Here is a 230,686-nt window from a genome sequence, read left to right on the forward strand (position 1 = left end):
CCGTGAGGACAGAACTGAACAGGTTTCCAAGCATTGTTATAAGGTATCTTACTTTCGAATACATAGGGGTAAGAAGCGAACGCAGGGAACTGAAACATCTAAGTACCTGCAGGAAAGGACATCAACCGAGACTCCGCAAGTAGTGGCGAGCGAACGCGGACCAGGCCAGTGGCAATGATGAATAAAGCGGAACGATCTGGAAAGGTCGGCCATAGAGGGTGATAGCCCCTTACGCGTAGAACAGTCATTGTCCTTGAGTAGGGCGGGACACGTGAAATCCTGTCTGAACATGGGGAGACCACTCTCCAAGCCTAAGTACTCGTGCATGACCGATAGCGAACAAGTACCGTGAGGGAAAGGTGAAAAGCACCCCGACGAGGGGAGTGAAATAGAACCTGAAACCGGATGCCTACAAACAGTCGGAGCCCGCAAGGGTGACGGCGTACCTTTTGTATAATGGGTCAACGACTTAGTGTAACTAGCAAGCTTAAGCCGGTAGGTGTAGGCGCAGCGAAAGCGAGTCTGAATAGGGCGATTGAGTTAGTTGCATTAGACCCGAAACCGAGTGATCTAGCCATGAGCAGGCTGAAGGTTGGGTAACACCAACTGGAGGGCCGAACCCGTATCTGTTGCAATAGATTGGGATGACTTGTGGCTAGGGGTGAAAGGCCAATCAAACTCGGAAATAGCTGGTTCTCCGCGAAATCTATTTAGGTAGAGCGTCGACCGAATACCCTCGGGGGTAGAGCACTGGATGGGCTATGGGGACTCACCGTCTTACTGATCCTAACCAAACTCCGAATACCGAGGAGTACTAGTCGGCAGACACACGGCGGGTGCTAACGTCCGTCGTGAAAAGGGCAACAACCCTGACCTCCAGCTAAGGTCCCCAAGTCATGGCTAAGTGGGAAAGGATGTGAGGATCCCAAAACAACCAGGATGTTGGCTTAGAAGCAGCCATCATTTAAAGAAAGCGTAACAGCTCACTGGTCTAAATAAGGGTCTTTGCGCCGAAAATGTAACGGGGCTAAAGCCATGCACCGAAGCTGAGGATATGCCGTAAGGCATGTGGTAGCGGAGCGTTCCGTAAGTCTGTGAAGGCGGACCCGTGAGGGCTGCTGGAGATATCGGAAGTGCGAATGTTGACATGAGTAACGATAAAGGGAGTGAGAGACTCCCTCGCCGAAAGACCAAGGGTTCCTGCTTAAAGTTAATCTGAGCAGGGTTAGCCGGCCCCTAAGACGAGGCGGACACGCGTAGTCGATGGGAACCACGTTAATATTCGTGGGCCTGGTGGTAGTGACGGATCTCGTGTGTTGTACATTCTTATTGGATTGAATGTGCGGCGAAGAGGTTCCAGGAAATAGCTCCACCGTATAGACCGTACCCGAAACCGACACAGGTGGTCAGGTAGAGTATACCAAGGCGCTTGAGAGAACTATGTTGAAGGAACTCGGCAAATTGCACGCGTAACTTCGGAAGAAGCGTGACCCCATTTTAGGCAACTATGATGGGGTGGCACAGACCAGGGGGTAGCGACTGTTTATCAAAAACACAGGGCTCTGCGAAGTAGCAATACGACGTATAGGGTCTGACGCCTGCCCGGTGCTGGAAGGTTAAAGGGAGGGGTGCAAGCTCTGAACTGAAGCCCCAGTAAACGGCGGCCGTAACTATAACGGTCCTAAGGTAGCGAAATTCCTTGTCGGGTAAGTTCCGACCTGCACGAATGGCGTAACGACTTCCCCGCTGTCTCCAACATAGACTCAGTGAAATTGAATTCCCCGTGAAGATGCGGGGTTCCTGCGGTCAGACGGAAAGACCCCGTGCACCTTTACTATAGCTTTACACTGGCATTCGCCAAGGCATGTGTAGGATAGGTGGTAGGCTTTGAAGCAGGGACGCCAGTTCTTGTGGAGCCATCCTTGAAATACCACCCTTATCTTCGTGGATGTCTAACCGCGGTCCGTTATCCGGATCCGGGACAGTGTATGGTGGGTAGTTTGACTGGGGCGGTCGCCTCCGAAAGAGTAACGGAGGCGCGCGATGGTGGGCTCAGACCGGTCGGAAATCGGTCGTCGAGTGCAATGGCATAAGCCCGCCTGACTGCGAGACTGACAAGTCGAGCAGAGACGAAAGTCGGTCATAGTGATCCGGTGGTCCCGTGTGGAAGGGCCATCGCTCAACGGATAAAAGGTACGCCGGGGATAACAGGCTGATGACCCCCAAGAGTCCATATCGACGGGGTTGTTTGGCACCTCGATGTCGACTCATCGCATCCTGGGGCTGGAGCAGGTCCCAAGGGTATGGCTGTTCGCCATTTAAAGCGGTACGTGAGTTGGGTTCAGAACGTCGTGAGACAGTTCGGTCCCTATCTGCCGTGGGTGTAGGAATATTGACAGGATCTGTCCCTAGTACGAGAGGACCGGGATGGACGTATCTCTGGTGGATCTGTTGTCCTGCCAAGGGCATAGCAGAGTAGCTATATACGGAATGGATAACCGCTGAAGGCATCTAAGCGGGAAACCAACCTGAAAACGAGTGTTCCCTATCAGAGCCGTGGAAGACGACCACGTTGATAGGACGGGTGTGGAAGCATGGCAACATGTGAAGCTTACCGTTACTAATAGCTCGATCGACTTCTTCGTTCCCATTGTTCATGTTCATCAAACAAAGTTCGATGACATCATTCTTCTGTCCTGACGCCCGAAGGGCTCCGGACGGGCCGCGCCAAAAGGCGCGACGGACTAGCGTCCTGTATGGCTGCCACGCTCGATCTCGAGCAAGGCAGGCAAACGGACCAGTCACGGAAAGACGTGTAATTAAGATAAAAAGTGGCAATGCCACCCAGCTTCTCGAAACAACACTCATGTGAAAACATGATCAATGTTGCGTTTTGCCGACCTGGTGGTTATCGCGGGGCGGCTGCACCCGTTCCCATTCCGAACACGGCCGTGAAACGCCCCAGCGCCAATGGTACTCCGTCTCAAGACGCGGGAGAGTAGGTCGCTGCCAGGTCTGCAAAACGCAACATCAAATCTTCTCAAATCAAACTTCGGCCCAGCCGATACAAGAGGGCCGCTAATAGCGGCCTTTTGTCGTTCCGGGACTTAAAACATAAGGCAAACGCCTCGTGCGTCCCTTACAGGAGACAAATCGCCTTCGGCAATTTGCTCCGGCAGTAGGCATCACAGCTTCCCTGTGATGCAGTCGCGATAAATCCCATAGGGATTTACACTGGTAACGCGGGGTGGAGCAGCCCGGTAGCTCGTCAGGCTCATAACCTGAAGGCCGCAGGTTCAAATCCTGCCCCCGCAACCAAAATCTTCAAGACTTATCAAACGAATAAGCCCTCCTCATCGGAGGGCTTTTGCGTTCTAAGCCCTCAAATGCCTATGCATCATCTGAGTCGTAATCTGTCTCTCTTTCTGTGGCCGATTCAGCCTTTCGAGATTGCGATAAATCCGGATTTGGCCATGATGCGCAAATCATCCAACGAAGAAGAAAGCCGCCGTGACCGCCGACCCGTTGCAGATACTCAAGACCGTTTACGGCTATGACACGTTCCGCGGACGCCAGGGCGATATCATCCAGCATGTCATGGCGGGAAACAATGCCTTCGTCCTCATGCCGACGGGCGGAGGAAAGTCGCTTTGTTACCAGATCCCGGCGCTTGCCCGCACAGCTACGAGCGTCGGTGCTAAATCCCCGCCGCAAAACACAAACTCCTAAACCAACAGGCGCAAAACGGGAGTTGATCGGCGCTCGCGTCATGGAACCAAGTTGCTCGTCATCGCTCAGTGTCTCTTAGGCGCGAATGAAGTTGGGATGACGGAGCGCATTGGTCCATTGGATTCTTCCGAGCGGGACGGCCGGATATCATCGAAGGGCCCGGCCGGTGAAAGGGCAGAAGTATGCCGTCATACGACCTGTGCGGCAAGCTTTACGGCATCTGCGCCCGCTGGGATGCGAAACGGCGAGGAGGCATCGGTCACGGCCTGCCAGACCGCTCTTGCCACGTCGCTCGCAGTGGTGATTTCGGTCGGCTGCGGTGGCGTTGCCGAGAACACCTGTTTCGCCCAGCTGGCATAGGCTGCCGGTATGCCGTTCTGCGAGCGATCGCGGGCGGTCGCGCTAAAGGAGGTTTCTGGCGCCCGACCGGGAGTGACGAGCCGCACGCGCACCCCGAACGGTTCAATTTCCAAGGCAAGGTTTTCGCTGAATGCCTCCACGGCTGCCTTGCTTGCCGTATAAGCGGACAACATTGGCAACGGCTTGAGCGTCACGGCGGACGATACATTGACGATCACGCCCGCCCCTTGCGCCCGGAAGCCGGGCATTACTGCCTGCGACATCGCCATGGTGCCGAACGTGTTCTGCTCGAAAAGCTGGCGTGTTGCGTCTATCGACACGCCTTCCAGCGCACCCATCAGACCGGCGCCGGCATTGTTGACGAGGGCGTCGATCGGCCCTGCTTCATCCAGAGCACGAGCGATGTTGGCAGCGTCGGTAACATCGAGTGCAACGACACGCAGCCGTTCGGATGCGGGCAATAGATCCCCACGAGGCGTGCGCATCGTGGCAATGACAGTCCAGTCGCGATCAAGGAAATAGCGGGCAGTCTCAAGTCCGAAGCCGGACGAACTGCCGGTGATGAGGATGGTGTTCATCTGAAACTCCTGTTTGTGGCGATGCTATAGGGCGACCGTGTAAGGGGTGGATACGTGTTATGGGGGGCGGAGAAGGCGTGTCCGGCGTCTTATTTCGTCTCGACGCTGCCTTCCGGCGCAGAATCCGCTGCCAACGCCGCTACCGTCTCCGAAAATGGGGGGTCGCCAGGATAGAGCGTGCTGCGGAGGAAGGAGGTTGAAAGGCGCTGGATTGCGGCGACCCGCCGGGGCCGTTCGTCTGTTGTCTCGCGTGCCTCGTAACCGGGGATGCCCCCAAGAGCATGCTCGCCGCCAAAGGCCGTAAATAATACCTTGGGTGAGGGACTCAAATCGTAGGCATCACGCCACCACTCGGCGCCACGTGTCGAAAGCCTGCCGACATCACGGTCGCCGATGATGACCAGGGTCGGCGCCGTCATGGTCGAGAAATCTGGATACATGAATGGGTAGGTACGGGCTGCATATTCGGTCAGGCCATCGCCTCTGCCTGGCGGTGCCAGCAGCACGCCCGCTTTCACGCGGTGGTCCTTCCTGTCGACTACCGATCCGTCGTCGGGATCGGGATGGGTGGTGCCAAGCAAGGTACTGGCGGTCTGGGCGCCCCATGAATGGCCGGCGACCGCGATACGCGAGTGGTCGAGCCGCCCCTGGATCAGCGATGCTCCGTTCTCTATGCGATCGAGCCCGCCGACAACGGTGGCTAGGTCTTGCTCACGGAAGCGCCAGAGTTGGGGGCGGCGAGGATCGTTCGCGGCAAGGCCGAGCATCCGCGAATCCAGATGTGTCGGCTGGATTACGGCGAAGCCATGTGCTGCCCAATAATCAGCAAGGGGGCCATAGGCATGAAACGACTGGCCATTGCCGTGCGAGAAGATGATGATGGGCAACGTGTGGCCTGAGATCGGTAAGGAAACCCGAACGTGCAGGTCAACGCCTCGTCCCGGCGACGGTAAAGTAATGGGAGAGATCGAAACAATGGCGGGTAATCCGGCAGTGGGCGCGCGGGTTTCTGCGCACGGGCTGGACATGGGACTGCTAACCTCCGAACTGGAAACCGGATCAATGATCCGCTATACTATAAATCCGGATCAATGATCCGCTATACTATAAATACGGATCATTGATCCGTTTATCAAGAGGTGATCGCAAAAATGTTGTCGACCAAACTCCGCAATGCAGGCGAGGCCCCATCATCGGCTCCTGGCGATGCCGAAGTACCCGCACCGCGAATGCGTGCTGATGCTCGCAGAAACGAGGAAGCAGTTCTGGAAGCCGCCAAAATCGTGTTCGCTCGTTCGGGGGTGGATGCTCCCATCCGGGAGATTGCGACGCAGGCGGGCGTTGGGCTGGGTACGCTCTACCGCCGTTTCCCGACGCGTGCTGACCTGGTGGCCGCGGTGTTTCGCCGGGAGGTTGATGCCTGCGCCGATGCGGCAGCGCTGCTTGCCGCTGAGCAGGGGCCAGCCGATGCGCTGGCAGCCTGGCTGAAGCGTTATACGCACTTCCTCGCCACCAAACAGGGATTGGCCGCGGCGCTTCATTCCGGCGATCCGGCATTCGCCACCTTGCCGGACTATTTCCGGAGCCGATTTGAACCGGCTCTGTCAATGCTGCTGAATGCTGCTGCCGCTGCGGGAGAAGTCCGAGCTGACATTGCGCCCTACGATCTGCTGCGCGCGATCGGAAACCTTGCCGTGGCCTCGGGGGAGGATGGGCCGGCGCACACCGAACGAATGCTCATGCTGCTGCTGGATGGCCTGCGTTATGGCGCGGCGAAGGCGAAATAGCCGCGACTGCCAAGAAGACGCTCGATAGGGCCGATACCGGTACTCCATCGCCTCTCGGGGGAAACGACTCTCGCCGATGGATGCTTTCGGTGCTCACCTTCCAAGAGAAGCCTTGCTGGTTTCCACCCCATTGCTGTCTTTTTAAGGATCGCCGAACCGCCCAAGCATTTCACACGTAATCGACGAACAAACGCGGCGAGAAAGTAACTCCGCCAATCGAGGTGTACCTCGAACGCTCCCAAGGTCGACTTGCGGAACTTGCCGTTCCCCTTAGCGCGACACAGCTTCGCGTGAACGGGCGCTACCGCAACATAAATATAAATGGCACTGTCCTTTGAAGCACTGTCCTTTGAAGCACTGTCGTAAGCGGTTTGTGCCTGCCAAAAGATGTGGTCACCGAGTTCGCCGCCGGGATCTGGCGCTTCCAATCGGCGTGGCGCGGCAATCCGTTGGGGCGTCTGGAAAAACGTGGCCGATCCTGGCCGGGTCGTGGGAGGCTTTGTCATCGATAGCTGGATCGAGCGCCAGTGCGGGCACGTACCTGTCACAAACGCAGGCGCGCTGGATCGGGGACTGCTGAATGACTTCAATATCGGTGAGCAACCCCCAAATCGTCCGCCACCTGTGGCGGCCTCTATTGCCAGTTTGAGCGAAGGAACATGACATGAGCTGGAATCCCACACAGAACCCCGAATGCCCTGAGACTGGCAGTCTCGATGCAATCGAGACCCTCATCATCCCGCGCACCCGCGATCTGGGTGGGTTCGAAGTGCGCCGTGCATTGCCCGCTCCGAAACGGCAGATGGTTGGTCCCTTCATCTTTTTCGATCAGGTGGGACCGGCTGAGTTCCTCACTGGCGGTGGCATCGATGTACGCCCTCATCCGCACATCGGGCTGGCGACCGTGACCTATCTTTACGAGGGCGCATTTCATCATCGCGACAGCACCGGGGCCGACCAGATGGTCTACCCCGGGGAGGTGAACTGGATGATCGCCGGTAATGGCGTCACCCATTCCGAACGCACCACCGAAGAGATGCGCAGCCGTCCTGGCACCGCCTTCGGAATCCAGACCTGGGTTGCGCTGCCGGATCACGCGGAAGACACTGCGGCCAGTTTCGAGCATCACGGCCGCGAGGCGCTGCCGTTCATCGAGGATGAAGGCAAGCAGGTCCGGCTGATCCTCGGCTCGGCTTGGGGCGCGCAGGCCCCGGTCAAAACCTTCACTGAGACCTTCTATGCCGATGTCATTCTATCCGCCGGCGCAAAGCTGCCGCTGCCCGACGATCACGAAGATCGCGGTGTTTATGTCGTCGAGGGCAGCATCCTGATTGCCGGAACTCCGTTTGCCGCTGGACAGATGATGGTGTTCCGTCCGGGGGATCGGATCAGCCTGACCGCGGGCGAGGCAGGCGCGCGCCTAATGGTGCTCGGCGGGGAGACAATGAATGGACCACGCTATATTTCGTGGAACTTCGTCGCCTCGTCGCAGGAAAAAATCGACGCCGCGAAAGAGGCCTGGCGCAAGGGCGACTGGGAGCATGGTCGCTTCCGTCTACCACCCGGCGATGAGGCCGAGTTCATCCCACTGCCCGAACAGCTGAAGTGATCGAATGTGATACCAGATTGGCTAACATACCCATCGACAACAATTAAGAGAGAACAAGAAGTGACAAAACCTCAGGCCATCTTTCCGGTCAACAGACACGCTCTTTACGAAGAACATCGCTACTCGGCAGCGATCCGATCGGGCGATCTTCTTTTCGTTTCGGGGCAAGTCGGCAGCCGCGGCGATGGAACACCCGAACCTGATTTCGAATGCCAGGTTCAACTGGCCTTCGACAACCTGAAGGCTGCACGTTCGACGATCTCGTGGACGTCACAACGTTCCACACGGACCCGGACAGCCAGTTCGCAACGATCATGGACGTCAGGCAGAGGAATTTCACCAAGCCGCCTTATCCCAACTGGACTGCCGTCGGAGTAAACTGGCTGGCTGGGTTCGATTTCGAGATCAAGGTGATTGCACGCATACCGGAGAGCAATTAAGTCCCGAGGCTTTTCCTCATCCGCCCACTGTAAGGACAGCCTTTCCCGCGAACTTTCTTTTCAGAAGTTCGCGGGCCGTCGCGTCGATGTCGGCCCAAGGTACAGTCTTTCCGATGACCGGACGGAGACTTCCATCGGACAGCCGCCGCGCAAGATCGGCAAGAATGGCCGACGCATCGGCGGCGTGCTCCGGCCGGGTCAGCTCCTCGAGGAGGAAGAAGCCGTAGAGAACCGTTCCGCCATATGCTCCACCGGATTGAAGGCGGAAGCGACGGGCGTCAAAGGTCGTGAGTGTTTCCTCCGAAGCATCGCCGAAAAGAACGCAGACACCGCGCGATGCCAGCCACATCAGCGCCTCGCCCAGAAGCGAGCCTCCGACACCCTCCAGAATGAGGTCGTATGGCCCACCCTTCTCGCCGGCCTCGACGCCGATCGCGATATCGTTCGCGCCAAGGCTGCGCAGGAATTCCGCTGTCGAGCCATCCCGCGTAAAGGCCGTCACGTGGGCGCCTGCAGCCGCTGCGAGCTGGATCGCATAAATTCCGACACCACCCGTCGCCGCCGTGACGAGAACACGGCTTCCCGGACCAATCGCCTTCTTCTGCAGCGCTACGGCTGCGGTCAGACCTGCGACAGGGAGGGTCGAGGCCGCTTCAAAGCTGACGTCGTCGGGAATTCTGGCAAGCCGGCTTGTCGGCACGGTGACACGTTCTGCCCAGCCACCGCTCCATACCAAGCCCACCACGCGATCACCCGGTTGGAAACCCGATCCTTCAGGGGCCGTCTGGACCACGCCGGATAAATCCCATCCGGGTCGATCGCCATCGTTACCGTCATAGAGTGCACCGCGAACCTCGCCGTTGTTCAGCGAGAACGCTCGTACCGCGACGATTGCCTCGTCCGGCGTGGCCCCAGGTTCTGTGTGTTCGGCAAGAACGAAGTGAGTTTCTGCACCTGTCTTCGAAACTGTAACAGCTTTCAATGTGATACTCCCCAATTCAGCATTCGATCAGATTTTGAAGCTGGTTGCGTATCGTGCCACGGGTGGAAATACGCGCAACGGTGGTCGGATATCGACCGAAAGCAGGCTTATTTCGTAGCCTCTTCGATCAGATCTGTCACAACCTTCGAATGCGAGACCATCACGACATGCGATGCCCCCTCGACTACGACCGTCCGCCTGGAGCCTGCACGCTCTGCCATAAAGGCAAGCGCCTTGGCCGGAATGTTCTTGTCGCTGTCGCCATAGACGAAGTAGGACGGCAGCGTTTTCCAGGCCGGTTCGCCGGACTTGTCCGTCAGGGCGGCTTCAGTGATTGGCCGCTGGCCAACGGCCATTAGTGCCGAGGCCTCTGGCGCAACGTCGTGTGCGAACTGGTTGCGGAACTTGGTCTGGTCGATGTAGAGATCGACGCCGCCGTCAGTGAGCTTGACGGGGGCCGCGAGCGCCTCCCCAAGCGTGCCGCCGGGGAACTTGCCCGCGAGATCGGATGCAGATTCGCCAGAATCCGGTGCGAAGGCAGCCACATAGACGAGTGATCTGACGTTGTTGTGCCCATTCGCAGCGTTGGAGATAATCTGGCCTCCGTAAGAATGACCAACGAGCACCACCGGGCCCTCGATGCTTCCGACAACGTCGGAGACGAGGCGTGCATCATTCGAGACACTCCGCAACGGATTGGCGACAGCGACCGTCTTATAGCCGTCCTTTTGGAGGTTGATGATGACGCCATTCCAGCTTGACGAGTCAGCAAACGCGCCATGAACAAGGACGATAGTGGGCTTGACCGGTTGGGCGATAGCCGTATCGGACAGAAGGGCGGTCGCAATAACAACCGTTGCAGCAAGCTTGAGCATGATCACTTCCTACTCATATCTGGTTTTATGAATTCTCGGACGGAGAATCCGAGGTGCGGACGAAGCTGGGCGTCGGAGGCGGTCCGGCTCTCGTTTAGTGGACATCTGCGGACAGATAAGACTGACCGATGTCGACGAGCGCGGCAGACCAGAGCTGGTGCAAGCAGTCATCGTCAGATCCTTTGCTGCCGTGGAGGCATGATTTTTATTGTTTCCGCGCGAGTTTCTGTAGTCCTTTTTTATGAGGAGCTGTGTCGCTGAAACCGGAACGCTGCACTATGCATTCGTCAGCACGTATGGCAGCGAGCACAGTTATTGAGCCTCGGTATGCGACGCTGGCGCATCACTGCAACTGCTGAGGTTTGCTCCTAGCGACGGCACTCGCGCCGGTCGGAATCGCGTCTGCAGCGGTCCCAGCGGGCGCGATCGGCCATATCCTGAGCGTTTCTTGCGATTTCTTGGGTCAAGCGGGTCCGCTCGAGTGATTCCCGTTGCACGTTGTCGCGCCGCGCCTGTTGTTCCAGCATGCAGTTCGCATAAGCGCGGGACCCGTAGGGTGCCCCAAAGCTCTGGCAGGTATTCGCGTCCCTGTACTGCCGTTCTTCGGCGGAGACACACCCTGTTGCAGCGAGGCCGATCAGGGCTATGGAGAATATGATTATCGTAGACCGACGATGTTCGACGGAAGGACGTAGCAGCATTCTGTTGATCTCCTTGAAAAATGAGCGTTGGATGCGTCTTCGGCGACACGAGCAAGGCGGAGCGGTACCCCGCAAGCCCGTCATCACGGCCCCGTGGCCTCAAAAAACAGGCCAACGTTGCGGCAACATTGTCCGAATTCGAAGAGGATTCACTGACAGCCCGGTTGCGGTTCTCAGCCGTCGCGGTGCGTTATTACTGCATCGGTGCGAAGCCGGACGCTGACGCGATGCTGTTCATCCCGTTATAAACGCAGTGCAGGATGACGCAGGGCCAGATCGATCCGGTTGCCCGGAAAAGGATAGCGGCCAGAAGGCCGACCATGACCGCAATGGGCAGGATCACTCTGACGCCATGCGCCAGTCCGAATATGATCGCGCTCAGAACGACGCCCGCAAACGCGCCGTAGCGGTTGAGTGCATTCGCAACGACACCTCTGAACAGGATTTCCTCGCAGAAGGGTGTGAAGATGGCGCCGCCCAGCAAGGACAAGAAAAACGGAAGCGGGCCACCACGCGCGGCCGCATGCAGGATGCCCTGAGGATCGCCGGTTCCGAACAGGGCCAGATACGCGAACTGTATGATCAGGTTGAGGCCATAGCCGACGATGCCCGTTCCTGCCGCGATCATCAGCCAGCGAGGCGAGACTGATTTGAAGCCGAATGGGCGTAGATTCCGTATTCGGAGGCTATATGCTGCGGCGAAGGCGCCGAGGCCGACGACTCCCCCTGCTGTCGAGCCGATAATTCCCATAAGAACAGGGTCGTTTCCCGGGAGAAATCCCATCAGCACGCCGAAAGAAAGAAGAAGCACGTATGTTACGAGTCCAATGAGTATTTCCGGCCAGCCGGGTCTTGCCCATCGATCATCTACAGTCATCATTAACCTCACCTATCGCAGAGGGCGCCTGTCGGGGTGCCGCGCACGGCAGATGCGAATCGTGGTGTGGACCATGTAACAACCATCAGCCGGATTTATCGCTTCGTCCGGTTAGCTGTGCATGGAAACATTGCCTTAGCATTGGCTGGGGGTCAGTCCCGAACCGCGGGAAATTTCAACCGCATAATTGTTCCCCCGCTGGACGCCGTTGCTATGGTGACGCTGCCGCGGTGATGGATTACGACCTGCTTCACCAGATCGAGACCCAGGCCAGTGCCGGATGAGCGCGGTCGAAGCCGATGAAATGGCTCGAATACACGCTCATGTTCCTCCCCCGGAATGCCAGGACCATTATCCTCGACCTCCAACACGGGTCCGCCGATCCGCACAACGACCTTGTCGCCGCCGTGCTCGACCGCGTTTTGTATGAGATTGGTGAGCACACGTTCGATCGATCCGGCGTTGCCCATGATAGAACCGGGTTGCACGACAACAACTTCGATTGTTTTCCCCGACGCGATCAGCATCGGCGCCATGTCTCCAGCGACGCTGCGCGCGAGGACGACGAGGTCGGTCCGGTCGCTCGGCGTGCCATTGTCCAATCTATGAAGATCGAGCAGTTGCTCCGAGAGGTTCGCAAGTCGAGATACATCCGGCAAAAGCGAACGCATGCCTTTGTCTTTCGCTGCGTCGATCTTCATCCGCAATATTGCGATCGGCGTCCTCAACTCATGGGCTGCCGATGCGATGAAGCGGTGCTGACGATCATAGCCTTCATCAAGGCGACCTAGAGCTTCATTGAAGGCGCGAACCAACGGGCCGACTTCACGCGGCACCTTGTCTTCGGAAAGGCGAAGACCGCGACGTTCGGCATCGATCCCCTGCGCTTCCTCCGCGGTCTTGATGACGCCGGCCAGGGCGCACTTGACGATCATTGGCGTCGCGACGATGGAGACGAGCGCCAGGGTCAGGAAAATGGTGATGGCGACGATATTCGACGCCAACGTGATCAGCGCTGTGAAAGGTTTGACCCGACCGTGCGCGATGATCTTCATGTCACCTATGGGACCGGATGCCTGTCGCACGATGGCGGAAAGGGTGAATGGTGCGAACTGCCCGCGCATGTCCGCGGAAGCCAGTTTGTCGAGGTGGTCAACAAGGGAGGCGAACTCCGCTGGCACCCGGCCAAAGGTAACCGTATTGCCGTCGCCAAGCCGGGCCGCGAACCAGATGGCCGGCGTTTCGTTTCGAAGTTTAGCCAGCTCCGGCGTCACTTCCACAACCGCGGTTCCGGTCGCATCACGAACGATCGAATCTGCGGCCACTTTTACGATGATCTCCTCGACATACATCCCGTCGAGCGAGGAATTGACGAAAAAGACGATGAAACCGACGGCGGTAGCGGCGATCGCCAGAAATTGAAGGACGAGGTATCCGGTAACAAGGCGTGTCTTCAATGATGACTGTCGGCGCCTCAATCCTTTTCCCTGAGCAGATAGCCCACTCCTCTGACCGTATGGATTTCGACACCGGCGCCCGCACCGCTGAGTTTCCGACGCAGCCGTGAGATATGGGAATCGAGTGTATTCGACTGGATCATGTCGTCGAAGCCGTAGACCGCTTCCTCAAGGGACTCGCGCACGACGATGCGCCCACGCCGGCGCAACAGTGTGGTGAGCACCCTTACTTCCCGTCGCTGCAAATCTAGGCGCGCGCCGCGCACCCTGGCCTCGCCATAAGCCATGTCGAACGCGAGGTCGCCGATGACGATCTCGTCTGGCGCAAGATCGTTCGGACGGCGCTGAACCGCGCGAATACGGGCAAGCATTTCCTCCAGATCGAAAGGCTTGACCAGATAGTCGTCGGCGCCGTCATCGAGCCCGGCCACCCGGTCGGTCAGTTCGCCGCGGGCGCTTAACACGATGATCGGGACGCCCGGAGTGTTGACCCGCAGTTGCGGAATGAGGCTCAGGCCGTCGCCATCGGGCAGCGTGCGATCGAGCAGAACGAGTTCGTGCACTCGCGACCGTGATGCTTCACTGGCGAGCGACAGGCTCGTTACCCAATCAACCACGAAACGGTCGCGTTCGAGCGCGCTACGTAAGGCTTTGGCGAACTCGACCTCGTCTTCAATGAGAAGTATCCTCATGATGGCGCTCCCGCAACGCGGGAAGGCGCGCCTGAATCAGTGACGTGAAACCTCTTGCCGGCGAGCTGTAATGCCCCAATACCGGTACGCCTCATTTTCCCTGGCGGGTTCATGTCTGAAATCTCACAGGAGCATTCGCAGAAATCCGGATCATCAGAGCGGCTTTTGCACGGGTTGAAGGAGCAGCCGGTTGCTGCCCGACATGATGTCCCCATGAACCTGCTCAGACAGGCGCTCGGCATCGCGCCGACGAATGTCGATTGTGGCATCTTCAATATCGGCTTCCCCGTAGCCCAATGCCCGCAAACCTTCGGCTCCCAATAGGTAAGCGGATTCGACCGTTTCGCGAATCTGGTAATCGACACCGGCGCGGATCAGATCTATCGCGTGGTCACGATCGTAGCTGCGGACAAGAAGCTTTGCTTGGGTGAACTCGTGTTGCGCCAGTTCCACGATCTTCAGCGCGGCCTTCGGATCGTCTACGCAGATCATGATTGCGTCGGCTTCCCCCGCACCGGAGTGTCGCAGTGTGTCGAGCCGGGTTCCGTCGCCGAAGAAGACTTTGAACCCATACCGTCCGGCATCGCGGATGCGGTCAGGGTCCCTGTCGATGACAGAAAGCTCGACGCCCTGCGATAGAGGTATTTGTGACGCGATCTGACCGAAGCGTCCGAACCCGATGACAAGGACCCGCCCCTTGAGATCACGGGCGTGATCGACGCCATCCATCGACTCTTCCGTACGAAGCAGAAGGTCGGTCGCTATTGTGAGCAGCGGGGTCAGCACCATGGACAGGATCACGACAGTGGCAAACAACGCGTTTTCCCGAGTGTCGATCACACCGCCTGAGCTTGCTGCCGCATAAAGGACGAAGGCAAATTCGCCACCCTGAAGGAACATGGATGTGCGATGCAGGGCCTGGTGGTTTGAGCCACCGAACAGACGCGCGACCGCATAGACCACGGCGCCCTTCGCGACCGTGAACGTGCCCAGAAGGGCCAGCAGCAGCGGCCATTCGTCCGCGACGATCGAAAGGTTCAGCGACATACCGACCGCAAGAAAGAAAAGTCCCATCAGCAAGCCGCGAAACGGCTCGATATCGCTTTCGATCTGGTGCCGGTAGCTCGAACTCGAGAGCATCACTCCGGCAATGAACGCACCCATCGCCATCGACAATCCGGCCGCATCCATCAGCAATGCTGCACCGAGTACGACGAGCAGCGCGCCTGCCGTCAGTACTTCGCGGGTGTGTGTGCGGGCCAGCAATGCGAAGAACGGATTAAGACCCCAGCGGGATACGCCGAGAAGCGCGAGCAGCGCCGCAACGGCCACGAAGGCATCAGTCCATTCTGCCTCTCCATGTGAGAGTGGTGAGAGAAACGCGACCACCGCCAGCAGCGGTACGATCATCAGATCCTCAAATAACAGGATAGCGACTGACTTCTGTCCTTCAGCGGTCGAAATCTCCCCGCGATCCTGCAGTACTGACATGATGACGGCAGTTGAGGACAAGACAAAGCCCGCTCCTGCGATGAAAGCGACGGTCGCGGAAAGGCCAAGGAGCAACGCACCTGTCAGCGTAAGGACGGCTGTGGCTGCGAAAACCTGAGCGAGGCCCAGCCCGAAAATCTGGGTCCGCATCGCCCATAACTTCTTCGGGCGCAGTTCCAGTCCTATCACGAACAGGAACATGACCACTCCAAGCTCTGAAAAGTGGAGGATGGACTGGGCGTCTGTGAAGAGGCCCAAAACCGATGGCCCGACAAGAACGCCAGCGGCGAAGTAGCCGAGTACCGATCCCAGCCCCAGCCGGCGGAACAACGGCACAGCGATGACAGCTGCTCCCATCAGGACAACTGCCGGTCCAATCGTTTGCCCCAGGCTTACCTCAGCCATCTATGTGCCTTTCCTGCTTTGCGTTGTTCATGATCGAAGGGCGACGGGGCGGCCGACGATAAGCCGTCGCCCGTGATTTATATTGGGAAGCGGCACCCGGCAGGGTGCCTGCCCCCCATTGCTCATGCCTTTTCACGGCCTTCGATAAACGCCAGCAGATCGGCATTGATCAGCTCGGGATGCGTGGCGAACAGCCCGTGGGACAGGCCGGGATAGGTCTTCAGCGTACCGTTCGGCAGCAGGTCGATCGCCTTGCGAGCCGAAGCGTCGATCGGGACCACCTGATCGTCTTCGCCGTGCATCAGCAAAACCGGCTGCGAAACGGCCTTCAGGTCTTCGGTGAAGTCCGTCTCCGAGAAGGCGGCGATGCAGTCGTAGTGGGCCTTTGCGCCGCCCATCATGCCCTGCCGCCACCAGTTGCGGATCAGTCCTTCGCTAACTTCGGCGCCTTCGCGGTTGAAGCCGTAAAAGGGGCCGGTTGGGACATCGAGGAAGAACTGCGCGCGATTGCGCAGTAGCGCTTCGCGAAATCCATCGAACACCTGCATCGGCAGGCCACCGGGATAACGCGGCGTCGCCAGCATGATCGGCGGCACCGCGCCGATCAGAACGGCCTTCGACACACGACCCGGCTCGCTGCGAGCGACATAACGGATCACCTCGCCGCCGCCGGTCGAGTGGCCGACGTGAACCGCTTCTTTCAGATCGAGCTCCCGGACGAGCTCCGCGACGTCGGACGCGTATGTGGCCATCTCGTTTCCTGTATCGGTCTGGTCGGAGCGACCATGGCCGCGCCGGTCATGCGCGATGACGCGGTAGCCCTTGCCGAGGAAGAACAGCATCTGGTTGTCCCAGTCGTCCGCGCTGAGCGGCCAGCCATGATGGAACATGATGGGCTGCGCGTCTTTCGAACCCCAGTCCTTGTAGAAGATCCGGGTGCCGTCCTGCATTGTAATCGTCGTCATGGTTTCTTTGCTTTCCTTAGGTTTTCGGATGGGAAGACCGGGTTGTCACATCCCGATGGTGAGTAATCGTCGTTGAAGCCTTCTCTGGTTGATCATCGGCACGCGGATGTTCTTGTCGCTTCATTGGATCAACCCAGGCCGACGAGCTGCAGGCGCAGCGTCCGGACCGGTAGAGCATCTCCTCGGTGTCGTGGCATAAGCCCGTCGTTCAGTTGCAGGCTGTAAGCCGTCGTTTGTCGCGACAGGCCAATTCGAAACATGAGCAGCGTGCGAGTGAAGGCCGTCATGTCCCTGCACTCCAAACAGGCGCATTTCGCTCGAAGGCTTCGATCAGCAACTCTGAAAGGACGCGCACCTTTTGTACCGGATGCGGACTGGGCGGGCGCACGACGTGGACATTGCCGACGGGCAGTGGATATGCGGTCATGACCGGTACGAGCGCGCCGGAAGCAAGATAATGTCGCGTGACACAGTCTGGGAGCCATGCGAGGCCAAGCCCGGCCGCGGCTGCATTGGCAAGTGCCATTCCGTTTTCGGTTTTGAACCGTCCCTGTGGCTGCACGGTGACGATTTTGTCTCCATCCATGAACCGCCACGCTTCAGCTCCCACCAAAGCCTGATGAGAGCTGATCTCATCCGGTTTTTCCGGTGAGCCGTGCATCTTGATATAGTCAGGGCTTGCGACCAACTGCCCATAGATCTGACCAACTCGCCTCGCGATCAGGTTTGAATCACGCAGTGCGCCGACCCGGATCGCACAGTCAAATCCCTCTGCGATCAAATCCACGAAGCGATCACTGTAGTCGGCCTGTATTTGCAGCTTTGGATAAAGCCATGCCATCCGGGAAAGCACGGGCGCAAAATGCACCGGCCCCGATGTCAGTGGCACGGCGACCCGCAAGCGCCCGCGAAGATCACCGACTGGCAATATCTCGTCTTTCGCCGCATCGATTTCGGCGCAAACCTTCGCCGCATGTTCCCGAAATACAACCCCGGCCTCCGTCAGTGCGGCACCGCGGGTCGTTCGCGCAAGAAGCTGGATACCCAGGGCGTCCTCAAGCCGGAAAAGGCGGCGACTGACCATTGATTTCGATATCCCGAGCCGCCGGGCCGCGGGAGAAACGCCGCAGGCATCGGCGACTTCGACGAATGTCCGCAGATCCTCGATATCCATATGGCCACCCCGCTTCGATTCCGTTTCCCGATCAGATCTTTCCCGCAGCCCTTACAATTGGCGCGACCTCGGTGCCGAGAAGCTCGATCGAGCGTTTCATTGCCGCCGTTTCCAGAGAGGCGGTGCTCATCTGAAAGGTGATGCGCGATAGACCGCCCAGCGCCTTGCTGGCCTTGATCATCTTCTCGGCAACCGTCGCCGGGGCGCCGATCAGGAAGGCGCCTTGGGGGGCCGCCATGTCTTCGAACTGCTGACGCGTCGGGGGCGACCAGCCGCGTTCGCGTCCGACCTTGGTCGTCAGATGCGCCCAGCCCGGGAAGAAGGCGTCCCTTGCCGCCGCGTCGGTATCGCCGACGAAGCCCATGACATGAACACCCACCTTGAGCTTCTCGGGATCGTGTCCCGCGCGTATGCCGGCCTCGCGATAGAGATCGACGAGCGGGCGAAACCGTTCAAACGTTCCTCCAATGATCGCCACCATCAGCGGGAGGCCGAGCGCACCGGCGCGCGCGAAGGACTGCGGTGTGCCGCCAACGCCGACCCATAATGGCAGTCGCGGCTGGTGTGGTCTCGGAAAGACCCCATGGCCGTTCAACGCCGGGCGGAATTGGCCTTCCCAGACGGGATTGCTTGTCTCGCCAAGCTTCAGGAACAGGTCGAGCTTCTCGGCGAAGAGTTCGTCATATGCCCGTGTGTCCAGGCCGAAGAGCGGAAAGGCCTCGCCGAACGAACCACGACCGACGACAAGCTCGGTGCGCCCTCTGGAAATCAGGTCGAGGGTCGCGAACTCCTGGAAGAGTCTTACAGGATCGGCGGCGCTCAATACCGTTACCGCGCTCGTCAATCGAATCTGGCTGGTGCGCGCCGCTGCTGCCGCAAGTATGATTGCCGGTGCGGAATCGAGAAATTCGGCGCGATGATGTTCGCCGATGCCGAATACGTCGAGCCCGACCCTGTCGGCGACCTCTACTTCCTCAAGAAGATCGGCCATGCGGTCGGTCGCCGAAGGGAGCTTTCCCGTCGTCGGATCAGGAAGGATCGCGGCAAAACTGTCGATACCAATTTCCATGAAGGCTCCTTCGAAACTCTTTGGTTGATGGGGTGGCCGCGAGGGAAGGGCGCTGCTCAACCGCTCCGGCACCCAATATCTCTCACCGGAATAGCCGTCGCCTTTGCGACCGTCAGTGCCGTTTCACAATGGCCTGCGGCATCGATGTAAACTCCGCCTCGCTGTCAACCGGCGTTGATGAATGCAACGGGGAGGGCGCTTGCGGTTACGCGCCCTTCCCCTTCCCGATAGCCGGTTCGGATCAGGCGGTTTTGCCCGGCACAGGCGTATTGAGAAGCTGCTGCTCCCAGAGGTAGGCGATGCCGCTGCCGGCGAAGTGCTGGATGAGTATCTCGGTCAGCTGCTCGACATGCCCGGTGCGCGCCCAATCGCGTTGCCATTCGCCAGCGAGCGCCATCACGGTCATCGGGTTCGCGCCGGCGGCGATCATGCGCTGGATGGCAACTTCGTGAGACTCCTTCGAAATCCCACCCGATGCATCGGTGATCACGGTCACGTCCCAGCCTTCGCCGGCTGCCTGGATGACGGGCATCGCCACGCAGACCTCGGTCCACAAGCCGGCGATGATCAGCTGCTTGCGGCCGGTCGCCTTGACGAGGTTCACCACATTCTCGTCCTGCCAGGTGTTCACCCAGGTGCGATCGATGACTTCCTGGCCGGGAAACACGTCGGTGATCTGCTTGAAGAGAAGTCCGCCGCGCCCCGCGATCACGCTGGTCAGAATGGTTGGAACATCGAAGGCTTTTGCCAGCTTCGCCAGCGCGGTCGTGCTGTTGACCACAGCTTGCGGGTCGTGGCTGTTGAGATTTGCGAGCTGATAGGGCTGGTGATCGATCAGAACGAGAACGGAATCTTCGGGTCGTAGAAGCGAATCAAGGCCGTTACGAAAGGTCATGGAAGCATCCTTTGCTGATGTTGAGGCGTGGGGAAGTCGGCAGGCGCGCACTGCCTCTGAGGGCGCCTTGATGGACAGTGTCATTTTCATTTATGATGCGGTAGCGCCCGATCCCGTGAAGCTGTGTCGCGAAACGAGGAACGCTAGGGCCGGCCCCGTTCCTTCTATTTGTGATACGGTCGGAGCGATTCGAGCACTCGTCTTTCGTGAATACAGGAACGTTGATTTGGACATCGAAGACCTGCGGACCTTCGTGGAAGTTGCCGATACTGGCGGGGTTTCTCCAGCCGCGCGGCGGCTCGGCATTTCCAAGTCGATGGTCAGCCGGCGACTTATTCGGCTTGAAAAGGATTTGGGTGTGCAGTTGCTCGCCCGCACGACGCGCGGCGCCGCCCTTACGGAGGCTGGGATCACCTTCCGGGAACACGCTGCAAAAGCCTGCGCCGAGATCGACATTGCCAAGGAGACGATATTGCCCGCCGGCGACCTTCGCGGTCGACTAAGAATAGCAGCTCCGCTCACATTCGGTCCAACGCACTTCGCCCCTGTGCTCGCATCTCTGGCGCAGCGCCATCCGGAGTTACAGGTTCACGCCAGCTATACCGATCGGTTCGTTGACCTGATTGCAGAAGGGTTCGACTGCGCGATAAGAGTTGGCCATCTTGCCGACTCGAATATGCTTGCAAGACGCGTCGGCTGGACGACGGCCAAATATGTTGCAACACCGGACTACATCAAAAAGCACGGTTCACCCGAAACGCCAGAGGAATTCCTCACGCATGAGGTTGTCATGCAGGGAACTGAAACCTGGCTGGCGATGGATGGGGATAAGATCATTACGCTGAAGCCCCAGGGCCGATTCAAAGCCGACAATGCCGTGGCTCTTGTGGCTGCAGCACTTGCGGGAATTGGCCTTGCCGGTGTCCCTGACGAATTAATTAAGGAGCATCTGGCTTCCGGCGCGTTGGTCCCGGTCATGACGCACTATCCGCCGCCCAAATTGGGCATCTATGTGATCCGGCCGCCGGGGCAGCACCCCGCACGCAAGATACGGGTGCTCACCGAGATGCTGGTCGAGTGTTTTGAAGACTTTTCGACACACCTTGAAAACTAAGGCCCGAATGACGCGGAGCCGCGTGCGGATTCATGACAATCGTGGAGCGCGTGTTGGAAACGTCTCATAATTGAACGGCTGAATGTCGTCCACCACGTTCAATCTCTATGTCCCGGGCCTGACGTGAGCCGACGTCTACACACGATTTCTCACCGGTCCGCCAATTATGTCAATTAGCGTCAAGAGGGACAATGCTGCCGCCTTCCGCGTGCAACCGGGAGAGATAGGTGGCGTGATCGAGAACCTGAAAAGGAAAATACAGCCCTGCCGGGGTCGGCCTATTACCGTCCAGCCCGATCAGTCGTTCAAGGATCATGCTGACGCCTAGTGCAGTCAAGGGCGCAGCGCCGCCCGGGTGAAACACTGCATAACGGTTGTAAAGCGGCTGTCCGTCGTGACCCTCACCAGCCAGTTCGATGATGATCTCCGTCGACTTGGGTTCGCCGCGGCGACGGGACGTACTCACGCCGGTCGCGATGTTGAACTGTACATTCGGCGCCCCGGTTGCTGCCGCCAGGCCGGCAACATCGATAGACGAAAAGCCTGTCGCAGTTGTTCTGGTACCATCGATTGCATGGAACTCGGCCTTGGCGTCTTCTTCACTACGCCAGATATAGCTGCCGTCACGACGGGTGAGGGCGGCGGGCATCATCCGGTTCAGCCGCTCAAAATCCTCGGCGACGGCTGGACCGCCACCATCCTGCTCATCGACAAGGGCACCGATCCTGATTTCGTGAAGTCGGGCAAATGGTTTGGCGCATGTGAGGGTAGCAACGGTTGTGGCGCCGACCAGCCATTCATAGCCAAGGACGACTGCCGCGGCGTCTGGCGCGTGCATATAGGTCGCAACTTCGGGAGCAATTTCATAGACGCCTGAAGAAATCCCCAGATGTGGTACCCTGCGGCTTTGAGCGAAGCGCAGGCTAGCCAATCGTTCGTCAGTGTAAAAAATCGCAACGGCACTTATCTGGCGATCACCGAGACCGAGATCGTCAGCATGCGTGTCGATCAAGACGCCCTCTGCTCGCCCGATCTCACCAGCGGCGCTGCGGCTTTTGAGCAGATCGCGCCCACCGATCAATAAAGGAACATCCGGGTAAACGGAGCGAAGCGCGCGGGCAGTCAGACGCCCGATCGCGCCCGTGCCACCCATCAGGAGAATAGGATGGGAAATCATTGTCGTATGTCCTCACCTGGGATAACCTACAAATGGTAGGCTGTTGTACCTACTAAAAGTAGGTTACGCAAGGACCCCACAGTGACAGGCACTTCCAATCATGTCGGCATACGGACCTCATCACGTAGGCTTTCGAAAGGAGAAAGACGACGGCAACTGCTCGATACTGCATTGTTGATCGTCCGCGATGAAGGTGCAGACCGTCTGACGCTGGGTAATCTCGCCTCCCGTGCCGGAATTTCGAAACCAGTGGCATACGAACATTTCGGTACCCGTTCAGGTCTGCTCATCGAGCTTTACCGGTGGATTGATGAGGAGCGGGTGAAGGCCTTTCGAACCGCGATGGCAGCCGGTGCGCGGAGTCTGGAGGAAACCATTCGTCTACTGGCGGAAGCCTATATCGGTTGCGCAGCTGACGTAACGGATGAATTCCATACCGTCGGCGCAGCTTTAACCGGGAGCGAGGAAAAAGCCGTCGTATTTAAGGAATTGCTCGACAACTCGGTCCAGATGTTCACTGCAGTCCTTATGCCCTTCGACACTCTCCCGGCAGAAGAATTAGAGAAGCGTTGCATCGGCTTCGTCGGCGCGGGAGAAGCGCTTTCGTCGGCAGTAGTGCGTCAGACTTTGCATCAGAGGGAAGCCGTCGAGGTCTTTGCATCGCTGATTGGTGGTGGAATGGTTGCACCATAAATTATCAGGCTCGGGGAGATATGGACGGAAGTCCCATCCGAGGCAACGGCTGGGAGAAATCGGCGCTTCTGTCCTTCCTTCAACGTGGATCGTCCGTATGTTGTCAAAATGACGAATAACCGCGCTCGAGACCAGGTGACCTTCCTGTTCGCACCGCCCACCGTTCAGACCGCAGGCTGATCTTGGCGTGCGTCAAAACTACGCTGACAGTCCTGTATCACATCGATGTTCTCAATGGTCCATTCGAACAGGATTGAGAACGGCTCTTGCAGCGACCTGCCAAGCGGCGTCAGCGCATATTCGACGCCGAGCACGCGTCCATCCAGAACCCTGCGCGTCACCATGCCGTTGCGTTCCAGTTTGCGCAGCGTCTGGGTCAGCACACGCTGGGTGACGCCATCGAGACGGCGTTTGATCGCATTGAAGCGACGCGGCTCGCTGAGCACCGCCAGCACCATCATCGACCACTTGTCGGCCATCTGGTCGAGGATCACCCGGCTCGGGCAGTCGGCACGGTAAACCGGGTCATTTTCACTTCTTGGTTCATCCATCGGTATCCTCCGGCATCCCTGGGATGCTTCAGGTGCGTAATTGACGCTAGGTATCTGATGAATACTTTAGGATCAATGGCGCGAAACACCAGCACCAGAATTTCCCGAAGAACAGAGACCTTACATATGACAGACACAGATTTCCGCCGCCTCCGGATTTCCCGGGCAGACGGTGTTGCGACGATCACCATCGACAATCCGCCGGTAAACGTTCTCGATGTCTCCTTGATGAGCGAGATGCGGTGCTTTCTTCTCGCCATTCGCGATGACCCTGACACGCGCGTGCTGGTTTTCCAGAGCGCAGACCCGGATTTTTTCATCGCCCATGTCGACATGACATTGATCGATGAACCGCACGCCTTCGACGATTTGGTTCGCGAGGCTCCTGAAGGCCTTAACCCGTTCCAGGCGTTCGGCGAACTTCTGCGCGAACAGCCGCAGGTAACGATCGTAAAACTCGCCGGACTGGCACGTGGGGGCGGTGCCGAGTTTGTCGCTGCGGCAGACATGACATTTGCCGCCGAGGGTCGAGCCGGGCTTGGCCAATGCGAAGCGTTGATGGGCATCACACCGGGCGGCGGGGCCACGCAATATCTGTCCAGCCGGATGACGCGCGGCCGTGCACTAGAAGTGATCCTTGGCGCCGATCTCATCGACGCGGCGACGGCGGAACGCTATGGCTGGATCAACCGGGCACTGCCTGCCTCGGAGCTTGATGGCTTCGTCGACCGGTTGGCGCGCAATATCGCCGCTTTACCCGAAGGCGTCATCGCCGCCGCAAAAAAAGCGGTGCCGCCCGTAAACCTGCGGGAAGGCTTCAGTCGCGAGCACGACGCCTGGGCGGGGCTGTTCGCACGTCCTGCGGCCGAGAAGCTCATCCGGGGCGGGCTTAAGGCAGGGGCACAGACCAAGGACGGCGAGCGAAACCTGGAAGGTCTGCTCCGTGAGCTGCGGGCTTGACGCCTCGGCTTCGCCCGACGTTCCGCACTTATACGATGTCCGAGGCGGCACTCACCTCTTTCACCCGCGGGCTGTCGCGCTAACTTGGTCCGAACGGCATTACCGTAAACCTAGTGCAACCCGGGTCGGTGAATACCGACGTAAATCCGTCAGACGGTGCGGCCGCCAACTTCCAGCACAACCTTACGTCGCTGGGATGTTTCGGCGAGCCACGCGAAATCGCGAACCTTGTGGTCTTTCTTGCAAGTCCTGCCGCGAGCCTGATTACGGGCGCCATCCTGACCGCCGATCGGGGTGCGGTAGCCTGACTGTGCTCGATCTTCCGTATGCCGGGGGCGAACCGTGGCTCCACCCGCGGATGATCAGTGTGTGGATAGCCATCCGTAACAGCAGATCGGGACAGTGCACACTCCCGCACCAGATGATCCCGTATCTCCCGGCCCTGCACTGCCGCGCTGACAGTGAAGGGATGTTCCGCCAAGTGGTCAATCCATCTTCGTAGCGTCGAGGCCGGTCCAATGCGCGGCGAATGCCCAGAGGTCGGTGATTTCGTCGATTGCCTTACCGGTGGGTTTCCCGGCACCGTGGCCGGCCCGCCTGTCGACCCGCAGGATCCGCGGTTTGTCGCCGAGGTTCGCTGCCTGAAGCGCCGCGACATATTTGAAGCTGTGGGCCGGCACGACGCGGTCGTCGGTATCCGCCGTCGTGACCAGGATCGCCGGATAGGGCATCTCCGAGCGGATCGTGTGATAGGGCGAATAGGACAGGAGGTTGCGAAAGTCGGCTTCCTTCCCTGGATCGCCGTAGTCCCCGATCCAGAACTGTCCGCCCGTGAAACGGGCGAAGCGCAGCATGTCCATCACGCCGACGCCTGGAAGGGCCGCGGCGAAAAGGTCTGGGCGCTGGTTGGTCACGGCCGCGACCAATAGCCCGCCATTGGATTCCCCCTGGATTGCGATGCCGTGGGCAGCGGCGATGCCTTCGCGCTTCAGATATTCGGCGGCGGCGACGAAGTCGTCGAAGACGTTCTGCTTGTTCGCGAGCCGCCCGGCATCGTGCCACGCTTTGCCATATTCCCCGCCGCCGCGCAAATTGGCGACGGCGTAGGCCCCGCCTGCTTCCACCCATGCGAGGACGGGAGGCGAATAATAAGGGACCATGCTGATGCCGTAGCCGCCATAGCCGTAAAGGATCGTCGGTACCGACGCCTGAACATCTGCGCGGCGCACGACGAACATCGGAATGCGCGTGCCGTCTTTCGATTGGTAGAAGTGCTGTTCGATGGCGATGCGGCCGAGATCAATCGCGACCTCGGGTTGGGCCCAGACTTCGAGCTGTCGGCTGGCAACATCGTAGCGGTAGATCGTCATTGGCGCGTCGTAACCGGTGAAGACGAAGAAGGCCTCGTCGTCGTCTGGACGTCCGTGAAAACCGCCCGCGCTGCCAATGCCCGGAAGTTCGACTGTTCCATCAGGTTTGCCGTCGGGCATGTATTGGTGGATCTCGGTCTTGGCATGGACGAGATAGGTGATGACAAGCCGTCCACCGAGGAGGGCGGCATCGTTCAGCGTAGCGTCGTCTCGCTCCTCGACGAGATCGACGATGCGCAGCTCGGTCGCGGCGAGGTCGAAAGTGACGATCTTGCCACGCTCGGCCCCATGGTCCGTCATCAGGAAGAACCGGGTCTCCTGATTGCCGGCCACGAACCAGTTATGCCCTTGAGTCTCGATGACAGGGCGCGGCGTCCACGTCGGGTCGCGTAGGTCGATGATTGACAGTGTGTTGCTGCCCGCGCCGGGAGTAGAATAGATCACGCCATAACGCCCGTCCGCTGTCACGCCGACGGTCTGTATGAGGAGCTGACCTTCCGCTGTCGCGTGAACGAGCCGGTCGTCAGCCTGCGCTGTGCCGAGCACGTGGAAATAGATGGCGTGCCCGGTGACTGGCGCTTCGAATCCGTTCGCCGCGGGCGGCTCCGGAAAACGGGAGTAGAAGAACCCGGATCCGTCATGTGCCCAAGCGATGGCGGTGAAGCGCGCCCATGCGATTTCGTCGGCAAGGGTGTTTCCACTCTCGACATCGAGAACCCGGATGGTACGCCAGTCAGTTCCACCTTCCTGGCGGGCAAAGGCAACATGCCGCCCGTCTTCGCTGGGGGCCCATTCTGCCAGGGCCGCCGCGCCATCCTCGGCCCATGCGTTCGGATCTATGAGGATATGCTCCGGGCCGTACGCCCCTTCGCGCATGACGAGAACCGCCTGGTCGTCAAGCCCGGGATTGCGGGTAAAGAAATAACGGTCTCCGCGCTTTATCGGGGCGGTCAGGCGGGCATGATCAAAGAGCGCCGCCAGCCGCTGCCGGAAGGTTTCCCGGCCCGGCAGCCCGGCCAGATGTGTTCGCGCCAGTTCGTCTTGCGCCTGCACCCACTCCGCGACCTCGGGGTGACTGCGTGCATCGCCTTCCAGCCACCGGTATGGATCGGCAATCGTGGTGCCAAAATGCTCTTCCATCGTGTCGGTGCGTCGGGTTTCGGGATAGATCATTTTCGGTTCCTTATGCAGCGAAGGGACTGGCCGACCAGTTAGCGAGCGACCGGATCGCAGATCGGCAGGGTGCTTGCTGCGCGAATGGCAGCGGCCAACCGGTCGCAGACTTCATGGTGTTCGAAGTGACGGCCATGGATGAATGTGGCGGTGCATATGTCTTCATCGACAACGCGCACGGCGGCCATTGCAGCTGCAGCGCAGAGCTTGACGTCGAAGTCTTCGGGCGAGCGCCCGGCGCGCTCGGCAACGATCGCAACGAGTTCGTCTTCTGCTTGCGCGCTAGCCATCAGATAGGCGGTGCGGATCGCCGGTTCGGTTTTCAGGCGGGAGATCAGGCGCGCCACGGCTACGCCGTCGCTGATTTCCTGCTCTGTCTTCAGCATCGAGCCAAGTGTATCGTGCAAATAGGCCTCTATCGAGACGTCACGCGGCCAGGCGCGCAACAGCTCAACGAAGCGCAGACCCGTAGCCATGAAAAGCGGCTCGATGCAGGCTTCCTTCGAGCGGAAATAGCGCCAGACCGTTCGCTTGGAGAGCCCTGATGCGGCAGCAATCGCATCGCCGCTCGTTTTCTCGACGCCGTATTTCCAGAACAGATCGGCCGCGTGGCGCGCGACTTCAATTCGCCCCTTCTCAATCTTCGCCAAATTCCGATATCCTCCTGTCACTTAGTGACAGCTGAATATTTGGCACTAAGTGACATTTTGGTCAAGGGGTCGACGGAAGCCGCTTCGCCCGGCGCATAAGCAAGCGGCTGACCGAGGCTGCGCCTAACATTCCTTTTTTGAAAATTCGATCCGATGGCAAGACGCCGGACTCGTTGGCGTTCAAAGCCCCTCAGATAAAGGGAATCGCAGAGTCGCCATGCATAGTCGTCTGCAGGGCAACGCTTGATTGGGAGTGCTTCCCAGAATGGAGCATGACATCCTTGATGGGCCTGCCGTTCGACGTTTTGCAACAACGTTTCACATTTGGGGAGACTATGCTGCTCGCCGATGCAGGACTAACCTCCACGCCACGAAATTCTGATGAAGGCGGCCATTTTTTGGCGGGGCACTTACTGCCGCATCCATAATAACGGTGGTTCGAACCGGATCTGGAACGAGAAAAATAAAACCCGGGAAATCACATGGAAGATTTCGTCCATCGCCTTCATCATGTCGGTGTCGTCGTCAACGACCTGCAGACTAGCCTTGACTGGTATCGGGATAAGCTTGGGTTCGAGCACCAGTACAGTTTCACCTTGCCTGGCGCGCAGGTGGCCATGCTCGTTCGCGATGAGGCTCGGCTCGAAATCTTTCAAGTCGAAGGTGCTGCCCCGGCAGCAAGCGAGCGAGAAGACATCGAAACACTCCTGAAACGCGGTGGCATCAACCATTTCGCGCTCAATGTCGATGAGCTGGAAGAGACCATAGCCGCGCTGGCGGCTAAGGGTGTCGAAATCGTCATGCCGCCGTCCTCCGTCCCCAACCATTCCGGCGATCGTTTCGCTTACATCCGAGACAATGACAGGATGCTGATCGAGTTGTTTCAACCGGCGTCCTGAGAATGGGTGCTGCGATATCGGCACCAGAATGCATGCGCGGCTTTCCTCATCGTACAGCACCGCGTTTTGCATATCTGACGAGCGATCCGTCGTCCCTAAATGTTCGGCACGGCTGTGCATTCGCTACCATGAGTATTTCAATTCCGCTCGAACATAGTTGCTGTCGCTGCCTCCGGCGTCGCGAAGTGCCGACCCGACCTGATAATGGACGGCCTCCAGCGACCCCGTGAGAGCGGGAGTAAAGCGGTAGTCCGCCCTGACCTGCAAATAGGCTCCGGTCCACGCCGGCCCCTGACCCGCCGTGCCAGCCACGGGGACGCTTGGCAGGGTATAGACGGCGTCCTGTGTCGTCTGTCGCCAGAGCAGTCCGGCCCCAGCCATTACGGTCAGATCCTCCAGGGGCTGGACGGTGAGTGAGGGCTTCAAGTGGATGAGGTTGGCGTATCCGGTATGACCGCCGAGCGAGAAATAAAAGCCGTTCGGAAACAGCGGATTGAAAGTGCCGAGCGTGCCGTCGCCCGCATCACCGTCACCCGACGCCACGTCGAACTGCAGACCGATCCGCGGCGACCAGGTGATATCCTCGAACGTGTATCCGGTCCTCGCCCCCACGGCCCAGGCGAGAATGTCGGCCGAGCCGACCTTGCCGACCTGGCCCATAGCTTCCGCGTCCCAGTCGAAACCGGCATATTTGCCGGCCGTCCGGATATTGAGGATATGCCTGTCCTCCTCACCTGATGCGCTAAGAAAGGTGGCGTCCTTGCGCTGATAAAGCGCATAATATGCGGAGGCCTCGATATCCGGCGACAGCTGCCATTCCACACGAGCTCCGCTAAACATCGCATCGCCACTCGATCGATCATCGAAAGGGCGGTCATCGCGATACTGGACAGGTCGGCTGACAAGACCATAGAAGCGCCACGCATCCGTCTCCCACCCGGCCCAGACAGCATCGAACGACTGACGGACATTCGGCCCATCGCGCGTCGAAACGAACCGCTCCAGGTCGAACGCAAAGTCTTGACGGCCAACCGTTGCCCTGAACGTTCCGCTGTCGGTCTCTTGCGTATAGCCGATGAATGCTTGCCGAAGGTCAAATCGGTTTGCGTCGTTGGGACCGACTACCGTTTTGTTGAACGCACGTACATCCTCGAACTGTGTGAACAATTGCCAGTTGTCATTCAGGTGAACATCAATATGGAACTGCGCGCGCTGCAGCCAATAGGAGTCTCCGGGATTCGCACGCACGGTTCCCAAAGCCGGCGCATCACTGACTTCGAAGATTTCGCGCAGATTGAGCCCGAGCGAGATGTAGCTGTCAGGATTGGAAGGAAACAACGGAATGTATTTGAGACTGTCGAGCGGTTCAGTCCGCAGTTTCGGATCTACGAGAAGCGACCAGTCCTCCCGCGACCTGTCGGCTTTTATCGAGGGCCTCTCCTGCTTCAGGTCAGAATCATCTGCCAAGGCGGAGCGGTAGTCCCATTGAGCAAAGGCGAGGGCAGCAAGAGAGAGAAACGGTAATCGCGCCCTGGATACGGACCGAAGCATGGACACATCCTGTATTATTTTTCATGAGTGGTCGCCGCCCTCCGTCGCTGGCACGGCGTGCGATGGACGGAGAAATGAGTTGAAGCGGCTACGAAAGAATATGGAATAAATCCTATATTCGCGGTTGGTGCGGTACGTTGCGAAGATGCCCTCCCGGGAAAGACACCGTCGCCGACGTTGTCATTTGCTTCTTCGCCTTGGTAGCCCCCGGTCGTGTGAAGCCGTGTCGCAAAATAAGGAACGCTTTGTGGAAATTGAGGATCTGAGAATATTCGTCGAAGTTGCTGATGCAGGCGGAATATCATCTGCAGCGCTGCGACTGGGCATCTCCAAGTCGATGGTCAGCCGGCGGATCACCAGGCTAGAAGAGCAACTCGGCGCACAGCTATTTGCAAGGACGACCCGTGGCATAGCGCTCACGGAAGCAGGGGCCACATTCCGCGATTACGCCGCCAGAACCTCAGCTGAATTGGATCTGGTACGGGAAACGATCCTGCCCGCCGGCAAGCTTCGAGGCCGAATGCGCGTAGCCGCCCCATTGTCATTTGGTCCGACCTGTTTTGCTCCCGTCCTCTCCCGGATGGCCAGCCAACACCCACAGCTACAAATCCTTTCTTCCTATACTGATCGCTTCGTGGATCTTGTGGGGGAGGGTTTTGATTGCGCAATCCGGCTAGGGCATCTGTCGGACTCGAACCTCGTCGCAAGACGTATCGGACCGATCTTTGGCAAGCTGGTTGCAAGTCCTGCCTATATCGAGGCTCACGGTGCCCCCGAGACACCGGATGAGATTGTGAAGCATCAGGTCGTAATGCGGGACGCGGAGAAGTGGCAATTCATGGATGGCGACGAAATCGTCACGGTGCGGCCCCAGGGACGCTTCATAGCTGATAACGCAATGTCTCTCGTAGCGGCCGCTCTGGACGGAGTCGGGGTCGCGTACTTGCCAGAGCCGTTGGTCGCGGATCATATTCGCTCGTGTGCGCTGGTGCCGATCATGACGCGTCATCCGATTCCGCCGGCCGGCATCTTCGTGGTGAGGCCGCCTGGGCAGTACCCTTCTCGAAAAGTGCGAACCCTCACCGAGATGCTTATCGAACGATTTGGAACGCCCTCTGTTAGTGAGGGGAATTCGGCTGCCGACAAGGTATTTTAACGATCGGCGCAGGGTAGTGACATTCCCTGTACTGAAGCCGTCAGAGCCGACTGAAGCGAAGACGACAAAACCGCTGCAGCAAAGATATTGCATAGTGGTCCCGTTTGGTGTGGAGACGTGCCGGAAACACCAGCGCGGAATCATGACTACCGTCTGCCGCGGCAAGAGAATCCCTCCAGAGGAGGTCTTCACTCCGCTGACAACGAGTGGAGAGACAGCAATGTGAGAACCCGATTGAGGAGATTTCCAAGCTGCCCGCCGAGTTCTCCCGACCACGCGGCCTCGAGCCGTTCTTCGGAGAAATCCCCATCATCGGCCGAACGGATATGGCGGAGCAGGTAATACCGAAGTGCGTCCGGAGTCTGATAGTTTTGAACGAGACCATCGGGATCGATGCCGTTGCCGGCCGATTTCCCGATCTTCCGCCCGTTGGCGGTCAGGTAGCCATGAAGGTAGATCGACGATGGCAGCGGTAGGCCAGCGGAAAGGAGTATCGCCGGCCAGCAGATCGCGTGGAACCTGGATATCCCCTTTCCGACGAAGTGAATGCGCTCGCCTTGCTGCGCCCAATATCGCCCGAACAGGGTTTCGTCGGAGCCGTAGCCGAGCCCCGTTAGGTAGTTCGCCAAGGCATCGAACCAGACATAGACGACCTCATCGCTGCCGGGCACGGGTACTCCCCAGCCGCGTGCCCGTTCGGCACTGCGCGACACACTGATGTCCTCGAGTCCCCACCGCAGCAAGGCAAGTATCTCGTTTCGCCGGTGAGCCGGCACGACCCGAAGCTCCTCGGTCTCGATGAGATGGAGGATGCGGTCACCATATCGAGAGAGGCGGAAGAACCAGTTTTCTTCTTTGATGACTTCAAGCGGGATACCGTGCTCCGGGCATCGGCCTCGCAAGGCGTGGTGTTTCCCATTGCAAGCAACCGGGCGGTACGCGTTCCGCGTTTGGGGACGGAGTATTGCAAATAGCAGGACTACCGAACCTATGACGCCAACGATATCAACCGTGGTGAAAGGTTGCTCGGCAAGTTGGGAGCCCTCTCGGGTCGTCGCCCGGAAGGCGAGCGACGAGGGAGCACTTCGGAAGGAAAGGGAACGTCAGGAGGCTGTTTCCAAGGATGAGAGTGAACAGCAGCAACAGGCACTCGCTCGGCACATCAACGACCGCGAGTTGACGCAGACGGCAAAAGCTATCCGTCGATTCTCAGCACCCGCCAGAGTAAGCGCTGTGGCAGAGCATGTGACGTACACTGACAATATGTGAGGTGAACAATGAAAGATACTGGATCTGATTTTACCCCGGCTGAGCGCCAAATCGCTGTCGTCATCAGCCGTGCGGACAGGATGTTGGCTGCTGCCGTTTCGGAGGTTTTGGAAAAGGCAATCGAACAGGCTGCCCATGACCTGCGAGCAATCGGCCAGGAGGACGCCACGCCGGTTCTGCAATATTTTGCAAGCGTCGTTCATCAGCAAATGTATTGTTTGATGTGTGGTGCTGACCCGAACACTCTTCAAGGAGGCGACCCGCATATCGCCTACCACGTTATCCGCAACAGCCAGAATATTGCTAAACACTATTGGTCGGCGGACATCGAGCCTTATCCAGCTAAGTGAGAATAGTATTATTTGGCACCGGCATTCGCGATCTCAACGAGGCTTTGCAAATCGTCGATCCTCTCGCTCGCGTTCCTCGTTGCAGGACACAGTTTCGCGCGCGGCGAGACTACAGTGACCCCCGATCGAACGTTAGAAGAGGGTTATATGCTCGGGATTGCTGCACTTCGCACGCACTACCGATGACCTCAGTAGAAAGGTTGAAAACGGCGTTCCGCGATGATCTGAAGTCACTTCTTCGTCGAAGCCGGCAAAATCTTTCAATTATTACTTAGGGTTGCGTGACCGGAAATCAGTCTACGATCAGGGTGTCGGAAGCAAGCTGATCCGTGTGATGAGGAGCGGAGAGGGTGACGATCAGGCGGCGACAGCAATCCGGGCGATACATGGCGGTCACACTGATCACGGCGCTTGCGCTTGCATTGTGCGCCTGCGGCTCGCGGCCCGGCTCATCCGTCCTCACTCCGGTGACTGCCGTCGAGGGCGCGAAGCAGGTTACCATCTTCGTGGCGAGTACGCGGGCAGCCGATCCGAGCGCATCAACCTTCCTGACCGACCGGATTGCGGCCACAACTACCTACGTTCGCTATGTCGTCTCCATTCCGCCGAACCATCAACCGACCGAGATCGAATGGCCGGTGGATGTGCCGGACCCGACCCGGCACTTCGCGATCGTTTCGTCCGAGCGCCTCGATGAAAGGCGGTTCTTTGCGGAAGTCGGGGCCACTGCCGCACGCGGAGAAGGGCTCGGCCGCGACGTCGCCATCTTTGTCCACGGCTTCAACAACAACTTTCCGGAATCGCTGTTCCGCACGGCTCAACTCACCGCCGACGTCCAGGTCGCGCAATCGGCAATGCTGTTCTCATGGCCTTCGAAGGCAGCGATCACCGGGTATCTTGCAGACAAAGATGCGGTGACCTTCTCCCGCGATGCGCTTGCCCGGGTGGTCGAGCGGGTCGCTGGCGACCGCCATGTCCGGGGGATGAAACTTTACGCTCACAGCATGGGGGCTTGGCTAACAATGGAGTCTGTCCGTCAAATCCGGATCGCCAAAGACGGGCGCACCCTCGGCAAGCTCACCGACCTCACGCTCGCTGCGCCAGATATAGACGCGGAAGTCTTTCTTCAACAACTCCGGGTCGTCGGTCGCCTGCGCTCCCCCGTTACCGTTCTGGTCTCCAAGAAGGATCAGGCGCTGTCGATATCAAGGTTTATCGCCGGAGGGCAATTCCGTACCGGCGCAGCCAACATCGATGACCCTCAAGTTCTCGTCGAGGCGCGGAATTCAAACCTCCGCGTGATCGACATAACTAATCTGGCCACGCAGGCGGGAGCCGGCCACGATGGTTTTACGGCCTTCGCTTCTATTTACGGCCGCCTCCCGCAGAGCTCAGACGGAAGGGTTGCTTCCGACATCGGTCCGGGCGTCTACGAGCTTGATGTCGCTAACAAGTTCGAAACGCTCGACGCCCGACTGGTCCAACGGGTCGCAGATCCAACGGCCACCGAGCGCTAGCACTTCGCAGTCACGCAACTGTACGAAATAGTCCGCTATGGTTGCTGGTAGGAAGTGATTTTAGAAGGGCGTGAGACGGTTGCGACGATCGCAAGTTAAGATGAAATCCTGCCCCCGCAACCAAATTTTACAAAGAAATTCAATACGAAAGCCCTCCCTTCGCGGAGGGCTTTCGTGCGTTTTGGGCCTAGCACAGCGCAAGCACAAATCCCGCTCATCATGGCTCACCTGAAAATCACGAGATAAAATCAGTCTGTTGATAGCAGGACACAAAACGTGAAACAGCTGACGGTAGACAGGGGTAATTGCGCATTTATAAATTGCTGCGCAACATATATGCTCCAGCAGCCACAGGCTTGGCTGGCGGACTTTCCGTATGCTGAAATCCAGTACATGCGCCGCCGAGACCATTGTCATCCGAATTGTCATCCGACCGGCAATCACCTCTAACAAAACCTCGCCCTCTGCAGATCGCGCTCGCTCATCGTAATCAGTCCTATCTGGAATCTCCCAGAGGTCAGTCAGACCCGGGAAATGTGACATTCTAATTTTGCGGAAACAGGACACATGAACTTTGCGAGGTGAATACTAGGACAGATGCCGCGCTGATTTGTATCCCATCAAGAGCATGAAAGCTCTTCCCGGGATAACGCGTCAAATATTTGCTGCGGTGAATATCTCGAAGGGAAGGAGATGTTGCGTGACGGATGGCGTTCTGTGTGTATCCAGCGCATCGACCATGGCGCGTACCAGTGTTTCCGCCAGCAGAACCGGGGGATGTGACAGGACCGCCTTTATGACGCCATCGGCCAATCCGGCGCGCGTCTCATTTGTCAGTTCGTGAGCCACCACCACCAGACGGTTGGATGAGGTGGTGTCGCATTCGCGTAAGGCGCGCATCACCCCTGTAATGCCGCCACCCGCAACGTAAAGGCCGACCCAGTTGTCCTCTGATTTCAGAAGTCTTTGGGTAATCTCGTAGGCGATTTCAGGCTCTTCACGGGTCCCAAGCGTTTCCATCATCTGAAAGTCCGGGGCGCTCTCCCGGAAGTAGGATCGGAACCCCATCTCGCACAGTTCCTGGGAAAGATATCGATGACTTCCGACAAAGACTGCAACCTTGCCCGGATTGGGGTTCAGGTTGTCTATGAACCATGCCGCCGTTCTACCCTTTTTGACGCAATCGTTGCCCACATAGCCGGTGCGACCACGAGCGGTCAGATCAGAAATCATCGTGAAAACCGGAATGCCTTCTTGCTCTAGCCCATCGACAGCCTGATTGATCTGCGGGTGGTCGGAGGTGATAACGCTGATGGCATCGCATTCTCGGCTCATCGACAACATCGTATCGGCGGTTTGTTCAGGTGTCAGTTCGTCGTCAAAGCGAATGATGGCTCTGCCGTGGGCTTCGGGATAAGTCTCGACTGCCTTCGTTAAAACCTCTGCCCACATTCGGTAGAGCTTGCGGTGCGACTGCTTCAGGAGGAAGCCAAGTTTCACTCTCGGCTTCTCATTTTCAAGCCGTCGCTTGATTGCAGTCACACCATGAAAACCGATTTTTTCAGCAGCGGCGAGCACGCGTTCAGCCGTTTGGGGTCTCACCGGATCTCGTCCGTTCAGGACGCGATCTACGGTCGAGATCCCAACATTTGCGGCCTTTGCGAGGTCTGAAATGGTAGGGCGCGACATGGATAAAAACTCCCATAATTTGAAAGTAAGTATGGGTGTTTATGGGAGATTCGTCCAGTGCCAAATTGACAGAATGGCGGCTGTTGTGGTGATTTATCACGAAGGAAGAGGAGCCATTCGTCGATAAGAATGGATCGTCGCGGAAACGCGATTTGGGAGGAATGCAGAAATGTCTGCCGCAATTACGATGCATCCTGACGGGTGTGCGAACGATATCGCTTTGCCGAAAGGCGGCCTTGTTCTCGAAATGCGCGAAATCGTCAAGGCATTTCCAGGCGTGCTTGCCCTTGATCGCATGAACCTCAAGGTTCGCCCCGGTACGGTTCATGTTCTCGTTGGAGAAAATGGCGCCGGCAAGTCAACCCTGATGAAAATCCTGAGCGGCGCCTATTCGATCGATGGCGGTGAGATTCTCTTCAAGGGTGAAAAGCTGGCAGGACAGGACACCTCGGGTGCCCTTGAGAGGGGTATTTCGATGATCCACCAGGAACTCAGCCCCATCCTGGACATGACGATTGCGGAAAACATCTTCCTTGGTCGTGAGCCGATGGTGGCAGGCAAGAGCCTGTTTTCCCACTTCGTCGATTTTCGCAAGATGAACACCGATACACGGTTGCTGCTTGCGCGCGTCGGATTGAAGTTCGATCCCGAGACGCCGATGCGCGACCTCTCCATCGCGTCGATGCAGCTTGTCGAGATCGTCAAGGCCATTTCTCGCGAGGCGTCGCTGGTCATCATGGATGAACCAACGTCGGCGATCAGCGACACGGAGGTTGCGATGCTGTTCAGACAGATCGCCGATCTGAAGGCTGGTGGTGTCGCCATTATCTACATCACCCACAAGATGGATGAGATTTTCCAGATTGCCGACGACATCACTGTCATGCGCGACGGCCAGTTCGTTGGCGCGGGGCCAGCTACCGAATACAACGAGACAAGACTGATTTCACAAATGGTTGGCCGTACCATTTCCAACATCTTTCCGAAGGAAGAAGTCCCGATCGGCGAGGTCGTTCTGTCAGTCGAGAACCTTTCGAGGCATGGCGTGTTCAATGACGTCAACTTCACGGTGCGTGCCGGCGAAATTGTCGGTCTGGCGGGCTTGATCGGCGCAGGGCGCACGGAAGTTGCGCGCGTGATCTTTGGTCTGGATAGCGCTGATGAAGGCTCGGTCCGGCTCAATGGAAATGCTCTGACGCTGACGTCTCCCGCTGACGCTATCGCGAGCGGGATCGCCATGGTTTCAGAAGACCGAAAATCCGAAGGTCTGGTTCTCTGCCGATCCGTGGGAGAAAACATATCGCTTGCCAATCTTCGCAAGTTCACGTCGGGCCTCTTCATCAGCGAGCGGCAGGAAGAGACCGCTGCACAGCGTATGATCAAGATGCTGCAGATCAAGACGCCCGATACGGCGATGATTGTCGAAAACCTGAGCGGCGGAAACCAGCAGAAGATCGTTCTTGCCAAATGGCTCTTGGGAGATCTGAAGCTCCTGATCCTTGATGAGCCTACCCGCGGCATCGATGTCGGATCGAAATCTGAAATTCACCGCCTCATGACCGAGTTCGCACGACAGGGGCTGGCCATCATCATGATCTCGTCGGAATTGCCCGAAGTGCTCGGGATGAGCGATCGCGTCGTAGTGATGGGCGAGGGGCGTGTGGCGGGAGAACTGACAAGAAGCGAGGCGAATCAGGAAAACATCATGCGCCTCGCTACGGGAGGACATTGATGAGTACTGACCAGATGACAACCAATACCAAGCCGCGTCTGAGATTGAGTGATCTCGATTTCGCGCATATCTATCGCAAATATGGCACTATTCTGATTTTCGTCGGGATATTCATTCTGGCGTCGTTTCTCAGTCCGACATTTTTGACTGAAGCCAATCTCACCAACGTACTTCGGCAGGTTGTCGTTGTCAGTCTGCTGGCATGCGGCGTGACCTTCATCATCATTCTCGGGCACATAGACGTGTCGCTCGGCTCCGTGCTGGCGTTGTGTGGGGTAATTTCCGCGAGCGTGATGGCAACGACCGGCAGCATAACGCTCGCGATCATTGCGGGCATTGCTGTTGGTATTGTCACAGGAGCGATCAACGGCTTCGTCATTACATTTTTCCGGATCCCTTCGTTTATCATGACCCTGGCAATGACGACGGTCGCGCGCGGGACGGTCCTGCTCTACACCGCCGGCGCCCCGGTTTCAGGTCTGGGTGACTTCAAGATCATCGGTCAGGGATCCATCGGGCCGTTTCCGATCTCGGTGCTTATTCTGGTGGCATTTGCCCTGATATCCTGGGTCCTGCTGAACAAGACCAAGTTCGGCCGCTATATCTACGCCGTTGGCGGAAATGAGCGCGCGGCACGGGCGTCAGGTATCAACCCGGACAGCATAGTCATGCGCGCCTTTATCTTCAATGGCATCCTTTGTGCTGTCGCCGGTATAGTCCTGATGTCGCGCATCAACTCCGGTCAGCCGGCAGGCGGCGTCGGCTATGAGTTCGACGCGATCACGGCAGTCGTTGTCGGCGGCACCAGCCTGATGGGCGGTACCGGAACGATAACCGGAACAATCGTCGGTGCGATGATCATCGGCGTCATCAACAACATCCTCAATCTCATGAATGTCAGCTCATACTGGCAGCAGATCATCAAGGGACTGATCATAGCCGTGGCCGTGATCCTTGATGTCTGGACCAAATCGGCCCGCAGAAAGAAGAAGGCCTGAAAAAGCGGCTCAGCCGCCGATGAAAACGGCGGCGGGCAACCTCTGTGTCCGCGCAAAAGCGCCCCACCAAATGACATCACCATTTCAATCGGGAGGAGACCCTATGAAACTGATCGCGAAAATTGCCCTAGCCTGCGCCGTCTCGGCAGCCGCTCTCTCAGCAAGCGCAGCCTCGGCAGCCGACAAGTTCGTCGTCGGATATGCCAACATGGCAGACACGGACGTGTTCGTCATGGCGCGTAAGACGGCCTTTATCGAGGCTGCCAAGGCAGACAAGGACATTGACGTCAAGTTCACCGATGCCAATAACGACATCAGCAAGCAGCTTGACCAGATCGACAATCTCATCGCCCAGAAGGTCAATGCGATCGTTGTGGTCCCGGTTGACTACGAGGGCATCGTTCCAGGCGTTGAGAAGGCCAATGAGGCCGGTATTCCCGTGATTGCCCTGGGTATCCAGTCGGCGGGCGGCAAATCGACATTCGTCGGCTCCAAGAACATCGATGCCGGTAAGCTGCAGGCTCAATACATGAAGGACAATCTGCCGAAGGACGCGCAGATTCTTTATCTCCAGGGCACACCAGGCCTTTACCACTCGCAGGAACGGATGAAGGGCTTTGAAGAAGGCCTCGATCGCCCTGACGTCAAGATTATCGCGAACCTTTCCGGAAATTACGACCGCGCCGAAGGCATGAAGGTTACCGAGGACTGGATCCAGAGTTTTCCGAAGTTCGACGCGATCATTGCGGCGAATGACCAGATGGCACTCGGCGCTCTCCAGGCCCTTCAGGCTGCTAACCGTCTCAAAGGTGTGATGATCTCCGGTGTCGACGGCGTTCCCGATGCGCTTCATGCGATCAAGGCGGGCGAGATGTCACAGACGATCTTCCAGAACGCTGCCGGTCAGGCGGAGGCCGCTTTCGAAGTCGTTGAAACCATCAAGAAGGGCGAGCAGCCGCCAGCCGAAAAGCTCGTGCCGTTCGAGTCAATCACCAAGGACAATGTCGACCAATACGCGAAGAAGTAATTCCCCCCAAGACGCGTGCCGGGGCGCGGTGCCCCGGCGCGCAAAGCATACAGGCATTTTTTGGAGCCAATGGAAATGATGCGTCTAAGCCTTGTGACCGACATTCTCGGTCACCTCTCCTTCGAAGAGATGATCGATACAGTTTCGAACCTCGGTTTTGAAGCCGTTGAGCTAGGATGTGGCAACTGGTCAAAGGCCCCGCATTTGCGGCTGGATGAACTTCTTGCAAGCGAGACCGCACGTTCCGATTTTCTTGATGCGCTCAAGCGTCGCGGACTGACGATTTCGGCACTTAATTGCTCAGGTAATCAGCTGCATCCGGGCCCGAGCGGAGCCGAACATCGCGCCGTTGTCGACAAGACGTTCCGCCTTGCTGAGAAGCTCGGTGTCAAGACTGTGGTAATGATGTCCGGATGCCCGGGCGGCACACCGACCGATCAATTGCCAAACTGGATCACCCACGTCATTTTGCCGGAGCATGAGACCGCTCTCGACTATCAGTGGAACGATGTTCTCCTCCCCTACTTCCAGAAGGCGGGACAGCTAGCGAAGGAGTGCGGGATCAAGATTGCCATCGAAAATCTTGGGGCAACGATGATCCACAATCCGGCCAACATGCTGCGTCTGCGAGAGCATGTTGATCCGGTTGTCGGCATGAACTTCGATCCCAGCCATCACATGTGGATGGGCGGCGATCCGATTGCAGCAGTCCGGTTGCTGGGCGATGCGATCCACTACATGCATGCCAAGGATGTGAGGTTGGAGCGTACGCTCGCCGAAGCCAATGGTCTGATCGATACCTATTGGATCAACGACATTGCAAAACGTTCCTGGAACTACGTCGCACTTGGACACGGCCATGATGTGCAGTGGTGGAAGGAGTTTTTCGCAGTCGCCCGTCTTACTGGCTACGACGGCCCGGTCAGCCTCGAGATGGAAGATGCCGGCATGGAGCCACTGATCGGCGTCAAGAAATCACTGACCACCCTGAAACTTGCGCTGCCGCGCGACTTCGACTGAAAATCCCTCGACAGGACAAATCAAATGACCCTCAAAATCGGTGTTATCGGAACTGGCGCGATTGGCCAGGAGCATATCGAGCGCCTTCACAACAGGCTGGTTGGCGCAACTGTCGTCGCCGTCAACGACATCAACAGAAAACAGGCCGAGGCTGTTGCTAAAAGTATCACTCCGGCGGCGCGCGTCTTCGACAGTGGTCAGGCACTTATCACCGATCCGCAGGTCGATGCGATCGTGGTGACTTCCTGGGGGCCGACACATGAGGAATTCGTCCTTGCTTCCATCGCTGCGGGCAAGCCGGTCTTTTGCGAAAAGCCACTCGCCACGAGTGCGCAAGCCTGCCTCAACATCGTCAACGCCGAAGTCGCAAGCGGGCGCCATCTTGTGCAAGTCGGTTTCATGCGCCGCTACGACCGAAGCTACCGGCTTTTGAAGCAGCAAATCGACAATGGCAATCTCGGCGCGCCATTGATGGTACATTGCGCGCACCGCAACCCATCGGTTCCTGATGTCTACGCCGGGGACATGGCGATCACGGATTCATTTGTTCATGAGATTGATGTCCTCAGATGGCTTCTGGACGATGACTATGTATCTGCGCAGGTGGTTTTGCCGCGCAAGACACGTCACAGCCGCAAGGATCTCGACGATCCCCATATGATCCTGCTCGAAACCAAGAAGGGCATCAGGATCGACGTCGAAATCTTCGTCAATTGCCCCTACGGATATGACATTCAATGCCAGGTCGTCGGTGAAGATGGTATTGGCTATCTGCCTGAACCGATGAGCGTCCTTTTGCGCAAGGAGGCAAAGCTCAGCCACGAGATCCTGCAGGACTGGAAGTTGCGCTTTATAGACAGCTACGATGTCGAACTACAGGAATGGATCGGGTCCGTGAAGGCTGGCGTCGTGCGCGGGCCGACTGCCTGGGATGGCTATTTCGCCTCCGCGACTGCCGATGCTTGTGTCGTTGCCAAACATTCGGGCGGTATCGTGCCAATCGAAATCGGCAACCGCCCCGGTTTTTACGACCCGCAGCCAAAATTGTCGGCCGCCTGAGCGTCGAAATCAGGAAGGAGAGAAAACATCAATGAAACACGCGCTTGATCCCCACATGATCCGGCATCTTTCTCTTGAGGAAACATGCCGGAAAACCGCGGAACTGGGCTACGATTACGTAGAGCTTTCCCCACGCCCCGATTTTCTGTCGTGGTGGACTCGTCCCAAGGTTTATCCAGAGCGCGTGAAGTCGTTCAAGAAGGCGCTCAAGGATCATGGAGTTGGGTTGGCGACGCTCCAGCCGATGTATCGCTGGGCAAGCCCCTATGCGGACGAATGGGAAGTGGCGATCGACAACTGGAAACGCGCCATCGAGATCGCCGTCGAGATGGAATGCCCGATGTTCGTTTCGGAATTCGGCCGCGGCGGTTCACCGGAGCGCAGCCTCAACGACCGTTCCGGCTTGCATCGTCCGGAAACCTGCGAAGCACAGTTTTTCCGCGCCATGGATATTCTGGTGCCGATCCTCGAACGGGAAGGGCTGGTACTGTCGCTGGAGGCGCATCCCGAAGACTGGATCGAGGAGATCGCGCCGGCCATCGACATCATCAAGACCATCAATTCGAAGGCGGTGAAGGCCTCCTTCATCGCGCCGCATACGTTCTTTTACGGGCCGGACATGGTGGCTAACCTGCGTGCCACCGAGGGCCATCTGGTGCATGTGCGCCTTGCCGATACCTATGACCACAACAAGTCTTCTCAGCTGCGCTACATCGTCAATCCCCCCGGCTCAAAGGTCAGGGTGCATCAGCACACTGATTTCGGCCAGGGCGAGATCGACTGGGAGACCTTCTTTGCGACGCTCGCCGACATGAAATTCGACGGCGTGCTGTCGAACTGCGTATTTGCCTGGGAGGACCGTGCGGAGGACAGCATTCGTTACATGCGCTCGGAGACGCAGAGATATGTCGACAAGTACTGGAAGCAGTAATCGGGTTGAGGCAGGGAAAACACATGCGCATCGGACTGGTAGGATACGGCACGGGCGGGCGGCATTTCCACGCGCCCTACATCGCAGCAGCGGATGGAGTGGAGCTAACAGGCGTTGTCGCGCGAGCGCCTGAGACCATTTGCAGGGTGCGGGCCGATCTGCCAGATGTCGCCGTCTACGATAGTTTGACGGCCATGATAAATGCCGGAGATATCGATGCCGTCACCATAACGACGCCACCGCATACCCGACGTGAACTTGTCCTGGAGGCAATCGCGGCCGGCCTGCACGTCGTTGCTGATAAACCCTTTGCTCCCAGTGCCGCAGTGGCCCGCGAGCTTGATGAAGCCGCAAAGCAAGCCGACGTCGTTCTTGGCGTTTACCATAACCGTCGTTTTGACGCCGACATCCTGACGTTGAAAAAGGTTCTGGAAACCGGCCAGCTCGGCGCGTTGTGGAGAGTGCATTCCCGCATGGAGTTCGATGATCCGGACACGCTGGAAGCCGGGCCGACAGGAGGGCTGCTACGTGATCTCGGTAGCCATCTCGTGGATCAAATGCTCTGGCTGATCGGGCCTGTCAAACACGTCTCGGCCTACATCGACATGGCACAAACGGCGCAGGGCAACACCGACGCCGGGTTTGTCATCAATCTGATGCATGCCAACGGTGTGCACTCTCATCTGTCGGCATCGAAACTCAACCGCCTGACGACGCGGGAGTTCAGGGCCTATGGAAAAAACGGCAGCTATGTTTCTTTCGGCACCGACGTCCAGACGCAGGCGATCTTCGCAGGGAAAAAGCCGGCGGACGACCTGCAGGGGTGGGGGTACGAAGCACCCGACCGATGGGGAGTTCTGAAAACGCGAACACGTGAGGAGCGTGTTCCGTCGGAACAGGGCCGCTATCATTCCTACTACGAAGCTTTTGCTAAGGCCGTTGACGAAAAAGGTGAGCCTCCCGTCACCGCAGAGCAAGCCGCGGCAACTCTTGCAGTTCTCGATGCTGCCCGCCTGTCCGCAATTGAAGGACGAACCATTCAGATCGAGCCGTAGCGGTTTTTCAAACACCCGGACGCGGTAACAGCACCGTCTCCGGTCATTAACTCAGCCAATGCGCGTGCAGGCGGACGCATGCCTTGATCAGGTCGTGTGTGCAGCGGAAAGACGAAGATGAATAAGCAACTCGATGTTATCACCATCGGACGGTCCAGCGTCGATCGCTACGGTGCACAGGTGGGTGGCCGTCTGGAGGACATGGGAACCTTCCACAAATACATTGGTGGCAGCCCCACGAACATTGCATGTGGCGCAGCGCGCCTCGGAATGAAAGTGCAGTCATCACACGCGTCGGTGACGAACACATGGGCCGTTTCATTCGTGAGCAACTGATCCGTGAAAAGGTTGATACCCGTGGTGTGACTACGGATCCGGAGCAGCTGACCGCGCTTGTTATCCTTGGCATTCGCGACGAGAACCAGTTTCCGCCGGTCTTCTATCGCTATCGATGATGATCTGATCAGCGAAGCGCGTGCGGTCGTTGCTACCGGAACACATCTGTCGAATATCCGAACAGAGGCGGCTGTGATGAAGGCATAGCCGTTCTGCGTCGCTAGCGGTCGCTTCCACAATTCTACCCGCGCTCCCCACTGCAGGGCGGTCCCGGAAGCCCGCGACCCATCGCTTCTGAAATTGTCCCGACGAAGCCCATGCTGTTGACGCTCAGGATCTACTCCGCAGCTCGCAATGGACCGAGCGTGACATCCGTTGTGTAGTTCTCGCGCATGAAGTTGATGAAGTTGTCCTGGAACTGCCGCGTGTGAGCGTGGGCCAGCTCGTCAGCCAGATCGATATTCCGATCGCGGACGGCCTCGAACATCTTGGTATGCTCGTCAGTCAGGAGATAGCCTTCGTGGGTTCTCTCAAGATACTCGAAATGCAGATGAAGCATGCGCTGTCCCTGCGAGAGAAGCTTCTCATAGAAGGACGCGAGATATTGGTTCTTGCCGGCGTAGGCGATCGCCATGTGGAATTCCTTGTTGGCCTCCGACATGGCGAGATGGTTTCCGGTCTTGACTGCGGCGGCGAACGCCTTGTCGCGCTTGGCGATAACCTTGAGGTCGGCGTCCGTTCGTAGCGCCGCCGCCAACCGCGTGTTCATCCGCTGGGCGATATCGAGCGCCTCCACGTACTTCGGAAACGTCGCGACTTCGATCGGGGCGACGATCGTGCTGCGGTTCGAAAGTGTTACGACCAGCTCGTCCGAGCCGAGACGGATGAGAGCTTCGCGCACCGGAGCGCGGGACATGTTGAAGCGCTCTGCGAGCGTCGTCTCGTCCAGGAGCTGGCCCGGAGGAAGTGCGAGCGAGAGAATCTCATTTCTCAGGCTTTCATATACGCTTCGCGAGCCGGTTCCGCGCGCCCGCTTCGTTTCAGTCTCGTCAGACACTTAGGTCCCTTTCTTTCGCAATGCGGCATTGGGCCAGAAAACCCCGCTGCTCGCAATGTAATTTTTTCGCTTGACTTTGTCGACACGCTGTTGACATTTTATCGTCAGTCGACACCAAGCCGACAGATAAGAACAAAAGAACGGCTCAAGCCGACGAGTGGAACAACGCGCTTCGCGCACAGCAAAGAGGAATGCCGATGCTTTCGAAGATGATAACGTCCGCCTTGCGGGCGATGCCCGCGCTCGCCCTGGTGGCAGGTCTGTCCGCCACCTCTGCCCACGCCCAGACCGCCGAAGGATACTGGCAGGGCGTCCAGAAGGCCGGTGTTCTGAAATGCGGTGCGGCCGTCGCCCCGCCTTACATCATGCGTGATCCCGCGACTGGCGAATACTCGGGCTTTTACGCCGATCTTTGCCGTGAATTCGCCGACGCCCTCAAGGTCAAGGCTGAGTTCGTCGATACGACCTGGGACAACATAGTAGCGGGCCTGCAGGCGAGCAAGTGGGACGTCTCACTGGCGCTCAACCGCACTCCGGCGCGCGCCATGGCCGTCCAGTTCTCGATCCCGGCGATGGAGTACCAGATCTCTCTCGTCTACAACAAGAACAACCCGAAGATTCCGCAGGGCGCATCGTCGGTCGCTGACGTCGACAAGGCTGGCGTCACGATCGCTGTCATGTCGGGTACCGCGCAGGACAAGGCCGTTTCGGCCGCGGTCAAGACCGCCACGATCATGCGCCTGCCGGGCAACGATGAGACGCGCCTGGCGCTGACGTCCAAGCGCGCAGACATCCTGGTGGACGCCTCCGACACCAACCTGCTTCTGACGCAGGCGAATCCAGACTGGGCGGTTGCACTCAGCCCGACGCCGGCGCTCGCCAAGCAGGGCGTTTCCTTCGGCCTGCCGCACAACATGTCTACGGCCGATGTCGAAGTGGTCAATATCTTCCTTGAAGAGAAGGTCGCGACGGGTCACGTCGACGATTTGATCAAGAAGGCGGTCGATCAGGTCCTCAAGGGCTCGAACTAACATCGCCAACAGCGCTGACGCCCATTGGTCGGCGCTGTCCCGCACTCGATGTAAACCGAGATCGGCCATGACCATGTCTTTCAATTTACCTCTCGTTAAAATGCAGGCCCTGCACAAGAGCTACGGCGACGGTGCGATTCAGGTGCTCAGGGGCATCGACATCGAAATGAAGCCCGGCGACCGCGTCGTCGTCATAGGCCCGAGCGGCGGCGGCAAGAGCACGCTTCTCCGCGTCATGATGGGCCTCGAACAGATTGACAGCGGTTCGATCAGTTTCGACGGCAAGCCTTACATCTCTTCGGAGGGGCCAGCCAAGAAGACCCTCATCGACACCAACGTTCGTCGTTCGATCGGCATGGTGTTTCAGCACTATACGCTGTTCCCACATCTCAGCGTCATCCAGAACTTGATGCTCGCACCATGCAAGGTCCGGGGCGAACCGAAAGCGTCGGCGCAGGCCCGTGCCCAGGCTCTCCTTGAGCGGTTCGGCCTGGGCGCGAAAGCCAAGGCCTACCCGGCCCAGCTGTCGGGCGGCCAGAAGCAGCGGGTCGCCATCGCGCGCGCCCTGATGCTCGATCCCAAGCTGATGCTGTTCGACGAGGTGACTTCCGCGCTCGACCCTGAACTTGTCAGCGAAGTCGAGCAGGTGATCATGCAGCTCGCCTCGCAGAACATGCCGATGATGATCGTCACGCATGACATGTGGTTCGCAAAGAACATCGCGTCCCGCGTCATCTTCTGTGCTGGCGGCGTGGTGGTCGAAGACGGTCCGCCCGAACAGGTGCTCGGTTCTCCGAAGGAGGAGCGCACCAAGGAATTCATCGACCGCGTTTTCCACATCAAGCAATAGGAGGTGGCGATGAACTACACGTTCGACTTTAACTCCATTTCCTTTGCACCACTTTTGCGGGGGCTGGTGGTATCGCTCGAGCTGACGGTCGCTGCGAACATCATAGGCGTTATCGCCGGCTTCGGCCTCGCCCTGCTGCTGATGAGCCCGTACCGGCTCCTTCGCATGCCGTTCATGCTCTTCGTCGAGTTCTTCCGGTGTACGCCTGCGATCGTCCAGATCGTGTGGATCTTTTACTGCGTGCCAATGCTGTTCGACGTCTTCCTCGATCCAATCACGATGGGGGTGATGGCGCTCGGCCTCAACCTCACAGCCTTCAACGCCGAAGCTTACCGCGCGTCGATTCAGGCGGTTCCCAGGGAACAGCTCGACGCCGGGATCGCGCTGGGGCTCAATCCTTGGCAACGCGTTCTCTATATCGTGTTTCCGACCGCGTTCCGCGCCTCGGTTCCGGTGCTTTTAACAAACGGCATCGTCATCTTCCAGCAAAGCGCGCTCGTCGCCATCGTTGCAATCGCCGACCTTATGTATGAGGCGAAATCGCTTGCCACCGAAACATATCGTCCGATCGAAACATTCACCGTCGTGGCCCTCATCTATTTCGCCGTGTCGTTCCCCGTCACCCAGATCGTCGGGTTTCTGGAACGCCGTCGTCAAATGCTCGCAAGCTAGGAGGCTCATATGTCGCTTGATTTCTCCGTCCTCGCAAGGTTCGAACATGCGCTCCTTCTCGGGCTCATGACGACGTTGGAGCTCACGGCGGTCTGTATTTTGTTGGGATGCATGCTTGGCTTCCTTGCCGGCCTGGCGCGAACATCGCGCAGCACCTTTCTTCGCCTGATTTCCGGAACCTACGTCGAGTTCTTCCGCGGCACGCCCGTGCTCATCCAGCTTTTCTGGATCTTCTTCTGCCTGCCCCTGATCCTGGGCGTCGAACTCTCTAACTTCGCATCCGGCGTCATCGCCTTGACGCTCTACATGGGAGCGATCACCAGCGAGACGTTTCGCGCCAGCCTCAAATCGATCGGGCCTGAGCAGAGGGATGCATGCGTCGCCCTCGGTCTGCCGTCGTGGGTGCAGGTGACCAGCGTCATTCTTCCCCAAGCCGTCCTGCGCGCGATCCCGACGCTTCTGTCGAACTGCGTCAGCCTCTTCAAGGAGAGCGCACTGGTCTCGGCGGTCGGCATGGCAGACCTGATGTTCGTCAGTCAGAACATTTCCAACAACACGGCCAGGCCTGTCGAAGTGCTCACCGTGGTCGCTCTCATCTACTTCGTCATCGCTTTCCCCATCACACGAGCAGTCACGCTCGTCGAGGGACGTATCCTCAAGAAACTCGCAATCTAGCGGCCCGTTACAGGAGAACAATTCCATGAAACTTTCCGGCGTCATGCCCGCGCTCATCACCCCGTTCGACGCGAACGGCAAGGTCGATTTTAAGGCCTACGAAAAGCACCTGACTGCGCTGCGTGCCGCTGGTGTCACGGGCTGGGTTCCGATGGGCTCGACTGGCGAGTATTCCGCCCTTTCCAACGACGAGCGCCTTGAAGTGCTCAAGTTCGTGAAGGACTTTGCGAATGACGGCGAGATCCTCATCGCGGGTACTAACGCGCCTGCCACCCGAGAGGTCATCGAGAACACGTTGAAGGCCAAGGAAATCGGTTACGACACGGTGCTGCTCGCAACGCCGTTCTACACCCGTCCGACGCAGGACGAACTCCTCTCACACTTCAAGACGGTGCTGAAGGAAACCGACGTCAATCTCGTTCTCTACAGCTACCCCTACAAGGACGGCGTTGAGATTGGCTTCGACATCCTGGACGCGCTCGCGGACGATCGGCGCGTGCTGGGGATCAAGGAAAGCTCGGGATCCCTCCAGCGCGCCATCGACATCCATTCGCGTTACAGTGGCCGCATCGACCTCGTATCCGGTTCGGACGACATCGCTCTCGACTTCATGTTCTGGGGCGCCGACTCCTGGATCTGCGGACCCGCCAACTGCATGGCGAAGGCCTGTGTTGACCTCGACCGGACCTTCCGCTCGGGCGACCTGAAGGCCGCGCGGGAGAAGATGATCGTCCTCTATCGCGCGATGAACATCCTCGAAAGCGGGAAGTTCGTGCAGAAGGTGAAGTACGGCTGCGAGCTGCAGGGGCTTCCGGTAGGTATCACCCGCGCTCCACTCGGAGAGCTGACCGCCGAAGAGAAGGCCGAATTCAAGGCTGCGATGCAGCCGATCCTGAATTGGTAAAAGATGCGACCGGCCGGAACAGACCTCCGGCCGTCTTCCCAAGATCGAGGAGCTGAAGTGTCTCAAACCATCGTCGTCGGTGCCGGGATCATCGGCACAGCAATCGCATACCAATTACAGCGTCGTGGCGAGACCGTGGTGCTCCTTGATCGCAACGAGCCGGGGACGGGCGCGTCCTATGGCAACATGGCGAGCATTGCCGTGACTGAATTCATGCCTGCGTCCCGTCCGGGAATCTGGGTGCAGATGCCGGGGTGGATGCTCGATCCCGAAGGCCCGGTTCGTATTCGCCCCTCCTACATGCCAAAGCTTATCCCCTGGTTCCTGCGCTTTCTATCAGCCAGCCGACCTTCAAAGCTTCGCGAGCTGGAGTCGGCGGGCGCTGTCCTGTGCCGTCGCGTCTACGAAGACCTGGATGCGCTACTCGACGAGACCGGCCTCCGGCACATGATTTCCGCCGAGGGTTGCCTCAGCGTCTACACCGACGAGGCCGAGTTCAGAGCCGACCACGAACATATCGAAATTCTCGACCGATTTGGCTTTCGATATGAAGTCCTTGGCAGCAACGCCATTCGCGACCTCGAACCTGCGATAACCACGAAGATTGGCAAGGCGGTGCTCTTCCCGGACAATCGGTCCATAGCCAATCCCTATGAGCTCGTCGTAGCGCTTGCGGACCAGTTCAAGAAGCTGGGCGGTTCCGTTCAGACCGGCGAGGTCGTGGGCTTTGAACATGAAGGCGGTGGCGTCAGCGCCGTGGGCTTGAAAGACGGACGAAGGATTGAAGCGGGTAGGGTGGTTCTCGCCGCAGGGGCATTCACTGGGCGACTGTCGGCCATGCTCGGCGAGCCGATCCCCCTCGAGACCGAGCGCGGCTACCATACGCAAATCCAGGCGCCCGGCGTCTCCATGCGTCACTCTCTCATTTGGCCGGCTCGTGCCTTCATGGTCACGCCGACCGCAGGAGGCATCCGTGTTGGCGGCACGGTCGAGATGGCGGGGCTCGACGCCGCCCCTGACTACCGTCGGGCGAAGGTGCTGGTGAAGCGGGCAAGGGAAGCGCTTCCCGAGCTGCAGGTGGAGGGCGTCACGGAATGGATGGGCCATCGGCCGGCTATGCCCGACACGGTGCCGGTGATGGGCCGGTCCGCAAAGAGAACGAATGTCTGGTACGCCACGGGTCATGGACATCTTGGCCTGACTTACGGGGCCACCACAGCCCGTCTGATGACGGATCTCATTACGGGCGTTGCGCCGCCCGTTGACATGAAACCCTATCGCGTCGACCGGTTCTAAACCGGCTGCGACCAACGAAGGCAAGGGAACTGACAATGCGAACCGAACTCTATATCGATGGCAAGTGGGCGAAGCCGGTCAAGGGTGGCTCTTGCACCGTGACGAACCCGGCGACCGAGGAAGTCATTCAAACGATTGCTTCCGCCACGGCCGAAGACGTCGACATCGCGGTGAAAGCTGCTCGCCGGGCGTTCGACAAGGACGGTTGGCCTAAGCTCACGGGAGCGCAGCGCGCCAAGTATCTGCGCGCGATCGCGGACGGTATCCGCGCCCGGCAGTCGGAGATCGCCAAGCTTGAAGTCCTCGACAATGGAAAGCCGTTTCCCGAAGCGGACTGGGATATTGCGGACGCGGCCGGTTGCTTCGACTTCTACGCGGACCTCGCCGAGCAGCTCGACAACAATCCGGAAGAAATCATCGCGTTGCCGGATGATCGCTTTACATCCAAGGCGGTCAAGGAGCCGGTCGGCGTGGCCGGCGCGATCATCCCCTGGAACTTCCCGCTTCTGATGGCCGCCTGGAAGGTGGCTCCGGCCCTCGCGGCTGGATGCACGATCGTCCTGAAGCCTGCAGAACTCACCTCGCTTACGGCGCTTGAGCTTGCGGCGGTCGCAGATGAGGCGGGGCTTCCTCCGGGCGTCCTGAACGTCTTGACCGGCACCGGCTCGGTCGCCGGGCAGGCCATCATTGATCACAAAGGCGTCGACAAGCTGGCGTTTACGGGCTCTGGCCCGGTGGGCTCGAAGATCATGGCCGCCGCTGCGCGCGACATCAAGCGCATCAGCCTCGAACTCGGTGGCAAGTCGCCATTCGTGGTGTTCGAGGACGCGGATATCGACGACGCGGTCGAGTGGGTCATGTTCGGCATCTTCTGGAACCAAGGACAAGTCTGCTCCGGCACGTCGCGCGTTCTGGTCCAGGATACCATCTACGATCGTTTCATGGCCCGATTGGTCGAGGAGACGAAGAAGATCAAGATCGGTAACGGCCTCGACGAGGGCGTGCTCCTTGGACCGCTCGTATCACAGAAGCAATATGAGAACGTCGTCGCCGCGATCGAGGGCGCGCGAAAGGCGGGAGCGACCGTCGCCAGCGGCGGCGAACGTCCGGAAGGCTTTGACAAGGGCTACTACCTGCAGCCAACGATCCTCACCGACGTGCCGCTGGATAGCGACGCCTGGATCGAGGAGATTTTCGGACCGGTCGTCTGCGTCAAGCCGTTCAAGACCGAGGACGAGGCGATCGAGCTTTCGAATGATTCCCGTTTCGGTCTCGGAGCGGCCGTGATGTCGAAGGACGACGCTCGCGCCGAGCGCGTCGCAGCCGCCTTCCGCGCCGGCATTGTCTGGATCAACTGCTCGCAGCCGACATTCACGGAAGCGCCATGGGGCGGCTACAAGGAATCGGGTATCGGCCGAGAACTCGGACACTGGGGTCTCGAAAACTACCTCGAGACCAAGCAGATCACCAAGTACGTGACCGACAAGCCCTGGGGCTGGTACATCAAGTGAGGCCAGCGAGCATGGAATTCGGAAAGCATCTCGACCTTCTTCTGGTTCATTGCCAGGGAGAACTTGGCCACGTCCTCGTCGGCGGCGCGCCGGAAATCCCCGGAGCGACCATGCTGGACAAGATGAACCATATCAATAATGTGGACGATAGTCTTCGCAGGTTCGTTACGTTCGAACCGCGTGCCAACGTCGCCATGTCGGTGAACCTGCTGGTCGCCCCGACACGGCCGGACGCTGACGCCGGCTTCATCGTGCTTCAGGCTGATCGCGCTCATCCCATGTCTGGCAGCAATTGCATCTGCTTCGTAACTGCCCTTCTCGAGAGCGGCCGCATTCCGATGGTCGAACCTGAGACGACCGTCAGGCTGGACACGCCCGCGGGCTTGATCGTGCACCAGGCCCGATGTGAGAACGGTCGTTGCGTCGGTGTCAGCCTCAACAACGTGCCGAGCTTTGCAGAGCTGCTGGATCATGAGATCGACACCCCAGCGTGGGGGCGCATCAAGGTCGATATTGCGTTCGGCGGCGTCTACTACGCCTTGGTGGACGTTGGGCAAGTCGACCTCACGATCGCGCCCGACAACGCCCGAAAGCTCGCGGAGGCAGGGATCGAACTCAAGCGGCGTCTTGCCGAGCAGGTAAGTGTGTCGCATCCGACGCTGCCTGGCGTCGACGAGATCGCCTACGTCATGTTCCGTGACAACGAACCGGACGGTGCCGTACGCACTTGCACCACACTCCAGCCGGGACGCGTCGACCGCTCTCCGTGTGGCACTGGAAGCTCGGCAAATCTCGCAACGCTTCACGCACGGGGTCTCGTCACCGTAGGCGATGCGCGGACGTCCAGATCGATTATCGGCGGTGAGTTCATTGCCGAAGTGATCGGAGAGACCGAGATTGGCGGTCGCAAGGCCGTGCTTCCAAGTATCACAGGGCGTGGCTACGTGTACGGTCGAACCGAATTGCGAGTGGAAAGTGATGACCCGTTCATGACGGGTTTTGCATTGTCGGACACTTGGGGACCGCAGGTCGGCCTCCTGAAATGAGGTGAGAGATGACTAAGGCACTCGAAGGGCAGAACGTACTCGTGACCGGCGCCTCGGGCGGCATCGGCGTGGCTGTCGTCAAGCAACTAGCTGCTGAAGGCGCTCGGCCGATCATCCACTACGGGCGAGACATCACGAGTGCCGAGCGATTGCTTTCCGACATCGGAGAAGTTGGCTGGATCGTGCAGGGCGACCTTTCATCTGACGAAGGCCCCTTCGAACTGTGGGAGAGATCCCTGGCGGTGGCGGGAAGAATCCATGCGCTCGTGAACAATGCAGGGATCCGTACCGAAATCTCCATTGAGGCTGCCGCTTCGGACTGGAAGGCCGCCTGGCAGCGCGAGTTCCAGATCAACTTTTTCGCCGCCGCGGATCTCTCCAAGGAAGCTATCCGGCACTTCAAGGCGAACGGCGGTGGGCGCATCGTCAACATGGCGAGCCGGGCAGGCCAGCGCGGCTATGCGGCAGACGCGATGCCGTATGGATCGACGAAAGCTGCCCTCGTCAATCTGACAAAGTCGATCGCCCGCAGCTTCGGCCCCGATGGTGTGACTGCGATCGCGATTGCGCCTGGATGGGTACGCACCGACATGGCGGAAGAGTTTATCGCGACGCATGGAAAAGCGGCGGCGGTATCGGACATTCCAATCGGCGAGATGGCCGAACCGGGCGAAGTCGCCGAACTCGTTGCATTCATTCTACGGCCGGGACAGGCGTCGCTTAACGGCGCGACACTCGACGTCAACGGCGGAAGCTACATCAGATAACTTGGGGAGATTCCATGAAACGGTTTGAGAACAAGGTTGCGATCGTGACGGGTGCGGGCGGCGGCATCGGCTCTGCGATCGCGCGTCGCCTGGCGTTGGAAGGCTCGTTGGTCGTGGTCACCGACGTAAACGAAGAGGCGGCTCGGGAAGTTGTGAAGGGTATCGAGGCGGAAGGCGGCGCGGCACTCGTGATCGCTGCCGACATCTCGAAGAAGGATCCGTGCTTCGATCTAGTCCAAAAGGCATTCGCTCTCAAAGAGCGGATTGACATCCTTGTCAACAATGCAGGCATCAATCGGCGTGGAAACTTGTTGTCCCTTTCTGACGAGGACTGGGACATCAGCTTTACTGTCAACCTCGACTCGATGTTCCATCTCTGCCGGGCTGCGTTACCGCATATGATCGCCGGGGGTGGCGGGGCGATCGTCAACACCGCTTCTCAGTGGGGACTTTATCCGGCCCCGAACCACATCGCCTATAACACGACCAAAGCCGCCGTCGCCGCGTTCACGCAGAACCTTGCGCGCGACTACGCACCGGACAAAATCCGCGTAAACGCCGTCTGCCCAGGTGAAATCCATACGCCGATGCTCGAAGCCGGCGTCAAACGCTCGGGGCGGACGATGGCCGACCTCGACAAGATGGTTCCGTTCGGCCGGATCGGCAAGCCTGAAGAGGTTGCTGCGCTTGTCGCCTTCCTTGCCTCCGATGAGGCGGCGTTCATGTGCGGTTCGCTTGTCGAAATCACCGGCGCACAGGCCGTGGCCTGAACTGCCTTGGTGGCGACAAGGCAGCTTACGGCGGCCACGACTGCTAAGATCAAGCCGCTGGAAATGGCTGGGCGGGAGCTGTTGTTGGTTTCGGGACTGAAATCCGACAGCAGCCGTCTGAGGTTCCATAGTAGTGGTTATGGCGCAGCCGATAAACCCGTCACGAATTCGGCTGTTTCCAGTGGCTTAGTACGCGATGGGCAAGGGTCGGAGGTTCAGATACATTCAAGAGCGAAACGAGGAAGTCGGCTCGGGCGCAGACAGTCATCAGTATCCGAGCTGAATATCCCATTCTATCTTACGCAGCCAGCCAAACCTGATTGAGGATTTTGGCAGCTAGGGCCGCCTTGTCTTGCGGTAGGAAGGGTGCCGTTCAACATGAACCTGTTGTCACTTCGTCGCACCGTTTGCGGTAAGGACCTCGATAAATGATTCATCACCCGTTTCCCTTGCGAAGGAAAGGGCGGTTTCGCCATCGTGCCCTTCTGCATTCGGATCAGCGCCATGAGCAAGAAGAGCGGCGACGACATCCGGACCATTCTGCTGATTATTTGCCTGCATGATCAACGGGGTCCACCCTCTTTTGTCGCGAGCCTCAATGTTTGCGCCTCGTTCCACAAGGAGCGGCACGGCATCCGGATCGGTGACAATGTGGAGAACGGTGACGCCCTCATCGTTCACAGCATTGATGTTCGCACCATTTTCAAGCAGGAGATCGAGCACTTCCTTATCCGGATACATGTCGAGGAGGTGTATCGGCTGGAAACCATATTGGTCCCTGGAAACGGCAAGCCCGGGATCGGTCGCGAGCATTGTCCGGACCGTTTCCACTTTGCCCACATGAACGGCGTTGTGGAAAATTCGCATTTCGTCGCCGTCCGCCGCAATGGCTGAACCGACAGCAACTCCCAAAACCGCCAGAAATCGATAAGCGCAGCGAAACACAGTTACCTCCTTGGATATCCTCGGCATCAATCAACGTATAAAGGATTTGATTGCACGCGGGAATTTGACTTTCAGGGTCGGAATCCGAACAACCAGCCCTCGGGTGGAACGCCGGGGACAGTGGTTGTCACCGGTTCAATCAGTCTGCACCGACAATCCAAAACAGCCTCTGGGCCCCGGGAGAGCCTCCGACCAAGCATGGGACATACGGCTTCTTTAATCGTTACGGCAGGCGAAGCGTAGCCTGATCATGCGCACCGGCGTAGAGAGGCTTGGTGCACCAGACAATCTCGACAAGAATGACGAGGTAGAAAATACAACGGCCGGATGGAAGCGGGGCGCGGTCGATTATTCCTTTGTTCAGGTCGGCGCGTCCGCCGTCATTAATATCAGCTCAAGTCGATGAGGTAATGGGGTAGGCTTTTTTACGCCGTTCCCGCGCGGGAAACGGACGGAAAAGTCGTCATCGGCTGCACTGCTCCTCCGGCACAAAAACAAGCAAGTTGAAACCCTCATCAATGTTGAATGTCTGCGGATTGAGCAGTTTGTTCCCATAGGTGGAGCTGAACCAGCACGCGACCCTCTCATTATGAATTGCTGCCAAGGTTTCCCGGACGCTTCTGTTGATCGCCTCGACGATGTCGATCCCGGTCTTGCCGCGCCTGTTGAGGTGCATGAGCTTTTTCCGCGCGGGGCTTTCTGCATCGGAAACTGCGATGGATATCCTGTCCTTCGAATAGCTTTTTACCCGAACCCGCAGTCGCTTCGGACGAGACGCATCAAATTGGTCGTTAATCTCTTTGATACGCGCCTCGATGTCAGCATCGGTCAGACGCACCTCAGGCAAAACATCATCCGCCGGCGCAAGCCCGTCGCCAAATTGCGCGCGCGCAACCTCGGCGGCGTGATGCGCATATGCGAGATGGGTGACGGGCAGCGCCTTCAGCCATTTACGGCGCTGTGTGATCGCCATCGATTTTGCCGCTTCCTCGCCCAGTTTGGCGACGGAGAAGTTTTCTCTTTTCTGCCCCTCACTGGTCATCAGCGTTGCCTGCCAGACATCCCCGTCAGCCGTCTCAACGCGCCTGACGCCGGAAATACCACTTCGGTTGTTTCTACGCAGAAGTACGGCCTGTTCGTGATTGGTGGCGGGCGGAATGGCAAGAAGGATGGCGTCGCGGTAGGCGCGTGCCTGACGATAGGCGGCATCGCCGGAACCGTAGATGCTGTCCTTGAACAGCCTGACGATCCTGTGGCCGCGCCGCCTGATACTGACCCACCATCCGGCACCATGGCGAGTGCCGGCGGCCTCTTCGCGGCGCAGGCCGTAAGTCTCGGCATCGTGTTTTGTCTGTCTCGGATTTCTTTCGAGCGTCACTCCATACCTCAGCCTGTCAGATCTCATCTATGGAATTTTGGCATATGCAGGTTGCAGAATTCATGGTGAGTCCATGGTTTCGCCACAATGTTTGATTGCATTCTGTCGAGATTTTGACAGCTGATGGATTTTTTTTGGCTCTGCTATCGAGGTTCGCGATGAATGATCAGTCTTCTTTTTCCGATTTCGTTCAGGCGAGCCGCGTTCTCAAGGTCAAGTCCCCGCTGGGCGAAGACCAGCTTCTTCCGGAACGACTTGCGGTTGATGAGGGCGTCTCGCGGCTCTTCGAAATCCACCTGACGCTGCGTGCGAAGAAGGAAGCGGTCAAGCCCGAGGAGCTGATCGGCCGGCTGGTCGATGTGTCGGTCGAGATAAGCCAGGGCGACGGGGAAGAGGGCAGCGGCATCCGCCGGCCGTTCAATGGTCTGGTGACGGAATTGCACGAAGGTCCGCCGATCACCCGCGGCATGCGCTCCTATGCGCTGACGCTGCGGCCGCAGATGTGGCTTCTGTCGCGCCGCTCGGATTGCCGCATCTGGATGGACAAGACAGCGGTGGAGATCGTCGAGACGCTGTTTTCCGAACACGGCATTCCCGCCCCCGATACATCGGGCATCATCTCGCCGCCGCCGGCGCAGCATTACAGTGTGCAGTTTAACGAGACCGATCTGGACTATCTCACCCGGCGTTTCGAAGAGGACGGGCTGTTCTACTGGTTTGCCCATGAGGACGGTTCCCACAAGCTGCATGTGGCCGATAGCGCCAGCGGCTGGCTTGGGCCGTCGCCGGCCGCCCAGGGTGAGGGGACGGTGCGTCTGGCGCAGGGGTCGTCGGATCGCAACCACATTAGCGACTGGGCGCGGCGTTTTTCCTATGTGTCGGGCCAGCGCGCGGGTGCGGACTGGAATTTCGAGACACCGGGCATGGTGCCGGGCACCATGACGCCCTCACTGGTGCAGATGCCGGATGCGACGAAACGCGAGCTTTATGAATATCCGGCCCGGATCAAGACGGTTGAAGAGGCCGAGCGGGCGCAGAAACTGCGCACCCAGTCGATCGAAGCCGATCATGACCGGGTATTCGGTTCGTCGACCACGCGCATCCTGGAAGCCGGCCGCCGCTTTACGCCTTACGAGGTTGCGCATCCGGAACATGCCTATGAAGAACATGTGATCATCAGGGCAAGCCACAGTATTGTGGATCTCTCCTATGAGACAAACAGCAACGAGCCGGAATATCGCAATCACTTCGAGGCGATCCCGGCACGCGTGCCGCTGACGCCGCACCGTGCGACGAAGCGGCCGCGCATTGAAGGTACGCAGGTGGCGATCGTCGCCGGTCCTGAAGGCGAGGAAATCCATCCGGATCAATATGGCCGCATCAAGCTGTGGTTCCCGTGGGACCGCAAGGCGAAGAAGGATGGAACCGATACGTGCTGGGTGCGGGTGGCGCAGAACTGGGCGGGCTCGACCTGGGGCGGCCAGATCATTCCACGCATCGGCATGGAGGTGATGGTCGCCTTCGTGGACGGCGATCCCGACCGTCCGCTGGTGACGGGGGTGGTGCCGAATGCGCGCCAGACCGTGCCTTATGAGCTGCCAGCGAACAAGACGCGCAGCACATTCCGCACCAACACGCACAAAGGGTCCGGATTTAACGAATTGCGGTTTGAGGACGAGGCGGCCAAGGAGGAGGTATTTCTCCACGCTCAGAAGGATACGAATTTTGAAATTCTGAACGATTACTCCAAGCGTGTGGGACGCGATAAATCGGAACTCGTGGCCAACGACAAATCGACGGAAGTTGGTGGCGATCATGACGAGGTCATAGCGGGCAACATGTCGATTGCAGTCGGCGAAAATGCCTTGTCGAACCTACTGAGGGACAAGACGAAGCTTGTCTTCGACAAGGTTGGAGCTGCCTTGGGCAAACTCAAGATCCCGGACCCTTTCAATTTCGCAAAAGGGAATTTCCAGCTTTTCGTCGAGAAAAATCACTCGCAGGTCGTTGGTATTGGTTCCTCGGAGGTTGTCGGCGGCGCCAAATCGACGGTTGTTGGGCATACCTATCAAACGACGGTCGGTAAATCTCACAGCGTCATCGTGCGGGGGCGCTCTGACACAGATATCGGGCGTATCATGAACATTCGGGTGGGCGAACAATTGACGATCAAAGTGGGAGAGAACTCGATGCTGACGATGTCGCGCGAGGGGCATATCGTGATTCAAGGGAAGCATATTCATTTCCAAGCCGACCAGATTACACAGAACTGAGTGTAGGCCATGGCTGAGAAACCGTCAGGATTACCGCCGTCTCGCATGCTGGGTGTGCCGTTTTCCGCATACGACGACGACAATGTCCTGGAGATGTTGAAAACTGACCTGTCGACGTTCAAACGTCACCCGTTTTTTCCGGTGTCTCCGGGGATCACGCCGCCATTTCGCGCGGATGCTCCCCAGCAGTCGTTCAATTCCAAAGGCGGATTATGCGAATATATACCCGTTGTGGACGAGACCGTGCTTTTCGGACGATCGTCCAGTGCAAACAAACTCCTTCCCCAGAAGGAGCGTGAAAACGAGAGCAAGGAAAGCGCCTGGAAATTCGGTGAACTGAGCAAGGATTACAAGGACGCCGGCGTCGGCAAGAAATATCAGCGCGGCGTCAGGGAGTATCTCGCTTCGGGCTATACACGCACCAACCCGGACGGAAAGACCGCCCACGACACCGACTGGCGCGGCAAATGGAAGGAGCGCAATTTTCAGGTCGCCGAATATACCTGGTGGAAACACGACAAGAAGGTGGCTGGCGACAGCTTTGGCGACCCGGCAAAGGATTGGGCTTCGGGAGAATACAAGCTCGGTGCACGGGAGGGCGATGGAAAGGCCGGATTTTCTGTCACCAAGGGCGGAATTGATGCCAAATTGAGCGCAAAAGCCAGTGTCGCCGCTGCTCAAGGAAAAGTCCAGGTTCTCAAAGACCAGGTCATCTCCGGAGCCGCGAAAGGCGCGGTGCTGAAAGGAGAGCTGGAGGGCGAGGTTGCTTTTGTCGGTAACCCTGAAGAGGTGACGGGGACGCTGAAACTCGCCGCCAAGGCCAATGTCATCGAGGGTTCAGTCAACGGAGAACTCTGCCTGACGCCAAGCCGTGTGGGCAATCCCGTCATCAAAGCGTGGAACTGGCTGTTCGAAGAGCACAACCAGCTCATTGAGGACAAATGGGATATAGGTGTGTGCGTTGGCGGTGAACTGCAGGGAGCCGTTGGCGCTCAGGCTGAGGCATCTGCGGAAGCAGGCGTGAAAAAAGGCAAGGCGCGCGCCGAGGTCGGCGCCAAACTTGGTTTTGGCCTCGGCGGCGGCGCCAAAGTGTCCGGCGGCCTGACGGGTCTTGATAAGGCAGCAGACCTCATCAAGGGATGGCAGGGAAAATGATACGGAGAACCGAACGTTGAAGCCTCTATTTTTGGTGCTGCGCCGACTGTCTTTTTCGGCGATGGTTTTAATGACGACCGCAATTGGATTGGATGTTATGGCCGAAGATTATACGAGTCGTTTGACCCTCGACAGCACAGCGAAGGCGTCGGAGCCATATGGCTTTGAGGAAACCAAGGATCTTAACTTCCACTCGGTCAAGATCGATAAATTTATGTGGTTTAAGGAAAAGCGGGCACTGTCCGAATGGGATAAGTACGAAACCTTCGACAATGTGACCCTGCAGACGATCGGTTATGATCCTGCCAATCGCGATCATTTCGAAATCCAGATCATCACCGCCGAGATCAAACCGGAAAAGGTTGCGCGCGGGGTCGATTACGCCCGACTCTTTGCGAAAGAATGGGCGCCTTCTGTCTCCGCGATGAAGGAATATGGTCGTGACGCTGGCGATGTGTTTGCCCTCGGGCCGGATAATGGATTCAACCGCCGTGAGAGGGTCGCGGTTTGGCGTAAGGATAAGTCGCTGCTCATCGTGCGCGCTGGCTACGCGGAAGAGGAGGCCGCCCGCGTCGAACCCCGGATCGCGCAATTTTTCGGAGCTTTGAAGTTCGACAACGAAACGACTGACAGCATTGACGGCGCGATGCATCTGGAAGAGCTGCCGTCGAGCGGTGGTGCCGCCTACTCCGCACGCCTGCCGGACGGATGGAAAAAACTGACGCAGAACAGCGATCCCAATCCGTCCTATACGGGGGCGATATTCACAAATTCCAATGATCCAGACGGAAACGCGGCTGTATCCCTGTTCGTCTTTCCAACGCCCAAGTCGGATCTGTCGCCAACTGACGACCAACTGCGTCAGCTTGCCGCGAAGGTGGTGGAAATCGAACTGCAAAATCTCATGCCGGACGTCGGCTTTAAGCTGGACCAGGACGTCAGCTTCGTTCCCGGCGAAAAAGTCGGCGATGTGGATAAGGGTTTCATCGACATCGTTACTCTCCAGGGCAGCGAGCAGAAGATACGTGCCAGGACCGTATTGAGCTTCAGGAAGGGCGTTGTCGCCGCAGTGGCTTCGCTCACGGCGTTCCCCGCTACGCCAAAAGACGTTGCAACGATGATCCATACCGACTTCGTCACCCGTACCATCGGAGAGGGTTTGGTGGGTCAACTGAAATGAATATCTGTGGTCGATGGAGCGCCGCTCATTTGGGGATCGGCCTTCCACCTGGGTGAATTTAGAGGGAGTTCGCACGATATGAATCAGATACCTGATCGTAAAGCGCTTTTAGGGGACGCTCTTCCGTTGCCGGAGGATGCATGGGGGAAGCTTCTGAAGCTCGCGACGATGATCGAGTTCGATGGTTCCGGGACGCTGACGATCCGCAACGGCGAGGCCCGAATCTCATTGGGCTCTGACGGCGTGGTGAGGGTGGAAGGTAAAAAAATTATCCAGACGGCTCGTCAGAATATCGCGCTCGACGCTGCCTATATTGACCTGAACTGACCGGCATGTGGGCTGTCAGCAACAACACGCCTTTCTCTGCGGACGGCTATTTCATTCGCGACCGCGATGGAAAGGAATATTGGTGTGTCGCCGTGCGCGGGCGGTTTCGCGCGCGTCCGGACGGTATGACCGATCTTCTTGAGCCGCAGCCCATTCGGCTCTCTCCAGCCTATCGCGATGCCGAGGCAAATGAGCTCCTCGCGGATGCTGATTTCGCACCTTTCAGGCCCGCCGCAGATATTCTTGTCAACGGCTCAGCCGTTGCACCTGACGAGAAGCCGATAGACCGTATCGATGTCACGGTTGCTGTGGGTACGATGACAAAGCAGGCCGCCGTCACGGGCGAAGCGCGTATGGTCAAAAAAAAGCGCGGCTGGGAGGTCGCCGAAAAAGAGCGGGCCTCGCGCGTCGAACTATCATGGAGGCGTTCGCTCGGCGGAAGCGATCTTTTTGCGGATGATGATGGGGCCGAGTGTGAAGCCAATCCAATTGGCCGGGGCTGGTCACGTCATTTCGAGCGCGCGCCGGAGGGAGCCGAACTGGTTATGCCGCAGATCGCAGCGCCTGCGGATGTCTTCGATCCAGGTCGCCCGCTTTCGCAGCCAGTCGGGTTTGGCGCTATTCAGCCGGCTTGGACAACGCGGCGTATCCATGCTGGCACCTATGACGACGCTTGGATTAAAAACAGGTCGCCGCTTTTGCCTTCCGATTTCTCCGAAAATTTCCACCAGACCGCGCCGGTCGATCAAATCTATTCCGGTGAGTTGCGCGGCGGTGAGCCGGTACGGCTGGAAGGGCTTCATCCGGAAGGCGGTTATGCATTTCGCCTGCCGCAATGTATCCTCGAAGCTGATACGCGTATTGCCGGAAAGACGCTGACGCACAGGTTCAGGCTCGTTCAGGTGGAGATCACTGGCGATGAGCGCCTCGTGGATCTGGTATGGAATGCCCATGTGCCATGTGGCGGGCGCGACCAGGATGTCGAGGTCTCTTTTCTCCGACTGAGGCAAATGGCCGGAGTTGTCGCATGAGAACGGCGGTTTCAATCCTGGCGGCCGGCCTGACGTGTCCGGCGGGCAAAGACTTTGAAACGGCAATTGCCGCCTATTCGAGCGGCGAACGATTTACCGAGAAGGACCGCAACCTGGTGATGGCGGACGGGCGGCCGCCAACCCTTGCGGCGGTCTTTCCGTTGGCGGAAGAGCGGGACTATGTCGAGCGGCTGCGAAAATTACTCGCCTGCGCGCTTGCCGATTGCGTTGCGCAGTTGACGAAGCGCGGACAGGAAAGCGCGGACTATGCGATGCTTCTGCTGCTGCCCTATTGGATGGAGGGCGGACCTGTCGCAGAGGACTTTAATACCAGGCTCCACCAGGCCCCTCTGCCGCAGGTGACGAGCCTCTCCGTTTCCTTTGGCGGACAGGCTGAAAGCCTGCAGCTTGTTGGCAGGGATGGTCCGGAAATCGTGAGGAGAACGGGGGGAATTGTTCTCGTTGCCGTCGTTGACAGTTATATCCACTCAGACATGCTCGACAGTCTGGCCTATCACGGTGAACTGCTGACACGAGACAACCCCTACGGCATGGTTCCCGGCGAAGCTGCGGCCGTGTTGGCGCTTGGGCCGGAAAATGATGTGCGGCTCGGTCGAATCGCGCGCCTTTCTACCATGGAAGAGCCTGAAAGCCCGATTGATCCCGAGCGCGGATTGATGGGGCGCGCCCTTGCGAGCTGTTATGGGATGCTCCTCGAAGGAGGCTTTTCTCCTGATCGCTTTATTGTCGATCTCAATGGCGATCGCGTACGCGCTGAGGAATTTGGCTATGCGATCACAACCAATGCCGCGGAAATGGCCGAGCTGGCCGACAGGGCGGAAATACCGTCGCTTCAGCTCGGTGATCTTGGGGCGGCAAGCGGGCTTGTGATGGCCGCTCTTGCACTTGCGCCGGCGCCGGGATCGCGCAGGGAAAATGCCGAACCGGACGGCGAAGCGTTTCGATACACTCTTCTGTCGGCCAGTTCCCGCGACGGGCTGAGAGCGGCAACAATTGTGGAAAGCGTCCAGCGCGACATAAGAACCGGTAGGGTAGACGCATGAAGGAAACAATTCGCATCAACGGGATTACGCTCTGCCACAAAAACTCCAATGGCTACGTCCGCTCGACCTTGCCGGATGTTTGCCTGACCCCGCCCAAGCCTGTGCCCGTGCCATACACGAATACCGCATTTGCCCGCGATCTTGCCGACGGGACGACCACGGTGTTCTCGCATGGTGGAGCGATGAATGGCGTGCGCGGCTCCCGGTTCGCCAAATCAATCGGCGATGAACCCGGTTCGTCCGGTGGGATCAAATCCGGCACGCATTTGCATCAGGCCACCTTCCTTTCATGGTCCCCCAACGTCTTCATGCAAGGCCGCGCAGTGACGCGCCTTACCGACAAGATGCTCCTCAACAAGGGCAACACCGTATCGGTCGGAGGTTACAAAACCGATCTGCCCGAAGGTGATCCCGAGCGTTACCTGTGTGAAGTGGGCTGCCGCTGTTATGCGCTGCATCGTCCGAGAAACAGCGTTACCGAGGGTCTTGAATGGGTCGATCAGGTGTTGCCGCGCGACGACGAGGCGAGCCCGGGACGCTATCAGCGCTGTGTCGATGCAACGATCCAGGCGCAATATCCGAACACGGTGCTTGGCAGCAGCATGCCGGTCGGCGATCCCCGCACCAATTACGGCTATGTTTCCGAGCTTGGATTCTGGGACCCGAACAATCCGAACAATACATTCCCGGACAAACCGCCCGGCAATATCATCCTGCAGGGAGAGGAACACGACATTCCAAAGGTTCCCCGTCGGGCGCCCTGGGGCGGCACGAGATGGTTCAATGTGCGTGGCTCCCGCTGGCTGGACGTGGTCAAAGTCGAAAACGGCCAGATGACCCACATGTACGACATGAAATTTCCGGGGGACAAGTTTCCAAATGATGCGGCGAAGGCAAGGGCATATGAAGATATCGCTGATCGGCACGGCGCTGAATACAGTGAGTTTGTGGTACTGGACGAGTGTGACAACTGTGAGGAAGCTGTAAGGCAGCGCGAACAGGAGCGGCAGTGGGAAGCTGAGAGGCGGTGGCGCGAACTTCGGAAAGGTCTGGAAAATCCAATCTGGCTGCCCTTGCCCGGTCGTCGGTTCCCCGGCCGCCCGATACCGATCAAGTAGGATAATATCATGAATTTAAACGAACTCATCACCGCAATGGCCATCCTTGAGGAGCGGGGTGAACTCGAAAAACTGGATGAAATCGGATTGCCGCCCGGCAATGCAATCCAGTGGTTATTCGGGTTGACGGCAGGGTTCTATTTTGCCGATGGAGAAACGCGTCAAATACGTCAGGCCATGCTCGGTTTGGCACTGCGCTATTACGACCTCGCAGAGGGCAATACCAATTTATTGTCGTTTAACGAGCGGACACGCCGTATTTCAGCAGGAAAACAGATCGAGGAATATCTGTCGCAGGGTGAGTATTACGACGAAAGAGAGACAGCGAGTTTCTATATCAGGCACATGCCAAAACAGGCGCTGCGTTCGACCGATCCGGTTCACGACTACTTTACGGCCCTTCTTCCAGGCGCCGGTTATCGTGGTGGCAACGGTCACCTCATGTGCCAGACGAGGCTATCGGCGCTGTCGCACGATCCGGCAGGTGTGATCCGTTTCTTCGTTGACGCCTGTCGCGATCTGCGGGTTTTCTATGCCGTGTCGGGTTTGTCGCTCTTTTTCTATTCCTATGCGGCGGGTGCAACTGCGAAAGCCTATCCTCTGTTTCGCAGGTTTCCCGGGCTGCTTTACGAGGATGGCGCGCGTTTTGGATTGGCCATACGAGACCGGACGGACACTATCCGTGACGTGAACTGGCTGACTGCGGTTAACGATGAACTGCTCTCGCGGGTCGGCGGTCTCGATAAGGCGCGAGCGGTACTCGGCGAAGAAGTCATCCTTCATCCTTACGAGGGTGGCGTCGTTTTCCAGGCTGGCGAACGGCCTGTGCTCGGCGACTTGAACAAGGGGAGGGTGCCGGTGGCCTATCGCGCAGTCAATGATTTCCTCAGGCCGCTGCGTTACGAGACCTGGGAGCGCGCCTATCTTAGAGCGCCATATGATGTCGATAAGATGGAGTACACAGAATGGTGGACACGCCGGTTTGATGGCGGCGAGCGCTAGGATGGCGTCTTGGATATAAACGGATTCATCGCCACAACGGCGACCCTCGAAGAGCGCGGTGAACTCGACAAGTTGGATGAGATCGGTTTGCCGCCGGGCAATGCCATCCAATGGTTGTTCGGGCTGACGGCCGGGTTCTATTTTGCGGATGGTGAAACACTGCGGACACGCCGAGCGGCGCTTGATCTGGCGTTGCGCTACTACGATGTTACGAAAGGAAACACCAATCTGCTGACGGTTGGTGAGCGTTCGCGCCGTGTGTCTTCGAGAGATGACATCGAGCGGCATCTAGCACAGAGCAATTACGCTGATGGGAAGGAGACCGCTGGCTTTTATATCAGACATATGCCTGCCAAAGCTCTGCGGTCGACCGATCCGGTACACGACTATTTGACGGCGCTTCTTCCCGGCATTGGGTATCGTGGCGGCTGTGGGCAGCTGATGTACCAGACGAGGTTGTCGCAACTATCGCTAGATCCAATAGGTGTTGTGCGTTTCTTCGTTGACGCCTGCCGTGACCTTCAGGTTTTTTACGCCGTGTCGGGCATGTCGCTTTTTTTCTATTCCTATGCGACAGGTGCAACCGAGCGGGCCTATCCACTGTTCCGCAGATTTCCCGGTTTCCTCTACGAAGATGGCATCCGTTTTGGATTAATCATTTCACAGCGCACCGATGTGATCCGTGACGTGAACTGGCTGACAGCTGTCAACGATGAGTTGCTTGAGCGCGTCGGTGGCCTTGAGAAGGCGAGAGAGGTGCTCGGAGACGAGGTCGTCCTCCATCCCTATGAGGGTGGCGTCGTTTTCCAGGCGGGTGAACGGCCTGTGCTCGGCGACCTGAACAAGGGGCGGGTGCCGGCGGCATACCGCGCCGTCAATGATTTCCTCAAGCCCCTGCGCTACGAGAACTGGGACTATCCCTATCTACGAGCGCCCTACGGTGTCGATGAGATGGAGTATACGCAATGGTGGACACGTCGATTTGACGATCAACATTAAGGCCGCTTAGCCTCGTGAAGTTAAACGAACTCATCACTGCGATGGCGATCCTCGAAGAGCGCGATGAACTCGACAAGTTGGACGAGATCGGTTTGCCGCCGGGCAATGCCATTCCATGGTTGTTCGGGCCGACGGCCGGTTTCTATTTTGCCGATGGAGAAACGCGTCAAATACGCCAGGCCATGCTCGGTTTGGCACTGCGCTATTACGACCTCGCAGAGGGTAATACCAATTTATTGTCGTTTAACGAGCGGACACGCCGTATTTCAGCAGGAAAACAGATCGAGGAATATCTGTCGCAGGGTGAGTATTACGACGAAAGAGAGACAGCGAGTTTCTATATCAGGCACATGCCAAAACAGGCGCTGCGTTCCACCGATCCGGTTCACGACTACTTTACGGCCCTTCTCCCGAGCGCTGGCTACCGCGGCGGCAATGGGCGCTTGATGTATCAGACGCGGTTATCCGAATTATCACGCGACCCAACTGGCGTGGTTCGCCTTTTCATTGACGCCTGCCGTGATCTCCGGGTTTTTTATGCCGTTTCGGGAATGTCGCTTTTTTTCTATTCCTATGCGGCGGGTGCAACTGAAAAAGCATATCCTCTGTTCCGTCGGTTTCCGGGCCTTCTTTACGAAGATGGCAGTAATTTCACCCTGGAAATATTGCGCCGCACCGATGTGATCCGTGACGTGAACTGGCTGACAGCCGTCAATAATGAGCTGCTTGAACGCGTCGGTGGTCTTGAGAAGGCAAGAGAGGTGCTTGGAGACGAGATCGTCCTCCATCCCTATGAGGGTGGCGTCGTTTTCCAGGCGGGTGAACGGCCTGTGCTCGGCGACCTGAACAAGGGGCGGGTGCCGGCGGCATACCGCGCCGTCAATGATTTCCTCAAGCCCCTGCGCTACGAGAACTGGGACTATCCCTATCTACGAGCGCCCTACGGTGTCGATGAGATGGAGTATACGCAATGGTGGACACGCCGATTTGACGATCAACGTTAAGGCCGCCCAACCTCGTGAAGTTAAACGAACTCATCACCGCGATGGCGATCCTCGAAGAGCGCGGTGAACTCGACAAGTTGGACGAGATCGGCCAAGAGCTTTTCCTTGAGACCGTTTCGGGCATCGTATCCTCCCCAGTCACGGCTCGCGGCAATTGCATTGGCAAACATAAGGACTGCTATTCGTACCGATCGTGGCGGCGCACCCAGTCCATTCCTTCGGCTTCGTTGCGTCCCTTCGGAGCGAGATCGAGCAGCTGATAGGTGCCCATCATCGCCTCGACGCCGCGCCCATAGGTGGAGTAGGTGCGGAAGACCTGGCCGGCGTCGTCCTTGTAGAAGGCGCTGATGCCCGGCCATTCCTCGCCGAGTTCCGGCCACTCTCCGAAATTATAGTCGATCTTTCCGGAGGCGACTTCGCCTGGTGTGAAGCTGACACGGAAATCGTGATTGAAGTCATTTCCGAAGGACGACACCCATTTGAACTGCCAGCCCATCCGTTTACGATAGCGCTCGATGTCGGCGAGCGGTGCGCGCGATACGGCGATCATGGTAACGTCGTGATGCGAAAGATGATTGTTCATGCCATCTGTATGATCGGCCATGAAAGAGCAGCTTGGGCAACCCTCCTTCCATCCCGGCGCGAACATGAAGTGCTGCACCAGAAGCTGCGATCGGCCATCGAACAGATCGGCAAGCGTTCGGGGGCCATCGAGCGTATCGAACACATATTCCTTCTCGATCCGTACCCATGGCAGCGCCAGCCGCTTTTGGGCGACCTCGTCCCGGTGTCGAGTAAGCTCCTTCTCCGCTTTCAGAAAATCCCGCCGGGCGGCGAGCCAGTCTTTGGCTGAAACGATTTTGTGGTTCATTGTCAGTCTCCTCGGGTTTTAGGGGGTGGACATTGCCGCCAGTAAGCGGAAGCGAGCTTCAGCCAGGGCGACAGGTGAAAGAGGCTCATCAGCAGGTACATGAAGGCCATGCCACTGATCGGCAGCATGCCGGGTGGGGACGCGCAGATACTCACCTGAATGTCGTTCGCCGAAATCCAGGCCATCGACGCGAAGGTTGGCGAAGCTGCAAGAACGAGCCAGCCTGTCATATCGCCTGATCGCAGGGTGTCCGAAGAGCGTTTTCTTGTTGGTTTGGACATTGTCATTTCTGAATTCCCAATTGAGGTTCGACAACGCTTCCCGCGACGCTTAGCCTGACAAAAATCTATGTCCGAATGGCGGGAGAATGTGAGTAACAAGTGTGACGGGATTTGAATGGACACTCTGATGACCTTCGCGGCGCGGGCGCTTGCGGCGGGCGATCCGCTTGCAGCACTCAAGCACATCGCACTACGCGCCGATGCTCCTGCACTCGCCCTGCGCGGCATTGCCATGGCGCAACTCGGCGACCTTGCGCGCGCGAAGGAACTGCTGGGAAACGCAGCACGCGCTTTCGGCAACCAAGAGCCTATGGCCCGTGCACGATGCAATCTCGCGGAGGCAGAGATCGCGTTGGTCTTGCGCGACCTTGGCCGTCCCATGGAGGGGCTCGCCGCCGCCCGGTCCACGCTGGAGACATTCGGAGACTTTGCGAACGCCGCGCATGCCGGCTATCTCGAAGCAAGGCGCTTGCTGTTGATCGGCCGTCTCGACGAAGCCGAGCGGGTTCTGGGCGGCTTCGATGCCGGTGCGTTGCCGATGACATCGCGGGTAGGCTACGAGTTGGTAGTCGCGGGCATCGCGATACGCCGCATACGCGCGAAGCCGGCTCGTGATGCGCTCGATCGCGCGGAAAGCGCCGCGGCTGCCTTTGGCAATGCAGCATTGAAAGCCGAAGTCGACAGGGCTGTACGGGCCTTCGAAGTGCCTGCCGCGCGGCTGGTCGCGCGCAATGGAGAACGGCTTCTCCGGCTCGATGAGGTCGAGGCGCTCATTGCATCGGGGGCGACCGTCATCGATGTGTGCCGGAACGTCGTGCGCGTCAATAAAGCCATCGTCTTTCTCGCCAGTCGTCCGGTCCTGTTCGCGCTCATGCGCGTGCTGGGTGAGGCTTGGCCGGAAGATGTCACGCGGGAAGAGCTTCTCGTCCGCGCCTTTCGCGCACGGGAAGCAGATGAATCGCATCGCGCTCGGCTGCGGGTCGAGATCGGGCGTCTGCGCGAGGCAATCAGGCCCTTGACGGAGATACGCGCCACCGAGCGGGGATTCGTATTGGAGCCCCATGATAGCGGCGCGGTCGCGGTGCTTGCGCCGCCTGTCGAAGACGAGCATGGCGACGTGCTGGCGCTTATCGCCGATGGCGAAGCCTGGTCCAGCTCCGCGCTGGCGCTTGCGCTCGACGTTAGCCCGCGTACGGTACAGCGGGCGCTCGGCACCCTTGCGCAAAATGACAAGGTGGAATGGTTCGGCCACGGACGCGCCCGTCGCTGGATTGCGACGAGCGTACCGGGTTTCCCGACAAGCTTGTTACTCCCCACCGTCGGCGTTCTAGTCTAGGATGAGGGGATGAAACAAACAGCCGCCGAAATCATCCGCGAATATGGCCCTTTTCCCGGAGTGGATCGCGTCCATGGGGTCAGCTTTGACGGCCGCCGGGTCTGGATGGCGACAGGCGAGAGGCTGGACGCCTTCGATCCGGACAACGGGGACGTGCTGAATTCGCTCAATATTGCCGCTGATGCCGGCACCGCATTCGATGGCAAGCACCTGTTCCAGATTGCTGAAGCGGTGATTCGGAAGGTCGATCCACAGACTGGCGAGGTGCTTGCCACGATTTCCGCCCCCGGCAATGGAGGCGATTCCGGTCTTGCATGGGCTGAAGGTTCGCTCTGGGTCGGGCAACATCGCGGCCGCAAAATCCATCAAATCGATCCTGAGACGGGAAAGGTGCTGCGCACGATTGAAACCGATCGCTTCGTTACCGGGGTCACCTGGGTCGACGGCGAGCTCTGGCACGGCACATGGGAGAACGACGAAAGCGATGTCCGCCGCATCGATCCTTCGACCGGTGAAGTATTGGAGCGGTTGGATATGCCGGCGGGAATGGCAGTTTCAGGACTTGAATCCGACGGACGCGATCGGTTTTTCTGCGGGGCTGGCGATAGCCCCAAAGTTCGCGCCATACGCAAGCCAAACCGATCTGAAACCGCAATGTGAAACAAGAAGCAAGTCGCCGGCTTGTGTATCCTTATTCGTTGGTCTTCTCGGCGGTAACCGTTCACATGGACATCTGCGATGTCGTTTAAGGACCTGATACTGGAGGCAACGCGCGAGCAAGCTTGATGAAAACGGCAAAGTCGCCGGTTCGAATCTTTTCAACAGCAATTGTGTGTAATCTCGAAAGCTGGTGCTGAAGCGTTCGGCCTTCATCTCTATCCAGAATCTCGAAAAGATAGAGAAACCCATGCATGGCGGGTCGCTTCATACACGCTCTGAGTTGGTTCCATAGCATCTGGGTCTTCAAAACAGCCCAAGGCGATGGCGACGAGGTTAGGCCGAAATTCCGGTATCCAGTAGACGGTTGATCCGCAAGTGGGGCAAAAACGGAACTCTAGGCGCTTTCCGCTATCTCCAGGTCGTATATAGGTTTGGTGTTTCCCCGACGCCCTGATTTGATCGGCAGCATAAAACACTGCGACACCGAACGCTGAACCGGTACGATGCTGGCATGCACGACAGTGACAAACGGATATCTTATGGGGTTCGCCGTTTGTCACCACTGTTAACTGATGACATGAACAATGGGCTAGGCGCACAATTTTGCTCCCAATTCCAAATTTTTTCGATCCTGAATATGCGCGATGACGACGATATCGGAGCAGTCAGCTTTGAGCAAATTGACATTCGCAAAGTCGTACCGATCATGATCATCCTTGCGGTATCCTACACTATTCCGTTGCCGGTGTAGTTACCGGCTTTATCGCCGGATCGAGCCGCCCACCGCAGGCGCGGTTCTGCGATATCACATAAGCGACCAGATAGGGCGCGTAGCACGGACGAGGGTGGGAGCCTTTCGGTCACCCCGGCGAGAGAGAGCTGTTCTATCTCAGTGCGGTTGAGTGACACTATTCGGAGAACGTCACACTGTTCCTCGCTGCACAGATTTCCCGAACCCCTTTCTATTTCGCCTCAGGATCATGTTCTGACACGCTCGACTTGCCGTATGAAGTATTGTTAGCTGAGGGTAAGTGAGAGCGAATGTGTCGGAGGGGCCGCATGAGACTCAGGAACCAGATTCTCGCATTGGCCATCGGGCCTCTCGTTCTTGCGATTATCGTTATCACAGCACTGATTACGTGGCAGTCCATGACGCTGGCGCGCACGAGCATCGATGCGTTCGAACGAAACATGCTCGCTGCAAAGGAGGCTGAACTCCTCAACCTCACCAATTTGGCCCTTTCGGCGATCCGTTCGGTCTATGACAGGGCGGGAACTGATGACGAGGCTGCGAAGGAGGAGGTCAAGCGAATTCTGACTGACCTCGATTACGGTACGGACGGCTATTTCTTTGTCTATGATTATGACGGGGTAAACGTCGTTCATCCGCGACAAAGCTTTCGTCCAGGGAGTAATTGGCTGGATCTTTACGATCCCGACGGCAACCGCGTCATCTATGACCTGATAGTCAAGGCGAAAGAAGGAGGAGGTCTTGTCCAGTATAAATGGGAGAAGCCCTCGACCGGGAAGATGGCTGATAAGCTTTCTTTTGCAGCCGGCCTCAACAAATGGCGCTGGATGATCGGTACAGGGGTTTATCTGGATGATGTTTTTGCCGCGACAGCGGCGGCGAAGGAGGAAATGCGCCGTTCCATTACATGGAATTTCCTGATTGTTGCACTGTTTGCGGTCCCTGCCGTGTTGCTGGTGTTCGCCACCTGCATGCTGCTCAATCTGCGTCAGCAGAGGTTGGCAGACGGACGGCTCAAGGAACTGATGCAGAGGGTTATCGATACCCAGGAAGAGGAGCGCCTGCGCATTGCTAGAGAATTGCATGACGGCATTTCTCAAAATCTCGTCGGAGTGCGCTTTGCGATTGATCTCGCGCGGCGCAAGGTGGCGCCTGACAATGTCGGAGCCGGCGAGGCGATCGGCAAGGGCGCCGTCGCATTAAATGAGGCGATCAAGGAGGTACGTCGTATTTCCCACGATCTTCGCCCGCGTGTCCTCGACGATCTGGGGCTGACGGCAGCGCTGGAATCCCTCATCTCGAGTTTTTCCGAACGCACGGGAATAGCGGCGACGCTTGAATCCGTAGCCTTCAAGCATATGCTTGTCCCCGAGGCACGGGTTGCACTTTACCGTGTCGCACAGGAGGCGCTGACCAACATCGAGCGCCATGCCGGCGCGACGCAGGTCGCCATCCGGTTTTCCAGTCGCGATGAACGGGTACAGATGGATGTCAGCGACAATGGCCGCGGCTTTCCGACCGTTCGGACAGAGAACGGGATGCCGGCAAGCAAGGGGCTCGGTTTGAGAAACATGCAGGAACGCATGACGCATTTCGGGGGCAGGCTGGATGTCGAAAGCTCCGCAAGGGGAACCGTTCTGCGGGCGGTGCTGCCCATCACCGCCATGAAGGATCGCAATAGCGGCTTACAGGAGGCCGCCGAGTGACCGTTCATCCGATCCGTGTGCTGCTGATCGACAACCATCCTCTGGTTCTGGATGGGTTGAGGGCCGTCCTCGAGACTTACGAGCATCTCGCAGTCGTTGGAACCGCATTGTCCGCCATGGCCGGTATCGACGCGGCTGTCGCCACGCGGCCCGATGTGGTGCTGATGGATATCAACATGCCGCAGATCAATGGCATCGATGCCCTGGAACTGTTCAAGGAAAAGCAGCTTTCCGCCCGGGTGCTGATGCTGTCGATGCATGACAGCCGGGAATATATATCGACCTCGGTCATGTATGGTGCGGCCGGTTACATTCTGAAGGACGTGGCGACCGAAGAAATAGTCGCCGCAATCGAAACCGTGGCTGCCGGCGGCACCTATTTTTCCTCTGGCGTTCGCGATGTGCTGATGGAGGGGTCTTCCGGCAGGCTGAAGGCGCTGACGACACGCGAGCAGGAAGTTCTGCTGCTGATCGCGCGCGGAAAGAGCAATCGCGACGCTGCCCTGGCGCTCGACATCGCCGAGCGCACGATGGAAACCCATCGCAAGAATATCAAGAGGAAACTGGATATAGCGACGACTGCGGGTCTCATCCGCTATGCGATCGATAACGGGCTTATCAAAGAATAGCCGCTAAAGGTCCGAGGCCTCGGAATGTCGCCATCCGGGGGCCTCGGTAAAGTCTATGCCGGCTTATTTGCCGGCCGTCTGCATGGCATAGCCGTAGCTGTCATAGGTATATTCGGCGACGCGGAACCATTCAAAGCTCTCGTCGCGGAATTTCTTCCAGCCCGGATAGATCTTGGCCCATGCGGGATGCTTCTGCGTGTACTCGTCATAAAGCTCGAAGGTCGCCTTGTAGGCGGCGTCGAGCACATCGCGGGGCAGCGGGCGAAGCTGCGTGCCCTTGGAAACCAGCGAGCGGATCGCATCCTTGTTCTTGACGTCGTACAGCGCCTGCATGTTGATGTTGGCGGCCTTGCAGGCAGTGTCGAGTGCTGCCTTGTATTCATCAGGCAGGGCTGCATATTGGTCCTTGTTGACGAAGAAGTGGATCGTCAGTCCGCCCTCCCAGAACGCGGGGTAATAGTAGTATGGCGCGATCTGGTAGAAGCCGAGCTTTTCGTCGTCATAGGGACCGACCCATTCCGCGGCATCGATGGTGCCACGTTCCAGCGCCGGATAGATGTCGCCGCCCGGGAGCTGCTGCGGCACCGCGCCAAGCTTGGCAAGCACCTGCCCCGCGACGCCGGCAATACGCATCTTGAGGCCCTTGATATCCTCGACGCTCTTGATTTCCTTGCGATACCAGCCGCCCATCTGGGCGCCCGTCGCTCCACCGGGAATACCGATGACGCCGTAGTCGGAAAGGAATTCGTTGTAAGCTTCGTTGCCGCCGCCATGGTAGAGCCATGCGTTCTGCTGGCGGGCGTTCAGGCCGAAGGGGATGGTCGAGCCGATGGCGAATGTCGGATCTTTCCCCGTGAAATAGTAGCCGCAGGTATGGGAAATCTCGACGGTATTGGCTTTTACGGCATCGATGGCCTGGGCGCCGGGAACGATTTCACCAGCCTGGAAGACCTGGATTTCGAACTTGCCGCCGGTAATGGCCTTCAATGCGTTCGCCATAACGACGGCGCCGCCGTAGATGGTGTCCAGATTGTTCGGAAAGCCGGACGTCAGGCGCCAGCGAACGTTCGGCAAAGATTGCGCTATGGCCGGCGTGGCGAGCGTCGAAGCGGCCGCAGCCGCCCCGGCAAGCACGCCGCCGGACAAGAAGTGTCTGCGGTCCAGATTGTTCCTCATAAGATTACCTCCTCCTATTGAAGTGACCGACGCTTGGTGCGTCGATGGGGTGCGGCGGGCGCTTGTGCGCCCGTCGGAATGTCAGGGGTTGCTGGGCTTGCCGAAGCTTGGGGCGTTGCCGCCAGGGGCGAAGGGATTAGCGAACGGATCGGCGTCGCTACCTGCGCCGGGCATCGGTACATTGATATGGACGGCCGAGGGATCGGCGACCTTGGCACCCGACTTGTAGTGCATCACTATTCCGGGGAAGGCGATGATGATGATGACCATGGCGAGCTGGATGAAAAGATAGGGAATGGCGCCGAGATAGATCTGGGTCGAGGTGACCGGCTGGATCGTTTGTCCCGTGATCCGATCCTTATAGGCACGCGTCGGTGCGACGGACCGCAGGAAGAACAGCGAAAAACCGAAGGGCGGGTGCATGAACGACGTCTGCATGTTGACCGCCAGCATCACGCCAAACCAGATCAGGTCGATGCCAAGCGCATCCGCGACCGGCGCCAGCAGCGGGATGATGATGAAGGCCAGCTCGAAATAATCGAGGAAGAAGGCCAGGAAGAACACCAGCAGGTTGGCGACGATCAGGAAGCCGATCTCGCCACCGGGGATCGATGTCATCAGATGCTCGACCCAGACGTGACCGTTCACGCCATAAAAGGTCAGGGAAAAGACGCGCGCGCCGAGCAGGATGAGCAGAACGAAGGACGACAGCTTTGCCGTGGCGTAGAGCGACTGCTGGATCAGGCCGAAATTGAGCTTACGGTTGGCAAGCGCAAGGGCGAGTGCGCCGACAGCACCCATGGCGCCACCTTCCGTGGGGGTGGCGATCCCGAGGAAGATCGTGCCGAGCACGAGGAATATCAGGACGAGCGGAGGCACCAGCGAGGTAATGACCTTGAGCAGCAACTTGGTGCCGCGCAGGGTCCGCGCCTCCAGCGGCAGGGCCGGAACTTTTGTGGGGCTGATGATCGATGTGATGATGATGTAGAGCGTATAAGCCGTTACCAGCATCAGACCCGGAACAAGCGCTCCCTTGTACATGTCGCCCACCGAGCGGCCGAGCTGGTCAGCCAGCACGATCAGCACGAGACTTGGGGGGATGATCTGCGCCAGCGTGCCTGACGCGGCGATCGTACCTGCTGCGATTTTGCGGTCGTAGCCATAGCGCAACATGATGGGAAGCGAGATGAGGCCCATCGAGATGACCGAGGCGGCGACGACGCCGGTGGTGGCGGCCAGAATTGCCCCGACGAAGATGACGGCAAACGCAATGCCGCCGCGGACCGGTCCAAACAGCTGGCCGATCGTGTCCAGCAAATCCTCCGCCATGCCGCTCTTTTCAAGAATGAGCCCCATGAAGGTGAAGAACGGTATCGCCAGCAGCGTTTCGTTAGACATCTGGCCGAATATGCGATCGGGAATGGCCTGGAACAGCGTGGCTGGCAGCAGGCCGAGTTCTATCCCGATGAAGCCGAAGACAAAGCCGACAAAAGCCAGCGCAAAGGCTACCGGATAGCCGAACAGCAGCACGATGATGAGCGCGGCGAACATGATCGGCGCGAGATTTTCCGCAAGGAATGCCATTATTGTTTCTTCCTTCGATCAGAGCATTGCTGCCGCGGCATCAGCCGCCGCAACCGGATCGGGGATATCGCCGCGCAGGATTGCGACGCGTTTGATGAGTTCCGACACGCCCTGAAGGGCGAGCAAGCTGAAGCCGATTGGTATCAGCGCCCAGACCGGCCATTGAATGAGCCCGCCCGTATTATTGGAAACTTCACCGGAGGCAAATTTCTGCAGGAACACCGGCCAGGAGAGATAAACCGTGATGAGGCAGAAGGGCATGAGAAAGAAGATGGTCCCGAGGATATCGACCCACAATTGCCCCTTGCGCGGCAGGCTTCCGTAAATCAGATCGACCTTCACATGCTCGTTGTTGAGGAGCGTGTAGGCGGCGGCGATCAGAAACACAGCGGAGAACAAATACCACTGGGATTCAAGCCAGGCGTTGGAACTCATCGAGAACGCCTTGCGCATGGCGGCATTGATGGCGCTGATGAGAATGGCGGCGAGCAGCAGCCACGAAATACCTTTGCCAATAGCAGAGTTGGCGGTATCAATGGCGCGCGAAAGCGCCAGCAAAAACTTCATGAGATCCTCCCCGGAAGCGGCCGCGTACTCCTCGATACGCGTGCTGCCGCTATAGTTCGGGCACGATATCAATGGCGTCTTCACGCTCAAGGGCTGCTGCCGGCGAATTTCTTCAGGCGTACCGAGAACTGGGTATGTGAGGGGCAACTTCAGTAGGACGGCAAGGGATAATGAAATGAAAGAGCGTGCTTGGGCACCCAATACTTCGTCGTGCTCGACATCAACCCGGAAGACAGGCTTCCCGCTATCGGCCTCTATTTCTCTTGCAAGTTCATTGCGCTGGAAGCCCAGCGCTCGGCGAAATGATAGAGACTTGAAGCCAAGTTGCAGGAGCCGAGCTTACCCGGCCACCATTAGTTCGTCATATCAAGCAGCTGAAGAACGCGCTGCGCCATATCTGTGCCTCTGTCATCGGCGCGCCAGGCTAATAGCAATGGAACGGAAAATGTCATCGGCAATGGGATTTTCGTCACCTTGGGGGAGGTTATTCCCACGCCGGACGGCAATATCGAACAATATCCGTGGCCGACAATCAGTTGCACTGCCACCGGTATGCTGTCGATCTCAATCAACTGCACCTTTGATAGCCAGGTTGGCCCAAGCAGGTGCTCGAGAAAGCTTTCGGCCGTCTGGCGCAGTCCGGAGGCGCGGGAAGGTAGTACCAGAGGGTACTTGAGGATCGCCTCCCGCATCTGTGACGGTGAATATGTATCCGCCAGTTCAGGTGCTTCATGCTGCAGGAAACATGAAAGGTGGCTGCGCAGAACCTCACGGCTGCGCAGGCGGGAATTGTTGACTGGCATGTCGACAAGGACTGCATCGTATCGCTGCTGTTCAAGCCCTTCCAGCAGACTGTCTGCAAGTCCGGGCTGCATCAGCAGCGGTGTGTCGAAGCGCCGTGCCCAGTTGGCGGCAACGCGCGCCAGAATAATTGCCGTCGGGCTGTCAGTTGTTGCGGGAGGAATGCCGCCGAATGACCAATGGCGCAGATGCCGCTTGAAACGCAGGGCGGATGTGGAGTCCAGCGCAGCCCAGATATCGCGTAATTTGTGGACGTGGGGCGATACGCGCAGCCCCTCGGGCGATGCGCGCGAGCCGCTGCGGGTCCGTTCAAAAAGCCGGACGCCCAGGTTTTCCTCCAGCATCGCCATCATCCGCGTCAGCTGTGGTTGCCCGATTTGAAGCCTCAATGCGGATTTACGGATCGAGCCCGATTCGAGAATGTCCACGAAGCGGAACAGTGCAATCAGCGACACGCTTCTCTGATAAATATCATTCGCATGGTCATCGCCGCACGCGCCGTGGATCGCGAAGATTTCATGGGTGGCCTGCGCGAGATACGGGCTAAGTCGCCCGCCTTCGGCTGTCAGGATCAGGCCTTTTGCGCCCTGGACGAAAAGCTTGACGGAGAGGGCGGTTTCCAGGCGGCTGACGGCATCCGATACGGTTGAAACCGGAATTCCCGTTGCCTTGGACGCAAGGTGGATGCCGCCGAGACGAACCACCTGGTCACATAAAAGAATCGTCGAAACCTTCACCGCCCACGCCTCGTCTTGACCTTCCCATTCCGGCATCGGCTGTCCGGATTTTGGGATATACCACTAATTTTATTGTGCCTCATAGTCGAAATATGACAGGAGGACGACATGGCGGATTTCGATACGGTTTTGGCGGGGCGGGTCATTCTGACCGACCGCGAGATTTCTCGAGGTTTCGTGGCCATTCGCGAGGGGAAAACGGCACTCATCGGAGAAGGCCCCGCGCCGGCTGGAAGAGAAAATCATGATTTCGGCACCGGCATCCTATTGCCTGGTGCCATAGATGCGCAGGTGCATTCGCTGTCGCAGAAGGGGGCCGAGGGTTTTGCAGCCTCGACCCGTGCGGCGGCGGCGGGCGGCGTCACGACAATCGTTGACATGCCCTATGATGAGGGCAATCTTGTGTGTTCCGCCGAGGCTGTCAGGCGCAAGGTCGCGATGATCGACGCGGAGGCGCGCATCGATGTTGCACTTTATGGCACTGTCGATCCGCAAGAGGGTTCCGCCCGCATTGCCGAACAGGCGGCGGCGGGAGTTTGCGCCTACAAGTTCTCGACCTTCGGCACGGATCCCCAACGCTTTCCGCGTATCCCACCCGCGCTGCTTCGCGCCTGTTTTGCCGAGATTGCAAAGACCGGGCTTGCCGCAGGCGTGCACAATGAGGATGACGCCTATGTCCGCGCCGCGATTTCCGAGGTCGAGGCATCCGGTATAACCGACTGGCGTGCGCACGGCCTGTCGCGTCCCGAACTGGCTGAGACGCTGGCGATGCTGCAGATTTACGAAACCGGTGCAGAGACAGATTGCCCGGCACATGTCGTCCATTGCTCCGTCAGCCGCGGCTACGAAATCGCCGAGATGTACCGCAGGAACGGCCGGTATTCCTCCGTCGAATGCTGCATTCACTACCTTGTTCTGGATGAGGAAAACGACGTCGCGCGGCTTGGCGGCAAGGCCAAGATCAACCCGCCCATACGCGCCCGAAAAGAAGTGGAGGCGATCTGGCGTCATCTGGCCGAAGGGCGGGTGTCGATGGTGTCTACCGACCATGTGAGCTGGAGCGAGGACCGCAAGACCAATCCCGATATGCTGAAAAATGCCTCCGGTGTCCCGGGGCTGGAGGTCATGGTGCCGCTTTTCGTCAAGGGCGCGATCGCGCGCGGTGTGCCGCTGGTGTGGGCGGCCCGGCTGATGGCCGAAAATCCGGCCCGGCATTTTCGTCTGGATCACCAGAAAGGCGGGTTGCAGGTTGGGCGTGATGCTGACGTCATGGTGCTCGTCGATCGGCCCGTGGTGTATGACGCAGCCAGCAGTCCTCACTCCATTGCGGGGTGGTCGCCTTATCACGGCATGGAACTGCCCTGGACGGTCGCAGCCACCTGGCGGCGAGGCGAGATGGTTTTCGACGGGGAAAACGTGCTGGCTGCGCCGGGAACCGGTATTTTTGTGCGGCCGCCCGAAACGCTTGGTCTGCGCGAGGTGCTGTTGTGATGCGCCGCAATCTCGATGCGTCGATAAAGGACATAGAAACGGATCTCGATGCACTGGCGCAGATTACCGATCCGGAACGTCCCTGGACCCGCCGCGCCTTCTCGCCCCGTTTCGATGAAGGGCGCGACTATCTTCGGCGGCGTTTCCTGAGTGAAGGATTGAATGTCTCGACGGATGCGGGCGGGAACCTGATCGGCCGCCGGGAAGGCACCGAGCCGCAGGCCGGAACGATCATGCTGGGCTCACATTCCGACACCGTGCCGGACGGCGGACGTTTTGATGGTGTTGCCGGTGTCGTCGTTGCATTGGAGGTCGCACGCATTCTCTCCCGGCGCGGTGTTGCCTTGCGGCATAACCTTGCCGTCGTCGATTTTCTTGCTGAAGAAGTCTCCATTTTCGGGGTTTCCTGTATCGGTTCGCGAGCAATGGCGGGCGTTCTGCCGCAGGACTGGCTGAGGCGTATCAGTGACGGGCGCGATCTGGCGACGGCCATACGTGACGTGGGCGGCAAGCCGGAAAGTCTTGAAGCTCCCTTGGCTGATGACCTGAAGGTCTTTCTGGAACTGCACATCGAACAGGGGCCGGTTCTCGAACGGGAAAAGATTGCGCTTGGGGTGGTGACAACCATTGTCGGCATCAATCGCGTCGAGATCGAGGTGACGGGTCGTCCCGACCATGCCGGCACGACCCCGATGGGGTTGCGTGCGGATGCCCTCGTCGCTGCGGCGCGGATCGTGAGTGAGATCGAGCGGTACGCGACGGAGCTTTCCGGTGGTTCCGGGCATTTTACCGCAACTGTGGGCGAGTTCGAAATCTCCCCCAACGCCGCCAATGTGGTGCCGGGCCGGGTCCGCATGCTGGTTGATATCCGCGCCGAGCGGGCCGAGGACAAGGAAGCATTCGTATCCTGGCTGACCGGACTTGACGCGGACGGTGGAAACACGATCGAAGCGCGGCTGATTTCCGGCAATCCCGGCGTACAGATGGATGAGGGATTGCAGGAGATGCTGGCAAAGGCCGCAGACCGGCTGGACACGCGCTATCGCAAGATGGTGTCGGGTGCGGGCCATGATGCGGCGTTCATGGCGCGGCTGTGTCCTTCGGCGATGCTCTTCGTCCCTTGCCGCGGCGGCCGTTCCCATTGCCCGGAAGAGTGGGCCGATGCGGCCGATCTCGCTTTGGCGGCTGAAGTTCTGGCGAACACGATTATGGAATTGGACAGAAAAAGGGAGGGCTGAAAGTGGCCAGAATTCTGACGGAGAAGGATGTGGAACCCGCGGTGCGGGGAGGCGCGGTCTATGCGGCTGGCGGTGGCGGCTGGGTCCACCATGGACGGATGCTGGGCTATGCCGCAGTGAACGCCGGTGCGCCTGAACTCGTCTCGATCGACGAATTGAACGAAGATGACTGGGTGGCGACGGCTGCCGCTATTGGCGCGCCGGCCTCCACGACGCCCTGGGAAATGCGGGGCGTGGATTATGTCAAGGCCGTGCAGCTTTTGCAGGACGCGCTTGGTGCAAAGGTCGCGGCCCTGATGATCGGGCAGAACGGCAAGTCCTCGACCCTCAACGCATGGCTGCCTTCGGCTATTCTTGGCTGCAAGGTGCTGGACGCGGTGGGTGACATGCGGGCCCATCCGACCGGCGACATGGGGGCAATCGGCATGGCCGGAAAACCGGACCAGTCGATCCAGACGGCCGTCGGCGGAAATCGCGATCAGAACCGCTATATCGAGCTTGTAACGCGCGGCGCAACCGGCCGGATCTCTCCCATCCTGCGCACGGCCTCCGACATGTCGGGCGGTTTCATCGCCTCGGCCCGCAACCCGGTTCGCGCCGGCTACGTCGCGAAAAATGCCGCGCTCGGCGGAATTTCCAAGGCGCTGGAGCTTGGTCACGCAATCCTCGCCGCCGAGCCTCGAGGGCATGCGGCAATCCTCGACGCGATCCTTGCGACCACGCGCGGCAGGATCATGATTGAAGGAGAGATCACGGCGAAGGATGTCGTTTATACGAATGAGGCTTTCGACGTTGGTACGGTCACCATCGGCAGGGGCGATGCGGCGCTGACCCTGCATGTGATGAACGAATACATGGCGGTCGATGCGGTCGATGGTCGCCGCCTCGCAACCTTTCCGGACGTCATCACCACATTGTCGCAGGAGATCGAGCCGCTGTCTGTCGGTGAGCTGAAGGTCGGCATGAAGATCCATCTGTTGCATGTCCCGAAGACCCTCATTCCAATCGGCGCGGGCCTGATGGACCCGGCGATCTATGTCCACCCCGAAAAGGTCATGGGCATCAACCTGACCGACTACGCATTGGAGGCCTGAAGATGCCGAGAGAAAATCCCCGTAATCCGGGCTTCCCGATCCCTTCAGGCCCGGACCTTCGAGCGAAGGGCTGGCGGCAGGAAGCCCTGCTGCGCCTCATGGAAAACGTGCTGGCTGTCGGTGAAGACCCGGAAAACCTCGTCGTCTACGCAGCACTCGGGAAGGCGGCCCGCAACAAGGCCGCATATGATGCCATCGTAAGCGCATTGACGACCATGGATGAGGATCAGACACTCGTCATTCAGTCGGGAAAGCCGGTCGGGTTGATGAAGACTTCGACCGAGGCTCCGATGGTCATCATGGCCAATTGCAACATGGTCGGCCAATGGGCCAAGGCCGAGAATTTTTATGCTCTCGAACGCAAGGGCCTCATATGCTGGGGCGGCCTGACTGCGGGAGCATGGCAATATATCGGCTCGCAGGGCGTCATTCAGGGCACCTATGAAATCTTCATGCGCATTGCCGAACGCCGCTTCGGCGGCACGCTGAACGGGCGTTTCGTATTGACCGCGGGCCTTGGCGGCATGGGAGGTGCGCAGCCGCTTGCAGGCCGCATGGCGGGCGCGGCCATCCTGTGCGTGGAGATCAATCCGGAACGGGCCCGCACCCGCAAGGATATCGGCTATCTCGACGAGATCGCCGATGATCTCGATAGCGCACTGGCACGGATTGAAGAGGCCCGCGCAAAGGGTGAGGCGCTGTCCGTCGGACTTGTCGGCAATGCAGCGGAAATCTATCCCGAAATAGCCGCGCGGGGGATCATCCCGGATATCGTGACCGACCAGACCTCCGCCCACGATCTCGTTTATGGCTATATTCCAATCGGTTACGATCTGGACCGGGTACGCCGCCTGCGCAGCCAGAACCCGGATGAGCTGATCGAGGCCGGCAGGGCGTCGATTGCCAAACAGGTAACAGCCATGCTGGAGTTCCAGCGGGCCGGCTCGGAGGTTTTCGACAATGGCAATCTGATCCGCACGCAGGCGCAGGCCGGTGGCGTTGCTGATGCCTTCGACATTCCGGTCTTCACCGAGGCTTATCTGCGCCCGCTGTTTTGCCGGGCGATTGGTCCCTTCCGCTGGATGGCCCTGTCGGGCGACGCCTCGGACATTGCGCGGATAGACGAGCTGGTGCTGGAGATGTTTCCGGACAACAAGATCGTCACCAACTGGATTTCGCTGGCGCGCAAGCACGTTCCGTTCGAGGGGTTGCCGGCACGCATCGCCTGGCTCGGCCATGGCGAACGGAGCGCACTCGCACGTCGGGTCAACGCTCTGGTCGCTTCGGGCGAATTGAAGGGGCCGGTCGCCTTCTCTCGCGATCACCTCGATTCAGCGGGCATGGCGCATCCGAACATCATGACGGAGAACATGCTCGACGGTTCGGACGCCATCGCCGACTGGCCGCTTCTCGACGCGATGCTGCTCTGCGCTTCGCGCGCCGACCTCGTCGCACTTCATTCCGGCGGCGGGGGATATGCGGGTTTCATGACCTCGGCAGGGGTCACGATCGTTGCTGATGGAACCAACGCGGCCGACGACCGGCTTTCGCAATCACTCGACAATGATACCGGGCTCGGCGTCATCCGTTACGCGGATGCGGGCTATGCCGAGGCGCAGGATGAAATTGCCAGCAAGGGCATAAATCACGTGCAGATCTGACAGGTCAAAGCGAGGAGACTTCATCAATCGCCACGAAGGGCGGAAAATTACGATCACTAATCAACACCGCCTGCCGGCACCGGCAGGCCAAGAGGGGACAATAATGGAAAAAACATATCAAAATTTGTCAGTGACACCGGCCAGACGGTCATCACCGGAGCGCGCTGTTGCCGCAGCATCGATAGGCAACGCCCTGGAGTGGTATGACTTCACCGTCTATGCGCTGTTTGCAATCTACATCGCCCATAATTTCTTTCCCGGCGGTGATCATACGGTCGAACTCGTGAAAGCCTTTCTCGCCTTTGGGCTAGGCTTCGTGATCCGCCCCCTGGGAGCCATCGTGATCGGGGTCTATGGCGACAAGGCCGGCCGAAAGGCCGCACTGTTCCTGACCATCATGATCATGGCGGCGGGCACCCTGCTGATCGCGGTGGCGCCCACCTATGCCGCGATTGGTGTGGGAGCGCCGCTCATGATCCTTGCCGGACGAGTCCTTCAGGGCTTCTCCGCGGGCGGAGAAATCGGCGGAGCAGCCGCCTTTCTTGTTGAACATGCGCCCGCCGACAAAAAAGGCAAATATGCTTCCTGGCTCCAGGCAAGCATGGCGATTTCCAACATCATGGGTGCACTCGTCGCCTTTGCGGTTACCTCGCTTCTGACGGAGCAGGAGATCGGCGACTGGGGCTGGCGGATCCCATTCTTCATTGGCGTACTGATCGCGCCGGTGGGCCTGTGGCTGCGCAAGACGCTGGACGAAACGCCGGCTTTTCAGGCCGAACAGGCAAGTCTGGAGAACAAGTCCGCCAAAACACCCCTGAAGCTCGTCTTCTCGGACTATTTCGGCCATCTGATCAAAGGCTTCGCTTTCTCGATCCTGTGGGCGGTTTGCGTCTATGTGCTGATCATCTACATGCCGATCTTCGTTCAGCGCGCTTTCGGTTTCAGCCCTTCGGAGGCGTTTACGGCATCGCTGATTGGCAACGTCTTCCTCGCGGTCGGCTGCGTCAGCGCCGGCAGCATTTCGGACAGGATCGGCCGGCGCGTGATGCTTGCTGTTGCCGCCGGCGCAATGCTGGTCGCTGTCTATCCCCTGATCTGGTGGCTGCAATCTTCACCGACGCTGACGACGCTCATCATCGTGCAAAGCCTCTTCTGCATCATGGTCTCGGGATATGTCGGGGTCGCGCCCGCGACCCTGTCTGAAGTTTTCCCGACGAATATCCGCACCACCGGCATGTCATTGGCCTACAATGCCGCCGTAACGATCTTCGGAGGATTTGCCCCGGCGACGCTGACCTGGCTTGGCAGCACGGGCATCGGTTATCACGCGCCCGGATTTTATGTCATGGCCGCGGCGTTCATATCGCTGATAGCGGTCCTGATCCTGCCGAAGCCGTATTCCACGAACTGAAGGAGATGGGCCGCTCAAGGCCCAGCTCGCCCAATTTCTCCACCCGTCATGTCTGGAAGTTTCCAGTCGAAGCGAAGCCGTTTCGACGCCGGACAGTGCTGCAAACATGACGGCATAATAATAACCAACTCAAGGGAACATCATGTCTGTTAAAAACGGGACTATTCATCGCCTCTCCATTGTCACAGCTTTTGCGATCGCCGGGCTTGCTGCTTCAAACGCACGGGCGGAACATTGGTCCATCGACGGTCAAAACCTGACCGTGGAACAGGTCGTCGGCCTGGCGCGGGATGACAGCGCCAAAATTACTCTCACCGAAAGCGCGGACAAACGGATCGCCGAAGGCTTCGATCTGGTGATGGAGGCCGCCCTGCAAGGCAAGGCGGTCTACGGCCTGACGGTCGGCGTTGGCTGGAACAAGGATCGCCCAGTTTTCGCGATGAAGGACGGCAAGCGTGTGCTGGACGACGATCTGCTGAAACTGTCACGCGCTTTCAATTCGACATCCCTGCGCGCGCATGGCGCGGGCGTGGGCGAGCCGATGGCGGTAGAGGCCGTGAGGGCGGGCATGGCGATCCGTCTAAACCAGATTGCAACCGGCCGAACCGGCGTTCAGAGCGCCGTTGCGGAAATGTATCGACAGTTCCTGGAGCAGGGGATTACCCCGGTGGTTCCTTCACGCGGTTCTGTCGGCGAGGCGGATATCACCCTTGCCTCCCATATCGGTCTGGCGATGGTCGGCGAGGGGGAGGTCTTCATGAAAGGCAACCGCATTCCCGCAGCACGCGCCCTGACTGACGCCGGCATCGCTCCGCTCGAGCCGGTTGGCAAGGATTTCCTTTCGATCCTTAGTACGAATGCGCTGACCGCCGGACAGGCTGCCCTGCTGGCGCACGATACGGCGGGTTATCTCGAGAAAGAAGCCATTGTCTTTGGTTTGGCACTTGAAGGTTTTAATGGCAATGTCGCCCCTTTCCTCGCGGCGACGAACGAGCTGCGCCCCTTTGCCGAAAACACATCCGGGGCACTGATGGTTCGCTCTGCCCTTGACGGCAGCTATCTCTGGTCACCCGCGAAGGATCGGGCGCTGCAGGACCCGCTGTCTTATCGCACCATGGCCTATGTGCTTGGCGGAGCCGAAATTGCAACGCAGGATTTGACCAAGGCGCTAGAAATCCAGATCAATCACAGTGATGACAATCCGGGCGTAGTTGCGGGAGCCTCGGACGACAAGGTTTCCGGACAGGTCTCCCAGTATTTTATCGAGGGCGAAATATCGGGAGCGATCTATCCGAGTGCGGGTTTTGAGATGCTGCCGGTGGCCTCGAGGGTTGAAACACTGAACACGGCGCTGGTGCGTCTGTCACAGGCCATTACGATGCAGACGATCCGCTTCGAAAACCCGGACATGACGCATCTTTCGCGGTTCCTTGCTGCTGAAACCAATCAAGGACATGCATTTGGTGCGATCCAGAAACCGCTCGTCGCGCTTCTGGCCGAAAATCAGCAGATCGGCGCGCAGGCTCCCGTAGGGTCGATTGCGATGGCAGGAAATATCGAGGATCTGGACAGCCACGCACCGCTTTCGGTCACCAATCTCGGCCGAATTCTGGATAACCTCTACTGGATGTCCTCGATCCAGTTGCTCCATGCGGCGCAAGCTGTTGATCTACGCAAGCCCGGGCAGTTGGGAGCGGGGACAAAAGCGCTGTTTGAAAATTATCGCCGCAGTGTGCCCTTTGTGGCGGTGGACCGAATATATACCAATGATTTCAGTACGGGTTATCGCTTTCTAAAGGCCCGTTGAGCGGTTGTTATATTGGTGTTGAACAGATGAGATGACCGATGTCTTCCGCCCCTTTTCGCAAAGCAAATACTTGATGCTGCGGCACGGCCCGAAGACCTCGGCCATCCCCGCTATGATGGGCAGCGCCGAATTTGATACAAGGTAATCTGTCGATCTATATTTCGACAGGACCGGGAGCTGGCTTTACAGAGGAATATCGGCAGATAGCTGACAGCAGGGCCCATTATCTTGTGGAGGGTTCTGGAGTCTGGAATCGAGCGGGCTGTCGCAAATATTCCAAAGCCTGCACCCCGTTTCATGAGGGGAGTAAATCTATTTGCAGCTTGTAGGTGCGGCTTTCCCCAGCATCCAGCTGACCGCCTTCGGGTGGTCGGAGATCGGATCGAGGCTCGATCCCAAGTGCGAATACGCCGGACTGGTATGCGCGCCAGGTCGCAAACTTTGGAAGCGCCACCTGATCATAGGTCAGGGAGAGGGAGAAACCACATCGCTTGTTTTCGAGAACAATTGGCGTGTCGTGCGGAGTGACGCGGCAGTCGATATGATCCACTTTCTCCCCAAAGCTGTCGTGAGGGATCGGCGGAGTCGAATTGATTTCGCAAAGCGCAGGTTCAGGCAAGCCCTTCACGATCAAGGTCTCGTCCAAGAATGGATATCCGACGTTGAGGTGATAGAGGATAGCGTGTTCGGATGGTCGAAAGCTTCGGTTCGTTACCGTGTCTTCAATGAGCAGTGTGGATTCGAAAATCGGGACGGTTATTTTGCGGTGCAGTTCTAGAACCTCTCCGAAAACACTTGATTGCCGCACCGTGCCCTCGCAGATGATGGTGCGTGTCCCAACCTCGACGCCAAATCTCTTCAGCCGCGACTTCTCGGACGAGATCCGGCCGTGCTGCGGCAACCGCCTGGATTTGAGATTTGGATATCCGTAATGCGTGACATCGGAGTCATGAGGCCTGCTGTACTGGTCCAGACCGCATGTCACCATGAAGCCATCGAAATTGCGGAAAAAGCCCAACCCCTCTTCTGAATCCGGGTCATGTGGCGAGAATGGCATCTGGTTGGAAGAGTGCCAGCCTACATTCACCCCCTTGAACGACAGCGATGACACGTCGAAACCACGATCGACCGCGATCTCGAAGCCGATACCGGCGGCATTTCTGGCAATGATAAGACGCTGTCCTCTGCCCGGGCCATCTTCCATTGTTAAAAGCCGTGCGTCGGCAACCGAACGGAAATCTGCGGTTCGGCGGAGCAAATCCATGTCCATCAATTGATCCTCATTTTACGGCTCGGAGCGCTGATACGTGGCCGGCAACGCCAGGGTTTCAAGTTTTGAGATCAAGCAACGAAGCTCCGGTTCCCTGACGGAAGAGGCTGCGGCCGCCGGCGTGAACCAGCTCAGTCTGCGTTCGTCCTTTTCGGGATAATCGCTCTCGAGCCCTTGCACATCGAGCAAATGGACCTGGACCATCGCAGGGACAAGATTTCCGTCATCCAGCCTCTTAAGATAGGTGTAATGACCCCATGCCTTTTTCTGGACACGGCCTCTCACTCCGGCTTCCTCCCAGGCCTCGGTGCAGGCAATTTGGTGGGGCTTCTTCTTCCCCATAGGCCATCCCTTTGGGACGACCCAACGGCCGCTGTCTCTGCTCGTTATCAGCAGGACTTCGATCGCTCCGTCTTGCTCAGGTATGCGTCGAAAGCAAATTGCAGCATATTGCGTCCTGACATCACCCTTCGGCAGCTTGCCGTCTACTGGTGCTGAAACTTCGGTAGTTTTGTGTGCCAAGTCGATAGCCTTTCACACTCCTGTCATGCACGTCGGCTATAGGATTGGTGGATCAAGAGTGCTGAATATCTCGATTATTCAGCGGCTTGACTGACGAGATGCTTGAAGGTTTTGTCTGATTGTGAGGAGCGTCGCACCGGCTTGCGCGACGCCCGTTGGTAAAAGGCGATTGAGGGTCAGGCAGCCGCCGAAAGGTTGTTCAGCACCGGCTTTACTCGATTGAGAAACTCCTTGGAGCCGCAGACGAAACGAAGTTTCTGCGGTAACTCCGTATTGTCCCAATCGATCGTGTGAGTGACGCCCAGTCCCGCGAGGATTGGCAATGCCGCCATGACGTCCCATGTGGAGTCACCGACAGAAACGTACCCATCTGTCTCACCCATCATCACTTCGATCAACGAGAGCGTTGCGGACCCCGTGAAGCGGAAGCTTATGCGCAGGTCATCCGAGATGAACCGGATGACCTCCAGCCTGTCAGCCGTCGAGACCGATGGATGAATGCTGAAACCTGTCGATGCGCGAGACATGTCGAGCGCTGGCAGGGGACCGAGAGGCTTTCCATTGAGCTGCGGTACGATGGCGTGACCACCGATTAACAGAAGGTCGCGTGCAGGAGCGAAAATAACGCCGAAGGCGGGACGCCGGTTCTCGAAAAGCCCGATTGAGACAGCCCAGTTCTGGGCGCCGCGGACATAGTTGAACGTGCCGTCAATCGGATCGATGACCCAGATGCGACCCGAAGTGCCGGTGATCTCGCCGCCCTCTTCTCCGAAGACTCCATCGTCTGGAAAAGCTTGACGAAGCCTCTCGATAATCAGGGCTTCGACCTGTTTGTCGGCTTCGGTGACCAGGTCGAGGTGCCCCTTCTTCTCGACCGGCAGGGTGGCCAGTTTTTTGAAGTGGTATAGAGCCAGGTTTCCAGCTTCCCGCGCAATGCCCTCGACAATGCGCGCCTGATCCGAAGAGACTGTTGTGTTTACCTTATCCACGCGCCTGATCCCGCAACCGTGCGATCTGTGCGACATCGTCACCGAGAAGCTGATCGAGCTGACCTTCACGGACCCACTGGACAAGTTGAGATTCGACGTCCACGCCATACGTCATCAATTTTTCATGGTGGCCGGCTGGCAGATAGCAGAAGGCCGCAAAGCCCTCTTCATGCAGCTGGCGCGCCTCGCCGCTGGCGAAATGATAGACTTCGATATTCATGGCATCGAGATCGGCCTGGCGAGCAAGCGACGCAGGATCGATAAGGCGGGAGTGCATCAGGCCGACTGTCGGAACCTCCGGGATGGCTTTCTTAACGTCCCTCAGCTGCACATAATCGAAGGAAGAGAACTGCAACAGGTCGGCGGCACCAAGCTCATCGATCAATGCGCGTAGCTTCAGGAAAAACACGTCGTTCTGGTCGTAGATCTTGAGTTCCAGTTGGTAGATGATGCCAAGCTCTCGTGCGAGTATAAGCGCATCACGCAGTCGCGGCACCTGCTCACCTGCAAACTCGTCACTGAACCAGCTACCGGCATCAAGCTTCGCCAGCTCAGCATAGGTCATTTTCTGGACGATGCCGTGGCCATTCGTCGTGCGATCAACGGTCTTGTCGTGCATCAGAACGAGCTCGCCGTCGCTGGTGATGGAGAGGTCGGTCTCGCAGGTCGTAAGCGGGCCGCCATACTCGAAAGCCTTGCGAAACGCGACCAGCGTATTTTCCGGGGCGCCGGCGCTGTGGCCGCGGTGGCCACCGATGCGCATGTTCTCAATCGTCATTCGAAGCGGATTCATAGTCTTTTCCTTCTGAGTTAGCGGAGGCGCGCGTCGAAGCGATCGCGCAGATAGTCGCCAAGCAGGCTGATGGAGAGCGTCGTCAGGACAATCACGGCGCCGGGGAATGCGGCGATCCACCATGCGATCGCGAGATAGTTGCGGCCGTCAGCGACCATCAGCCCAAGGCTCGTTTCCGGGGCTTGAATGCCAAGACCGAGGAAACTCAGGCCACTTTCCAGAAGGATGATTTCTGGAAAGTTCACGGTGAACTGAACGATCAGGGGGCCAGCGATGTTGGGGAGCATGTGGCGCAGATAGATGCGCATCGGAGGCACGCCGACGATACGAGCGGCTTCGGCATAGCCCTCCTCCTTCGCGCTCAGGACCAGACCGCGCGTCAGTCGCGCATAACGTTCCCAGCTGGCGAAACCGACAAGGAACACGAAGAGAATTGGGCTGGAACCAAGCAGCGCCAGAACGCCGAGCGCAATGACGATGAAAGGAACCGACGCCATGGCGTCGGCGAAGCCCATGATGGTGTTGTCCACCCAGCCGCCGAAATGGGCCGCCAGCAGGCCGAGCGTGGTCCCCATGATGGCGCAAATGAAGGAGCCAACCAGCGCGATCATTAACGTCATCTGTGTCGCGACGAGCAGATTGCTGACCACGTCGCGACCAAGATAGTCGGTTCCAAGAAAGTGCTCGGCCGACAGGAATGGCCTGGCAAACCGCGCGATTGGATCCTGGCTCAGGTAGTCAAAGGGCGAAATCCAGCGTGCCGTTACGCCGACGATGACGACGATCGCAATCCAGAGGCAGCATAAAGTTATGCTTGCCGGCATTTTGCGGAATGGGGCCAGCACGGAGATCGGCGCGGGATTGGAGGAGGTGATCGATGCCATGTCAGTGCTTCCTGATTTTCGGATTGAGAACCGCATAGAGAACATCGACGGTGAGGTTGATGGCCACCATGAACGCGGTGAAGAGGATGATCATGGCCTGTACGACGGGTAGATCGCCGGTGCTCGTCGCATTGACAAACCCACTTCCGAGACCTGGCCACGAGAATACCGGCTCTATGAGTGCCGATCCGCCAAGCAGACCGCCTGCGACGAAGCCGAGTGTCGTCACCATCGGGATTGCTGCATTCGGAAGGGCGTGACGCAAGATGACGTCCCAATTCGGTATGCCATCCGCACGAGCTGCCGCGATATACGGCTGACCGAGCACGTCGATCAGCGTGGAGCGCATGAACCGCGCCACGGCCGCAGCGTTGAACAGCGCGAAGGTTGCTATGGGCAGGATGGCATGGTTCCAGGTTGAACTTCCCGAACTCGGCAGTACCCGTAGCCACACTGCAAACACGAAGACGAAGACCAGACCGAGCAGGAAGTTTGGAATGCTGTAGCCGAGAACAGCGCCGGCCATCACACCTTTGTCGACAGCAGATTCACGACGCACAGCCGCAATAATTCCGACGGGGATTCCGATCAGGAGGCTCAGGAAAAAGGCCGAAACCGTCAACAGCAGGGTTTTAGGGATTCGCTCGCTGATAACGTCGAACACTTCTCGGCCATCTGCGAATGATGTCCCGAAGTCGCCATGGAATGCATTGGCGACATAGTAGAGATATTGTTCCGGGATAGAGCGGTCGAGACCCCACTTCTCGTTGAACGCGGCAAGCGCCTCCGGGCCGGCATTATCCGACAACATCGACTGCGCGGGATCACCGCTCAAGCGCAGAATGACGAAAACGATGGTAACCGTGAACACGAGAACGACGATGGCACGTATGACGCGGGCGAAAATGAAGCTGGTCATATGGCCAACTCCTTCTTCACGAGGACATCAGCCGCCGGGACGGATTGACGGTCAATCTCCTCTGCACGATGGCAGGCAGCTTGCTGGTTCCCGACCAGTCGCAATGCCGGCGTCTCACTGACACATCGGTCGATCGCGAATGGACAGCGTGCCCGAAACGCGCAACCCTTTGACGCATTGCTGGCATCGAGTTCGCCTTTGATCGGCGGTTCGATATTTCGAACCCTGGGATCCATGGTCGGCACGGAAGCCAGGAGTGCCCGCGTGTAGGGATGCCGCGGATTTTGGTAGACCGTCTTGATGTCGCCTGTCTCGACAATGCGGCCGAGATACATGACGGCGATACGGTCAACGAGATGGCGAACGATCCTCAAATCATGGGTGATGAAGACGTAAGCGAGATCCATCTCCTGCCAGAGCTCGCTCAGAAGTGCCACCACCTGGGCCTGCACCGAGACATCGAGCGCCGAAACAGCCTCGTCAAAAACGACCAGCTTTGGATCAAGGATCAGCGCGCGTGCGATGACGACGCGCTGGCGCTGACCGCCTGACATCTGGTGTGGGTAGCGGTTCATCATCGCTCCGGAGAGGCCGACACGTTCCAGCATCGCGGCTGCCCGCCGATAGGCCTCTTCCCGACCACAGACATGATGAACGATCAGGCCTTCGGCGACCTGCTGGCCGATCATCATTTGCGGGTTAAGCGCCGCGAGCGGGTTCTGCTGTACGAGGGAGGTGCGAACACGGAAATTCCTCCAGTCCGCCTTCGTCCGGTCTTTGTGGTTTACGCCGTCAAACCATACATCGCCGCTGGTTGGTGGTGTCAGACCAAGGAGCAGTCGGCCAAGTGTCGACTTGCCGCTGCCGGATTCGCCAACAACACCGATGCGTTCCCGAGCCGACAGTTCGAAACTGATGTGGTTCGCGGCGAGCTGCTGCGTCGGCCTGGTGAAGAAACCAGTCTTGTGCCTGTAAGCCTTCGTCAGATCGCTTGTTTGAAGCAGGGGCGTCATCATGCGACCACCGGATGATAGCAGGAAGCTTCGTGGGACAGGCCGATGCTGGAGGGAGCAGGGAAGCGAGTCACACATTCCTCGGCCACGCGCGGACAGCGCGGATGGAAGTAACAGCCATCAGGCAGGCTCTCGAGAAGAGGAACAGAACCCGGGATTGGGATCGGTGGCTCAAGATCGGCGGGATCGATGCTCGGCATACAGTCGATCAGAGCGCGGGCATAGGGATGAGCGGGCCGCGCAAGCAGCTCCGCAATTGGAGCCGTCTCGATGATCTTGCCGCAATACATGACTGCTGCCTTGTCGGCGAGACGCGCAATCACCCCGAGATCATGGGAAACGATCATCAGGGCCATGCCAGTCTCGGCCTTCAACTCTTCGAGGAGGTGGAGGATCTGCGCCTGCATGGTGACATCGAGCGCAGTCGTTGGTTCATCGGCGATCAGCAATTGAGGCTTTGCCGCGAGTGCATGTGCGATCATGACGCGCTGGTTCATGCCGCCGGAGAATTGATGGGGGTAGGCGCGCAGACGGCTTGCGGCGCGGTCGATACCGACGCGCTCGAGAAGCCGCATGGCTTCCAGCCGGGCATCGTTGCCATTCAGCCCCTGATGGCGATAGAGCGCCGATTCAAGGTAGCGGCCTATTGTGTGAACCGGGTTCAGGCTGCTGGTTGGGTCCTGGAATATCATTGCGATCGTCGGATCAGCGGCCCTGCCGGATTTCGTCGCATCACGTTCGAACTCGATGGAGCCACCGGTGCGGGCGATTCCGCGCGGCAGCATGCCCGCAACGGCGTAACAGGTCATGCTCTTGCCGCAACCGGACTCCCCAACAAGACCGAGGGTCTCACCGGCATCCACACTGAAGCTGATCCCATCAATGATTTTGGTATTGCGTGCCGGGACTTCGACGACCAGGTCGCGAACGGTCAAGAGCTTTGGCATTCTTTGATCTCCTTGGGGCGATGCGCACGGATGCGCATCGCCGAGGCAGCGTGTTATGATCAGCTGAAGCTGAGGTTGTTGCGAAATTCCATCATTTCGAAGCTGATGGGCTTCCACTGGACATTCTTGCGCGCCGCGTAGACGTCGAACGGCTGGTAAAGAATGACGGCTGGCGCTTCTTCCTCGAAAATGTCGCGCATGCGGCTCCAGGCGTCGAAGCGTTCCTTGCCATTCGGCATCTGGGAAACCTTGGTGCAGAGTTCGTTGAACTCGGCCGGAGCCTTCCAGCCCCAACGCTTCTGCACCTGGCCTTTCGGACCAAATTCGCAAACCATCGTCGCCCAGGCGTCCGTCATCCACTGGCCGTTCGACCAGTTGCGGATGTAGCTGTCCTGGTCTTTCGGTGCGGCGCCGGGGGCGAATACCTTCGGAACCACCGTGACGCCGATCTGCTTCCACATCTCGATCATCATCATGAGCGCGGGAACGGCATTGGCGTAGTAATTGCCCATCGTGTGGTAAGTGATGGGGGTGCCGTCGTAACCACTTTCCTTGACCAGGCGCCTGGCTTCCTCGACGTTGTATTCCATCGCTTTGCGGTTTGGATCGAAAGACTCACCGTAGTTCGGGAAGTTGAAGCCATGAGGGATCGAGGCTTTGCTCTTCCAGAGCGATTCGACCATGATCGGGCGGTTGACCGCTAGCGCGAGGGCGCGGCGGAGCGTCTTCGACTGGAACACCTTCTGGTTCATGTTGAAGGTGAACATGTGGAAATTCTCAACGACCTTTCCGCGTGTTTCCAGGTCGGAATAGCCGTTGATGAGGTCCATGTCGTCGGGCGTGAGGGTGGTGACGATATCATATTCACCGCTGATCAGACCGGCGACACGGGCGGCTGGTTCGGCGACAAGCTGGTAGGTGATCTTTGAGGCAGTGGGTTTGATACCCCAGTAGTCGTCGTTTGGTTCGAGAACCACGCGGTCGCCAGCGATCATCTCTACGAATTTATACGGGCCTGTTCCGATTGGCTTGCTGCCGAACCCGACAGTGCCAAGGCTCTTATAATAGTCCTTCGGGACGATGCGCCCCATCCAGGAGGTAACGTATGTCTCCGTCAGATAGCTCGGCGTTTTCGTGCGCAGAACGACAGTGTATTTGTCCTCGATAACGGGCTCGTCGAAGTCGAGCGAATAGGAGCCACCAAGCGGAATGGTCTTGATTGCTTCAGGACCCCACAGGCGCTCGGACGAGAACGTGTAGGCGACGTCATCAGCGGTCATTTCGACGCCGTTGTGGAACATGACCTTCTGGCGCAGCTTGAAGCGCACGGACCTGTCGTCGATGCGTTCCCAGCTTTCAGCCAGCGATGGCATCAGACCGAGACCCGTTCCCGGCGCGCCGTTCCCGAAAAAATCGCGGGCGATGAGCGTGTCGTATATCTGGTTGACGATGCGCGGTCCGACATTGCTGATCGCATTGACCGGCTCCAGCGTGGCTGGCAGCCCGTTGACGCCGATCCGAAGCTCACGGCGCTCCTGGGCAAATGCAAACTTCATGCTGGTGGTCGATGCCAGCGCCGCAACGCTTGCACCGATGATGAATTTTCTGCGGCTGGTCGAAAGCATCTAAGGTCCCCTGCTTGGCAAGATGTACGTGGAAAGGAAGGTTCACGTCGCGATGACGAACTTTTTGCGCAGCTTCTCTGGCGCCGCGTCGATGATGGTTTTCGAGCCGTTGTCGGTGACAACGATGCCGATATCTTCGATCTTGCCGACGACGGACAGGCTGCTCTTTGTGAGCTTCGAATGATCGGCGACGACAATCGTCCGGCGTGAGACCTCGATCATGACCTTCGCGATGCTTGCGTTGACGGGCTCAACGGTACAGACCAGACCGCGATCGACGTCGATTGACGCCGCATTCAAGATGAGCTTGTCGACGTTGAACTGCCGGATGAACTGCTCTGCCAGCGGTCCGCGGAAGGAATGGTTCGTGTCGGTGTATTCACCGCCAACAGAATAAATCTTGTGATCACCCTGGCGCGTCAGCTCGGCAACGATGTCGAGGCCGTTGGAGATGATCGTGAGGTTCTTTCGACCCGCGAGCATTTTCGCGACTTCCAGCGCGGTGGTGCCCGCATCGAGGAGGATCGTGTCTCCATCCGAAATCATTCCGACAACGGTGGCAGCAATTGCAGCCTTTTCATCTTGCTTCCACACCAGACGCGCGGAGTTCGTCGCATCTTGCGCTACCTGGTTGAGCCCGACTGCGCCGCCATGAGTTCTGCGAAGAAATCCCGACTCCTCAAGCTCGACCAGATCGCGACGCGCGGTCGCCACAGATATGTCAAAACGCTCAGTCAGTGTTTTGAGGTCAACGAAATTCTGCTCACGCAGAAGCTCGACGATCTTGGCCTGTCTGCCTTCTGCTTGTGTCGGTATTGGCTGGATCTCGTTCATTTTGTGATGCTTCTCGTTCATTTGTGAGCGTTATCTATCGGCCTTGGATGACACTGATATGACAAAATAGGCCCGAAAAGTAGGTATATTGTATTTTGCAAGGCACCAATTCGATGCTGCAATGCGCTTTGTCGATGAAATATGAGCGATATCGTTCATTTCTTGGGGCTGTAAAGCAATAGAAGCGGTTGAGCTCTCAAACCCGTTTGGTAGGCACTCGGTTGGTAGCTCGTGATAGCGTAGCAGCGCGGTATCCAACGCGCTCCAATCCCGCTTTTGTTGATTGCTGCCCGGACTAAATCCGGAAGGGGTGGGCTAGCAAGCTGCCGCAAGCGGTGTTGAATCGTCGTCAATCCCCGTATGAGAACGTCGGCAAGGGGCTGCGCGTAGTCATTTCGACTCACCATCCCGAAAGGCAGTGAAGAACAGCGTGACGCCGGAGCCTATCGATTAGGCGGCGGCAGTCTTTGAGAATTACTGATCGCTGACACGCGCATCCTACGCGAATTCGCGCTTTAGACTGGTGTCAATGCCGACGGCTCTCCGTAACTTCCGCGTAATTTTTGGCGGCCATACGTCTCCGCCTTGGTGCGCCTCAACGGTCGACGGGCGACCGTAGCGGCGATGGATCGAAAGGACGGACATGAAAAAGATCATTTCAGGCGTACTTGTTTGCTTGACGCTGACAGCGTGCAGCCAGACGGAAAAGGGCGCCGGCATTGGTGCGGCGAGCGGCGCTATCATCGGTGGGTTGGCAAGCGGCACTTGGGAAGGCGCTGCAGTGGGAGCCGCCGCAGGTGGCGTGGGAGGGGCTGTGGTAGGCAACATCAGCGAACGTAACGACAGGAACCGCCGCGACCGCTGGGAACAACGGGACCGCCGCGACTACGGGTGCAGATATCGGGATCATTACGGTCGCTGCCGATAAGGATTGCGGCCTGGGTGGTGCACGTCAATGGCGAGATGGGTACCGGACGAACTTCGGTTTCTCCGGTCTCCACGTCCACGGCAGTTTCATGATGTCCCACAACCTGACGATCAGGACGACGTCACGACTGTCGAGTTTATCTGAACCAGAGCCGTAGTTTTGCTATAAAGACTATCGGGAATGATTAGTCCGAGACTTGACTGATTAGGCGACTATGAAACTTCTGCTTATCGAAGACGATCCGGAAATGACGGACGCGTTGAGGACGGCCCTCTCGCAGCATGGCATCGTGCTTGACGCTGTTGGAGATCTGGCAATGGCGCGGGAAGCAATCGCTATGGCGGATTATGATATTGTCCTTATCGACCGGCAACTGCCGGATGGTGATGGCAGTACCTTTCTCGCCGATTTGCGTCGCGCGGGATCAAATACGCGATCGATCATCATCTCCGCCCTGAGGTCGACCGACGAGCGAATTTCCGGCCTCAATGACGGCGCCGATGACTATTTGCCGAAGCCGTTCGAAATTCCCGAGCTGATTGCCAGAATGAGCGCGGTGCTGAGGCGGGTGCCCACAACCAGCCCATTCGTCCTGTCGGCAGGAAACGTCACCTATGATCGTGTTTCATGCGATGTGCATGTCAACGGCGTCCGGCTTGCGCTCACCCGCAGGGAACTGCTCATCATCGAAACTCTTCTGAGAAACCGGGGTCGTACCGTGTTGCGCTCGTCCCTTGAGGGGCAGGTCTATTCCTTTGACGATGAGATCCAGTCGAACTCGCTGGAGTCCAATATGTCTCGCCTGCGCCGAAAGCTTGGCGAAGCCGAGGCCGACATTGTTATCAAGAATATTCGTGGCATAGGCTACTACCTTCATGAGCAGAAATAGGATGACCAGCACATCCCTTCGCTGGCGCTTCACTTTTGGTTTTATTGTCCTGCAGCTCTGCGCGGTCATCGCCTCTCTCAGCCTGGTTTTTTATCTCCTTTCCGGCCTCAAGCCCGATGTGGCGATCACGTCCATCTGGCTGTCTCAGGAAATCGCAGACTCGGTCCGTCTCGAGCCGAATGGCCGGGCCCATCTGGTGCCGACTGCCAAACTTAAAGAGATCATGGAGGACGCGCCTGACCTGTGGTTCGTGGCAGACCTGGGCAAAGATATTGTCCTTGCACACGGTGCGCCTCCCGGGAAAATTGCCGACAACATGCCATTCCTGCGGGCGTTCAGAAGTGTCGAGCTCCATGGTGACCTGAACGATCCGCTGAGTGTCGCCCGCATGGAGCGTTTCGACACAGAGGCCGGTGAGGCAACGATTTTTGCCGGCGGTGTTTCGATGTCGCAATATGGTGTGACCGTGCTGTTGGGGAACCTTGCCATCGGCGTGCCGGCGCTGATCCTCGTCGCCATTTCCCTCATTGGCGTCCCGTTTGTCACACGCTTGGCTTTGCGGTCCTTCAGCGATCTGACCAGGCGTCTTGACAGGATCGATCTCGACACACGTGGCGCCCTGGTGGAAGAGCGGGGCTTGCCCAATGAGGTGCTTCGTCTGGTGCGCGACATCAACAGGGCGCTGCGTCGTCTCGACAGCGGCTTCGAGGCGACGGAGCGCTTCTTCGTCAACGCTGCCCATGAACTTCGAACGCCGATCGCTGTCCTGCAGGTGAGGATAGATACGCTTTCACCAGGTGCGGACAAGACACACCTGCAGACGGCCATCAAGCGACTTACAGCGATCGCGAACCAGCTTCTCGACACCGAGAAGTATCGGCAGAAGCCTCAGCAGAATGCACCTGTCGATCTCAACAGCGTTGTGTCGAAGGTGGTCGCCGACCTTGCTCCCCTGGCTATCGCCGAAGGTTACGAGATTTCGTTCGATAGCGATGCGGAAAACCTGTTCGTTCCCGGGGATGCTGAAGCTCTGGAACGTGCATTCGTCAATCTGGTGCGTAATGCAGTGCAGTACGGAGGTGGAGGAGGACAGATATCGGTCAGTATTGAGGCTGACGGCAGCGTGACCGTAGCCGATCAGGGCTGCGGAATTGCCGGCGATAAGCAATCGCGCATATTCGAACCGTTCTACCGGATCAGCCCTCACGGCTCAGGTGCGGGCCTGGGGCTCAGCATGGTCAACGAGATCGTGACCCGTCACGGCGGCTATGTTGAGCTTTCGTCCGCTCCAGGCAACGGCAGCACATTTGCCGTGCGCTGGCGCGAGAAGCGCGTTTTCCAGCAGCGGTAGGGGCCGTCGTCTGCGCCAACGGGCAAGGCATCTTCGTCCGTCGACGTTGGCTGAGCACGGGCGCGATCGCTTGATGTCTGGCGGGCAATCTCTGGCACGCCATCCACATTGCAAGCACTCTCTGTCGATCGGTTGACCTTACAGCGCGTGCCAAACGGACCAGGCGCGGCGACCGCTCTCCGTAATTTTCAGGTAACTCTCGTGACAGAGAAAGCCCGCAAATTTCAATAGCATGGACTACGACTAAATGACACGACACATTACCCGCAAGCGTTTCATCCTGGCGGCGGCAACCCTTGTCGGTCTGCTGGTCGTCTGGCTCTTGTTTCTGCGTCCACCGACGAAGCCTGAACTGGTGACCACGCAGGCGCGAACGGGTGACATTGAAGAGGTCGTACTGGCGACCGGGGTTCTCGAACCGCTCGAGCTGGTGCGCGTCGGCGCCCAGGCCTCGGGTCGCGTTGAGCGTCTGGCGGTCAAGATCGGTGACGTCGTCGAGGCTGGCCAATTGGTGGCCCAGATCGATTCCCAGACCCGGCGCAACACGTTGCGGGACCGCGAGGCCGCCTTGGCCAATATCCGCGCCGTCCACGCCGCGCGCAGCGCCGGTCTGGTGAAAGCCGAGAAGGATTTCGAGCGCGAGCGTGACCTGCTGGCAGGTGGTTCGACGCCGCGCGCCCAGTATGACGCCGCGGTTGCCACGCGAGACAGCGCGCGGGCTGAGGTTCAGTCGCTGGACGCTCAGGTCGCCCAAGCGCAGGTCGGGCTGGAGTCCGCAGGCATAGAGCTGGACTATACCCGCATCACTGCCCCGATCGCCGGCACGGTGGTAGCGATCGTCACTGACGAAGGTCAAACCGTGAATGCCCTGCAGACCGCGCCGACCATCGTCATGATCGCGCGATTGGACACAATGACGGTGCGCGCGGATATCTCCGAGGCTGACGTCGTGCGTGTACGGCGGGGCCTACCGGTCTGGTTCAGCATTCTTGGCGATCCGACGCGCCGTTTCGATGGGGAGTTGCGACAGGTGGAACCGGCTCCCGCCTCCATCGCCAACGAGAGCAACGCCGCCGCGAGCCGTATTGGCTCGACCAACGGCGCGGTCTATTACACTGGGCTGATCGACGTCGCGAACGCGGACGGGGTCCTGCGGCCCTCCATGACGGCGCAGGTGTCCATCGTTCTCAGCCGCGTCAGCGGCGCCGTGCTGGTTCCGCTCAGCGCAGTGGAAGGCGCGCCACGGGCCGGCGATACGGCGCGTGTCCGCGTACGCGACACAATGGGCGAGGTCCAGATCCGGCAGGTCCAGGTCGGCATCGACAACGGCGCGGACATCCAGATCCTTAGCGGTCTTCAGGCAGGCGAGACCATCGTCCTGGGAGCATCCACAGACGAACGCACGGATGGCCAGGCTCAACTGGCCGCGGCGAAGCGGTAGGGCGCGCTATGACGGAACCACTGATCCGCGTACGTGGGGTATCCCGCGCTTTCCCCGCAGGCGACGAGATGGTGTGGGTGCTGAAAGACGTCGACCTCGACATTGAGGCCGGCGAGATGATGGCCATCATCGGCGCCTCGGGCTCCGGCAAGTCGACCCTCATGAACATCCTTGGCTGCCTCGATCGTCCAACGACTGGCAGCTACTGGATCGAAGGGCGCGAGACGTCTAAGATGTCCGTGGACGAACTGGCGGCGCTACGCCGTGAGCGGTTTGGTTTCATCTTCCAGCGCTATCATCTGCTTGGCGATCTCAGCGCGGCCAGTAACGTCGAGGTTCCGGCCATCTATGCCGGGCGCAGCCGATCCGACCGGCACAAGCGAGCGATCTCATTGTTGACCCGGCTGGGCCTCGCCGAGCGGACGGGCAATATTCCGGGCAAGCTTTCGGGCGGCCAGCAGCAGCGGGTGTCGATCGCCCGCGCCCTCATGAATGGCGGCGAGATAATTCTGGCCGACGAACCCACCGGAGCGCTGGATACGCACAGCGGCGCCGAAGTTATGAAGATCCTGCGCGAGCTTCACGCCGAAGGGCACACCATCATCCTCGTCACTCACGACAAGAAGATCGCCGAACACGCGGATCGGGTCGTAGAGATCAGCGACGGCGTTATCATTTCCGACGAGCGCAATATATCCAAGTCCGCCGCGACGGCTCGTCCCATCCGCGAACACGCGCCGGACGCTGGCTGGCGTGGCGCAATTGATCGGATGACCGAAGCCTTTCGTATGGCTGGCGCGGCAATCTGGGCGCACAAGATGCGCTCGCTTCTGACCATGCTCGGCATCATCATCGGTATCGCCTCGGTGGCGGCTATTTCGGCGCTGGGAGCCGGCTCGCAGCAACAAATCCTGAGCAGTATCAGTTCGCTCGGCACCAACACGATCGAGGTGCGGGCCGGGAAAGGCTTCGGCGATCTGGAAGCGGGCAAGATACGGACCCTGGTTCCCGCCGATGCCGAAGCGCTGGTGAACCAGCCCTATGTCGACAGCGTGACACCAACCGTCACGACGAGCGTAACTGTCAAGCGCGCCGCCGTGGCCGTCAATGCGTCAGTCACCGGAGTTGGCGCGGACTTCTTTCGTGTACGGGGGCTTGAGCTGGCGCATGGACAACTGTTCGATGCCCAGGACGTTACCGCCTACAGCCAGAATGTGGTGATCGATGCAAACGCCGCGCGAGACCTGTTTCCAGACCGGGTAAACCCGGTGGGGCAGGTCATCCTTCTGGGCACAATGCCGGCGAGGGTTGTGGGTGTGACGAAACGGGAAAACTCCTTCGGCCCGGCGGTTGATACATTGACCGTTTATGCGCCTTACACAACCGTCATGGGCCGCATGCTGGGTCGTCCGAACGTCGACGGCATAACGGTCCGTATCAGAGACGATGTCGATCCGGGCAATGTCGAAGCGGCAGTTTCGCGCCTTCTCGAGCGTCGGCACGGCGCGAAAGACTTCTTCCTCACCAACTCGGCGACCATTCGCGAGACTATCGAGACCACCACGCAAACCCTGACGCTGCTGATTTCGTCAGTCGCCGTGATCTCGCTGATTGTCGGCGGCATCGGCGTGATGAATATCATGCTGGTATCGGTGACCGAACGCACCAAGGAGATCGGGGTTCGTGTGGCCGTCGGCGCTCGCCGCAGCGACATCCTCTCCCAGTTCCTGATCGAGGCCGTCATGGTCTGCCTTGTCGGCGGCTTCATGGGAGTGATGCTCGCCCTCGGGATCAGCGCTCTTTTCAATTTGCTGAGCCCCGACTTCAAAATGATCTTCTCTTCGGGCTCCATCATGGTGGCCTTCACCTGCTCAACCCTGATCGGAATCGTCTTCGGTTTCCTTCCCGCCCGAAATGCGGCAAAGCTGGACCCGATCGAGGCCCTGGCGCGTGACTGATGACCTGGAAACGTCTGCTCGCTAGCCGTTGCGGTCGCTTATCATTATTGAGGCTGGCGTAGTGTCACTAGGCCGATGGTTGTAAGGCTGCATCGAGCAGCTTGCGCCCATTGCCAGCGAGCCAGGACCTGAAAGGGAGAAGGTCGGGGTTAATTTCGCGCATGACTTTCAGATCGACGAGCTCGGCGAGCGGCCCGTCTACCAGGCTCTTTGCCATATGCGCGAGATCAGCGTTTGCAGCGAGAACATCGTCCGGAAACCGTTCATAGGTTATTGAGCGACCGGCTGCTTCGCTGAAAGCGACCTCAAGTTCACCTCCGGTCAGTCGATCGCTCGCGATCTTAAGTGTTGCACCGCCAAAGCGTGACTTGTCGGCAAATACGGCAGCGACAAACCTGCCGATGTCTTCCACGGCGGTAAGCTGAATGGAATGGTCGGGTCGGATCAGGGACACCAGCCGGCCCTCATCCAGACCGAAGCCAGGTCGCACCAGCATTTCCATGAAAATCATCGGCCGGATGATGGTCGTAGTCATGTCCAGCTGTCGAATATGGGCTTCGATATGAGGCTTGGCGTCGAAACGCGGAACGCCTGTCAGTTCATTCCCCACGCTGGCGCCAGACGAATAAACAAAATGGTTGATGCCGGTTTCGGCAGCGATATCCGCAATCGATATACCATGACGGACTTCGTCTTCGGCGGCCAGGTTGGCTGGCAGTACGCTAAAGACACCGTAAGCGTCTTTCATCGCGGTGCGGATTACATTTGTCTCTTCAAATGAACCCTGCACAAGCTCGACACCTGCATTCCTCAACTGGAGGGATTCAGCTTTGGTGGAATCCAGAACGAGCGCGCGAACGGGCCATCCCGCTTTCAACAGGGCTTTGGCGACTGATCCTCCCTGTTTTCCGGTTGCGCCGAAAACCAGAATGGGGTGCTTGCTATTGGTCATTTGAAACCCTCGCGTTAAACAAGGGCCATCCATATATACGAATGTAGTTCTGCCGGAAGACGGCACATTTTTCAGCGTCAGGCACAAGGATGAAACCCTTGGATGAACAGACCGATGTCAGTACACAGTACGGGTCAGAAAATGACAGGCAATTCAGGCCCATTCCGTCAAATGGGGTCTGCAGCCTGCTGAGTGACAAGTGGACCGTGCCGGTTCTCTGGCGTCTTTCGCTCGCCGAGGATCATCGGCTCCGCTTTTCAGCCTTGAGAAAAGAGGTCCGTGAAATCACCCAGCGCATGCTGACGCTCACGTTGCGCAATCTCGAGCGTGACGGCTTCGTTACACGTCACTATTTCCCTGAAGTGCCGCCACGTGTTGAGTATGAGCTGACGGATATAGGCCACGGAGCCTTGCACGCCCTTGAGGGGTTCAACTTCTGGATCCACGACAATCTGGAAGCCATCAAGGCGCGACGACGCGCTTACGACGACCAGAAGGAGCTGTAAATCCGAATCCCCGAGCCGAGTTGAGAGACACAGAGACCGCTCCAGATTAGCAACGCTTGGCTAAGACCGCGCCGGGGTCTTCAACCCCAAGCCATTCATAGAACTGACGGAAGCCGACTACGACTGGTATCTGGACACGATTCTCAAGGGTAAATTCTTCACGGCGCAGGCAGCGGCCAAGGTGATGAAGGAGAAGGGGGGCGTGATTGTCCAGACGGGTTCCATGTGGGCGATCCAAGCAATCGGCGCAACGCCATCAGCCGCCTATTCCGCGGCGAACGCAGGGGTCCACGCAATGGTCCGCAACCTCGCCATTGAACTTGCTCCGTACAATATCCGGATCAACGCAGTCGCGCCGGCAGTTGTCGAGACCCCTGTCTATAACACCTTCCTCTCTGACGATCAGGTCAAGGAGGTCCTGCCAACCTTTAACGCCTTCCACCCGCTCGGTCGGAATGGCCAGCCGCGTGATGTTGCCGAAGCGATCCTTTTCCTGGCATCCGAGCAGGCATCGTGGATTACCGGCACGATCCTTCCCGTGGATGGCGGCGTGACCGCCGGCCGCCAGTAAGGAGATCACCATGAACACGATGCAGGATTGGAATGCCTACCGTGAGACGCTGTTGGCGCGGGTAGGAGAATTCGCGAAGCACAGCCCCGATGTGTTGCGTGGGCTCAACATGGTCGAAGGCAGCGGGGCCAAAACAAAACACCTTGAGCCGAAAATACACGAGCTGATCGCCCTCGCTGTCGCGGTTACGACCCGTTGCGACGGCTGCATCTCCGTCCACGCCAAGAAGGCAGTCGAACTCGGAGCAGTGAAGGGTGAAATCGCTGAAGCTCTGGGTGTTGCCATAGCGCTCAACGCTGGAGCAGCACTCACGTATTCGGCACGCGTACTTGACGCTGTCGATGCCCTCCCATCGGACTAAGGCAGACATGCTGGCGGGGCCAAAGCGCCCCGTCAGCGATCTTCCTTCCACGCAGTGTTTTGCAGGGCAGGGCGGATCACAGTGGCCAATCCCTCCCGGAAGCTGCCTTTCGCCGAATAGGTTTTGTGTGAGTCGCGCTTATGGAGTCCACCGAGCGCAATTCCGGACGGTCAGCGATTGCGATACGAAAACTTCTGATCTGTCTGTCTGGCATCCGAAAAAAACAGGACGTGCCCGCATACCGGAAGAAATCCTCATCGCAAGGTCACGGCGCCAACCGCACAATGATCGTCGCCTCAGAGGATGACAAGTGCCGCTCAATCACCTTGGCTTGCGATGAATCAAGACCATTGATGGTAACGCTGCCGCCGATAATTGGCTCTCTCACCACCGGCTCGAAAATGACTTCTCCATCAACCAGCAACTGGGTCTTGTGCCCGAGAGCTACGCGCGTGAAATCCTCGAAGGCCTTGGCGCTTTCCGGTGTCAACGCAATTTCCACCGCAGGTCCTGCAGCAGGATCGACCGAAGTTTTCACCTTGGCGACCTTGAGCGAAATCGGTGCAATGTCCCCGCCGCCGTCGGCAGAGGTTTTGCCACCCTCATTCTGGTCGGGAGAGGAAGCGGTATCGGCTTCGGGCTTCGGGCGGTACTGGTCCAGATTGATTGAAGCCTTCGTATTGTTTTCGGGTAACGGCTCAACCCGTTGGCCAGACAGGGTCTCGGCAGTCCAGGCACGCGGCGCGGGCAAGACCGGTGGCTGATCCTCTCGCCAGATATGCACGGCCACGGTAACCTTCATGCCGCCAACATTTGCGACCGTGTTTTCCAGCACTTCGATTGTCGAGCCGTCGTGTGTTGAATTCACATAGGTCACAGTCCGCGATTTGCCGGCGCTTCTGGCCTGCGCCAGTTGCGCATCGGTCAGTTGTTTGGCCCGGTCTGCGAAGCTCGCGATCATGCCATCGATCGAAGATTGCTGGGATTGCAGCAGGGCAGCCGGATCGTAGGTTACCTTCGCGCTGAAGGTGGCTGTTTGCCGGGCCTTGTCGGCGGCTTCGAGTTTCCAGACGGTACTTGTCGGAACGAGCATCCCCTTCAGTTCTTCGCTTCCCGCAACCGTCCATTCCTTCCCGATATCGGTCGTGAAAGCTTCGGAGGATTGCCCAAGCGCAAGGATCATGCTTTCCGGCGCAAGCACGTCGATAACGACTAGGGGATTACCTTTAACCGCCTGGAGCATGCGGGAAGCCGTGTTATCAGACGAGGACGTGGACAGAAGCATTTCCATATTGGCTATGATCTGATCGGCGCCGACAAGCGCCGTCGGGGCACCGCTCGGATCCGCGTCGAATTCCAGCTCCTCGACGCCATAAGCGGCGAGCGAATTGCGAAACATGGCGTTCATCGCATAGGAATCCGCAGCGCCCGTTGCGTCCGGGGGAATGTCCGCCGAAAGCCTCCACTTCATCCGCATCCCCTCGTCGTTCTGCGACAGGACCGTTGCCGATTGACGGAAATCGCCCCGCATGACGGCGGACGATGCTTCCGGCCTGTCGAACCAAAGCGACATGTCGGTCTCGGTCGTCTTTTGAACGCGATAATGACGCTCAGTCCCAACCGCAGGTTCGTAAGGTGGAACGGTCACGCTCTCCGCCGCCTGGGCCGGGCTGACTGCCATCGTTACCTGGAATATCAGCCCGGCAGCGAGAAAGAGGGGAGGGACCAGACCGATATTACGGCGCGTTACGTTCGTGCGAATTTGCATGCCCCTCCAATTAGCTTTCCAACACCTGACACGTGGATTTCATACTGTCTATCCCAGGTTCAGCGCCAAACGGCTCCCATAAACAGTGATTTTTAATCATTGAATCCGGCCCTGCGTTGCGATTCCGCGATCATTGCACTCAGGCGGTGTCGTGGCGATCGGTCTGCTAGTTGAGGCGTTGACTGGTCCTGGCATCGAACAAATGGATCGACGCCAGATCCGGCTGAACCTGAATGGTCGCGCCCGGCTGCGCCTGCACACGTTCGCGGAAAACACCGATGACCTGGTGGTGGCCGATCATCATCGTCACCTGCGTTTCCGAACCCATTGGCTCCACCAGCAAAACCGTTGCGGTGAGGCCATGGTTGACCAGTTCGAAATGTTCCGGGCGGATGCCGTATATCGCTTCGCCTGTGGCGGGGCCGGGGGGGAGGGGCAAAACGACGCCGTCAGCCTCGAAGCCAGCGGCGGTAAGTTGTCCCTTGATGAAATTCATCGCCGGGGACCCGATGAAGCCGGCGACGAAGGGATTGGCGGGCCGGTCATAAAGCTCAAGCGGCGCCCCGCATTGCTCGACCCGTCCGGCATTCATCACCACGATCTTGTCGGCCATGGTCATGGCTTCCACCTGATCATGCGTGACATAAACGGTCGTGACCCCCAGACGCTGGTGCAACCCTTTGATTTCACCGCGCATCACCACGCGTAGCTTGGCATCGAGATTGCTGAGCGGTTCGTCGAACAGAAAAACCTGAGGATTGCGGACGATTGCGCGGCCCATGGCGACACGCTGCCGTTGCCCGCCGGAAAGCTGGCGGGGGAACCGTTCGAGCAATGGTGTCAGCCCCAGTATCTCCGCTGCCCAGTTCACCCGCTCAGTGATCTCGGCCTTGCTGCCGCCGCGATGCTCGAGCGAAAATGCCATGTTCCTGGCCACGCTCATGTGCGGATAAAGCGCGTAGTTCTGGAAGACCATGGCGATGTCGCGGTCCTTTGGTTCGATTTCGTTGACGACACGGCTGCTGATCGAGATATCGCCGCTGGTCACGGTTTCAAGGCCTGCGATCATCCGCAGCAGGGTGGATTTGCCACAGCCCGAAGGGCCGACGAGGACAACGAATTCGCCATCGGCAATATCGATATCGACACCATGGATGGTGGCGAGTGCGCCATAGCTTTTCTTGACGGATCTAAGGGTAACGGGTGCCATGGGTCAGCCTTTCGATTAGCCTTTGAGCCCGGTATGGGCGAGGCCTTCGACGAATTGTTTCTGCGCAACGATGAAGACGATGAGTACGGGGATGGCGGTCATCGTTGCTGCGGCAAGCTGGATGTTCCACATCGGTCCGCCATAGGCGTCGGTAAATTGTGTCAGTGCCTGGGGCAGGGTGAACCTGTCGGGGCTGGAAAGAAAGACGATGGGTTCGAGATAGAGGTTCCAGCTGCCGAGAAATGTGAAGATCGCAACGGCGGCCAGCGCCGGACGGGAAAGCGGCAGCGCGATGGTCCAGAATATCTTGAACCGGCCGAGGCCATCGACCCGGGCGGCTTCCTCCAGTTCCACGGGCAGGGAGATGAAGAACTGGCGCATGATGAAGGTGGCGAAGACCGCCGGCGCACCGAAGATCGGCACCAGGATGAGCGGCCAGTGTGTGTTGACCATGCCCCATTTGAGAAACATCCGGAACAGTGGAACCAGCGTCACTTCGGATGGGATCAGCAGCCCCACCAGCACCACCATGAAGATGGCGTTGGCGAAGGGGAACCTGATGCGCGCAAAGGCATATCCGGCCATCGATGCCACTGCCATGGTGCCGATGGTGACGATTGCGGCGATATAGGCGGAGTTCCAGTATTGCAGCGCGAAGGGCTGTATTCTGAAAACGTCGGAATAGGACGAAAAATCGAAGGCGCGCGGCCATATATCAGGCGGAAAGGCAAATATCTGGCTGACGGGTTTGACAGACGACGTCACCATCCACCAGGTCGGAAAGACGAAGGGGACAAGCAGCACGCAGAGTATGAAATAGATCAGCGCCTGCGCGCGTGGGCTGAGTTCAGTTTTCATAGAATACGAACTTTCTGCGCAAGTGCCATTGGATGAAGGTGAGAGCGCCGACAATGACCAGCAGGATGATGGAGAGTGTCGAACCGTAACCGAAGAGGTAGAACTGGAAGGCCTGCTGATAGAGGTAATAAACGAGAACCGTCGTGGAAAAACCCGGCCCGCCCTGAGTGAGGATCATGATCTGCGCAAAGACCTGCAACGCGCCGACGATCGTGACGATGGAGGCAAGCAGGATCGTCGGGCTGATCATCGGCAGGGTGATGCGATAGAACTGCTTGAAGCGCGGCACACCGTCGACGCGCGCGGCTTCGAACAGTTCCCGCGGCACGCCCTGCAGTGCTGCGAGAAACAGGATCATGTTGAGGCCGAGATTCTTGAGCGCCTGCACGACGATGACCGAGATCATCGCCGTTGTGGGGTGGCGCAGCCAGTTGGGACCCTCGACGCCGATCATTTGCAGGAGGCCGTTGATGCCGCCATTATTCTGCAGCAAAAAGCTCCAGACGATTGTCCAGGCGACCAGCGACACTACCACTGGCGAAAAGAACAGCGTGCGGAACACGGTCATGAAGGCCAGCTTCTGGTTCAACAGCAATGCAAGTCCCAGCGCCAGGCTCATATTGAGGAGCGCTAGCCCGCCCGAGAACACGGCGGTCACGGCCATCACCTCGCCTATGGCCGGGTCGCTGAGCAGCTTCTGGTAATTGGCAAGGCCGGTGAACCGGAAAGATCCCGCCAGCACGTTCCACTCATGCAGCGAATACCAGAAGACCAGCACCAGCGGAACGAGCACGAAGACAACGATGCCGATGAGTTGCGGCGCTATGAACAGATAACCGGTGGCGGCGTCCCGCCGCGCCATGGTCCAGAAGCCGCGCCGGGCCTGTGTTTGCGCCGTCTGGAGGGCAAGCGTCATGGCTTTTCTTCCTTCTGCTTTTCGCATCCACGCAAAATCGGATGACTACGAAGCGTCAATTGGCCGCCAGCAATGGGTCGAGACGGCCGCAAAGCGCTTGCAGGACAGCCGCAACGTCGGCATCGGGACGCCAGAGACCGTCCAGGCTGGCACGAACGGTTTGTTGCAGCCGGGCAAAATTGAGAACCTGCTGCGTCGACTGACCGGTGGCGACGCCACGAATGACTACGGCCTCTATCTGTTTGCGCGACAGCAATGGGTTGGCGGCCGCGAGCACATCGGCGGTGAGCAGGCTCTGCCGCGCCGGCGGGAAAAACCGCGCGAGCTTGGCTACATTAGGCTTGGAGGAGAAAAATGCCAGGAATTCCGCCGCGAGCTTGGGATTTTTGCCGCTGGCCATGACGCCAATGCCCGCCCGACCTGTAACGGCATAGTCACCTGCAGGCCCTGTGGGCAAAGGCACGAGATCCCAGTCGAAGGCCTTGTCGCCTTTCGGCAGCAGCGCTGCGCGGCTGATCTGGGTGGTCGTCATCGCCGCATCCCCGGCAAAGAAATCGGCCGAAACACCAGGCCCCGGCATGGCTTTCTTCACGAAGATCGCATCGTGGATGAAGCGCATGGCATCAACCATCTCCGGGCTGGCAAAAGCACAGGACTTGGTGTCTTTGGACCAGGGATAGGCATTCCAGCCGGTATAGACTTCGGCAAGGTTCTCCCAGGCCTTGTATTCAAAATCACGAATGATCAATCCCTGTTTGCCGGTGGCTGCGACTTTCGCGGCCGTCGCAATGGCATTGTCCCAGTTCCATTCGCCGGCAGCGATCATCTCGGCGGGCGTCTTTGCGCCTGCCGCCCGGATCATGTCGTTGTTGACGAAAACGCCGAAGGGCGATGTCGAGAATGGATAGAGATATTGCACCCCTTCATGCGACCAGGCGGTGAGTGTTGCCGGGGGGAAATCGCCCATGTCGTAACCTTCGGTGTTGGCAAAGGTTTCAGTGAGGGGATAAAGCGCTCCGGCGGCCATGAAGTCGGGCGCGGTCGTGTCGAAAAGCCAGGCCAGATCGGGGGGATTGCCACCGGCGATCTGGGTGGTCAAGGTTGTGGCATAACCTTCGTAGGCAAGCGAATCGTAGGTGATCTTGACGCCGGGATGGCTCGCCTCAAACTCATCGGCGATCTCGTTGAACAGGGCCAGATGGGCTTCGTTGGCGCTCCAGATGGCCATCCGCAATTCCTGCGATAAAGCCGGTGAAACCAGCCCGGACGTGACCAGGAAACCGGCCATTGCAATTTTCACTATACTCCTGCGCATAAATAATCCTCCCAGATTATACGTATTAGCTAGTAGCCGCGAATATCAGGCCAATGGCGCTCCACCCCTTGGCGTTCAATATGGGTGTGGAACTCCGCCAGCCGCTTTTCATCGGCATGCACGCCATGCGGGGTCTCGCCCCTGTCGAGGCAATAGGCGGCCAGCATGCCTGCCACTTCGCCGATGTTCCATTCGACCGGATGCAGCCTGTAACAACCATTGGTGATATGCGTGGTGCCGATATTCTTGGAAGCGGCCAGCAGATTTGTTTTGTGGCGGGGAATAAGGGCACCCAGCGGAATTTCGAAAGGGCAGGCGCCGACATCGATATAATTATCGCCGCCCGTCGAGGGGTGCAGGTCGATGCGGTACATGCCGACGCCGATGCTATCCGGGTAATGTACCGCACCGCGATCGCCGCGCACTGCAAGCGACAGATCCTGCTCGACCACCGTGGTCAGGGCACGAATGCGACGGCTTTCACGGATATAGGGCGCCATTGCCAGGCCATGTTCCGTGCCGGTAATGTCGCCGCGCAGGCGCAGGCCCGGAAAGCCCTGGCCGCCATCCGGGCGAGGCGCCTCGGTCTGCATCCAGTAGAACATGGAATAGGACAGGCTTGCCGCATCGGCCAGCCGCTCAGCATATTGTTCGGGGGTAACGTCGATGATCGGCGCCTCGAAATAATCGATCATCGGCCAGTTCACGAGGCAGATATCGCTGGCATAGGCGCCGGGCCGAAATGTATGGCGGGCGGCAATACGGCGGAATATCCACAGGCTCATATCGCCGGCGCTGTGGCGCTGGTCGGCGACGTCGCGTGTTGCGTTGTCGACCGGGTTGGGATCAAAGAACCGGCGGCTGCGCTCCAGTGTACGCGGGTTGGGCGAGTCCCAGCTCAACAGCGGGCCGCCCCAGAATTCGGGGGCAACCTGACGCCAGTGGTCGTACCGGGCGGGTTTGTCGATGACATGGTTGCCGTCAACCTGATCGACGGCGAAGCAGATCGAGACGGCCTGCTGATTGTGCGGTTGCGCCTCCGCCGGCGCGCTCGGCTCGCCGGTTTCGGATTGGGCTTCGAAACCAATGACATAGTCGGTTGCGGTCAGCGGCAGCAGATCGCCCAATTCGGTCGCGTCGATAATGTAGCGGGCCGAGCAGGAGATGAGATCGCCCGTATTGCAATGGCGCAGCGTCACGGCCCGCACGGTGTCGCCGTCGGCCTCCGCTGCGATCGGCTCATAGGGCTTGAGGATGGTCAGCTTGCCGCCGGCCGCGTAAGGCGCAAGCATTGCCTCCATCATCGCCAGCGAAACGCGTGGTTCATGGCAGAGGCGAGATACGTTGCCGTCACCGGGGTTGAGCGTGAGATCCGCCCGGGCGGTGTCCGTCAGCGGATAGTGGTCGCGGTAATATTGCCGTACGCCGGTGCGCAGGGCGCGATAGCTGGCCGTGATCCCGAACTGTTCAACCCAGCTGTGCTCATCGGGCGGCACCGCCTGGCTGGTCAGCTGGCCGCCAATCCAGTCGAATGCTTCTGTCAGGATAACGCTGCGGCCGTTGCGCAGGGCCCCAAGCGCCGCGGCCACGCCGCCAAGTCCGCCGCCAACCACAAGAATATCTGCATTGTATTCTCTCACGTCAGGTTCTCTTTCCTTAAGTTGGGCCTTGATTTGGGGAGCCAAGCGTTTCGCCTGCCACGATGTCGCAGCCCAGCAGTATTTGCCGCACGGGGCCGGGGGGGCTGGTGAGGGTTTCGACCAGCATGGAGGTCGCCTGCCGGCCCATCTCTTCGCGGGGGATGGCATAGGAGGTGAAGACGCGTTGCGACCGGAATGTATGCGTTCGTGTGCCGCTTCCCAGCACCACGATGGAAAGATCGTTGGGGAGGCTCACTCCCTGGGCGCGGGCATGATTGTCGAAAACCATCGCTTCGGCCACTTCGGCAAAAAAAACGACGCTCGCTCCGCTGGCGCGAACGGCGGCCAGTTGCTCGGCCGGATCGCCATTTTCAGTCTCGTGGGAATAGACCAGTTCCGCCGCGCCCTCGATTGCGGCGAGAAAACCACGCCAGCGGTCGCTGATGGATTCCGCCGGGCCCGTCGCACCGATAAAGGCGAAGCGGCGATGGCCGGCGACAAGCGCCTCTCGGACAAGAGCATGCGTGGCTGTCACGTAATCCGCGCCAACATAACGCACCGGCCCGCCGGCATCGTCACGACGACCGACTGCGACATAGGGATAGTCACCGGCAACCAGTTGGGCCAATTCATCGCGGTCGAACTGACTGCCCAGAATGAGGCATCCGTCAGCAAGTCGAAGCCGACCTGTTTCCCCGAAGATGCGCTTGCGGCCGTTGTCGTCGCGCGCCGCAGCCGTCATCAGCAGAAGGTCGTAGCCCAACCTCTCCGCTTCCTCCTCTATTCCCATCAGAAAAGGCGTGTAGAAATCCGCCTGCGCAATCGGGAAAGCCGGCTGATAGGTGAATACGCCCAGAATCCGGTTGGCACCCTTGACCATGCTGCGCGCGATGGGATCCGCCACATAACCGGTGTCGCGAATGGCCTTCAGCACACGCTCCCGCGTTTCAGGCGGGATACGACCTTCAGCGGATTTCGCCTCGTTTAGCACGAGCGAAACCGTTGCCTGGCTGACCCCCGCGAAGATCGCAATGTCCCGTTGCGTCAAGCGCCTAACCATCGAAACCTCATTTCCTGTCGCTTGCTAATTCGTATTAGCTGCTTATGCGTATAAACAAGGTTTGCGAGAGGATGTCAAGAGTGAGGCACTCCACGATGATGTCGGGAGACGTGATGCGCTCCAGGCAGACCCTGCCGAACCTTGGGATCAGCGCCATAGAGCATGAGGGCCGGGTGAAGGAAGGAATTGCAACAATCGTGGCGAGGTTCAGATGCGTCGTGCCTTTATCGTGTTCATGACGAAGCTTGTCTCGATGGTGTCGACGCATTTCAGCTTTGCGATCTTGTCTTTGATGAAGCGCTCGTAGTCCTCCAGCCCGCCACACATGACCTTGAGCATGTAATCCCTCGAGCCGGTGACCAGATGACATTCGAGAACCTCATCCCAGTTGAGAACGGCCGCCTCGAACATTCGGATTTCGTCGTCGTGCTGGCGGCTGAGGCGGACGGATGCAAGGGCGGTCATCGTCCATCCCTCGATTGCCGGATCGATAATCGCGGAATACCCTTTGATCGCCCCCACTTCCTCCAGCCGCCGAAGCCGCCGCAGACACGCGGATGCCGACAATCCCACCCGCTCGGCAAGTTCGTTGTTTGTGACCCGCGCATCGGCGGACAATTCCCTGAGTATCCGTTTGTCGATCTGATCCGCAATTTTCTGCGACATAAAGGAAAATTCTCCGCAATATATTGCGTCATCAGACATGTCTGCGCCTTAAAATGCAAGTTATTTTGGCCTGATTGCATGTAACCTGCAGACAGTTCAACGCCAGCCAAGGGATCATCGGAAATGACCGCGCCGCATCCGTCCAAAACCCACATCGGCAATCACGCTCTCCATCCTGAAACCCAGATGCTTAATTACGGATATGATCCGGAATTGTCGGAGGGCGCCGTAAAGCCGCCTGTGTTTTTGACATCGACTTTCGTCTTCAAGTCGGCAGAAGACGGGCGTGACTTCTTCGACTACGTCTCCGGGCGCAAGGAGCCGCCGGAGGGCAGGGGGGCGGGCCTCGTCTATTCGCGTTTCAACCATCCGAACAGCGAAATCGTTGAAGATCGTCTTGCCGTTTACGAACGTACGGAGAGCTGTGCGCTCTTCTCATCCGGCATGTCCGCCATTTCAACGACGCTTTTTGCTTTCGTCCGGCCCGGCGATACCGTGCTGCATTCCCAGCCCCTGTATGGTGGCACGGAGACGCTGCTGGCCAAGACCTTCCATAATTTCGGCGTGTCTGCCGTGGGTTTCGCCGACGGCGTCAGCGAAGCTTCGGTGATGGCTGCGGCAGAGGAGGCGATGGCGAAAGGCAGGGTGTCTGTCATCCTTATCGAAACCCCCGCCAATCCGACAAACAGCATTGTCGACATCGCGATAATGGGCCGCGTCGCTGATGTGATCGGCCAAAAGCAGGGGCACAGGCCGATCATCGCCTGCGACAACACGCTTCTCGGCCCGGTGTTCCAGCGACCTATCGAGCACGGTGCCGATATCTCCCTCTATTCGCTGACGAAATATGTTGGCGGGCACTCCGATCTCATTGCCGGGGCTGCGCTCGGTCGGAAAGATGTCATGAAGCAGGTGAAGGCCTTGCGTGGCGCTATCGGCACGCAGCTTGATCCGCATTCATGCTGGATGCTTGGCCGCTCCCTTGAGACGCTGCAGATCCGGATGGAGCGGGCGGACAACAATGCCAGGGTCGTGGCTGAATTCCTGAAGGCGCACCCGAAGGTCGAAAGAATCCACTACCTGCCGTTCAGCGAGCCGGCGTCCGCTGTGGGCAAGGTGTTTGCGGCTCAATGCACCGGCGCGGGATCGACATTCTCGTTTGATATCATCGGCGGCCAGGCCGCATCCTTCAAATTCCTCAATGCCCTGACCATATTCAAACTCGCGGTGAGCCTTGGCGGTACGGAGTCTCTTGCTTCCCACCCGGCAACCATGACGCATTCGGGAGTTCCCGCCGATGTTCGCCAGCGCATCGGCGTGCTGGATTCCACAATCCGGCTGTCAATCGGTATCGAACATCCCGACGATCTTGTCGCTGACCTGGCCCTCGCCTTGGACAAGTCATGACGCGGAGAAAGATGTAACCTCGAATGGATGGAAGGCGAATGCTGCGGCAGATTCTCGCGCTGCCCAGCTTCGCCTGCCAGCTTCAGGCGGACTATTCGGGCGAGGCGCAGTCTTTAGATGACATGGGCATTATGCAGGGCGGTCAGCACCTCGTTCTTGAGGCTGGCGAGTTGCGGCGACCTTCGGTCACGCGGGCGCGGTACGTCCACCTCTATCCGCTGCTGGATACGGCCGTCATGGGCGCCCATCATGTAAATCCGGTCACCGAGATAGAGTGCTTCGTCGATATCGTGGGTGACGAGCAGGAAGGAAATTCTGCGCTGTTCGACGATTTTCAGCACCAGATCCTGCAATTTCATCCGCGTGAAAGCGTCCACCGCACTGAAGGGCTCATCCAAAAGCAAGATGCGTGGCCGGGTATAGAGTGCCCTTGCTATGGTCACCCGCTGCGCCATGCCGCCTGAAAGGGCCTTTGGCAACGCGCCAGCGTGGCCGCTCAGGCCCACATCGTTGATCAGGCCCTCCACCCGCTCGACATCATATTTCTTGCCGGCGGCGTAACCTATATTCTCGGCAACCGTCAGCCAGGGCATCAGGCGGGGTTCCTGAAACACGAAGGCGATGGGCGGCGAGGCCTCATCTCCTTCTGCCGGCTGAACCTTGACCGTGCCGGAAAAACGCCGGTCGAGACCGGCGGCAATGCGCAGCAACGTGCTCTTGCCGCAGCCGCTGGGGCCAAGAAGAACCGCCGCTTCACCATCACCCAGCGTCAGGTGGATATCCTGAAGGACGACCGTATCGCCGAAAGCTTTTTCGCGCACATCGACATTGAGCAGGCTCACCGCAGCGGCCCTCCTTCTTGAAGGGAATAGGTGTCACGCCAGCGCAGGCAGCGCTCCTCGACGATCTTGAACAGGCTGTCGGAAATCTTGCCAAGCACCGCAAGGCAGATGATGGCGATCATCACCAGATCGGGCCGCGAAAGCTCCCGCCCGTCGGAGAGCATGTAACCGATGCCTTCGGAGGCGGCCAGAAGCTCGGCTGCGACGACACTCAGCCAAGCCAGCGACAGCCCGTAACGCAGACCGGTGAACAGGTGCGGCAAAGAGGCGGGAATGAAGATCCGCCACACCAGAACGGGCAGCGGCTGGCGATACATCTCGCCCACTTCCACCAGCTTGCGGTCGACATTTCTGATGCCGGAGAAGAGGTTGAGGTAAACTGGGAAAAACGCGCTTTTGGCGATCAGCACGATTTTTGAAGTTTCTCCAATGCCGAACCAGATCATCAGCAGCGGCACCCATGCAAGGCTGGGCACGGCGCGCAGCGCCTGAAATGTCGGCTCGAGATAACGTTCGGCAGCAATGACCAAACCGACCAGCGAACCAACGACGACCGCAAGCAGCGAGCCGATGACGAAGCCGACAAAGACGCGCGCGGTACTGGCCGCAACATTCGTCCACAACGGACCTTCGGCAAGCCGCATAAACGTCTCGTAAAGTTCGGAAGGCGGCGGCAGCACATAGGGGCTGACCCAGCCCAAACGGACGAAAAGCTCGAGAAGTACCAATGAGCCGACCGGCACGATCGCGCCGCGCAGATCGAAGCGGCCAAAGAAATTGCCCACCCGCCGCAAGAACGGCAAGCGGGAGGGGAATTGTCTGGCAGTCTGCTTCACGCGCTGGAATTCGCGCGGATGGGAATTCATGCGCCGAGTGCCTTTTTCGCCGGTGCCGGATCGATCAGCGATGACAGGACATTATCGACATTGACGCCCGGGCGCAGAACATCATCGCCGAGCAGTGGCGTGACGATGCGGATCGAGTTCAGCAATTCCTCACCCGGAACGGGATCCTTCCAGTCGCGCTTGTTGATTGTCAGCTCGGTGATCTTGGGATCGTTGCCGGTAACCTTGGTGACGAAATCGATGAATTCGCGGTTATTCTCGCGGATCCATTTCTGCGTCTCCACCCAGACGCCGAGCAGTCGCTCGACCGCTTTCGGGTGCTTTGCCAGAAACTCTTCGGAAACGCTGAAGACGCTGCCGTCGCGCCAGCTGCGCTCGTCGAAAATCGCCCTGTCGCCGGCAAGCTCCGCCTGGGAGGTATGCGGATCGATACCGACCCAGGCATCGACCTGACCCTGCTGCAGCGCGTTGAAGCCTTCCGGATGTTGCAGGTTCACGACCTTCAGATCGTCGATCGACAGCTTGTTTTGGTCAAGCGCGCGCACCAGGGTGAAATAGGGCGCCGTGCCCTTGGTGACTGCGATGGTCTTGCCCTTGAGATCGGCAACGGTCTTGACCGGCGAATCCGGGCGCACCTGAATGATGGAGGAACCGCCCCAGCTTGCCACATAGATGACCTTCAGCGGCACGCCGTTGGCGCGGGCCAGAAAGGCCGACAGTGCGGCCGAACCGGCAAAATCGGTCGAGCCGACCTTCAGGAATTCCAGCGAATTGTTGCTGCCGCGGGACTGCACCCAGGTGATCTTGGTGCCGACATCCTTAAAAGCGTCCTCAAGCCAGCCCTTGTTCTTTATCAGCAGCGTGTGCGAGGAGTAAAATCCCCAGTCAAGTTTCAGCTCCGCAGGGAAATCCGAAGAGGCTTGGGCGAGCGCGCGGCCCGTGACCAGCGGTGCTGCGAGAGCGCCAGCAAGGCCGAATTTGAGGATCTGGCGACGGGAATGTTCAGCCTTCATATTAATTCACCTAATTTATGTATTTTGTGTAATTAAAAGGTAAGGGCGGGGGTTTTTGAGGTCAATCCGCCCTTCTGGAACCTCATGCCAAACTTCGCGGCGGGCGTGGAAAATCTCCCTAGCTTTGTCGCAATCGGCGCGATGGCGCTTTATTGAGGGAAAAAACGATTGGCTGGCCGTTGCAGCCCCAGATGGTCGCGCAATGTCGGCCCCTCATAGTCCTTTCGAAACAGACCACGCCTTTGCAGTTCCGGCACCACCTGCGTGGTGAAGTCATCAAGGCCGTCAGGCAGGAAAGGGAAGGTGATGTTGAAACCGTCAGAACCTTCTTCGTGCAGCCATTTTTCCATCTCGTCGGCGATGGTTTCTGGCGTGCCGACGAAGGCGAGGCCGGCATAACCGCCCAACCGCTGGGCAAGCTGGCGCACCGTCAGGCCTTCGTTTCTGGCGAGTTCGATGACCCTTTCACGGCTGGATTTGCTGGCATTCGTCTCCGGAATATCAGGCAGGGGAGCATCGGGATTGAAGCCGGAAACATCGTGGCCGAGCGCAATCGAAAGCGAGGCGATCGCGCTGTCATAATGGACGAGGCTGTCGAGCCTGGCGCGTTTGGCCTTGGCCTCCTCCACCGTATCGCCAACCAGAACGAAAGCGCCGGGCAGGATGACAATTCCGTCGCGGGAGCGGCCAGCGGCGACAGTTCTGTCCTTGACGTCCCTGTAAAAGGCCTTTCCCGCGGCAAGCGTGGGTGTCGCCGCAAAAACCACCTCGGCTGTTTCGGCCGCAAGCTGGCGTCCTGGCTCGGATGCGCCTGCCTGAACGATGACAGGCCAGCCCTGCACCGGACGCGCGATGTTCAGCGGCCCGCGCACGGAAAATTCAGGTCCCTTGTGATTGAGGACATGCATTTTTTCCGGATCGAAGAACAGCCCGCTATCGACATCGCGTATGAAGGCGTCGTCAGAAAAGGAGTCCCAGAGGCCGGTGACGACATCGTAAAATTCACGTGCCCGCCCGTAGCGCTCGGTGTGATCAGGCTGTTCGTCGCGGCCGAAATTCCGCGCAGCATCCGGGTTGGACGTGGTGACGATGTTCCATCCGGCACGACCATTGCTGAGATGATCGAGAGACGCAAAACGTCGCGCCACATGATAGGGCTCATCGAATGTGGTGGAAGCGGTGGCGACCAGCCCGATGCGCGAGGTGACGGCGGCGAGTGCTGAAAGCAGGGTAAAAGGTTCGAAGGACGTTACGGTGTGGCTGCGGCGCAGGGCTTCCGTTGGCATGTTCAACACCGCCAGATGATCGGCCATGAAGAATGCGTCGAATTTCGCGGCTTCCAGCTGTTGCGCAAAGCGCGCCAGATGGGCGAAGTTGAAATTCGCGTCCGGGAATGCACCCGGATAACGCCATGCGCCCGTGTGGAGGCTGACGGGCCGCATAAAGGCACCAAGATGCAGTTTGCGATCATTTGCCATTCGGCTTTACCCTCTCGTCGATGTTTTTGATCCGGGCTGCTGGCCTTGCCGTGGAAGAGCAAGGCAGGCCCGATTGCCATCGCGACGATATCCCTGCCGCGAACCGGGCGCGGCAAAGACCATTCCGATTATTGGTGGCAAACCGAAAGATTTTTTCTACGGGGCTGGATAGCCGGGTTCAGCAGCGTGTGAGGTCAACCACGATATTGAAACGACGCCCGTTGGCGCAGCCGAGCTTTTGAAAGACGCTAGTAGTCAAGATGGAGACAAGGTCCTCACCCCTTTTTGCGCCGGTGTCCGCCGCGCGCCGTTTCTCATTCCCCCACAACCACTCCTTCGCGTCGTGGATCGGCACTGCCGGCCAAACCTCGGGCGGTCATCTCGATAGCATGCAAACCGGAATTCATCTCACCCGGTTTCACCTCGTAGCCCAGTGCCTTCAGCGGACCGACCAGATCTTCCGCGCTGGTGCCGGCCTCTATGTCATAGGTGCCGAACCGGTTGATGAGATGCGGCTGGGCGACGATCACTTCCACCGGCATACCCCAGTCAATGTAGGCGATGAGCGCCTGCGCCACATAGCCGATGATCTGGCTGCCGCCGGGCGAACCAATGGCGAGCAGCGGTTTTCCATCCTTCATCACGATAGTCGGGGCCATGGAGGAACGCGGCCGTTTGCCGGGCTCGACACGGTTGGCGATCGGCAGGCCGCCATCATGGGTCTTGAAAGAAAAGTCCGTCAACTCGTTATTGAGCAGGAAGCCATTCGTCATCAGACGCGAGCCGAAGCCGCTTTCGATCGTTGTTGTCATCGAGACCACGTTGCCCTCCTTGTCGGCAATGACAAAATGGCTGGTGGAGGGCAATTCGAGCGCGGCATCCCGGCCGAAAAGGAGCGCGTGGTCCCATTCCGGCTCACCGGCCTTGACGGCATCGGTGGCCAACGCCTTGTCGCCGTCGAGCAGCTTTGCCCGCTCGCCCAGGTACGTTTTGTCCAGCAGGCCCTTGATCGGCAATGGCACAAAATCGGTGTCAGCGACGTAACGCTCACGGTCGGCGAAGGCGAGACGCTGCGCGTCGCCGATAATGCGCCAGCTTTCGACATTTCTCGGCCCCAGGGACTTGAGATCAAAATTCTCCGCCATGCCGAGCATCTGGCCGATGGCGATGCCGCCCGACGATGGTGGTCCCATGCCGCAAACATCAAGTGCGCGATAGATAAAACAGACCGGCTCGCGCTCGATGATGCGATAGTTGGAAAGATCGGAAAGCGACAGCACACCGGGATTGTCGGACACCTCGCGCACGGTCTTGACGATAGCCTCGGCAATTCGCCCCTTGTAAAAGGCATCGGCGCCACCTTTGGCGAGAGCGGCAAGCGTCTCGGCATAGGCTGGGTTTTTCAACAGCGTGCCGGTCTGCAGGGCGGCCCCTGATGTGTCAAAGAAATAGGACCGGGGCTCTGAATATTTCTTCAACCGATCGCCCTCGGACGCGATCAGGGAGGCAAGACGCGGCGAGACTTTGAAACCCTCGGTCGCCAGTTTTTCCGCCGGCTTCAGCAGGCTTGCCCATTCCGCCTTTCCATAGCGTCTGTGCGCTTCCTCTAAAAGTCGCACCGTTCCCGGCGTGCCAACGGAACGGCCGCCGATGACTGCGTCCATGAATTTAAGCGGCTGACCTTTGTCATCCAGGAAGAGTTTTGGCGAGGCTTCCATCGGCGCCGTCTCCCGGCCGTCCAACGTCGTCAGCTTGCCGCTTTTCGCATTATAATAGACGAGGAAGGCACCGCCGCCGAGACCAGAACTCTGCGGTTCAACGAGGCCCAGCACGGACTGCACCGCCACCATAGCATCAATGGCGTTGCCGCCCGCGGCGATCACGTCGCGCCCAGCCTCGGCCGCCAGCGGATTGGCAGCCGCGACCATGAAGCTTCCTGACTCGACACGTCTGGCCGTCGCGACATCAGTCGCCTTCTCGGGCGCGACCATGTCGGACGCCTGCTGGGCAGAGGCGATAGCGGTGGAAAGCATGAGGGCGAGAAAAGCCTCAGCGAGAAATCTTACTTCCATTCGATTTATCCTCCGGAGGCGCGCAATCGGTAATGTAAGCAGGGCCAGTAATGTAAGCATGGCATCCAACTGAGCCAACAGGTAGATCGAACCCGCAATGACTAAGATACGGATGACTTCCGAACTCGTCCTTCCCTCTCCGAAAAGACGCCAGCCTCTGGCACTATGATGGCTCCGGCGACATGCGAAGTCTATGCCATACACGAGTTGGTGCTCAATGATTTCGCTTTAAGTGAGAAGGCGCATTGCGCTGTTGTATCCTGGTCGTGCTAATATTCGGGTATGGGATTCGGAATTTTCATTCATCGCTCAGATTCAATTTACGACGACAGTCCGGCTGAACAGTACCAGTTTCCGAGCCAATATCTCGGTCGTGTACAAGCTTGTCTCGGTGATTGGATCATCTATTATGAGCCGCGCAAGGTTGCAGCGACGCGTGGTTATTTTGCTGTCGCCAAAGTCGCCCAGATCATTTCGGACACTAAGGCGGCCGGCATGTATCTGGCGTTGATTGAGCCGGGAAGTTACCTTGATTTTATCAATCCTGTTCCGTTCGGTGGGCCAGACGGCGTCATCGAGCGCGGTCTGTTGAATGAAGAGGGCCGGATTTCTGGTAGGGCACAGGCGGCAGTACGCCCGATATCAGCGGCGGACTTCAATCGCATCGTGTCGATTGGCCTGGATGAGCTGGAACCCGAGTTGCCGCGTTTGGACGAGCCGAGAGAGATGCGGCTTTCTAACGGATTTGACGACCGGGTTCAGGCGCCCTTCGTGGTCGAAGAAGAGCGTGAGCGTGTTGCCCAGCTTTCGTCACGAATTGTGCGAGATCGCCTGTTTCGCCGGCTCGTTTTGCAGGCTTACGACAAGCGCTGTGCGATCACGGGCCTGAAGCTTATCAATGGCGGTGGACGTGCGGAAGTCGATGCTGCGCATATACGTCCGGTGGAGGCAAATGGCCCTGATATACTTTGCAATGGCATCGCCCTTTCAGGAACGGCGCACTGGATGTTCGATCGTGGGTTAATCGGTCTCTCCGATAAACTTGAGATCCTGATTTCACGGCAGGCCAATGATCGAGAGAGAATCCGCGGTTTGATCAACAAGACAGGGCGAGCGATCGTGCCGTTTCGATCGATTGAGCAGCCACACCCACATTTTCTCCAGTGGCATCGTGAGAATTGCTTCAAGGTTTGAATATTTAGTCATGGCGGCGTGTAGGCCGCTCAGTCAGGGGTCGCAGATACTCTATACCGCCGGTCGGCCATCGAGAGACGACGATCGACAATGTTCTCTATATCGGAATATGGCCGTACCCTCTCTCAAATCCCCGATCCATCGAGTTCGCGATCATCCTCGCCTTTCCAGGGGGATGGCATTGCGAGACCATCGGCATTGGCCAGGGGAACCGGCATCCAACACTTCAATTCCGGCTCGGCATATTCGATGATCCGGCCCGGTGACGAGTCTGAAGCGCGCCAGCCTTCCGAGCCGAACCGGTCGCTCTTCGCCCAATATGCAAGATCCACCTGGGCAGGCCCCTGTTCTGACGAGCGTATCGTTACGAGGATCCGGTTGCCGTTTTTGGGCGCACTTGCCATGTGGCGCCATTGCTGTGCCTCATCCATCATCTTCCTCCCTGTCCATGGCTGCAAGTGTCACCTCACCATTTAAAACGGTCAACTCAAACTTTGCGCATGATGCGCTGATTGGTTTACAAACCAGCAGCCCATTTATGCGGGCCTTTTCTTGCAACATTTTATTGGGCAGCGGTTCGCAAGTGGCGAACGCCCGAGCTTGAAATTGGCCGGGAGATCGTGCTTGTTCAGGGCCAGCAGGGGGTAAGGCTCGTCCTCCACCAGCAACCGGCGACCTGAATCGAGGAATACGGCATGAAGAAGCTCATCAACGACCCATCCACCGTTGTGCGGGACATGCTCGAAGGTGTGGTGGCGCTCAGCCCTGCCACAGTCCTGCTTGCAGACGAGAACGTGGTTATCCGCTCTGGCCTTCCGGAAACGGAAAAGCGCAAGGTGGCGGTTCTGTCGGGCGGGGGTAGTGGACATGAACCGGCTCATGCAGGTTATGTCGGCGCGGGCATGCTGACTGTTGCCGTTGCAGGCGATGTCTTCACGTCGCCAAGCACCGATGCGGTTCTTGCCGGTATAAGGGCTGCGGCTGGACCTGCTGGCGCCTTGGTCATTGTCAAGAACTACACGGGTGACCGGCTGAATTTCGGACTGGCAGTCGAACTGGCAAGGGCGGAAGGAATTCCGGTCGAGATTGTGGTCGTTGCCGATGATGTTGCATTAAAGGACACGGTTCCCGCTGACCGTCGCCGAGGTATTGCAGGCACTATCCTAGTCCACAAGCTCGCTGGCGCGGCCGCCGAGCAAGAACTTCCCCTGCATGAGGTGGCCCGGATTGCACGGGACGCGGCCGAAAAAATATCCTCCATGGGTGTATCGCTGGGTTCCTGCACTCTGCCCGCGGTGGGCAGGCCGGGCTTTGTGCTTGGCGAAGCGGAAATCGAAGTCGGGCTCGGAATTCATGGCGAACAGGGCGTCCGGCGGATGCCCATCGCCTCGGCGGATGAGCTGGTGAAACTGGTCCTCGAAACGATCGAAGCGGATAGCGGGCTGAAGAGCGGAGACCGGGTCGCGTTGCTGGTCAACGGGCTGGGATCAACGCCGCCAATGGAGCTCGCGATCGTGGCGCGATCTGCGGTCACCCAACTGGAAAAAAAGGGTGTTGTGGTTGAGCGGGCGTGGGCCGGTACCTTCCTTTCCGCTCTGGACATGCCGGGTTTTTCGTTGTCGCTCATGCATGTCGACGAGGCAGCGCTCAGCCTCATCGATGCGCCAACCGATGCCAGCGCATGGCCACGCGGCGGTGTGGTGAACCGCGAGCGGATCCTGCTCTCGGCAAGTGCCGAGAAGAGCCTGCCTGTCGGAAACACGATGACCGCAGCCGGTGATCGACTGCGCTCCGCCGCAGATCGGATTGCCAAAGCCTTGATTGCAGCAGAGCCCAAACTGACGCAGTTGGACAGTGTTGCGGGTGACGGTGACCTTGGCGCAAGCATGGTTCGTGGTGCTGAGGCGATACTTGCACTGCCAAAGGAAAATTTCGGAGACGTCGCCGACGGGCTGATGGCGATGGCGAATGCGATGCGCAGGGCGATCGGCGGAAGTTCGGGACCCTTTTACGCTACGGCGCTGATGCGCGCTTCGCGCCATCTTGCCGGGATTGAAAGCCCGACGGCTCAGCAGATGGCGGAAGCATTTGTAGCGGCGGTTATCGCGGTCTCGGAACTTGGCGGTGCGAAGCCAGGGGATCGCACGATGATAGATGCGCTTCATCCGGCGGCGGAAACGTTTCGGGATAAACTTGCCTCGGGAGCTTCGACGGAAGAGGCCTGGCGGTCCGCAGTGGCGGCGGGCATCGCGGGCGCCGAGGCGACGACTTCCATGAAGCCACGGCTTGGGCGCGCAAGCTATCTTGGCGAACGGGCTGTCGGGCACCCCGACGCGGGCGCAGTCGCCGTCAGTATCTGGCTTGAAGCAATCGGGAAGGAATAGCCGGTGGATGACATGTCCACTCGTCGCTGGGGGAAGCTATGATCGCTGCTTATATCGACGAATTCATCATGTTTTGCGCCGGTCTGTGGATGACCGCCGTAGGTTTCGGTCATCTGCCCCTATCGAAAAATCCGACACAGCAGCTGCCGGTGGTCCGGCACTTCAAGTGGATGGGGCCGTTACTACTCGCTATTGCGATCATTTTGGCCGCGGCGTCGTAGGGGCACCGTCAGATGCGCTCGGGATATGTTTTGCAATGAACACCATGCTGGCCTGCACCGCGTGCGGATTGGAGGAAACCGAATCTGTTGTCCATTTCGGCTCGTATATTCTGCGATGCGCCGCTTGCGGCCAGCACCTTGTCGCGACATCGTTCATGGCGATGCTGAATTCGGATGACGAGTGTTCAGCCTTTATCGATCCAGGCCCTGGAAAAACGCCTTTGCCGGAAACGCTTGTCGCGCGCGGACCGCTCCGGTTGATTGCAGGCGCAATCAGCGCCGCGGCGACTGACGGAACCCTGATACGCATGATCTTCGAACCAAGGGATTGAAGTCACGGCTGATAGCTCTGAGCCCAGGCGCGCCCGGTTGTCATCGTCAGCAATGCGTTAGAACATCCAGCCGACGGCTGCGTGCAGCGACCCGTCTTTACAGGGCGCCGTGGTGGAACTGGCGATAGCCAGTGCCGTTAGTGGTTTGCGTAATGAGCAGGAGGACGATATGAGCGATTTCGACCTTTATTACTGGCCAGTTCCGTTTAGAGGCCAGTTCATCAGGGGAATTCTGGCCCATGGCGGGTGCTCCTGGGATGAACATGGTGTCGATGCGATAGACGATATTATGCATCGTGAGGTGGGGAAGCAGCCGATAGCTTTCATGGGGCCACCGGTCCTGATTGATCGCGAGCGCAATTTCGCCATCTCGCAGATGCCGGCAATCGCCCTCTATCTGGGTGAGCGGCTGGATATCCTGCCGGCGGCGACCGAGGGCCGCGCACTCAGCGCCAAAGTGGTAAACGACGCCAACGACGTCCTTGATGAGCTGACGCTCAGCGGTGGGCGCGAGATGTGGACGCCAGAAAAATGGGAGGAGTTCGTCCCTCGTTTACGGAAGTGGCTCCGCATTTTTGAAGATACCGGGGCAAGAAACGGTCTGACCGCTCACTCCGGGTTTATGCTTGGAACGGAGAAAGCCGGCGTCGCAGATATCGTTACCGCCTTGCTGTGGACGACGATGGCTGAACGCTTTCCAGTCATTAAAGGCATTATCGAAGATACTTCGCCAGTCATCTGGGGCCTTTCCTGTCGGGTGGGGACTACAGCTCCGCTGGCCGCCTTGAGCCGCCGGAGTTTCGAAGACTATGGTGATGCTTATTGCGGAGGAGAGATTGAAAAATCACTCCGCAAAGTTACGGGCTAAGCGCAAATATATTTGACGATCTGCTGCGCAGTGTGATGTCCGCGCGGCAGAGTTTTTTGGAGAGTCGTACGGGGCCGGCAAAGGCGTTGCAGCACCCGGATTATAGTGCCCTAAATGCCCATCACAGGTCAGCCGTCATCGCCCAAATTCATGTAGGCCGGCTCGAATACGTGACCATCGGGATCGGCGAAGGTGCGAAGATACATGAAACCTAAATCCTGCGGCTCTCGAACATCCGCTTGCCCGCCGGCTTTTGCCGCGGCCTCAACCATGGCGTCGACCTCGTCTCGGCTGTCGCGCGAAAGGGCGATCAGCATGCCATTTGTTGTGTGGGCATCGGCGATCGGTTTGGTGGTGAAGGTTTTATAATAATCAAGCTGCAGAAGCTGGAATGTGATGGTCTCAGACCACACCATCGAGCTAGCGTCTTCGTTGGAGAATTGCTCGTTCTTCGCACAGCCGATTGCCTCATAGAAGGCGGTTGAGGCAGCCAGATCTTTCACCGGCAGGTTCAGGAAAATCATTTTGGCCATTGTCTTTCTCCTCATGGTGGAACGGGACTACAGGAAAGTCTGCTGGAAGGTCTCACTCGGATGGATGCAGATGATCTCCAGCCGGTCAGCGCCGATATTTTCGAAGCGGTGGGGAATATTGGCAGGTCCGACAATGATGTCGCCGGATGAACCATGCGCCCGGCGATCGCCGATGGTGAATTCGGCCTCGCCTTTTCGAACGACCCATGTTTCCGCATAGGGGTGAACGTGCAGTTCAGGCCCGCGACCCGGATCGGCGTTGACGAGAAAGATGGATACGGCACTTCCGTATTCGCATCCTTCATAACGTACCGTTCGGCTCTCGCCAGCTTTCGGTTCCTGATGACGGCGGATGGAAAACATCTGATCTCCTCCCTGAGATAGAATTATCTTCGCGAGAAGATATATTTCTAATTTATCTTCTCGTCAAGACATTTATCTTCTCGCAAAGATATATTCACGGAGCAGGCGAAGCCGTATATGGTTTTCAGGTTGATGATGGGGTGAAGAGATGAAGCAGGCGAAGACGATGACGGATCGCACGGTCGAAGCTGACAAGGGGGATCATGTCGATCGTCTCCGTGGCCAATGGGCGCAGGAATTACCGGATATCGATACGGAGCCGATGGCCATTTTCGGAAGAGCCAAACGGCTGAGCAACCTTTTGGCACCGTCTATCGAAGACACGTTTGCCCGTTTCGGCCTTGATCGTGGGGAGTTCGATGTTATCGCAACATTGCGCCGGTCGGGACCGCCCTACCAATTGACGCCAACGGAGATGTACACAACGCTGATGCTCTCGTCGGGTGGCCTGACGCACCGGCTTGACCGATTGGAAAAGGCCGGTCTCATCGAGCGCAGGAAATCGAGGCTCGATGGGCGCAGTATCGTCGTATGTCTTGCGCCGGCCGGCATTGATCTGGCCGAAAAAGCGTTTCGCGAAGACATGGCAAGCGAAGTGGGTTTCCTGCAAGGCCTCAGTCCTGAGGAGCGCAAAAATCTTGCGGCGCTGCTGAAAAAGCTGGTGTTGGATATCGAGTCTCGATTGTAGCTTTCGGTGTGGATTTTGGCGGGTGCCGCTGAAGATATGTATTGGCGAAACCATTTGTTGCGACCCGTCACGCAGCCGTGAAACCTTTCAAACTGCCGTTCGTTTAAGCATCCATGACCGATGCTGATGCAAACCCGAAACCGGTCGATGGCACCGGCCAGAATGGTGCGAAAAACGCGCCCATGACGGAAGATCGTGACATTGATGATCCCCTCCCGCCCGAGGAAATAGAGCCTGCTTCGGGGTTGACGCCGGAGGAGGCCGAGCAGGCTCGAAAGAGATATCTGCTGAAGCGCTTCTGGATCAGCGCGCGAGGTTACTGGAGCCGCCGTGGTGATAGGCTGGCGTGGCCGTTCTCGCTCGGGCTGCTGGCGATGATCGGCATAAATGTCGGTTTCCAATATGGCATCAATGTCTGGAATCGTGGGATCTTTGATGCGATTGAAAAAAGGGACGCATCTACCGTCTATTTTCTCGGATCCGTCTTTCCGCCGCTGGTCCTGGGAAGCGTCTTGATCGTGACGTCCCAAGTCTATGCCAGAATGCTGATCCAGCGCCGCTGGCGTTCTTGGCTGACGAAGCTTTTGGTCGCGCGATGGATTGCAAATGGCCGCTATTATCAACTCAATCTGATTGACGGCGATCATCAAAATCCTGAGGCGAGGCTGTCGGAGGATATGCGGATCGCCACCGAGGCGCCGGTGGATTTTGTCGCAGGTGTCATCGCCGCGTTCGTGTCTGCTTCCACCTTTATCGTTGTCCTGTGGACGATTGGCGGGGCGTTGACGCTGTCGGTGGCGGGAGTGTGGATTACAATACCCGGCTTTCTCGTGGTTGCGGCGGTGATCTACGCCGTCGTTACATCTAGTTCCATAGCTTTGATTGGCCGGAACTTCGTTCGAGTGTCCGAGGTCAAGAACCAGCTGGAGGCGGAATTCCGGTACACGCTTACGCGCGTCAGGGAAAATGGCGAGAGCATCGCCCTGCTTGGCGGGGAAGAGGAAGAACGGAGCGACCTCGACAAGAGGTTTGTCAATGTGCGCCGGCAGTGGCGGCTGATGGCGCTACAATATATGCGCACCACGATCGTGTCGCATGGATCGATGCTGATCGCTCCCGTCGTGCCGGTTCTGCTTTGCGCGCCGAAGTTTCTCGATGGGAGCATGTCGCTCGGAGAGGTCATGCAATCCGCATCGGCATTCACCATCGTTCAATCCGCCTTTGGCTGGCTGGTCGACAACTATCCCCGGCTGGCCGACTGGAATGCATGCGCACGGCGCGTCGCATCCCTGATGATGTCGCTTGATGGTCTCGAGCGGGCCGAACAGAGCGACACCCTCGGTCGGATCGTGCGCGGTGAGACGGAAGGCGAAACAATGCTCAGCCTCAAGGATGTTTCCGTTTCGCTGGGTGACGGTACCGCTGTCGTCAAAGAGACGGATGTCGAAATCGGGCCGGGAGAAAGGGTACTGGTCGCAGGGGAATCCGGATCGGGCAAAAGCACGCTTGTCCGCGCTATCGCCGGCCTGTGGCCGTGGGGCGGTGGCGACGTGAGTTTTCGCGCTGGCAGTCGACTTTTCATGTTGCCGCAGCGCCCATACATTCCGTCAGGTACGCTGCGTCGAGCGGTCTGCTATCCGCAGGCGGCCGAGAGCTGGACTCTCGAAGAGATAGGGGCAGCTCTCGACAAAGTTGGCCTTGGTCACCTCAAGGACAAGGTGGAAGAAGAGGCGCCGTGGGACCAGACGCTGTCGGGTGGTGAAAAGCAACGGCTGACCTTTGCTCGCCTGTTGCTGAACGATCCTGACATCATCGTCATGGACGAAGCAACCGCAGCCCTGGACGAAAAGAGTCAGGACAAGATGATGCAGACGGTAATCGATGAATTGCCCGATGCCACGATCGTCAGTGTGGCGCATCGTGCCGAGCTTGAAGCTTTCCACAGCCGAAAGATCACGCTGGAACGTCGGGAGGGTGGCGCAAAACTCGTCAGCGATATCCACCTTGCTCCTCGCAAGGGCCGGGCCGGCTCCCTGCTTCGGCGTATGGTCAAACGGAAGTGAGGGCATTCTGCTGCCAGATGCCGCCTTGATGAGATAATCATATTCGCCGGTGGTCAGATAGGCTTCCAGCACCTCCGGAAGCGCGGCCATGGCTGCGCCGAAACGTTCCAGAACCTCGTCGTCGTGGCGCTGCATAATCACCGTCCCGGTCAATCCCAGACGCGACTGATCGAGAATGGCGGTGTAGCCGCGAATGATCAAAGGTCCATATAGTGGATCATATTTTAAAATAGAAAGATCGACGGATCGCGTGTTCGCCCTCGTCGAGGGCGCAGCGTTGTCGCAACGCCGCAGCGAATGTCGATCCTCTGGGAAAATTTATGGGCGGTTGTCTCCAGCGCTGACGATTTGTAACAGCGTCGGCGGCTATAAAGGTTGTCCTGAGCACGTGGAACGATGTATTCGGGGCCGGATAATCACTTGATCCTGCAGGCACATGGAAACTTCGCTTTATCTGCCCGTCAAAGGCTTTCTTGAAAAGGCAGGTTACACTGTCAAAGGTGAGGTTGGCGGTTGCGACCTTGTCGGTTTGAGCGATGATGATCCGCCTGTTGTCGTGATCTGCGAGCTAAAGCTCAGCTTTAACCTGGAGCTCATTCTGCAGGCCGTCGATCGCGCAGCTATTGCAGATGAGATATGGATTGCGGCCCGAATTTCAGCCAAGGGCAGAGGCCGGGAGGCCGACAAGCGCTACCGCGATCTTTGCCGCAGGCTTGGGATCGGCATGCTCGGGATTTCTGATAGCGGTGACGTCAGCGTTGTTGTCGGTTCCGTATCACCGATGCCGCGAACCAATCCAAAACGGCGTTCGCGGCTCATGCGTGAACACCAGAGGCGACGCGGAGATCCGGCAGTCGGCGGCAGCACCCGGGCGCCGATCATGACCGCTTACCGCCAGCAGGCGCTCGGCTGCGCTTTGGCGCTGGCATCAGGGCCGCTGCGCGTGCGCCAGGTCAGGGCCAGCATACCGGATGCCGGAAAAATTTTGCTTGCGAATGTTTACGGCTGGTTTGAACGGCTCGATCGGGGAGTTTATGACCTGACCGACGCCGGGCGGGAAGCGCTGCAGCGGTGGCCGCAGCAGGATATGTCTGCGACAGCCGCCGTTCCAGACTGATTTCATTCAGTGACAGACCCAAGCTGAGACGCCGATGGCGATGTGCAAGAGGTATGGGGCTATGGCGCAGCCATCACGATGGAACCGCCGCCTAAGTCGAAGCCTGAAACGGCATCGACGTCGGCTGCCGCACGGGTTTAAGGCTCATTCACTGCCGTGATCGCCAGGGCAAGGCAATGGCATTGGCAGGTCGCCCGGTGATATTCAGTCCGGGGCGAATTCACAGGCCAACAGGGTTTTGCCGCCAAGAGCGTCACCTTCCCGGGCCACAATGGAGACTTTTCCGGGGCCCGCCAGACCTTCCGGGGGCTGCAGATCCTGCGAGAGTTCCCGTGCATAACCTTTGCTGGAGGTACCCATCAGGTCGGAAGTTTCTGGCTTCAAATCATATTTCGCCGCCAGATCGTCGGCACGCTGGCCCTTGATCAAAACGCCGACCGCACCATTGGCGAAGAACACTTCATCGCTTTCAAATCCATCACGGCCGATCTGAAAGGGAAGTGTGTAGATTGCCGCGCCCAGTGACGATGTGTCGGGTTTTGCAAGCTTTTCCGCTGCATCGTAAATCTCGGTCGCAGATGTCATCGAGTATGGCGGATTGCACAGCGCCGCATCATAAAATGTAGGATCGGTTTTGGCTGCCACAGCGCTTCCGGCTTGGAGCATAGCGAAAGTGATGCACATTACGGTCGTGCCGTGACGAAGGTGTGTGAGAGCGAGCATAGGCGATCCTTGAAATTTGCCTGTCGTTTATTGGTGGAAATGCGTCAGGTATCATCTTTGCTTGGAGCACCAAAGTTTGCGCCTGTCGATATCCGATGGAGCCTTTTCCCAAAACAGCCGGCTGGTGCGCAAACAACGCAGCAGGATAGGCCGCTATGTCACGGCTTTATCGCTGTGGCCTCCTTGCCGAGGGAGAGAGCCTCTTTCACCGCTAACTCCGCCATGGCTAGCGCAGCATCGCGGGTTCTGGCCGCTGCGACAAACCGGCCGTTGTGACAGAAGCTCGCTCCTTCGACGCCACAAACCGCTTCCAAATCCTTGTCCGTCAAACCTGCCCAGGCGGCTGGCAGATCCGCGCGCAGCTCAAATCCTTCATCGGCACGACGGATACCGGTCAGGCACCAGTCGTTGTTGCGGGGGTGAACGACAAACAGCAGATGGTCGGCGCCCGACTTCACGATGGCGGGACGGAACGGCATTCCCACTGGCAATTCCAGAATATGCCCTTCGCCGGCATCCACGATAGCCCGGTTCACAAGCGCCTCAGCCCGCAATTTTGCAGCGCTGTTGGCAATCTTCGCCTCGATGAAGCTGCGGGCAATGGCGAGCGCCGCATGGAAACTGCGATTGTCGGCGTCGGGATCTGTCTCGTCAAAAACAGGTTTCAGGGTTTCCAGCAAAACAGGCAGCGTTAGCCCGGCAAGTGGCCCGGCGATGGAAGGGCTGAGCGCGCCATTATCGACCAGATCGACCGGCAGCACAAAGCTGGTATCGAACGCGGCATGGACGGTCTCGATATGATCTTCTGGAACGCCCGAGGCGACAAGATAGTCCCGGCCGAAGTGCTTCCAGATCAGACCGAACGAACTATAGGGTTGACCATCGTCCCGTAATGGCGCGCCGCGCTGGTGGTGGTCGAAGATTCTCCCCTTCGGGTCATAAGCGCCGCCGACGTCGTAGATGATGCGGTCCGCGCCGGGCGTGATCCATTCGGCTGCCCTGCTGCGAACGAGGCGGGCCTGGGGGAAAAGCCGGGTCAACACGACGCTGGACAGAAGCTCATCAGCATGGAAGCCACCGGAATGGGTGACGAGGAAGTCCGGGATCATGTCAGGATACGCCTTGTTGCTTGCGGAAGGCCCGCTTTGGGGCCGGGCATCTGATACCCTGTGCCGGACGCCATCTCAACCCGCCATTTTCCACGGAGGCCAAAAGCAATGATATGCTGTACGTTCTCGGATAGATGTGGCCTTCCTGCGCGAGTTGCGGCATCAATGCCGCGCGAAACCGCCAGAAAACGTCATGATATCCTCCCCGGAGGGCGCTGCCGCGTATTTCTCAATACACATTTGGCAGCGCCGGTTCAGGCGGATATCGGGAGAGGTTGCGTGCTTAAGGGCGAGCGCCTGCGAATTTCCTCAGGAGTACCGGGAACTGGACATGCCGGTTCCAATTGCGGACGGAGCACGAACTCTTCCCCTTATGCGCAAGGTTGTCCCGATCATGATCATCCTGACGGCATCCTCCGCCGCGCGGGCCAGAAGCTTCGGTGCCGATGATATCGCGTCCTCCAGGGAGCACGGTCGGGTCAATATCGAGGCGAAGGCATCAATCCCGTATTCGAGATTAAGCCTCACGCCCTTGCCGATCGTACCAGCAAGTGCGACCACCGGAACGCCGGCCTCCTTGGCCCGACGGGCGATTTCGGCTGGAACCTTGCCGAAGGGGGTCTGGCCGTCGAGGCTTCCTTCGGCAGTGATCACCAGATCGGCGTTACGCAGATAATCATCAACATCGAGATATTGCATGACGATGTCGTAGCGGGGGTGAAGCTTGCCGCAGAGCAGGCCCAGTACAGCTGCTCCCAGTCCGCCCGATGCGCCAGCGCCCGGTGCTGAGCCGACATCGAGACCGGTGGCGTCTTCTATGCGCTCTGCGTAGATTTCCATCGCCGCAGCAAGCTCTTCCACTTGTTGCGGCGTCGCTCCTTTCTGCGGCCCGAAAACGCGGGCGACACCTCGCTCCCCGAGAAGCTGGTTATGCCAGTTCACAGCGGCATCAATGCGCACTTGGGACAGGCGCGGATCTCGGTTGCTGAGATCGATGCGGTTCAGCTTCGCCAAGGCTGCACCGCCACGGTCGAGGTCGCGGCCGGCGGCATCGAGCAGTCGGACGCCCAGCGCCTGCGCCATGCCGGCGCCGCCATCATTGATGCCGCTGTCGCCGCAGCCGAGCAATATCCGTCTTGCGCCACCGTCAAGTGCGGCGCGCACGAGTTCGCCGACACCATAGCTCGTGGTGAGGCAGGGATTGCGGCGATCACGCGGAACAAGGCTGAGACCGGCAGCCGCGGCCATTTCGATGACCGCCGTCGGCTCAGGGCATCCGCCGAGGAATCCGATAAATGCGGAGACGGGTTGTCCAAGCGGGCCGGTCACCGTCACCGGGTGGATCGTGCCATTGGTGGCGCCGGTCAATGCCCGGGTAAAGCCTTCGCCGCCGTCGGCCATGGGTGCCTTGACGACCTCGGAGCCGGGAAATGCACGCAGAACACCTTTTTCAATGCAATCGGCGGCCTGTTCGGCTGAGAGACTTTCCTTGAAGCCCGAGGGGGCAACAACAACGCGGAAGGGCATGGGAAGATCCTTTCATGACAAGTATGTGACATTGGGGAAAACGTGGCCGATCAGCGCTTATTCCAGCGATTAAAAAATTTAGTCGGATAAATAAAAAAGGCCGCATATCGCGGCCTTTGGTTCATTGCAATTCATTGTTTGTTTTAGATTTTTTGCGAAAGGCCCTGCATCGGCCAAAGAAATATTGCCGACAGGATGAGCAGGAATATGAATGGCGGCAGGAGGAAATAACCAAGCTTGCGCAGGTCGGCTTGAGTGAATGCTGCGGGCTCCATTCCACCGAACAGAACGACCGGTTTTGCCGATACCATCGTCATCTGGCAAAAGCCGCTTGCCAGTGTCACCACCATCACAAGCACGGCCGGATCCACGCCAAGGCCAGACAAGGGTAATGCAAAGGCGGGAACGAGAACCGTAACCCGCGCCGTGCGCGAGGTGATCACCAGATGGGAAAAGGTGGCGACAATCACGGCAAATGAGATGACGATATCAGGTGCGGTGATCAAGCTCTGGCGGAAAACAGCCACCAGCCGATCGGCCAGCATCTGTGCCGTGCCCGTCTCGATCAGCGCTTCGCCGATGACCAGCGTGCCGGCCATGAAAAGAAGCAGATTCCACTCGACGGTTTTCAAGGCTGTTTTCAACGTCATGCCGGAGACATCGGGCACGCAGAGGACAAGAGCTGCCACCATGCCGATCAGCGCCATTCCGACACCGTGAATGGACTGGGTGGAAAACATCAGGACCGTGCAGAAGACCACAGCCGCGACGATGATCTGTTCTCTGGAAAAGGGGGCGATGCGCGCCAGGCCCGCTTTGCTGTCCGGGACCATGTCGCGTTCCTCTCTGGTGAGAAACACATGCAGCAGGATGGTGCAGGCGATCAGGCAGGTGATGAGCGAAAACGGTCCGGCCAGCACCAGCCAGCCGATGAAATCCGGCTGAGTTCCGGTCAGGCGGGCCAAGAACCCGGCAGCAACCAGATGCGCCCCCGCGCCAATCAGGGATGCGCCGGCGGAAAGGAGAATGATCGTGGGAAAGAGCAGGCCGAGGGCACGGGAAATGCGGCTATTGCCGATTGCGCCTGACAATCCGAGATACACCGGCATGAGAATGGCGGCCCGGGCTGAGGTGGAAGGAATGACGAAGGCGGTCGCGAAGGTCACAAACGTCAGCATCCAGAACATCGAGCTTATGCTGCGCATTCTGGGCATCAGTCGTGCCGTCAATTGCTCGATGAGACCCACATGCCGCAATACGCCGGCAATCACGAAGGCCGACAGAAGAAGCCAGATGATGTCATTGCCCAGCGACTGGTAAACCAGATTTTCCGGTATCGCGCCGACGACGGCAAGCGCGATAGCCCCGGTCAGGGCAACCGGCGTTTCAGGCAGTTCTAGGACCGTCCAGGCGATGATGGCCGACAAAAAAATGAAGAGTGTCGCCCGCATCGGCATTGTCAGGTCGTCGATCGCCAGAAAGATCAGCACAGCGGCGAAGGCAGTCAGCAGCATCGCAACAATCTGTTTGAGGCGCCGGACGGAAACCGTAGCCTCGGTCATGGCGGTTGTCGGCAGGTCTTTCTTCAGATTTGCCGTGGGCAAGGACATGAGATGTGCCACCAGTGGCCTCCTTTGCATCGCGCCGTCATCAGAGGGCAGTTTCGGATCGGGAGAGCCGCCCGTGCGGCACAAATTTTCCCCTATGTCCGATTATGAACGTTCGATGACGGTGAATATTCCCAGCAGAGGCAAGTTTTTGAGGGGCAGGGGTGGCCTGAGGAAAATGTCTTTGCGCGGAATAAAGTCGCGTCAGCCGCGTTCCTCGCCAGGTACCGACATGGCAGGTACCGACATGAAACATGAAAGGAGAAACGTCATGAGGCATATTTTTGCGGCAAGTGCCGTGGCGCTGTTTGCCACGGTAACCTTCACGGTTGCAGCATCTCCGGCATACGCCACGGCGATACAGCCGCAGCCACCGCTTCGCGCGCACTCTCACATCGTTTTGGTGGATGATGATGGCGATGACGACGATGATGACCGTCGCTTCAGTCGCCGCTATCGTTATGACAACGACGGGTGGCGGAACTTCCGCGGCGGTTCCCGCGACGACGACGATGATTTTGACGACGACGATGATGACGATGACGATGACGATGACGATTGATATCGTCCATCAAGATCTGACGTTCATGCCCGGCCCCGCGCCGGGCATTTTTTTAAAGCTGCACATGGATAACGCAAAAATAGAGTGACGCTGGCAAGCTCAACTCTGGCACAATGTTCGTGCGTTCAGCAGACCCCAACCGAAAATCGCGTCCTTACCCGGCGCGCCCATGTCGCTTGCCGACTGCGCCAGGGCATTTGCGACGTCGTTCGGCCGCATGTCCGGGTTTGCGCCCAGCAGCAGCGAGGCCGCAGCCGTTACAAAGGGCGCGGCAAAAGACGTGCCGCTCTTCTGTCTGCCGCCGGAAATGGAGGCGGCCGTCCACACGCCGACGCCTGGCGCTGCGATGTCGATATGCTCCCCGCGAACGGCGCGCCGATATGGCTTCATGCTTCTGTCCACGGCCGTGACCGCGATAACATCCGCATAGGCTGCGGGGTAAACCGGCTTGGCGTTCGGACCTTCATTGCCGGCTGCGGCGACCAGTATCGTGCCCTTGTCGATCGTCGCGCGCACTGCCTTTTCGAGCAATGTGTTCGCAGGCCCGCTCAGGCTGAGGTTGATGATCCGGATTTTTCTGGCGGCGAGTACGTCGAGCGCCTGGATGAGATCGTATGTTTCGGCAATATCGGCCGTCTTGCGATAGCGCTGGAAGGCATCTATCGCCACGAGGTGCCCGGCGGGCAGGAGGCCGGGCGCACGGCTGCCCGCGGCTCCGACCAGAAGGGCGGCGACCGCGGTTCCATGCTGTTCACCCGATGGCGCTTCCGCACCATTACCAAGCTGCACGACCTCAATCGCGGCGTCGGTGAATGATGCGTGTCCGGCGTTTATGGCGGTATCGATGAGGCCGATCGGCAACGGAGCGGCGCAGCTTGCCGTTTGTTCCTGATCACCATCGAGAGGCCAGCCGACCATATGTCTCACGAGCCTGCAGCCATCACCGGAACAGGAAGAGGCTTCCTGCTGTTCCGGCTGATAGAAATGGTTGAAATCCACGGATGCGGAAGGCGCTGTCGCGATGACAGCCTGTCGCGCGGTATCCAGTGTCATTCCCCGCGGTATCGTCAGCTTGATCAGTTCGCTGCCGGTAAGCGCTATGGTCGTTCGTTCATCAACGACAAATCCTTCCTGCGTCAGGTTTGCTATCGCTGGATCGTCGAGGCCGAGCGCCAGTATTTTGTCGGGTGCGCGTTCCGGAACGGCGACGGTCCTTCGCTGCGGCGGCCTTTGTTCCGCTCGCTGGAACGGCCAGCCAAAAAGCGAACGCAGATCGCCACGGGGACGCCGGTTGTCGCTCCCGCGGTCTCCCCCTCCAGACGAGCCGCCATACCCGCTACCGCCACCATCGTCGTCATTGCCGCCGCCATCGTCATCATCGTCTGCGCGCGCTGCGGAAATACCGGGAGCAATGCCTGCCGATTGCAGCAGCGGCAACGCGGCCTGTGAAAAGGCGGCGGTGAGGATAACGATTAAAAACCCGAAACGAAGCGGTGCAGTCTTCGACAAATGGCTATCTCCGGTAGAAATTATACTCGAAACATTCCGAACATATGTGGGAATGTTACCTCAGGTAGACGTTTGGCTCGACAGATTATTCCGTTCCGTGCCAAACAAATCGCATGACGAATGAAACGCCCACAGTGCCGCAGCGGCTGGTCGAGTTCCTGCCGAACCTGCGTCGATTTGCGATTTCGCTCTGCCATTCACGCGAATTGGCCGACGATCTGGTGCAGGCCGCCTGCGAGCGGGCAATCGTTGCTGCCGACAGTTTTGCACCCGATACCCGATTCGACGCCTGGATGTTTCGTATCCTGCGCAACCTCTGGATTGATCATCTGCGCCGTGCCAGGACCGCTGGTCCGCAGGAGGAGATCGAGAAGGCGCATGATGTGTCGGTGCCTTCGGGAGAAGCAGCGACGCATGCGCGCATGGAACTGATGGAGGTGGTGGCGGCCCTGCAGAAACTGCCGGAAGAGCAGCGCGAAGTGCTGGTTCTGGTCTGCGTCGAGGAGCTCAGTTACCGCGATACGGCCGATGTTCTCTCCATTCCCATCGGCACGGTCATGAGCCGGCTGGCGCGGGCACGCAAACATCTGGCGGAACTGACGGGAATAAGTCTGGGGGAGAAACGTTCGTCAGATAGGAAAGGCGGCGTTGCATGAGCATGGAACATTTTGACGACGAGACATTGATGGCATTTGCCGATGGCGAACTTGACGAGGCGACCAGCCTTCGTCTTGAAACCGCGCTCGAAACGGATGACGCGCTTGTCGAACGCCTTGCCGTTTTCCTCGACACGCGGACGGCGCTCGCCTCGACGCTCAAGCCGCTGATCGATGAGCCGGTGCCGGATGCGCTTGCTGCATCGGTACGTCGCATGGTTGAGGACGCCGAAGCGAACAGTTCCGATACGGAGGGTGCCAAGGTCATTGCTTTCCGCGGACGGGAAAAGCCAGAGATATCCCGCTTCAGGCAGCGCTGGCTGATGCCGGTTGCAGCCTCCGTCCTCGCCGTCATTACCGGTGTTGGCGGTTTTGTCGCCGGGCGTAGCGGTCTCGAATCAGGCACATCGGTCAAGGGCGCATTGTCTGCTGCGCTCGATCGTCAACCGTCCGGCAGCGATATCGCAGTCGGTCAATCCGAAGTGCTGCGCATCGTCGCAAGTTTTGTCGATGGCCGGGGCGCACTCTGCCGCGAATACGAATTGAAACGACAGGAAGAAAACACCCTGGCCGTTGCCTGCCGGTCGGATGGCACCTGGGTAACACGTCTCGCCCTATCGTCACCAAGGGCCGACGGTTATGTTCCGGCGTCTTCACAGGAGACAATTGACACCTATCTGACGTCTATCGAAGCCGGCGGCCCACTTTCCGCGGCGGAGGAGCAACGTGTGCTTTCGAAGGCCGAATGATGTGCTGCGCGTGTCGGCGGAATTGCCTTACTTTTTTTGACCAAGGCACTTGCTTCGGCCTCATTCCCTGTCAAAGCAGTCAGCTAGTCTACGATGAGCTAATCTGAGTTCTGGAGGGGCGCAGCGAGATTGCCAGGGGCAGCGCTGTCACAACCACCGGCAAGATGAGTACCGACCACGCTGCCCCGTAGCCAAAACTGTCGACCAGCAGCCCGAAGAGGTAGGGGCCAATTGCCATGACAGCCAAACAGATCGTGGACGCGAAGGCGATTGTCGATGCTATCGAACCTTTCGGTGCGCTCTCGGCGATCTGCAGAAGATAAAGCGGAAACCAGCCGATGCCGAATATCCCCAATATGGCGAGCACCAGGAGGATCACCAGCGGCGGAGTGCCGATGGGAAGAAGCGCCAGGATTGTCGCAGCGCCGGCGGCAATGACGGATACCAGGCCAAAGGATTGACCGCGAAGACCGGGCCGGAAACGATCGCTGAGCCAGGGCAGGAGAATTCGGCCGGGAATGCCCGCAAGCTGCGTGGCGGCAAACATCGAAGAAGCGGCAAAAAGGCCTAGCCCCAATCCATCCGCCATGAAGCCGATCGCGTGTGCGGTCAAGGTGAATTGAAACGCAGACATGGCGATACCGAGCCGCAATACGGGCCAGAAGCTGCGATCCTGCCCGACGATGCGGACGAGTTTGCCTAGAGATAGTGGACGCTCGGTTTTTGCGGCCAAATCGCCTCCCTCGCGATACAGCCCCCAGAAAAGCGCCGCGCCGACAATGGAAACACCGGCGCAAAGCCATGCTGCGGCATGCCACCCGTAACGGACCGCCATGAAAGGCAGGAGAGCGGCTGCAATCATTGTTCCAAAGGGAACCGCCGCCTGTCTGAACCCTGTGGCAATGCCGCGTTTGGCAGGTGGGAACCAGCGCATGATCGCCCGCGTGCCGCCCGGTTGGACGGCCGCATAGGTGCCGCCCAGAAAAGCGATGCAAACAAGCAGCGCGGGCAGGCTGTCTGCGAATGCCGCTGCACAGGCCATGGCGATCGCCATGCCGAGCATGGCAATGCCGACGATGCGACGTTCACCGTGAATATCAATGGCGCGGCCGAGCATGAACATTGTCGCGATCTGGACGCCGTTCATAACGGTCACGGCAAGCGATGCAGATGCGAGGGAGACCCCGAATGCTTCCCGCCAGAAGGGCACGAGAATGTAAATTCCCTGCGATACGAATGAGCCTGCGGTTTGCGTTCCGACCGCCACGGCAAGGACTGCCCAGATCCGGGGATCGGTCTCGGACGTGGGTGTGGGCGAGGACAAAGAAATCTGTGACGACACGAAAAGCTCCTATCAGGGTTTTCGTGCGATAACCTTTCTGGTCAGCCGACAGAATTAGGAGCTTGCAAGTTTCAGCGATAACAGCTTGTTATGCAAGTCATGCGCTCATTGGATCCTGAAGCCGTCGAGGCTTTTCTTCTTGTTGCCGAATTGCAGTCGTTCACGCGGGTCGCAGGCGTTATGAATACGACGCAGGCGGCCATATCCCTGCGCTTGCGCCGGCTCGAAGACTTGCTGGGGCATCGCCTCGTCGAACGGACGCCACGCCGCGTGCGGTTGACGGCTGCAGGCGAACGCTTCCTGGAGCCGGCGCGGGCCTATGTCGCTGCCGGTCGTCGCGCGCTTGATGTCTTTGAACAGGAGCCAACGCGTCTGGCGATTGGCGTCACCCATCATCTGATCGGGGCCGACCTGCCTCGGATACTTCGGGTCGTCAGCGAGTGCGAGACGAGCGTGACGCTTCATCTTCGTACGGCCGGCACAAGAACCCTGCTTGACCTCTATGATGCCGGAGAACTCGACGCGATCGTGGTGCTGCGGCACGATGATATCCGCCGGGATGGGGAACCTCTGTTTCAGGAGAGCTTTGGCTGGTATTGCAGCGAGGATTTTGATCTGCCTTCAAACCTCCCGGTGCCGCTGGTGCTTCAACCGGAACCCTGCAATTTGCGCGCCATGGCGCTTCGGGCGCTGGAAACAGCGGATATCCCCTGGCGTGAGGCGTTTGTCGGCACCGGCGCAACAGCGGTCGGAGCCGCGGCTGAAGCCGGGATTGGCATAGCGCTTCTGGCACAAAGCGCAGCCCCCGCCGGTGTGCGGCAGGTCAGGGGCCGCGCGCTACCGGAACTTCCGAAACTGGATGTCGTGATGATTTCGACCGTCACCGGCGACAGCGCGAATGCCGTGCTTCGACGGATCACCGGGGCATTTCGATCATCCTGATCTAGCGTGTGGGTGGCCGGAAGCACTGAGAAATCGGCCAGTCGAGTTCTGGCGCATGCAAGATTACCAACGCGGCACACGCCTTTCATAAGCGGGGTCGAAGAGCTTCATGTAGGCTGTGTCATCGCGCTCCTTCATCGCGGTCTGCTCATAAAGAGCCGCAAGTTCGGCGAGCTTCTGCCGATTGAGGCTGACGCCAAGTCCGGGCGCTTTCGGCACATCCAGACGACCGTTTCGGAATGTGAAAGGGGTGCCCTCGATCACATCGACGCCCGTCCATGGGTAATGTGTGTCGCAATCGAAACTAAGGTTCGGCGTTGCTGCAGCCACATGCACCATCGCCGCAAGGGTAATGCCGAGGTGGGAATTGGAATGCATGGAAACACCAAGCCCCAGTGTTTCGCAGGTCTTTGCGAGATGGGTCGAAGCGCGCAATCCGCCCCAATAATGGTGATCTGACAGCACGATCTGTACCGCATTTTTACGGAAGGCGGTGGCGATCTGGTCGAACTCCAGAACGATCATGTTGGTGGCGAGCGGGATTGAGGTTGCGGCCGCCACCTGCGCCATCTGGTCCATGCCGATGACCGGGTCCTCAAGATATTCGAGAATATTTTCAAGCTTGCGGGCAATGTAGATGGCCGTTTCCACTGTCCAGCCGCCATTCGGGTCGATCCTCAGGGGGTGATGGGGAAAGGCTTGCCGCAGCTTCAGCATCGTCTCGATCTCGAGATCGGGATGCAGCACGCCGCCCTTCAGTTTCAGCGATTGAAAACCGTAGGCGTCGACCATTTTCCGGGCTTCGCCGACCATCTGGTCAGGCGTCAGAACCTCTCCCCATTCATCCGCCGCTTCGCCGATATGGCCTGCAAATTTGAAAAACAGATAGGCGCTGAAAGGTACGCTTGTGCGAACCGCCCCGCCAAGCAGGTCTGAAACTGGCCGCCCAAGCAGCTTGCCCTGAATGTCGAGGCAGGGGACTTCGAAGGCCGAGGCAACCACATCCGTCAGCTTGTGATCGGCGACAGCCGATTTGGCATTGATGCCACCGCCGCCCGGCAAAGCCGTAATGATACGCGATTTCAGTTCGTGAAGATGAAACGGGTCCAGTCCGATGAGGGCTGGTGCAGCGCGACGCAACCCGTCCAGCGCCTTGATGCTTCCGTAACTCTCCCCAAGCCCGGTCGTGCCGTCGTCGCATATGACTTCGATGATGGTGCGCAGCGCATGGGGCTGATGGACACCCTTGCAATTCAGCAATGGCCGGTCGGGAATGGCGACCGGAGTGAGGTGGATTTCGGCTATGCGCATATCAAGAAACTCCTTGTCGCCACCAGTGGCGCGCAGCCTTCAGCGCATCTTCCAGTGGTGGCAGTTGGGGGTGCCAGTGGCGTTCCCATTCGAGGCTGAGGGGAATTTGCCGTTCGTCCGGTTGGAGCAACGAAAGCAGTTCCGCGATGGGAAAGTTGCCCTGGCCTGGCAGAACGTAGCGCCGTTTTCCGTCTTCATCCGTCGTGCTATCCTTGACGTGCAGATGGACGGTGTTTTTAGCGATGTGGCGCCAAAGGGTTTTGAGATCGGTGCCTTTGGCCCATGTATGATGGGTATCCCACAATATCCGGGCCGTCGGTACGTGTTCCAGAAAAGCGAGCAACTGATCGAAATCGGCCAGCGCATCGTGGGTTTCGATCATAAGCTCGACATTCAGCCCGCGTGATTGCCGCAGACCCTGCCACTTGTCCAGCAGCGTCGCTGCGCGATCCAACTCCTCCGCCCCAATTTTTTTGCCACCATCGAATATTCGCAGATAAGCGATGTTGGCGGCTTCTGCCCAGATAATGAAGGGGTCGAGCTCGGAGAGACTGCTGCTTCCGAACAGCCGCATGGATGTGTTGAGAGCGGCAATTCTGATGTTGCGTTCGGTCAGAAAAGTGGCAAATCGGGCAGGGGTGCCGAACTCGGCAACGAGCGCGGAGATCAGGTCTATGGTGCCGGATAGTGCGCGCAATTCCACGCTTGTTATGCCATGGCGCTCTGCCAGATCGGCCGTCTCATGCAGGCTGAGGTCGGAGCAGCCGAGGGTCGAAAAGCAATAGTCGGAACCGCTCATGCCATACGCTCCATATCCTGCTTATAGACCGGGTGGAGTGGCGCAAGCCCCGCCACGAAGCGTTCAATCTCGGTAATGGCCAGATCGGAAAGTGCGCGCAATTCGTTGCCCAGCGCCCCGGCTATATGAGGGGTGAGCACGACATTGGGCAGATCGTAAAATGGGCTGTCCGTTGGCAAGGGTTCGGGTTCGGGCGTGTCGATCAGGATGCGCAACCGTCCGGAAAGCGCCTCGGCCAGCAATGCCTCGTGATCCACCAGCCAACCCCGCGCGGTGTTGATGAAGATGGCATGATCGGCCATCAGCGCCAGTTCACGGGCGCCGATCATATGGCGCGTTTCCGGCAGGATCGGTGCGTGCAGCGAGACCACATCGGAGCAGGCGAGAAGTTCATCCAGCTCCGTTTTCCTCGCGCCGAGGGAGGCTGCCTCTTCCGCCGAAAGAAAGGGATCGTAAACGGCAATCTCAAATTTGCTGCGCGCCAGCATCTCCATCACCAGCCGCCCGATGCGTGAGGCGCCGACAATGCCAACCTTGCGGGCATGATTGCCGAGATGCGGCAGGCTTCTGCCACGCCGGCTGCCAAAAACGCCGGTGCCGCGCTCCGCCCTGTGTTCATCCCGCAACCGAAAGACATCCTTGCCGCACATGATGATCGCCGCATAGGTGAATTCGGCAACCGGCACGGCCATGGCGGAAGCTGCTGTCGTGACGAGAATATCGGACGTTTCCCAGAATTCTGCGGGCGCAACCATCCGCACCGATGATGCCGCATAGGCCAGCATCTTCAGCCGTGGCGCGCGGGAAAGTCGTTCGCGCGTGAGGGATGGCGTACCCCAGGCAGCGAGCAGAATGTCAGCTTCGGCGAGAGCTTCGGCACCTTCAGCGGTGTCGAAATCCGTATGGGGAAAACCCGGAATAATGTCCGCTATCGCATTCAGCCGCGCCCATTCGCGCGAACCGAAGAACGCTTCGGGAAGCTCGCTGCGCATGGCGATCAGCAGGCGTGGTTTATTCTCGGAATGTTTCATGCGCGCACCGGATTTGAAATGGGGCGGATGTCGATGCTGGAAACATCAATCTCGATCGGTTGAGAACCGGGTTGCAGGATCACATCGAGAAAAAGTTCGGGCGGTGCCTTGCCCGGCCGCAGTTTCAGGGGAGGGGTCCTTAACGCGCCTCGCCACTGTGCGGACGGAAAGGAAAAGAGCCTGCCGTCATCCGCACGGAACGGTGCGAGCGCCGTCATCGTCTGTCCTTCGGTTGCGACATCTTTCAGCCGCAGCGATATTCCCAGAACCCCATCATGGGCCGGTATCTCCACATTACAGATCGCTTCCACCCAGACGCCGGTGCCGGGGTGGACAAGCTGCCCGCCAAGACGATGGTTCTGCTCACCCGTTTCGGTGACTGTCCGGGCCGAGAGATCCGATGCGAGATTGCCGGCTGGATTGTTTACCGGATCGAAGCGATCATCCTTTGACAGGAGCCGGGCAGGCGCACGGGGCACGATCGTTTCGAGGTAGTCCGCCAGCAATTTTCCGACGGCAAAGGCGCCGGGTACGGAAAAATGGGTTCCGTCATCGGAATAGGCTGGATAGGGCTCGCCGAATTCGCTGTCAGGATCGACCCATGCCGCGTTCCAGTCGAAGATATGGCAATTGGCGTTGTTTGCCGCAAATTCGATGCTTTGCCGGTTGATCCAGTGCGCCTTGGCTCGCTCCGCACCGCCTGCGGGCCATTTCCCGACGCTTCGCGCCAGAATGGGAAGCAGGATCACGGTCTTGCCGGCGGTGAGCAGGACTGAGGCGATCCTTGCCCGCGTATCGGCAATCGTCTGGCGCGTTTCCACCACCATGTCGTTGGTGCCGGCATCGACAATGATCAGGTCGAAATCCGATTGCAGCAACCGAGGCAATCGCCGCTCGATCTCGACCGCCTTCTGGCCGGAAACCCCGAAATTGAGGCCGGAAAAGAACCGGCTGACACCGGGCCGGTTGCTCGGCTCCCACCCAGACGGCACGGATGGATCGTGGTGGACCGGGCAACAAAGCCTGCCATGCGACAGGACCTCGGCCCAGCTCATCCAGCCGCGTGCCGATGTGGCAAGCGAGCTGGCGTCACCAATATGGTTCTGCTGGACGAGCGAGGTGCCGAGAATGGCAATCCGGCTCGCCCTTGGTAACGATACGGACATGGTTTTTACCGGGATATCAGGAGAACAGGACGCCGCCATTGATGTCGTAGCAGGCGCCGGTGACATAGGCGGCATCGTCAGATGCGAGGAAGGCTACCAGACCGGCAACGTCTTCGCTCGACCCTTCGCGCTTGAGCGACGTCGCGCCGGCCACCCGTTCACGCACCTCCGGCTTGGTGAAGGTGTCGTGGAAGGTGGTCGAGATCATTCCGGGGCAAACGGCGTTAACACGGATATCAGGGCCGACTTCCTTGGCAAGGCCACGGGTGAAGGTCATCACGGCACCCTTGGAGGTCGCATAGGCAAGAGCGCCCGGGCCGCCGCCATCACGGCCGGCCTGCGACGAGAAGGTGACGATGGCCCCGCCCTTTGCCATTTTCGGCAGCGCGGCCTTGGTGGTCAGGAACAGCGATGTCAGATTGACGTCGAGGACCTGATGCCAGAAGGCTTCATCCATCTCTGCAACTGTCTTGCGGGCGATCAGGCCGCCGGCAACATGGACGAGGCCATGGATCTCGCCGAATTTGTCGGCAGCTGTGGATATGGCTGCCTCAACGTCGCTTGCATTGGTGAGATCCGCCTTGATGGCCAGAGCCGAGCGGCCAAGCTTTTCGATTTCGGTAACGGCTGTAGCCGCACCATCGGCAGCACCATTATAGGTAAGAACGACATTGGCGCCTTCCTGCGCAAAACGGATGGCACATGCCCGGCCGATATCCCGGCCGGCGCCGGCGACAACAACGGTCCTGTTGGTAAAACGCTGCATTGGAAAACCTCGTATGGTTAGAACTGCTTGGGAAGTGAGAGCTTGAAACGCTCGTCATCGACATCGCTGAAGTAGATGTCGGTCGAAAAACCCTGATCGTCGATGAAGCTGAAGATGCGCTTTGGCTCCTTCAGGCTGTAAGGCACGAGAAGGGTGACAAGGCGATGCCGGGTGGCGGCCGGAACCGTGGCGCAGACATGGTGGTGAATATCGAGCCCTTCGAATTCCTTCGGGTCGATATCGGGAAAACCTTCCACGGCGCTGATTTGTGGCGTGCCGGCCGAAGAGTAGACGAATTGCCCGTAGAAGCCCGCATTCTGGCCATTGTAGCGGAAGCTTGACCTGCCGGTCTGCGGCGCTCCGAGTGTATGGCAAAGCCATTGCAGTTCCTGGGGTTCGGAACATTCCACCTCGTCGACAATCACGAAATAGCTGTCATTGACGAAATGGGTTTCGCGCAGCACCTTTTGAACCAGCGGGTTCGCAACCTGGTAGGCGGCGGTCGCATCGCCGACGATGCGAACATGCCCGGGCTTTTCTTCCACCGAGGCGATGCGGCCGGCGGCGCGGCGCGCAAGCGCCTTGTCCTTTTCCGCATATTGGCCCTTACCGCCGATCAGCACCGCGTTTTTCGACCGTGTCTGACGGCGCCAGTTCAGGTGCATCTGCGAATTGAACGCCACGTAATAACCGGACTGGATCGCCAGATCTTCGCCATGGGCATAAAGCACAAAGGCGTTCTGGTCGCCGTGGCTATGGCTGAGCGAGCCATAGGGGCTGGATTTGAAGACGAACTGCAGGTGCCGGTCCGGGTCTTCCATGTGTTTCTGGATGGTGGCCCAACCGATATCATCGAAAACGGCGAGTGCCGGCAAGTCGGCAGGCGGCACGGCTTCCACCTGCCGGTAATCGTGGCGATAGACGAGATCGTCGAAGTTCAGGTCCCACCAGCCGTAATTGTAAAAGGCCATTTCCGTGCCCGTCGCATCGGCCTTGATGTGATCGAAATACCATTGGTAGTGGCCATTGCCGGTGACGCCGGCGAATTGCCGGACGTTGTAGCCGAGCTTCAGGCCGGGAAGATCACCGAGCGTGGAGTCGTCGCCGAAGTTGGCGCGACGGGTGCCGGGCGCCTTGGTGTAAAGCGGGAAGCGGCCGGTATTCTGGAAAAACGGCCGCTGATAAAGGTCGTAACCCATATAGGAGCGGATCAGGTTGGCGGCCTCGATAAGATAGGCCATGCCTGTCATCCAGTAATGCGGACCTTCCGCCCAGCCGCCGTCGGTTCCGGCCCATGGAGAATAGAGCGTGGCGAGGAATTCGACGGTATAGTCGAGCCATTCGCCCGCCTCTTCGCTTTCGCCCTGAAGCGCGATGCAGGCCGGTGTCAGGACAGCCGAAAGCGAGCGCACCGCATGGCTGTCATAGGGAAATACGTGAATGCGGGCGTGTGCAATCACATGGTCGGCAACTTCCCGCGTCCGTTCGAGAAGAACGGACCGCACGGTCTTGCGTTCGTCTTCGCTCAGATGGTCGTACAGCCAGTCATAACCCCAGGCGAGTGCAACAACGACACGGAACCCCGCCTCGTCATTATAGGCGCGCGAGGTCGCACCTTTCGGGTCCCAGGCGGCGACGGCCAGCAGCCATTTGCGAGATGCATCGAGAAGATCGTCGCGCCCGAGCACGCGGCCGGCGATGGCAAGGTGCCGGATCGCATAGATCACTTCCTGGCAATCAATATACATCTGCCGCCAGAGCGCGGCGACCCGCATGTTGTTGGGATACGGCTGCGGTTCCGGCATGACCGGCCGCTGCAGCCATGGTTCAACCGATTTTTCGTAAAATTCGGCCCAGCCGCAATGATTGGGGTCCTTTGCAACGGCATCGGCGAAGGTGCTCAATTGCTCGGAATTGAGCCACAGCCGAGGGTGGCTGGTTTGCGCGGCGGCGTGGCGGGCAGACCTGCCGGGCAGCGGCGTTTTCGGCAGTGTTGCACCGATCTCGAAACTGCGCACGGCGCTCCAGTTGGAATGCGCTGTCGCGGATTTTTGATCCCAAAGAGCATAACACCAGTGATAGTGGCCCTCCGGCAGCGCTTCATCCGGTGTGAAGAAATTCCAGGCGAGATCGTCGAAGACGAGCGTTTTTTTGTCCGCAAAGCCGGGATCGGCCGAAATGCGCAGCACGTAACGCGCGCCGTCGTCAATATCGGGTAGCCATGAAAAGCGCGGAGGGTTCTCCGTCGGCTGTGCTTCTTCGCTCGGCTCGTAGCCAATGGTCAATGAACCCGGACGGGGTTCGTCGAGAAGTGTCTGTCTGGAAATGGCCGGGGCAGAGGGACGCATTGCGCTCTAACTCCTATGAAAACAGATGGGAAAGGATGGCGGCAACAAAGCCGCCATCATGGTCGGAGGGTTTATTGCGCCGCCTTGTACTGGCGGTCATAGGCCGATTGCATCATCTTGATGACCTCGTCGTAACCAAGGGCAGTGAGACGCTTTTTGTAGGCGTCCCAGCCGGTATCGACGTCCTGCGCCCCGAGAATCCAGGTCTGCTGCATTTCGGTCATGTAGGTGAGGATGCTCGGCCAGTAGCGGTCGAAGGTCGCTTTTTCCTCGGCGTTCAGGGAAACGCCCATGAACTCGTCCTTGAGGCAGTTGCACTTCTCGTACATGTCGATGCCTTCAAGCGCGATCTTGTTCGTCCACTGGCGCTCATATTCGTAGTCCATCCAGTATCCGCGCGGGATCGCCGCACCGACTGCCCATAGCTGGGCATTGACCGGATCCTTGTTGTCGAGGATTTCCTTCTTGAACTGCGGTTTGCCGTCCACCATTTCGTAAGTGAGACCCTCGACACCGAAGTTCGACAGGATGCGACCCTGCTGCGAGAACCAGAAATCGAAATATTTGATGGTTTCGACGGGGTGTTCGTTGGTCGCCGAAATAGCCCAGCCGACGGGCTGGACACGCAGGCGGCGGGAATCCTCGAAACGCTCACCTGAAACCGTCTTCGGCGGAAGCATCGGCTTCAGTGCAAAGCCAGCAATCTTCGGCGACAGCGCGTCATTATAGGTCGAGGTGCTGGCGAACCAGTCATGTGTCATGCCGCCGAGATTGTTGCCCAGCAGATATTCGCGCGAGCGGGCGCCGCGGGTGAATATCTCCTTGTCGATCAGCCCTTCCTTGTACCACTTGGCGACATTGGAAATGCCGGTCTTGTAGTTGTCTTCCGCCCAGGGGTGACGCAGCTTTCCGTCATAGACGGCAAAGTCGCCATACCGCTCCGATCCCGAAACGCGTGCGTCCCACAGATTGATGAGGCGGACGGCATCGATTTCCTCACGGGCAAAATAAGGCACCTCATCCTTGAGGCCGTTGCCGTTGGGGTCCTTGTCGCGGAAGGCTTTCAGAACCTCGTAGACCTCTTCCGGTGTCTCCGGCTGCTTCAGGCCAAGCTTGTCGAGCCAGTCCTGGCGGATGAACCAGCCGCGCGAGAACTTGCCATCAGGCACATAGGGAATGAAGTAAAGCTTGCCGTCCGGTCCGGAGATGGCGTTGCGGATGTCCTTGTGGCTGTCGAAGAAGGCTTTGAGGTTGGGGGCGTTTTCCTCGATCAGATCGTCGAGTGGAATAAACGCGCCTTCCAGTCCGTAGCGAATGAAGTCTTCCTTCAGCCCACCGGTGGCGTCGCCGCCGACGATATCGGGAAGGTTGCCAGAGGCGATCAGAAGGTTGAATGCATCGCGGCTGCTGGTGGTCGCCAGTGACGCCACGTTGCGGACATGGATGTTGGTGATTTCCGCGGCCTTCTGCTCCACCGGCCATTTTTCCGAATAAACGTATTTGTCGCGGAAGTGGAAATGGATCGTCAGTTCCAGCGGGTCTTCGGTGATCTTGCCCGCATCCTGCGCCAATGCCGGCAAGGCCAGGGTTGCGGCTGTCATCAACGCCAGTAGGCGCGCGCCTTTTCGTAGTGCTCTCACAGGTTCTCCTCCCTTGTGCTGCTACTCTTTCACTCCGCCCAGCAGAATTCCTTTGGTGAAATACTTCTGCGCGTAGGGGTAAATGATGAGGACGGGAATGATGGATGCGATCATGATCGCTGATGTCACCGTCTCGAACGAATAATGGGCGGTGAGCAGGCTCGAGGCGAATTCGTCGTTCGAGTTGAGGTCGACGATGACGCGCTTGAGATAGACCTGAAGCGGGATTTTTTCTTCACCGCGCAGCAGCACCATGGCCCAGAAATAGCCGTTCCAGCGTGAAACGATGCAGAACAGCGCAACGGTGACGATTGCGGGCTTGGAAAGCGGAATGAACACCTTCCACAGCAGCTGCAATTCGCTGGCGCCGTCCATCTTGGCGGCCTCTTCGAAGGACTTGGGCACGGCTTCGAAGAAATTGCGCAGCAGAATGACGTTGAAGGCGTTTGCCGCAAAGCCGAGGATGATGCCGAAGCGGCTGTCGAGAAGTCCAAGGTCGCGCATGTTCAGAAAGAAGGGGATCATGCCGGCGTTGAACCAGAGCGTAAACGCGATGGCGATGTTGAAGAAGGTGCGGCCGCGCAGGCGCTTGCGCGAGAGGGCATAGGCTCCGGGGATCATGATCAGCAGGCTCATCAGCGTGCCGCCGAAGGTGTAGATGAAGGTGTTGCCATAAGCGACCCAGAACATCCTGTCGGACAGGACCCGGTCATAGGCGGCAAGCGTGACGTCTATCGGCCAGAGCGTGACGCGACCGGCCGTGACGGCGGCACCGGAGGACAGCGAGACCGACAGCACATAGATGAAGGGATAAAGCGTCGACAGGACGAACAGGCCGAGAAGAATGGCGTTTGCCCAGCCGAAAATCCTGTCGCCGCGGGAATAAAGATTGAAGTTTGCCATGTTTCAGCTCCTCACCACAGCGATGTCGACGAGACTTTTCGGCTGATACGATTTGCCGAATAGACAAGGACGAAAGCGATGACCGCGTTGAACAGTCCGGCGGCCGTCGCCAGATCGTATTGGGTGCCCTGCAGGCCGGTGCGGTAGATGAAGGTGGAAACGACGTCCGCCGTCTCATAGGTGGATGGGCGGTAAAGCAGGATGATATATTCGAACCCGACCTCGACCAGATTGCCGATGCGGATGATCAGCATGATCACGATTGTCGGCAGGATGCAGGGCAGGGTGATGCGCCACATCATCTGCCAGCGCGACGCGCCATCCACCCGGGCGGATTCGTAAAGCGTCGGGCTCACGCCGGCGATGGCGGCGAGATAGACGATGGATTCGAAGCCTGCCTCTTTCCAGACGGATGAACCGATGTAGACGGGGCGAAACCATTCCGGCTGGGTCAGGAAGTAGATCGGCTCAAACCCAAGGCCTTTCAGCATGAGATTGACGATGCCAATCGATGGCGAGAGGAAATTGATGACGATGCCGGCGACGATCACCACCGAAATGAAGTGCGGCAGGTAAACGACCGTCTGCGCCCAACTGCGGGCAATGCCGCTTTGAATTTCGTTGAACATCAGGGCCAGAATGATCGGCACCGGAAAGGCGAAGATCAGGCCAAGGCCGCTGATGGTGATGGTGTTCCAGAAGGAACGAATGAACATGTCATTCTGGAAAAGCTCCACGAAATTCGCAAATCCGACCCAGGGGCTTTTTTCGATGCCGCGAAAGATCGAGAAATCCTGAAATGCGATGACCAACCCATACATGGGTTTGTAGAGAAAAACTGCAAACCAGATGAGCATCGGCGCGAGCAGGAGATAGAGCTGCCAGTCGCGGCGCACGTCTTCCTGAAGGTCGTGAAGGCGCCCTTGAAAATCCTGTTTCATGGCCGCGCTCCACCCCGGGTTTTGAGCGATCTTCCGGTCGCCGCATCAAAGATGTGGACGCGTGCGGTATCGATGGACAGCCGGTTGATGCCGTTAAGGGCGTGGTCGCCATAAAGCGTTTCGGCTTTGGCGATAAATGGCTGGCCATCGGCCTTTCCATGCAGCAACGCTTCAGCGCCCAGAGGCTCCACGAGGTCGATGCTGCAATTTAGAACGTCACGGCCGTCGCCAGCCTCCACCGACATGATTTCCGGCCGAAGGCCGAGCTTGACGGCCTGTCCTTGCGTCGCGTTCTGCGCGAAGGCATCGGGAATGTTGAAGCGCTGCCCGGAGCTGCCACCGAGGACAACGGTGACACGGCCGTCATGGCTTTCGATCGTCCCGTCCAGAAGGTTCATCGGCGGGGAGCCTATGAAGCTTGCGACAAATGTGTTCGCCGGTTCGAGGAAAACCTCCATCGGCGAGCCGACCTGTTCGATATGGCCGCCATTCATGATGACGATGCGGTCGGCAAGCGTCATCGCCTCCACCTGGTCGTGGGTGACATAGATGCTGGTAGCCTGCATCCGCTTGTGCAGCAGCTTGATCTCGGCGCGCATATGGGTGCGCAGCTTGGCGTCGAGATTGGAGAGAGGTTCGTCGAACAGGAAGATTTTCGGCCGGCGCACGATGGCGCGGCCCATGGCGACGCGCTGACGCTGGCCGCCGGAAAGATCTGCAGGCTTGCGGGCCAGATATTCGGTAAGTCCCAATATCTGTGCGGCTTCCGCAACGGCCTTGTCAACGACGGCGCGCTTCTCGCCCCTGACGCGCAGGCCGAATGCGATGTTCTCGGCCACGCTCAGATGGGGATAGAGCGCATAGTTCTGGAATACCATGGCGACATCGCGGTCTTTCGGGGCGACCTTGTTGACGATCCGGCCATCCATCGAAACGGTGCCGTCCGAGATGTCCTCCAATCCGGCGAGCATGCGCAGCGTGGTGGATTTTCCGCATCCCGAGGGACCAACGAGGACAACGAATTCCTGCGGCTGTATGGAAAGATTGATACCGTGGACGACTTCGAGAGCGCCGTAGCGCTTGACGACATCGTTGATTTGAACTGCAGACATGAAAGGCCCCTCCTCAAAAGCCTTGAATGTTCAGTCAGGCGTCTTCGACCCCCGTGAAGCGCGCTTCCTCGTGACGCGCGTGTTGACCTGTTCGATGAAGGTCCAGATCTTCGGGTTCTTGGAGAGTTCTGCGATCTTGGTTTCGAGTGATCCGAGATGGCGCTGGACGGCTTCGCGTGCGGCTTCGATATCGCCTGACTCGATGGCGCTCACGATCGCTTCGTGCTCCTCGATCACCTTTTCAGTGCGACGGACCGCAAAAACGCGCTTCAGATGGCGCATCCGGTCCATTTCGCCTTTTGCCTGATTGACCACGCTCCAGGCGCCGGGAAGGCGGGCTGCCGCGAAGATGGTGCGGTGAAATTCCTCGTCCAGCAGGAAGAAATCCGTGAATTCCTCGTCTTCGGCTGCGGTGCGCTGCTGGGAAATGCAGGTTTTCAGACGGGCGATGTCTTCCAGCGAGTGCCGCTTGGTCGCCTCGATGACGGCGCCCTCTTCCAGTTTGAACCGGATGAAGCAGGCTTCCATGTAACGCTGCACGTCGATCGGCGAGATATAGGTGCCGCCCTGCGGTACGACAGTCACGAAACCTTCTTCGGAAAGGCGAATGATCGCCTCGCGCACCGGCGTCTTGCTGACATGCAAGAGCGCTGCGATTTCCTTTTCCGACAATGCGCGCCCGGGAAGCAGCTTCACTTCGACAATCAGTTTGCGAAGCAGGGAATGGATCCGGTTCGTCATGTTTCCATCAGCCGGTAAGTCTCGCGGGGTGACGAGTTCGGACAGCGGCAACGATGGAAATTCAAGAGCGTTAGACATATCAATAACCAAACTGAGATATCAGATTATGTAGTGACATATCTATTGTGTTTTTGAGAGTCAAGCGCGAATGATCGGTTGGGAAGCGCCACACCGAAAAACCGGAGCGATCTTTTGATCGCTCCGGTGCAAGGGTTTTGATTTTGAAGGAAGTTTCAGCGGCGGCTAAAAGCGCCTTGTGGGCATGATAATGCCAGCTATTTTGCCGCCATTACCATGTTCACCGGGTGCTCAACGGTATTATTCGGCGGGCTGTGCCGCGCATGCCTGCTCGGAAGCTCTCTGCTCTCCGGAGAGGCTGCGCTGACCGAGGCCAATGATGGCGACTGTCGAAAGGCTGGCAGCAACGGACATCCAGAAGCCGTTGGTGGGGCCAAAATTATCGATGACCCAGCCGGAGATGAAGGCGCCGAGCGCCATGCCGATACCGATGCCGGTCATCACCCAGGTCACGCCTTCCGTCAGCATAGATTCCGGCACGCGGCGCTCGATCAGGCCGAATGCGGTGATGAAGATGGGCGAGATTGCAACGCCGCTGAGGAAAACGGCAAAGGCGAGCAGGGCAACGGTTGTCGTGGCAAAGAGGAGCGGCAGGGCGGTAAGCGCAAGGACGCTGACGGCAATCAGCAACTGGCGATGTAACGGCATTTTCGGGTTGATCGCGCCGAGCAGCAGGCCGACAACGAAGGAGCCGATGGCATAGACACCAATGACGAGGCTCGCGGCCTCCGGCTGGCCGAGTTGCTTGGTGATGGCCACAGCGCTTACCTCGGCCGTGGCGAAGGTTGAACCCACGAAGATCAGGGCGAGTGTGATGATCTGGACCGGCCGTAGCCGTATCGCTGATTGCTGCCGTGTCCCGCTTTCAACCGGGCGCACCTTGGGTTCTGTCGACCCCTGCAGCAGGAAGGCAAAGGTGCCGAGCGCCAGCGAGGCCGTGCTGATCATCATGCCCGCTTCCGGAAAGAGCGAGACCGCAAGCCCGACGGAAAGCGAGGCGCCGGAAATATAAACCAGCTCATCCGCGGCGGACTCAAAGGCAAAAGCCGTATTCAGCTCTGGCCGGTCGCGGAAGATTTCCGTCCAGCGGGCACGCATCATGGCGGGGATGCTGGGCATGGCGGCGGCGAGGAAGGCTGAAAGGAACAGGGTCCAGACCGGCCACTTCTGGTTCGTGGCGAGGATCAAAACCACAAAGGCGATGACCGATATGATGGTGGCCGGGATGAGGACCTTGCTCTGGCCCTTTCGATCCACGAGGCGGGAGATCTGCGGTGCCGCAGCCGCATTGGTCAGCGCGAAGGTTGCCGAGACGGCGCCGGCAAGCCAATATTCTCCATGGGTCTGGGAAAGCATGGCGACGATACCGATCGGCGCCATCGCAATTGGCAGGCGGGCAAAGAAGCCCGCGGCGGAAAAGCCCTTCGCGCCCGGAGCCCTAAAAATTTCTCTGTATGGATTAGACATCGGGATGCACCTTGTTCAGGGAGTATCTACCACACACATACGTGGCGTATGTGAATGAGATAATTGCATACGTCGCGTATGTCAACTAATATACGTGGTGTATGTGGACGACGGAGAAAAAATGCGCAAACCCCGCAGTGAAATGATTGCCGAGACACGGGCAAAGCTTCTGTCCGCCGGTCGAAAGGCGTTTGGCAGCATCGGTTATGCCGAAGCGTCGATGGACGACTTCACCGCCGAGGCGGGGCTGACCCGTGGCGCGCTCTATCACCATTTCGGTGACAAAAAGGGCCTGCTGCTGGCGGTTGTCGCTGAAATTGACGCGGAGATGACAAAAAGACTCTGTGAGATTTCGTCGAAAGCCGCGACCCGGTGGGACGGTTTTATCGATGAGAATGTCGGTTATGTCCGCATGGCTCTTGAGCCGGAAATCCAGCGGATCATGTTTCGCGATGGACCGGCCGTGCTCGGTGATCCCTCCCGCTGGCCAAATGCCAATGGCTGTATTTCCGCTGTTGCGCGGAGCCTTGAAATCCTGAAGCAGGAAGGGGCGATCACCGATATCGACCCGGAGGCATGTGCCCGTTTCATCAACGCGGCAAGCAGCAGCGCCGCCCAGTGGATCGCGAATTCCGACGACCCTGAAAGGACTTCCAAACGGGCAGTTGAAAGCTTCCGGACCTTGCTTGAAGGATTGCGCATTCACAAAGGCTGATCCGTACCCTTTTAGGCGGGACCTCTCGACTGAAGGGAGAGCGGCGTGCCGGGTGCCCGCCTCACAGGTTCCCCGTCAGCGCCAGCTTTCACGACATGGCAATAGGTAAGTCATCCAACTGTCATATGGCGGGTCTAGGAGAGGTTGTGGTTTTCACATGTCTCGCGAGGGGAATATGCGCAAAATTGTTGCTGCTTTGGTCGCTACGACCTTTCTTGCCGGCGCCGCTCAGGCTGCCGAGGTCTATCCGCTTGATCGTGCTACGATCCTGACCGGTTCGCCGTTTGATTTCAAAGCGGAATTCGACGCGGTCGTAAAGCCGGAAGACGTCAAGATCACCGTCAACGGCCAGGATTACAAGGCTGTTCTCGGCAAGGACGTCGAGTTCGTTGCCGAAGAAAAGAACAAGGACAAGGTTCTTGGTTCGGCCGTCATCCTGCGCGGCATCACGCTCGCCAATGCCGGTGATTACAAGGTCGAAGTTTCGGCCGGTTCCGAGACCAAGAACGTGACCTGGACCGTTTATGGCACGCCTGCCCAGGCGAAGGCCAAGAATGTGATCTTCCTGATCGCCGACGGTCTGTCGGTCGCCCATCGTACTGCCGCCCGTATCATGTCCAAGGGCATGACCGAGGGTAAGGCCAATGGCCGTCTCAACATGGATGACGTGCCGCCGGTCGCTTTCATCGGCACCTCCGCCACGGACGCCGTCGCCACCGACAGCGCCAATACCATGTCGGCCTACATGACCGGCCACAAGACCGCCGTGAACGCTATCGGCGTTTATGCCGACCGCACTCCGGCCTCGCTCGACGATCCGAAGGTCGAAACGCTGGCTGAAGCCCTGCGCCGCCAGACCAAGAAGTCGATCGGCATCATCTCCACCGCCGAATTGCAGGATGCGACGCCGGCTGCCGTCGTTGCCCATACCCGCAAGCGTGGCGACAAGGCTGACATTAACGGCATGCTGTTCGACGTGAAGCCGGATGTGCTTCTCGGCGGCGGTTCCGCCTATTTCCTGCCGCAGGCGACCGCCGGTTCCAAGCGCAAGGACGACAAGGACTATATCGCCCTGTTCAAGGAAGCCGGTTACACGCTGGCGACCAGCAAGGCTGAACTTGCAACGGCTGCCGGCACCAACACCGGCAAGATCCTCGGCCTGTTCCACACCGGCAACATGGATACCACGCTTGACCGCGAGTTCCTGAAAAAGGGCACCACGGGCAAGTTCCCGGACCAGCCGGGTCTGGTTGAAATGACCAAGGTTGCGCTCGACAATCTGTCGAAGAACCCGGAAGGCTTCTTCCTGATGGTCGAAGCGGCGAACGTCGACAAGATGTCTCATCCGCTCGACTGGGATCGCGCCGTCGTCGATACGATCGAATTCGACAAGGCCATCGGCGTTGCCCGCGAATTTGCGGCCAAGAACCCCGATACGCTGATCATCGTCACCGGCGACCATACCCACGGCGTTTCCATCATCGGTACTGTTGATGATGACAAGCCCGGCACGGACATGCGCGAAAAGGTCGGCACCTATGCCGAAGCCGGCTTCCCGAATTACGAAGACAAGGACGGCGACGGTTATCCTGACAAGGTCGACGTTTCGCGTCGTCTCTTCCTGAACGCCAATAACGGTCCGGATCACTACGAAACCTTCCGCCCGAAGCTCGATGGCCCGTTTGCGCCGGCCATCCAGAACGAAAAGAAGGAATACATCGCCAACGAGCAATACAAGGATGTTCCCGGTGCCGTGCTGGTCACCGGCATCATTCCGAAGAGCTCCGACAGCGGCGTACACGCGGTTGATGACGTCGTGCTGCAGGCCGAAGGACCCGGCGCCGAAGGCTTCCGCGGTTACATGGAGCAGAGCGATGTCTACAAGGGTCTTGTCGAAGCTTTCGCTCTTGGCGCCAAGCAGACCAACTAAGATTTGAAACGGGGCAAGGGCGCGCCACCATGGCGTGCCCTTGCCGTCACTACGGTCCTGCGTTGCCGGCCATGACGGCTGACGATGAAAGACCTTTGAAGAAGGAAAATGGTCATGAGCAAGCCTGATCCGGCGCGGTTCAATCGCCGCCAGACCCTTGGTCTCATTGCTGGTCTGCCGCTGCTGGCCGCCGGCACGCGTGCACAGGCGAAAAGCGACATCACCTTCGACGAGCTTTATGGCAAGGTCAGCGTTCTCGGGCTGGAATTTTCCGAGAAGGTCAAGCAGTTGAACGGCGAGGAGGTCGCCATGCGCGGCTTCATGGCGCCACCGCTGAAGGCTGAAGCACAGTTCTTCGTGCTCACCGAAATACCCATGTCGATCTGCCCGTTTTGCTCCACCGATTCAGACTGGCCGGACAATATTGTCGTCGTCTATCTTGGCGAAAAGCAGACCTTTACCCAGCCCAGCCAGACGATCGAAGTGCGCGGTACACTGGAAACGGGTTCCTGGACTGATCCGGACACCGGCTTCGTCAGCCTGCTGCGCATTCGCCAGGCAGAATACGCGACGGTTTGAAACCATGCTGCCTCTGAAGATAGAAAATCTTGCCGTCTCCTTTCCCGGACTGGCGGCTCCGGTTCTTGTTATCGACCATCTGGAAATCGTTGCCGGAAGCCGCGTGGCACTGACGGGTGGTTCCGGCTCGGGCAAGAGCACCCTCATCAACATCATCGCCGGCCTTGAGCGGGTTGAGACCGGCCGCGTCGTTTGGGGGAACGGGAACATTGCGGAGCTGTCCGAGGGCCGTCGCGACCATTGGCGGGCTGCCAATATCGGCCTTGTCATGCAGGAGTTTCATCTTTTTCCCGGTCTCTCTGCGCTGGATAACATCCTGCTGCCCGCCCGCCTGTCGCGTGTGGCAAATGCAGAGCTTATAAACCGTGCGGAATCCCTGTTTGCGACCGTCGGCCTCAAGCGCCCCGGGCAGCATATCGAGACCATGTCGCGGGGTGAAATGCAGCGTGTTGCCATCGCCCGGGCGCTGCTGCGCAGCCCCGGCGTCATCATTGCTGACGAACCGACCGCCAGCCTGGATCTCGAAAGCGGCGAGGCTGTCGGCGATTTGCTGCTTGCCGTTGCCGCCGGCACCGGCAGTACGCTGATTGTCGCGAGCCACGATCAGCATCTGATCGGTCGCCTTGACCGGCGTCTGACCCTCAGTGGCGGCCGTGTCGTTGCCGATACTGACGCGAAGGAGATCGCAGCATGATCGGTTTCATCCTTGCCGACCTGCGTCGCCTGTGGCTGGGCGGGGCCGTCGTGGTTCTGCTGGTGGCGCTGGCCACCGCGCTTGGCGTGGCTGTCACCTTGCAGGAACGGTCTTTGCGTCTCGGCAGCGCCCGCGCCGCCGATAAATTCGACCTCGTTGTCGGTGCTGCCGGCAGCGAAACGCAGTTGATCCTTTCATCCATCTTCCTGCAGGCGGCGCCCCTGCCGCTCGTGGATGGCGCCGTCCTCACCCGGCTTGCCGCCGATCCGCGTGTCGCATGGGCGGCTCCTGTCGGATTTGGGGATTCTTTTGCCGGCTATCCCATTGTCGGCACGACGACGAGCCTCGTCAGTAACACAACGCCCGGCTTTGCCGAGGGCAGGATGTTTGCTTTGGAAGGCGAAGCGCTTCTGGGCGCTGCCGTCAACCTCTCCGTTGGTGCCGAGATCAAGCCGATGCATGGCACCGCCGAAACCGGCGGCCGCACCCATACCGAGATCGCCTACAAGGCCGTCGGGAAGTTGCAGCCGACTGGCACACCCTGGGATCGCGCCATTCTCGTGCCGATTCAGGCTGTGTGGCACGTCCATGGTCTTGGCCAGGAACATGGTCATGATCACGGTGAAGGCAATGGGGAAGGTGACGCGGCTGCGCATGATGACGGGCATCAGGAGGATGGCCATGATCACGCCCATGAAGGCGAGGCACATCATGGGGATGGCGATACGCATGCCGAAGGTGAGGTCGGCCAAGCCGATGCCATTATTCAGATCGGGATGCCGCAGGAGCCCAAAGCGGCTGTCGTGCCGGGCGCTTCTTCGGGGCATGCCGAGTCCGATCATCATGGCAGTATCGATCCCGATGCGCCGATCGTAGAGACCTTTGGTGAGAACATGCCCGGTCTGCCGGCCATTCTCGTCAAACCGAAGACGATTGCCGATGCCTATCGGCTGAGACAGGAATATCGCAGCGGCAATACGCTTGGCGTTTTCCCGGGCGAGGTGCTCACCGGACTTTATGCCACGCTTGGTGATGCCAAGATGGTTCTGGGTGCGGTCGCCGCGGGTTCGCAAGGGCTGGTGGCGGCAGCGTTGATGCTGGTGACGGTGATCCATGTCGGTCAGCGGCGTAGGCAGATAGGCGCATTGCGGGCATTCGGCGCGCCCCGTGGCTCGGTATTCGCCATCGTCTGGCTGGAGCTTTTCTTTCTGGTGGCGCTTGGTGTCGGTATCGGTTTTCTGCTCGGCCTGGGCGCTGCTCATATCGGCGCGCAGCTGTTTACCGCAAAAAGTGGCGTGATCCTGCCGGTCGGCTTCACCCGCGAAGATTTGCGCCTTGCGCTCTTCCTGCTGGGTTTTGCCGCTGTTCTGGCCGCGATACCGGCATTGCTTGCCTATCGCCAGTCTCCCGCAGCCGCGCTCCGCGCGTGAGCGTGTACAAAGGCCACGTTTTGAGATTTATTGGAGGCTGTGCCAGTCGGGGTGATTGGGCAGGGTCGTGCCCCTTGTTTCGATTACCATACCGACAGATCGGGTTGCGTCGCTTGTAACCTGGCTCCGAACATGCCCTCCGGTCCGGGAAGCGAAAGGCGCAGATAAAATATAGTTTTTTTACTGTGGTCGCTTTTTGTGGCAGGCTTTTGCCGATACCTGCGAAATCGGCAGGAAACTGCATGACATTGAGAGGGACGAGATGGCTGAAAGGAAACCGGAAAAAGCTGCCGAAAACGCGGAGGTTGGAGCTTCGGCTGCCGCACCGAAGCTTCTTTCAGGCGGCAATCCACAGATTGCCAAGGGTTATGGTGATGCGCCGGTGCAGGCCTATATTGCCGCCATGCCGGGTTGGAAAAGCCCGGTCGGGGCGCGTATTGACACGCTGATCGAAAACCTGGTGCCCGGCGTGCGCAAGGCCGTGAAGTGGAACTCGCCCCTCTACGGCATGGAGGATGGCGTCTGGTTCCTCGGCCTTCACTGCTTTGCCAAATATATCAAAGTCAGCTTCTTCAACGGTGCGTCACTTGAGCCGCCACCGCCCGGTGCATCGAAGCAGCCGAAGGTTCGTTACCTTGATATTCACGAAGGCGTCTTCGATGAAGCGCAGTTCGCTGAGTGGGTGAAACAGGCAAGCCAATTGCCGGGTGAGAAGCTTTAGGAAGACGCGCTTCGTCGGCCTTGCAGGGAAGGCAGCTCCCGTCATGGGCAGACGAATCACGTCCCATTTCCCTCTCTGGAAAAGCCATGATACCCGGCCGGTGATGAGAAATCGCTGGCGCCTCGATACAGTTTTTCCGCCGCGAAGAAAAACCGGCCGATCCGGCGGATTTCTGTTTACTTTTGCCGAAGTTGCACGCCATCACGCTGATTGAACTCGCTGCCAGGCGTATCGCAAACCATGGAGGATGAGATGAAGGCACTGGTGCTGGAAGAAAAAGGCAAGCTCTCGCTCAGGGATTTTGACATTTCGAGTGAACTCGGACCGAAGGATGTGCGCATCCGCACCCATACGGTCGGCATCTGCGGCTCGGATGTCCATTATTACACCCATGGCAAGATCGGTCATTTCATCGTCAATGCTCCCATGGTACTCGGCCATGAGGCGTCGGGAACGGTCATCGAAACCGGTGCCGAAGTGACGCATCTGAAGGCCGGTGACCGTGTCTGCATGGAGCCGGGTATCCCCGACCCGACGTCGCGCGCATCCAAGCTCGGCATCTATAACGTCGATCCCGCCGTCCGCTTCTGGGCGACACCGCCGATCCATGGCTGCCTGACGCCTGAGGTCATCCACCCCGCCGCTTTCACCTACAAGCTGCCGGACAATGTGTCCTTTGCCGAAGGTGCCATGGTCGAACCCTTCGCCATCGGCATGCAGGCGGCACTCAGAGCGCGCATCCAGCCCGGCGATGTCGCCGTTGTCACCGGTGCCGGTCCGATCGGCATGATGGTGGCGCTGGCAGCACTTGCCGGTGGTTGCGCCAAGGTCATCGTTGCCGATCTTGCCCAGCCGAAGCTTGATATCATCGCCGCTTATGACGGTATCGAGACCGTCAATATCCGCGAGCATAATCTTGCCGAAGCCGTGGCCGCTGCTACGGATGGCTGGGGCTGCGACATCGTGTTCGAATGCTCGGGTGCTGCACCGGCCGTGCTTGGCATGGCGAAACTTGCGCGGCCCGGCGGTGCGATCGTGCTTGTTGGCATGCCGGTTGATCCGGTGCCGGTTGATATCGTTGGCCTGCAGGCCAAGGAGCTTCGGGTGGAGACGGTTTTCCGTTACGCCAACGTTTATGACCGGGCAGTTGCACTCATTGCATCCGGCAAGGTCGATCTGAAGCCGCTGATTTCCGCAACCATCCCTTTCGAAGACAGCATCGCCGGTTTTGATCGTGCGGTGGAAGCACGGGATACGGATGTGAAGCTGCAAATTCTGATGCCGCAATAAAAGATCAGGCCAATTGCCTGCTGATGACCGAGCGGCAGGCACCCTGCGGAAAAGTATAAGCGCGAGCTGCCGGTGATCGGTAGTTCGCGCTCCAAAAATTCATCAAAACTCTCCCCGTCATGCATATTATATCGGCGTATCACGCAAAATTGCGCGAAAAAATCGGTGCAACTGCCAGCTTAATTGGCAGCGTCTGTACGCAACTATTCAATTTCCGACAAAAAACAGTCAAAAAAGTATCGGTAATTTCCCCGGCTTGATGTGGAAGTAAATGCGCGGCAGGCCATATGCTCCCCTTTAACGCCTGGGACGAGCCATAAAGAGGAATGGCCTTGCTCCGCAAATACGGCGGACGTGACCGATGGGAGGAATATTGATGCAGCCCGATCTGGAACTGGTACACATCCGCAAGGGCGAATCCTTCGCTGCCTGGCGGCATGGCTATCCGTTCCGCACCGTGCGCTGGCATTATCATCCCGAATATGAAATTCATCTGGTCGTTGCCACGTCGGGCACGTTCTATATCGGTGATTTCGTCGGTCGCTTCAGCCCCGGTCAGCTCATCATGACCGGTCCCAATCTCCCCCAGAACTGGATCAGCGAGATCGAGCCGGACGAGATCGTGCCGACACGCTCTCTCGTGATCCAGTTTCCGGAGACATTTATCGAAGATGCCTGCACATCCATGTCCGAGATGGATGTGGTGCGCGCCCTGCTGGATCGCAGCCGCCGCGGCATTCTGTTTGACGACGAGACGAGCGACCGGGTTCGCCCGCTGGTGCTTCGGCTGATCGAAGCGCAGGGGCTGACACGGCTTGCGCTTTTCTGGGAAATTCTCGATCTGCTGGTCAACGCGCCGTCTTCAGAAGTGCTGGCGAGCCTGAGCTACGAGCTTGATCTGACCGGCATCGGTGATAGCGGCATTAACCGCGCTCTGTCGCACCTGCGCCAGCATTTGACCGAACAGGTTGAGGAGATCGATCTGGCTGACATGGTGGGCCAGAGCCCGAGCGCCTTTTCCCGTGCCTTCAAGCGCCATACGGGAACGACGCTGGTGCGGTATCGCAATCAGTTACGCATTGATCTTGCCTGCCAGATGCTGCTGGCGGATCAGGACGTGAAGGTGGCGGAGGTCTGCTACGATGTGGGCTTTTCCAACCTTTCGAATTTCAACCGGCATTTCCTGAAATTGAAGGGAATGTCGCCGTCGAGGTTCCGAACCATATTCGCAGCCCAGAAGGCAGCGGTCATGGCGGATTAAACCAGCGACACATCGCCGATTTTTTAGAATTCGGGCAGAGGGCTGTCCGGAAACGGGTACTTGTTGCCCCAACTTTCCAAACGGGAGGAATAGTAAGATGAAAATGAAATCCAAGTTTCTGATGGCGACAGCCGCAATTGCAATGATGGCCGCTCCGGCGCTGGCGCAGGAAAAGCTGAAGATCGGCATGACCTTCCAGGAGCTTAACAACCCCTATTTCGTGTCGATGCAGGAAGCGCTGAAGGAAGCCGCAGCAAGCATCGGCGCAGACGTTGTCGTGACCGATGCCGGCCACGATGTGGCAAAGCAGATTTCCGACGTTGAAGACATGCTTCAGCAGAAGATCGATATCCTGCTTCTGAACCCGACGGATAGCGCCGGCATCGAAGCTGCCGTGCACGCTGCCAAGGCTGCCGGCGTGACCGTCGTTGCGGTTGACGCCAACGCCAATGGCCCGGTCGACACCTTCGTCGGCTCTAAAAACCGTGACGCGGGCTACAAGTCGTGCAAATATCTCGGTGAAGCCCTCGGCGGCAAGGGTGAAGTCGCGATCCTCGACGGCATTCCGGTCGTGCCGATCCTGCAGCGCGTCGAAGGTTGCAAGGCAGCACTTGCCGAATTCGCAGATATCAAGCTCGTCGATACGCAGAACGGCCGTCAGGACCGCTCCGTTGCTCTCGGCGTCGTTGAAAACATGATCCAGTCGCGTCCGAACCTCGCCGGTATCTTCTCGGTGAATGACGGCGGTGCGATGGGCGCACTGGCTGCGATCCAAGGGTCCGGCAAGGACATCAAGCTGACCTCGGTGGACGGCGCTCCGGAAGCGGTGAAGGCAATTGCTGACGGTGGTCCTTTCATCGAAACCACGGCGCAGTTCCCGCGTGACCAGGTGCGTGTCGGCCTTGCCATGGCGCTTGCCCAGAAGTGGGGCGCACGCGTCGTGCCGAAGGAAGTCCCGATCGACGTCATGGTCGTCGACAGCAAAAACGCCGGCGAGTTCAGCTGGTAAGAACTCCTCCCAAGCCCCGTCCCCATCTAGTATGGGGGCGGGGTTAAATCCCGACCATTGAGGAGGGTGAAATGCTGGAACTGAATGGAATAAGAAAAAGCTTTGGCAAGATCGAAGTCCTGCGCGGCGTCGACCTTGAGGCGCGCGCCGGCGAGGTGCATGCGCTTCTGGGCGAAAACGGCGCCGGCAAGTCGACTTTGATGAAGATCCTGTGCGGCATTTTGCAGCCATCGGAGGGAACGATCCGCATTGACGGCAAGGATCGCCGCTTCGCCAATTATGATGAGGCGATTGCCGCCGGCGTCGGCATCGTGTTTCAGGAATTCAGCCTGATCCCCTATCTCAATGCCGTGGAAAACATGTTCCTTGCCCGCGAAATCCGCGGGCCGCTTCGCCTTTTGAACAAGGGCGCCATGCGCAAGCGCGCGGCCGAGATCATGAGCCGGCTGGCAGTGGATGTTCCGCTCGATGTGCCCGTCCATCACCTTTCGGTTGCCCAGCAGCAATTTGTCGAAATTGCCAAGGCACTGTCGCTGGATGCCCGCATCCTCGTTCTCGACGAGCCGACCGCGACGCTCACCCCGTCCGAGACCGAACACCTCTTCAAGGTCATGCGCGAGCTGCGGCGTCAGGGCGTGGCGATCATCTTCATTTCGCATCACCTCGAGGAAATATTCGAGATTTGCGACCGCATCACCGTTCTGCGCGATGGCGAACTGATCGGCTCCTGCCTGACTTCGGAGGTCGATAACGACCGTCTGGTCGAGATGATGGTCGGCCGGCGCATCGAATCCAGCTTCCCGCCGAAGCCGCAGCTCGATCCTTCCGCCGCAAGCGTGATCGAAGTGGAAGAGCTGCAATTGAAGAAGGGCGGCCCCGTCTCGCGCTTTGCGCTGCGCAAGGGTGAAATTCTCGGCTTTGCCGGCCTTGTCGGCTCCGGTCGCACGGAAACGGTGCTGGCGATGCTCGGCGCGCACTCCGCTTCGCGCCGCAAGGTCAAGGTCGACGGCGTGGACACGCGTTTTTCCGGCCCTGATGAAGCGCTGATGCGCGGTATCGGCCTGTTGCCGGAGAGCCGCAAGGAGGAGGGGCTGATCACCAGCTTCTCCATCCTGCAGAATATTTCGCTCAACAACTATCGCAAATACCGCAAGGCCCACTGGTTCCTCGACCTCAAAAAGGAACTGGAGCACACGACAAAGGCCATGGCGCAAGTGCAGGTGAAGGCGCAAGGGCCCTACGCCCGCGTCGACACGCTGTCCGGCGGCAACCAGCAGAAGATCGTGATTGCCCGCTGGCTGAACCATGACATGCGTGTGCTGATCTTCGATGAGCCGACGCGCGGCATCGATGTGGGCGCCAAGGCGGAAATCTATTCGCTGATGCGCGAATTCGCCGCCAGGGGACATTCCATCATCATGATCTCCTCGGAGCTGCCGGAAGTGATCGGCATGTCCGACAGGGTCTGCGTCTTCCGCTCCGGCGGCATCGTCGCCACCGTGGAAGGTGACGACATCAATTCAGAAACAATAATGACAAACGCCACCACCGGGAGAGTTGAACATGTCGCTTGATGCAAACACCGGCACTGCCGCGAAAACGGGCGGCTTCAGTCTCAGTGCCATGCTGCGCTCGCCGCTCGCCCTGCCTCTGGCGGGCCTGATTGTCGTATCGATCCTGATGGGGCTTGCGAGCGACAATTTCTTCAGTGTCAACAACATCATGAACGTGCTGCGGCAGGTTTCCGTCGTCGGCATTCTCGCCGTCGGCATGACCTTCGTCATCCTCACCGGTGGCATCGACCTGTCTGTCGGTGCGGTCATGGCGCTTGTCGGCACGCTGTCCGCTGGCCTCATGGTGAACACCGGCCTGTCTCCCGCAGTTGCCCTGCCGGCTGGCCTGTTCATCGGGTTAGGCATCGGCATCTTCAACGGTGCGCTTGTCGCCTGGGGCAAGATGCCCGCCATCATCGTCACGCTTGCCACCATGGGCATGGCGCGTGGCCTCGGCCTCATCTATTCCGGTGGTTATCCGGTCAGCGGCATTCCGAGCTGGATCTCCTGGTTCGGCGTCGGCCGCGTCGGCGTCGTTCCGGTGCCGGTCATCATCATGGTGGTGATTTACGCGGTAGCATGGGTGCTGTTGCAGCGCACGGCCTTCGGCCGTCACGTCTACGCACTTGGCGGCAACGAGTTGGCGGCCCGCCTTTCAGGCGTAAAGACCCGGCGCGTCAAGCTTGCCGTCTATGGCATCTCGGGCGTCACGGCAGCACTTGCGGCCCTCATCCTCACGGGCCGTCTGATGAGTGGTCAGCCCAATGCCGGCGTCGGCTTCGAACTGGATGCCATTGCGGCCGTCGTTCTCGGCGGCACGGCGATTGCCGGCGGCAGGGGTCTCATTCTCGGTACGCTCATCGGTGCGGTGCTGCTCGGTATTCTCAATAACGGCCTCAACCTGATGGGCATCAACCCCTATCTGCAGGATGTCATCAAGGGCGGCATCATCCTGCTGGCTATCTATATCGGGCGCGATTGGCGCTGAGCCGGCCCGGAAATATCTTCATAAACGCAGGAGAATTAAATGTCTGAATCGCTGCAAGGCAAGATCGCGGTCATCACCGGCGCCGCATCCGGCATCGGGCTTGCCACAACGGAAGCGCTCTTGGAACAGGGCGCAACCGTGGTCATGGTCGACTGGAACGAGAAAGCCTTGAAAGATCTGGCCGCCAAGCTCGGCGAGCGCGCCATTCCGCAGGTCACCAACCTTCTGGATGCCGACAGCTGCAACGCCATGATCCCCGAAATCCTGGAGAAGGTCGATCATATCGACATTCTCTACTGCAATGCCGGCACTTATATCGGCGGTGAGCTGACCGAAACAACACCGGAAGCCATCGACAAGATGCTGAACCTGAACGTCAACGCCGTGATGAAGAATGTGCAGGCCGTCGTGCCGCATATGTCTGCGCGCAAGACAGGCGATATCGTTGTCACCTGCTCGATCGCCGGCCATTTCCCGACCTATTGGGAACCGGTCTATTCGGGCTCGAAATGGGCGATCACCAGCTTCGTGCAGGGCATGCGCCGCCAGATGATCCCGCATGGCGTGCGCGTCGCGCAGGTCTCTCCCGGCCCGGTCGTCTCCGCACTTCTCGCAGACTGGCCGGAGGAAAACCTCCGCAAGGCCAAGGAATCGGGTAGCCTTATTGATGCGAGCGAAGTGGCGGATGCCGTTATCTACATGCTGACGCGCAAGCGCACCGTCACCATCCGCGACATGCTGGTTCTCCCGACCAACTTCGACCGCGTCTAAAAACTTCAGGGGCGGCTGGAAAAATCGGAACCGGTCCAGCCGCTCCATATCGTTCAAGCACCGGATGATCCGCTCCGAGGAGTATCGCAAATGGCTTCCTACCTTGTTGGCGTCGATGTCGGGACAGGCTCGGCGCGGGCCGGTGTCTTCGATGTCGCGGGCAAGCTTCTCGCTACTGCCAAGCGCCCGATCAGCATGCACCGCGAGGATGGCGGCATTGCCGAGCAATCGAGCGGCGAAGTATGGCAGGCCGTTTGCGATAGTGTTCGCGAAAGCGTTTCTCGCGCCGGCATCGATCCCGCCGAGGTTGCCGGCATCGGTTTCGATGCCACCTGCTCGCTTGTCGTGCGCGGGCCTGACGATGAGACCCTGCCGGTCGGCGCTGCCGATCATCCCGAACGCGATATCATCGTCTGGATGGACCACCGCGCCGTTGAACAGGCTGAACGCATCAATGCCGGTGAACATGCCGTCCTGAAATATGTCGGCGGCCGCATTTCCCCGGAAATGCAGACGCCCAAGCTGCTGTGGCTCAGCGAAAACAGGCCGGATATTTATGCGCGTGCCGAGCATTTCTTCGACCTGACGGATTTTCTGACATGGAAGGCTTCCGGTGCACTCGATCGTTCCGCCTGCACGGTAACCTGCAAGTGGACTTATCTTGCCCATGAAAGCCGCTGGGATGCGGAATATTTCAACCGCATCGGGCTTGGTGATCTGGCGGAGCAGGGCTTCCGACGCATCGGTGAAAACGTCGTGCATCCCGGTACGGCACTGGGCGCTGGCCTGACCGAAGATGCGGCGAAAGCCATGGGGCTGGTGGCAGGCACCGCCGTCGCCGCAGGGCTTATCGATGCCCATGCCGGCGGCGTCGGCACGGTGGCTGCAGGCGGTGATGCCTCGCGATGCCTCGGTTATGTTTTCGGCACCTCGTCCTGCACCATGACCACCACCGCCGAACCCGCTTTCGTGCCGGGTGTCTGGGGTCCCTATTATTCCGCCATGGTTCCCGGCGCGTGGCTCAACGAAGGCGGCCAGTCTGCCGCCGGTGCGGCCATCGATTATCTGGTGCAGTTGCACCCCGCCTTTGCCGAGGCGAAGGCGCTTGCCGAGAAGGAAGGCAAAGCCTTGCCGGTTTGGCTTGCCGACCGCGCGCTCGGAATTGCCGCATCCGCTTCCGCCGCAGCTGAGATTGCCGAGGATTTTCATGTGGTGCCGGAGTTTCTCGGCAACCGTGCCCCCTTTGCCGATCCCCATGCCCGCGCGGTCATTGCCGGTTATGGCATGGAGACCGGCGTCGATTCGCTCGTCGCGCTCTACGTCGCGGGGCTTCTCGGCCTCGGTTACGGGCTTCGCCAGATCATCGAGACCCAGGCTCGCAACGGCGCGCCTGTCGAAACCATCAGTGTCAGCGGCGGGGCAGGCGCTCATCCGCTTGCCAGGCAATTGCTGGCGGACGCGACGGGGCTTCCGGTCGAACGCACCGAATGCGAAGAGCCGGTGCTTCTTGGATCTGCAATGCTCGGTGCGGTTGCTGCCGGAAGCTATCCGGACCTGATGGCAGCGATGCCGGCCATGTCGCGTATCGCCAGCTGTGCAACGCCTGATCCTGCTTTTCAGAAAGTCCACCAGTCGCGTTACGACGCGTTTCTGGCGTTGCAGAATGCGGCGCGCGCCATTCGAGCCGCCAGCCATTCCTGAACCCCGCGTCACAAGCTTAGATCATCCGGCCGCATTGGCCGCAAATAACGAGGATTCCATGCAGTTTTCCGGAAAATCCGTCATCATCACCGGCGCAGGCAAAGGCATCGGCCGCGCCTGTGCACAGCTGATGGCCGCACGCGGTGCGGAAGTGGTGGCGATCAGCCGCACGCAGTCCGATCTCGACAGCCTGAAAAGCGAAATTGGCGGCCGTTCAATCCGTGTCGATCTTGCCGATGTCGCCGCCACCCGTGCCGCCATGGCGGAGGCTGGTCCTTGCGATTTCCTGATCAACAGCGCCGGCATCAACGTGCTGGAAAGCGTGCTTGACATGAGCGATGCCGGTTACGAGGCCGTGCTGGGCATCAACCTGCGTGCCGCTCTCGTCACCTGCCAGGAATTTGCCCGCGCACGCGTTGCGCTGGGTGGCGGTGGCGCAATCGTCAACATCACCTCTATCGCCGGCCATCGCGGTTTTCAGGATCATCTATGCTATGCGGCGTCGAAGGCCGGGCTTGAAGGCGCAACCCGTGTTCTCGCCAAGGAGCTTGGCGCGCACGGTATCCGCGTTAACGCTGTTGCGCCGACCATTACGCTGACCGAACTGGCGGCGGAAGCCTGGAACGATCCCGTCAAGAGTCAGCCGATGATGGTTCGCCATCCGCTCAACCGTTTTGCCGAAGCTGAAGAGGTGGCACAGAGCATCGCGCTGCTGCTATCTGATGACAGCAAGATGATTTCCGGCGCCGTGTTGCCTGTGGATGGCGGTTTCCTCGCCGTCTGACGTTTGGCAGACGCAAGTGCCGCCTGTAAGTGGAGAAAACGCCCGGCAAATCGCCGGGCGCTTTTTTAGATCAATGACGATGCTCGGGCATGTCCTTCAGCTGGTCCTTCGTCCATGAGGTAACCGCGTGGACATCGCCGTCCTCATCCCGCATGAAATCGAGATCGCTGAGCGGCACGGCGACGGGCTTTGCGCCGATGCCGAGAAAGCCGCCGACATCGATGATTGCGGTGCTGCCGGCTCCAACGCCGTGGACATGGTCAACCTTGCCGACCTTGTGGTCGTCCGCACCATAAACGGTCGCTCCTTCGAGCACCGAAGGTGTGAGTTCCGTTTCAACCAGACGTACGTGATTGGTGTGATCCATTGTTCTTCCTCCTGTCTTGGTTTGCAGAAAACAAACTCCCGCATTGCAAAACCGTTCCATCCAATTTTGCGGCGGGCGGAGGCAGGTTATTTCTCATCGGTACATTGTTGGGGTCTGGGGTGAATGCCGGTGAAAAGGTTGCGGAATGGTCACACCTTTTCTTTGGAAAACAAGCATTCTCTGAATTACAACCGCCAAAGTTGTTGCGGTGACGTATCGTGATGTTATCTCTGCGTCAGGTTGAATCATCGAGGGGATGCGGGATGAAAAAGTTGGGGGCGGTTCTGCTGGTTGCTCTGCTGAGCGCATGTGCAAAACCATCTGACGGGCCGACTGCGGGCAATATCCGGTCTGCGACTTTCCCTCGAACCAACGAAAAAATCCCGGTCATCGAACTGGCGAACGCACCTGCGGCCACCGTCTCCGCGTCAGGCCTGCAGAGTGCTTCCGGCCCCGGGCTCACCGCGCTTCGCAATACCGGTTACAACGCCCAGAGATTGCGGCGCGGCGACGTGATCGACATCACCGTGCTGGATACGGGTGAGGACGGGCTTTTCTCCCCGACACAAAGCAAGACCCTCAACCTTGGCCGCTTCACTGTGGATCAAAGCGGGTCGGTCAATATTCCGTTCGTCGGCAAGCAGAGAGTGGTGGATTCGACGCCCGAGGGGCTGCAATCCCAGGTCGTCGCCGGGCTCAAGGGCTCGGCCGTCAACCCGCAGGCGGTCGTCACCGTCGTCGACAAGCCGACGAGTGCAGTGATGCTCAGCGGTGCGGTCAAGAACGCCGGAAAGATCGTACTCACCGCCCGTCAGGAGCGGGTGCTCGATGCACTCAATCAGGCCGGTGGCCCGACGGTTGCCCCGGGTGCAGCCACGGTCACCGTCGTTCGCGGCTCGCAGAGAGCCAGTGCGCCGCTTGACCGCGTCATGCGGGAAGATCGCCAGAATATCCGTCTTTCGCCTGATGATCAGGTCATGATCGATGGCGATGCCGCCAGCTACACGGCGCTTGGCGCTTTCAAGAGCGCCGGGGAATTCCAGTTCGAAACCGGGAAGCTGACATTGGCGCAGGCCGTCGGCCGCGCTGGCGGTTTGCTGGATGACCGCGCCGACGCCCGCAATGTCTATGTCTTCCGCAACGAGATCACTCAGGTTCCGGCGGCGACTGCTTCCGGCGCCAAGGGCCCGGTTGCGACGGCAACGAGCATGCGGCCGGTGATCTATCACGTCAATATGCGGGATGCGTCCAGCATCGCGCTCATGCAGCTCTTCCAGATGCAGAAGGGCGACGTGCTTTACGCCAGCAACGCACCGCTGGTGGATTCGGCAAAGCTGCTGACCGTGTTCCAGAAGAGCGTGCCGACGGCTGCCGCTCCTCAACCCGGCAGTGGCAACTGACAGGCTGCGCTACAAAAGCTGTAGCGCATCCATTGCCGATTGCGGTCGCGAAGCGGGATCGTCATGGCAACAGGCGGAGGCGAAATGCGTAAGCTTTTCCGTTGCCTGCTCCCCCATTGTTACGATGAGCCGTGAGGCAAGTCGTCCGACTGAGAATATATCCTGATTTGGGTTTGCTGCCGCACCCTGCATCTGCTCCGGTGACGCAAAGCCGGCCGAGGCGGCAAATGCCATGCCCCGTTGCCTGTGCTTCTGGCCAATTTCCAGCGCAATGCCGAAATCGCCGAGCCTGCCGGTTGTGACGTCGTCCTCCTGCAGCAGAATATTGGCAGGCGTCACATCGCAATGAACATATCCCTGCATATGCATGGCATTCAGGCCTTCCAGAACACGGCGAAGCGCAACAACCGCATCCTGCAAGGTGATTGGCCGGATGTTGGTCTGCGACACCAGCGATAACGGGAGCCATGGCTGCAAAAGTCCCGGCCGCCCATCGGGCAATCGCAACAGCGCGGATGTTTCCACAAGGCACGGATGGCGCAGGGCAAGCCCGATCTGCGCCTCCTCCCGTAGCCTTTGCACCAGCGTGGCATCGTCTGCCAATGCCGACGGCACGGTTTTCAGGGCGTGAAGGGAGCCGACGTCGCGGTGTCGCAATTTCAAGAGCAGCGTCGTCTCGCTCTCATGGGCAATCCCCTCGACGGCAAAGCTGTCGGCAATCCAGACGGGTTTTACTGCGGAAAAATGCGAGACCTTTCGATCGAGCGCATTTCGCAGCTGATCGATCAGGTCGTTCTGTTCTTCGGTAGGCCTTTCCCGCGCGCCGTCATGGCGAATACTCCTCCACAGTTCGGAAAAGCGCGTGCTCACCTGCAAATATGCAAAATCCCGGCCTTCCAGCTCATCGTTGCTCACGCTCGTTTCCAATCACGATGGCGCTGATGTTTTCGCGTGCGTTTTCGATCAGCGCTTCCTGTATCAACGCGCCGGCGCACTCCTTGAGAAGCGTGCCACTGACGACCTCGGCAATTGTCCGCTCTCTCAGGATCTGTACCAGCGGGGCGCTGCACAGAAGCAGCCTGTCCTGCGGACCCCAATCCTCATGGATGATATCCGGCCGGAACTGTTGGGAAAGACCGACGCATTGGGACAGCTGCTTTTTCATGCCGACAATGACGTGATCGCGTGAAAGCTGGTGCATCGTTCCGTTTTTAAGAAGATAAGCGCGTGCGTCGCCGGACCAGACGATGCTCAGCCTGTCGCCGCTGATATGGGCGATGACCACACTGGCGGCCGGCCTGTTTTCTGCTGCTGCGGCCTGCCGTGACAAAAGAAGGCTGTTAACGGTGCCGAGCTTTCCCCGGATGTTCTGCGTCATTATCTCCGGATTGTCGGCATCCGGCGTCTCCGCCAGAATATTGGTGACCTGACGGGCGGCCTCCACGGCGCCGTGCGTATCGCCCTGTCCGTCGGCTATGGCGAAGAGGGCAGGATTTCTTGAAACGAAAAGCGAATCCGCATTCAGGGACAGCCGCGTTCCCGCGTGCGTCGCATAGCCGTAAATCACCGGCGATGGCTGCTCGGCAGAGCGCGCAGGCCGAATGGGTGGAGGCGCTTGCGCGGGCGCACTGTCTTGGGTCCGCGCATGGGCGCGCGCGGCACCCGTCCCTTCCTCATCGTTCTTGCCCGCCATTTCGCTGAACAGGCGCATGAAATCGGAAGCCTTCGGCTTGCCATCGAATTTGAGCCCCCGCGGGCGGCGACTAAGGGGATCGATATGCCACCAGAGACTGGTTGGCGGTCGGCCCCGCACCATCTCCCGTTCGTCATCCTCCTCCCGGGGTTTGGGCAGCCGCAGTTTCCTGACCGCAGCGTTGAAGCGCGCAATCTCGAAATCGCCGGTCGTGGATGTCTCGGCCAGGGCCTCGGCCGCCATGAACCAGGTATCGTCCAGATAGAGCGTTCTTGGGTGTTTCCGGAAATTGTTAAGCTGGGCGATGATGGCCAGCGGATATTTCCGCCCCACCCGGTCCGTGCTGGGCAGCAGCACGCCCACATAGGCGCAGTTTCCCCAGATGCCCCTTTCGACAATGAAGCGTATGGGCGGCGACGATGAGAATATGGCTGGCCAGCGGCCCGCGAACATATCCGCACAGGCATGCAGGCCGGATCGCATCCAGTCGTCAAAGGTGCTGATCAATTCCCGTTCAAGGCCGTCGGAGATGAAATCGCCGTGGCTGGGTACCTTGCCGAAGAAACCGATGCGGTCGCTTTCCGCTGCGGTTTCCGCGGGTCTCGATGCCTGATTGACCATCAGACGGAAACAACCGCTGAGGTTGTCGTCATCGTTGCCATCCTTACTCCCCTCCGTTGCAAATCAATATGCCACCTGCCGTCAAAACTGCTGAGGGCAGGCAAAGCTCGACATCGCCTCCAGTCTGAATGGGTTGAGAACCGAGCCGAACTGAATATCAAACTCGGCCGTCTGGCCGCCATTATCAAACCGTACCCGCAAAAGATCACCCGATTGGCTTTCGATATTTGCGCCGTCGAACAGGCGGAATGGCGACCAGTCGCCGTTTTCGGTTTTCGCCTGCTGCCAGCCGCCCGGTTGGAAGGCGATGCGCGACAGGCTGGCCGTGTTCTCACGGGACGGCCAGGTGATCGATTTCGCCTGTATTGGACCGTGATAATAAACCACGCGCTCACCCTCGATTTCCAGCATGACGGCGCTGGAGGCATTGGTGAGCGAAACGGGCTTGACATTGATCGCAACCGCCGGCGTCTCGCTGCCATTCGGGAAGAAGGCACGCGAAATCTTGTCGGCATTTTCGAACTGGGCGATGGCGCTGCTTGGAATGCCGGCGGCGCCGAAAGTGCCTTTCCAGCTCCAGGGGGTTGTCGTCTTGTCGACGAAAGGCTCCATGCGCTGCTTGAAGAAGCTCTGGAAAACCCCGGTCGGGCCGAAGAGACGGGTAAAATCCGCAATCGCGACATCGCGGGAAGACGACCGGTCGAAAGGATAACGCCCCGTCACGATCGAAGAGCAGAGAGATGCTGAATCGGCCGCCCAGAGGTCCGCAATACGGCTGCGTGCGGATTTGACCGCCAGCGAGCCGACATCGGCAGCTACACCCGCCACCCAGACATCGAGCGGTGCCGGCAGTTCGCGTGCCTGTTGCAGCAGGTCCTGATTGGCCTTGGTCAGCTGGCTGTCCACATCGAATACCTTGGCAACCTCATCAGAGGTCGTTGCCGAGCGGGCGAGCTGCTCGTTCAGCATCTTGAAATTCGAAAGCAGCTGCTCCGCTGGAGAACCCGCGGCCTTGCCGCCATTGGTTTCCGCGCCCGTTGCCGGGGCCGTTCCCTTGGCTGCCAGCATATCCCGCAATCGCGCATAGGGGGCCGCCGCATTCACGGTGGCGGCAAGAACGGCTGCCGTTGCATCGCCTTCGGCGGCGGAAGCGAGGCTGGCCGGATTTGCTCCCACGCTCGGGCGCAGATCGGTCGCTTCGGCGATGGATTTTGCCGCCTCCACCAGAATGTTGCGTTCATTGGCAAGTGCGCGGGTTGTTTCCACCGCGTCGCCCAGCGTCTGGGAGGGCTTGACCCTTAGATCGGCCAACGCATCGGCCCATCTCTTCTCGAAACGGTCGAAATAGATTTGCAGCGCGGCCTGTGCCACCTGTTCGACCGTTGCGCCGCGGATCGCGTCGTCGGAACCACGCACCCATCCCTCTGAAAGCGCGATACGCGCTGCGTTGGCGACCTGTGGAATGACGACGCTGCGATATCCTTGCGCCGTGAAGAGGCCTTCTATGCCCTCCGCCATCGGCGCTTTGCTGCGGCGTTCGAAGGCGCGTTCTCCCAGCGGGCCGAAGGCCGTGGCGGGCGTCCATTCCATCAGCTCCTGCGCCTGCGGAAGGCCGGCGAGAATATCATAGGCACGTGTACCGATCGCCTGATCCCGGATGGTTTCGCGGGCGGTGGCGATGAGGCGGGCATCAAGCTCGATCGGGGCGAGTACGCCATCCGCCAGTGCCTTTGCGTGCTGGTCAAGTGCCTCCCGGGCTGCCCCTCTTCCGTCGCCGGGATAAAGGGACGCGAACATCTGATGCGTCTGCATGGTCAGGAAATCCCGGTCCAATGCGCCCATGCCGCCAAGCATTCCATAGAGCTTCAGCGAATTGAACGTGCGGGTCACATCCTTTTCGTCCTTCAGCTGTTTCTGCAATTGCACGATCATGCGTGGCAGCAGAAGGGCGTTGAGCGCGCGCTGATAGGCATCGCGCTGCCGCCCGGCGATCTTGTCTTCCTGATCGAGGCCGAAACTGACATTCCACACGCGCTCCCGTGCAAAGCCGGAGTTGACATCGCGCAGATTATCGAGTGCCGGAAGAATGCGCAGGAAATCGGCGTCGGCGACATCGCGCACGGGAATACCCTGAACCAGCTGCTCATAGGCTCCGAGTTTGCGGTCGGCTTCTGCCAGCGCCTGCGTATTGGCGAAATAGGTAAAAATCCAGCCCGTGAAGACGACGGCAACCGCGACGGCGCACGCCGTATAGGCAATGCGCCGGACAAGCAGCTGCCGCCTCGAAAGGCGTTTGTCGCGCATTACCAGCGCGGCTTCCGGGAAGATGACGTCCTTGAAGAGCCGCGAAAGGAAATAGCTCCGGCGAGCCCGTGGCGCGCTGACGGGACGTTCCGTTTCCGGCTGTGTTCCCGAAGCGAGGTAGACACCACGCAGAAGCGGCGCTTCGATCAGCGGGGAACTTGCGCAAAGTTCGGTCAGAGCCTCGTGAAGCCGGTCTTTAAGCCGCGCCAGTTCCGCCGGGAACCGGAAGATGCGTCCGCGTATCTCCGCATTCTGTTCCTGCTGCAGGCGTTCGATCAGCATCGCATCGACCCGTTGCTGCAGCAGTTCGAACTCTTCCGTCAGTCGTTGCGGCAGGTCCTTGGCGGAATAGCTCTCATCCAGCTTGAAGGTCGTGCCCCAGACCTGCTGGCGATCGGTCTTGTTGAAACCGTCGAAGAATTCCACGAAGCCATGCAGGAGGTCTGCCTTCGTCAGCACGATATAGACCGGCACGCGGGCGTGCAGATATTCATCCAGTTCGGAAAGCCTCTGACGGATGGAGCGCAGTTCCTGCCGCTGCTCCTCGGGATCACGGGTGAGAAGATCGGGGATGGACAAGGTCACCAAAGCGCCGTTGATCGGCTGCGAACGGCGATATCGTCTCAGAAGGCCGAGGAAACCTTCCCAGCCCGCTTTCGATGAGCCATCGAGATCATCCTGCGTGGTGTAACGCCCTGCCGTGTCGATCAGTATCGCCTCGTCGGCGAACCACCAATTGCAGTTGCGCGTGCCGCCGATGCCTTTCACCGCGTTTTCGCCAAGCGCATCGCCAAGCGGGAACTGCAGGCCGGAATTGGTGAGCGCGGTCGTCTTGCCGGAGCCCGGTGCGCCGAAAATCACGTACCAGGGCAGATCGTATATATAACCGAACCGCTTTTTCGTGACACGCCGCAACAGCGCCAGGGCTTCTTTCAGGCGTGTCTGGATTTCGCCGATTTCAGCCTGACGGTTGGCGAGAGCCTCCCGCTCGATGCTGTCGACGAGTTCCTTGTCCTGCTTGCGGCCGCGGTAAATCGTGACGACGATATAGACCAGCCAGATGGCCACAATGATGCCGATGGCGATAAGCCGGGCCTGTGTCGTTCCCAGCGGCTTGAAATCGCCGAGCGCGATCAGATAGCCGTAAAACCAGATGACGACGCAAAGCGCGATCACCCATAGAAGCGACAGGAAGCGGCGTCCGACGAGGGCCGCATAGCTCTCGACATAGGATCGGATCGTATAAAAATAACTCAGCGGATTCATGGGTTTGCATCTCCCGGCTGCTGTCCCGAACTGTTCTCTATGGCCGGCGAGAGAATGCCGGCGTCGCTCAGTTTTTCATCGGGGTTGGTCAGGACCATGATCTCGGTTCTGCGGTTCGTCTCGCGGCCTTCCTGCGTCTTGTTGTCGGCGATGGGATCGCTGTCGGCGCGCCCTTCCGTCAGGATCGCCTCGGGTCCGGCAAATTGCGATAGAATGTCTCCGACCGCCTTCGCACGCGCCTCGGAAAGGTGCCAGTTGGATGGGAATTCCACGGTTTTGATCGGCACGTTATCGGTATAGCCGATGACGACCGCGCGGAATTTTTCGGCGGCGAGTGCTCCGCCGATACGCTGGATCAGATCGCGGAACTGCGGGCTGACCTCGGCGCTGCCGGTGGCAAAAAGGCCTGAATTGTTGATGCGCACACGCAGCCGCCCGTTGACGTCAGCCAGTGTGACCAGCTTCTTTTCGACCTCCGGCTGCAGGAAGGCCATCAGCTTTTCAAGCCGGGAAGGCTGCTTCGGTTCCACGATCTTGGGTGGTTCGACAATCTTCGGGGGTTCGGTTTTCACCGGTGGCGCTGGAGGGCTCGCGATCAGCACGCTGGGTGTTTCGGTGGGCGGCAAGTGGGCCAGCCTTTCGAAAGTGACATCGGATGCGTTGTTGAGCGACAGCGTGAAGAAAAGATAGCCAAGCGCGAAGGCGAGCGCCATCAGCGACAGCAGCGTCCAGAGTGCCGCCATCGTCCGCAATGGCGTATGCCGGGCCTCGACGCCTTTCCAGTGCGGTGAAAGTTCCCGCTCAAAGGCGCCATATTGGCCGATCAGCGTCTTGTAGAGACTGTCGCGGATGCGCGAAAGCTCCAGAGCCCCCTTCGGTGAAACGCGGGTGCGCCCTTCGAAGGCGAGCGACAGGCACAGATAGATCAGCAGCAGCAGATCCTTGTTGGCGCCGGGCGACTGGTGGAAATGGTCGAGAATGTCGAAAACCCGGTCGCCGCCGGTGACATCATTGTGGAAGGTGGAGACAAGGCCGGAGCGCGCCCAGCCTGCCCGCACGCCCCACGGCTTGCTGAGAATGACATCGTCCACGGTCGCACAGACGACATAATGCGCCGCCCGTGCCCGCTCGGCGCTGATGCGGGCGGAAGCGAGATCGCGCTCATAACGGGTGATCGCCTCAAGGCAGGCGCGCCGCAGATGCTCCGGGTCCGGCTGGGCGTCGCTGAAGCGCAGCAGGTGCGCGAGGTTGAGAAGAGGCGCCGCCGATTGCACCAGCGTCGGAACATCCTCGCCGCCGAAGCGGAAACCGGAAAGCAGCTGGTCGATCGGCATGGCGGCCGTATTGCCCTTCGGCCGCGCGGCCGGCTCGTCGGTCTCGATGATGTCTTCGAGGATCGTCGCCATGTTGCGGGCGTTCTGGTTGCGGCGGCGGCTTTCCTCGGTGATTTCAACCACCGTCGGCAAATCCTGCCAGGAGGAGGGCTTTTCGTTGCTCATTCGCGTAACGCCCACATTTCCAGCTCAAGTCCGGGAAATTCGCCCGCCAGATGCAGGGCGATGGCGCCTGATGTCTCGAGCTGTTTCCAAAGCGGTGATGTCGTGTCGATTTCGAAATAGATGGTGCCCGAACGATAGGGCAATTGCCGCGGCAGAACGGGCAGCGAGCGCACGGGAATGCCCGGCAGCGCGACATTGACCAGTTCCGAAATCCGCTCCACCGGCCCGACCTTGATCTGTGCCGGCAACCGGCGGCGAATGTCCTCGGCGGCCATATCAGCACGTACCGCAAGCACGAAGCCGGCATCGCGCAGCAGGGTGCGGTCGTGGATGGTGCCGACACGCACGCCGTGGCGGCGTTCCACCAGTTCGATGGCAACAGCCGCCTGTTCCAGAACCGCCGAAAGCGAAGTGCGCAGATCATCGAAAACCGCGCCGAAGGTGGCCTTCAGATCATCATGACGATAGGGCGGGAAATTCGTCGCCCGTTTTTTGTCCGTGGTGAAGGTGGCGAGTTCGCCGGCAAGCTGGATGCAGTCCTCGTAAAACCGGATGGGGTGAAAACGCGTGGCGTTGGCGCCGCGATGCGAAAGCAGCGGATCCGCCCGGTTGAGGATTTGCAGCAGGAAATAGTCGCCTACTTCCGCAGTTCCGCGGATCGTCGGGTCACCGATGCGCTCGGCGATCGCCTGGGCGCGGTGGCGCACGATTCCCAGAAGCTCCGTCAGCAACTCGTTGAGACGAGGTGCTGCGGCGCAGGTGAGGCTGGGTGGAATGAAATCCGGATCGAGGATGACAGCACGGTCGGAGCGAACCTCGATCACCCGCGCCAGTCCAATGAGATCGTAACCGGAAAGATCGTCGCCGGTCTTGAGGAATTTCAGGCTGAGGCGACCGACATCAATGGGCGCAATGAAATCCGTCTCGATATTGGTGTCGGAGACCTCATAGCTTGAGGCGGTGAAGCGCACATTGTTGATGTCGTTGCGGCCCGACGCGGACATGTCCGCCTTTCCGGGCTGACGGGCGGGCAGGGCGAGATAGATGATGGCATCCTTGACGCTGTCATCGAGATCAAGCGGCGGCGGCAGATCGGAATCCTCCGGCGCCTCGAAAGGGGTGCCGTCAGGAAGGACACCGCGAAGGTTCGACAGGGCAAACTGCCCGATCGACAGCGCGCTGCGATCCATGCCGATCTCGGCAATGCCCCAGGGATAGGGAGAAAGATTGCGCGTCGTATTGCGCACGAGGCGCTCCGTCCAGCGGTCGGATTGCTGGAAATGCTGGACGCGAAGAAACATGCCTTCGCTCCAGGCAACACGGTTTTCATGTCTCATCGTGGTTGTTTACCCCCTTGGCATCGGTCGTCATCGCGTCAGGCTCTGCAACAGGCGCGGCGTCACCGCGCGCTGCCCGCTGCAGAAACTGCCTGACCGGCAATTGACGACCGTTTTCTTCAAATTGCTTTTTGTAGGCGGACCAGTAGTCGGTCCTGGTGATTAGCGCCTGCCAGTCCCTGCGCTCGATTTTCGAGCGAATATCGTTTCCGGCATCGACCGAAGCTTCGAGAAGCCGCGGCTCGAGTTTCTGCGTGCATGTGTGAATGAGTGTTTCAAGAGAGGCGGTAAGCCGACGCTGCTGATGAATGAGGGTTTCCAGACGCTCGCTCAGCGACGCATGTGGTGCGGCAGCGGCATGATCGCCCTCGATGTCGAGAACGGCCAGGCACTCGGCATTCTCCCTTTCGAGCGCGGACAGAAGATCACTGATCCCAGCCTGTGCGCCGGATGTTTCCGCCGGCCATGTCTCTTCTGCGGTCGGCTCTTCATTTTTATCCGGAAAGACGCTGTCGAAATCCTCGCCCTGCGACGATGATGCCGGACGTGCGATCATGACCGGTGTGTTCAGCGCATCGGTGTGCTCGTGCCTGCTGCTTGCGGCCGGCTCTTCATCCCAGTCTTCCGGAAGTACCATACCCATTCCACCGGCCTTGGGCGGAGCGCTCCAGCCGATCTCGACATTACGCGAAATGGATTTGGGCTTCTGGCCGGCAGCACTGCCGCTCGTTTCCATCCAGTCATCCTGCGGCAGCGTGCCGCCCAGCACCCCGCCGGCGGAACGCCCGTTCGGGGCGATATCGGCAAGGATTGCGGAAATGGTCAGGGGCTCGTCGCTCATCCGCAGGGAGGCATCGGGATCGGAAAAATCCAGGTCGGCATCGCCGCTGATGGCCACATGGAAAATCTGCCCGCCGATGTTGATCTGCGAGCCATCCTGCAGGCGCGCGCTTTCCCCTTCGAGCAGCAGCCGGCCATCGACAAGCGTACCGTTCGCACTCTGGTCGATGATCGTAAAACCTTCGCCGTCGCGGCTTAGCGTGCAATGCAGCTTGGAAACACGCCGTTCATTGTCGTCGATCTGCCAGTCGCAATCCCGCGACCGGCCGATCGCGCGGCGGCCGCGCTCGAAGCTCCATTGGCCGGGTTTTGTGGCCCCGATATTCTGTGTGTGCCTGAGCGCCAGTTTCATGTCATGCCCTCACACGGAGATTACCGAGCCTTCCCGCTCGGTCACGATGGCGTCGGTGCTGTCTTTTTGTGCCGGTGCCACACGGGCCCAGCTGTTCCAGCCAAGACGGGCGGGAGCATCGGGCTGGCCCAGCCGGCAGAAGGGAATATCCTCCTTTTTCAGAATCACCTGCACATCGAAATCGAGCGCGTTTCCGACGAAGAGCCGCGTCAGCGAAAATATCTCGGCCAGCCGTTTCGATCCGGGCGTCAGCGCCAGATAATCCGCATAGGCAACCGGACCGATGACGACCCGGAAGCCGCCGCTCATATCCTCCACGGCGCTACCAGCCGTGGTATTCTGCCCCAGCCGCAGCCCTGATGCCTGTCCGAGCTGGCTTTGTTCGTGAAGCGGGAGCGGTACCCATCGCCTGCGGAACTGTTCGACGACCACCGGAAGCCCGGTAAATTCGCAAAGCGTCGAGGTTAGTGCCGAGACATTGCGATTGCGGTTGGCGAAAAGCCCGCTGAAGCGCAGAAGCGTATCTTCGGTCACGCCGGCCTTCTCGGTCAGGCCGGCCGTGCGAAACCCGGTAAGCGCAAGCAGCGACTTGCGGAAACCGTTGTTTTTTTCCTGATCGGACCAGCGTAATCCCCTGGCGAGGCGATATTTTTCCGAAGCGGTTACAAACAGCTCGCTGAATCTGGCTGCGAACAGATTGAAGAAGCTCGCCAGTGCGCCGGAGCGACTGCGCTCTTCCCGTTGCAGCAATTCGCCATAGGCTGGCGGCAGCGAACCAAGTGGCCCGACAATCGGGGCGAAGGCCGATTTCAGCTGGGAAATACCGTGTTTGCGGCCGAACCCGCTGATTGCCAGCGCCGTGGGCTGCACACCACCATGCGCCGCAATCGTCAGCCCGTCATCCGAGACATGCTGGGCAACGCGAAAAGCGGTGCCCGGGTCGAAACGGCCGGGATCGGCGCTGAGAAGGGCGGCCTGCTGATCTTTCAGTGTCGGTATTTGCTGTTCCATCCCGATCTCCTAGAGCAAAGGCCGGTCTGCCGCGCGGGCTGGCCAGCGGGCAATCGGTTTGGAATGGCCGCGCATCGTCGCCGTCAGCCGGGTGAAACTGTTGATCGAGGTATAGAGGCCGAAGAAGTGGTTCAGCACACTGGCGAAAATGAAGGCGGCGGGGCGTGCGATGAGCGCCGGATCGAATTCCACGGTGATGTCCGTTCCCGGCACCATCGCCGAGCCGATCCGTGCGTGGGAATTCTGGGCCTCGACATTGCTGATTGATTCAACCAGCTGCCGGGTTTCCGGGCTGTCCCTGAAGGAATAAAGCGACAGAATATCCTTCAGCGGAGCGCCGCCATTGTCTGAAAGCGAGAGATGATTGAGCAGCAGATGCGAGATCAGCCGCCATTCGCGCACTGAGCGTTCGTTGACGCGGATGGCCGCCGTTGGCGGCATCAGGGCATGGATGGACTTCACGGCTTCGTTGCCGGCCGAAAGCTGGAGGAAGGGGTGTCCACCGCCAAAGGGAAGCTGGCTCGGCAATTCGCGGTTGATGCAGAGCGTATCGACGCTTGCCACCATGTCGAGCGGTCCGAGCGGCCCGCGCTTTTGATCCACGAAGGCGATATCGGTATCGGAAGAGCCATCGTCGTCAAAGCGGCGCTGGATCTGCCAGAACACATTCGAGCCGTTATTGCGCTGGGTGCGCCCGAAAAACGGCGAGGTCTTTTCCGTCTGCCCGGAGCGGCTGGTCAGCTCGACATTTTCGACGGCGTAGATTTCACGGGTCCGCTGCCGCCTTGCGTCCGGCAAAAGGCGATATTCCGTGCGTGTTCCATCCAGGCTCAGCGGTTCGCAATTCTGCTTGAACAGGTTGATAACGGGTGAGGCGTTCAGCACGAAATCCTTGACGGAGACCATGCGCTCCAGCCGCGTATCCGCCGCATCCAGATAGATATAGAGTTCACAATTGCCGCCGCTCCATCTGTGCAGACCGTCAATATCGAGAAAGAGGAATTTCTGCGGCAGCGCGAAAAATTCGGTGAGAAGCCGGTATCCGTCAAAACTGTTGGCCGGATAGGGCAGCATGGCCTGATCGCGTGTATAACCCGATGGCCTGAGATTGGCGGCGGGCAGAAAAACCGCCTCCTTGTCTTCGGAGTGACGTGCCAGCGCCATGCCCACGCAGTGGTTGGTCAAAAGCTCGTAAAGCGCTGTTGCCTGCTGCCAGGCGGCAGACAGGAAGATCTGGAGTTTTGTCAGCCCCATTTCCGGGAAGGTGCTGCCGCGTGGCGCCGTGCTACGCAGTGAAAGCCGCAGGCAACTCGCCGCACCGGCGAAGGACGCCGAAAAAGGCGCATCGATCGGCTGGCCGGAAAGCGTCGCCGCAGTGATTTGCAGCGGAACGATCTCCACCTCCTGCGTCGTGCGGAAACGGCAGCTCTCGCCGCCCACCGGTTCGGCGAGAATTTCGCTGTGGCGCGGAAGCGGCTGCACGGTCGCCAGCGCGGGGCTGGGTGCAAACTGAACGACGCTCATCGAAGGGATCGGCGCAAGATAATGCGGATAGAGCGTTTCCAGCAGGCTGTCCGTCAGTTCCGGAAACTCGTCGTCCAGCTTCTGGCGTACACGGGCGGCGGAATAGGCAAAGCTCTGGATCAGCCGCTCGACATGCGGATCGTCGGCGACATCGCCCGTCATGCGTAGCCTGCCGGCGATTTTCGGAAACGCCGCTGCGAAACGCGATGCGCGTTTTCGGAGCGCGAAAAGCTCGTCATTGTATTTTTCGAGAAAGCCGTCAGCCATTCGTCGCCTCCACCAGGAAACGCTGCGTGGACGGATCGATGCGGGATTCAAAGCTGATCGGCGGCATGCCTTCCTGAAGACGGAAGCTTGCCTGTATACGCATGCGAAGCGCCCGGTCGCCATCCGTGCGGTTTTTCAGGATCGTCACATGCACGTCGGCCAGACGGGTTTCGAACAGCGAAATCCGCCGCTCGATGCTGCGTGCGAGCCGCGCCTTGGAGGCATCCGTCACCAGATTGGCCGAGAGAATGCCGTCCACGCCATAGCTCACCAGCGCATCAGTAAGCTCTTTCAGCGCTGTCGGCGGGCCGGCGGGGTTACGGCGGGTATTGAGCAATGCCTCGAGATCGCGGCGGATCACCTCGCGCATCTCGCGCGCCTGATCCGTCAGGCTGACGAGCGCATCCGTTTCCGCATCCGGTGCATCATCCAGCAGCCGGTCCAGAACGGAGCGTGACAGCGTTCGCTGCCGCGCGCGATATTGCTCGAGCGGATCAACCACGGGCGATCTGCCTTTCATCGTCGGAGGCGGCGGAAAGGGAACCGATCTCGTGGAATGGCACAACATCGTCGCCGATCAGCAGGCAGCGCTGGCCTTGCCCCGTCGCCAGCGGTTGGTCTTCCTCGCTCCATCGGGTTTCCCGGCCGAGGAGAAGGCCGACATCGTCCTTCGCACCGTGATAGATGGCCGGAAGCAGCACGGATGCGACCGCGCCGTCGCGCAGCGTCAGTTCGCCGCCGCGGAAAGCAAGATCACGCGGGCGGCTCATGGGGTCGATAGTGAGGCTCTCGATGCGACCGTAGTCGATCCAGAGGTAGCGGCCGCCATTGGTCAGCACTTCCAGCGCATGCGGAATCCGGTCGTCCAGGTCGCGAATATCGCCGGCGCTCTTGCCATTATGGCCGATCGGCACATTGCCGCGTTTTTCATCGAGTTCAGCCAGTGCGGCTTTGGCGGCATCCGCATCACCGCTGCGTGCGGCGATATTCGCCCTGATCGCCAGCTGATCGAGTTCCGACGGACCGCCGGGGAAATCCGGCACCGCGCCGGTTTCGAACCAGGCATTGCGTGCGGCCATGGCGCGCAGCTGGTGGCGGAAGAGGGAAAAGCCGACGCTCTCCTGCGGCGAGAATGTTGCGGCCAGATTGCATTGCGCATCGGCCTTCTCATAGTCGCCGGCAAGCACAAGCAGGTCGATATAGAAGTGCCGGCCGTCCTTGTCGGTAGGCTTCGTCTTGACGTGTTCGCGCGCAAGACCGATCGCGTCCTGCAGCCCGTCATCATCGAGAAGGCGGGAAATGTCGTCGCGCAGCGTCATGCGGATATCCTTTGCGGCTCGGCCGAAGGCCCGGATGCGGCGGTGGGCTGCATCATGGTTTCGGCAATGAGATGGAAGCTCGTGGAGACGTCATCGAGCTGGAAATGCGGCTGAAGGCGCACGGTGCAGGAGAATGTTCCGGGCTTGCCGGGAACCTCGAAGACGTTGATCCCGGCAGAGCGCAGCGGGTAGCGCGTGCGCAGCGCCGCTTCCGCATCGTCATTGCCGAGTGTGTAGGAGGAAAGCCAGCTTTCCAGCTTGCGCTCGATCGTCGAGGCATCGCTCAGCTGGCCGATATCGTCGCGCATGATGACCTTGAGGTAATGCGAGAACCGGGAGGCGCACAGCACATATTGAAGCATGGCAGCCAAGCGAGCGTTTTGCCGCGCCGCTTCGCTGGAATAATGCCCGGGCGCATGCAGGGACTGGTTGGCGTTAAGGATCGCCATGCCGGACAGATAGGTGGTGGAGACGGGCACGATGCCGAGATCGGAAAATTGCTGTTCCTGCCCGGTCGTCAGCTGCACCTCGACGGGTGGCTGAGCGGAAAGGCCGTTGCTCTCGATGCCGAGATCGAGCGGCGGCAATTGCCGGGACGAGAGCATGCCGCCATCCACGGCGTCCTGCGTCACACCGCGCAAATCTGCAAACCAGCCAGAATCGACGAAATTGCGCACAACCACGGTCGCAAAGGCGAAGGCGGCGTTGCCCCACAGCAGGGTCTCTCCACTTTCCACCACTTGCTCGCGGAAGGGAAAACCGTCATCCCGTTCGCGCGCATAGGGCCTGTAGGGGGAGCGCAGCAGGATGCGCGGCGCGACAAGGCCGATGAAGCGGGAATCGTCGCGGGCGCGAAGCGCATTCCATCGCAGCCGGGATTTATCCTGCTTCAGCGAGGAAAAATCGTGAACCCGGCTGAGTTCGGTAAAGTCTTCCAGCCCGACGGCGGAAGGTGCGGCCGCGGCCACGAAGGGGCAAAAGGCCGCTGCCGCCACCATGCCGATCTGCGACAGCGTGGTAATGGAATCGGCGCCTTCGACATCATCGGGGGAAAACGCGTAGTCACCGATCAAAAGGCCGACCGGTTCGCCGCCCGGCATGCCGAATTCGCGGTTATAGACGACTTCGAAAAGATGGCTCTGGTCGAAGTCGGTGGCGCGTTCCGTGTTGCGGGCAAGGTCGCGCCAGCTGGCGTTCAGCAGTTTCACCTTCACGTCGCTGCTTCGGCCTGCCTCGCGAACGACCATGGCAAGCCCGCGCCATCTCGCCTCCATCGCCTGAAAATCGGCATGGTGGAGAATGGCGTTCACTTGGCCGCTCAGCGCATCGTCGATGAGAGCGATGAGCTGGTCGGCGAAAAGACGGGCGTCCGGAAAGGACTGATGCGCCATGAGCGGGCTCCGGATGATGAACGGGGCCGGGGTGGCGGACCACCCCGGTCCGAGCTCAGTTCTTGGACGGAATGCGGGCGACCATGCGCAGCGAGGTCGTCAGTTCTTCCATCTGCAACCAGGGCCGCATCCATGCGACGGCATTATAGGCGCCCGGCTTGCCCGGCACTTCCTGCACGGTCACCTTGGCGTCACGCAGCGGATATTTGGCGCGGCTTTCCTCGCCGGCCTCGTCATTGGCGTTGACGTAGTTGGCGATCCAGCGATTGAGCCAGACTTCGCAATCGGACGCTTCCATGAAGGAGCCGATCTTGTCGCGGCCCATCACTTTGAGATAATGCGCAAAGCGCGACGTTGCCATGATGTAGGGCAGGCGGGCCGAAACGGCGGCGTTGGCCGTTGCTTCCGGCTTGTCGTAAAGTTTCGGCTTGTGCGCGGTCTGGGCACCGAAGAACACCGCATAATCCGTGTTCTTGTAGTGGCAGAGCGGCAGGAAGCCGAGCTTGCCGAGTTCGGCGTCGCGGCGGTCGGTGATGCCCACTTCGGTCGGGCATTTCAGGTCGAGATCGCCGTCATCGCTGGAGAAGACGTGCATGGGCAGATTTTCCACCCGGCCGCCATTTTCCGCGCCACGGATTGCCGTGCACCAGCCGCTTTTTGCAAAAGCCTCTGTCAGCTTCGTGCCCATGACGTAGGCGGCGTTCATCCAGCAATATTCATCATGCTGCAGATCGCCGTTCACCGCACCCTTGGTTTCGTCATAGGCGAAATCATCAATGGGGTTGGTCTTCGGGCCATAGGGCATGCGTGCCAGAACACGCGGCAGAGCGAGCGTGACGAAACGGGAATCGTCGCTTTCGCGGAAGCTGCGCCACTTGGCATATTCCACCGTGTCGAAGATCTTTTCCAGATCGCGCGGCCGGGCGAGATCGCGATAGTCCTCGAAGCCGAACATGCGCGGGCTGGCGGCGGAAATGAACGGTGCAAAGGCCGCCGCTGCAATCGACGAGACACCCTGAAGCAGCTGCACGTCATCGAAAGAGTTGTCGAATTCGTAGTCGCCGATGATGGCGCCGAGCGGTTCGCCGCCGGGGGTGCCGAATTCGTCTTCGTAGATCGCCTTGAAAAGCCGGGACTGATCGAACTCGACGGCCTTTTCGAGATCCCTTGCGAGTTCCCGCTTGCCGGCGTTCATGACGCGGATCTTGAGGTTGACGCTCGTTTCGGAATTCTTGACGAGATAGTTGAGCCCCCGCCAGGTGCCTTCCAGCTTGGCGAATTCCGGCGCTTGCATGATCGCGGCGAGCTGTTCGGAAATCGTCCGATCCAGCTCGGCGATCGCGTGGTTGAGGGTGACGGTGAGGTTGCGGTCGTATTTGACCGTTCCTTTCAGGGCCTGATCGGTCAGCGTGCGCAGCAGATTTTGTGCGCGGTCCGGTTCGGTCTGGCGGGTTGCGGCAACCACCTTGGACAACAGTCCCTGATCTTCGGCGGTCGTTGCCTGTGCTTCATTCTTCAGCAGGCTTTCAGCGCTCATGTTCCAGTCCTTCCACATGCGGCTTTAAAATGCCGCTTGAACAGTTGAAGCCCTCGCTACAAGGGCCGTTCGGGGAGGTTATCCTCCGCACAGGCGATTATTTGCTTGCGCCGTTCTTTTCCTTCAGTTCGGAAACCAGCGTTGCGAGGTCCGTCTTGTTCTGAAGGATGTCTTCGAGCATCCGCTCCAGATCTTCCGAACGGTCGGCCTTGGAAAGCAGGTCACGCAGCTCGTTGCGTGCATCCAGAAGCGCCTTGAGCGCGGGAACCTGCTGCACGACGGCGCCGGGTTCGAAATCGTCCATGCTCTCGAATTTCAGGTTGACCTGCATGTCCGTCCCGTCTTTCTGCAGCGTATTGGCCACGGAAATGTTGAGGCCCGGCGTCATGCGACGCATCACTTCATCGAAATTGTCACGGTCGATCTGAACGAATTTGCGCTCCCCGAACGGCTTCAGGGGCTGGGTCGGATTGCCCGAGAAATCACCCAGCACGCCGACGACGAAGGGCAGTTCCTTGACCACCATCGCGCCTTCGGTTTCAACTTCGTATTTGATGTGGACGCGGGGCTTGCGAACCCGTTCCAGCTTTTCGTGTACACTTGCCATTTCAACCTCCTTGATGCCCTTTGGCATGGATGACTGTTATGGGGCGGTGTCTGCCCCGAGTTTGTTATTTTCCGTTGTTTTCTCCGCCGGGTTTGATGCCGGCGGCCGTCAGAACTGCGTTGCGGGCCTGCGTTTCGGGCAGAAGCTCGGCCAGCAGTTCCGAAAAATCCATGCGTCCCCTGCGAACCAGCGTTTCGATGGAGAGCGAGATCGGTGAGTGCGGCTCGGTACGGCGAAAGTAACGCGCAACTGAAAGAAGAGTTTCAAAAGCTTCGTCGCGCGATGATATGCCTTCCGGGGAGGCCACGGGTGCGCGCATGACGGGTTGCCCAATTTCATCCGTGCTCGCGGCGGCTGCGGCCGCTTCAACCGGCGCCGGCTCCAGGTCCCGCCCGCCAAGCGTGCGAATGGCGGCGGCTGCTTCGATGAGCGTGTTTCGTATGTTCGAACTCGGGGGAGCGGCCTGGCCGCAACGCTCGGAAAGAACGGCCATGATCGCATCAAATGCTGAGAGACAGGCATTCACCTCCGCCAGATGGGACGACATGGCAGCAACGCCCGCCTCGGACGCCAGCCGATACAGTTCCTCGCGGCGTTTGCTCTCGTTCGGCCGCTGCGCCAGCTGGAAATCCCAGAGACTATGTTCGGCAAATTTCCCTCCGGGGATCAGGGGCGCGAGCCGGAGCGGCTGAACAAGCGTTCCTTCGCTGCCAATGCCATTTAATCCCGCGAAAGGTGCAAATTTTTCTTCGTCATTTTCGTCGCTGATCGACCGCAATGAGTCCCAGTGGTTGTAAAAAAGATCACTGCAAAGGTCGTAGATTTCACGTAGTCCGTGAAATCCTCGCAGCCGCAGGCTTGCTTCGGCGAGCCATGCCAATATTTCTATGTCCTTGCTTTCGGAATATATAATCTGCAATCCAAGATTGCTGACACTGTCCCAGCTACTGGAGATCTTCAGGTTATCTTGAGGGGATGCAGCGCGCTCTTCTGTGCGTGCCTGGTTTCTTTCATCCTTAATTCTATAGTATATTTCACGCGTTCTTGAATCGATGCGGATGTTTTCTCCGCAATCTCCAAAAAATTCTATATCTCTTTTAACATGCGGCGCGTTCAAGAGCAGTCTATCCCCAGAAAATAGTAATGGATTTTTTGTAGTTACTTCCCTTACGTAAGGCTATTCCTCAGACAGACTTATTCAAAATGTGTCTAAATTGTGGCGTCTACTGCTTAATCTCACCCGACAAAAAATAAACTTCGGGGTGGACAACTCGGTTTCATCATCATAGTTATTCCACGTCACGTTGTGGAATGGACCGGGGCAGGAGGCTCATTGCATGTCGCATATCGATCTCAATCGCCTCATCGAAGCGCTTGAGCCTGACCTGCGCGTCACCCTTGAAGCTGCGGCTTCTGTCGCGGTGCGTCGGGGGCATAGGTACGTGGATATCCCGCATTGGCTGCTGGCGGTTGTAGATGCCGGTATCTATGCGGAAACATTCGAAGAATTAAAAATTCCACTTCCGGTATTGCAGGCTGAAATCGGCCGCAGTCTCGACGAGGCGATTATCGGGGACGGCGACGCATTGTCGCTCTCGCAGAACGTTCTGACAGCGGGCCGGGAGGCCTGGGTCCTCGCTTCGCTGGAGGCTGGGCGGGACCGGGTGACACTTTGCGACCTGCTGCTGGCGATGGATGAGGAAACCTCGCTCCGTTCCTTCGTCCGCTCTGCATTTCCGTCGCTGAAGGCGATGGATCGTGCGGCGCTGGAGCGCCTCCGCAGTTCAGTTGAAGGCGATACCGGTGCGAATGTGTCTTCCGCGCCTGCAAGTTCCGGACAGGCCGCCGGCCAGAACGATTTTTTGCGCCTTTACACCCAGGATATGACCGCCGATGCCCGCAACGGCAAGGTTGATCCGGTGATTGGCCGCGATGATGAACTGCGCCAACTCGTCGATATTCTTACGCGCCGCCGACAGAACAATCCTATCCTTGTGGGCGAGGCAGGTGTCGGAAAAACGGCGGTTGCGGAAGCGCTGGCGCTGGAGATCATATCCGGAAACGTTCCGGAAAAACTGCGTAACGTCCGTCTTCTGAACCTCGACATTTCGCTGCTTCAGGCCGGCGCCGGTGTGAAGGGCGAGTTCGAGCGTCGTCTTCATGGTGTGATCGATGCGGTAAAACGCTCGGCGGAACCCGTCATCCTGTTCATTGACGAGGCCCACGGCCTGGTTGGAGCAGGCGGTGCCGCCGGTCAGGGCGATGCGGCAAATATTCTTAAACCCGCTCTCGCAAGGGGCGAGGTGCGGACCGTCGCCGCGACGACGTGGAGCGAATACAAGAAATATTTCGAAAAGGACGCGGCGCTGACGCGTCGTTTCCAGCCCGTGCACGTGCGCGAGCCGGATGAGGCGACGGCAATACGCATGTTGCGTGGTGTCGCCGACACCTTCGTCAGCCATCACAACGTTGTCGTTCGTGATGAGGCGATCGTGGCGGCTGTGCAGCTATCCGCGCGTTATATGCCGGCAAGGCAATTGCCGGACAAGGCGGTGAGCCTTCTCGACACGGCAGCCGCCGCCGTTTCGCTGGCGCGGCAGACCCTGCCCGAACGGCTGCGCGCCTTGGAAAGCGAACGCCGCCTTCTGTCCGATGAGCTGAACTGGCTTCTGCGGGAACCGCAGGATGAAGACATGCAAGGCCGTATCCAGTCGATACGCGACGAGCTTGAGAGGCTTGAAAGCGGGATCGATGATCTGCGCGGCCGTTATGATGCGGAAATGGCCGAACTGGCGGCGCTGGGCGAAGAGCAGTCGGCGCAGCAAACCGATGCATCGAATGTTTCCCGTCTGCGACCCATCGGTGAAGCACAGCCAGCAAACGCGGAAAGACTTGTGCCGACGGTGGTTGACCGGGATGCGATTGCATCTGTGGTGTCCCGATGGACCGGTATTCCGCTTGGCAAGCTTTTGGCGGACCAGATCGAAAGTGCGCGCACGCTGGATGATCGCATGCGGCAGCGGGTTGTGGGGCAGGATGCGGCAATTGCGCGGATTGCCGACGCCATGCGCACCGCCCGCGCTGGTTTGTCCGATCCACGCCGTCCGCCCGCCGTGTTTTTCCTTGTCGGCATGTCCGGAACCGGCAAGACCGAAACCGCACTGTCGCTGGCCGATCTGCTCTATGGCGGCAACAGCCACCTGACGACGATCAACATGTCGGAGTTCAAGGAGGAGCACAAGGTTTCGCTGCTTCTCGGCTCGCCACCCGGCTATGTCGGTTTCGGTGAAGGCGGCGTGCTGACCGAGGCGGTGCGGCGCAGGCCGTTCGGCGTTCTGCTCCTTGATGAAATCGACAAGGCGCATCCCGGCGTCCAGGATATCTTCTATCAGGTGTTCGACAAGGGCGTGCTTCGTGATGGCGAAGGCCGCGATGTCGATTTCAAGAACACCACAATCTTCATGACGGCCAATACCGGCTCGGAACTGCTTTCGGCACTTTCGGCCGATCCCGAAACGATGCCGGAGGGCGAGGCGCTGAAAGCGCTTCTGATGCCGGAGCTGACGAAACAGTTCAAGCCCGCTTTCCTCGGGCGCACGATCATTCTTCCCTTCATGCCGTTGGGCACGGAGGAGCTCTCGAGGATCGTGGATATGCAGATTGGCAAGATCAGCGAGCGCGTCCTTGCAACATATGGCGCCGACCTGAGCTTGTCCGATGTGGCGCGTGACGCACTGGTGGCGCGCGCCGGCGCGAGCGACATCGGCGCGCGGGCCATCGAAATCATGATCGGCAAGGATCTCCTGCCGCCGCTTTCCAGCTTTTTCCTTGAGAAGGTCGTTGCCGGAGAGCGGGTCGGAGAGATCACTGTCGATTTTGACGGAATCAGGTTCGGCATTCGTGCCGAAGCGGCTGGGGAAACGAATGAATTCGTCGCAACCGAAAGTGTTGGGATGGGTGAAGTTGCCGCGTCGGAAGGGTCTACCCGACGCATGCGGCATTAGACGAAGGGTAACTCGGCCTCGAAGCAAGAGGTCATTTCAGCTACAGGAGCTTACAGCATGCCAATTTATCTGCAGATTGACGGTATCCAGGGCGACGCCACACATGAAGAACATCGCAAGTGGATGGATATCGAGGCCATTCACTGGAACGTGGCCCGCAACATGAACACCTCTGCTGGTTCTGCTGCAAACCGCGAAGCATCCGAACCGACGATTTCGGAAGTCATTCTGACCAAGGTTAGCGATTCTTCTTCCACCAAGCTTTTCCAGGAAGCCTGCGCCGGCCGCACAGGCAAGCTCGCAACGGTCCACATGGTAACCACGGGCAATCCCGGTAACACCTATATCGAGTACCTGCTGACGAATACGCTTATCGCCAGCTACTCGGTGGATTCCAGCGGTGACCGTCCGGTTGAGACCATCAAGCTCAACTTCACCAAAATGGAAGTGAAGTACACACCGTTCGACGACAACAACTCGCCGCAGTCTCCGATGATCGCTTCTTACGATCTGGCGACGACAAAGGCCGCCTGATAGCGACGCGACCCGGTGCCGGCATTGGCCGGCACCGGGTCGTTTTCATAAAAGTTTTGAAGCTCACGTCGTGATGTTTCTCATCCACGTTGGACGAGGCGGGTTTGTCATGCGCTCCCCATTTGCGTTTCTTGTTTCCGTGCCCTTTGTTTTGGCTCTGTCCGGTCTTTCATCGGCTGGCGCGGCCGAGCGGACATGGATTTTCTCCGGTGCCGAACTGAAACAGGCAATCGAAGGAAAACTAGCCCCGGAAGTATCCGATCCGGAAATGCGCCGGCTGGTTTCCGTCGCGAAATCCAGCGCCTATATCGCCGGTGTGGCCGATCTGACGAGCGGATCGGACTGGTGCGGTGCGGGTGCCGTGGCGCCCCATGAACTCACCGATCGGATCTACACCTATCTCGGCGATATCCCTGCGGAAAAACTGGATGAACAGGCAGCCACTCTCGTGCGGGAGGCGCTCAAGGTCTCCTTTCCCTGTGAGCAGAAAAGTAACTAGTGGGACAAGCCATGCGCGTTAACTTTGACACTCTATACGGCAATTATCCGAGCAGCGAGCCGTCACATTCCAACTATATCAGCCAGCGTGATCTTTTCACGGAAATCGGCTGGGAAGATTATATCGGCAATCCGAACTACCATAATACCTGCGCGATCCGCGTCAGCATCGCCTTCATAAAATCGGGCATCAACATCGTGCCCGGTTCGCATCGCATCCAGAAGGGCCCCTATGCCGGCAAGGGCATCGAGGTCAATATGCGCCGCCTTGCCAATCTATTGAAAAGAACGGGCTATCTCGGCGAGCCTGAGCCTTTTACACCGGCAACGGCACGAACCGGAATTGGCGCGCGCAACGGCGTCGTGGCGTTCCACAATATCCCCGGCTATAGCGGTGGCGGTCATATCGACCTCGTGCGGGGTGGTGCGGAAGCAGCCCAATGCGCCTCGGCCTGCTATTATAATTCGGAAACGATCTGGTTCTGGCCGCTTCAGTCCGGCCGTGTATCCTGATCAGGACAGGTCCTGAAAACAACCAGCCATCGTCCTGCGATTTCGTTCAGGCGAAGGGTGTTCTGAAAAATTGTCTTCGCCGCCCGGCGAGGACCAGCTTCTGCCGTGGGCAGTTGCGATGAACGGTCGCGATTTTCCTATAATGCGGTGCGTCTTGCCTGGCGCTCGGAAAGAAATTCATCGACATCTTCTTCTCGCAACGGCGGCGCATAAACATAGCCCTGCACCAGCGTGGCGCCAAGGCCTTCCAGGGCTGCAAGCTCTTCCGGTGTTTCAACCCCCTCCACCACACATTCCAGTTCCATATCCCGGCTGAGGGTGAGAAGAGATTTCACGATCTTGTAGCTCGCCGGCTTTTCGTGCAGATTCGTAACGAAACTGCGGTCGATCTTGATCTTGGTGAGAGGCAGGGCATGCAGCCGCGTCAGGCTGGAATAACCAGTGCCGAAATCGTCCAGCGAAATGCCGCAGCCAAGACGCCGCAACATTTCGACCGATTGCCTGACCTGTTCGAAATCATGTGCAAAGGCGGTCTCGGTAATTTCCAAATCCAGACGACGTGCGTCGAAACCGCTGTTTTCAATAATGCCGATCAGCGACAGCACGCCTTCGCAGGAATTGAGATCATGGGCCGAGAGGTTGAATGATAGCCTGAGGGAGGGTTCCCATTGTGACGCGGAAGCCAGTGCCTTCTTGAGAAGCGGCCGCGTCAGCGAACTGACGATGCCGGCTCGCTCGGCGATGGAGAAAAATTGGGCGGGCGGCACATGCCCGAGGATCGGGCTATGCCAGCGCGCCAGCGCTTCAAAACCGTCGGTCCCTCCATCGCGTATATCGACGATCGGCTGGAACACAACTGAAAGCTCGTTTTCCATATCGCGCTGCTTGAGCAGATGTTCGATGCGGGCTTCGATATTGATCTGCTTTTCGTGTTCCGCGTCGAACAGGACGGCATCGCCGCGCCGGGTCTTCTTGGCATGGTAAAGGGCATAATCTGCCCTGTCGAAAAGCTGTTCCAGCGTGGAGGCGAGATTTGGAAAGACGGCTATCCCCATTGAGGCGGAAACATGCACCGTTCCCTCCGGCATATGGTAGGGTGCTCTCAGCTGTTCCGAAATTGCGTTGGCATTGGCAACGAGTTGCGCATCATCAGGTATGATCGGAGCAACGATGGCAAATTCGTCGCCGCCCAGCCGGAACGCCTTGCTGGCTTTCAGACAGACGGTAAGGCGTTTGCTGACACTGACCAGCAGTCTGTCGCCGACGGAGTGTCCGTAGAGGTCGTTGACCGGCTTGAAGCCGTCGAGATCGATAACGCCCAGCGCCAGACGGGTTCCTGCGGCTCTGGCCTTTTCCAGCTCGACTTCCAGATGGGTGAAAAAAGCACGGCGATTGGGTAGCTCGGTCAGGCTATCCATATTGGCGAGCAGCAGGTTCTCGTTGCTCAGCGCTTCCGTACGCTGCTGGGAGACGACCATACGCTCGAAATTGCGGTAGTTGGTCAACAGGATGGACATCATGCCGGCGCAGACCAAGAGAACATTGATGGCAATGGCGATGAATGTCGGTTGCCGTGACGCCAGAAAGAAGACGATGAATGCGCCGTTGACGATGAGGGTAACAATGAAGGCGGCAGAGCGCACATACATCAGACAGAAGATGCAGGAAATCACGGTAATCGCCATGTAGAAGGCGACGTGAGACTGCGTATAGGCGTCCCCATAAGGCACCAGCGAAAAAGACCAGAGCGTGAATGCCATGGCGATGCCGACCGCCAGGCGGTTTGTGCGCTGGAGTGCCGCGTGAGCCATTTTCGGATTCGGGTCGATGCCGCGTGTCTTCCACCAGAATGCGACCCTGAGGGTGCAGCCAAGGGTGAAAAGAGCAGGAATTCCAACGGTGAGCCAAAACGGCGCCAATTGCATATGCGTAGTGGCAAGCGCCCAAGTACTTGAAAGAAGTATGAAATACATCATCGGCATCTGCCGTGTGAAGGCGCGATACTGTGCTTTCAGCAAGTCCGGATTGTCAGATCGAACAGACATGAAATTTTGAATTTTTTGTTTGGCACTCAGTATTTTCATTGGCCGCTCATCAAGTGCAGAGCGGCGTTCATAACATAAGTGCGGTTACATCATTGGAAATACACAGGGTTAATTGAGGAAGAACCAAATCAACCTCGAGATGCATGTGGTTGTCTTTCGCAACATCCCATTTGCATTGAACAAAGCGCGCTGATACGTCTTGAACGATCCAAGACAAGCGTTTAATTCGGCGTCATCAATTGCGATGGATGTCGTGCGCTGACAGGATTGGCGATGTCCGATCCGACACAATCAATTCCTCCAAAATCGGGCTTGAAAACATTGAACACGTGTGCAATATGAACACGCGTTCACTCTAAGGGAAATGGTTGTTGCGCATGGACTCGATGCCTTATCCGGATACATTGACGGCTCGCGCCGAACTCTGCCGCAGCGTTATTCTTTCCGCCGGGGAACTGGTGCTGAAAGGCTTTCAGGGCGAAGCGACGCGCAGCTTTTCGATGAAGGGGCCGCAGGATTTCCTGACGGTGACGGATGCTGCCTCCGAAGCGCATATTCGCGGCGCGATCGCGGCGTGTTTTCCTGACGACAGCTTTTTCGGGGAAGAAGGCGGCGGGGAGATTGGCGAGCGCGTCTGGGTCGTGGATCCCATCGACGGAACCGCGAATTTCGCACGCGGCATTCCGCATTTCTGCATATCGATCGCTTATGTCGAAAACGGACAGACCGAGCTCGGCGCGATCTATAACCCCGCCCTTGATGAGCTTTATTTTGCCCGCCGCGGCGAGGGGGCGACGCGTAACGGCTTGCCGATCCGGGTGTCGGAGACGGAACGTTTCGATGCGGCGTCGATCGAAATGGGCTGGTCGACCCGCGTGGCGAATGACATCTATCTCGATGTCGTCAAGAACCTGCTCGATATGGGCACCAATGTCCGCCGCGCCGGCTCCGGGGCCATGGCGCTTGCCTATGTGGCTGATGGCCGTTCCGATGCCTATCTCGAATTGCATATGAATTCATGGGATTGTCTTGCGGGACTGCTACTCGTCAGCGAAGCTGGCGGCGATGTCTGCCCCTTCCTGGAAGTCGGTAGTCTTGAGGATGGCGGGCCGGTGCTGGCGGCAGCCGGCGGTGTTGCCAAAGGTGTCAGTGAGGCATCGAGCATACCTTTGGCCGGGCGGCAGCCGTCGGGTGGGCAGCGGGCCGCATCGGCCTTATTTTAGGCGAAGCTTGGTCCTTGAAAGGGCGGCTTGGTGCATGTGGAGGAATGACATGGATGGACCCGTTTATGCCCGGCCTGCAATCAGCCTGATCGCGGAAGGGCTTGGCCCGCATAATGCTGCGCTTTATATCGGCGGCAGCGATGGTGCGAGCGATCTCGGGCTCCTGCGCCGCCACAGCATTACCACCGTTGTCAATTGCGCCGTCAACCTCGATATCAATCTCGTGCAGGCAATGGCGGAAGAGGGCGACAAACGCGCTGTGGGGTATGGTGACATCCGCTATTACAAGCTTGGCCTGATCGACGGGGAGGGCAGCCCCGACACGATGATGCTGGGGGCCTATTATATTCTTGACGGTGCGCTTCGCCAGACCATGCCGAAACGCGAGACCTATCCGTTTCCAGATGGCGGCAATGTGCTGGTCAACTGCCGCAGTGGCCGCAGCCGCTCCGTCTCGCTGGTGGCGCTTTTCCTCCATAAGCAGCAGCCGCATCTTTACCCCACCCTTGACGACGCGGTTTCCGTGATCCGCACTAGGCGGGAATTGCGGCCCGACGAATGGTTCGAGACGCCGAAACCCATGCTTTATGCCGCCGCCCGCCGTGCTTCCGACTGGATCGACATGGTTGAAGGCAGAAAGACCGCCCAATCATGCTGACACGTGCGCTTCCCTCCGTTGCCGTCATTGCAGACGCGCATTTTCATGACACGGCCGCCGATTTCGGATTTCCGGGCATCGAGATCGATGGTGAGCGCATCACCATGCGCAGCTGGTCGGACACACGCGAATCCACCCGGGTTTTCAACGAGAGTGCCGATGCGCTGCATGCCGCACTCGAAGCGGTTCGGCAACGCGGCATCCGCCATGTCGTGCTGCTTGGCGATTATACCGATGACGGCCAGCGGGCGACCACCGAAACGCTGAAGGGCATTCTCGAGCGTCATCGTGACGCCCATGGCACCGCTTTTTATGCATTGCCCGGAAACCACGATATTTTCGGCCCGCGCGGCCGGCACCATACCAAGGAGTTCCTGACGGAAAATGGCCGATGCGTTTCTGTTTCGAGCGATGCACGGCGCGCTGGAGAGCGGGTTGTTATTAGCGACCGGATGTATTGCGAGGGCTATCCAGTGGGCCTCGGGCCCATGTCGGCTTTCGGATATTTCCGCCAGCCGGACTATATTCACTGGGAAACGCCGTTCGGCCTCTCCGACTTGGCGGAGGACCGCCTTTACGAGGTGCGCTCGCCCGATGGGCACAATGTCTACCAGCTGATGGACGCCTCCTATCTCGTCGAGCCGGAGCCGGGTCTCTGGCTACTGATGATCGACGCCAATATTTTCGAACCGCTCGACGGTGCGTTCGAAAAAGGTGAGGAAGCGGCCTTCACCGATAGCACCTCCGGTGGCTGGAACGCGCTTTTGCGCTGCAAGCCCTTCATCATCGACTGGATTGCCGATGTGCGGCATAGGGCAGAGGCGCTCGGCAAAACGTTGCTTGGCTTTTCCCACTATCCGGCGCTCGATCCGTTTGATGGCGCAAGCGGTGCCGAAGGTGCACTGTTTGGCGAAACCAATGTCGTGCGCCGCACGCCGCGCAAGGCGGTGGAGGATGCGTTGCGTAACGCCGGGCTTGCCATCCATTTCAGCGGGCACCTGCATGTGGAAGGTGTGACAAGGTGCGGGGACGGGGAGAATTCGCTTACCAATATCGCCGTGCCGTCGCTGGTTGCCTTTCCGCCCGCGTTCAAGGTTGTCCACCCGTCGCGGCAGGAAATCACTGTGGAGACGGTGGAGATGGATGCTCTGCCGATCAACAGCCGCATTTGCCGAGGCTATGCGCAGGAAACGGCTCTGGCTGGCGAGGATGAGGACCAGGCGTTTGCGGCGGGCACCTACGGTGATTTTCTGCTTGGCCACAAACGGGCGCTGGTCAGGTACCGTTATTTCATCAAGGAATGGCCGGCGGAGGTTGTGGCGGCCATTGCGAATAAAACCGTGCAGGACGTTATTGGCTTGATCGGAAAAAAAGGCGGCTCCCCATCTGATGGCCTCGTGCTGGCTTCTGAACTGCCGATGTTCGAGCTGATTGCCGATTGGTATTGCCTTCGTCAGGGCGCGGGTCTTGCCCTGCCGCATATCCAGCCGGAGCGGCTTTCCCTCTATCGGGTGCTGGCGGAACGCTTCGGCCGTGAGGCGGATCGTCACGACGGTTCCGTTCAAAGCTTTATCGAAATCTTCTTCGGTGCGCTCGGCCTGTTTATAGAGCGTGCTGAAGGCAGTTCGCGTGATCTCACGCTTCAGCTCGCTCCACAATATGAGCGCGTAGCGGTTTGATCTGAAGGTTTTGCAACGGGCCGCTGCATCGCAGCCCTGAGTGCAGAGCGGGCGGCAGGAACGACACGCGAGGTGATCCGATGGAATCGGTCGTTGTCAGCATCAATCTGTTCGGCGCGGTGGCATTGCTGCTTTTCGGCCTTGCGCAGATTAAGGACGGCATGTCGCGCGCATTTGGCGCCAGGCTTCGCACCGGTCTTGCCGCCGGCACGCGGGGCGGATTTCGCTCCTTCTTTGCCGGTCTCGTGGCGACGATCGCCTTGCAGAGTTCGACCGCGACCGCGCTGATGGTCGCTTCCTTCGTTGAAAAAGACCTTATCGCGCCGGCCATGGCGCAGGTTGTGCTGCTGGGGGCCAATGTTGGCACCGCGATGACAGCGTGGATTGTCGCGCTCGGGCTTGGCTGGCTGTCGCCAATGCTCATCCTTGCCGGCGTCATCCTGCTCCGCGGAAAATCGGCGCAGCGGCAGGGAGCGGGTGCGGCCCTTGCCGGTGTCGGCCTGATGCTGCTTTCCCTGCATCTTCTTTCCGCGGCGACCGATCCGATCAGACAATCTCCGGCGCTTGGTCTCTTCATTTCATTGCTTGGCAATGCCTGGCCGGTGGCGCTGATTTTCTCCGCCGTCCTGGCGGTGCTGGCTTCTTCCAGTCTTGCGATTGTCGTTCTCATCCTGTCGCTCGCGGCAAGTGGCGGCATCGAAACGAGCTTAATCATCGTGCTGGTTCTCGGCGCCAATCTCGGCGGCGCGGTTCCGCCGGTGCTGGCAACGCTGAAAGCGCCGATTGCGGCGCGGCGGGTGACTGTCGGCAACCTCATCGTCAGGGCCATCGGCTGTCTTCTGGCCCTGCCTCTTGCCGGTTACGGTGCGGCGCTTCTGGATATGTCACCCTTTTCGCACGCCAATCTCGCTGTTGATGCGCATCTTTTCTTCAATCTGGCTGTTGCCGCCATCGCATGGCCGCTCTCGCCGCTGCTTTTGCGGGTAACGAAGGCAATGCTGCCGGAAAAAGAGGGGAGCGAAAGCAGCCGCAGCTATCTCGACAGTCACGATCTCGACCAGCCGGTCGCAGCACTTGCTGGTGCGAGCCGCGAGGTGCTGCTGGTCGGCGACCTGATCGAGCGCATGCTACGGCAGGCAAGCGAAGCGATGCGCGATAGCGACGTGACGAAACTCAACGATATCAGCATGCTGGAAGGCCGGGTCGACCGTATCCAGCATGACATCAAGGTCTATGTCTCCAAGGTCGGGCAGGATGGGCTTTGCCGCAAAGACCAGCGCCGCGCGATGGATATCGTCGAATATGCCATCAATCTCGAACATATCGGCGATATCATCGAGAAAGGCATCCGTCCGGAAATCGCCAAGAAGATCGATCTTGGCCTGCAGTTTTCCGCTGACGGCAAGAGTGAGCTGGAGCGTCTTTTCGCCGTCACACTCGACAATATCCGCATGGCGCAATCGGTTTTCGCGACCCGCAATGCCGATCTTGCCCGGCGGCTGGTGGAAGTGAAGGAAGATGTGCGGCGCCTCGAAAAACAGTCTTCGGAACGCCACCTGCAACGCCTGCGCGATGGCCGGGCCGACAGCATCCAGACCAGCTCCGTGCATCTGGATATGTTGCGCGATCTCAAACGCATCAACGCCCATATCGCCGCCGTCGCCCATCCGATCCTTGATGAAAGCGGCCTCCTGATCGAAAGCCGCATCAAGCAGGCGGGTTAGCGCGCGGTGATGCGCTCGACCATGGAAACGGGCACGACCTGAAGCCGGGTTTCCGGCAGGTCGCTGTCAAGCGCAGTCAGGACTTTCTCTGTCAACGCGTCGAAGGATTGAGCAACGGTGGTCAGCTGATAGCTTTTCCAGCCAGCCTGTGGAATATCATCGAAACCGACGATCGAGAGATCTTCCGGCACCCGGCGACCCATTTCCAGACGTGCGGCGTCCATAAAACCGAGCGCCAGCAGATCGGTCACGCAGAAAGCGCCATCGATCGCCTTGTCGGCCAGCAATTCGCAGCCGGCCTGATAACCGCTGTCATAACTTGTCGGACCGCCGGACCAGGCAACGACCTCGATGCCTTCTATGGTCATGCGCTGGGTGAAGGCGCCGGCGCGGCGCAGCTGCGCCGGGGTCTGGCTGCCGCTGGAAATGACCGCGACCTTCCGGCATTTGGCCGCCACGAGCCGCATGGCGGCAAGGTCGGCACCGTGGGAATCGTCGCTCAGCACCATATTGGTATCGGTGCGGTCGAGACGCTGGTTGATGAGGATGAGGCGCACGCCATTGGCAATGCATTCGTCGACGATCGAAGCCGGCGGTTCACCAGAGAGAACGACGATTGCCTGGGCGCGGAACTCGAAAAGAAGCTCGATCAGCGGTGCGATGTCCTTGCGCGCATCCGCCGCATTCAAGAGCAGGCATTGCAGGCCGCGACGCAGAAGGCCGATGCTGAGCAGATCGAGCTGCTTTGAAATAAAGGGCGAACTCAGGTTGGCGCCGACGACACCGATGAGGTTGGAGCGATCATTATTAAGGCCCTGCGCCAGACGATTGACGCGATAGCCAAGTTCCTGCGCGGCTTTCAGCACTTTGCGCCGCACCACCTTCGAAACGCTGCCGCCGGGAGTGAAGGTGCGCGAGACGGCGGAGCGCGAGACCCCGGCCTTTTTTGCCACCTCTTCGGCTGTCACGAACCCTCTCGCCATTCAACTTCCCCGGTTGCGAAATCCTAAGCCTGATATCACAGGCGATGTGGCGTCGGCTATTCCTATCGAAATTTTTCGACTGCCTGCCGCTGCGCTGGAGCAGGATGACCTGGCATATCCCGGTGAAACGTCTCATTCGTTCCATTGTCGTCGCGCCGGGAAAAACATTCCGCTGAATAGCGCACTCAAAAAATTACAGTTTTGTGACAAAAAGACGTTTTAAAACAAATAAATAAGATAGTGATCACGTGTGCATTTTTTCGTTGACAAAACGTCTTTTAAGACGGATCATGCATTCCAAGGTGAAGTGAGTTATGGAATTTTTATTCCACTTCCGCTTTGCCGGCGATGTTTTCGGGAGGAGCTGGGATCATCGTTGTGGGCGGGTTGGAAGCCCGCTTCTGAAGCATTGATGCATTGTTGAAGGTCACGCACGCGCCGTCTGTTTTTCAGGCTGCGCGAAGGCAGGTGCTTGCCGGCGTGTCGGGGCAATGGTGTGGCCATACGGGGAGAGATAATGGCTCTTTTAAGCGAATCAACGAAGGCGGAGGCATTGGGGCGTCCCCCTGCGACCGCGCCTTCGGCATGGCAGGCCTGGCGATATCGCCTCAAGGTCGCGCTCCGGGAGCCGACGACGCTGATCGGCGTTCTGACAGCCCTGCTTTTTACCTATCTGATCGTCGTTCCGATCATTTCGATCATTCTCGACGCTGTCCGCGTCCAGTTTGGCCATGAAAGGCGCCTTGGCAAGGATGTTGGCGACCTCACGCTTTATTATCTCGACAGGGCGTTTTTCTCGCCTGTCGCGACTGACCTCTTCTGGCGGCCGCTCTTTAACACGCTGACAGTGGCTTTCGGGGCGATTTCGCTTTCGCTGGTCATCGGCACCGTGCTTGCCTGGCTTATCAGCCGCACGGATATGTTCGGTCGGCGCTGGTTCGCCACCGCGCTGATTGTGCCTTATATGCTGCCGGCCTGGACCTTTGCGCTGGCCTGGACGACCCTGTTCAAGAACCGCACCGTGGGCGGCCAGCCCGGCTGGTTTGAGGCAATCGGCCTGACGCCGCCGGACTGGGTTGCATATGGGCGTTTCCCGATCACCATCATCCTTGCGCTGCATTATACGCCTTTCGTCATCCTGCTGTTCGGCTCGGCGCTTCGCCGTTTCGATTCGCAGCTTGAAGATTCCGCGCGTATTCTCGGTGCACACCGCTATCAGGTGGCCTTGCAGGTCATCATGCCGCTGATGCGCCCGGCGCTGTTGTCTTCCATGGTGCTGATCTTTGCGAAGTGCCTCGGTGAATTCGGCGTACCCTATGTTCTCGGGCTGCCCGTGAAGTTCGAAGTCCTGTCCACTTCGCTGTTTCGCAGCATCGCCTCGCGCCAGACCGGTGTTGCCGGTGTCGTTGCGGCCTCGATCATGCTCATCGGTATCATCACGCTGATGATCGATGCGCGCCTCGTTCGCGAAGCGCGCCGGTTCGTGACCATCGGTTCGAAAGGCTCGATGAACCGGCAAAACCGCCTCGGCAAGATGCGGCTTCCGGCAACCGGCTTTGCGGCCGCCATCTTCATCCTCAGCGTCGGCCTGCCGCTTCTGACGCTGGCGCTCTCGACCATCATGAAAATGCCGGCCAAATTCACGCTCGACAACTTCACGCTCGATTACTGGATTGGCACCAACCTCAATACCGTGGCCTTGCAGACCGGCGTTCTTTTGAGCCCCGATCTATGGGCGGCGGCGAAAAACACGATGATGATCGTCGGGCTTGCCTCGCTGACATCAGGCGTTCTCGGTCTCCTGGTCGGTTATGTTGTCATCCGCACGCCGGTGCGCGCCCTGTCGGTCTATTTGCGACAGGTAACGTTCCTGCCCTATCTCGTGCCTGGCATCGCTTTTGCCGCCGCTTATCTGTCGCTCTTTGCCGTTCCGCGCGGGCCGATGCCGGCGCTCTATGGCACGGTGACGATCCTTATCCTGGCGCTGATTGCCGACCAGATGCCCTATGCCTCACGCGCCGGCATCTCGGCCATGACGCAGCTTGGAAAGGACCCGGAAGAGGCGGCGCAGATTGCCGGCGCTGGCTGGTTCCGCCGCATGATCTCCATTGTGATCCCGATCCAGAAGGGATCGCTGGTGACCGGGGTTCTCCTGCCCTTCATTTCGGGCATCAAGGGCTTGAGCCTCTTCGTCATCCTCGCCGTGCCGAGCACGGACGTGCTGACCACCTATTCGCTGCGGCTGGTCGATTACCACTACACGCAGGCCGCCAACGCCGTGGTGCTGATCATCGCCGGCATCGCCTATTTCGGCACGCTGCTGGCCCAGAAACTGACCCGCACAAATCTTGCAGAAGGACTTGGAAGCTGATGCCTACCATCAACCTGCGCGGTGCGCAGAAAAACTACGGTGTAAATTCCGCAAATGCGGTTTCCGATCTCGATCTCGAAATCCGCGACGGCGAATTCATGTGCCTGCTCGGCCCTTCCGGCTGCGGCAAAACCACGACGCTGCGGATGATCGCCGGCCTTGAAAACCTCTCCGGCGGGGAAATCCGCGTCGGCGACCGGGTAATCGATTCCGTTACCGATGGCATCTTCGTGCCGCCGGAAAAGCGTGAAATGGGCCTCGTCTTCCAGAGCTACGCGCTGTGGCCGCACCTGACGATCGAGCGCAACACGGATTTCGGCCTGCGCCTGCGCAAGCTGCCTAAGGCCGAGCGCGAAGCCCGTGTCGAACGCGTCATGCAGGCGCTCGACATCGCCAAATATCGCGATCGTTATCCGTCGCAGCTTTCCGGTGGGCAGCAGCAGCGCGTGGCGCTTGCCCGTATGCTTGCTGTCAATCCCGGCGTTCTGCTTCTGGACGAGCCGCTCTCCAATCTGGATGCGCGGCTGCGGCTGGAAATGCGCGCCGAACTGAAGCGGCTGCACAAAGAGTTCAAGACCACCATCGTCTTCGTGACGCATGACCAGTGGGAAGCCATGACGCTTGCCACCACCATTGCCGTCATGAACGAGGGCACGCTGCAGCAGATGGGCACGCCCAACGACATTTACGACCGCCCGGCCAACCGCTTCGTTGCCGAATTCGTTGGCAGCCCGCCGATCAATATCCTGACCTTCGGCCAGCCCGGCGTTTCTGATGTTGCCGACAAGGGGGAAGCCTATTTTGCGGCGCGTTATCCGCAACTGCGCGGCATTGCCTCGGTTGGCATGCGACCGGAGGCGATGGGTTACGTGATGAAGCCGGAAGATGTGCCGCAGGGCAGCTTCTCCGGTGAAATGACGGTGACGGGCGTGCTGCCGACCGGCGGCAGCTGGATTCTTGAGCTGAGAAGCGAAAACCACACGCTGTTCCTGACCACCCATTCCCTGCCGCGTATCGACAGCGGCGACCGCGTGTTTTTCCACGTACCGCCGGAGGCCCTGCACGCTTTCGATGCAAAGGGGCAGCGGGTCACCGAGGCGGACGCCGTTCTACGCAACAGCACCTACAACTGAAAACGCCGGCAAAAACGGCTGAAGGAGAAACAGTATGAAGCGGACAAAGACGGGTTTGAGCCGGCTGTTATGTGCAACGGCAATTGTCGCAACGTTTGGCGGCGCGGCGAAGGCCGAAGAGCCGTTCGACCTCAATGCCCTGATCGAGGCGGCAAAAAAGGAAAAACCGATCACCGTTTATGACAGCACCGGCAAGATCGTCGAAATGGCGAAGAACTTCGCCGCGAAATATGGCGTGGGTGCCGAGGGTGCGAAGGTCAAGGCCTCGGCCCAGCTGGAGATGATCATCCGCGAGGCGCGCGCCAACAATATTCAGGGCGACGTTTCGATCATCAGCGATGCGCCGGCGGCGATGGCTCAGCTTATTCCTATGGGTTTTGTCGAAAGCTGGCTGCCGCCGGATATGGCCGGCAATATTCCGCCGGAATATCAGGATCCGCTTACCGTCGTCACCAGCGCCAATGTCTGGGCCTATAATAGCGAGCTTTTCGACAAATGCCCCGTTTCCAATATCTGGGAACTGACCGACCCGAAGTGGAAGGGCAAGGTGGCGATGCAGGATCCGCTCGGCAAGGCATCCTATGTCGACTGGTTCAACCAGATGGCCAAGCACGGCGATGGCGAGGTGAAGGCGGCCTACAAGGCGCTCTACGGCAAGGATCTCGAAACCGCAGAGACGAGCGCGACCGCAGCCTGGGTAAAGGCGCTTGCCGCCAACGCCCCGCTTCTGACCGATGCCGATGCCGCGGCCGCTGAAGCCGTGGGTTCGCCCGGCCAGAAGGACGCGTTCATGGGCCTTATCAGCTCGGCCAAGTTCCGTGACAACGCCGAAAAGGGCATGAAACTCGGCCTCTGCAAGGAACTGAAGCCGTGGGCCGGCTGGCTTTATCCGGGCGTCGGCCTGATTACCAAGGGCACTAACAGCCCGAACGCGGCGAAGCTCTTCATTCATTACATCATGACCGCTGAAGGCATCGCGCCGCAGGCGATCGACGGCAAGATGTCGACGAACAAGGAGGTGAGCCTGCCTGCCGACGAGCCTTCGGGTATCGGCGCGGTTCTCGATGATATTCTGCCTTACAGCATGGCCACCAGCCTAGACGACTGGGATGCGCGCGAAACCTGGCAGGACTTCTGGCGTGTGAACTACAAAAAATAACGGGGGGACCGACGCAGTGACTACAATGAAGCAGAACCGATATGGTGGGCAGCGCGGGCGGCGAATGGCCGCCTCCGCGCTCTCCCTCATCTTCTCGCTGGCAGTTGGCGCTGCCGCGCATGCGCAGGACGCTTTTAATCTCGATGCGCTGATCGATGCCGCGAAGAAGGAAAAGCCGATCACCGTTTATGCGGTGACCGGCAAGATCGTCGATACGGCGCTGGCCTTCACCGCCAAATACGGCGTGCAGGCCAGCGGCAAGAAGGTGAACGAGGCGACGCAGGTTGAGCTGATGATCCGCGAGCATCGGGCCGGCAATGTTGTCGGCGATGTCAGCGTCGCAACGGATGTCGCCTCCGCCATGGGTGAGCTTCTGCCGGAAGGCATCGCCACCAGTTGGTCGCCGCCGGATATGGAAGGCGATATTCCGCAAAAGCTGCGCGATCCGCTCGTGGTCGTCTCGGACCCGCATGTGTGGACCTACAATACCGAGAAATACGGCACATGCCCGGTCACCAACATCTGGCAGCTGACGGAGCCGAAGTGGAAGGGCAAGCTTGCCATGCTCGATCTCTTCGACAAGCCGCTTTATGCCGACTGGTTCAACCAGATCGAAACCCACCACGATGCCGATGTCGCCAGGGCCTATGAGGACCTCTACGGCAAGAAGCTGGAAACGGGCGAAAAAAGCGCAACCGCGGCCTGGGTGAAGGCCTTTGCCGAAAATGCGCCTTTGCTGACGGATTCGAGTTCGGTTGCGGATGCGGCCGGTGCGCCGGGGCAGGCCGATCCGTTTTTTGTCATCACCTCGGTGGCGAAATATCGTGACAACGAGGCCAAGGGGCTGAAGCTCGGGCTTTGCAGCGGCGTAAAGCCCTTTTCCGGATTTCTCTATCCCGGTTTCGGCCTGATTGCCGGGCAGACGAAAAGCCCGAATGCGGCAAAGCTCTTCCTGCATTACCTGATGACGCAAGAGGGTATCGCACCCCAGACCGCCGATGGCAAACTCTCCGGCAATACGAAAATCGCCCTGCCGACGGATGAGCCCTCGAAGGTCGCCGATCATCTCGATGAGCTGATGGCGTTCGATGCCGCAACGGCGGCCGACGACCTCGACAAGCGCGAAGGCTGGCAGGATTTCTGGCGTGTGAACTACAAAAAATAAACGGAAGGCGGGTGCCAAGCCCGCCTGTCTTTTCCTTGGGAGGGGAAACGATGAAAAGAACGAATTTGAGAACGGCGTCAGTCATTGCTGCGGCAATGATCGGACTGTCTGCCATGACTGCTGTGGCCGAAGAGGCATTCGATCTGGATACGATCCTGGCGGCGGCGAAGCAGGAAAAGCCGATCAATATCTATGACAGCACCGGCAAGATCGTCGAAATGGCCGAGAAGTTCAGCGCCAAATACGGGCTGAAGGCAACGGGTGTAAAGGTTTCCGCCAATAGCCAGCTGGAGATGATCATCCGCGAAAGCCAGTCCGGCAACGTGCAGGGTGATGTGGTGCTGATCACCGATGCGCCATCGGCTCTCGCGCAGCTTCTGCCGGCGGGTTTTGTCGAGAACTACCTGCCAGGCGACATGGCGGCGAAAATCCCGGCGCAGTTTCAGAACCCGCTGGCAATTTCCACCAACGCCAATGTCTGGGCCTATAATACCGAAGCCCATGACAAATGCCCGGTGGGCAATATCTGGGAACTGACCGAGCCGCAATGGAAAGGCAAGGTCGCCATGGTCGATCCCTTGAGCAAGAGCACATATACGGACTGGTTCAACCAGCTCGAAGCCCATGGAAATCAGAAGGTGGCGGCAGCCTACAAGGCCCATTTCGGCAAGGAGATAGAGGAAAAGGGCGCGTCGGCCGCATGGATCAAGGCAATGGCTGCAAACGGCCCGCTTGCCACCGAAGGTGATGACCCGGTGGCGGAAGCTGTCGGTGCGCCCGGCCAGAAACAGCCTTTCTTCGGCCTCATCAGTTCGGCGAAGTTTCGCGACAATGCCGACAAGGGTTACAAGCTCGGCCTCTGCACGGGCCTCGATCCATGGGTCGGCTGGACCTACATCAAGCTTGGGTTGATCGCCTCCAGGACCAAGAGCCCGAACATGGCGAAGCTCTTCATCCATTACGTCCTGACGGAAGAGGGCATCGCCCCGCAGATGAAGGACGGCAAGCTGCCGACCAATATCGACATCAAGATGCCGGCTGACGAACCCTCGGGGCTTATGAAGGTCGCCGACAGGCTGATGGGATATGATTCCGCCACCGGCCTTGATGACTTCGACCGACGGGAGGAATGGCAGGACGTCTGGCGCGTCAACTACAGGAAATAATCCCGGCCGGCGCGGCTCAGGCCGCGCCGCCGCCTCCTTCTTTTTTGAACGAACAGACTGGATATGCCAATGCACACCTCATCTTCAACCGAGCGAAAATCTGGAAATGAGGAGGCGCTTTCCCGCTCGATGCGGCTGATGAAAATCGCCGAGACGGCGGCGCGTGCCGTGCGCGATCCGCTGCTTTCGGCGTTCCGCTCGGAAATGGCGGTGGACTATAAAGTCGATCTCCACGACATCGTCACCATTCATGACAGGCGTGCTGAAGCCGCCATTCGTGCCGTCATTCTAGCAAGCGAACCTAATTCAGCGATTATGGGCGAAGAAGGCGGCCAGATCGGCAGCGGCGAGGTGCAATGGTATGTCGATCCGATCGACGGCACTGCGAATTTCGCCCGTGGCCTTGCCTTCTGGTGCGTGTCGATTGCCGCCGTCATTGACGGCGAGGCCGTTGCCGGCGTGGTCTATGATCCCGTGGCGGAGCAGATGTTTTCCGCCAACCTTGAAGCTTCCTATCTGGACGGAGACAAGCTGCGCTCCCGCAGTGTTGCAGACGAGACCCGGGCGACCTTGATCACCGGTTATCCTGTCTCGCGTGATTTCCGGCTGGATGGGCGGGAAGCGGCGCTCGCCAATTTCGGCGCTCTTGTCGAGACCTTCTCGACATTGCGCCGGCCTGGCAGCGCCGCGCTCAGCATCGCCCATGTTGCGGCGGGCTGGACGGATGCGGCCGCTGGTTTTGGCGTTAATGCCTGGGATGTGGCGGCAGCCATTCTTATCCTCAAGAATGCGGGCGGAACCTATGAACCGCTCACCCTCGGAAAGGTGGCGCAGGGTTCCGCAGATTTCCTCTGCCCCGGTTATATCGCCACGGGCAAGGGGGCGAATTACCCGACATTGCAGAGAGTGGCGCGATCCATATCCGCAGACCGCATCGCAAAGGCGGCAGCGCAGCATAGCCAGCCGGCCACAAAGGCCTGAAGACGTAATATCGGCACCGACGGAGACATGACATGCCACAACCGGAAAAAATCCAATCCCCAGAGCAGGACTCCGGCGAATTGCCGAAACTCAGCCGCATCTATGAGCGGCATCCGCTTTATGGCGTCGATCTGTTCATTTCGGGTAAGGAGGGCGCAAGCGACCTCAACCTTCTGCGTGAGAACGGCATCACAACCGTCGTCAATTGCGCCGTCAATCTCGATTTCAATTTTGTGGAGCAGCCGCAAATCGTTTCCGATCATGAGGGCAGCGTCTATGGGCCGGGCGAAATCCGCTATTACAAGATCGGCCTGATCGATGGCGCCGGAAACCCCGATACACAGATGGTTGCTGCCCACTACATTCTGCGGGCGGCGCTGGAGCAGATATTGCCCGACAAGCCGTCCTATCCCCGGCGGGAGCGCGGCAGCGTGCTCATCAATTGCCGGGGAGGGCGTTCGCGTTCCGTCGCCGTCGTTGCGCTCTTTCTGCACCTGACGCTGCCGGTGGAATTTCCGACGCTCGATGATGCGATCAGCTTCGTTCGCGTAAAGCGTGAACTGCCGGAAAACGAATGGTTCAAGGCGCCAAAACCCGTGCTTGCGGATGCTGCCCGCCGTGCCGCCGGCTGGATCTCGATGATCGACGCCGCGCACTAAAGAAAGACCGTCTCGGTCCTCGCTGATTTCGGGGCAGTGACAAACCCTCGGCACGAGGCCGAGGGTGACGCCTTGTGTGCCGAGAGGTTGCCCGTTTAGCATCCTCTCGGCGTTCGGTTTTAAGCTTCGCTCACCACGCCATTCCACGCCCGGACCTTCTCGATGTTCCGTTCCGAGCGGGATACGATCTCGAAAGCGAAGCCGTCGCCGGAAACACGCTCGCCGACCTCGGGGAGGCGATTGAGACGCCACAGAATGTAGCCCGCGACGGTGGAATAACGATCGGCCTCGTCCACCAGATCGATGTCGAGAAGATAAGACGCCCTTCTGACATCGACGGCGCCATCGATAAGCCAGGAGCCGTCTTCCGCCTTTTCCGAAATCAGCAGTTCTTCGCCTTCGTCAGGGAATTCGCCGGCGATTGCCTCGAGAATATCCGTCGGCGTGGCGATACCCTGCAGCGTACCGTATTCATCGATGATGACGGCCATCTGCAACGGGGATTTGCGCAGCTGTTCCATGACCTGCAGGGCCGTGGCGCTCTCATGCACCACAAGCGGCTGCCGCAGCGAGCTTTCGAGGTTCAGGCTGCCGTCACGCAGAAGATCGCGCAACAGGTCCTTTGTGGCCGCGACGCCGAGGAAGGAGTCCAGCTTGCCCTGCGCGAGCATCAGCCGGGAATGGTCGAGTTCCAGCAGGCGGTGGCGCAGCGTCTCCGGGTCGGCGTCGATATCCAGCCAGTCGATCTCGGTGCGTGGTGTCATGATCGACACGACAGGGCGTTCGGCAAGTGTCAGAACCCCGCGGATCATGTCCTTTTCTTCGGATTTGAACAGGTCGCTGAGGGTGGCCTGTTCGGCGATAAGATCGGCCGTCTCGCCAAGCGGCTGTTCACCGACCCGGCCGCCGAGAAGCCGCAGTATGGCGTCGGAGGTGCGCTCACGCATATCACCGGCGGTGATGCGCTTTTCGCGGTTGCGCCTGCCAAGCTGGTTTGCCGCCTCAATGAGCACGGAAAAGCCGATGGCCGCATAGAGATAACCCTTCGGAAGATGGAAACCGAAACCTTCGACGATCAGGCTGAAACCGATCATCAACAGGAAGCCAAGGCAGAGAATGACCACGGTCGGATGTTTCGACACGAATGTCATCAGCGGCCTGGAGGCTGCCATCATCACGGCCATGGCCAAGCAGACGGCGGTGATCATTACCCAGAGATTGTTGACCATGCCGACGGCGGTAATGACGCTGTCGAGCGAGAACACGGCGTCAAGCACGACGATCTGCACGATGACTTGCCAGAAGACCGCGTGGACCACCTTGCCCTGTTTCGGCTTGTGGTCACCTTCAAGCCGTTCGTGCAGCTCCATGGTTCCCTTGGCAAGCAGGAAGGCGCCGCCGATGATGAGGATGAGATCGCGTCCGGAGAAGGAGAAATCCGCGATTGTAAACAGTGGCCGCGTCAGCGTGACGATCCATGAGATCGAAAATAGCAGCAGGATGCGCATGATGAGCGCCAGCGACAGGCCGATGACGCGAGCCTTGTGGCGCTGGTGTGGTGGTAGCTTGTCGGCAAGGATCGCGATGAAAACGAGATTGTCGATGCCGAGAACGACTTCGAGAACGATAAGGGTGACGAGGCCGATCCAGATGTTCGGATCTGCTAGGAATTCCATGTTCAGGAGCCTTTATGGGAATGGATGCGAACACGCAAAGCCCCGGACTGAACATCCGAGGCTGAAAGCTGTCGCGTTGAGGAAAACAAGAAAATTCGAGGCTGGCTACGCTTCACGCGAGCCAGCCTCGTTCGGTGTCGACTACTGTCGGTACTGTCGCCTTCGTCAGGCATAGAGCGAATTTATCCCGCTATCCGTGAATTCTTGTGCCGGCCGAATTAGCAGATTTCGGGCGGATGGAAAAGCGCTTTTTGCTTAAGGTTACATTGTGAAGGTACGGCTTGGCAATCTTTGCGTGTGTATCTGTGGGTTTTTACCCGAAAACATCCGATCGTGTACAATCTAGGCGATTGACTACTATTCGAAAACAAAAAAGCGTTATCGCGTTTTTTCGCCGATGTCCGATGTCGTCCGCTGGTCGACGCCCTTGCCGTCAAGAATGTTTTTCAGGATATCGAGGCGGTCGTTGATCAGCCATCCATAATAATTTTCAACCGGCAGGCGGGTTTTTGCGCCCGCATCCACGGCTGCCCGAAGGCGTTCGGCGCGCCGCCTTGGCTGGCCGACATTGTAGAGCGTCGCGGTAATTCCGGGATTACCTGAGATATCGAAGCCCTTTTCCCGGTAGGCATCGATGGAATCCCTGAGGATGGCGGCGATGTAGATGATGCTGCGGTCGGGATCCATAACGTCGTGGTAGATTTCCTTCGGCCTCTCCGCCGTGAGTTTCGGCAGGCCGCTTGTCCTGTTTACGAGATCGGTGACCTGCAGGGCCGTCAGCGGGCTGATCTGGCCAAGTCCAAAGGTCTGCCCCGCATAAAACGGCTGGAAGAAGGCACGCTGGAACGAGATGGCCTCGTATCTCGCACCATCCACGACCTTGCCGCGAAAGTCCTCATCCCAGACGGTGTCGCGGCAGCTCCATTGTTCGGAGGTGGTGGGAAGCGGCTCGCAGGACCGGAATTCCGGCCGCTGGAGGAATGTCTTCAGGGAAACGCCATTATAGCTGAACCTGATATCGAGTTCGGCGTAGGAAATCGCCTTGACGTAATAGGTCTGCAGGCGGTCCACGGCCGAGACGTTGAAGGTATGTTCTCCGACGATGGCGCCGACAATATGTATCGGATCGATGCCATAGGCCGCTGCTGCCTTCTTGATCTTGCTGAGAAGGGCGGGCTCGCTGTTCAGGAGATCAATCGTCTTGCCGAACTTTTCCTCGTAGGTTGTGTAGAAAGCCTTGGTCCGGATCGCCGAGGCTTGTGGTATTTCCGGCTGCTGGGCGGAGCGATTTCCGGGAGGAACGACAGTCATCTGCTGCGCGACGGCGTAAGAAGGAAGGCAGGCCAGCGTCATGATGACGGTGGCTGTGCGGGTGATCTTCGCAAACAGGCTCATGCAACGTTCTCTGTAACGTGGATTTATCGTGGGTGTCGGTCTTTCTTAGGCAGGCCATCCATGCATGGCAAGTTTGCCACCGCTCACATTCCCGTTGTTGGCCACTGCGAAGGGTGTCGCACGACCCGGCGGTAGCAGGCGCGCCAATTTTCCGGATCGTTAAAAGTCGAGTGGTTTGTTTCATTTGAACTCAAACCGGCAGCGATAGGTCATGTCATCAGGAGATGAACATGAGCTATTTCAACAAATTGCTGCAGGCATGTTTTGTTCTGACCGTTGCCGGTCTGTTGTCACCGGCAGAGGCTTCGCCGTCCATGTTGACGGGTGCGATCACCTCCCAGCCGGTTGGACATTATGAATTCTGCCAGCGGCATTCGGTTGAGTGTCAGCCCATGAAGGCCATGCCACCGCTTCATCTCACGCCCGACAACTGGAAAACCATGGTTTCGGTCAACAGCGCCGTCAATGTCGAAATCGACCAGCGTTCCGATATGGAAGTATGGGGTTACGAGGACTATTGGGAATATCCCTACAAGGGTGCCGGGGATTGCGACGACATCGTGCTGGAAAAGCGCAAGCGGCTGATGGATATCGGTCTGCCGGCCTCCAACCTGTTGATTACCGTTGTCCGTGACGAGCGGGGAGATGGCCATGCGATCCTCACGGTGAGGACGGATCGTGGTGATTTCATCCTCGACAATATGAAGCCGACAATCCTTCGCTGGGACGAAACGCCCTATAGCTATCTCAAGCGCCAATCCACCGATCATGCCGGTCGCTGGGTGGATATTGATGGCTCTGGTTCGCCGGCCATCGCCGCGCGCGAGGTTGATCGTGGTACCGCCGTGCCCGCAACCACCGCGCGCCGCAACATCATCGATCTGTTCAGGAACCGCTGAACCGGGCGGCTTTGCGGGAAAGCTGCGGCTGAAAGCGTCGTAACGATCAGTCGCGGCGTTTCAGGGCGTCGACAGCGGCTTCGGCGCGTGCAGCGGCCTCGCTTGCTTCACGCGCAGCGTCGGACACGGCCTGTGTGTCGGTTGAGGAACCGTCATAGCCGCCCATGGCGCGCTCCCCTATGCCGATGTGAAAATCTTTCAGCTGGAAAGCCGCAAATGCCAGTGTGCCGGCGGCGGCGATGATAAAGCAGGTCGTCATGTTCAGCTTCATCTGCATTTGTCTGCTCTTCAGCCGGTGATGTGCAATTCGGTTGCCTGTGACGAAAGCAGCCGATGAAGCGGCATATCGGGTTCCCGACGGCGGCGCGGTCGATCGCAGCATCCGACTGCGATCACAGGCGCTGTTATATGTTCTCGTCGAGGATAACGCCACCGGGAAAAGGGTCTGGTTTCTGGCCTTGCAGCGTTCCCCGAGGTCATTGGAAATATCGCTTGGGGAGCGCGCTTTTTTCCTGCGCTGCGCTTACCGTTTTGCGAGACCGGTGCCCGTTTCCTCATCAAAGAGGTGCAGATCGGTGGGGGCGATATCGAGGCCTATGACCTCGCCGGCCTTGACCTCGCTGCGTCCCTGCACCGCGATGACCAGTTCTGTGGATGTTCCTGTTGTGAGGAACGTGGCTGAGCCGGTGGTTTCCACGGCGGAAACGGGCAGCGTCAATGCCGCCCCGTTTGCCGCTGCTGGCCTTATGTGCTCCGGCCTGATGCCGACGATCACATGTTTGCCTGGCGGCAGGGCGGCCGGATTCCTGATCTGCTGCTGCGGCTCACCTTCGCCGAACCGCAATTGAAGCGAAGCGCCGTCCGGGCTGACGATGGCCGGAATGAAATTCATCGCCGGTGAGCCAATGAAGCCCGCCACGAAGCGGTTGACCGGGTGATCGTATAGTTCCAGCGGCGTACCCTGCTGTTCGATGATGCCATCGCGCATGACGACGACATGATCGGCCATGGTCATCGCCTCGATCTGGTCATGGGTGACATAGACCGAGGTTGCGTGCAGGCGGTCGTGAAGCGCGCGAATTTCCTTGCGCATATGGACGCGCAGGGCCGCATCGAGATTGGAAAGCGGTTCGTCAAACAGGAAGGCCTGGGGATTACGGATGATCGCCCGGCTCATGGCCACGCGCTGGCGCTGGCCGCCGGAGAGTTCGCGCGGATAACGCTTCATCAGCTTGGAAAGTCCCGTCGTTGCGGCAACCTCTTCGGCTGCCTTGCGGGCCTCGGCCTTGGCGACGCCACGCATGCGCAGCGAATAGGTGAGGTTTTCCTCCACCGTCATATGCGGATAGAGCGCATAGGATTGGAACACCATCGCTACATCGCGCTTGCGCGGCGGCACGCCGTTCATGAGCGTGCCGGCGATGCGCATGTCACCGGCCGATATGGTCTCCAGCCCGGCCAGCGAACGCAAAAGGGTGGATTTACCGCAGCCGGAGGGGCCGACAAGTGCCACGAAGGTGCCCTTCTTGATGGAAAGGCCGATATTTTTCAGGGCATGAAAGGCGCCGTAATATTTGTTGACGCCGGAAAGTTCGATCTGAAGGGTCATTTGAGTGCTCCTGAGGTCAGGCCGGACACGATGCGGCGCTGCAAGAGAATGAAGAGGGCGAGAATGGGCGTCACATACATGGTCGCATAGGCCATGATGTTGTTCCATTCGCTGGTATTGGGGCCCATGAAGGAATTGAGGCCGACGCTGGCGGGCTGCAATTCGGCCGCCTGTATCATCGATTTCGAATAGACGAACTCGCCGAAGGCCTGCATGAAGATGAGGATGGCGCTGACGAGGATGCCGTTTCTGGCAAGGGGCAGCACGATGTTGAAGAAGGCGCCGACCCGGGAATTACCGTCCACCAGTGCCGCCTCCTCCAGCTCCTGCGGCACGGCCATGAAGGTGGCGCGCACAAGGACCACGAAGAACGGCATGCTTTTCGCCGCAATGGCGAGAATGACCGACAGGCGCGGATAATCCAGAAGTCCGAATTGCGAGAAGCCGACGAAGATCGGTGTGATCATCAGCGATGCCGGCAGAACCTGCAGCATGAGGATGAGGAACAGACCGATATCCACCCAGACATTGCGATAGCGCGCCAGCACATAGGCGCAACCGACACCGAGAATGGTGATCAGCAGCACAGCGCCGGAGGCGATCAGTACCGAATTCCAGAGATATCGGCCCATGTTGCGGCTTTGCCAGACATAGGCATAGGTCTGCCATTGCGGGTCTGTCGGCCAGAAACCGGGCGGATTGGCGAACATCTCCGATCCGCTTTTGAGCGAGGTCAGATACATCCAGTAAAGCGGAAAGAGGTAGATGATGGCGAGCACGATGGCGATTGCCAGCATCAGGCGGTTACGGTTGGTGGTGCTCATCCGCGCACCTCATGTCGTGTGGAACGCACATAGACGATGGAAGCCAGCATGACGAAAACGATCATGATGACGGAGATTGTCGCGCCCTTGCCGAAATCATATTGCCGGAAGGACAGGTCCCAAGCCCAATATTGCGCCACGTTGGAGCTGTTGTTCGGTCCGCCATCGGTAATGGCGGCGAAAAGATCGAATTGCTGCAGGGTAAAGATCAGCCCGAGGGAGACGATCGCGCCGATGGTGGAGCGCATCATCGGCAGGGTGATGGTGTAGAAGCGTTGCCAGGCGTTCGCCCCGTCCAGTTCCGCCGCTTCGTAAAGATCGCCGGGGATTGAGGCGAGGCCGACGGAAAGCAGGATCATGTTGAAGGAAGTGCCGAGCCAGACATTGGCGATGACGACGGCCCAGAGCGAAAAATTCGCATCCGAACGCCAGAAGATATTGCCTGAAATCAGGCCGCTTTCCCGCAGGAAGAAATTCAGCACACCGAAGTCGCCGGACAGGATCCAGTTCCAGATGGCGCCGACGACGAGGCCGGGCATGACCCAGGACACGAGGAACAGGCCGCGCAGCCAGGTGGCGCCCGGAAAATTCACCCAGAAGAACAGCGCCAGTCCGAAGCCGATGGCGAATTGCCCGGCAATGGAGGCGACGACGAAGGTGACGGTGTTGAAGAGGATCGGCAGGGTTTCCGGCTGCCGGAACAGATCGAAGTAATTCTTGAAGCCGACGAAGGGGCGCACGAAGGTGCCCAGGCTGAACATGTCGACTTCCTGAAAGCTCATGACAATGTTGTAGAGCAGCGGCAGACCCGCCATGACGAACAGGAAACTCAAGGGCAGGGCGACAAGGACGATGTCGAAACCGCGACCGTCACTGACGCTGGAAAACAGTTTTTTCATGAAACATCCTCGCAAGCTCCGCTTGGGGCCGCCGTCGCATTTTGCGACAGGCGACCCCACCGGGAGGAACCCTGCGGATGGGCGTCGGACACTCCGCTCGCCCGTCCGTCCAATCAGCCTTCGACCAGCTTTATCTTTTCAGCGGCCTGATCGAGCGCGGCTTTCGGCGTCATCTGTCCCGACAGGGCGCCCTGGATAGCGTCCTGAATGGCCTTGGAAATCTTCGGCCATTCGGGTGAGGGGCCGCGCGGCTGCGCATATTTCAGCTGCTCGACAAAGGTCTTCAGCGCCTCATCCTTCAGTGCATTGCCGGTTGGCGGCACGGGAACATCCGAGCGCGCCGGCAATTGACCGAAGTTCTTGAACATGTCCTTGTCCTGCGATGCGAAGAATTCGATGGCCTTGAATGCTTCTTCGGGATGTTTGGTCTTGGAGAAGATCGCCCAGTTATAATCACCCATGGCCGATGACCGGGGGGCGTCAGGTGTGGGCACCGGCAGCAAGGCGACACCCCAGTCGAACTTGGCGTCCTTCAGCATACGATCGATTTCCCACGGGCCGGAAATGACCATGGCGGCATTGCCGGCGTTGAATGTGGCGGTGGAATCCCACTGGCTGCGCGTCAGCGTGTCCGGTGATGCGAGCTTTTCATCCAGCATCAGTTTCCACGTTTCGAGCGCTTTGACGGCACCCTCGGTATTGATGTTCTTGTAGGTTGCTCCTGCCATCTGCGCCCAGGGCAGGAACTGGAAGGTGCCTTCCTCATTGGCCTTGGCGCTGAAGCTGATGCCATAGACGTTCTTTGAAGGGTCGGTCAGCTTGCGGGCCGCTTCCACCAGCTCGTCCCAGGTCTGCGGCGGTTTTGCCGCATCGAGCCCTGCGGCCTTGAACAGGTCCTTGTTGTAATAAAGCGCGATCGTATTCGTCGCCTTCGGCACGCCGAAATACTTGCCGTCCCACATCACCGATTTCAGCGGTCCGGGAAAATAGTTTTCCGTCTTGATGACATCCGACTTGGCGATCATGTCGGTCACATCAAGAAAGGCGCCGCGGGCGGCGAACATGGCGTGGTTGGGGTTGTCGATGGCGATGATATCGGGCGCATTGCCGGTCGAATAGGCGCGCATCGCTTCGCTCACCACGTCATCGAACTGCAATTGCCGATATTCGATCTTGATGCCGTTATTGAGCTTGTTGAACTCGTTTATGAGGTTCGGTGCCGGCTGGATATCACGATCCAGCGACCACAAGGTCAACGTCACGTCCTCCGCGTGGGCGGCAATCGCTCCGGCGGATACGCCCGCCAGCACAAATGCGCCGGCCATCATGCATTTCGCGATACCCATAATCTCCTCCTCTTGGTTATCGTCGCTGCAATTTCCGGAAACCTTCTCCCAAAGGCGTCCGTTATGTCGGGTCGACGACGAAATCGCCGCCGCGGCATTTTTTCAGATAGTTCAAGCCATGCACCTGGCCCGTCATTTCCAGCGCGTCGCGATAGACGGGGTCATGCCAGCCTTCGATGTCGATGGAGCCGGACCAGCCGGCAAGGCGCAGTTCGGAAATAATGTCGGTCCAGTTGCTGTCGCCGAAGCCCGGCGTGCGCATGAAGACGAATTTCTCCCTGCCGAAAATGCCGTGTTCGCGAATGACGTCCCAGCGGATGGTCGCGTCCTTGCCGTGCACGTGGAAAATCTTGTCCGCCCATTTGCGGATCTGCGGCAGCGGATCGATGAGGTAAACCATCTGGTGGCAGGGTTCCCATTCGATGCCGATATTGTCCTCAGGCGTTTCGTTGAAGATCAGTTCCCATGCGTCGGGATTGTGGGCAATGTTCCAGTCGCCGGTCTGCCAGTTGCCGTCCATGGCGCAGTTTTCGAAGGCGATCTTCACGCCCTTGTCGGCGGCGCGTTTTGCAAGTTCGCTCCAGATTTCCTTGTATCTTGGCAGGCTTTCCGGCAGCGGCCTGCCGCGCAGCCGGCCGGTGAAACCCGCAACGCAGGTGGCGCCGAAATGATGGGCATTGTCGATGCAGTCTTTCCAGCCCTGCAATGTCTGAAGGTCGATCTCGGTTTCTTCCAGCGGATTGCCGAACATGCCGAGCGTGCTGATGGTGATATCACGTTCGCCGATCGCCTCGCGGCAGCGCTTGCCGAGTTCAGCGATGTCCTGGCCGTTGGTCGTCTGCCAGAAGAACGGCTCGAAGCTTTCAAAGCCGAGATCGGCGATCTGGCCGATGCGCTCGGCCGCCTGTCCCTTGGTGGCGCTGACCATGGTGCCGATACGGATGGATTTTGCCGGATTGCTCACGTCTTTCAGTCCTTATGCTGCAATGGAAACACGCTGACCAAGGCGGGCGCTTTCAATCGCGCCGATCACCATGGCAAGGCTGTTGATGTTGTCGAAAGAGGCTGTCTCCGGCATCCGGCCGGTGCGGATGGACTCCAGGAACGAGAGAATGACGCTGGCGTGGCCGCGCGTATCCCGTTCAGAAACGGCATCGGAAACGTTTACGGTCGTAGAGCCTCGTAACAGGCCCTGTTCATCACCCGCCACGGAGGCCGAAAAACCGTCTTCTCCATCCCAGAGGATCATTCCCTTCGAACCGATCAAACGCCAGCGGGCTTCCCAGCTGGTTCTTTCACCCTCGGCGCACCAGGAGCCACGATAGGTGAAGACCACATCGTTGGAGAATTCGAAAATGGCATTGGCGCTTGCCCCATGGGCATACCAGGAACCGGCTGGATTCTTTTCCACGCAAAAGACGGAGAGGGGCTTTTCATTGGCAACAAAACGGGCGGCGTCAAAGGTATGGATCGCCATGTCGAGAAGCAGGACGTTCTTCATCTCTTCACGGAAGCCACCGAAATGAGGACCAAGGAAAAAGTCGCAATGAATGGCCGTCAAGTCGCCGATGATGCCGTCTTCCACGGCGTGTCGTAGCCGCCGGATACCCGCCACGAATCGCCGATTTTGCACCACCGCGTGGACTTTACCGGCATTTTTGGCCAGTTCCACCAGGCTCGCAGCCTCTTCCATCGATGCCGCAAGCGGCTTTTCGCTGAGCACGTGGCACCCGGCCTCAAGGCCTGCCGCGACCACGGCAAAGCGCGCCTGCGGGATGACGACGTCAAATAATATGTCTGCATTTGTTTGCGCCAGCACCTCACGGAGATCGGTGCCGATGACCGCATCTGCCAGCCCGAATTCTTCGGCAAGCCCGCGGGCCGTGCTCTCATTCAGATCAACCAGCCCGGCGATCCTGATCGAGCCGGCAATTTCCGGCGTGGATTGAATGGCGCGCAGCCAGCCTTTGGCCATGGCTCCGCACCCGCATAAAACGGCATTGAATGTCATCTCATCTCCCCGGACTCTTTCGCAAACTCCTCTTTGCGCAGAGTGTCGTAAACGTTTACGAGACTATGACGATGATGTTAGATATGTCAAGACCGTAGAGGGGCGCGTTGATGGCGCGCCGGGCTTTGGAGGGGAGTGCATGAAAGGAATTCGTCAGCTTGCCGATTATCTGGAGATATCGATAGGCACCGTTTCCCGTGCCCTGAACGGCAAGCCCGATGTGAACGAGGAAACGCGCCGCCGTGTTCTGGAAGCGGCGGAAAAGCTTGGTTATGTCGCCAATCAATCGGGCCGCAGCCTGCGGCAAGGTACCACCAATGTTATCGGCCTGATGACCGGCAGCGACGCGCAGACGGTGGAGAATTCCGACAACTTCTTCATGGGCGTGACGGATGGTCTGCAAAGCGTGTTTTCCGGCCACAATCTCGATCTTATCGTTCTTCCCTGTCCGGGGGAGGAAGATCCGGACGAATATCTAAAGCGCATGGTGGCGCGCCGCATGGTTGACGCGATGATCATTTCCTCGACCCGTCGGATCGACAAGCGTGTGGATTTCTTGAAGCAGACCCGTCTACCCTTCGTCGCGCTGGGCCGCACCTCGTCTAGCACGGACCATGCCTGGATCGATCTCGATTTCGAAGGCGTGGCAAAAAGCGCCGTCGACCGGCTGGTGGCCGCAGGTCATCGTAGCATTGCGGTGGCGGCCGCCGATAACGACATCAATCTCGGTTATGTCTTTCTGGAGGCATATAAACGCGCCCTCGAGGAAAAAGGCATAACATACGATCCGTCTCTGGTTATCCGGACAAAATCGAGCGAGCAGGGCGGATATCATGCCGCCAGTGAGTGGCTTCAGATGCGCCCACGGCCGACGGCCATCGTGCTGATCTATGAGTTGATGGCGGTCGGTCTTTATCGGCGGCTTGCCGAAGTCGGCCTCAAACCGGGGCGCGATCTCGCCGTCATCGGCTTTCGTGATGGTCCACGCGGCCAGTTTCTGGAACCGCGCCTGACCAGTTTTCGCATGTCCCTGCATGATCTTGGCGTGACGGTTGCCCAGACGCTTCTATCGACCATGCCGGCCTTTGCGCCTTTCTATCCCGATCAGGCCCGCCATTGCATCTGGCCGATGCTGCTTGTGGCGGGAGAGAGTGACCTTGCACCTGCACCTTAGGCGCCAGCGGCGGCTCGCCCTTATGTCAGAGTTTGTAGTCTTGAATGCTCACGACGCCGAACGGATTGAATTTGTAGCTATCGTCCTCGTACCGCATGTCATTGGACAGGGTGGCCTGATGAGCCGTTACTGTCGTTTGCACACCATCGCGCGCCATCTGATCGGCAATATCGTCCATCAGCGCGGCGATCTTCAATTGCTCCGGATTGGTTGACGGCAGGTTTTCGTCTTTTCGGATGAAGCCCACCTCGACATCAGGCAGCCCGACCAGATGAAATCCGACGCTTGCCATGCCCTTGGCATCGTCGCCGATGGGGCGGCGTGCAAAAGCGAGACGGCAGGTTTTGGCGAGCGCCAGCAGATCACCGGAGGCGGCGTCGCTGCGCGACTGTTCGAAAAGCTCTTTCCAGCGTCGTGCTCCATGCGCGACGCCTGCGCTTTCGCCTTTGACGGCAATGGCGCCGTGGTCAAGCATATGTTGCACGAACTGCAAGGCCGTGGCGGATGTCATGACCGCGTTTTCTGCGGCCATCGACGGGCCAAGCACGTAAAGAACCGAGCCGTGTCCGGCGACAGCTTCTTCGTCAGCCTCCTGATAGGTGTTCGGATCAACACGGTCCCAGCAGACATTGAAGGAGCGCTCCATCCGGTCGTCCGGTTCATCCTGCGAATATTCTTCATCGATACTGAAATCGGTAGCAAATGTGTCGACTGCGGTGCGAGCGCTTTGTTGGAGCGCTGCCAGACCTTTTTCTGTTCCGAGGAAACACAGAACATGCCGGGGTTGGTACTCGGACCGGGATTCGGCAAAGGCCGATGATTTGCTTGCTGCTTTGCTGAGGGATGGCGCCCCCAGAACAAGGCTGCCCAAAAAAGCGAGAACACCGCGACGCCCTGAATTCATCCGCTCCCCCTAAATGGCTCCGTCAACGGGATGGGGAGTTTTATACCGGCATATTCATTCAGGCCATATGACATATGTCTTTTTATGGTCCCGCGGCCGTCGAATTTGGTCATGCCCGCCAAAAGAAAGGTGGCGAAAACGTCTGCACGCTTCGCCACCACACCATCGAAGAAGATCGATCGAGATTATTTGGTGGTGTAACCGCCATTGACCAGAATGGTCTGCCCCGTCATCCACCAGCCGTCAGTAACGAGAAAGCGGATATAGGGAACGATGTCCTCGATATCGGTAAGGCCGGTTTTCGAGAAGCCGGAGAGTGCCGCGGCGCTCTTGTGATAGGCCTGCGCTTCCGGCGTCTCCTGCCCGTAGAAAAACGGCGTATCCATGGGGCCGGGACCGATCGCCGTCACCGAGATGCCGCGTTCGCCGAATTCCTTGGCGGCTGCGCGGGTGAAGTGCTCCACCGGCGCCTTGGTGCCGGCATAGCTGGCGTAAAACGGCGTGAATGCTCCAAGCAGGGAGGTAACGAGAGTGCAGATCTTGCCATTGTCGTTGACGTGGCGGCCGGCCTGCTGGAGGAAAAAGAAGGCCGACTTGGCGTTGACGGCGGTCATCTCGTCATATTCGGCTTCCGATGTTTCGAGGATCGGTTTCTTCAGCACCTTGCCGACCGTGTTGATGGCGATATCCGGCCGGCCGATGGCGGCGACGGCATCGGCAAACAGTTTTTCGACCGCGCCTGCCGTGGTGAGATCGGCCTGAAGGGCAACGCCCTGCGCGCCGGCTGCCTTCACGGCCGCCACGGTTGCGTCGGCGTCGGCCTTTGTGGCGGGACTATTATAGTGGATGGCGATTGCGCCTGCGCCCTGGCTGGCGAAATCGCGTGCGATCAGCCCGCCGAGGTTTTTTGCGCCGCCGGCGATGATGATTGTTTTACCTTTGATGGAATGATCGGTCATGGGGTTGGCCTCCTTCTGTCGGTACACAGCGATGCCTGCTGCGCTTTCATGCAGCAAAGATATCGTCTAGAATTGCGTGATAAAGTCCGTCATTCTGACATGACTTGTCAGAAAATCCGCACAGTAAGGGATGTCCATTGGATCGCATCGACCTGTTCCGTATCTTCGCGCGTGTCGTAGACTGTGCGAGCTTCACGCGGGCCGCCGATACGCTTGGCATTCCGCGCTCCTCGGTTTCGGCAGCGGTGCAGGAACTGGAGGCGCGCGTTGGCGCACGCCTGCTCAACCGCACCACGCGCAAGGTCTCTCCGACCGAGGATGGGTCGGCTTTTTACGAGCGGTGCCAGCGGCTTATCGCCGACGTCGAAGATGCGGAAAACCTGTTCAGGCAAAGCGCGGCGCAACCCTCGGGGCGGCTGCGGATCGATGTGCCGGGCCGGATCGGACGCCTTGTCATCGCACCCGCCTTGCCTGAATTTCTCGACCTTTACCCGCAGATAGACATCAGTCTCGGCGTGACGGACAGGGCCGTCGATCTGGTGGAGGACAATATCGATTGTGTGCTGCGCGTTGGTGCGCTCAGCGATTCCGGTCTCATCGCAAGGCCGATCGGCAAGCTGCCGCTGATCAATGTCGCCAGCCCCGCTTATCTCGAGCGTCACGGCATGCCGCAGCTTCCCCATGATCTTTCCCGCCACTGGGCCGTCAATTACGCTTCTCCTTCCAGCGGGCGCGTGGAAAACTGGGAATGGCTCGAAGGCGAGGCGCTGCATTCGGTTTCCATGCGCGGCCGCGTCACCGTCAATAGTGCCGAGGCCTATATTGCCTGTTGTCTGGCCGGTCTCGGCTTGATCCAGATACCCGCTTACGATGTCAGGCC

201 protein-coding genes, 1 tRNA gene, 2 rRNA genes and 7 pseudogenes (2 of these 211 cut by a window edge) are annotated in these 230,686 nt (G+C 58.9%); 106 read left to right on the forward strand and 105 right to left on the reverse strand.

The window, feature by feature from the left end; genetic code table 11:
* From CFBP6623_RS21365 to CFBP6623_RS21380, 4 genes and pseudogenes are all read left to right on the forward strand, one after another.
* Positions 1-2,645 (forward strand): 23S ribosomal RNA (locus CFBP6623_RS21365); it begins 241 nt to the left of the window's first position.
* A gap of 255 nt (positions 2,646-2,900) precedes the next feature.
* A 5S ribosomal RNA gene (gene rrf / locus CFBP6623_RS21370) occupies positions 2,901-3,015 on the forward strand.
* Between the two features lie 226 nt (positions 3,016-3,241).
* A tRNA-Met gene (locus tag CFBP6623_RS21375) sits at positions 3,242-3,318 on the forward strand.
* 192 nt (positions 3,319-3,510) lie between these two features.
* Positions 3,511-3,678 (forward strand): annotated as a pseudogene (locus tag CFBP6623_RS21380) (DEAD/DEAH box helicase); the annotation flags it as partial.
* 239 nt (positions 3,679-3,917) lie between these two features.
* Here CFBP6623_RS21380 and CFBP6623_RS21385 read toward each other — a convergent pair.
* Positions 3,918-4,667, reverse strand: coding sequence for an SDR family oxidoreductase (locus tag CFBP6623_RS21385; protein WP_046802180.1), 750 nt, complete (start codon positions 4,665-4,667; stop codon positions 3,918-3,920).
* A gap of 89 nt (positions 4,668-4,756) precedes the next feature.
* Positions 4,757-5,554, reverse strand: a complete 798-nt coding sequence (locus tag CFBP6623_RS21390) for an alpha/beta hydrolase family protein (RefSeq protein WP_200960476.1) — start codon at positions 5,552-5,554, stop codon at positions 4,757-4,759.
* Positions 5,555-5,896: 342 nt separating this feature from the next.
* Between CFBP6623_RS21390 and CFBP6623_RS21395 the strand changes: the two genes are divergently transcribed.
* From CFBP6623_RS21395 to CFBP6623_RS21405, 3 genes and pseudogenes are all read left to right on the forward strand, one after another.
* Positions 5,897-6,454, forward strand: coding sequence for a TetR/AcrR family transcriptional regulator (locus CFBP6623_RS21395; protein WP_046802178.1), 558 nt, complete (start codon positions 5,897-5,899; stop codon positions 6,452-6,454).
* Positions 6,455-7,118: 664 nt separating this feature from the next.
* Complete coding sequence (locus CFBP6623_RS21400; protein ID WP_046802177.1) at positions 7,119-8,063, forward strand: pirin family protein; 945 nt, start codon at positions 7,119-7,121, stop codon at positions 8,061-8,063.
* 60 nt (positions 8,064-8,123) lie between these two features.
* Positions 8,124-8,503: pseudogene (locus CFBP6623_RS21405) on the forward strand (RidA family protein).
* Positions 8,504-8,519: 16 nt separating this feature from the next.
* Here the strand turns inward: CFBP6623_RS21405 and CFBP6623_RS21410 are convergent.
* From CFBP6623_RS21410 to CFBP6623_RS21460, 10 genes are all read right to left on the reverse strand, one after another.
* The gene (locus CFBP6623_RS21410) at positions 8,520-9,485 is read right to left on the reverse strand and encodes a zinc-binding dehydrogenase (RefSeq protein WP_046802176.1); all 966 of its coding nucleotides are present in this window, start codon (positions 9,483-9,485) and stop codon (positions 8,520-8,522) included.
* Between the two features lie 107 nt (positions 9,486-9,592).
* Positions 9,593-10,360, reverse strand: a complete 768-nt coding sequence (locus tag CFBP6623_RS21415; RefSeq protein WP_046802175.1) for an alpha/beta fold hydrolase — start codon at positions 10,358-10,360, stop codon at positions 9,593-9,595.
* 894 nt (positions 10,361-11,254) lie between these two features.
* Positions 11,255-11,941, reverse strand: coding sequence for a type II CAAX endopeptidase family protein (locus CFBP6623_RS21425; protein ID WP_232370451.1), 687 nt, complete (start codon positions 11,939-11,941; stop codon positions 11,255-11,257).
* 149 nt (positions 11,942-12,090) lie between these two features.
* Positions 12,091-13,395 carry a sensor histidine kinase gene (locus CFBP6623_RS21430; protein WP_137002568.1) on the reverse strand — a complete coding sequence of 435 codons (1,305 nt, stop codon included), beginning with the start codon at positions 13,393-13,395 and terminating at the stop codon, positions 12,091-12,093.
* A gap of 17 nt (positions 13,396-13,412) precedes the next feature.
* The gene (locus CFBP6623_RS21435) at positions 13,413-14,087 is read right to left on the reverse strand and encodes a response regulator (protein ID WP_046802172.1); all 675 of its coding nucleotides are present in this window, start codon (positions 14,085-14,087) and stop codon (positions 13,413-13,415) included.
* Between the two features lie 153 nt (positions 14,088-14,240).
* The gene (locus CFBP6623_RS21440) at positions 14,241-15,983 is read right to left on the reverse strand and encodes a monovalent cation:proton antiporter-2 (CPA2) family protein (RefSeq protein ID WP_046802171.1); all 1,743 of its coding nucleotides are present in this window, start codon (positions 15,981-15,983) and stop codon (positions 14,241-14,243) included.
* Positions 15,984-16,105: 122 nt separating this feature from the next.
* Complete coding sequence (locus tag CFBP6623_RS21445) at positions 16,106-16,948, reverse strand: alpha/beta fold hydrolase (protein ID WP_046802170.1); 843 nt, start codon at positions 16,946-16,948, stop codon at positions 16,106-16,108.
* Between the two features lie 283 nt (positions 16,949-17,231).
* Positions 17,232-18,122 carry a LysR family transcriptional regulator gene (locus CFBP6623_RS21450; RefSeq protein ID WP_046802169.1) on the reverse strand — a complete coding sequence of 297 codons (891 nt, stop codon included), beginning with the start codon at positions 18,120-18,122 and terminating at the stop codon, positions 17,232-17,234.
* A 31-nt stretch (positions 18,123-18,153) separates the two neighbouring features.
* Positions 18,154-19,191: an Atu2307/SP_0267 family LLM class monooxygenase gene (locus tag CFBP6623_RS21455; RefSeq protein WP_046802168.1), complete on the reverse strand. Its 1,038-nt coding sequence runs from the start codon at positions 19,189-19,191 to the stop codon at positions 18,154-18,156.
* A gap of 241 nt (positions 19,192-19,432) precedes the next feature.
* The gene (locus tag CFBP6623_RS21460; protein WP_046802167.1) at positions 19,433-20,086 is read right to left on the reverse strand and encodes a hydrolase; all 654 of its coding nucleotides are present in this window, start codon (positions 20,084-20,086) and stop codon (positions 19,433-19,435) included.
* Between the two features lie 226 nt (positions 20,087-20,312).
* Between CFBP6623_RS21460 and CFBP6623_RS21465 the strand changes: the two genes are divergently transcribed.
* A complete protein-coding gene (locus CFBP6623_RS21465) occupies positions 20,313-21,200 on the forward strand; it encodes a LysR family transcriptional regulator (protein WP_046802188.1) in 888 nt (295 codons plus the stop codon).
* 169 nt (positions 21,201-21,369) lie between these two features.
* On the opposite strand, the gene CFBP6623_RS21470 is transcribed toward CFBP6623_RS21465, so the two are convergent.
* Positions 21,370-22,377 carry a hypothetical protein gene (locus tag CFBP6623_RS21470; protein ID WP_046802166.1) on the reverse strand — a complete coding sequence of 336 codons (1,008 nt, stop codon included), beginning with the start codon at positions 22,375-22,377 and terminating at the stop codon, positions 21,370-21,372.
* Between the two features lie 81 nt (positions 22,378-22,458).
* On the opposite strand from CFBP6623_RS21470, the gene CFBP6623_RS21475 reads away from it, so the two are divergent.
* A complete protein-coding gene (locus CFBP6623_RS21475) occupies positions 22,459-23,070 on the forward strand; it encodes a TetR/AcrR family transcriptional regulator (RefSeq protein WP_200960466.1) in 612 nt (203 codons plus the stop codon).
* A gap of 164 nt (positions 23,071-23,234) precedes the next feature.
* Here CFBP6623_RS21475 and CFBP6623_RS21480 read toward each other — a convergent pair whose 3' ends face one another.
* Positions 23,235-23,621 (reverse strand): winged helix-turn-helix transcriptional regulator, encoded by a 387-nt coding sequence (locus CFBP6623_RS21480; protein ID WP_046802165.1) that lies wholly within the window; start codon positions 23,619-23,621, stop codon positions 23,235-23,237.
* 75 nt (positions 23,622-23,696) lie between these two features.
* Between CFBP6623_RS21480 and CFBP6623_RS21485 the strand changes: the two genes are divergently transcribed.
* Positions 23,697-24,581 carry an enoyl-CoA hydratase/isomerase family protein gene (locus tag CFBP6623_RS21485; RefSeq protein WP_225337937.1) on the forward strand — a complete coding sequence of 295 codons (885 nt, stop codon included), beginning with the start codon at positions 23,697-23,699 and terminating at the stop codon, positions 24,579-24,581.
* Positions 24,582-24,610: 29 nt separating this feature from the next.
* Positions 24,611-24,889, forward strand: a pseudogene (locus tag CFBP6623_RS21490) (SDR family oxidoreductase); the annotation flags it as partial.
* 177 nt (positions 24,890-25,066) lie between these two features.
* On the opposite strand, the gene CFBP6623_RS21495 reads toward CFBP6623_RS21490, so the two are convergent.
* The 4 genes from CFBP6623_RS21495 to CFBP6623_RS21510 form a co-directional block, all read right to left on the reverse strand.
* Entirely contained in the window at positions 25,067-27,124 is a 2,058-nt protein-coding gene (locus tag CFBP6623_RS21495) for a prolyl oligopeptidase family serine peptidase (RefSeq protein ID WP_046802163.1), read from the reverse strand.
* Positions 27,125-27,162: 38 nt separating this feature from the next.
* On the reverse strand, positions 27,163-27,774 hold the full coding sequence (locus CFBP6623_RS21500; protein WP_052760275.1) for a TetR/AcrR family transcriptional regulator: 612 nt from the start codon (positions 27,772-27,774) through the stop codon (positions 27,163-27,165).
* 410 nt (positions 27,775-28,184) lie between these two features.
* Positions 28,185-28,793 carry a hypothetical protein gene (locus tag CFBP6623_RS27110; protein WP_046802162.1) on the reverse strand — a complete coding sequence of 203 codons (609 nt, stop codon included), beginning with the start codon at positions 28,791-28,793 and terminating at the stop codon, positions 28,185-28,187.
* A gap of 3 nt (positions 28,794-28,796) precedes the next feature.
* On the reverse strand, positions 28,797-30,224 hold the full coding sequence (locus CFBP6623_RS21510) for an alginate export family protein (protein WP_046802161.1): 1,428 nt from the start codon (positions 30,222-30,224) through the stop codon (positions 28,797-28,799).
* 247 nt (positions 30,225-30,471) lie between these two features.
* On the opposite strand from CFBP6623_RS21510, the gene CFBP6623_RS21515 reads away from it, so the two are divergent.
* Complete coding sequence (locus CFBP6623_RS21515; protein ID WP_046802160.1) at positions 30,472-31,380, forward strand: LysR family transcriptional regulator; 909 nt, start codon at positions 30,472-30,474, stop codon at positions 31,378-31,380.
* 212 nt (positions 31,381-31,592) lie between these two features.
* Here CFBP6623_RS21515 and CFBP6623_RS21520 read toward each other — a convergent pair.
* A pseudogene (locus CFBP6623_RS21520) lies at positions 31,593-32,282 on the reverse strand (class I tRNA ligase family protein); the annotation flags it as partial.
* 375 nt (positions 32,283-32,657) lie between these two features.
* On the opposite strand from CFBP6623_RS21520, the gene CFBP6623_RS21525 reads away from it, so the two are divergent.
* Both CFBP6623_RS21525 and CFBP6623_RS21530 read left to right on the forward strand, forming a co-directional pair.
* Positions 32,658-32,999 (forward strand): hypothetical protein, encoded by a 342-nt coding sequence (locus CFBP6623_RS21525; RefSeq protein ID WP_046802158.1) that lies wholly within the window; start codon positions 32,658-32,660, stop codon positions 32,997-32,999.
* Positions 33,000-33,385: 386 nt separating this feature from the next.
* A complete protein-coding gene (locus CFBP6623_RS21530) occupies positions 33,386-34,516 on the forward strand; it encodes an alpha/beta hydrolase (RefSeq protein ID WP_052760274.1) in 1,131 nt (376 codons plus the stop codon).
* A 654-nt stretch (positions 34,517-35,170) separates the two neighbouring features.
* On the opposite strand, the gene CFBP6623_RS21535 is transcribed toward CFBP6623_RS21530, so the two are convergent.
* On the reverse strand, positions 35,171-36,205 hold the full coding sequence (locus tag CFBP6623_RS21535; protein ID WP_046802157.1) for a LacI family DNA-binding transcriptional regulator: 1,035 nt from the start codon (positions 36,203-36,205) through the stop codon (positions 35,171-35,173).
* A gap of 187 nt (positions 36,206-36,392) precedes the next feature.
* Between CFBP6623_RS21535 and CFBP6623_RS21540 the strand changes: the two genes are divergently transcribed.
* The 8 genes and pseudogenes from CFBP6623_RS21540 to CFBP6623_RS21575 form a co-directional block, all read left to right on the forward strand.
* Entirely contained in the window at positions 36,393-37,937 is a 1,545-nt protein-coding gene (locus tag CFBP6623_RS21540; RefSeq protein WP_046802183.1) for a sugar ABC transporter ATP-binding protein, read from the forward strand.
* 44 nt (positions 37,938-37,981) lie between these two features.
* A complete protein-coding gene (locus CFBP6623_RS21545; RefSeq protein ID WP_233282620.1) occupies positions 37,982-38,935 on the forward strand; it encodes an ABC transporter permease in 954 nt (317 codons plus the stop codon).
* 103 nt (positions 38,936-39,038) lie between these two features.
* Entirely contained in the window at positions 39,039-39,962 is a 924-nt protein-coding gene (locus tag CFBP6623_RS21550; protein WP_046802155.1) for a sugar ABC transporter substrate-binding protein, read from the forward strand.
* Positions 39,963-40,031: 69 nt separating this feature from the next.
* Complete coding sequence (locus CFBP6623_RS21555; protein ID WP_232370453.1) at positions 40,032-40,982, forward strand: sugar phosphate isomerase/epimerase family protein; 951 nt, start codon at positions 40,032-40,034, stop codon at positions 40,980-40,982.
* Positions 40,983-41,006: 24 nt separating this feature from the next.
* The gene (locus CFBP6623_RS21560; protein WP_080842900.1) at positions 41,007-42,041 is read left to right on the forward strand and encodes a Gfo/Idh/MocA family protein; all 1,035 of its coding nucleotides are present in this window, start codon (positions 41,007-41,009) and stop codon (positions 42,039-42,041) included.
* Positions 42,042-42,072: 31 nt separating this feature from the next.
* Positions 42,073-42,972, forward strand: a complete 900-nt coding sequence (locus CFBP6623_RS21565) for a sugar phosphate isomerase/epimerase family protein (RefSeq protein WP_046802153.1) — start codon at positions 42,073-42,075, stop codon at positions 42,970-42,972.
* Positions 42,973-42,995: 23 nt separating this feature from the next.
* A complete protein-coding gene (locus CFBP6623_RS21570; RefSeq protein ID WP_046802152.1) occupies positions 42,996-44,027 on the forward strand; it encodes a Gfo/Idh/MocA family oxidoreductase in 1,032 nt (343 codons plus the stop codon).
* A gap of 117 nt (positions 44,028-44,144) precedes the next feature.
* A pseudogene (locus CFBP6623_RS21575) lies at positions 44,145-44,567 on the forward strand (PfkB family carbohydrate kinase); the annotation flags it as partial.
* A gap of 133 nt (positions 44,568-44,700) precedes the next feature.
* On the opposite strand, the gene CFBP6623_RS21580 reads toward CFBP6623_RS21575, so the two are convergent.
* Positions 44,701-45,420, reverse strand: a complete 720-nt coding sequence (locus tag CFBP6623_RS21580) for a GntR family transcriptional regulator (RefSeq protein WP_046802150.1) — start codon at positions 45,418-45,420, stop codon at positions 44,701-44,703.
* Positions 45,421-45,617: 197 nt separating this feature from the next.
* Here CFBP6623_RS21580 and CFBP6623_RS21585 point away from each other — a divergent pair, with 197 nt between their 5' ends.
* The 10 genes from CFBP6623_RS21585 (at position 45,618) to CFBP6623_RS21630 (ending at position 54,942) form a co-directional block, all read left to right on the forward strand.
* Entirely contained in the window at positions 45,618-46,451 is an 834-nt protein-coding gene (locus CFBP6623_RS21585) for a substrate-binding periplasmic protein (protein ID WP_046802181.1), read from the forward strand.
* 67 nt (positions 46,452-46,518) lie between these two features.
* Positions 46,519-47,301, forward strand: coding sequence for an amino acid ABC transporter ATP-binding protein (locus CFBP6623_RS21590; RefSeq protein ID WP_046802149.1), 783 nt, complete (start codon positions 46,519-46,521; stop codon positions 47,299-47,301).
* 9 nt (positions 47,302-47,310) lie between these two features.
* Positions 47,311-47,973, forward strand: coding sequence for an amino acid ABC transporter permease (locus CFBP6623_RS21595; protein WP_046802148.1), 663 nt, complete (start codon positions 47,311-47,313; stop codon positions 47,971-47,973).
* Positions 47,974-47,982: 9 nt separating this feature from the next.
* Positions 47,983-48,648: an amino acid ABC transporter permease gene (locus tag CFBP6623_RS21600; protein ID WP_046802147.1), complete on the forward strand. Its 666-nt coding sequence runs from the start codon at positions 47,983-47,985 to the stop codon at positions 48,646-48,648.
* A 25-nt stretch (positions 48,649-48,673) separates the two neighbouring features.
* Complete coding sequence (dapA, locus tag CFBP6623_RS21605; RefSeq protein ID WP_046802146.1) at positions 48,674-49,552, forward strand: 4-hydroxy-tetrahydrodipicolinate synthase; 879 nt, start codon at positions 48,674-48,676, stop codon at positions 49,550-49,552.
* A 57-nt stretch (positions 49,553-49,609) separates the two neighbouring features.
* Entirely contained in the window at positions 49,610-50,848 is a 1,239-nt protein-coding gene (locus CFBP6623_RS21610; RefSeq protein WP_046802145.1) for an NAD(P)/FAD-dependent oxidoreductase, read from the forward strand.
* A gap of 35 nt (positions 50,849-50,883) precedes the next feature.
* Positions 50,884-52,359, forward strand: coding sequence for an aldehyde dehydrogenase family protein (locus CFBP6623_RS21615; RefSeq protein ID WP_046802144.1), 1,476 nt, complete (start codon positions 50,884-50,886; stop codon positions 52,357-52,359).
* An 11-nt stretch (positions 52,360-52,370) separates the two neighbouring features.
* Positions 52,371-53,405, forward strand: coding sequence for a proline racemase family protein (locus CFBP6623_RS21620; RefSeq protein WP_080842901.1), 1,035 nt, complete (start codon positions 52,371-52,373; stop codon positions 53,403-53,405).
* Positions 53,406-53,413: 8 nt separating this feature from the next.
* Positions 53,414-54,172 (forward strand): SDR family NAD(P)-dependent oxidoreductase, encoded by a 759-nt coding sequence (locus tag CFBP6623_RS21625; RefSeq protein WP_046802142.1) that lies wholly within the window; start codon positions 53,414-53,416, stop codon positions 54,170-54,172.
* Positions 54,173-54,186: 14 nt separating this feature from the next.
* Positions 54,187-54,942 carry an SDR family NAD(P)-dependent oxidoreductase gene (locus CFBP6623_RS21630; protein WP_046802141.1) on the forward strand — a complete coding sequence of 252 codons (756 nt, stop codon included), beginning with the start codon at positions 54,187-54,189 and terminating at the stop codon, positions 54,940-54,942.
* Between the two features lie 390 nt (positions 54,943-55,332).
* Here the strand turns inward: CFBP6623_RS21630 and CFBP6623_RS21635 are convergent, their stop codons facing one another.
* Entirely contained in the window at positions 55,333-55,914 is a 582-nt protein-coding gene (locus tag CFBP6623_RS21635) for an ankyrin repeat domain-containing protein (protein ID WP_137002569.1), read from the reverse strand.
* A 436-nt stretch (positions 55,915-56,350) separates the two neighbouring features.
* A complete protein-coding gene (locus tag CFBP6623_RS21640) occupies positions 56,351-57,265 on the reverse strand; it encodes a hypothetical protein (RefSeq protein ID WP_232370454.1) in 915 nt (304 codons plus the stop codon).
* 158 nt (positions 57,266-57,423) lie between these two features.
* Between CFBP6623_RS21640 and tssI the strand changes: the two genes are divergently transcribed.
* From tssI to CFBP6623_RS21690, 10 genes are all read left to right on the forward strand, one after another.
* Positions 57,424-59,538, forward strand: a complete 2,115-nt coding sequence (tssI, locus tag CFBP6623_RS21645) for a type VI secretion system tip protein TssI/VgrG (protein ID WP_080842903.1) — start codon at positions 57,424-57,426, stop codon at positions 59,536-59,538.
* 9 nt (positions 59,539-59,547) lie between these two features.
* Entirely contained in the window at positions 59,548-60,693 is a 1,146-nt protein-coding gene (locus CFBP6623_RS21650) for a hypothetical protein (protein WP_137002570.1), read from the forward strand.
* A gap of 16 nt (positions 60,694-60,709) precedes the next feature.
* On the forward strand, positions 60,710-61,873 hold the full coding sequence (locus CFBP6623_RS21655; RefSeq protein ID WP_137002571.1) for a hypothetical protein: 1,164 nt from the start codon (positions 60,710-60,712) through the stop codon (positions 61,871-61,873).
* Between the two features lie 78 nt (positions 61,874-61,951).
* Positions 61,952-62,200: a hypothetical protein gene (locus CFBP6623_RS21660; protein WP_137002572.1), complete on the forward strand. Its 249-nt coding sequence runs from the start codon at positions 61,952-61,954 to the stop codon at positions 62,198-62,200.
* A gap of 5 nt (positions 62,201-62,205) precedes the next feature.
* Positions 62,206-63,231, forward strand: coding sequence for a DUF2169 family type VI secretion system accessory protein (locus CFBP6623_RS21665; protein ID WP_046802194.1), 1,026 nt, complete (start codon positions 62,206-62,208; stop codon positions 63,229-63,231).
* Positions 63,228-64,295, forward strand: a complete 1,068-nt coding sequence (locus CFBP6623_RS21670; RefSeq protein ID WP_046802195.1) for a hypothetical protein — start codon at positions 63,228-63,230, stop codon at positions 64,293-64,295. The genes CFBP6623_RS21665 and CFBP6623_RS21670 overlap by 4 nt, the downstream gene beginning before the upstream one ends.
* Complete coding sequence (locus CFBP6623_RS21675) at positions 64,292-65,413, forward strand: DUF4150 domain-containing protein (protein WP_052760276.1); 1,122 nt, start codon at positions 64,292-64,294, stop codon at positions 65,411-65,413. Before CFBP6623_RS21670 ends, CFBP6623_RS21675 begins: the two co-directional genes overlap by 4 nt.
* Positions 65,414-65,422: 9 nt before the next feature.
* On the forward strand, positions 65,423-66,415 hold the full coding sequence (locus tag CFBP6623_RS21680; protein WP_080842906.1) for a type VI immunity family protein: 993 nt from the start codon (positions 65,423-65,425) through the stop codon (positions 66,413-66,415).
* A gap of 9 nt (positions 66,416-66,424) precedes the next feature.
* Positions 66,425-67,414, forward strand: a complete 990-nt coding sequence (locus tag CFBP6623_RS21685) for a type VI immunity family protein (RefSeq protein ID WP_080842907.1) — start codon at positions 66,425-66,427, stop codon at positions 67,412-67,414.
* Between the two features lie 14 nt (positions 67,415-67,428).
* The gene (locus CFBP6623_RS21690) at positions 67,429-68,418 is read left to right on the forward strand and encodes a type VI immunity family protein (protein ID WP_080842908.1); all 990 of its coding nucleotides are present in this window, start codon (positions 67,429-67,431) and stop codon (positions 68,416-68,418) included.
* A gap of 20 nt (positions 68,419-68,438) precedes the next feature.
* Here CFBP6623_RS21690 and CFBP6623_RS26940 read toward each other — a convergent pair whose 3' ends face one another.
* Genes CFBP6623_RS26940 through CFBP6623_RS21700 form a run of 3 tightly spaced genes read right to left on the reverse strand, consistent with a single transcriptional unit; the run spans position 68,439 to position 69,576 of the window.
* Positions 68,439-68,588 (reverse strand): hypothetical protein, encoded by a 150-nt coding sequence (locus CFBP6623_RS26940; RefSeq protein ID WP_156316046.1) that lies wholly within the window; start codon positions 68,586-68,588, stop codon positions 68,439-68,441.
* 8 nt (positions 68,589-68,596) lie between these two features.
* Entirely contained in the window at positions 68,597-69,289 is a 693-nt protein-coding gene (locus tag CFBP6623_RS21695) for a DUF899 domain-containing protein (protein WP_046802196.1), read from the reverse strand.
* A gap of 2 nt (positions 69,290-69,291) precedes the next feature.
* Positions 69,292-69,576, reverse strand: coding sequence for a hypothetical protein (locus CFBP6623_RS21700; RefSeq protein ID WP_232370455.1), 285 nt, complete (start codon positions 69,574-69,576; stop codon positions 69,292-69,294).
* Positions 69,577-69,685: 109 nt separating this feature from the next.
* Here CFBP6623_RS21700 and CFBP6623_RS21705 point away from each other — a divergent pair, with 109 nt between their 5' ends.
* Positions 69,686-70,906, forward strand: coding sequence for a hypothetical protein (locus CFBP6623_RS21705; RefSeq protein WP_046802197.1), 1,221 nt, complete (start codon positions 69,686-69,688; stop codon positions 70,904-70,906).
* Positions 70,907-70,915: 9 nt separating this feature from the next.
* Positions 70,916-71,566 (forward strand): PQQ-binding-like beta-propeller repeat protein, encoded by a 651-nt coding sequence (locus CFBP6623_RS21710; RefSeq protein ID WP_046802198.1) that lies wholly within the window; start codon positions 70,916-70,918, stop codon positions 71,564-71,566.
* 215 nt (positions 71,567-71,781) lie between these two features.
* Here CFBP6623_RS21710 and CFBP6623_RS21715 read toward each other — a convergent pair whose 3' ends face one another.
* Complete coding sequence (locus CFBP6623_RS21715; protein ID WP_080842909.1) at positions 71,782-72,168, reverse strand: GFA family protein; 387 nt, start codon at positions 72,166-72,168, stop codon at positions 71,782-71,784.
* A 457-nt stretch (positions 72,169-72,625) separates the two neighbouring features.
* On the opposite strand from CFBP6623_RS21715, the gene CFBP6623_RS21725 reads away from it, so the two are divergent.
* Together CFBP6623_RS21725 and CFBP6623_RS21730 are read left to right on the forward strand one after the other, a co-directional pair.
* Complete coding sequence (locus CFBP6623_RS21725) at positions 72,626-74,023, forward strand: cache domain-containing protein (protein ID WP_052819094.1); 1,398 nt, start codon at positions 72,626-72,628, stop codon at positions 74,021-74,023.
* Positions 74,020-74,652 carry a response regulator gene (locus tag CFBP6623_RS21730; RefSeq protein ID WP_046802201.1) on the forward strand — a complete coding sequence of 211 codons (633 nt, stop codon included), beginning with the start codon at positions 74,020-74,022 and terminating at the stop codon, positions 74,650-74,652. Before CFBP6623_RS21725 ends, CFBP6623_RS21730 begins: the two co-directional genes overlap by 4 nt.
* 63 nt (positions 74,653-74,715) lie before the next feature.
* Here the strand turns inward: CFBP6623_RS21730 and CFBP6623_RS21735 are convergent, their stop codons facing one another.
* The 4 genes from CFBP6623_RS21735 to CFBP6623_RS21750 form a co-directional block, all read right to left on the reverse strand.
* On the reverse strand, positions 74,716-75,828 hold the full coding sequence (locus CFBP6623_RS21735) for a TRAP transporter substrate-binding protein (protein ID WP_046802202.1): 1,113 nt from the start codon (positions 75,826-75,828) through the stop codon (positions 74,716-74,718).
* An 81-nt stretch (positions 75,829-75,909) separates the two neighbouring features.
* Positions 75,910-77,415, reverse strand: coding sequence for a TRAP transporter large permease (locus tag CFBP6623_RS21740; protein WP_046802203.1), 1,506 nt, complete (start codon positions 77,413-77,415; stop codon positions 75,910-75,912).
* A 15-nt stretch (positions 77,416-77,430) separates the two neighbouring features.
* The gene (locus CFBP6623_RS21745; RefSeq protein WP_046802204.1) at positions 77,431-77,979 is read right to left on the reverse strand and encodes a TRAP transporter small permease subunit; all 549 of its coding nucleotides are present in this window, start codon (positions 77,977-77,979) and stop codon (positions 77,431-77,433) included.
* Between the two features lie 353 nt (positions 77,980-78,332).
* The gene (locus CFBP6623_RS21750) at positions 78,333-79,553 is read right to left on the reverse strand and encodes a LysR family transcriptional regulator (RefSeq protein ID WP_046802205.1); all 1,221 of its coding nucleotides are present in this window, start codon (positions 79,551-79,553) and stop codon (positions 78,333-78,335) included.
* Between the two features lie 72 nt (positions 79,554-79,625).
* On the opposite strand from CFBP6623_RS21750, the gene CFBP6623_RS21755 reads away from it, so the two are divergent.
* The 6 genes from CFBP6623_RS21755 (at position 79,626) to CFBP6623_RS21780 (ending at position 88,219) form a co-directional block, all read left to right on the forward strand.
* On the forward strand, positions 79,626-81,008 hold the full coding sequence (locus CFBP6623_RS21755) for a dihydroorotase (protein WP_046802206.1): 1,383 nt from the start codon (positions 79,626-79,628) through the stop codon (positions 81,006-81,008).
* On the forward strand, positions 81,008-82,246 hold the full coding sequence (locus CFBP6623_RS21760; protein ID WP_046802207.1) for a Zn-dependent hydrolase: 1,239 nt from the start codon (positions 81,008-81,010) through the stop codon (positions 82,244-82,246). Before CFBP6623_RS21755 ends, CFBP6623_RS21760 begins: the two co-directional genes overlap by 1 nt.
* A gap of 2 nt (positions 82,247-82,248) precedes the next feature.
* Positions 82,249-83,340: a DUF917 domain-containing protein gene (locus CFBP6623_RS21765; RefSeq protein ID WP_046802208.1), complete on the forward strand. Its 1,092-nt coding sequence runs from the start codon at positions 82,249-82,251 to the stop codon at positions 83,338-83,340.
* Positions 83,341-83,342: 2 nt separating this feature from the next.
* The gene (locus CFBP6623_RS21770) at positions 83,343-85,001 is read left to right on the forward strand and encodes a urocanate hydratase (protein WP_046802209.1); all 1,659 of its coding nucleotides are present in this window, start codon (positions 83,343-83,345) and stop codon (positions 84,999-85,001) included.
* A gap of 103 nt (positions 85,002-85,104) precedes the next feature.
* Positions 85,105-86,412, forward strand: a complete 1,308-nt coding sequence (locus tag CFBP6623_RS21775) for an MFS transporter (protein ID WP_046802210.1) — start codon at positions 85,105-85,107, stop codon at positions 86,410-86,412.
* A 142-nt stretch (positions 86,413-86,554) separates the two neighbouring features.
* Positions 86,555-88,219, forward strand: a complete 1,665-nt coding sequence (locus CFBP6623_RS21780) for an HAL/PAL/TAL family ammonia-lyase (RefSeq protein ID WP_046802211.1) — start codon at positions 86,555-86,557, stop codon at positions 88,217-88,219.
* A gap of 295 nt (positions 88,220-88,514) precedes the next feature.
* On the opposite strand, the gene CFBP6623_RS21785 is transcribed toward CFBP6623_RS21780, so the two are convergent.
* From CFBP6623_RS21785 to CFBP6623_RS21830, 10 genes are all read right to left on the reverse strand, one after another.
* Positions 88,515-89,489 carry a DUF4432 family protein gene (locus CFBP6623_RS21785; protein WP_046802212.1) on the reverse strand — a complete coding sequence of 325 codons (975 nt, stop codon included), beginning with the start codon at positions 89,487-89,489 and terminating at the stop codon, positions 88,515-88,517.
* Between the two features lie 15 nt (positions 89,490-89,504).
* On the reverse strand, positions 89,505-89,831 hold the full coding sequence (locus tag CFBP6623_RS27115; RefSeq protein WP_232370456.1) for an NUDIX hydrolase: 327 nt from the start codon (positions 89,829-89,831) through the stop codon (positions 89,505-89,507).
* Positions 89,832-90,187: 356 nt separating this feature from the next.
* Positions 90,188-91,000, reverse strand: coding sequence for an inositol monophosphatase family protein (locus CFBP6623_RS21795; RefSeq protein WP_035225353.1), 813 nt, complete (start codon positions 90,998-91,000; stop codon positions 90,188-90,190).
* Positions 90,993-91,793 (reverse strand): glycerophosphodiester phosphodiesterase, encoded by an 801-nt coding sequence (locus tag CFBP6623_RS21800; RefSeq protein ID WP_046802214.1) that lies wholly within the window; start codon positions 91,791-91,793, stop codon positions 90,993-90,995. Before CFBP6623_RS21800 ends, CFBP6623_RS21795 begins: the two co-directional genes overlap by 8 nt.
* Before the next feature lie 17 nt (positions 91,794-91,810).
* Positions 91,811-92,677 (reverse strand): ABC transporter permease, encoded by an 867-nt coding sequence (locus tag CFBP6623_RS21805; RefSeq protein WP_046802215.1) that lies wholly within the window; start codon positions 92,675-92,677, stop codon positions 91,811-91,813.
* A gap of 1 nt (position 92,678) precedes the next feature.
* Positions 92,679-93,596, reverse strand: a complete 918-nt coding sequence (locus tag CFBP6623_RS21810; RefSeq protein ID WP_046802216.1) for an ABC transporter permease — start codon at positions 93,594-93,596, stop codon at positions 92,679-92,681.
* Positions 93,593-94,612 (reverse strand): oligopeptide/dipeptide ABC transporter ATP-binding protein, encoded by a 1,020-nt coding sequence (locus tag CFBP6623_RS21815; protein ID WP_052760279.1) that lies wholly within the window; start codon positions 94,610-94,612, stop codon positions 93,593-93,595. The genes CFBP6623_RS21810 and CFBP6623_RS21815 overlap by 4 nt, the downstream gene beginning before the upstream one ends.
* A complete protein-coding gene (locus tag CFBP6623_RS21820; RefSeq protein WP_046802217.1) occupies positions 94,609-95,556 on the reverse strand; it encodes an ABC transporter ATP-binding protein in 948 nt (315 codons plus the stop codon). Before CFBP6623_RS21820 ends, CFBP6623_RS21815 begins: the two co-directional genes overlap by 4 nt.
* 59 nt (positions 95,557-95,615) lie before the next feature.
* Complete coding sequence (locus tag CFBP6623_RS21825) at positions 95,616-97,181, reverse strand: ABC transporter substrate-binding protein (protein ID WP_080842910.1); 1,566 nt, start codon at positions 97,179-97,181, stop codon at positions 95,616-95,618.
* Positions 97,182-97,223: 42 nt separating this feature from the next.
* Positions 97,224-98,015 carry a DeoR/GlpR family DNA-binding transcription regulator gene (locus CFBP6623_RS21830; protein ID WP_137002574.1) on the reverse strand — a complete coding sequence of 264 codons (792 nt, stop codon included), beginning with the start codon at positions 98,013-98,015 and terminating at the stop codon, positions 97,224-97,226.
* 643 nt (positions 98,016-98,658) lie between these two features.
* On the opposite strand from CFBP6623_RS21830, the gene CFBP6623_RS21835 reads away from it, so the two are divergent.
* The 5 genes from CFBP6623_RS21835 to CFBP6623_RS21855 all read left to right on the forward strand — a co-directional run bounded on the left by CFBP6623_RS21835 (position 98,659) and on the right by CFBP6623_RS21855 (position 104,582).
* Positions 98,659-98,943, forward strand: a complete 285-nt coding sequence (locus tag CFBP6623_RS21835; protein ID WP_003524016.1) for a YMGG-like glycine zipper-containing protein — start codon at positions 98,659-98,661, stop codon at positions 98,941-98,943.
* A gap of 214 nt (positions 98,944-99,157) precedes the next feature.
* Positions 99,158-99,832 carry a response regulator gene (locus CFBP6623_RS21840; RefSeq protein WP_046802220.1) on the forward strand — a complete coding sequence of 225 codons (675 nt, stop codon included), beginning with the start codon at positions 99,158-99,160 and terminating at the stop codon, positions 99,830-99,832.
* Position 99,833: 1 nt separating this feature from the next.
* Entirely contained in the window at positions 99,834-101,183 is a 1,350-nt protein-coding gene (locus CFBP6623_RS21845) for a sensor histidine kinase (protein WP_046802221.1), read from the forward strand.
* A gap of 247 nt (positions 101,184-101,430) precedes the next feature.
* On the forward strand, positions 101,431-102,624 hold the full coding sequence (locus CFBP6623_RS21850; protein ID WP_046802222.1) for an efflux RND transporter periplasmic adaptor subunit: 1,194 nt from the start codon (positions 101,431-101,433) through the stop codon (positions 102,622-102,624).
* 8 nt (positions 102,625-102,632) lie between these two features.
* On the forward strand, positions 102,633-104,582 hold the full coding sequence (locus tag CFBP6623_RS21855) for a MacB family efflux pump subunit (RefSeq protein WP_046802223.1): 1,950 nt from the start codon (positions 102,633-102,635) through the stop codon (positions 104,580-104,582).
* 67 nt (positions 104,583-104,649) lie between these two features.
* Here CFBP6623_RS21855 and CFBP6623_RS21860 read toward each other — a convergent pair whose 3' ends face one another.
* Complete coding sequence (locus tag CFBP6623_RS21860; RefSeq protein ID WP_046802224.1) at positions 104,650-105,534, reverse strand: NmrA/HSCARG family protein; 885 nt, start codon at positions 105,532-105,534, stop codon at positions 104,650-104,652.
* 89 nt (positions 105,535-105,623) lie between these two features.
* On the opposite strand from CFBP6623_RS21860, the gene CFBP6623_RS21865 reads away from it, so the two are divergent.
* The 3 genes and pseudogenes from CFBP6623_RS21865 (at position 105,624) to CFBP6623_RS21875 (ending at position 106,972) form a co-directional block, all read left to right on the forward strand.
* Entirely contained in the window at positions 105,624-106,040 is a 417-nt protein-coding gene (locus tag CFBP6623_RS21865) for a winged helix-turn-helix transcriptional regulator (RefSeq protein WP_046802225.1), read from the forward strand.
* Positions 106,041-106,122: 82 nt separating this feature from the next.
* A pseudogene (locus CFBP6623_RS21870) lies at positions 106,123-106,611 on the forward strand (SDR family NAD(P)-dependent oxidoreductase); the annotation flags it as partial.
* 19 nt (positions 106,612-106,630) lie between these two features.
* Positions 106,631-106,972 carry a carboxymuconolactone decarboxylase family protein gene (locus CFBP6623_RS21875; RefSeq protein ID WP_046802233.1) on the forward strand — a complete coding sequence of 114 codons (342 nt, stop codon included), beginning with the start codon at positions 106,631-106,633 and terminating at the stop codon, positions 106,970-106,972.
* 265 nt (positions 106,973-107,237) lie between these two features.
* Here the strand turns inward: CFBP6623_RS21875 and CFBP6623_RS26945 are convergent, their stop codons facing one another.
* From CFBP6623_RS26945 to CFBP6623_RS21915, 8 genes are all read right to left on the reverse strand, one after another.
* Positions 107,238-108,740, reverse strand: coding sequence for a SecDF P1 head subdomain-containing protein (locus tag CFBP6623_RS26945; protein ID WP_052760280.1), 1,503 nt, complete (start codon positions 108,738-108,740; stop codon positions 107,238-107,240).
* A gap of 166 nt (positions 108,741-108,906) precedes the next feature.
* On the reverse strand, positions 108,907-109,950 hold the full coding sequence (locus CFBP6623_RS21885; RefSeq protein WP_062654450.1) for an ABC transporter ATP-binding protein: 1,044 nt from the start codon (positions 109,948-109,950) through the stop codon (positions 108,907-108,909).
* Positions 109,951-109,965: 15 nt separating this feature from the next.
* Positions 109,966-110,808: a carbohydrate ABC transporter permease gene (locus tag CFBP6623_RS21890; RefSeq protein ID WP_046801086.1), complete on the reverse strand. Its 843-nt coding sequence runs from the start codon at positions 110,806-110,808 to the stop codon at positions 109,966-109,968.
* Positions 110,798-111,724, reverse strand: a complete 927-nt coding sequence (locus CFBP6623_RS21895) for a carbohydrate ABC transporter permease (RefSeq protein WP_046801085.1) — start codon at positions 111,722-111,724, stop codon at positions 110,798-110,800. Before CFBP6623_RS21895 ends, CFBP6623_RS21890 begins: the two co-directional genes overlap by 11 nt.
* A gap of 55 nt (positions 111,725-111,779) precedes the next feature.
* Positions 111,780-113,039, reverse strand: coding sequence for an ABC transporter substrate-binding protein (locus CFBP6623_RS21900; protein ID WP_046801084.1), 1,260 nt, complete (start codon positions 113,037-113,039; stop codon positions 111,780-111,782).
* Positions 113,040-113,068: 29 nt separating this feature from the next.
* The gene (locus CFBP6623_RS21905; protein ID WP_046801083.1) at positions 113,069-114,679 is read right to left on the reverse strand and encodes an FAD-dependent oxidoreductase; all 1,611 of its coding nucleotides are present in this window, start codon (positions 114,677-114,679) and stop codon (positions 113,069-113,071) included.
* A 16-nt stretch (positions 114,680-114,695) separates the two neighbouring features.
* Positions 114,696-115,739, reverse strand: a complete 1,044-nt coding sequence (locus CFBP6623_RS21910; RefSeq protein ID WP_046801082.1) for a LacI family DNA-binding transcriptional regulator — start codon at positions 115,737-115,739, stop codon at positions 114,696-114,698.
* Between the two features lie 207 nt (positions 115,740-115,946).
* Complete coding sequence (locus CFBP6623_RS21915; protein ID WP_046801081.1) at positions 115,947-116,405, reverse strand: Lrp/AsnC family transcriptional regulator; 459 nt, start codon at positions 116,403-116,405, stop codon at positions 115,947-115,949.
* A gap of 123 nt (positions 116,406-116,528) precedes the next feature.
* Here CFBP6623_RS21915 and CFBP6623_RS21920 point away from each other — a divergent pair, with 123 nt between their 5' ends.
* Positions 116,529-117,812 (forward strand): cystathionine gamma-synthase family protein, encoded by a 1,284-nt coding sequence (locus CFBP6623_RS21920; protein ID WP_046801080.1) that lies wholly within the window; start codon positions 116,529-116,531, stop codon positions 117,810-117,812.
* A gap of 113 nt (positions 117,813-117,925) precedes the next feature.
* Here the strand turns inward: CFBP6623_RS21920 and CFBP6623_RS21925 are convergent, their stop codons facing one another.
* From CFBP6623_RS21925 to ggt, 5 genes are all read right to left on the reverse strand, one after another.
* On the reverse strand, positions 117,926-118,654 hold the full coding sequence (locus tag CFBP6623_RS21925) for an ABC transporter ATP-binding protein (protein ID WP_046801079.1): 729 nt from the start codon (positions 118,652-118,654) through the stop codon (positions 117,926-117,928).
* Positions 118,651-119,520, reverse strand: a complete 870-nt coding sequence (locus CFBP6623_RS21930) for an ABC transporter permease (protein WP_062654452.1) — start codon at positions 119,518-119,520, stop codon at positions 118,651-118,653. Before CFBP6623_RS21930 ends, CFBP6623_RS21925 begins: the two co-directional genes overlap by 4 nt.
* Positions 119,517-120,512, reverse strand: a complete 996-nt coding sequence (locus tag CFBP6623_RS21935; RefSeq protein ID WP_046801077.1) for an aliphatic sulfonate ABC transporter substrate-binding protein — start codon at positions 120,510-120,512, stop codon at positions 119,517-119,519. Before CFBP6623_RS21935 ends, CFBP6623_RS21930 begins: the two co-directional genes overlap by 4 nt.
* A gap of 149 nt (positions 120,513-120,661) precedes the next feature.
* On the reverse strand, positions 120,662-121,990 hold the full coding sequence (locus CFBP6623_RS21940) for an LLM class flavin-dependent oxidoreductase (protein ID WP_046801076.1): 1,329 nt from the start codon (positions 121,988-121,990) through the stop codon (positions 120,662-120,664).
* A gap of 314 nt (positions 121,991-122,304) precedes the next feature.
* Positions 122,305-124,062, reverse strand: a complete 1,758-nt coding sequence (gene ggt / locus CFBP6623_RS21945; RefSeq protein WP_046801075.1) for a gamma-glutamyltransferase — start codon at positions 124,060-124,062, stop codon at positions 122,305-122,307.
* A gap of 282 nt (positions 124,063-124,344) precedes the next feature.
* Between ggt and CFBP6623_RS21950 the strand changes: the two genes are divergently transcribed.
* Positions 124,345-125,256 carry an HNH endonuclease gene (locus CFBP6623_RS21950; RefSeq protein ID WP_080842911.1) on the forward strand — a complete coding sequence of 304 codons (912 nt, stop codon included), beginning with the start codon at positions 124,345-124,347 and terminating at the stop codon, positions 125,254-125,256.
* A gap of 125 nt (positions 125,257-125,381) precedes the next feature.
* Here the strand turns inward: CFBP6623_RS21950 and CFBP6623_RS21955 are convergent, their stop codons facing one another.
* Positions 125,382-125,687 (reverse strand): hypothetical protein, encoded by a 306-nt coding sequence (locus CFBP6623_RS21955; protein WP_046801073.1) that lies wholly within the window; start codon positions 125,685-125,687, stop codon positions 125,382-125,384.
* Between the two features lie 264 nt (positions 125,688-125,951).
* Between CFBP6623_RS21955 and CFBP6623_RS21960 the strand changes: the two genes are divergently transcribed.
* The 4 genes from CFBP6623_RS21960 to gst all read left to right on the forward strand — a co-directional run bounded on the left by CFBP6623_RS21960 (position 125,952) and on the right by gst (position 129,061).
* On the forward strand, positions 125,952-127,640 hold the full coding sequence (locus tag CFBP6623_RS21960; protein WP_046801072.1) for a dihydroxyacetone kinase family protein: 1,689 nt from the start codon (positions 125,952-125,954) through the stop codon (positions 127,638-127,640).
* Between the two features lie 38 nt (positions 127,641-127,678).
* A complete protein-coding gene (locus CFBP6623_RS21965) occupies positions 127,679-127,861 on the forward strand; it encodes a hypothetical protein (RefSeq protein ID WP_046801071.1) in 183 nt (60 codons plus the stop codon).
* 35 nt (positions 127,862-127,896) lie between these two features.
* Complete coding sequence (locus CFBP6623_RS21970; protein ID WP_046801070.1) at positions 127,897-128,193, forward strand: hypothetical protein; 297 nt, start codon at positions 127,897-127,899, stop codon at positions 128,191-128,193.
* A 169-nt stretch (positions 128,194-128,362) separates the two neighbouring features.
* The gene (gst, locus tag CFBP6623_RS21975) at positions 128,363-129,061 is read left to right on the forward strand and encodes a glutathione S-transferase (protein WP_046801069.1); all 699 of its coding nucleotides are present in this window, start codon (positions 128,363-128,365) and stop codon (positions 129,059-129,061) included.
* A gap of 128 nt (positions 129,062-129,189) precedes the next feature.
* On the opposite strand, the gene CFBP6623_RS21980 is transcribed toward gst, so the two are convergent.
* Both CFBP6623_RS21980 and CFBP6623_RS21985 read right to left on the reverse strand, forming a co-directional pair.
* Positions 129,190-129,594, reverse strand: a complete 405-nt coding sequence (locus CFBP6623_RS21980) for a VOC family protein (protein ID WP_046801068.1) — start codon at positions 129,592-129,594, stop codon at positions 129,190-129,192.
* 27 nt (positions 129,595-129,621) lie between these two features.
* Complete coding sequence (locus tag CFBP6623_RS21985; RefSeq protein WP_046801067.1) at positions 129,622-129,957, reverse strand: cupin domain-containing protein; 336 nt, start codon at positions 129,955-129,957, stop codon at positions 129,622-129,624.
* A gap of 148 nt (positions 129,958-130,105) precedes the next feature.
* Between CFBP6623_RS21985 and CFBP6623_RS21990 the strand changes: the two genes are divergently transcribed.
* Complete coding sequence (locus CFBP6623_RS21990; RefSeq protein WP_046801066.1) at positions 130,106-130,645, forward strand: MarR family winged helix-turn-helix transcriptional regulator; 540 nt, start codon at positions 130,106-130,108, stop codon at positions 130,643-130,645.
* 113 nt (positions 130,646-130,758) lie between these two features.
* Positions 130,759-132,708 carry an ABC transporter ATP-binding protein/permease gene (locus CFBP6623_RS21995; RefSeq protein ID WP_046801065.1) on the forward strand — a complete coding sequence of 650 codons (1,950 nt, stop codon included), beginning with the start codon at positions 130,759-130,761 and terminating at the stop codon, positions 132,706-132,708.
* 30 nt (positions 132,709-132,738) lie between these two features.
* Here the strand turns inward: CFBP6623_RS21995 and CFBP6623_RS27270 are convergent.
* A pseudogene (locus CFBP6623_RS27270) lies at positions 132,739-132,843 on the reverse strand (Lrp/AsnC ligand binding domain-containing protein); the annotation flags it as partial.
* A gap of 301 nt (positions 132,844-133,144) precedes the next feature.
* Here CFBP6623_RS27270 and CFBP6623_RS22005 point away from each other — a divergent pair.
* Positions 133,145-133,825, forward strand: a complete 681-nt coding sequence (locus CFBP6623_RS22005) for a DUF2161 domain-containing phosphodiesterase (protein ID WP_046801064.1) — start codon at positions 133,145-133,147, stop codon at positions 133,823-133,825.
* A gap of 204 nt (positions 133,826-134,029) precedes the next feature.
* Here the strand turns inward: CFBP6623_RS22005 and CFBP6623_RS22010 are convergent, their stop codons facing one another.
* The 4 genes from CFBP6623_RS22010 to CFBP6623_RS22025 all read right to left on the reverse strand — a co-directional run bounded on the left by CFBP6623_RS22010 (position 134,030) and on the right by CFBP6623_RS22025 (position 138,806).
* On the reverse strand, positions 134,030-134,548 hold the full coding sequence (locus CFBP6623_RS22010) for a hypothetical protein (protein ID WP_046801063.1): 519 nt from the start codon (positions 134,546-134,548) through the stop codon (positions 134,030-134,032).
* A gap of 158 nt (positions 134,549-134,706) precedes the next feature.
* A complete protein-coding gene (locus CFBP6623_RS22015) occupies positions 134,707-135,657 on the reverse strand; it encodes an MYG1 family protein (RefSeq protein ID WP_046801062.1) in 951 nt (316 codons plus the stop codon).
* A 309-nt stretch (positions 135,658-135,966) separates the two neighbouring features.
* Positions 135,967-137,184: a glycerate kinase gene (locus tag CFBP6623_RS22020; protein WP_080842912.1), complete on the reverse strand. Its 1,218-nt coding sequence runs from the start codon at positions 137,182-137,184 to the stop codon at positions 135,967-135,969.
* A gap of 143 nt (positions 137,185-137,327) precedes the next feature.
* On the reverse strand, positions 137,328-138,806 hold the full coding sequence (locus tag CFBP6623_RS22025; RefSeq protein WP_232370458.1) for an SLC13 family permease: 1,479 nt from the start codon (positions 138,804-138,806) through the stop codon (positions 137,328-137,330).
* A gap of 217 nt (positions 138,807-139,023) precedes the next feature.
* Between CFBP6623_RS22025 and CFBP6623_RS26950 the strand changes: the two genes are divergently transcribed.
* Complete coding sequence (locus CFBP6623_RS26950; protein WP_200960482.1) at positions 139,024-139,353, forward strand: hypothetical protein; 330 nt, start codon at positions 139,024-139,026, stop codon at positions 139,351-139,353.
* A gap of 99 nt (positions 139,354-139,452) precedes the next feature.
* Here CFBP6623_RS26950 and CFBP6623_RS22035 read toward each other — a convergent pair whose 3' ends face one another.
* Positions 139,453-140,862 (reverse strand): S8 family serine peptidase, encoded by a 1,410-nt coding sequence (locus CFBP6623_RS22035; protein ID WP_232370459.1) that lies wholly within the window; start codon positions 140,860-140,862, stop codon positions 139,453-139,455.
* A 113-nt stretch (positions 140,863-140,975) separates the two neighbouring features.
* Between CFBP6623_RS22035 and CFBP6623_RS22040 the strand changes: the two genes are divergently transcribed.
* Positions 140,976-141,518 (forward strand): RNA polymerase sigma factor, encoded by a 543-nt coding sequence (locus CFBP6623_RS22040; RefSeq protein ID WP_046801061.1) that lies wholly within the window; start codon positions 140,976-140,978, stop codon positions 141,516-141,518.
* Complete coding sequence (locus tag CFBP6623_RS22045) at positions 141,515-142,267, forward strand: anti-sigma factor family protein (RefSeq protein ID WP_046801060.1); 753 nt, start codon at positions 141,515-141,517, stop codon at positions 142,265-142,267. Before CFBP6623_RS22040 ends, CFBP6623_RS22045 begins: the two co-directional genes overlap by 4 nt.
* 88 nt (positions 142,268-142,355) lie before the next feature.
* Here the strand turns inward: CFBP6623_RS22045 and CFBP6623_RS22050 are convergent, their stop codons facing one another.
* Entirely contained in the window at positions 142,356-143,609 is a 1,254-nt protein-coding gene (locus tag CFBP6623_RS22050) for an MFS transporter (protein WP_046801059.1), read from the reverse strand.
* Between the two features lie 90 nt (positions 143,610-143,699).
* Here CFBP6623_RS22050 and CFBP6623_RS22055 point away from each other — a divergent pair, with 90 nt between their 5' ends.
* On the forward strand, positions 143,700-144,551 hold the full coding sequence (locus CFBP6623_RS22055) for a LysR family transcriptional regulator (protein WP_046801058.1): 852 nt from the start codon (positions 143,700-143,702) through the stop codon (positions 144,549-144,551).
* Positions 144,552-144,614: 63 nt separating this feature from the next.
* Here CFBP6623_RS22055 and CFBP6623_RS22060 read toward each other — a convergent pair whose 3' ends face one another.
* From CFBP6623_RS22060 to CFBP6623_RS22115, 12 genes are all read right to left on the reverse strand, one after another.
* Complete coding sequence (locus CFBP6623_RS22060) at positions 144,615-145,862, reverse strand: glucarate dehydratase family protein (protein ID WP_046801057.1); 1,248 nt, start codon at positions 145,860-145,862, stop codon at positions 144,615-144,617.
* A 1-nt stretch (position 145,863) separates the two neighbouring features.
* A complete protein-coding gene (locus tag CFBP6623_RS22065; RefSeq protein WP_046801056.1) occupies positions 145,864-146,661 on the reverse strand; it encodes a sugar phosphate isomerase/epimerase family protein in 798 nt (265 codons plus the stop codon).
* Entirely contained in the window at positions 146,658-147,692 is a 1,035-nt protein-coding gene (locus tag CFBP6623_RS22070; protein ID WP_052760253.1) for a hydroxyacid dehydrogenase, read from the reverse strand. The genes CFBP6623_RS22065 and CFBP6623_RS22070 overlap by 4 nt, the downstream gene beginning before the upstream one ends.
* On the reverse strand, positions 147,689-148,858 hold the full coding sequence (locus CFBP6623_RS22075; RefSeq protein ID WP_080842913.1) for an SGNH/GDSL hydrolase family protein: 1,170 nt from the start codon (positions 148,856-148,858) through the stop codon (positions 147,689-147,691). Before CFBP6623_RS22075 ends, CFBP6623_RS22070 begins: the two co-directional genes overlap by 4 nt.
* A 16-nt stretch (positions 148,859-148,874) precedes the next feature.
* Positions 148,875-149,624, reverse strand: coding sequence for an SDR family NAD(P)-dependent oxidoreductase (locus CFBP6623_RS22080; protein WP_046801054.1), 750 nt, complete (start codon positions 149,622-149,624; stop codon positions 148,875-148,877).
* A gap of 17 nt (positions 149,625-149,641) precedes the next feature.
* Positions 149,642-151,972: an alginate lyase gene (locus CFBP6623_RS22085; protein ID WP_046801053.1), complete on the reverse strand. Its 2,331-nt coding sequence runs from the start codon at positions 151,970-151,972 to the stop codon at positions 149,642-149,644.
* 71 nt (positions 151,973-152,043) lie between these two features.
* Complete coding sequence (locus tag CFBP6623_RS22090; protein WP_046801052.1) at positions 152,044-153,573, reverse strand: extracellular solute-binding protein; 1,530 nt, start codon at positions 153,571-153,573, stop codon at positions 152,044-152,046.
* 60 nt (positions 153,574-153,633) lie between these two features.
* Positions 153,634-154,515: a carbohydrate ABC transporter permease gene (locus CFBP6623_RS22095; protein ID WP_046801051.1), complete on the reverse strand. Its 882-nt coding sequence runs from the start codon at positions 154,513-154,515 to the stop codon at positions 153,634-153,636.
* 11 nt (positions 154,516-154,526) lie between these two features.
* Positions 154,527-155,456 (reverse strand): ABC transporter permease, encoded by a 930-nt coding sequence (locus CFBP6623_RS22100; protein WP_046801050.1) that lies wholly within the window; start codon positions 155,454-155,456, stop codon positions 154,527-154,529.
* Positions 155,453-156,568 (reverse strand): ABC transporter ATP-binding protein, encoded by a 1,116-nt coding sequence (locus tag CFBP6623_RS22105; RefSeq protein ID WP_046801049.1) that lies wholly within the window; start codon positions 156,566-156,568, stop codon positions 155,453-155,455. Before CFBP6623_RS22105 ends, CFBP6623_RS22100 begins: the two co-directional genes overlap by 4 nt.
* Positions 156,569-156,598: 30 nt before the next feature.
* A complete protein-coding gene (locus tag CFBP6623_RS22110) occupies positions 156,599-157,309 on the reverse strand; it encodes a GntR family transcriptional regulator (protein WP_046801048.1) in 711 nt (236 codons plus the stop codon).
* Between the two features lie 318 nt (positions 157,310-157,627).
* Positions 157,628-158,854, reverse strand: coding sequence for an MFS transporter (locus CFBP6623_RS22115; protein ID WP_046801047.1), 1,227 nt, complete (start codon positions 158,852-158,854; stop codon positions 157,628-157,630).
* A gap of 121 nt (positions 158,855-158,975) precedes the next feature.
* On the opposite strand from CFBP6623_RS22115, the gene CFBP6623_RS22120 reads away from it, so the two are divergent.
* The 14 genes from CFBP6623_RS22120 (at position 158,976) to CFBP6623_RS22185 (ending at position 174,280) form a co-directional block, all read left to right on the forward strand.
* Complete coding sequence (locus CFBP6623_RS22120) at positions 158,976-159,569, forward strand: TetR/AcrR family transcriptional regulator (protein ID WP_046801046.1); 594 nt, start codon at positions 158,976-158,978, stop codon at positions 159,567-159,569.
* A gap of 175 nt (positions 159,570-159,744) precedes the next feature.
* Positions 159,745-161,499 (forward strand): alkaline phosphatase, encoded by a 1,755-nt coding sequence (locus tag CFBP6623_RS22125; RefSeq protein ID WP_080842914.1) that lies wholly within the window; start codon positions 159,745-159,747, stop codon positions 161,497-161,499.
* A 114-nt stretch (positions 161,500-161,613) separates the two neighbouring features.
* A complete protein-coding gene (locus tag CFBP6623_RS22130) occupies positions 161,614-162,078 on the forward strand; it encodes a hypothetical protein (protein ID WP_046801044.1) in 465 nt (154 codons plus the stop codon).
* 4 nt (positions 162,079-162,082) lie between these two features.
* Positions 162,083-162,772, forward strand: a complete 690-nt coding sequence (locus CFBP6623_RS22135; RefSeq protein ID WP_046801043.1) for an ABC transporter ATP-binding protein — start codon at positions 162,083-162,085, stop codon at positions 162,770-162,772.
* Positions 162,769-164,202, forward strand: a complete 1,434-nt coding sequence (locus CFBP6623_RS22140; protein WP_046801042.1) for an ABC transporter permease — start codon at positions 162,769-162,771, stop codon at positions 164,200-164,202. Before CFBP6623_RS22135 ends, CFBP6623_RS22140 begins: the two co-directional genes overlap by 4 nt.
* 262 nt (positions 164,203-164,464) lie before the next feature.
* Positions 164,465-164,923 carry a DUF1801 domain-containing protein gene (locus CFBP6623_RS22145; protein WP_046801121.1) on the forward strand — a complete coding sequence of 153 codons (459 nt, stop codon included), beginning with the start codon at positions 164,465-164,467 and terminating at the stop codon, positions 164,921-164,923.
* Between the two features lie 252 nt (positions 164,924-165,175).
* On the forward strand, positions 165,176-166,213 hold the full coding sequence (locus tag CFBP6623_RS22150) for an NAD(P)-dependent alcohol dehydrogenase (RefSeq protein ID WP_046801041.1): 1,038 nt from the start codon (positions 165,176-165,178) through the stop codon (positions 166,211-166,213).
* A gap of 376 nt (positions 166,214-166,589) precedes the next feature.
* A complete protein-coding gene (locus tag CFBP6623_RS22155) occupies positions 166,590-167,474 on the forward strand; it encodes a helix-turn-helix domain-containing protein (RefSeq protein WP_046801040.1) in 885 nt (294 codons plus the stop codon).
* Positions 167,475-167,571: 97 nt separating this feature from the next.
* Complete coding sequence (locus tag CFBP6623_RS22160; RefSeq protein ID WP_080842915.1) at positions 167,572-168,483, forward strand: ABC transporter substrate-binding protein; 912 nt, start codon at positions 167,572-167,574, stop codon at positions 168,481-168,483.
* A 71-nt stretch (positions 168,484-168,554) separates the two neighbouring features.
* Entirely contained in the window at positions 168,555-170,057 is a 1,503-nt protein-coding gene (locus tag CFBP6623_RS22165) for a sugar ABC transporter ATP-binding protein (RefSeq protein WP_046801039.1), read from the forward strand.
* Positions 170,047-171,024, forward strand: coding sequence for an ABC transporter permease (locus CFBP6623_RS22170; protein WP_046801038.1), 978 nt, complete (start codon positions 170,047-170,049; stop codon positions 171,022-171,024). Before CFBP6623_RS22165 ends, CFBP6623_RS22170 begins: the two co-directional genes overlap by 11 nt.
* Before the next feature lie 39 nt (positions 171,025-171,063).
* The gene (locus CFBP6623_RS22175; protein WP_046801037.1) at positions 171,064-171,795 is read left to right on the forward strand and encodes an SDR family oxidoreductase; all 732 of its coding nucleotides are present in this window, start codon (positions 171,064-171,066) and stop codon (positions 171,793-171,795) included.
* A gap of 90 nt (positions 171,796-171,885) precedes the next feature.
* Positions 171,886-173,496, forward strand: a complete 1,611-nt coding sequence (locus CFBP6623_RS22180; RefSeq protein WP_080842916.1) for an FGGY-family carbohydrate kinase — start codon at positions 171,886-171,888, stop codon at positions 173,494-173,496.
* A gap of 58 nt (positions 173,497-173,554) precedes the next feature.
* Positions 173,555-174,280, forward strand: coding sequence for an SDR family oxidoreductase (locus CFBP6623_RS22185; RefSeq protein ID WP_046801119.1), 726 nt, complete (start codon positions 173,555-173,557; stop codon positions 174,278-174,280).
* 70 nt (positions 174,281-174,350) lie between these two features.
* Here the strand turns inward: CFBP6623_RS22185 and CFBP6623_RS22190 are convergent, their stop codons facing one another.
* Positions 174,351-174,647, reverse strand: a complete 297-nt coding sequence (locus tag CFBP6623_RS22190) for a PRC-barrel domain-containing protein (protein ID WP_003522015.1) — start codon at positions 174,645-174,647, stop codon at positions 174,351-174,353.
* 263 nt (positions 174,648-174,910) lie between these two features.
* Here CFBP6623_RS22190 and CFBP6623_RS22195 point away from each other — a divergent pair, with 263 nt between their 5' ends.
* A complete protein-coding gene (locus CFBP6623_RS22195) occupies positions 174,911-176,047 on the forward strand; it encodes a polysaccharide biosynthesis/export family protein (RefSeq protein WP_046801035.1) in 1,137 nt (378 codons plus the stop codon).
* Positions 176,048-176,056: 9 nt separating this feature from the next.
* Here the strand turns inward: CFBP6623_RS22195 and CFBP6623_RS22200 are convergent, their stop codons facing one another.
* The 14 genes from CFBP6623_RS22200 to tssA form a co-directional block, all read right to left on the reverse strand.
* A complete protein-coding gene (locus CFBP6623_RS22200) occupies positions 176,057-176,962 on the reverse strand; it encodes a protein kinase domain-containing protein (RefSeq protein WP_137002575.1) in 906 nt (301 codons plus the stop codon).
* A complete protein-coding gene (gene tagF / locus CFBP6623_RS22205; protein WP_046801034.1) occupies positions 176,949-178,361 on the reverse strand; it encodes a type VI secretion system-associated protein TagF in 1,413 nt (470 codons plus the stop codon). The genes CFBP6623_RS22200 and tagF overlap by 14 nt, the downstream gene beginning before the upstream one ends.
* An 81-nt stretch (positions 178,362-178,442) precedes the next feature.
* Positions 178,443-181,931 carry a type VI secretion system membrane subunit TssM gene (gene tssM / locus CFBP6623_RS22210; RefSeq protein WP_046801033.1) on the reverse strand — a complete coding sequence of 1,163 codons (3,489 nt, stop codon included), beginning with the start codon at positions 181,929-181,931 and terminating at the stop codon, positions 178,443-178,445.
* Positions 181,928-183,430 carry a type VI secretion system protein TssL, long form gene (gene tssL / locus CFBP6623_RS22215; protein ID WP_080842917.1) on the reverse strand — a complete coding sequence of 501 codons (1,503 nt, stop codon included), beginning with the start codon at positions 183,428-183,430 and terminating at the stop codon, positions 181,928-181,930. Before tssL ends, tssM begins: the two co-directional genes overlap by 4 nt.
* A complete protein-coding gene (tssK, locus tag CFBP6623_RS22220) occupies positions 183,427-184,767 on the reverse strand; it encodes a type VI secretion system baseplate subunit TssK (RefSeq protein WP_046801031.1) in 1,341 nt (446 codons plus the stop codon). Before tssK ends, tssL begins: the two co-directional genes overlap by 4 nt.
* Positions 184,757-185,959, reverse strand: a complete 1,203-nt coding sequence (locus CFBP6623_RS22225; RefSeq protein WP_046801030.1) for a type VI secretion system-associated FHA domain protein — start codon at positions 185,957-185,959, stop codon at positions 184,757-184,759. The genes tssK and CFBP6623_RS22225 overlap by 11 nt, the downstream gene beginning before the upstream one ends.
* Before the next feature lie 9 nt (positions 185,960-185,968).
* Positions 185,969-186,970 (reverse strand): type VI secretion system baseplate subunit TssG, encoded by a 1,002-nt coding sequence (gene tssG, locus CFBP6623_RS22230; RefSeq protein WP_046801029.1) that lies wholly within the window; start codon positions 186,968-186,970, stop codon positions 185,969-185,971.
* Between the two features lie 9 nt (positions 186,971-186,979).
* Entirely contained in the window at positions 186,980-188,761 is a 1,782-nt protein-coding gene (tssF, locus tag CFBP6623_RS22235) for a type VI secretion system baseplate subunit TssF (protein ID WP_046801028.1), read from the reverse strand.
* Complete coding sequence (tssE, locus tag CFBP6623_RS22240; RefSeq protein ID WP_046801027.1) at positions 188,754-189,263, reverse strand: type VI secretion system baseplate subunit TssE; 510 nt, start codon at positions 189,261-189,263, stop codon at positions 188,754-188,756. Before tssE ends, tssF begins: the two co-directional genes overlap by 8 nt.
* Entirely contained in the window at positions 189,256-190,080 is an 825-nt protein-coding gene (locus tag CFBP6623_RS22245; RefSeq protein WP_046801026.1) for a type VI secretion system accessory protein TagJ, read from the reverse strand. Before CFBP6623_RS22245 ends, tssE begins: the two co-directional genes overlap by 8 nt.
* Entirely contained in the window at positions 190,077-191,471 is a 1,395-nt protein-coding gene (tssC, locus tag CFBP6623_RS22250) for a type VI secretion system contractile sheath large subunit (protein WP_046801025.1), read from the reverse strand. The genes CFBP6623_RS22245 and tssC (CFBP6623_RS22250) overlap by 4 nt, the downstream gene beginning before the upstream one ends.
* Before the next feature lie 55 nt (positions 191,472-191,526).
* Positions 191,527-193,008, reverse strand: coding sequence for a type VI secretion system contractile sheath large subunit (tssC, locus tag CFBP6623_RS22255; protein ID WP_046801024.1), 1,482 nt, complete (start codon positions 193,006-193,008; stop codon positions 191,527-191,529).
* 97 nt (positions 193,009-193,105) lie between these two features.
* Positions 193,106-193,615 (reverse strand): type VI secretion system contractile sheath small subunit, encoded by a 510-nt coding sequence (gene tssB / locus CFBP6623_RS22260; RefSeq protein WP_020010212.1) that lies wholly within the window; start codon positions 193,613-193,615, stop codon positions 193,106-193,108.
* Positions 193,616-193,679: 64 nt separating this feature from the next.
* The gene (gene tssA, locus CFBP6623_RS22265; protein WP_080842918.1) at positions 193,680-194,732 is read right to left on the reverse strand and encodes a type VI secretion system protein TssA; all 1,053 of its coding nucleotides are present in this window, start codon (positions 194,730-194,732) and stop codon (positions 193,680-193,682) included.
* A 220-nt stretch (positions 194,733-194,952) separates the two neighbouring features.
* Between tssA and tssH the strand changes: the two genes are divergently transcribed.
* The 4 genes from tssH (at position 194,953) to CFBP6623_RS22285 (ending at position 199,164) form a co-directional block, all read left to right on the forward strand.
* Positions 194,953-197,619 (forward strand): type VI secretion system ATPase TssH, encoded by a 2,667-nt coding sequence (gene tssH / locus CFBP6623_RS22270; RefSeq protein ID WP_080842919.1) that lies wholly within the window; start codon positions 194,953-194,955, stop codon positions 197,617-197,619.
* A 57-nt stretch (positions 197,620-197,676) separates the two neighbouring features.
* Entirely contained in the window at positions 197,677-198,153 is a 477-nt protein-coding gene (locus CFBP6623_RS22275) for an Hcp family type VI secretion system effector (RefSeq protein ID WP_046801021.1), read from the forward strand.
* 109 nt (positions 198,154-198,262) lie between these two features.
* On the forward strand, positions 198,263-198,652 hold the full coding sequence (locus CFBP6623_RS22280; protein ID WP_046801020.1) for a Rap1a/Tai family immunity protein: 390 nt from the start codon (positions 198,263-198,265) through the stop codon (positions 198,650-198,652).
* Between the two features lie 11 nt (positions 198,653-198,663).
* Positions 198,664-199,164 carry a type VI secretion system amidase effector protein Tae4 gene (locus tag CFBP6623_RS22285; protein WP_046801019.1) on the forward strand — a complete coding sequence of 167 codons (501 nt, stop codon included), beginning with the start codon at positions 198,664-198,666 and terminating at the stop codon, positions 199,162-199,164.
* A gap of 137 nt (positions 199,165-199,301) precedes the next feature.
* On the opposite strand, the gene CFBP6623_RS22290 is transcribed toward CFBP6623_RS22285, so the two are convergent.
* Complete coding sequence (locus CFBP6623_RS22290; RefSeq protein ID WP_046801018.1) at positions 199,302-201,248, reverse strand: putative bifunctional diguanylate cyclase/phosphodiesterase; 1,947 nt, start codon at positions 201,246-201,248, stop codon at positions 199,302-199,304.
* 338 nt (positions 201,249-201,586) lie between these two features.
* Here CFBP6623_RS22290 and CFBP6623_RS22295 point away from each other — a divergent pair, with 338 nt between their 5' ends.
* From CFBP6623_RS22295 to CFBP6623_RS22310, 4 genes are all read left to right on the forward strand, one after another.
* Entirely contained in the window at positions 201,587-202,432 is an 846-nt protein-coding gene (locus tag CFBP6623_RS22295; RefSeq protein ID WP_046801017.1) for an inositol monophosphatase family protein, read from the forward strand.
* A gap of 49 nt (positions 202,433-202,481) precedes the next feature.
* Positions 202,482-203,090 carry a dual specificity protein phosphatase family protein gene (locus CFBP6623_RS22300; protein ID WP_046801016.1) on the forward strand — a complete coding sequence of 203 codons (609 nt, stop codon included), beginning with the start codon at positions 202,482-202,484 and terminating at the stop codon, positions 203,088-203,090.
* The gene (locus CFBP6623_RS22305) at positions 203,084-204,769 is read left to right on the forward strand and encodes a metallophosphoesterase family protein (RefSeq protein ID WP_080842920.1); all 1,686 of its coding nucleotides are present in this window, start codon (positions 203,084-203,086) and stop codon (positions 204,767-204,769) included. The genes CFBP6623_RS22300 and CFBP6623_RS22305 overlap by 7 nt, the downstream gene beginning before the upstream one ends.
* Positions 204,770-204,849: 80 nt before the next feature.
* On the forward strand, positions 204,850-206,493 hold the full coding sequence (locus tag CFBP6623_RS22310) for a Na/Pi cotransporter family protein (protein WP_046801014.1): 1,644 nt from the start codon (positions 204,850-204,852) through the stop codon (positions 206,491-206,493).
* On the opposite strand, the gene CFBP6623_RS22315 is transcribed toward CFBP6623_RS22310, so the two are convergent.
* Positions 206,490-207,476 carry a LacI family DNA-binding transcriptional regulator gene (locus CFBP6623_RS22315; protein ID WP_046801013.1) on the reverse strand — a complete coding sequence of 329 codons (987 nt, stop codon included), beginning with the start codon at positions 207,474-207,476 and terminating at the stop codon, positions 206,490-206,492. The genes CFBP6623_RS22310 and CFBP6623_RS22315 overlap by 4 nt on opposite strands.
* 517 nt (positions 207,477-207,993) lie before the next feature.
* On the opposite strand from CFBP6623_RS22315, the gene CFBP6623_RS22320 reads away from it, so the two are divergent.
* From CFBP6623_RS22320 to CFBP6623_RS22350, 7 genes are all read left to right on the forward strand, one after another.
* Positions 207,994-209,847 (forward strand): ABC transporter permease, encoded by a 1,854-nt coding sequence (locus CFBP6623_RS22320; protein ID WP_046801012.1) that lies wholly within the window; start codon positions 207,994-207,996, stop codon positions 209,845-209,847.
* Positions 209,847-210,980: an ABC transporter ATP-binding protein gene (locus CFBP6623_RS22325; RefSeq protein ID WP_046801011.1), complete on the forward strand. Its 1,134-nt coding sequence runs from the start codon at positions 209,847-209,849 to the stop codon at positions 210,978-210,980. The genes CFBP6623_RS22320 and CFBP6623_RS22325 overlap by 1 nt, the downstream gene beginning before the upstream one ends.
* Before the next feature lie 34 nt (positions 210,981-211,014).
* A complete protein-coding gene (locus CFBP6623_RS22330) occupies positions 211,015-212,139 on the forward strand; it encodes an ABC transporter substrate-binding protein (RefSeq protein WP_046801010.1) in 1,125 nt (374 codons plus the stop codon).
* A gap of 25 nt (positions 212,140-212,164) precedes the next feature.
* On the forward strand, positions 212,165-213,304 hold the full coding sequence (locus CFBP6623_RS22335) for an ABC transporter substrate-binding protein (protein WP_170979852.1): 1,140 nt from the start codon (positions 212,165-212,167) through the stop codon (positions 213,302-213,304).
* 95 nt (positions 213,305-213,399) lie between these two features.
* Positions 213,400-214,470: an ABC transporter substrate-binding protein gene (locus CFBP6623_RS22340; protein ID WP_408606504.1), complete on the forward strand. Its 1,071-nt coding sequence runs from the start codon at positions 213,400-213,402 to the stop codon at positions 214,468-214,470.
* Positions 214,471-214,533: 63 nt separating this feature from the next.
* Positions 214,534-215,451, forward strand: a complete 918-nt coding sequence (locus CFBP6623_RS22345; RefSeq protein ID WP_046801007.1) for an inositol monophosphatase family protein — start codon at positions 214,534-214,536, stop codon at positions 215,449-215,451.
* Positions 215,452-215,483: 32 nt separating this feature from the next.
* Complete coding sequence (locus CFBP6623_RS22350; RefSeq protein ID WP_046801006.1) at positions 215,484-216,110, forward strand: dual specificity protein phosphatase family protein; 627 nt, start codon at positions 215,484-215,486, stop codon at positions 216,108-216,110.
* Between the two features lie 119 nt (positions 216,111-216,229).
* Here CFBP6623_RS22350 and CFBP6623_RS22355 read toward each other — a convergent pair whose 3' ends face one another.
* Positions 216,230-217,786 carry a TerC family protein gene (locus CFBP6623_RS22355; RefSeq protein ID WP_080842921.1) on the reverse strand — a complete coding sequence of 519 codons (1,557 nt, stop codon included), beginning with the start codon at positions 217,784-217,786 and terminating at the stop codon, positions 216,230-216,232.
* Between the two features lie 378 nt (positions 217,787-218,164).
* The gene (locus CFBP6623_RS22360) at positions 218,165-219,181 is read right to left on the reverse strand and encodes a DUF1402 family protein (protein ID WP_046801004.1); all 1,017 of its coding nucleotides are present in this window, start codon (positions 219,179-219,181) and stop codon (positions 218,165-218,167) included.
* 230 nt (positions 219,182-219,411) lie between these two features.
* On the opposite strand from CFBP6623_RS22360, the gene CFBP6623_RS22365 reads away from it, so the two are divergent.
* Entirely contained in the window at positions 219,412-220,080 is a 669-nt protein-coding gene (locus CFBP6623_RS22365; RefSeq protein WP_046801003.1) for a transglutaminase-like cysteine peptidase, read from the forward strand.
* Between the two features lie 46 nt (positions 220,081-220,126).
* On the opposite strand, the gene CFBP6623_RS22370 is transcribed toward CFBP6623_RS22365, so the two are convergent.
* The 7 genes from CFBP6623_RS22370 to CFBP6623_RS22400 all read right to left on the reverse strand — a co-directional run bounded on the left by CFBP6623_RS22370 (position 220,127) and on the right by CFBP6623_RS22400 (position 226,769).
* Positions 220,127-220,357 carry a hypothetical protein gene (locus CFBP6623_RS22370; RefSeq protein WP_232370461.1) on the reverse strand — a complete coding sequence of 77 codons (231 nt, stop codon included), beginning with the start codon at positions 220,355-220,357 and terminating at the stop codon, positions 220,127-220,129.
* 246 nt (positions 220,358-220,603) lie between these two features.
* Entirely contained in the window at positions 220,604-221,689 is a 1,086-nt protein-coding gene (locus tag CFBP6623_RS22375; protein ID WP_046801002.1) for an ABC transporter ATP-binding protein, read from the reverse strand.
* Positions 221,686-222,513 (reverse strand): carbohydrate ABC transporter permease, encoded by an 828-nt coding sequence (locus tag CFBP6623_RS22380; protein ID WP_046801001.1) that lies wholly within the window; start codon positions 222,511-222,513, stop codon positions 221,686-221,688. Before CFBP6623_RS22380 ends, CFBP6623_RS22375 begins: the two co-directional genes overlap by 4 nt.
* Positions 222,510-223,412 (reverse strand): carbohydrate ABC transporter permease, encoded by a 903-nt coding sequence (locus CFBP6623_RS22385; protein ID WP_046801000.1) that lies wholly within the window; start codon positions 223,410-223,412, stop codon positions 222,510-222,512. The genes CFBP6623_RS22380 and CFBP6623_RS22385 overlap by 4 nt, the downstream gene beginning before the upstream one ends.
* 113 nt (positions 223,413-223,525) lie before the next feature.
* Positions 223,526-224,758: an ABC transporter substrate-binding protein gene (locus CFBP6623_RS22390; RefSeq protein ID WP_046800999.1), complete on the reverse strand. Its 1,233-nt coding sequence runs from the start codon at positions 224,756-224,758 to the stop codon at positions 223,526-223,528.
* Positions 224,759-224,819: 61 nt separating this feature from the next.
* Positions 224,820-225,722, reverse strand: a complete 903-nt coding sequence (locus tag CFBP6623_RS22395; protein ID WP_046800998.1) for a sugar phosphate isomerase/epimerase family protein — start codon at positions 225,720-225,722, stop codon at positions 224,820-224,822.
* Positions 225,723-225,734: 12 nt separating this feature from the next.
* Positions 225,735-226,769 (reverse strand): Gfo/Idh/MocA family protein, encoded by a 1,035-nt coding sequence (locus CFBP6623_RS22400; protein WP_046800997.1) that lies wholly within the window; start codon positions 226,767-226,769, stop codon positions 225,735-225,737.
* 139 nt (positions 226,770-226,908) lie between these two features.
* Here CFBP6623_RS22400 and CFBP6623_RS22405 point away from each other — a divergent pair, with 139 nt between their 5' ends.
* Positions 226,909-227,943 (forward strand): LacI family DNA-binding transcriptional regulator, encoded by a 1,035-nt coding sequence (locus tag CFBP6623_RS22405; protein WP_046800996.1) that lies wholly within the window; start codon positions 226,909-226,911, stop codon positions 227,941-227,943.
* A gap of 25 nt (positions 227,944-227,968) precedes the next feature.
* Here CFBP6623_RS22405 and CFBP6623_RS22410 read toward each other — a convergent pair whose 3' ends face one another.
* Positions 227,969-228,847: a hypothetical protein gene (locus CFBP6623_RS22410; RefSeq protein WP_046800995.1), complete on the reverse strand. Its 879-nt coding sequence runs from the start codon at positions 228,845-228,847 to the stop codon at positions 227,969-227,971.
* Positions 228,848-229,032: 185 nt separating this feature from the next.
* Positions 229,033-229,806, reverse strand: coding sequence for an SDR family oxidoreductase (locus CFBP6623_RS22415; RefSeq protein ID WP_046800994.1), 774 nt, complete (start codon positions 229,804-229,806; stop codon positions 229,033-229,035).
* Positions 229,807-229,943: 137 nt separating this feature from the next.
* Here CFBP6623_RS22415 and CFBP6623_RS22420 point away from each other — a divergent pair, with 137 nt between their 5' ends.
* A protein-coding gene (locus tag CFBP6623_RS22420) for a LysR family transcriptional regulator (RefSeq protein ID WP_046800993.1) crosses the window boundary here: on the forward strand, positions 229,944-230,686 show its 5' portion. Its footprint extends 157 nt past the window's final position; the window shows 743 of its 900 coding nt (coding positions 1-743); it begins with the start codon at positions 229,944-229,946; its stop codon lies beyond the right edge, outside the window.

It is taken from the genome of Agrobacterium tumefaciens (genome assembly GCF_005221385.1).
In the GTDB taxonomy this organism is placed as follows: domain Bacteria; phylum Pseudomonadota; class Alphaproteobacteria; order Rhizobiales; family Rhizobiaceae; genus Agrobacterium; species Agrobacterium tomkonis.

Bases quoted from the DNA above. Each gene is read 5' to 3' on its own strand.
- CFBP6623_RS21385 (WP_046802180.1), bottom strand. From the start codon at position 4,667: ATGAACACCATCCTCATCACCGGCAGTTCGTCCGGCTTCGGACTTGAG.
- CFBP6623_RS21395 (WP_046802178.1), top strand. From the start codon at position 5,897: ATGCGTGCTGATGCTCGCAGAAACGAGGAAGCAGTTCTGGAAGCCGCC.
- CFBP6623_RS21400 (WP_046802177.1), top strand. From the start codon at position 7,119: ATGAGCTGGAATCCCACACAGAACCCCGAATGCCCTGAGACTGGCAGT.
- CFBP6623_RS21415 (WP_046802175.1), bottom strand. From the start codon at position 10,360: ATGCTCAAGCTTGCTGCAACGGTTGTTATTGCGACCGCCCTTCTGTCC.
- CFBP6623_RS21425 (WP_232370451.1), bottom strand. From the start codon at position 11,941: ATGATGACTGTAGATGATCGATGGGCAAGACCCGGCTGGCCGGAAATA.
- CFBP6623_RS21435 (WP_046802172.1), bottom strand. From the start codon at position 14,087: ATGAGGATACTTCTCATTGAAGACGAGGTCGAGTTCGCCAAAGCCTTA.
- CFBP6623_RS21440 (WP_046802171.1), bottom strand. From the start codon at position 15,983: ATGGCTGAGGTAAGCCTGGGGCAAACGATTGGACCGGCAGTTGTCCTG.
- CFBP6623_RS21445 (WP_046802170.1), bottom strand. From the start codon at position 16,948: ATGACGACGATTACAATGCAGGACGGCACCCGGATCTTCTACAAGGAC.
- CFBP6623_RS21450 (WP_046802169.1), bottom strand. From the start codon at position 18,122: ATGGATATCGAGGATCTGCGGACATTCGTCGAAGTCGCCGATGCCTGC.
- CFBP6623_RS21455 (WP_046802168.1), bottom strand. From the start codon at position 19,191: ATGGAAATTGGTATCGACAGTTTTGCCGCGATCCTTCCTGATCCGACG.
- CFBP6623_RS21460 (WP_046802167.1), bottom strand. From the start codon at position 20,086: ATGACCTTTCGTAACGGCCTTGATTCGCTTCTACGACCCGAAGATTCC.
- CFBP6623_RS21470 (WP_046802166.1), bottom strand. From the start codon at position 22,377: ATGATTTCCCATCCTATTCTCCTGATGGGTGGCACGGGCGCGATCGGG.
- CFBP6623_RS21480 (WP_046802165.1), bottom strand. From the start codon at position 23,621: ATGGATGAACCAAGAAGTGAAAATGACCCGGTTTACCGTGCCGACTGC.
- CFBP6623_RS21485 (WP_225337937.1), top strand. From the start codon at position 23,697: ATGGCGCGAAACACCAGCACCAGAATTTCCCGAAGAACAGAGACCTTA.
- CFBP6623_RS21495 (WP_046802163.1), bottom strand. From the start codon at position 27,124: ATGATCTATCCCGAAACCCGACGCACCGACACGATGGAAGAGCATTTT.
- CFBP6623_RS27110 (WP_046802162.1), bottom strand. From the start codon at position 28,793: ATGCACAGCCGTGCCGAACATTTAGGGACGACGGATCGCTCGTCAGAT.
- CFBP6623_RS21510 (WP_046802161.1), bottom strand. From the start codon at position 30,224: ATGCTTCGGTCCGTATCCAGGGCGCGATTACCGTTTCTCTCTCTTGCT.
- CFBP6623_RS21525 (WP_046802158.1), top strand. From the start codon at position 32,658: ATGAAAGATACTGGATCTGATTTTACCCCGGCTGAGCGCCAAATCGCT.
- CFBP6623_RS21530 (WP_052760274.1), top strand. From the start codon at position 33,386: ATGGCGGTCACACTGATCACGGCGCTTGCGCTTGCATTGTGCGCCTGC.
- CFBP6623_RS21535 (WP_046802157.1), bottom strand. From the start codon at position 36,205: ATGTCGCGCCCTACCATTTCAGACCTCGCAAAGGCCGCAAATGTTGGG.
- CFBP6623_RS21540 (WP_046802183.1), top strand. From the start codon at position 36,393: ATGCATCCTGACGGGTGTGCGAACGATATCGCTTTGCCGAAAGGCGGC.
- CFBP6623_RS21550 (WP_046802155.1), top strand. From the start codon at position 39,039: ATGAAACTGATCGCGAAAATTGCCCTAGCCTGCGCCGTCTCGGCAGCC.
- CFBP6623_RS21555 (WP_232370453.1), top strand. From the start codon at position 40,032: ATGGAAATGATGCGTCTAAGCCTTGTGACCGACATTCTCGGTCACCTC.
- CFBP6623_RS21560 (WP_080842900.1), top strand. From the start codon at position 41,007: ATGACCCTCAAAATCGGTGTTATCGGAACTGGCGCGATTGGCCAGGAG.
- CFBP6623_RS21565 (WP_046802153.1), top strand. From the start codon at position 42,073: ATGAAACACGCGCTTGATCCCCACATGATCCGGCATCTTTCTCTTGAG.
- CFBP6623_RS21570 (WP_046802152.1), top strand. From the start codon at position 42,996: ATGCGCATCGGACTGGTAGGATACGGCACGGGCGGGCGGCATTTCCAC.
- CFBP6623_RS21585 (WP_046802181.1), top strand. From the start codon at position 45,618: ATGCTTTCGAAGATGATAACGTCCGCCTTGCGGGCGATGCCCGCGCTC.
- CFBP6623_RS21590 (WP_046802149.1), top strand. From the start codon at position 46,519: ATGACCATGTCTTTCAATTTACCTCTCGTTAAAATGCAGGCCCTGCAC.
- CFBP6623_RS21595 (WP_046802148.1), top strand. From the start codon at position 47,311: ATGAACTACACGTTCGACTTTAACTCCATTTCCTTTGCACCACTTTTG.
- CFBP6623_RS21600 (WP_046802147.1), top strand. From the start codon at position 47,983: ATGTCGCTTGATTTCTCCGTCCTCGCAAGGTTCGAACATGCGCTCCTT.
- dapA (WP_046802146.1), top strand. From the start codon at position 48,674: ATGAAACTTTCCGGCGTCATGCCCGCGCTCATCACCCCGTTCGACGCG.
- CFBP6623_RS21615 (WP_046802144.1), top strand. From the start codon at position 50,884: ATGCGAACCGAACTCTATATCGATGGCAAGTGGGCGAAGCCGGTCAAG.
- CFBP6623_RS21620 (WP_080842901.1), top strand. From the start codon at position 52,371: ATGGAATTCGGAAAGCATCTCGACCTTCTTCTGGTTCATTGCCAGGGA.
- CFBP6623_RS21625 (WP_046802142.1), top strand. From the start codon at position 53,414: ATGACTAAGGCACTCGAAGGGCAGAACGTACTCGTGACCGGCGCCTCG.
- CFBP6623_RS21630 (WP_046802141.1), top strand. From the start codon at position 54,187: ATGAAACGGTTTGAGAACAAGGTTGCGATCGTGACGGGTGCGGGCGGC.
- CFBP6623_RS21635 (WP_137002569.1), bottom strand. From the start codon at position 55,914: ATGCCGAGGATATCCAAGGAGGTAACTGTGTTTCGCTGCGCTTATCGA.
- tssI (WP_080842903.1), top strand. From the start codon at position 57,424: ATGAATGATCAGTCTTCTTTTTCCGATTTCGTTCAGGCGAGCCGCGTT.
- CFBP6623_RS21650 (WP_137002570.1), top strand. From the start codon at position 59,548: ATGGCTGAGAAACCGTCAGGATTACCGCCGTCTCGCATGCTGGGTGTG.
- CFBP6623_RS21660 (WP_137002572.1), top strand. From the start codon at position 61,952: ATGAATCAGATACCTGATCGTAAAGCGCTTTTAGGGGACGCTCTTCCG.
- CFBP6623_RS21665 (WP_046802194.1), top strand. From the start codon at position 62,206: ATGTGGGCTGTCAGCAACAACACGCCTTTCTCTGCGGACGGCTATTTC.
- CFBP6623_RS21670 (WP_046802195.1), top strand. From the start codon at position 63,228: ATGAGAACGGCGGTTTCAATCCTGGCGGCCGGCCTGACGTGTCCGGCG.
- CFBP6623_RS21675 (WP_052760276.1), top strand. From the start codon at position 64,292: ATGAAGGAAACAATTCGCATCAACGGGATTACGCTCTGCCACAAAAAC.
- CFBP6623_RS21680 (WP_080842906.1), top strand. From the start codon at position 65,423: ATGAATTTAAACGAACTCATCACCGCAATGGCCATCCTTGAGGAGCGG.
- CFBP6623_RS26940 (WP_156316046.1), bottom strand. From the start codon at position 68,588: ATGTTTGCCAATGCAATTGCCGCGAGCCGTGACTGGGGAGGATACGAT.
- CFBP6623_RS21695 (WP_046802196.1), bottom strand. From the start codon at position 69,289: ATGAACCACAAAATCGTTTCAGCCAAAGACTGGCTCGCCGCCCGGCGG.
- CFBP6623_RS21700 (WP_232370455.1), bottom strand. From the start codon at position 69,576: ATGACAATGTCCAAACCAACAAGAAAACGCTCTTCGGACACCCTGCGA.
- CFBP6623_RS21705 (WP_046802197.1), top strand. From the start codon at position 69,686: ATGGACACTCTGATGACCTTCGCGGCGCGGGCGCTTGCGGCGGGCGAT.
- CFBP6623_RS21710 (WP_046802198.1), top strand. From the start codon at position 70,916: ATGAAACAAACAGCCGCCGAAATCATCCGCGAATATGGCCCTTTTCCC.
- CFBP6623_RS21725 (WP_052819094.1), top strand. From the start codon at position 72,626: ATGAGACTCAGGAACCAGATTCTCGCATTGGCCATCGGGCCTCTCGTT.
- CFBP6623_RS21735 (WP_046802202.1), bottom strand. From the start codon at position 75,828: ATGAGGAACAATCTGGACCGCAGACACTTCTTGTCCGGCGGCGTGCTT.
- CFBP6623_RS21745 (WP_046802204.1), bottom strand. From the start codon at position 77,979: ATGAAGTTTTTGCTGGCGCTTTCGCGCGCCATTGATACCGCCAACTCT.
- CFBP6623_RS21750 (WP_046802205.1), bottom strand. From the start codon at position 79,553: ATGCCGGAATGGGAAGGTCAAGACGAGGCGTGGGCGGTGAAGGTTTCG.
- CFBP6623_RS21755 (WP_046802206.1), top strand. From the start codon at position 79,626: ATGGCGGATTTCGATACGGTTTTGGCGGGGCGGGTCATTCTGACCGAC.
- CFBP6623_RS21760 (WP_046802207.1), top strand. From the start codon at position 81,008: ATGCGCCGCAATCTCGATGCGTCGATAAAGGACATAGAAACGGATCTC.
- CFBP6623_RS21770 (WP_046802209.1), top strand. From the start codon at position 83,343: ATGCCGAGAGAAAATCCCCGTAATCCGGGCTTCCCGATCCCTTCAGGC.
- CFBP6623_RS21775 (WP_046802210.1), top strand. From the start codon at position 85,105: ATGGAAAAAACATATCAAAATTTGTCAGTGACACCGGCCAGACGGTCA.
- CFBP6623_RS21780 (WP_046802211.1), top strand. From the start codon at position 86,555: ATGTCTGTTAAAAACGGGACTATTCATCGCCTCTCCATTGTCACAGCT.
- CFBP6623_RS21785 (WP_046802212.1), bottom strand. From the start codon at position 89,489: ATGGACATGGATTTGCTCCGCCGAACCGCAGATTTCCGTTCGGTTGCC.
- CFBP6623_RS27115 (WP_232370456.1), bottom strand. From the start codon at position 89,831: ATGGGGAAGAAGAAGCCCCACCAAATTGCCTGCACCGAGGCCTGGGAG.
- CFBP6623_RS21800 (WP_046802214.1), bottom strand. From the start codon at position 91,793: ATGAATCCGCTTCGAATGACGATTGAGAACATGCGCATCGGTGGCCAC.
- CFBP6623_RS21805 (WP_046802215.1), bottom strand. From the start codon at position 92,677: ATGGCATCGATCACCTCCTCCAATCCCGCGCCGATCTCCGTGCTGGCC.
- CFBP6623_RS21810 (WP_046802216.1), bottom strand. From the start codon at position 93,596: ATGACCAGCTTCATTTTCGCCCGCGTCATACGTGCCATCGTCGTTCTC.
- CFBP6623_RS21815 (WP_052760279.1), bottom strand. From the start codon at position 94,612: ATGATGACGCCCCTGCTTCAAACAAGCGATCTGACGAAGGCTTACAGG.
- CFBP6623_RS21820 (WP_046802217.1), bottom strand. From the start codon at position 95,556: ATGCCAAAGCTCTTGACCGTTCGCGACCTGGTCGTCGAAGTCCCGGCA.
- CFBP6623_RS21825 (WP_080842910.1), bottom strand. From the start codon at position 97,181: ATGCTTTCGACCAGCCGCAGAAAATTCATCATCGGTGCAAGCGTTGCG.
- CFBP6623_RS21830 (WP_137002574.1), bottom strand. From the start codon at position 98,015: ATGAACGAGATCCAGCCAATACCGACACAAGCAGAAGGCAGACAGGCC.
- CFBP6623_RS21835 (WP_003524016.1), top strand. From the start codon at position 98,659: ATGAAAAAGATCATTTCAGGCGTACTTGTTTGCTTGACGCTGACAGCG.
- CFBP6623_RS21840 (WP_046802220.1), top strand. From the start codon at position 99,158: ATGAAACTTCTGCTTATCGAAGACGATCCGGAAATGACGGACGCGTTG.
- CFBP6623_RS21845 (WP_046802221.1), top strand. From the start codon at position 99,834: ATGACCAGCACATCCCTTCGCTGGCGCTTCACTTTTGGTTTTATTGTC.
- CFBP6623_RS21850 (WP_046802222.1), top strand. From the start codon at position 101,431: ATGACACGACACATTACCCGCAAGCGTTTCATCCTGGCGGCGGCAACC.
- CFBP6623_RS21855 (WP_046802223.1), top strand. From the start codon at position 102,633: ATGACGGAACCACTGATCCGCGTACGTGGGGTATCCCGCGCTTTCCCC.
- CFBP6623_RS21860 (WP_046802224.1), bottom strand. From the start codon at position 105,534: ATGACCAATAGCAAGCACCCCATTCTGGTTTTCGGCGCAACCGGAAAA.
- CFBP6623_RS21865 (WP_046802225.1), top strand. From the start codon at position 105,624: ATGAAACCCTTGGATGAACAGACCGATGTCAGTACACAGTACGGGTCA.
- CFBP6623_RS21875 (WP_046802233.1), top strand. From the start codon at position 106,631: ATGCAGGATTGGAATGCCTACCGTGAGACGCTGTTGGCGCGGGTAGGA.
- CFBP6623_RS26945 (WP_052760280.1), bottom strand. From the start codon at position 108,740: ATGCAAATTCGCACGAACGTAACGCGCCGTAATATCGGTCTGGTCCCT.
- CFBP6623_RS21885 (WP_062654450.1), bottom strand. From the start codon at position 109,950: ATGGCACCCGTTACCCTTAGATCCGTCAAGAAAAGCTATGGCGCACTC.
- CFBP6623_RS21890 (WP_046801086.1), bottom strand. From the start codon at position 110,808: ATGAAAACTGAACTCAGCCCACGCGCGCAGGCGCTGATCTATTTCATA.
- CFBP6623_RS21895 (WP_046801085.1), bottom strand. From the start codon at position 111,724: ATGACGCTTGCCCTCCAGACGGCGCAAACACAGGCCCGGCGCGGCTTC.
- CFBP6623_RS21900 (WP_046801084.1), bottom strand. From the start codon at position 113,039: ATGCGCAGGAGTATAGTGAAAATTGCAATGGCCGGTTTCCTGGTCACG.
- CFBP6623_RS21910 (WP_046801082.1), bottom strand. From the start codon at position 115,739: ATGGTTAGGCGCTTGACGCAACGGGACATTGCGATCTTCGCGGGGGTC.
- CFBP6623_RS21915 (WP_046801081.1), bottom strand. From the start codon at position 116,405: ATGTCGCAGAAAATTGCGGATCAGATCGACAAACGGATACTCAGGGAA.
- CFBP6623_RS21920 (WP_046801080.1), top strand. From the start codon at position 116,529: ATGACCGCGCCGCATCCGTCCAAAACCCACATCGGCAATCACGCTCTC.
- CFBP6623_RS21930 (WP_062654452.1), bottom strand. From the start codon at position 119,520: ATGAATTCCCATCCGCGCGAATTCCAGCGCGTGAAGCAGACTGCCAGA.
- CFBP6623_RS21935 (WP_046801077.1), bottom strand. From the start codon at position 120,512: ATGAAGGCTGAACATTCCCGTCGCCAGATCCTCAAATTCGGCCTTGCT.
- CFBP6623_RS21940 (WP_046801076.1), bottom strand. From the start codon at position 121,990: ATGGCAAATGATCGCAAACTGCATCTTGGTGCCTTTATGCGGCCCGTC.
- ggt (WP_046801075.1), bottom strand. From the start codon at position 124,062: ATGGAAGTAAGATTTCTCGCTGAGGCTTTTCTCGCCCTCATGCTTTCC.
- CFBP6623_RS21950 (WP_080842911.1), top strand. From the start codon at position 124,345: ATGGGATTCGGAATTTTCATTCATCGCTCAGATTCAATTTACGACGAC.
- CFBP6623_RS21955 (WP_046801073.1), bottom strand. From the start codon at position 125,687: ATGGATGAGGCACAGCAATGGCGCCACATGGCAAGTGCGCCCAAAAAC.
- CFBP6623_RS21960 (WP_046801072.1), top strand. From the start codon at position 125,952: ATGAAGAAGCTCATCAACGACCCATCCACCGTTGTGCGGGACATGCTC.
- CFBP6623_RS21965 (WP_046801071.1), top strand. From the start codon at position 127,679: ATGATCGCTGCTTATATCGACGAATTCATCATGTTTTGCGCCGGTCTG.
- CFBP6623_RS21970 (WP_046801070.1), top strand. From the start codon at position 127,897: ATGAACACCATGCTGGCCTGCACCGCGTGCGGATTGGAGGAAACCGAA.
- gst (WP_046801069.1), top strand. From the start codon at position 128,363: ATGAGCGATTTCGACCTTTATTACTGGCCAGTTCCGTTTAGAGGCCAG.
- CFBP6623_RS21980 (WP_046801068.1), bottom strand. From the start codon at position 129,594: ATGGCCAAAATGATTTTCCTGAACCTGCCGGTGAAAGATCTGGCTGCC.
- CFBP6623_RS21985 (WP_046801067.1), bottom strand. From the start codon at position 129,957: ATGTTTTCCATCCGCCGTCATCAGGAACCGAAAGCTGGCGAGAGCCGA.
- CFBP6623_RS21990 (WP_046801066.1), top strand. From the start codon at position 130,106: ATGAAGCAGGCGAAGACGATGACGGATCGCACGGTCGAAGCTGACAAG.
- CFBP6623_RS21995 (WP_046801065.1), top strand. From the start codon at position 130,759: ATGACCGATGCTGATGCAAACCCGAAACCGGTCGATGGCACCGGCCAG.
- CFBP6623_RS22005 (WP_046801064.1), top strand. From the start codon at position 133,145: ATGGAAACTTCGCTTTATCTGCCCGTCAAAGGCTTTCTTGAAAAGGCA.
- CFBP6623_RS22010 (WP_046801063.1), bottom strand. From the start codon at position 134,548: ATGCTCGCTCTCACACACCTTCGTCACGGCACGACCGTAATGTGCATC.
- CFBP6623_RS22015 (WP_046801062.1), bottom strand. From the start codon at position 135,657: ATGATCCCGGACTTCCTCGTCACCCATTCCGGTGGCTTCCATGCTGAT.
- CFBP6623_RS22020 (WP_080842912.1), bottom strand. From the start codon at position 137,184: ATGCCCTTCCGCGTTGTTGTTGCCCCCTCGGGCTTCAAGGAAAGTCTC.
- CFBP6623_RS26950 (WP_200960482.1), top strand. From the start codon at position 139,024: ATGGCAGGTACCGACATGAAACATGAAAGGAGAAACGTCATGAGGCAT.
- CFBP6623_RS22040 (WP_046801061.1), top strand. From the start codon at position 140,976: ATGACGAATGAAACGCCCACAGTGCCGCAGCGGCTGGTCGAGTTCCTG.
- CFBP6623_RS22045 (WP_046801060.1), top strand. From the start codon at position 141,515: ATGAGCATGGAACATTTTGACGACGAGACATTGATGGCATTTGCCGAT.
- CFBP6623_RS22055 (WP_046801058.1), top strand. From the start codon at position 143,700: ATGCAAGTCATGCGCTCATTGGATCCTGAAGCCGTCGAGGCTTTTCTT.
- CFBP6623_RS22060 (WP_046801057.1), bottom strand. From the start codon at position 145,862: ATGCGCATAGCCGAAATCCACCTCACTCCGGTCGCCATTCCCGACCGG.
- CFBP6623_RS22065 (WP_046801056.1), bottom strand. From the start codon at position 146,661: ATGAGCGGTTCCGACTATTGCTTTTCGACCCTCGGCTGCTCCGACCTC.
- CFBP6623_RS22070 (WP_052760253.1), bottom strand. From the start codon at position 147,692: ATGAAACATTCCGAGAATAAACCACGCCTGCTGATCGCCATGCGCAGC.
- CFBP6623_RS22075 (WP_080842913.1), bottom strand. From the start codon at position 148,858: ATGTCCGTATCGTTACCAAGGGCGAGCCGGATTGCCATTCTCGGCACC.
- CFBP6623_RS22080 (WP_046801054.1), bottom strand. From the start codon at position 149,624: ATGCAGCGTTTTACCAACAGGACCGTTGTTGTCGCCGGCGCCGGCCGG.
- CFBP6623_RS22085 (WP_046801053.1), bottom strand. From the start codon at position 151,972: ATGCGTCCCTCTGCCCCGGCCATTTCCAGACAGACACTTCTCGACGAA.
- CFBP6623_RS22090 (WP_046801052.1), bottom strand. From the start codon at position 153,573: ATGACAGCCGCAACCCTGGCCTTGCCGGCATTGGCGCAGGATGCGGGC.
- CFBP6623_RS22095 (WP_046801051.1), bottom strand. From the start codon at position 154,515: ATGGCAAACTTCAATCTTTATTCCCGCGGCGACAGGATTTTCGGCTGG.
- CFBP6623_RS22100 (WP_046801050.1), bottom strand. From the start codon at position 155,456: ATGAAACAGGATTTTCAAGGGCGCCTTCACGACCTTCAGGAAGACGTG.
- CFBP6623_RS22105 (WP_046801049.1), bottom strand. From the start codon at position 156,568: ATGTCTGCAGTTCAAATCAACGATGTCGTCAAGCGCTACGGCGCTCTC.
- CFBP6623_RS22110 (WP_046801048.1), bottom strand. From the start codon at position 157,309: ATGACGAACCGGATCCATTCCCTGCTTCGCAAACTGATTGTCGAAGTG.
- CFBP6623_RS22115 (WP_046801047.1), bottom strand. From the start codon at position 158,854: ATGTCTAATCCATACAGAGAAATTTTTAGGGCTCCGGGCGCGAAGGGC.
- CFBP6623_RS22120 (WP_046801046.1), top strand. From the start codon at position 158,976: ATGCGCAAACCCCGCAGTGAAATGATTGCCGAGACACGGGCAAAGCTT.
- CFBP6623_RS22125 (WP_080842914.1), top strand. From the start codon at position 159,745: ATGCGCAAAATTGTTGCTGCTTTGGTCGCTACGACCTTTCTTGCCGGC.
- CFBP6623_RS22130 (WP_046801044.1), top strand. From the start codon at position 161,614: ATGAGCAAGCCTGATCCGGCGCGGTTCAATCGCCGCCAGACCCTTGGT.
- CFBP6623_RS22135 (WP_046801043.1), top strand. From the start codon at position 162,083: ATGCTGCCTCTGAAGATAGAAAATCTTGCCGTCTCCTTTCCCGGACTG.
- CFBP6623_RS22140 (WP_046801042.1), top strand. From the start codon at position 162,769: ATGATCGGTTTCATCCTTGCCGACCTGCGTCGCCTGTGGCTGGGCGGG.
- CFBP6623_RS22145 (WP_046801121.1), top strand. From the start codon at position 164,465: ATGGCTGAAAGGAAACCGGAAAAAGCTGCCGAAAACGCGGAGGTTGGA.
- CFBP6623_RS22150 (WP_046801041.1), top strand. From the start codon at position 165,176: ATGAAGGCACTGGTGCTGGAAGAAAAAGGCAAGCTCTCGCTCAGGGAT.
- CFBP6623_RS22155 (WP_046801040.1), top strand. From the start codon at position 166,590: ATGCAGCCCGATCTGGAACTGGTACACATCCGCAAGGGCGAATCCTTC.
- CFBP6623_RS22160 (WP_080842915.1), top strand. From the start codon at position 167,572: ATGAAAATGAAATCCAAGTTTCTGATGGCGACAGCCGCAATTGCAATG.
- CFBP6623_RS22165 (WP_046801039.1), top strand. From the start codon at position 168,555: ATGCTGGAACTGAATGGAATAAGAAAAAGCTTTGGCAAGATCGAAGTC.
- CFBP6623_RS22170 (WP_046801038.1), top strand. From the start codon at position 170,047: ATGTCGCTTGATGCAAACACCGGCACTGCCGCGAAAACGGGCGGCTTC.
- CFBP6623_RS22175 (WP_046801037.1), top strand. From the start codon at position 171,064: ATGTCTGAATCGCTGCAAGGCAAGATCGCGGTCATCACCGGCGCCGCA.
- CFBP6623_RS22180 (WP_080842916.1), top strand. From the start codon at position 171,886: ATGGCTTCCTACCTTGTTGGCGTCGATGTCGGGACAGGCTCGGCGCGG.
- CFBP6623_RS22185 (WP_046801119.1), top strand. From the start codon at position 173,555: ATGCAGTTTTCCGGAAAATCCGTCATCATCACCGGCGCAGGCAAAGGC.
- CFBP6623_RS22190 (WP_003522015.1), bottom strand. From the start codon at position 174,647: ATGGATCACACCAATCACGTACGTCTGGTTGAAACGGAACTCACACCT.
- CFBP6623_RS22195 (WP_046801035.1), top strand. From the start codon at position 174,911: ATGAAAAAGTTGGGGGCGGTTCTGCTGGTTGCTCTGCTGAGCGCATGT.
- tagF (WP_046801034.1), bottom strand. From the start codon at position 178,361: ATGGTCAATCAGGCATCGAGACCCGCGGAAACCGCAGCGGAAAGCGAC.
- tssM (WP_046801033.1), bottom strand. From the start codon at position 181,931: ATGAATCCGCTGAGTTATTTTTATACGATCCGATCCTATGTCGAGAGC.
- tssL (WP_080842917.1), bottom strand. From the start codon at position 183,430: ATGAGCAACGAAAAGCCCTCCTCCTGGCAGGATTTGCCGACGGTGGTT.
- tssK (WP_046801031.1), bottom strand. From the start codon at position 184,767: ATGAGACATGAAAACCGTGTTGCCTGGAGCGAAGGCATGTTTCTTCGC.
- CFBP6623_RS22225 (WP_046801030.1), bottom strand. From the start codon at position 185,959: ATGAAACTGGCGCTCAGGCACACACAGAATATCGGGGCCACAAAACCC.
- tssG (WP_046801029.1), bottom strand. From the start codon at position 186,970: ATGGAACAGCAAATACCGACACTGAAAGATCAGCAGGCCGCCCTTCTC.
- tssF (WP_046801028.1), bottom strand. From the start codon at position 188,761: ATGGCTGACGGCTTTCTCGAAAAATACAATGACGAGCTTTTCGCGCTC.
- CFBP6623_RS22245 (WP_046801026.1), bottom strand. From the start codon at position 190,080: ATGACGCTGCGCGACGACATTTCCCGCCTTCTCGATGATGACGGGCTG.
- tssC (WP_046801025.1), bottom strand. From the start codon at position 191,471: ATGGCGCATCAGTCCTTTCCGGACGCCCGTCTTTTCGCCGACCAGCTC.
- tssC (WP_046801024.1), bottom strand. From the start codon at position 193,008: ATGAGCGCTGAAAGCCTGCTGAAGAATGAAGCACAGGCAACGACCGCC.
- tssB (WP_020010212.1), bottom strand. From the start codon at position 193,615: ATGGCAAGTGTACACGAAAAGCTGGAACGGGTTCGCAAGCCCCGCGTC.
- tssH (WP_080842919.1), top strand. From the start codon at position 194,953: ATGTCGCATATCGATCTCAATCGCCTCATCGAAGCGCTTGAGCCTGAC.
- CFBP6623_RS22275 (WP_046801021.1), top strand. From the start codon at position 197,677: ATGCCAATTTATCTGCAGATTGACGGTATCCAGGGCGACGCCACACAT.
- CFBP6623_RS22280 (WP_046801020.1), top strand. From the start codon at position 198,263: ATGCGCTCCCCATTTGCGTTTCTTGTTTCCGTGCCCTTTGTTTTGGCT.
- CFBP6623_RS22285 (WP_046801019.1), top strand. From the start codon at position 198,664: ATGCGCGTTAACTTTGACACTCTATACGGCAATTATCCGAGCAGCGAG.
- CFBP6623_RS22290 (WP_046801018.1), bottom strand. From the start codon at position 201,248: ATGAAAATACTGAGTGCCAAACAAAAAATTCAAAATTTCATGTCTGTT.
- CFBP6623_RS22295 (WP_046801017.1), top strand. From the start codon at position 201,587: ATGGACTCGATGCCTTATCCGGATACATTGACGGCTCGCGCCGAACTC.
- CFBP6623_RS22300 (WP_046801016.1), top strand. From the start codon at position 202,482: ATGGATGGACCCGTTTATGCCCGGCCTGCAATCAGCCTGATCGCGGAA.
- CFBP6623_RS22305 (WP_080842920.1), top strand. From the start codon at position 203,084: ATGCTGACACGTGCGCTTCCCTCCGTTGCCGTCATTGCAGACGCGCAT.
- CFBP6623_RS22310 (WP_046801014.1), top strand. From the start codon at position 204,850: ATGGAATCGGTCGTTGTCAGCATCAATCTGTTCGGCGCGGTGGCATTG.
- CFBP6623_RS22315 (WP_046801013.1), bottom strand. From the start codon at position 207,476: ATGGCGAGAGGGTTCGTGACAGCCGAAGAGGTGGCAAAAAAGGCCGGG.
- CFBP6623_RS22320 (WP_046801012.1), top strand. From the start codon at position 207,994: ATGGCTCTTTTAAGCGAATCAACGAAGGCGGAGGCATTGGGGCGTCCC.
- CFBP6623_RS22325 (WP_046801011.1), top strand. From the start codon at position 209,847: ATGCCTACCATCAACCTGCGCGGTGCGCAGAAAAACTACGGTGTAAAT.
- CFBP6623_RS22330 (WP_046801010.1), top strand. From the start codon at position 211,015: ATGAAGCGGACAAAGACGGGTTTGAGCCGGCTGTTATGTGCAACGGCA.
- CFBP6623_RS22335 (WP_170979852.1), top strand. From the start codon at position 212,165: ATGAAGCAGAACCGATATGGTGGGCAGCGCGGGCGGCGAATGGCCGCC.
- CFBP6623_RS22340 (WP_408606504.1), top strand. From the start codon at position 213,400: ATGATCGGACTGTCTGCCATGACTGCTGTGGCCGAAGAGGCATTCGAT.
- CFBP6623_RS22345 (WP_046801007.1), top strand. From the start codon at position 214,534: ATGCCAATGCACACCTCATCTTCAACCGAGCGAAAATCTGGAAATGAG.
- CFBP6623_RS22350 (WP_046801006.1), top strand. From the start codon at position 215,484: ATGCCACAACCGGAAAAAATCCAATCCCCAGAGCAGGACTCCGGCGAA.
- CFBP6623_RS22355 (WP_080842921.1), bottom strand. From the start codon at position 217,786: ATGGAATTCCTAGCAGATCCGAACATCTGGATCGGCCTCGTCACCCTT.
- CFBP6623_RS22360 (WP_046801004.1), bottom strand. From the start codon at position 219,181: ATGAGCCTGTTTGCGAAGATCACCCGCACAGCCACCGTCATCATGACG.
- CFBP6623_RS22365 (WP_046801003.1), top strand. From the start codon at position 219,412: ATGAGCTATTTCAACAAATTGCTGCAGGCATGTTTTGTTCTGACCGTT.
- CFBP6623_RS22370 (WP_232370461.1), bottom strand. From the start codon at position 220,357: ATGCAGATGAAGCTGAACATGACGACCTGCTTTATCATCGCCGCCGCC.
- CFBP6623_RS22375 (WP_046801002.1), bottom strand. From the start codon at position 221,689: ATGACCCTTCAGATCGAACTTTCCGGCGTCAACAAATATTACGGCGCC.
- CFBP6623_RS22380 (WP_046801001.1), bottom strand. From the start codon at position 222,513: ATGAGCACCACCAACCGTAACCGCCTGATGCTGGCAATCGCCATCGTG.
- CFBP6623_RS22385 (WP_046801000.1), bottom strand. From the start codon at position 223,412: ATGAAAAAACTGTTTTCCAGCGTCAGTGACGGTCGCGGTTTCGACATC.
- CFBP6623_RS22390 (WP_046800999.1), bottom strand. From the start codon at position 224,758: ATGGGTATCGCGAAATGCATGATGGCCGGCGCATTTGTGCTGGCGGGC.
- CFBP6623_RS22400 (WP_046800997.1), bottom strand. From the start codon at position 226,769: ATGACATTCAATGCCGTTTTATGCGGGTGCGGAGCCATGGCCAAAGGC.
- CFBP6623_RS22405 (WP_046800996.1), top strand. From the start codon at position 226,909: ATGAAAGGAATTCGTCAGCTTGCCGATTATCTGGAGATATCGATAGGC.
- CFBP6623_RS22410 (WP_046800995.1), bottom strand. From the start codon at position 228,847: ATGAATTCAGGGCGTCGCGGTGTTCTCGCTTTTTTGGGCAGCCTTGTT.
- CFBP6623_RS22415 (WP_046800994.1), bottom strand. From the start codon at position 229,806: ATGACCGATCATTCCATCAAAGGTAAAACAATCATCATCGCCGGCGGC.